195 protein-coding genes and 1 pseudogene are annotated in these 208884 nt (G+C 68.7%); 105 read left to right on the forward strand and 91 right to left on the reverse strand.

What is annotated here, in order from left to right; translation table 11 throughout:
- The 3 genes and pseudogenes from DL991_RS43565 to DL991_RS33460 form a co-directional block, all read left to right on the forward strand.
- A pseudogene (locus DL991_RS43565) lies at positions 1-212 on the forward strand (N-acetyl-1-D-myo-inositol-2-amino-2-deoxy-alpha-D-glucopyranoside deacetylase); the annotation flags it as partial.
- Entirely contained in the window at positions 209-625 is a 417-nt protein-coding gene (locus tag DL991_RS33455; protein WP_125788356.1) for a hypothetical protein, read from the forward strand. The pseudogene DL991_RS43565 and the gene DL991_RS33455, both read left to right, overlap by 4 nt.
- Positions 618-1409 (forward strand): hypothetical protein, encoded by a 792-nt coding sequence (locus DL991_RS33460; RefSeq protein ID WP_125788357.1) that lies wholly within the window; start codon positions 618-620, stop codon positions 1407-1409. The genes DL991_RS33455 and DL991_RS33460 overlap by 8 nt, the downstream gene beginning before the upstream one ends.
- Before the next feature lie 4 nt (positions 1410-1413).
- On the opposite strand, the gene DL991_RS33465 is transcribed toward DL991_RS33460, so the two are convergent.
- Positions 1414-2175 carry a site-2 protease family protein gene (locus DL991_RS33465; protein ID WP_125788519.1) on the reverse strand — a complete coding sequence of 254 codons (762 nt, stop codon included), beginning with the start codon at positions 2173-2175 and terminating at the stop codon, positions 1414-1416.
- 171 nt (positions 2176-2346) lie between these two features.
- On the opposite strand from DL991_RS33465, the gene DL991_RS33470 reads away from it, so the two are divergent.
- Complete coding sequence (locus DL991_RS33470; RefSeq protein ID WP_007028952.1) at positions 2347-2730, forward strand: WhiB family transcriptional regulator; 384 nt, start codon at positions 2347-2349, stop codon at positions 2728-2730.
- A 133-nt stretch (positions 2731-2863) separates the two neighbouring features.
- Positions 2864-6136: a glycosyltransferase family 2 protein gene (locus DL991_RS33475; RefSeq protein ID WP_233599152.1), complete on the forward strand. Its 3273-nt coding sequence runs from the start codon at positions 2864-2866 to the stop codon at positions 6134-6136.
- A 337-nt stretch (positions 6137-6473) separates the two neighbouring features.
- Here the strand turns inward: DL991_RS33475 and DL991_RS33480 are convergent, their stop codons facing one another.
- Positions 6474-6905: a metallopeptidase family protein gene (locus DL991_RS33480; protein WP_007028954.1), complete on the reverse strand. Its 432-nt coding sequence runs from the start codon at positions 6903-6905 to the stop codon at positions 6474-6476.
- A 116-nt stretch (positions 6906-7021) separates the two neighbouring features.
- On the opposite strand from DL991_RS33480, the gene DL991_RS33485 reads away from it, so the two are divergent.
- The 6 genes from DL991_RS33485 to DL991_RS33510 all read left to right on the forward strand — a co-directional run bounded on the left by DL991_RS33485 (position 7022) and on the right by DL991_RS33510 (position 12221).
- Positions 7022-7375 (forward strand): DUF3499 domain-containing protein, encoded by a 354-nt coding sequence (locus tag DL991_RS33485; RefSeq protein WP_073848429.1) that lies wholly within the window; start codon positions 7022-7024, stop codon positions 7373-7375.
- A gap of 72 nt (positions 7376-7447) precedes the next feature.
- Entirely contained in the window at positions 7448-8803 is a 1356-nt protein-coding gene (locus DL991_RS33490) for a phosphomannomutase/phosphoglucomutase (RefSeq protein WP_125788358.1), read from the forward strand.
- A gap of 52 nt (positions 8804-8855) precedes the next feature.
- Complete coding sequence (locus tag DL991_RS33495) at positions 8856-9077, forward strand: Trm112 family protein (protein WP_125673982.1); 222 nt, start codon at positions 8856-8858, stop codon at positions 9075-9077.
- Positions 9061-10152 carry a hypothetical protein gene (locus DL991_RS33500; protein ID WP_125788359.1) on the forward strand — a complete coding sequence of 364 codons (1092 nt, stop codon included), beginning with the start codon at positions 9061-9063 and terminating at the stop codon, positions 10150-10152. Before DL991_RS33495 ends, DL991_RS33500 begins: the two co-directional genes overlap by 17 nt.
- Positions 10153-10218: 66 nt before the next feature.
- Positions 10219-11499, forward strand: a complete 1281-nt coding sequence (manA, locus tag DL991_RS33505) for a mannose-6-phosphate isomerase, class I (RefSeq protein ID WP_125788521.1) — start codon at positions 10219-10221, stop codon at positions 11497-11499.
- Between the two features lie 212 nt (positions 11500-11711).
- Positions 11712-12221, forward strand: coding sequence for a hypothetical protein (locus DL991_RS33510; RefSeq protein ID WP_125788360.1), 510 nt, complete (start codon positions 11712-11714; stop codon positions 12219-12221).
- Between the two features lie 90 nt (positions 12222-12311).
- Here DL991_RS33510 and DL991_RS33515 read toward each other — a convergent pair whose 3' ends face one another.
- Positions 12312-15320 (reverse strand): BTAD domain-containing putative transcriptional regulator, encoded by a 3009-nt coding sequence (locus DL991_RS33515; RefSeq protein WP_125788522.1) that lies wholly within the window; start codon positions 15318-15320, stop codon positions 12312-12314.
- A 143-nt stretch (positions 15321-15463) separates the two neighbouring features.
- On the opposite strand from DL991_RS33515, the gene DL991_RS33520 reads away from it, so the two are divergent.
- From DL991_RS33520 to DL991_RS33530, 3 genes are all read left to right on the forward strand, one after another.
- On the forward strand, positions 15464-16378 hold the full coding sequence (locus tag DL991_RS33520) for a cation diffusion facilitator family transporter (RefSeq protein ID WP_125788361.1): 915 nt from the start codon (positions 15464-15466) through the stop codon (positions 16376-16378).
- 306 nt (positions 16379-16684) lie between these two features.
- Entirely contained in the window at positions 16685-18205 is a 1521-nt protein-coding gene (locus DL991_RS33525; RefSeq protein WP_125788362.1) for an amino acid permease, read from the forward strand.
- 222 nt (positions 18206-18427) lie between these two features.
- Entirely contained in the window at positions 18428-19129 is a 702-nt protein-coding gene (locus DL991_RS33530) for an LPXTG cell wall anchor domain-containing protein (RefSeq protein WP_125788363.1), read from the forward strand.
- Positions 19130-19173: 44 nt separating this feature from the next.
- Here the strand turns inward: DL991_RS33530 and DL991_RS33535 are convergent, their stop codons facing one another.
- Positions 19174-21468, reverse strand: coding sequence for a hypothetical protein (locus tag DL991_RS33535; RefSeq protein ID WP_233599154.1), 2295 nt, complete (start codon positions 21466-21468; stop codon positions 19174-19176).
- 91 nt (positions 21469-21559) lie between these two features.
- On the opposite strand from DL991_RS33535, the gene ahcY reads away from it, so the two are divergent.
- The gene (gene ahcY / locus DL991_RS33540) at positions 21560-23032 is read left to right on the forward strand and encodes an adenosylhomocysteinase (protein WP_125788364.1); all 1473 of its coding nucleotides are present in this window, start codon (positions 21560-21562) and stop codon (positions 23030-23032) included.
- 234 nt (positions 23033-23266) lie between these two features.
- Here the strand turns inward: ahcY and DL991_RS33545 are convergent, their stop codons facing one another.
- Positions 23267-24250, reverse strand: a complete 984-nt coding sequence (locus tag DL991_RS33545; protein ID WP_125788524.1) for a hypothetical protein — start codon at positions 24248-24250, stop codon at positions 23267-23269.
- A 340-nt stretch (positions 24251-24590) separates the two neighbouring features.
- Here DL991_RS33545 and DL991_RS33550 point away from each other — a divergent pair, with 340 nt between their 5' ends.
- The 3 genes from DL991_RS33550 (at position 24591) to DL991_RS33560 (ending at position 26650) form a co-directional block, all read left to right on the forward strand.
- On the forward strand, positions 24591-25160 hold the full coding sequence (locus DL991_RS33550) for a papain-like cysteine protease family protein (RefSeq protein WP_125788525.1): 570 nt from the start codon (positions 24591-24593) through the stop codon (positions 25158-25160).
- Positions 25157-25933: a hypothetical protein gene (locus tag DL991_RS33555; RefSeq protein WP_125788365.1), complete on the forward strand. Its 777-nt coding sequence runs from the start codon at positions 25157-25159 to the stop codon at positions 25931-25933. Before DL991_RS33550 ends, DL991_RS33555 begins: the two co-directional genes overlap by 4 nt.
- Before the next feature lie 84 nt (positions 25934-26017).
- The gene (locus DL991_RS33560) at positions 26018-26650 is read left to right on the forward strand and encodes a dTMP kinase (RefSeq protein ID WP_199754184.1); all 633 of its coding nucleotides are present in this window, start codon (positions 26018-26020) and stop codon (positions 26648-26650) included.
- Between the two features lie 39 nt (positions 26651-26689).
- Here the strand turns inward: DL991_RS33560 and DL991_RS33565 are convergent, their stop codons facing one another.
- The 4 genes from DL991_RS33565 to DL991_RS33580 form a co-directional block, all read right to left on the reverse strand.
- A complete protein-coding gene (locus tag DL991_RS33565; protein ID WP_125788367.1) occupies positions 26690-27793 on the reverse strand; it encodes an aromatic ring-hydroxylating dioxygenase subunit alpha in 1104 nt (367 codons plus the stop codon).
- Positions 27790-28935, reverse strand: coding sequence for an N-methyl-L-tryptophan oxidase (gene solA, locus DL991_RS33570; protein WP_125788368.1), 1146 nt, complete (start codon positions 28933-28935; stop codon positions 27790-27792). The genes DL991_RS33565 and solA overlap by 4 nt, the downstream gene beginning before the upstream one ends.
- Positions 28932-31370 (reverse strand): FAD-dependent oxidoreductase, encoded by a 2439-nt coding sequence (locus tag DL991_RS33575; protein ID WP_125788369.1) that lies wholly within the window; start codon positions 31368-31370, stop codon positions 28932-28934. Before DL991_RS33575 ends, solA begins: the two co-directional genes overlap by 4 nt.
- A gap of 254 nt (positions 31371-31624) precedes the next feature.
- Positions 31625-32410, reverse strand: a complete 786-nt coding sequence (locus tag DL991_RS33580; protein ID WP_125788370.1) for an IclR family transcriptional regulator — start codon at positions 32408-32410, stop codon at positions 31625-31627.
- Between the two features lie 152 nt (positions 32411-32562).
- On the opposite strand from DL991_RS33580, the gene DL991_RS33585 reads away from it, so the two are divergent.
- The 8 genes from DL991_RS33585 (at position 32563) to secA (ending at position 43640) form a co-directional block, all read left to right on the forward strand.
- Positions 32563-32880, forward strand: coding sequence for a bifunctional 3-phenylpropionate/cinnamic acid dioxygenase ferredoxin subunit (locus DL991_RS33585; protein ID WP_125788371.1), 318 nt, complete (start codon positions 32563-32565; stop codon positions 32878-32880).
- A complete protein-coding gene (locus DL991_RS33590; protein ID WP_125788372.1) occupies positions 32877-34013 on the forward strand; it encodes an NAD(P)/FAD-dependent oxidoreductase in 1137 nt (378 codons plus the stop codon). The genes DL991_RS33585 and DL991_RS33590 overlap by 4 nt, the downstream gene beginning before the upstream one ends.
- A gap of 111 nt (positions 34014-34124) precedes the next feature.
- On the forward strand, positions 34125-34802 hold the full coding sequence (mtrA, locus tag DL991_RS33595) for an MtrAB system response regulator MtrA (RefSeq protein WP_005150760.1): 678 nt from the start codon (positions 34125-34127) through the stop codon (positions 34800-34802).
- A gap of 43 nt (positions 34803-34845) precedes the next feature.
- Positions 34846-36525, forward strand: a complete 1680-nt coding sequence (gene mtrB / locus DL991_RS33600; RefSeq protein WP_199746462.1) for an MtrAB system histidine kinase MtrB — start codon at positions 34846-34848, stop codon at positions 36523-36525.
- A complete protein-coding gene (locus DL991_RS33605; protein ID WP_125788374.1) occupies positions 36522-38252 on the forward strand; it encodes an LpqB family beta-propeller domain-containing protein in 1731 nt (576 codons plus the stop codon). The genes mtrB and DL991_RS33605 overlap by 4 nt, the downstream gene beginning before the upstream one ends.
- A gap of 449 nt (positions 38253-38701) precedes the next feature.
- The gene (locus tag DL991_RS33610) at positions 38702-39340 is read left to right on the forward strand and encodes a ComF family protein (protein ID WP_125788375.1); all 639 of its coding nucleotides are present in this window, start codon (positions 38702-38704) and stop codon (positions 39338-39340) included.
- Between the two features lie 543 nt (positions 39341-39883).
- Positions 39884-40573 carry a ribosome hibernation-promoting factor, HPF/YfiA family gene (gene hpf, locus DL991_RS33615; RefSeq protein ID WP_125788376.1) on the forward strand — a complete coding sequence of 230 codons (690 nt, stop codon included), beginning with the start codon at positions 39884-39886 and terminating at the stop codon, positions 40571-40573.
- A 235-nt stretch (positions 40574-40808) separates the two neighbouring features.
- Positions 40809-43640, forward strand: coding sequence for a preprotein translocase subunit SecA (secA, locus tag DL991_RS33620; protein WP_125788377.1), 2832 nt, complete (start codon positions 40809-40811; stop codon positions 43638-43640).
- Between the two features lie 66 nt (positions 43641-43706).
- On the opposite strand, the gene DL991_RS33625 is transcribed toward secA, so the two are convergent.
- Complete coding sequence (locus tag DL991_RS33625) at positions 43707-44210, reverse strand: Rv3235 family protein (protein ID WP_125788378.1); 504 nt, start codon at positions 44208-44210, stop codon at positions 43707-43709.
- Positions 44211-44322: 112 nt separating this feature from the next.
- Between DL991_RS33625 and DL991_RS33630 the strand changes: the two genes are divergently transcribed.
- The gene (locus DL991_RS33630; RefSeq protein WP_125788379.1) at positions 44323-44727 is read left to right on the forward strand and encodes an HAD-IA family hydrolase; all 405 of its coding nucleotides are present in this window, start codon (positions 44323-44325) and stop codon (positions 44725-44727) included.
- Here DL991_RS33630 and DL991_RS33635 read toward each other — a convergent pair.
- The gene (locus DL991_RS33635) at positions 44702-45481 is read right to left on the reverse strand and encodes an RNA methyltransferase (protein ID WP_125788380.1); all 780 of its coding nucleotides are present in this window, start codon (positions 45479-45481) and stop codon (positions 44702-44704) included. The two genes, DL991_RS33630 and DL991_RS33635, sit on opposite strands and share 26 nt — an antisense overlap.
- A gap of 34 nt (positions 45482-45515) precedes the next feature.
- Between DL991_RS33635 and DL991_RS33640 the strand changes: the two genes are divergently transcribed.
- Together DL991_RS33640 and DL991_RS33645 are read left to right on the forward strand one after the other, a co-directional pair.
- Complete coding sequence (locus DL991_RS33640) at positions 45516-46922, forward strand: wax ester/triacylglycerol synthase family O-acyltransferase (RefSeq protein WP_125788381.1); 1407 nt, start codon at positions 45516-45518, stop codon at positions 46920-46922.
- Entirely contained in the window at positions 46919-47410 is a 492-nt protein-coding gene (locus DL991_RS33645) for a hypothetical protein (protein WP_125788382.1), read from the forward strand. The genes DL991_RS33640 and DL991_RS33645 overlap by 4 nt, the downstream gene beginning before the upstream one ends.
- 77 nt (positions 47411-47487) lie before the next feature.
- Here the strand turns inward: DL991_RS33645 and DL991_RS33650 are convergent, their stop codons facing one another.
- From DL991_RS33650 to rsgA, 5 genes are all read right to left on the reverse strand, one after another.
- On the reverse strand, positions 47488-48372 hold the full coding sequence (locus DL991_RS33650; RefSeq protein ID WP_125788383.1) for an NAD(P)-dependent oxidoreductase: 885 nt from the start codon (positions 48370-48372) through the stop codon (positions 47488-47490).
- A 60-nt stretch (positions 48373-48432) separates the two neighbouring features.
- On the reverse strand, positions 48433-49227 hold the full coding sequence (locus DL991_RS33655) for a hypothetical protein (RefSeq protein ID WP_125788384.1): 795 nt from the start codon (positions 49225-49227) through the stop codon (positions 48433-48435).
- A 73-nt stretch (positions 49228-49300) separates the two neighbouring features.
- Complete coding sequence (locus DL991_RS33660) at positions 49301-49981, reverse strand: hypothetical protein (protein ID WP_125788385.1); 681 nt, start codon at positions 49979-49981, stop codon at positions 49301-49303.
- Positions 49982-50234: 253 nt separating this feature from the next.
- Positions 50235-51131 carry a hypothetical protein gene (locus DL991_RS33665; RefSeq protein WP_125788386.1) on the reverse strand — a complete coding sequence of 299 codons (897 nt, stop codon included), beginning with the start codon at positions 51129-51131 and terminating at the stop codon, positions 50235-50237.
- Between the two features lie 60 nt (positions 51132-51191).
- Positions 51192-52202: a ribosome small subunit-dependent GTPase A gene (gene rsgA, locus DL991_RS33670; RefSeq protein ID WP_125788387.1), complete on the reverse strand. Its 1011-nt coding sequence runs from the start codon at positions 52200-52202 to the stop codon at positions 51192-51194.
- 100 nt (positions 52203-52302) lie between these two features.
- Here rsgA and DL991_RS33675 point away from each other — a divergent pair, with 100 nt between their 5' ends.
- Together DL991_RS33675 and DL991_RS33680 are read left to right on the forward strand one after the other, a co-directional pair.
- Complete coding sequence (locus DL991_RS33675) at positions 52303-53061, forward strand: SOS response-associated peptidase (protein WP_125788388.1); 759 nt, start codon at positions 52303-52305, stop codon at positions 53059-53061.
- A complete protein-coding gene (locus DL991_RS33680; protein ID WP_125788389.1) occupies positions 53058-53666 on the forward strand; it encodes an alpha/beta family hydrolase in 609 nt (202 codons plus the stop codon). Before DL991_RS33675 ends, DL991_RS33680 begins: the two co-directional genes overlap by 4 nt.
- Here the strand turns inward: DL991_RS33680 and DL991_RS33685 are convergent.
- Complete coding sequence (locus DL991_RS33685; protein WP_125788390.1) at positions 53616-54179, reverse strand: hypothetical protein; 564 nt, start codon at positions 54177-54179, stop codon at positions 53616-53618. The genes DL991_RS33680 and DL991_RS33685 overlap by 51 nt on opposite strands.
- A 197-nt stretch (positions 54180-54376) precedes the next feature.
- Positions 54377-54853, reverse strand: coding sequence for a Cys-tRNA(Pro) deacylase (gene ybaK / locus DL991_RS33690; protein WP_125788391.1), 477 nt, complete (start codon positions 54851-54853; stop codon positions 54377-54379).
- A 190-nt stretch (positions 54854-55043) separates the two neighbouring features.
- Here ybaK and DL991_RS33695 point away from each other — a divergent pair, with 190 nt between their 5' ends.
- Positions 55044-55682 carry a sigma-70 family RNA polymerase sigma factor gene (locus tag DL991_RS33695; protein ID WP_125788526.1) on the forward strand — a complete coding sequence of 213 codons (639 nt, stop codon included), beginning with the start codon at positions 55044-55046 and terminating at the stop codon, positions 55680-55682.
- Entirely contained in the window at positions 55679-56002 is a 324-nt protein-coding gene (rsrA, locus tag DL991_RS33700) for a mycothiol system anti-sigma-R factor (RefSeq protein WP_034305173.1), read from the forward strand. The genes DL991_RS33695 and rsrA overlap by 4 nt, the downstream gene beginning before the upstream one ends.
- A 67-nt stretch (positions 56003-56069) precedes the next feature.
- Here the strand turns inward: rsrA and DL991_RS44105 are convergent, their stop codons facing one another.
- Positions 56070-56144, reverse strand: coding sequence for a 50S ribosomal protein bL37 (locus DL991_RS44105; protein ID WP_369299112.1), 75 nt, complete (start codon positions 56142-56144; stop codon positions 56070-56072).
- A 106-nt stretch (positions 56145-56250) separates the two neighbouring features.
- On the opposite strand from DL991_RS44105, the gene DL991_RS33705 reads away from it, so the two are divergent.
- A complete protein-coding gene (locus DL991_RS33705) occupies positions 56251-57774 on the forward strand; it encodes a sensor histidine kinase (protein ID WP_125788392.1) in 1524 nt (507 codons plus the stop codon).
- Between the two features lie 319 nt (positions 57775-58093).
- Here the strand turns inward: DL991_RS33705 and DL991_RS33710 are convergent, their stop codons facing one another.
- Both DL991_RS33710 and DL991_RS33715 read right to left on the reverse strand, forming a co-directional pair.
- Positions 58094-58348 carry a WhiB family transcriptional regulator gene (locus DL991_RS33710; RefSeq protein WP_026466945.1) on the reverse strand — a complete coding sequence of 85 codons (255 nt, stop codon included), beginning with the start codon at positions 58346-58348 and terminating at the stop codon, positions 58094-58096.
- Between the two features lie 273 nt (positions 58349-58621).
- A complete protein-coding gene (locus DL991_RS33715; RefSeq protein ID WP_125788393.1) occupies positions 58622-59548 on the reverse strand; it encodes a diacylglycerol kinase family protein in 927 nt (308 codons plus the stop codon).
- A 409-nt stretch (positions 59549-59957) separates the two neighbouring features.
- On the opposite strand from DL991_RS33715, the gene DL991_RS33720 reads away from it, so the two are divergent.
- Positions 59958-60461, forward strand: coding sequence for a hypothetical protein (locus tag DL991_RS33720; protein WP_199746464.1), 504 nt, complete (start codon positions 59958-59960; stop codon positions 60459-60461).
- A gap of 115 nt (positions 60462-60576) precedes the next feature.
- Here DL991_RS33720 and DL991_RS33725 read toward each other — a convergent pair whose 3' ends face one another.
- Positions 60577-61059 carry a GNAT family N-acetyltransferase gene (locus tag DL991_RS33725; RefSeq protein ID WP_125788394.1) on the reverse strand — a complete coding sequence of 161 codons (483 nt, stop codon included), beginning with the start codon at positions 61057-61059 and terminating at the stop codon, positions 60577-60579.
- Positions 61060-61062: 3 nt separating this feature from the next.
- A complete protein-coding gene (locus DL991_RS33730) occupies positions 61063-61656 on the reverse strand; it encodes an acid phosphatase (protein WP_125788395.1) in 594 nt (197 codons plus the stop codon).
- Between the two features lie 62 nt (positions 61657-61718).
- Between DL991_RS33730 and DL991_RS33735 the strand changes: the two genes are divergently transcribed.
- Positions 61719-62189, forward strand: a complete 471-nt coding sequence (locus DL991_RS33735; RefSeq protein WP_125788396.1) for a hotdog fold domain-containing protein — start codon at positions 61719-61721, stop codon at positions 62187-62189.
- Positions 62190-62274: 85 nt separating this feature from the next.
- Here the strand turns inward: DL991_RS33735 and DL991_RS33740 are convergent, their stop codons facing one another.
- The gene (locus DL991_RS33740) at positions 62275-62952 is read right to left on the reverse strand and encodes a hypothetical protein (RefSeq protein ID WP_125788397.1); all 678 of its coding nucleotides are present in this window, start codon (positions 62950-62952) and stop codon (positions 62275-62277) included.
- A gap of 168 nt (positions 62953-63120) precedes the next feature.
- Between DL991_RS33740 and DL991_RS33745 the strand changes: the two genes are divergently transcribed.
- The gene (locus DL991_RS33745; protein ID WP_125788398.1) at positions 63121-64728 is read left to right on the forward strand and encodes a GMC oxidoreductase; all 1608 of its coding nucleotides are present in this window, start codon (positions 63121-63123) and stop codon (positions 64726-64728) included.
- A gap of 278 nt (positions 64729-65006) precedes the next feature.
- Here the strand turns inward: DL991_RS33745 and DL991_RS33750 are convergent, their stop codons facing one another.
- Positions 65007-65624 (reverse strand): dTDP-4-dehydrorhamnose 3,5-epimerase family protein, encoded by a 618-nt coding sequence (locus DL991_RS33750; RefSeq protein ID WP_125788399.1) that lies wholly within the window; start codon positions 65622-65624, stop codon positions 65007-65009.
- 377 nt (positions 65625-66001) lie between these two features.
- Between DL991_RS33750 and DL991_RS33755 the strand changes: the two genes are divergently transcribed.
- A complete protein-coding gene (locus DL991_RS33755) occupies positions 66002-67177 on the forward strand; it encodes an NADP-dependent malic enzyme (RefSeq protein WP_125788400.1) in 1176 nt (391 codons plus the stop codon).
- Positions 67178-67273: 96 nt separating this feature from the next.
- Here the strand turns inward: DL991_RS33755 and DL991_RS33760 are convergent, their stop codons facing one another.
- The gene (locus tag DL991_RS33760; RefSeq protein WP_125788401.1) at positions 67274-68038 is read right to left on the reverse strand and encodes a DUF4190 domain-containing protein; all 765 of its coding nucleotides are present in this window, start codon (positions 68036-68038) and stop codon (positions 67274-67276) included.
- A gap of 77 nt (positions 68039-68115) precedes the next feature.
- A complete protein-coding gene (locus tag DL991_RS33765) occupies positions 68116-69519 on the reverse strand; it encodes a bis-aminopropyl spermidine synthase family protein (protein WP_125788402.1) in 1404 nt (467 codons plus the stop codon).
- A 236-nt stretch (positions 69520-69755) separates the two neighbouring features.
- Between DL991_RS33765 and DL991_RS33770 the strand changes: the two genes are divergently transcribed.
- The 4 genes from DL991_RS33770 to DL991_RS33785 are packed head-to-tail and all read left to right on the forward strand — an operon-like array spanning position 69756 to position 73109.
- The gene (locus tag DL991_RS33770; protein WP_125788403.1) at positions 69756-70844 is read left to right on the forward strand and encodes an ABC transporter ATP-binding protein; all 1089 of its coding nucleotides are present in this window, start codon (positions 69756-69758) and stop codon (positions 70842-70844) included.
- Positions 70844-71527, forward strand: a complete 684-nt coding sequence (locus tag DL991_RS33775) for an ABC transporter permease (protein WP_125788404.1) — start codon at positions 70844-70846, stop codon at positions 71525-71527. The genes DL991_RS33770 and DL991_RS33775 overlap by 1 nt, the downstream gene beginning before the upstream one ends.
- The gene (locus tag DL991_RS33780; RefSeq protein WP_125788405.1) at positions 71524-72213 is read left to right on the forward strand and encodes an ABC transporter permease; all 690 of its coding nucleotides are present in this window, start codon (positions 71524-71526) and stop codon (positions 72211-72213) included. The genes DL991_RS33775 and DL991_RS33780 overlap by 4 nt, the downstream gene beginning before the upstream one ends.
- Positions 72210-73109 carry an ABC transporter substrate-binding protein gene (locus tag DL991_RS33785; RefSeq protein ID WP_125788406.1) on the forward strand — a complete coding sequence of 300 codons (900 nt, stop codon included), beginning with the start codon at positions 72210-72212 and terminating at the stop codon, positions 73107-73109. Before DL991_RS33780 ends, DL991_RS33785 begins: the two co-directional genes overlap by 4 nt.
- A 77-nt stretch (positions 73110-73186) precedes the next feature.
- On the opposite strand, the gene DL991_RS33790 is transcribed toward DL991_RS33785, so the two are convergent.
- The gene (locus tag DL991_RS33790) at positions 73187-73702 is read right to left on the reverse strand and encodes a GNAT family N-acetyltransferase (protein WP_125788407.1); all 516 of its coding nucleotides are present in this window, start codon (positions 73700-73702) and stop codon (positions 73187-73189) included.
- 393 nt (positions 73703-74095) lie between these two features.
- On the opposite strand from DL991_RS33790, the gene DL991_RS33795 reads away from it, so the two are divergent.
- Both DL991_RS33795 and DL991_RS33800 read left to right on the forward strand, forming a co-directional pair.
- Positions 74096-75661, forward strand: coding sequence for a S8 family peptidase (locus DL991_RS33795; protein ID WP_125788408.1), 1566 nt, complete (start codon positions 74096-74098; stop codon positions 75659-75661).
- Between the two features lie 132 nt (positions 75662-75793).
- Positions 75794-76513, forward strand: coding sequence for a hypothetical protein (locus DL991_RS33800; protein ID WP_125788409.1), 720 nt, complete (start codon positions 75794-75796; stop codon positions 76511-76513).
- A 76-nt stretch (positions 76514-76589) separates the two neighbouring features.
- Here the strand turns inward: DL991_RS33800 and DL991_RS33805 are convergent, their stop codons facing one another.
- Complete coding sequence (locus DL991_RS33805) at positions 76590-80342, reverse strand: multifunctional oxoglutarate decarboxylase/oxoglutarate dehydrogenase thiamine pyrophosphate-binding subunit/dihydrolipoyllysine-residue succinyltransferase subunit (RefSeq protein WP_125788410.1); 3753 nt, start codon at positions 80340-80342, stop codon at positions 76590-76592.
- A gap of 373 nt (positions 80343-80715) precedes the next feature.
- Between DL991_RS33805 and DL991_RS33810 the strand changes: the two genes are divergently transcribed.
- A complete protein-coding gene (locus DL991_RS33810; protein WP_125788411.1) occupies positions 80716-80982 on the forward strand; it encodes a hypothetical protein in 267 nt (88 codons plus the stop codon).
- On the opposite strand, the gene DL991_RS33815 is transcribed toward DL991_RS33810, so the two are convergent.
- Positions 80979-81548: a DUF4291 domain-containing protein gene (locus DL991_RS33815; protein WP_125788412.1), complete on the reverse strand. Its 570-nt coding sequence runs from the start codon at positions 81546-81548 to the stop codon at positions 80979-80981. The two genes, DL991_RS33810 and DL991_RS33815, sit on opposite strands and share 4 nt — an antisense overlap.
- 74 nt (positions 81549-81622) lie before the next feature.
- On the opposite strand from DL991_RS33815, the gene DL991_RS33820 reads away from it, so the two are divergent.
- Positions 81623-81934 (forward strand): hypothetical protein, encoded by a 312-nt coding sequence (locus tag DL991_RS33820; RefSeq protein ID WP_125788413.1) that lies wholly within the window; start codon positions 81623-81625, stop codon positions 81932-81934.
- Between the two features lie 538 nt (positions 81935-82472).
- Here the strand turns inward: DL991_RS33820 and DL991_RS33825 are convergent.
- The 3 genes from DL991_RS33825 to DL991_RS33835 all read right to left on the reverse strand — a co-directional run bounded on the left by DL991_RS33825 (position 82473) and on the right by DL991_RS33835 (position 88368).
- Positions 82473-86195 (reverse strand): ABC transporter ATP-binding protein, encoded by a 3723-nt coding sequence (locus tag DL991_RS33825; RefSeq protein WP_125788414.1) that lies wholly within the window; start codon positions 86193-86195, stop codon positions 82473-82475.
- Between the two features lie 125 nt (positions 86196-86320).
- Positions 86321-87205 carry an ABC transporter permease subunit gene (locus DL991_RS33830; protein ID WP_125788415.1) on the reverse strand — a complete coding sequence of 295 codons (885 nt, stop codon included), beginning with the start codon at positions 87203-87205 and terminating at the stop codon, positions 86321-86323.
- A complete protein-coding gene (locus tag DL991_RS33835; protein WP_125788416.1) occupies positions 87205-88368 on the reverse strand; it encodes an ABC transporter ATP-binding protein in 1164 nt (387 codons plus the stop codon). Before DL991_RS33835 ends, DL991_RS33830 begins: the two co-directional genes overlap by 1 nt.
- A 558-nt stretch (positions 88369-88926) precedes the next feature.
- Here DL991_RS33835 and DL991_RS33840 point away from each other — a divergent pair.
- The 4 genes from DL991_RS33840 to DL991_RS33855 are packed head-to-tail and all read left to right on the forward strand — an operon-like array spanning position 88927 to position 90617.
- Positions 88927-89229 (forward strand): YbaB/EbfC family nucleoid-associated protein, encoded by a 303-nt coding sequence (locus DL991_RS33840; protein WP_158634490.1) that lies wholly within the window; start codon positions 88927-88929, stop codon positions 89227-89229.
- Positions 89226-89498, forward strand: a complete 273-nt coding sequence (locus tag DL991_RS33845) for a hypothetical protein (RefSeq protein ID WP_125788418.1) — start codon at positions 89226-89228, stop codon at positions 89496-89498. The genes DL991_RS33840 and DL991_RS33845 overlap by 4 nt, the downstream gene beginning before the upstream one ends.
- On the forward strand, positions 89498-89827 hold the full coding sequence (locus DL991_RS33850) for a hypothetical protein (RefSeq protein ID WP_125788419.1): 330 nt from the start codon (positions 89498-89500) through the stop codon (positions 89825-89827). The genes DL991_RS33845 and DL991_RS33850 overlap by 1 nt, the downstream gene beginning before the upstream one ends.
- Positions 89820-90617 (forward strand): WXG100 family type VII secretion target, encoded by a 798-nt coding sequence (locus DL991_RS33855; RefSeq protein WP_125788420.1) that lies wholly within the window; start codon positions 89820-89822, stop codon positions 90615-90617. The genes DL991_RS33850 and DL991_RS33855 overlap by 8 nt, the downstream gene beginning before the upstream one ends.
- Before the next feature lie 26 nt (positions 90618-90643).
- Here DL991_RS33855 and DL991_RS33860 read toward each other — a convergent pair whose 3' ends face one another.
- The gene (locus DL991_RS33860; RefSeq protein WP_125788421.1) at positions 90644-93370 is read right to left on the reverse strand and encodes an AfsR/SARP family transcriptional regulator; all 2727 of its coding nucleotides are present in this window, start codon (positions 93368-93370) and stop codon (positions 90644-90646) included.
- 129 nt (positions 93371-93499) lie between these two features.
- Positions 93500-94615, reverse strand: a complete 1116-nt coding sequence (ald, locus tag DL991_RS33865) for an alanine dehydrogenase (RefSeq protein WP_125788422.1) — start codon at positions 94613-94615, stop codon at positions 93500-93502.
- Positions 94616-94780: 165 nt separating this feature from the next.
- On the opposite strand from ald, the gene DL991_RS33870 reads away from it, so the two are divergent.
- The 3 genes from DL991_RS33870 (at position 94781) to DL991_RS33880 (ending at position 96486) form a co-directional block, all read left to right on the forward strand.
- Positions 94781-95722, forward strand: a complete 942-nt coding sequence (locus DL991_RS33870; RefSeq protein ID WP_125788423.1) for a zinc-binding dehydrogenase — start codon at positions 94781-94783, stop codon at positions 95720-95722.
- The gene (locus DL991_RS33875; RefSeq protein ID WP_125788424.1) at positions 95722-96141 is read left to right on the forward strand and encodes a pyridoxamine 5'-phosphate oxidase family protein; all 420 of its coding nucleotides are present in this window, start codon (positions 95722-95724) and stop codon (positions 96139-96141) included. The genes DL991_RS33870 and DL991_RS33875 overlap by 1 nt, the downstream gene beginning before the upstream one ends.
- 117 nt (positions 96142-96258) lie before the next feature.
- The gene (locus tag DL991_RS33880; protein WP_005150660.1) at positions 96259-96486 is read left to right on the forward strand and encodes a hypothetical protein; all 228 of its coding nucleotides are present in this window, start codon (positions 96259-96261) and stop codon (positions 96484-96486) included.
- A 122-nt stretch (positions 96487-96608) separates the two neighbouring features.
- Here DL991_RS33880 and DL991_RS33885 read toward each other — a convergent pair whose 3' ends face one another.
- The 3 genes from DL991_RS33885 to DL991_RS33895 are packed head-to-tail and all read right to left on the reverse strand — an operon-like array spanning position 96609 to position 98983.
- A complete protein-coding gene (locus DL991_RS33885; protein ID WP_125788425.1) occupies positions 96609-98162 on the reverse strand; it encodes a CdaR family transcriptional regulator in 1554 nt (517 codons plus the stop codon).
- Positions 98163-98198: 36 nt separating this feature from the next.
- Positions 98199-98636: a VOC family protein gene (locus DL991_RS33890; protein ID WP_125788426.1), complete on the reverse strand. Its 438-nt coding sequence runs from the start codon at positions 98634-98636 to the stop codon at positions 98199-98201.
- Positions 98633-98983, reverse strand: coding sequence for a PadR family transcriptional regulator (locus DL991_RS33895; protein WP_125788427.1), 351 nt, complete (start codon positions 98981-98983; stop codon positions 98633-98635). The genes DL991_RS33890 and DL991_RS33895 overlap by 4 nt, the downstream gene beginning before the upstream one ends.
- 56 nt (positions 98984-99039) lie before the next feature.
- Between DL991_RS33895 and DL991_RS33900 the strand changes: the two genes are divergently transcribed.
- From DL991_RS33900 to DL991_RS33910, 3 genes are all read left to right on the forward strand, one after another.
- On the forward strand, positions 99040-99438 hold the full coding sequence (locus DL991_RS33900; protein WP_125788428.1) for a VOC family protein: 399 nt from the start codon (positions 99040-99042) through the stop codon (positions 99436-99438).
- Between the two features lie 78 nt (positions 99439-99516).
- Positions 99517-100818, forward strand: coding sequence for a bifunctional o-acetylhomoserine/o-acetylserine sulfhydrylase (locus DL991_RS33905; protein ID WP_125788429.1), 1302 nt, complete (start codon positions 99517-99519; stop codon positions 100816-100818).
- A complete protein-coding gene (locus tag DL991_RS33910; RefSeq protein WP_125788430.1) occupies positions 100815-101936 on the forward strand; it encodes a homoserine O-acetyltransferase in 1122 nt (373 codons plus the stop codon). The genes DL991_RS33905 and DL991_RS33910 overlap by 4 nt, the downstream gene beginning before the upstream one ends.
- 870 nt (positions 101937-102806) lie before the next feature.
- On the opposite strand, the gene DL991_RS33915 is transcribed toward DL991_RS33910, so the two are convergent.
- Both DL991_RS33915 and DL991_RS33920 read right to left on the reverse strand, forming a co-directional pair.
- A complete protein-coding gene (locus DL991_RS33915; protein ID WP_125788431.1) occupies positions 102807-103304 on the reverse strand; it encodes a hypothetical protein in 498 nt (165 codons plus the stop codon).
- 57 nt (positions 103305-103361) lie between these two features.
- Positions 103362-103952 (reverse strand): TetR/AcrR family transcriptional regulator, encoded by a 591-nt coding sequence (locus DL991_RS33920; RefSeq protein ID WP_199746466.1) that lies wholly within the window; start codon positions 103950-103952, stop codon positions 103362-103364.
- Positions 103953-104103: 151 nt separating this feature from the next.
- Between DL991_RS33920 and DL991_RS33925 the strand changes: the two genes are divergently transcribed.
- The 7 genes from DL991_RS33925 to DL991_RS33955 all read left to right on the forward strand — a co-directional run bounded on the left by DL991_RS33925 (position 104104) and on the right by DL991_RS33955 (position 112577).
- On the forward strand, positions 104104-104913 hold the full coding sequence (locus DL991_RS33925; RefSeq protein WP_125788432.1) for an SGNH/GDSL hydrolase family protein: 810 nt from the start codon (positions 104104-104106) through the stop codon (positions 104911-104913).
- A 148-nt stretch (positions 104914-105061) separates the two neighbouring features.
- On the forward strand, positions 105062-106675 hold the full coding sequence (locus DL991_RS33930; RefSeq protein ID WP_125788433.1) for a carboxyl transferase domain-containing protein: 1614 nt from the start codon (positions 105062-105064) through the stop codon (positions 106673-106675).
- 2 nt (positions 106676-106677) lie between these two features.
- Positions 106678-108663: a biotin carboxylase N-terminal domain-containing protein gene (locus DL991_RS33935; protein WP_125788434.1), complete on the forward strand. Its 1986-nt coding sequence runs from the start codon at positions 106678-106680 to the stop codon at positions 108661-108663.
- Positions 108660-109814, forward strand: a complete 1155-nt coding sequence (locus DL991_RS33940) for an acyl-CoA dehydrogenase family protein (RefSeq protein ID WP_125788435.1) — start codon at positions 108660-108662, stop codon at positions 109812-109814. The genes DL991_RS33935 and DL991_RS33940 overlap by 4 nt, the downstream gene beginning before the upstream one ends.
- A 133-nt stretch (positions 109815-109947) precedes the next feature.
- The gene (locus DL991_RS33945) at positions 109948-110454 is read left to right on the forward strand and encodes a GNAT family N-acetyltransferase (RefSeq protein WP_125788436.1); all 507 of its coding nucleotides are present in this window, start codon (positions 109948-109950) and stop codon (positions 110452-110454) included.
- 86 nt (positions 110455-110540) lie between these two features.
- Complete coding sequence (locus DL991_RS33950) at positions 110541-111404, forward strand: SDR family oxidoreductase (RefSeq protein ID WP_125788437.1); 864 nt, start codon at positions 110541-110543, stop codon at positions 111402-111404.
- A 117-nt stretch (positions 111405-111521) separates the two neighbouring features.
- Positions 111522-112577 (forward strand): alpha/beta fold hydrolase, encoded by a 1056-nt coding sequence (locus DL991_RS33955; RefSeq protein ID WP_125788438.1) that lies wholly within the window; start codon positions 111522-111524, stop codon positions 112575-112577.
- Here the strand turns inward: DL991_RS33955 and DL991_RS33960 are convergent.
- Both DL991_RS33960 and DL991_RS33965 read right to left on the reverse strand, forming a co-directional pair.
- A complete protein-coding gene (locus tag DL991_RS33960; RefSeq protein ID WP_233599157.1) occupies positions 112541-113578 on the reverse strand; it encodes an MASE1 domain-containing protein in 1038 nt (345 codons plus the stop codon). The two genes, DL991_RS33955 and DL991_RS33960, sit on opposite strands and share 37 nt — an antisense overlap.
- Positions 113579-113973: 395 nt before the next feature.
- Entirely contained in the window at positions 113974-114480 is a 507-nt protein-coding gene (locus DL991_RS33965) for an SRPBCC family protein (protein WP_125788439.1), read from the reverse strand.
- Positions 114481-114620: 140 nt separating this feature from the next.
- Here DL991_RS33965 and DL991_RS33970 point away from each other — a divergent pair, with 140 nt between their 5' ends.
- From DL991_RS33970 to DL991_RS33980, 3 genes are all read left to right on the forward strand, one after another.
- A complete protein-coding gene (locus tag DL991_RS33970; protein WP_125788440.1) occupies positions 114621-115511 on the forward strand; it encodes a helix-turn-helix domain-containing protein in 891 nt (296 codons plus the stop codon).
- A 147-nt stretch (positions 115512-115658) separates the two neighbouring features.
- A complete protein-coding gene (locus DL991_RS33975; RefSeq protein WP_125788441.1) occupies positions 115659-116624 on the forward strand; it encodes an SMP-30/gluconolactonase/LRE family protein in 966 nt (321 codons plus the stop codon).
- Between the two features lie 37 nt (positions 116625-116661).
- The gene (locus tag DL991_RS33980) at positions 116662-117567 is read left to right on the forward strand and encodes an MBL fold metallo-hydrolase (protein WP_199754179.1); all 906 of its coding nucleotides are present in this window, start codon (positions 116662-116664) and stop codon (positions 117565-117567) included.
- A gap of 74 nt (positions 117568-117641) precedes the next feature.
- Here the strand turns inward: DL991_RS33980 and DL991_RS33985 are convergent, their stop codons facing one another.
- The 4 genes from DL991_RS33985 to DL991_RS34000 form a co-directional block, all read right to left on the reverse strand.
- Entirely contained in the window at positions 117642-118850 is a 1209-nt protein-coding gene (locus tag DL991_RS33985; protein ID WP_125788442.1) for an acyl-CoA dehydrogenase family protein, read from the reverse strand.
- An 18-nt stretch (positions 118851-118868) separates the two neighbouring features.
- Entirely contained in the window at positions 118869-120164 is a 1296-nt protein-coding gene (locus DL991_RS33990; RefSeq protein ID WP_125788531.1) for an acyl-CoA dehydrogenase family protein, read from the reverse strand.
- A gap of 110 nt (positions 120165-120274) precedes the next feature.
- A complete protein-coding gene (locus DL991_RS33995; RefSeq protein ID WP_125788443.1) occupies positions 120275-121498 on the reverse strand; it encodes a low temperature requirement protein A in 1224 nt (407 codons plus the stop codon).
- 52 nt (positions 121499-121550) lie between these two features.
- Entirely contained in the window at positions 121551-122735 is a 1185-nt protein-coding gene (locus DL991_RS34000) for a TetR/AcrR family transcriptional regulator (RefSeq protein WP_125788444.1), read from the reverse strand.
- Positions 122736-122880: 145 nt separating this feature from the next.
- Here DL991_RS34000 and DL991_RS34005 point away from each other — a divergent pair, with 145 nt between their 5' ends.
- A complete protein-coding gene (locus tag DL991_RS34005) occupies positions 122881-124092 on the forward strand; it encodes an acetyl-CoA C-acetyltransferase (RefSeq protein ID WP_125673897.1) in 1212 nt (403 codons plus the stop codon).
- Between the two features lie 10 nt (positions 124093-124102).
- Positions 124103-126274 carry a 3-hydroxyacyl-CoA dehydrogenase NAD-binding domain-containing protein gene (locus DL991_RS34010; protein ID WP_125788445.1) on the forward strand — a complete coding sequence of 724 codons (2172 nt, stop codon included), beginning with the start codon at positions 124103-124105 and terminating at the stop codon, positions 126272-126274.
- Positions 126275-126341: 67 nt separating this feature from the next.
- Here the strand turns inward: DL991_RS34010 and DL991_RS34015 are convergent, their stop codons facing one another.
- From DL991_RS34015 to DL991_RS34025, 3 genes are all read right to left on the reverse strand, one after another.
- Positions 126342-128444: an MMPL family transporter gene (locus tag DL991_RS34015; RefSeq protein ID WP_125788446.1), complete on the reverse strand. Its 2103-nt coding sequence runs from the start codon at positions 128442-128444 to the stop codon at positions 126342-126344.
- Between the two features lie 109 nt (positions 128445-128553).
- Positions 128554-129222 carry a response regulator transcription factor gene (locus tag DL991_RS34020; RefSeq protein ID WP_125788447.1) on the reverse strand — a complete coding sequence of 223 codons (669 nt, stop codon included), beginning with the start codon at positions 129220-129222 and terminating at the stop codon, positions 128554-128556.
- Positions 129219-130295, reverse strand: a complete 1077-nt coding sequence (locus DL991_RS34025) for a sensor histidine kinase (protein ID WP_125788448.1) — start codon at positions 130293-130295, stop codon at positions 129219-129221. The genes DL991_RS34020 and DL991_RS34025 overlap by 4 nt, the downstream gene beginning before the upstream one ends.
- Positions 130296-130379: 84 nt before the next feature.
- Between DL991_RS34025 and DL991_RS34030 the strand changes: the two genes are divergently transcribed.
- The 5 genes from DL991_RS34030 (at position 130380) to DL991_RS34050 (ending at position 134625) form a co-directional block, all read left to right on the forward strand.
- Complete coding sequence (locus DL991_RS34030; RefSeq protein ID WP_125788449.1) at positions 130380-130937, forward strand: helix-turn-helix domain-containing protein; 558 nt, start codon at positions 130380-130382, stop codon at positions 130935-130937.
- On the forward strand, positions 130930-131817 hold the full coding sequence (locus tag DL991_RS34035; RefSeq protein ID WP_125788450.1) for an SRPBCC domain-containing protein: 888 nt from the start codon (positions 130930-130932) through the stop codon (positions 131815-131817). The genes DL991_RS34030 and DL991_RS34035 overlap by 8 nt, the downstream gene beginning before the upstream one ends.
- A gap of 9 nt (positions 131818-131826) precedes the next feature.
- Positions 131827-132579: an SDR family NAD(P)-dependent oxidoreductase gene (locus tag DL991_RS34040; protein WP_125788451.1), complete on the forward strand. Its 753-nt coding sequence runs from the start codon at positions 131827-131829 to the stop codon at positions 132577-132579.
- A gap of 69 nt (positions 132580-132648) precedes the next feature.
- Positions 132649-133140 (forward strand): DUF3761 domain-containing protein, encoded by a 492-nt coding sequence (locus DL991_RS34045; RefSeq protein WP_233599158.1) that lies wholly within the window; start codon positions 132649-132651, stop codon positions 133138-133140.
- Between the two features lie 57 nt (positions 133141-133197).
- Positions 133198-134625 (forward strand): MFS transporter, encoded by a 1428-nt coding sequence (locus DL991_RS34050; protein ID WP_125788452.1) that lies wholly within the window; start codon positions 133198-133200, stop codon positions 134623-134625.
- 46 nt (positions 134626-134671) lie between these two features.
- Here the strand turns inward: DL991_RS34050 and DL991_RS34055 are convergent, their stop codons facing one another.
- Positions 134672-136225 (reverse strand): acetolactate synthase large subunit, encoded by a 1554-nt coding sequence (locus DL991_RS34055; protein WP_199754181.1) that lies wholly within the window; start codon positions 136223-136225, stop codon positions 134672-134674.
- A gap of 12 nt (positions 136226-136237) precedes the next feature.
- A complete protein-coding gene (locus DL991_RS34060; protein ID WP_125788454.1) occupies positions 136238-137620 on the reverse strand; it encodes an FAD-binding oxidoreductase in 1383 nt (460 codons plus the stop codon).
- A 189-nt stretch (positions 137621-137809) separates the two neighbouring features.
- Here DL991_RS34060 and DL991_RS34065 point away from each other — a divergent pair, with 189 nt between their 5' ends.
- Positions 137810-138601 (forward strand): Calx-beta domain-containing protein, encoded by a 792-nt coding sequence (locus DL991_RS34065; RefSeq protein WP_125788455.1) that lies wholly within the window; start codon positions 137810-137812, stop codon positions 138599-138601.
- Here DL991_RS34065 and DL991_RS34070 read toward each other — a convergent pair.
- Entirely contained in the window at positions 138585-141548 is a 2964-nt protein-coding gene (locus tag DL991_RS34070) for a BTAD domain-containing putative transcriptional regulator (RefSeq protein ID WP_125788533.1), read from the reverse strand. The genes DL991_RS34065 and DL991_RS34070 overlap by 17 nt on opposite strands.
- 173 nt (positions 141549-141721) lie before the next feature.
- Between DL991_RS34070 and DL991_RS34075 the strand changes: the two genes are divergently transcribed.
- Complete coding sequence (locus tag DL991_RS34075) at positions 141722-142708, forward strand: hypothetical protein (RefSeq protein ID WP_125788456.1); 987 nt, start codon at positions 141722-141724, stop codon at positions 142706-142708.
- A 62-nt stretch (positions 142709-142770) separates the two neighbouring features.
- Here DL991_RS34075 and DL991_RS34080 read toward each other — a convergent pair whose 3' ends face one another.
- Both DL991_RS34080 and DL991_RS34085 read right to left on the reverse strand, forming a co-directional pair.
- Entirely contained in the window at positions 142771-143268 is a 498-nt protein-coding gene (locus DL991_RS34080; protein WP_125788457.1) for a DUF3830 family protein, read from the reverse strand.
- Positions 143268-144518 carry an aspartate aminotransferase family protein gene (locus tag DL991_RS34085; RefSeq protein ID WP_125788458.1) on the reverse strand — a complete coding sequence of 417 codons (1251 nt, stop codon included), beginning with the start codon at positions 144516-144518 and terminating at the stop codon, positions 143268-143270. The genes DL991_RS34080 and DL991_RS34085 overlap by 1 nt, the downstream gene beginning before the upstream one ends.
- 88 nt (positions 144519-144606) lie before the next feature.
- Between DL991_RS34085 and DL991_RS34090 the strand changes: the two genes are divergently transcribed.
- The 3 genes from DL991_RS34090 to DL991_RS34100 all read left to right on the forward strand — a co-directional run bounded on the left by DL991_RS34090 (position 144607) and on the right by DL991_RS34100 (position 148196).
- Positions 144607-146070 carry an NAD-dependent succinate-semialdehyde dehydrogenase gene (locus tag DL991_RS34090; RefSeq protein ID WP_125788459.1) on the forward strand — a complete coding sequence of 488 codons (1464 nt, stop codon included), beginning with the start codon at positions 144607-144609 and terminating at the stop codon, positions 146068-146070.
- Positions 146067-147125: a tartrate dehydrogenase gene (locus DL991_RS34095; protein WP_125788460.1), complete on the forward strand. Its 1059-nt coding sequence runs from the start codon at positions 146067-146069 to the stop codon at positions 147123-147125. The genes DL991_RS34090 and DL991_RS34095 overlap by 4 nt, the downstream gene beginning before the upstream one ends.
- Before the next feature lie 594 nt (positions 147126-147719).
- A complete protein-coding gene (locus DL991_RS34100) occupies positions 147720-148196 on the forward strand; it encodes a DUF4262 domain-containing protein (RefSeq protein WP_125788461.1) in 477 nt (158 codons plus the stop codon).
- A gap of 4 nt (positions 148197-148200) precedes the next feature.
- Here DL991_RS34100 and DL991_RS34105 read toward each other — a convergent pair whose 3' ends face one another.
- From DL991_RS34105 to DL991_RS34115, 3 genes are read right to left on the reverse strand one after another with little or no spacing between them, the layout of a single operon-like run.
- Positions 148201-148893 carry a GntR family transcriptional regulator gene (locus DL991_RS34105; protein WP_125788462.1) on the reverse strand — a complete coding sequence of 231 codons (693 nt, stop codon included), beginning with the start codon at positions 148891-148893 and terminating at the stop codon, positions 148201-148203.
- Between the two features lie 3 nt (positions 148894-148896).
- Positions 148897-149667 carry a maleate cis-trans isomerase gene (locus DL991_RS34110; RefSeq protein ID WP_125788463.1) on the reverse strand — a complete coding sequence of 257 codons (771 nt, stop codon included), beginning with the start codon at positions 149665-149667 and terminating at the stop codon, positions 148897-148899.
- 44 nt (positions 149668-149711) lie between these two features.
- Positions 149712-150452 carry an Asp/Glu/hydantoin racemase gene (locus DL991_RS34115; RefSeq protein ID WP_125788464.1) on the reverse strand — a complete coding sequence of 247 codons (741 nt, stop codon included), beginning with the start codon at positions 150450-150452 and terminating at the stop codon, positions 149712-149714.
- A gap of 98 nt (positions 150453-150550) precedes the next feature.
- Between DL991_RS34115 and DL991_RS34120 the strand changes: the two genes are divergently transcribed.
- On the forward strand, positions 150551-151540 hold the full coding sequence (locus tag DL991_RS34120; protein ID WP_125788465.1) for a D-2-hydroxyacid dehydrogenase: 990 nt from the start codon (positions 150551-150553) through the stop codon (positions 151538-151540).
- A gap of 7 nt (positions 151541-151547) precedes the next feature.
- Complete coding sequence (locus tag DL991_RS34125; protein WP_125788466.1) at positions 151548-152924, forward strand: amidase; 1377 nt, start codon at positions 151548-151550, stop codon at positions 152922-152924.
- 45 nt (positions 152925-152969) lie between these two features.
- Here DL991_RS34125 and DL991_RS34130 read toward each other — a convergent pair whose 3' ends face one another.
- Together DL991_RS34130 and DL991_RS34135 are read right to left on the reverse strand one after the other, a co-directional pair.
- Positions 152970-154190: an MFS transporter gene (locus DL991_RS34130; RefSeq protein WP_125788467.1), complete on the reverse strand. Its 1221-nt coding sequence runs from the start codon at positions 154188-154190 to the stop codon at positions 152970-152972.
- Positions 154187-154705, reverse strand: a complete 519-nt coding sequence (locus DL991_RS34135) for a helix-turn-helix domain-containing protein (protein WP_125788468.1) — start codon at positions 154703-154705, stop codon at positions 154187-154189. Before DL991_RS34135 ends, DL991_RS34130 begins: the two co-directional genes overlap by 4 nt.
- Positions 154706-154812: 107 nt before the next feature.
- Here DL991_RS34135 and DL991_RS34140 point away from each other — a divergent pair, with 107 nt between their 5' ends.
- Positions 154813-155787: an aldo/keto reductase gene (locus DL991_RS34140; protein WP_125788469.1), complete on the forward strand. Its 975-nt coding sequence runs from the start codon at positions 154813-154815 to the stop codon at positions 155785-155787.
- Here the strand turns inward: DL991_RS34140 and pqqB are convergent.
- From pqqB to pqqA, 5 genes are all read right to left on the reverse strand, one after another.
- Positions 155784-156647, reverse strand: a complete 864-nt coding sequence (gene pqqB / locus DL991_RS34145) for a pyrroloquinoline quinone biosynthesis protein PqqB (RefSeq protein WP_125788470.1) — start codon at positions 156645-156647, stop codon at positions 155784-155786. The two genes, DL991_RS34140 and pqqB, sit on opposite strands and share 4 nt — an antisense overlap.
- Positions 156644-157726: a pyrroloquinoline quinone biosynthesis protein PqqE gene (gene pqqE, locus DL991_RS34150; RefSeq protein WP_125788471.1), complete on the reverse strand. Its 1083-nt coding sequence runs from the start codon at positions 157724-157726 to the stop codon at positions 156644-156646. Before pqqE ends, pqqB begins: the two co-directional genes overlap by 4 nt.
- Positions 157717-157989, reverse strand: coding sequence for a pyrroloquinoline quinone biosynthesis peptide chaperone PqqD (gene pqqD / locus DL991_RS34155; protein ID WP_125788472.1), 273 nt, complete (start codon positions 157987-157989; stop codon positions 157717-157719). Before pqqD ends, pqqE begins: the two co-directional genes overlap by 10 nt.
- A 2-nt stretch (positions 157990-157991) precedes the next feature.
- Entirely contained in the window at positions 157992-158672 is a 681-nt protein-coding gene (pqqC, locus tag DL991_RS34160) for a pyrroloquinoline-quinone synthase PqqC (protein ID WP_125788473.1), read from the reverse strand.
- Positions 158673-158758: 86 nt separating this feature from the next.
- Positions 158759-158854: a pyrroloquinoline quinone precursor peptide PqqA gene (gene pqqA / locus DL991_RS34165; protein WP_125788474.1), complete on the reverse strand. Its 96-nt coding sequence runs from the start codon at positions 158852-158854 to the stop codon at positions 158759-158761.
- 315 nt (positions 158855-159169) lie between these two features.
- Here pqqA and DL991_RS34170 point away from each other — a divergent pair, with 315 nt between their 5' ends.
- A complete protein-coding gene (locus DL991_RS34170; protein WP_125788475.1) occupies positions 159170-160156 on the forward strand; it encodes a sorbosone dehydrogenase family protein in 987 nt (328 codons plus the stop codon).
- 74 nt (positions 160157-160230) lie between these two features.
- On the opposite strand, the gene DL991_RS34175 is transcribed toward DL991_RS34170, so the two are convergent.
- Entirely contained in the window at positions 160231-161607 is a 1377-nt protein-coding gene (locus DL991_RS34175) for a wax ester/triacylglycerol synthase family O-acyltransferase (RefSeq protein WP_125788476.1), read from the reverse strand.
- Positions 161608-161702: 95 nt separating this feature from the next.
- On the opposite strand from DL991_RS34175, the gene DL991_RS34180 reads away from it, so the two are divergent.
- The 9 genes from DL991_RS34180 (at position 161703) to DL991_RS34220 (ending at position 173068) form a co-directional block, all read left to right on the forward strand.
- Complete coding sequence (locus DL991_RS34180; RefSeq protein ID WP_125788477.1) at positions 161703-162716, forward strand: glutathione S-transferase family protein; 1014 nt, start codon at positions 161703-161705, stop codon at positions 162714-162716.
- Complete coding sequence (locus tag DL991_RS34185; protein ID WP_125788478.1) at positions 162700-163857, forward strand: FAD-binding oxidoreductase; 1158 nt, start codon at positions 162700-162702, stop codon at positions 163855-163857. Before DL991_RS34180 ends, DL991_RS34185 begins: the two co-directional genes overlap by 17 nt.
- Entirely contained in the window at positions 163850-164473 is a 624-nt protein-coding gene (locus tag DL991_RS34190; protein ID WP_125788479.1) for an MSMEG_1061 family FMN-dependent PPOX-type flavoprotein, read from the forward strand. Before DL991_RS34185 ends, DL991_RS34190 begins: the two co-directional genes overlap by 8 nt.
- Positions 164474-164583: 110 nt before the next feature.
- Positions 164584-166215, forward strand: a complete 1632-nt coding sequence (locus tag DL991_RS34195; RefSeq protein ID WP_125788480.1) for a thiamine pyrophosphate-binding protein — start codon at positions 164584-164586, stop codon at positions 166213-166215.
- Complete coding sequence (locus DL991_RS34200; RefSeq protein ID WP_125788481.1) at positions 166212-168272, forward strand: hydantoinase/oxoprolinase family protein; 2061 nt, start codon at positions 166212-166214, stop codon at positions 168270-168272. Before DL991_RS34195 ends, DL991_RS34200 begins: the two co-directional genes overlap by 4 nt.
- Positions 168269-169978, forward strand: a complete 1710-nt coding sequence (locus DL991_RS34205) for a hydantoinase B/oxoprolinase family protein (RefSeq protein ID WP_125788482.1) — start codon at positions 168269-168271, stop codon at positions 169976-169978. The genes DL991_RS34200 and DL991_RS34205 overlap by 4 nt, the downstream gene beginning before the upstream one ends.
- Positions 169979-169980: 2 nt before the next feature.
- A complete protein-coding gene (locus tag DL991_RS34210; protein WP_199754182.1) occupies positions 169981-170766 on the forward strand; it encodes an SDR family NAD(P)-dependent oxidoreductase in 786 nt (261 codons plus the stop codon).
- 4 nt (positions 170767-170770) lie between these two features.
- Positions 170771-171466 carry a GntR family transcriptional regulator gene (locus tag DL991_RS34215; RefSeq protein ID WP_125788484.1) on the forward strand — a complete coding sequence of 232 codons (696 nt, stop codon included), beginning with the start codon at positions 170771-170773 and terminating at the stop codon, positions 171464-171466.
- A gap of 330 nt (positions 171467-171796) precedes the next feature.
- Positions 171797-173068 carry an aspartate aminotransferase family protein gene (locus DL991_RS34220; protein ID WP_125788485.1) on the forward strand — a complete coding sequence of 424 codons (1272 nt, stop codon included), beginning with the start codon at positions 171797-171799 and terminating at the stop codon, positions 173066-173068.
- 272 nt (positions 173069-173340) lie between these two features.
- Here DL991_RS34220 and DL991_RS34225 read toward each other — a convergent pair whose 3' ends face one another.
- From DL991_RS34225 to DL991_RS34235, 3 genes are all read right to left on the reverse strand, one after another.
- A complete protein-coding gene (locus DL991_RS34225) occupies positions 173341-173535 on the reverse strand; it encodes a hypothetical protein (RefSeq protein WP_125788486.1) in 195 nt (64 codons plus the stop codon).
- Between the two features lie 110 nt (positions 173536-173645).
- Entirely contained in the window at positions 173646-174140 is a 495-nt protein-coding gene (locus DL991_RS34230) for a GNAT family N-acetyltransferase (RefSeq protein WP_125788487.1), read from the reverse strand.
- Positions 174141-174239: 99 nt separating this feature from the next.
- Entirely contained in the window at positions 174240-175019 is a 780-nt protein-coding gene (locus DL991_RS34235; protein WP_125788534.1) for an IclR family transcriptional regulator, read from the reverse strand.
- A gap of 112 nt (positions 175020-175131) precedes the next feature.
- Between DL991_RS34235 and DL991_RS34240 the strand changes: the two genes are divergently transcribed.
- Entirely contained in the window at positions 175132-176040 is a 909-nt protein-coding gene (locus tag DL991_RS34240; RefSeq protein WP_125788488.1) for an SDR family oxidoreductase, read from the forward strand.
- Here the strand turns inward: DL991_RS34240 and DL991_RS34245 are convergent.
- Together DL991_RS34245 and DL991_RS34250 are read right to left on the reverse strand one after the other, a co-directional pair.
- Positions 176031-177557, reverse strand: a complete 1527-nt coding sequence (locus tag DL991_RS34245; protein WP_125788489.1) for a PH domain-containing protein — start codon at positions 177555-177557, stop codon at positions 176031-176033. The two genes, DL991_RS34240 and DL991_RS34245, sit on opposite strands and share 10 nt — an antisense overlap.
- Complete coding sequence (locus tag DL991_RS34250) at positions 177554-178093, reverse strand: PH domain-containing protein (RefSeq protein WP_199746516.1); 540 nt, start codon at positions 178091-178093, stop codon at positions 177554-177556. The genes DL991_RS34245 and DL991_RS34250 overlap by 4 nt, the downstream gene beginning before the upstream one ends.
- 104 nt (positions 178094-178197) lie before the next feature.
- Between DL991_RS34250 and DL991_RS34255 the strand changes: the two genes are divergently transcribed.
- Positions 178198-179118: a proteasome assembly chaperone family protein gene (locus tag DL991_RS34255; protein ID WP_125788491.1), complete on the forward strand. Its 921-nt coding sequence runs from the start codon at positions 178198-178200 to the stop codon at positions 179116-179118.
- 249 nt (positions 179119-179367) lie between these two features.
- Here the strand turns inward: DL991_RS34255 and DL991_RS34260 are convergent, their stop codons facing one another.
- Positions 179368-180021, reverse strand: a complete 654-nt coding sequence (locus tag DL991_RS34260) for an NAD(P)-dependent oxidoreductase (RefSeq protein ID WP_125788492.1) — start codon at positions 180019-180021, stop codon at positions 179368-179370.
- Between the two features lie 141 nt (positions 180022-180162).
- On the opposite strand from DL991_RS34260, the gene DL991_RS34265 reads away from it, so the two are divergent.
- Complete coding sequence (locus tag DL991_RS34265) at positions 180163-180990, forward strand: class I SAM-dependent methyltransferase (protein WP_233599161.1); 828 nt, start codon at positions 180163-180165, stop codon at positions 180988-180990.
- Here the strand turns inward: DL991_RS34265 and DL991_RS34270 are convergent.
- On the reverse strand, positions 180987-181313 hold the full coding sequence (locus DL991_RS34270; protein WP_125788493.1) for a YciI family protein: 327 nt from the start codon (positions 181311-181313) through the stop codon (positions 180987-180989). The genes DL991_RS34265 and DL991_RS34270 overlap by 4 nt on opposite strands.
- 8 nt (positions 181314-181321) lie before the next feature.
- Positions 181322-181756 carry a MarR family winged helix-turn-helix transcriptional regulator gene (locus DL991_RS34275; RefSeq protein WP_125788536.1) on the reverse strand — a complete coding sequence of 145 codons (435 nt, stop codon included), beginning with the start codon at positions 181754-181756 and terminating at the stop codon, positions 181322-181324.
- Positions 181757-181866: 110 nt separating this feature from the next.
- Between DL991_RS34275 and DL991_RS34280 the strand changes: the two genes are divergently transcribed.
- Positions 181867-182538, forward strand: coding sequence for a hemerythrin domain-containing protein (locus DL991_RS34280; RefSeq protein ID WP_125788494.1), 672 nt, complete (start codon positions 181867-181869; stop codon positions 182536-182538).
- A 148-nt stretch (positions 182539-182686) separates the two neighbouring features.
- Positions 182687-183544: a hypothetical protein gene (locus DL991_RS34285; protein ID WP_233599162.1), complete on the forward strand. Its 858-nt coding sequence runs from the start codon at positions 182687-182689 to the stop codon at positions 183542-183544.
- A gap of 62 nt (positions 183545-183606) precedes the next feature.
- Here DL991_RS34285 and DL991_RS34290 read toward each other — a convergent pair whose 3' ends face one another.
- The 8 genes from DL991_RS34290 to DL991_RS34325 form a co-directional block, all read right to left on the reverse strand.
- Positions 183607-184836, reverse strand: coding sequence for an RNA polymerase sigma factor (locus DL991_RS34290; protein WP_125788495.1), 1230 nt, complete (start codon positions 184834-184836; stop codon positions 183607-183609).
- Entirely contained in the window at positions 184837-185241 is a 405-nt protein-coding gene (locus tag DL991_RS34295) for a YciI family protein (RefSeq protein ID WP_125788496.1), read from the reverse strand.
- 96 nt (positions 185242-185337) lie between these two features.
- Entirely contained in the window at positions 185338-186330 is a 993-nt protein-coding gene (locus DL991_RS34300; RefSeq protein ID WP_125788497.1) for an isopenicillin N synthase family oxygenase, read from the reverse strand.
- The gene (locus DL991_RS34305; protein ID WP_125788498.1) at positions 186284-187915 is read right to left on the reverse strand and encodes an MFS transporter; all 1632 of its coding nucleotides are present in this window, start codon (positions 187913-187915) and stop codon (positions 186284-186286) included. The genes DL991_RS34300 and DL991_RS34305 overlap by 47 nt, the downstream gene beginning before the upstream one ends.
- Positions 187916-187983: 68 nt before the next feature.
- On the reverse strand, positions 187984-189342 hold the full coding sequence (locus DL991_RS34310; RefSeq protein WP_125788499.1) for a UDP-glucose/GDP-mannose dehydrogenase family protein: 1359 nt from the start codon (positions 189340-189342) through the stop codon (positions 187984-187986).
- A gap of 104 nt (positions 189343-189446) precedes the next feature.
- Positions 189447-190637 carry a hypothetical protein gene (locus tag DL991_RS34315; RefSeq protein WP_125788500.1) on the reverse strand — a complete coding sequence of 397 codons (1191 nt, stop codon included), beginning with the start codon at positions 190635-190637 and terminating at the stop codon, positions 189447-189449.
- Entirely contained in the window at positions 190634-191755 is a 1122-nt protein-coding gene (locus tag DL991_RS34320; protein WP_125788501.1) for a Gfo/Idh/MocA family oxidoreductase, read from the reverse strand. The genes DL991_RS34315 and DL991_RS34320 overlap by 4 nt, the downstream gene beginning before the upstream one ends.
- A complete protein-coding gene (locus DL991_RS34325) occupies positions 191733-193154 on the reverse strand; it encodes an FAD-dependent oxidoreductase (RefSeq protein WP_199754183.1) in 1422 nt (473 codons plus the stop codon). Before DL991_RS34325 ends, DL991_RS34320 begins: the two co-directional genes overlap by 23 nt.
- Positions 193155-193765: 611 nt before the next feature.
- Between DL991_RS34325 and DL991_RS34330 the strand changes: the two genes are divergently transcribed.
- From DL991_RS34330 to DL991_RS34360, 7 genes are all read left to right on the forward strand, one after another.
- Positions 193766-194773, forward strand: coding sequence for an XRE family transcriptional regulator (locus tag DL991_RS34330; RefSeq protein WP_255433406.1), 1008 nt, complete (start codon positions 193766-193768; stop codon positions 194771-194773).
- Positions 194774-194943: 170 nt separating this feature from the next.
- Complete coding sequence (locus DL991_RS34335) at positions 194944-195684, forward strand: bifunctional 2-polyprenyl-6-hydroxyphenol methylase/3-demethylubiquinol 3-O-methyltransferase UbiG (RefSeq protein WP_125788504.1); 741 nt, start codon at positions 194944-194946, stop codon at positions 195682-195684.
- A complete protein-coding gene (locus DL991_RS34340) occupies positions 195665-196774 on the forward strand; it encodes an iron ABC transporter permease (protein WP_125788505.1) in 1110 nt (369 codons plus the stop codon). Before DL991_RS34335 ends, DL991_RS34340 begins: the two co-directional genes overlap by 20 nt.
- A complete protein-coding gene (locus tag DL991_RS34345) occupies positions 196774-197562 on the forward strand; it encodes an ABC transporter ATP-binding protein (RefSeq protein ID WP_125788506.1) in 789 nt (262 codons plus the stop codon). Before DL991_RS34340 ends, DL991_RS34345 begins: the two co-directional genes overlap by 1 nt.
- Positions 197559-198542 (forward strand): ABC transporter substrate-binding protein, encoded by a 984-nt coding sequence (locus tag DL991_RS34350; protein WP_125788507.1) that lies wholly within the window; start codon positions 197559-197561, stop codon positions 198540-198542. Before DL991_RS34345 ends, DL991_RS34350 begins: the two co-directional genes overlap by 4 nt.
- Positions 198539-199594: a pyridoxal-phosphate dependent enzyme gene (locus DL991_RS34355; protein WP_125788508.1), complete on the forward strand. Its 1056-nt coding sequence runs from the start codon at positions 198539-198541 to the stop codon at positions 199592-199594. The genes DL991_RS34350 and DL991_RS34355 overlap by 4 nt, the downstream gene beginning before the upstream one ends.
- Positions 199591-200781: an ATP-grasp domain-containing protein gene (locus DL991_RS34360; protein WP_125788509.1), complete on the forward strand. Its 1191-nt coding sequence runs from the start codon at positions 199591-199593 to the stop codon at positions 200779-200781. Before DL991_RS34355 ends, DL991_RS34360 begins: the two co-directional genes overlap by 4 nt.
- A 205-nt stretch (positions 200782-200986) precedes the next feature.
- Here DL991_RS34360 and DL991_RS34365 read toward each other — a convergent pair whose 3' ends face one another.
- The 3 genes from DL991_RS34365 to DL991_RS34375 are packed head-to-tail and all read right to left on the reverse strand — an operon-like array spanning position 200987 to position 202852.
- Positions 200987-201568: a hypothetical protein gene (locus DL991_RS34365; RefSeq protein ID WP_125788510.1), complete on the reverse strand. Its 582-nt coding sequence runs from the start codon at positions 201566-201568 to the stop codon at positions 200987-200989.
- A gap of 29 nt (positions 201569-201597) precedes the next feature.
- Positions 201598-202185 (reverse strand): hypothetical protein, encoded by a 588-nt coding sequence (locus DL991_RS34370; protein ID WP_125788511.1) that lies wholly within the window; start codon positions 202183-202185, stop codon positions 201598-201600.
- Between the two features lie 49 nt (positions 202186-202234).
- On the reverse strand, positions 202235-202852 hold the full coding sequence (locus DL991_RS34375; RefSeq protein ID WP_125788512.1) for a TetR/AcrR family transcriptional regulator: 618 nt from the start codon (positions 202850-202852) through the stop codon (positions 202235-202237).
- A gap of 85 nt (positions 202853-202937) precedes the next feature.
- Here DL991_RS34375 and DL991_RS34380 point away from each other — a divergent pair, with 85 nt between their 5' ends.
- On the forward strand, positions 202938-203642 hold the full coding sequence (locus DL991_RS34380) for an SDR family oxidoreductase (protein WP_125788513.1): 705 nt from the start codon (positions 202938-202940) through the stop codon (positions 203640-203642).
- A gap of 1 nt (position 203643) precedes the next feature.
- Here DL991_RS34380 and DL991_RS34385 read toward each other — a convergent pair whose 3' ends face one another.
- Genes DL991_RS34385 through DL991_RS34400 form a run of 4 tightly spaced genes read right to left on the reverse strand, consistent with a single transcriptional unit; the run spans position 203644 to position 206222 of the window.
- Positions 203644-204021: a RidA family protein gene (locus DL991_RS34385; protein ID WP_233599163.1), complete on the reverse strand. Its 378-nt coding sequence runs from the start codon at positions 204019-204021 to the stop codon at positions 203644-203646.
- 58 nt (positions 204022-204079) lie between these two features.
- The gene (locus DL991_RS34390; protein ID WP_125788514.1) at positions 204080-205321 is read right to left on the reverse strand and encodes a hypothetical protein; all 1242 of its coding nucleotides are present in this window, start codon (positions 205319-205321) and stop codon (positions 204080-204082) included.
- Positions 205318-205650: a type VII secretion target gene (locus DL991_RS34395; RefSeq protein WP_370308681.1), complete on the reverse strand. Its 333-nt coding sequence runs from the start codon at positions 205648-205650 to the stop codon at positions 205318-205320. Before DL991_RS34395 ends, DL991_RS34390 begins: the two co-directional genes overlap by 4 nt.
- On the reverse strand, positions 205647-206222 hold the full coding sequence (locus DL991_RS34400; protein ID WP_125788515.1) for a YbaB/EbfC family nucleoid-associated protein: 576 nt from the start codon (positions 206220-206222) through the stop codon (positions 205647-205649). Before DL991_RS34400 ends, DL991_RS34395 begins: the two co-directional genes overlap by 4 nt.
- A gap of 195 nt (positions 206223-206417) precedes the next feature.
- Here DL991_RS34400 and DL991_RS34405 point away from each other — a divergent pair, with 195 nt between their 5' ends.
- Positions 206418-206891: a GNAT family N-acetyltransferase gene (locus tag DL991_RS34405; RefSeq protein WP_125788516.1), complete on the forward strand. Its 474-nt coding sequence runs from the start codon at positions 206418-206420 to the stop codon at positions 206889-206891.
- Here DL991_RS34405 and DL991_RS34410 read toward each other — a convergent pair.
- The 3 genes from DL991_RS34410 to DL991_RS43570 form a co-directional block, all read right to left on the reverse strand.
- Positions 206888-207469: a (d)CMP kinase gene (locus tag DL991_RS34410; protein ID WP_125788517.1), complete on the reverse strand. Its 582-nt coding sequence runs from the start codon at positions 207467-207469 to the stop codon at positions 206888-206890. The two genes, DL991_RS34405 and DL991_RS34410, sit on opposite strands and share 4 nt — an antisense overlap.
- Positions 207470-207498: 29 nt before the next feature.
- Complete coding sequence (locus DL991_RS34415) at positions 207499-208119, reverse strand: SRPBCC family protein (RefSeq protein ID WP_125788518.1); 621 nt, start codon at positions 208117-208119, stop codon at positions 207499-207501.
- A gap of 563 nt (positions 208120-208682) precedes the next feature.
- A partial coding sequence (locus DL991_RS43570) for a hypothetical protein (RefSeq protein ID WP_233599165.1) occupies positions 208683-208884 on the reverse strand: 202 nt, incomplete at its 5' end.

Here is a 208884-nt window from a genome sequence, read left to right on the forward strand (position 1 = left end):
CCCAGGCGGTGGCCCCGCACCCCGGGGAAAGGGCCGCCCCGTGGGGGGCGACAGACCCCCGGCGCGGCGGCCCCGCCCCGCCCGCCCTCGCCGACCACTTCGCGCTGAGCAACGACGTCGCGCAGCCGATCACCCCCAACGAGTACTTCGTGCTCGCACACGGACCGGCCGAAGGTGCCGCGGCCGATCTGTTCGGGGGACTCGCGAAGTGAACCCGCCGCTCACTTCGCGGCAGCGCCTGCTGCTCGCCTTGCTGACCTTCGACGCCTTCTTGCTCGGGCTGCTCGAACTGTTCTTCCTGCCGCTCCGGCTCGACGGGATCGTGCTGCCGAAGCTCGGTGACGCGCCCATGCCGGTGACCGTGGTGCTCGCGGTGATCACCACCCCGTTGCTGGTGCGGACGACCGCGAAAGTGGTGCGGCCCTCCTTTTCGGTGATTCCGCTGCTCGTCTGGGTACTAGTCGTACTCGGAATGGGCGTGACCGGACCCGGTGGTGATCTGGTGCTGATACAGGACTGGCGCGCACTGCTGCTGATCGGCGGCGGGGCGTTGCCGGGAGCGCTGGCGCTGGGTGGCGGTCTGGGCAGTGCGGCGAAGGTCGCGAAGGGAGTCAGCAGTGGGTGAAGCGATTTCGGACCGCCAGGTCGTGGCGGTGCTGCGGCCGTTCGTCCGCGCCTGCGGGCCGATGGTCGACGCGCTGCGTGACGCGGATCCGTTCGGTTTGCAGGCCAGGGGGCGTCGTCACGAGGATCTGGACGGCGTCGAACCGGGGCTGAAGGACAAGCTGCTCAACGGGATCACCTCGGTCAAGGTGCCCGGCACCGCGGCTTGGGCCGAGATGTCGAACTACCAGCGGACCGACTGGTGGGTGAACCGGGTCGGCCGGTTCACCGCGCTGATCACCGCGATCCCCGGTCTCGGCGGCGCGCTCGCCGACCGGCTGCCCGTGCAGGACGCGCTCGGCTCGGCGGCGCAGGGAATGTTGCTGTGCGCGATCGCGGGGGAGTACGGCGTGACCGACGTCGGCGCCCGGGTCCGGCTGATCGCGTGGGTGCTCTTCGAACGCGACATCGATCCCGCGATCGCGGCGGGCAAACACGCCGAACACGACAAGGCCGCCGAAGACGACGAAGCGGCGAAGCTCACCGAAGAACTCGACGACGCGAAGAAGAAGCACGGCAAGGTCACCCTGAAGGCGGCCGCCGGCACGCTGTGGCGGCTCGGGCGGGGGCTCCTGGGCATCGTCGACGAACTCGAGAAGCGGCCTCGCGGCCGTCTTTTCCACCGTGCGCTCGGGAAGCTGCCGGTGGTCGGCATGGCGGGCGACTACCTCGGCGAGCGGTCCGGCCTCAAACGCGTCTGGAAGCGGGCGCACGAATGGTTCACCGAGCACCCCGAAGGCAAGTGACCGCTCACTTCCAGAACATGAACGCGTCTTGTCCATATTGGGCGGCGAGCGTGAACCCTCCGACGGAGTCGAAGACCGCGTAGGACCCCTGCCACAGCAACGAGCTGGCTCCGGGTACGAGGAACAGCACGGCGAACAGCACGAGCGGTGCCCACGGCCGGGCCTTCGCGCCGAACTCGCGCGCGCCGGGCGAAAGGTACGGCTCGATCGCGCCCCAGCCGTCGAGACCGGGGATCGGCAGGATGTTCAAGATGAACGTGACGATCTGAAGCAGCGCCAGGAACGAGATCCCGATCACGAGACCGGACGTCATCGGCACCAGCGCGACGAGCAGCGTCAGCACCACGCCGACGGCGAGGTTGCTCAGCGGCCCGGCGAGCGAAACCCACGACTGGACACCGCGCGATCGCAGCCGTCCGTGTTCGATCCAGACCGCGCCACCCGGCAGCGGGATGCCGCCGATGAAGAGGAATACCAACGGCAGGATGATGGACAGTGCCGGATCCGTGTATTTCCGGACGTCCATGGACAGGTAACCCTTGTGGGCGACGCTGCTGTCACCACCGCGGAACGCCACGAGCGCGTGGCCGAACTCGTGGAGCGTCAGTGACGCGACCCAGCCGCCCGCGACGAGCAGGACGACGCCGATGATGATGAGCGGGTCGTACTTCTGGCTGGAAATAGTGGTCGTGTCACCGAACGCCGCCAGTACACCGCCAAGGACGGTGACCGCGAGGATGCCGAGGAAGATCGGGCTTGGCCGCACTGCTGATCTCTGCACCCCTCCAGTCTTCCGTATGCCCGATGTGAAGTTCTCGGCGTGTCCCCTTGCGCGATGAGGCGCGGGTATCCCCCGAACTCGCTACTCCGCTTGACCTGACCGCACTACACGGGTGTAATCACAGTGATGTCATTCGTCGCTGGAAGGGGGCGGCGGATGGTGTTTCAACACCGCCAGCCTGGGGAGTGCGTGGACAGCGAGGAGGCGGACGTGCGGTTGGAAGCAGATGGCAGGGAATGGGGGCAAGTCGTGGGTTGGGGTGAGGTCCCGGAGCAGCAACTGGGCGATCTCACCGAGCTTTTCGACGATGCCTCCGCGGAAGAGCAGGACTGGCAGGAACGGGCCCTCTGCGCGCAGACGGACCCGGAGGCGTTCTTCCCGGAGAAGGGCGGCTCCACCCGTGAAGCCAAGCGGATCTGCCTCGGTTGCGAGGTCAAGGACGAGTGCCTCGAGTACGCCCTCGCGCATGACGAGCGGTTCGGTATTTGGGGCGGGCTCTCCGAACGTGAGCGTAGGAAACTGAAAAAGCGAGCTGTGTGACAGCGATCTCCGGTGGCCCCCGTGCGCCGGAGATCGCTTCTGCCCGCTTCCACATAGTGGGGCCACCAACGGGTGACAGGGTCGCGTCGTAGGGTGGCGGCACTCGACTTCGCCGCCACATCTGGAGTGCCCGTTGTCTCGCACTGCCGCGTCACCTGCGCTGCGCACGGTCCCCGTACTGGCCATTGTGGTCTGTCACAACGGCGAGAACTGGTTGCCACTGGCGCTTTCCGCGCTGCGACGCAGCGGCGTCCGGCCGCGGCACATCCTCGCGGTCGACACCGGTTCCACTGACCGGACCGCGCGAATCCTCGCCGACGCGGCGTCGGTCGGCGAAGCGCCGGTCTTGGACGGAATTCTCACACTTTCCAGTGATGTCGGCTTCGGCGCCGCCGTCGGCGAGGCCGTCGAGCACGCCGTCGAACGCTGGGGTGATCCCGGCGGCTGGCTCTGGCTGCTGCACGACGACTGCGCGCCGGAATCCGACTGTCTCGAAAATCTGTTGGCAGCGGCCGAAAACGAGCCCGAGGCGACGGTGCTCGGTCCGCTCGCGGTGGACTGGAGCGATCCGCGGCTCATCGTCGAAGCGGGGCTGTCGACCGACGCCATCGGCCACCGGCAGCAGATCTCGCCCGACGAGACCGACACCGCGGTGCTCGCCGTGCCGAGCGCGGGATCGCTGGTGCGGCGCGAAGTCTGGCATGACCTCGGCGGCTACGACCCCGGTTTTCCCTTGCTGCGCGAGGATCTCGACTTCGGCTGGCGTGCCAACGCCGCGGGTGGCCGGGTGCTTTCGGTGCCGGCGGCCCGGCTCCGGCACGCTCGCGCGCTCAGCACCGGACAGCGCGAACCGGACGTCCTCGGCCTTCCTCTCGCGACGGCGAACCGCGCGCACGGGCTCCGGGTGTTCCTCGTCAATTGCTCCCCAGTGTCCTTTTGGTTCGGTCTTTTTCGAATTCCGGTCTTCGCGGTGTTGCGGGCGCTGGCGTTCCTGCTGTTGCGGCGCACCGGCGAGGCGGGGGCGGAACTCGCGGCCACCTGGTACCTGCTGCGCGGTCGCGGCGGGCTGCGCGCGGCCCGCGCCGGACGGCGGAAGACCGGCAGCGTCCGCGGTCTGTTCACCGGTCGGATGACGCGGCTGCGCAACGCCGTCCGCGCCGGTGTCGTCAGCCTCGTCCGGCGCGGGGTGGAACGGGATTTCGCGCTCGGGACGGTGCCCGAAAGCGCGGATCAGGAAGGGGCCTGGATCCCGCCGGAGGCGGTGAAGGCCGGGCAAGATCGTCCCGTCGGCCCCGGCGCGCTGCCCGCGGGCGCGATGCGCGGGGTCGGCTCGCGGGGGACGGGTCTGCGGCGGCCCAGCGCGGTCGTCGCTGTCGCGGTTCCCGAGAAATCCACTTCGGAGGGTCCGAAACCGTCCCCGGTGCCGCGTGACGGCGGACGGCGGCCGGAACAGGAACTCGTGTTCGTCGAGGTCGACCGGAAGCGCGTGCTCGGCGCGACCGTGTTCGCGCCGCCGGTGATCGTGCTCGTGGCGCTGACGGCGCTCGCGTTGGTGCTCAACGGTTCCCGGCTCGGGCTGGATCTCTTCGGGGGGAAGCTGCTGCCGGTCGGCGGGCTCGGCGAGATCTGGTCGTCGTATCTCGCGCCGTGGCACGCGGTCGCCGGTGGGACGGCGAGTCCCGCGCCCGCGACGCTGCCGGTGCTGGGCGCCCTCGGCGCGATCTTCACGCCGATCGGTGGACCCGCGGCGCTGGTCGCGATCCTGCTGATCGGCGACATCCCGCTCGCCGCCTTGAGCGCGTACGCCGCCACTCGGCACCTTCGCGTGCGTCGCTGGGTTCGGGCCGTCGTCGCGGCGGCGTACGGCGTGCTTCCCGCGGCCACGGCTTCGGTCGCGCAGGGACGGCTCGACGTCGTCGTCGTGCATCTGCTGCTGCCACTGGTGATCGCGGGCATCGTCGGGCTGCTGGTCCGCGCGGATTCGCGATGGCTGCACGTTTCCGCGCTGAGCGCGATCGGGCTGGCGCTGATCGGTGCCTTCTCGCCGCTGGCGCACGCACTGGCCGTGGTCGGGCTGGTGATCGGGTTCGTGGTGCTGCCTTCGCCGACCGGGCTCGCGCGGCGGATCGCGTCGGTCGGCATCGTGGTCTTCCTGCCGCTGGCGTTGCTGCTGCCGTGGCCGAGTGTGCTGCTGCGGCATCCGGAACTGCTGCTGCACGGGCTCGGCGGTGCTGCCACGGCCGCGTCCGGCGCCGACCTCGCCGGACTGGACCCTGGCGGTCCCGGCGCGTGGCCGATCGGGGTGGCGCTGGTCGCGGCCGCGATCGTCGCCTTGGTCGTCCGGCCGTCGAAGGGCGCGGGCGGCGGTGTCGCGGTCGTCGTGCTGGGGGTGCTCGGCCTCGTGGCGGTGCGGTTCGTGGCGGTGACGCCGATGTCGGGCGGCGCGCACGCGACCGGGTACGCCGGGGTGCCGCTGCTGGTGATCAGCGCGGGATTGCTGTGGACGGTGCTGGCGACCTGGCAGCGGGGTGGGTCCGGTGTCGACCCGGCGCCGTGGCTGGCGAAGGTCACGGCCGTGGCCGGGGTGCTGGCGCTGCTCGCGCTGGCGACCGGTGCGGTCGTCGCCGGACGGGAAGGGCCCTTGCGTTCGGGTGAGCGTCCTTCGCTCGCGCCGGAGATTTCCGCGGAGCTGGCCGCGAGCGGGCGTTCGGTGCTGGTGGTGGGTTCCCCGGCCGAGCCGGTGCGGCAGACCGGTGGACGGTTGCCGTTCTACGGCGACGACGAACTCGCGCCGACACCCGGCAGCGCCGATCGACTGGCGTCGTGGCGCCGGGATCTGCTCCAAGGTTCGCCGGACGCGGTCAAACAGGCGTTCGCGGCGGCGTTGGCCTCGGGGGTCTCGTATGTCGTTCTGCCGAGCGGTGCCGACGGCGGTGCTTTCGTCGGACTCGCGCGTGACCTGGTCGCCCCGGCGACGCCGACTTCGGACGGGCGTCCGGTGCTTCGCCTGCTGCCGGCCGGCGGGCAGGTGGCGTTGATCTCCCCGGAACTGGCGCAGGCCGCCGTGACCGGGAAGGGCGCGCCCGGCGCGTCGCCCGGGGTGGCTCCGGTGCAGGCCGGACTGCCGGACGTGCGGGTGCGCGTCTCGGAGGGGCCGACCGGGCGGCTGCTCGTGCTGGCCGCGGAGTTCGAGGCCGGCTGGCAGGCGAGCGTGGACGGCAAAGCCGTGCCGATCGTGCGGGCTTGGGGTCACCAGGTGGCGGTCTCGGTGCCGCCTACGCCTTCGGAGGTGGTGGTGGAGCACCAGGGCACCACGCGGAACCTGCTGCTGCTGGCGCAGGTGGCGGCGGTGCTGTTCACGCTGCTGACCGCCGTACCTACGCGGAGGCGACCCACGGTTTCTTGAGGCTTTCGGCTTCGCTGTCCTGAAGGTGCCCTTTGAGACGTTGAGCGTCTCAAAGGTGCCCTTCAGGACACTCGCGCTGCCGAGCTCCTACTCCAGCCCCCTCCAGCCCCCAGATGCCGGGTGCGGGGTGCTGGGTGCGGGGGTGCGGGGGCACCCCGCTTTCAGCATCCGACCACTCACCCGGAGTTGTCCACAGCCCGTTCCCCTTGTGGACAACTCGGCGCTACAGCCCCGTTTCCGCAGGTCCCGTCGCTGCCCTGCGATACGCTGGGCTGGGGACGCCCCCCGGGGAAGGGCGGGGGCTGGGGTGTGGAGGCTGGGGTGCGGAGGGGGAGGGTTATTCGCCTTCGATGACGTCGGGTTCGACGCCCAGGTAGCCCGCCACCTGCTCGACGAGGACGTCGTGGACGAGTTCCGCGAGTTCGCCCGGGTCTTTCGCGCGCGCTTCGAGGGGGCGGCGGTAGAGGACGATGCGGGCGCGCGTCGGGAGGCCGGCGCGGTCGACGCCGGCGGGCACGAGCCGCGACAGCGGGACGGCGCCGTCGTGCAACACGCCGTCCACTCCGGTCGGTGCGCCATCCGAGCGAACTTCGGGGACATCGTCGACGGCGACGTCGAGCTTCGTCAGCTCGTGCCGCCACCGCGCTTCGATCGGTTCGAGCGCGTCCAAAACCAGCGCGTCGAACCTTTCCGCCCTGCTAGCGGCGGCGGGAAGGGTCGACGGATACAGCGCTCCGCGCAGGCCCCGGCCGTGCCGGTCCCGGCGCATCCGCCGTCGCTGTCGGGAATCACGAGCCGTCGCCACGAACCGAAGGGTACGCGCTCGGCGAATCAAAGCGCGTGTCGCCGGTACGCCCGGCCCGCGACGCGCTATCGTTCTCGATCGTGCGGAGCGTACGAAAGTGTTCGCGAACGGGTTGTCTCGAACCCGCTGTCGCCACGCTCACGTATGCCTACAGCGATTCGACAGCCGTCGTGGGGCCACTGGCCACCGCGAGCGAACCGCACTCCTATGACCTCTGCGAAGCCCACGCCCTCCGGCTGACCGTGCCCAAAGGCTGGGAAGTCGTCCGGCACGAAGGGGCCTTCGCCGCTCCAGACCCGTCCGCGGACGAGCTGACCGCGCTGGCCGAGGCCGTGCGTGAAGCCGGCCGTTCCGACAAGCCCGCGCCCGAGCCCGAACCCGAGGGACCCTCGGGCAGGCGCGGCCACCTGCGGGTCCTGCCCGGCCGAGCCTGACGCGGGGGACCGCCGGTAGGCTTTCGAGCGCGCCAGAGGGCGTTGTAACGAGACTATTGGCGGGGAGCAGGCGTGCCAGACCTTTCGGGCATCGTGAAGGCCTACGACATTCGCGGCGTGGTCGGTGAGCAGCTGGACGCGGCACTCGTCCGCGACCTCGGTTCGGCCTTCGCCCTGTTGATCAAACCCGAGTCGGACGCGATCGTCATCGGTCACGACATGCGCGACTCCTCGCCCGAGCTGTCCGCCGCCTTCTCCGACGGCGTGACCTCGCAGGGCCTCGACGTCGTGTCGATCGGCCTCGCCAGCACCGACCAGCTCTACTTCGCGTCCGGATCGCTCAACCTGCCGGGCGCCATGTTCACCGCCAGCCACAACCCGGCGAAGTACAACGGCATCAAGCTGTGCCGCTCCGGCGCCGCCCCGGTCGGGCAGGACTCCGGTCTCGCGGAGCTCCGCGACACCGTCGAGCAGGGCGTGCCCGCCTTCGTGGGCCAGCGCGGTTCGGTGACCGAGAAGGACGTCCTCGCGGACTACGCGGCGTACCTGCGCAAGCTCGTCGACCTGTCGGGCAGCCGCCCGCTGAAGGTCGTCGTCGACGCAGGCAACGGCATGGGCGGTCACACCGTCCCGACGGTCTTCGCGGGCTTGCCCATCGAGGTCGTGCCGATGTACTTCGAGCTCGACGGCAACTTCCCGAACCACGAGGCCAACCCGCTCGACCCGAAGAACATCGTCGACCTCCAGGCGAAGGTGCGCGAGGAAGGCGCCGACGCGGGTCTCGCCTTCGACGGCGACGCGGACCGCTGCTTCGTCGTCGACGAGCGCGGCGAGCCGGTGTCGCCGAGCGCCATCACCGCGCTGGTCGCGATCCGTGAGCTGGAGAAGGAGCCGGGCGGCACCATCATCCACAACCTGATTACGTCGAAGGGTGTCCCGGAGATCGTCGCGGAGCACGGCGGCAAGCCGGTGCGCACCCGGGTCGGGCACTCGTTCATCAAGGCCGAGATGGCCAAGACCGGCGCGATCTTCGGCGGCGAGCACTCCGCCCACTACTACTTCCGCGACTTCTGGCGCGCCGACACCGGCATGCTGGCCGCGCTGCACGTCCTCGCCGCCCTCGGCGAGCAGACGGGCCCGCTGTCCGAGCTGACCGCGGAGTACTCGCGCTACGCGGCATCCGGCGAGATCAACTCGACCGTCGACGACCAGGTCGCGCGCATGATGGCGGTCAAGGACGCGTTCGGCGCCCGCGACGGCGTCGAAATCGACGAACTGGACGGGCTCACCGTGCAGCTTCCCGGCGGCGGCTGGTTCAACCTGCGCCCGTCCAACACCGAGCCGCTGCTCCGCCTGAACGTCGAGGCCGCCGACGCCGAGGCCGTCCGGGCGCTGACCGAAGACGTATTGACGATCGTCCGTGGGTAACGAAGGTGGCGTGAAAACACCCATCGAGACGTCCCACAGGTAGGGAGTAACCATGGCCGTCACGTTCGACGCACAGTTGCTGGAGATCCTGGCCTGCCCGTCCCCTGATCACGCGCCGCTGCGGCCGGGGACGACGGCCGACCCGGAGGCCGACGCGCTGACCTGCACCGAGTGCGGTCGGGTGTATCCGGTCCGTGATGGAATCCCGGTACTGTTGCTGGACGAAGCCACCGAGCCGACGACCCCGGATGGCGATCATGCCGACGGTCCCTGACGATTCCCTGCTCGACGATCCCGCGAGGCTGGCCGAGGCCGACACCGCGGGGCTTCTCCGTGCCGCCGCGATGGCGGGCGCCCAGGTGCGGGCGACAGCCGAAGCCGCGGCCGAACTCGAGCTGAGCGATCGGCTGGACGTCGGCCGCCCGCGCTCGCTCGTGCTGATCGACCGGCCGGGCGTCAGCCGGACGCTGACCCGGATGATCGCCGCGCTCCTCACCCCGTCGTGCCCGGTACCGGTGGTCGTCGCCGAGGTGGTGCCGAGCTGGATCGGCGCGCTCGACGTCGTCTTCGCGCACACCGACGACGCCGGTGACCGCGAGCTGGCCGCGTCACTGGAACGTGCCGCCCGGTTCGGGGCGACGGTCGTGCTGTCCGCGCCCGCGGAAGGCCCGGTCGCGGCCTCCGTCGCGGGCAAGGGATTGCTGCTCGCGCCGAGGATCCCGGTTCCGCCGGAGATGGCCTTCCCGCGCGGTCTCGCGGCCGCCCTGCTGACCGCGAACGCGCTCGGCCTGCTCGTGGCCGACCTGGAGCAGCTCGCCGACCACCTCGACGCGGAAGCCGAGAAGGACTACCTGTCCAGGGATTCGTTCGCGAACCCGGCCAAGGCGATGGCGCTGAAGATGGCCGATCGGCAGCCGCTGCTGTGGGGGCTGGACCCGGTCGCCGTCGCCGTCGGCGAACACGCGGCCCACGCGTTCGCCGCGCACGCCGCCGTCGTCTGTGACGCGGAGGACTACCGCCAGGCGCTGGCCAGGCCCGCCTTGCGGCGGGCGGCGTTGTCCGGCGGCCGGGATCGCGATATCTTCGCGGACCCGGAGGAGGGGAACGGTTCGGCGCCGAGGGTGTTGCTCCTCTCGGTTCGGACGGGACCGGCCGCGGAAGCGGCCCGTTATCAGGCGGAAGACCTGCTGCCCGGTGCGGATGTGATCGCCCCGGCCGAAGAGATCGAAACGGACGAGATCGTGCGTGCGGCCGTTCTCGCGCTGCGTTTCGAGCTGGCCGCGGTCTATCTGGGGCTGGCCGTCGGCAGCATCGGCGGCGCCGGGAGGTACACGCCCGCAACGGCGTGAGTCCCGAGCGCGACGTAAGCAATGAGGGCCGGCACCACCCGTGCCCGGCGAGGAGTTGAGGTGACAGTGGAGCTGCTGCGCAATGCCGTGCGGCCCTACGCGTGGGGATCGAGAACGACGATCCCCGAGCTGCTGGGGCGTCCGGTGCCGGCGCCGCATCCGGAGGCGGAGCTGTGGATGGGCGCCCACCCCGGTGACCCGTCCCACGTCATCGGCCCGGACGGCACCGAGCGGAGCCTGCTGGAACTCGTCGAAGCCGATCCGGTCGGTCAGCTCGGCACGACCTGCGCCGAACGCTGGGGCGGCAGGCTGCCGTTCCTGCTGAAGATCCTCGCCGCCGAAGAACCGCTTTCGATGCAGGCACACCCGTCCGCCGCGCAGGCGGCGGAGGGGTACGCGCGCGAGGAGTCGGCGGGGATCCCGCGCGACGCCTCGAACCGCAACTACCCGGATCCCACGGCGAAACCGGAACTCGTCTGCGCGCTGACCGAATTCCACGCGCTGGCGGGCTTCCGTGACCCGGAACGCACGATGTCGCTGCTGAAGGCGATCGAAACACCCGGGCTGGCGAAGTACGCGGTGCTGCTGGAGGCCCAGCCGGATCCGGCCGGTTTGCGCGCGCTGTTCACCACCTGGATCACGCTGCCGCAGGCCGCGCTCGACGAACTGCTGCCCGAGGTCCTCGATTCCTGTGTGAAACACGTCCAGGGACGCGGCGAGTTCGACGTCGAATGCCGGACCATCCTCGAACTCGGCGAAGCGCATCCGCGGGACGCGGGGGTGCTCGCGGCGCTGCTGCTCAACCGGCTCACCCTCAGCGCGGGCGAGGCGATCTACCTGCCCGCCGGCAACCTGCACCTGTACCTGCACGGCACCGCCGTCGAGATCCTGGCGAACTCGGACAACATCCTGCGTTGCGGACTGACCCCCAAGCACGTCGACGTGCCGGAACTGCTGCGCGTCGTCGACTTCGCGTGCGGCGAGATGCCGGTCCAGAGCGGCGAGCGCGGCAGTGCCGATGGGCCCTCGGCGGGAAAGAACCCCTCGGCGGGAAAGAACCCCGCGGACCGGCGCCTGTCGGTGTACCGCACCGACGCACCGGAGTTCGAGCTGTCGCGGATCGAATGGGAGGCCGGGGACGGTGGCGAGGTCGCCGTCCACGACGTCGGCCCGCAGATCCTGCTGTGCACCGCCGGTGGCCTGCAGGTCACGGCCGACGACGGCGAACAGGTCGAGCTCCGCCGCGGCCAGTCGGTCTGGCTCCCGGCCGCCGACCCCGCCGTCCGTGTGCGGCCGCTTTCCGCTGAGCGCACCCAGGTGTTCCGCGCCACCGCCGGCACCTGCTAGCCCCTCACCCTCGCAATTCGGCACCTGGTTGCGGTCCTTGCACGCGCAAGGACCGCAACCAGGTGCCGAATTGCGGAATCGCTTGGTCGACGGAGTCGCTTGGTCGAACTGTGTGCGTTCCGTGTGGTGGCTTCCGCAACTATCGCCCGAAGGGGTGACCCGGCGCTTGGCGTCGGCTCGTCCCGGATGTCGATAGCCAAGGAGCAGCAGTAGTGACTTCCCATCCCGACGCGGCGAGCGGACGCGCTTACCGGGCGCAGGTCTCCGCGCGCCCCACCGCTCTGCTCGCCGCGCTCGGACTCGCCGTCGTGACCGTGCTCGTCCCGGTCGTCGACCTGGTGCTTCCCTTGCCGAGCGGCCAAGACCTGGCCGGTTCGGCGCAGGCGCTGGCAGGATTCGCCGGCGACACGATCGAGTCGATCAAAGCCGCGGGCTCCGGCCTGCACGGCCTCGCCGCCGGCGCGGAGAGCAGGCTGAACCTCCCGCTGGTCGTGCTCGTCTCGCTCGGCGCACAGGTCCTGCTCACCGCCGCGCTGGTGGTGACGGGCACCCAGCCCGTCCGCGTGATGCTGACCGTCGCCGGGCTGATCAACGTGTTCGCGGTCGCGCGACTCGGGCCCGCCTCGGCGCCGGTGTGGGACGCCGCGGCCAACGGGGTGCTGGTGATCGCGCTGGCCTGGTTCTCCGCCGGACGGCGTGAACCAAGGCTCGCCGCTCTGTGATCTTGACTGAGGGTGATCCGGACTGATGGTGATCGCGGACTGATGGTGATTTCCGGGTGGTGCCCGTCTGAGGGGTCGGGCACCGCTCGGTCAGGCCGGGGCGGGTTCGGTGAGCGACAACAGCAACCGGACGAGGGTCGAAGCGTTGGCGTCGTGGGGGACTTCCAATCGCTTCGCCTCTTCGCCCGCCGCCTCGGCCGCTTTTGTTTCCCCGACGGCCTCGTACGCCCTGCGCAGCACGTGCAGGGTGAGGCCTGTCGCGGGTTTCCCGCCCATGGCACGGAATTCGTCGAGACAGCGGCGCAGCACGGGGATCGCGCGATCGGCCCGGCCGTCGCCGATCCAGCTCGCGGCGATCGCCCGCGTGCAGGAAAGCTCCCTCGGCCGTTCTTCGAGCGCTCCGGCCAGCCGCCGCGCGTTCTCGTAGGCCTTCACCGCGCCGTCACGCCGTCCGGCGCCCGCGAGGATCGCGCCCTGGGTGCGCAACGACTTCGCCAGCGCCGATTTCGCCGTCGTCCGCCGCAGGACCCAGACCGATTCCTCGATCGTCGCCAAGGCCTCCTCCGGGCGTCCGTCGAGCATCAGCGACCACGAAAGTCCTTGCAGGGCAACACCGAGCTGGCGTTCGTCGCCACTTTCGCGCGCCTTGGCGAGGATCCGGCGATCGATCTCCAACGCCTCGGAGATCTTGCCCAATCTGTGCAGAGCGGCGGATTCCGCTCGCCTCGCGTGGGTTCCGGAATCCTCCACAGTGGACAGTTCTCGGGCCTGGGTCGCGGCGTGCAGCGATTCCCCGGCCCGGCCGAGCCCGACCAGGCTGTGCGCCAGATTGGTCTCCACCCACGCCTGCGTGGCCAGATCGCCCAGCTCCGCCAATTCCTTCGAACATTCGCGATAGCCCTCGACGGCGCGTTCGTACTCGCCGCGAACATGCAGCAACACCGCCAGATTCGCCTCGGCGATGACCACGATGTGCCGGTCATCCGCCTCGCGGGCGGCGTCACGCAACGTCTCGTACGCCGTCCGCATATCGGTGTAATGGCTGTGCAAGTACAGGTACGCGCTCAGTCTTTCCAGTATCCGCAACGCTTTCCGCCGCCAGCCGACGGCGCACAGCGACGAGACGGCGGCGACCAGGTTGGCCCGCTCCACCGAGAACCAGGTGCCGGGATCACGCAGCAGCCGCTCGACCAGCTCGCCCGCCAGGGGCTGCACGGGGACATCGTGATCCGACAACGGCATCGGCACCGTCCTCGGCAGGCGGCGGGCCGCCGTGTCGGCGAGGCACAACGCCGCGTCCGACACCTTCGCGACGGTGGCCACCCGCTCGGCGCGGGTCTCCAGTTCCCTGCCGAGTTCCGTGGCGAACACCCGCACCAGGTCGTGCACGCGGAACCGCTGCTCACCCGTCGGATCGAGACCGGTGGCTTCGAGCAGGCTGGCCTCGACGAGTTCGTCGATGGCCTCGTCCGAGCCTTCGTTATCGGCACCGTCTACCAGGGTCGACACCGCCCACGCGGGCAGGTCGAGGGTGCGGCAGCGGCCGATCGACCGGAACGCGCGCCGCGCCGCCGGGCTCAGCGCCTGATAGCTCAACGCGATGCTGCCGCGCACCTGGAGGTCGCTGACCTGGAGTTCGTCGAGGCGCGAGACCTCGTCTTCCAGCTTCCCGGCGAGCTTTCCGAGCGGCAGCCCCGGCCGCATGGCGAGCCTGCTGCCGGCGATCCGCAGCGCCAGCGGGAGATTGCCGCAGGCCTTGGCGATCCGCTCCGCGTCCGCGGCTTCGGCGCCCACCCGGTCCGGCCCGGCGAGCCGTGCCAGCAGGGTCATCGCCTCGGCGCCGGACAGCGGTGCGAGGTGGAGGCGATCCGCCCCGGCGAGCCCGGAAAGCCGCCGCCTGCTGGTGATCAGGACGGCGCTGCCCGGCGTTCCCGGCAGCAGCGCGCGGACCTGATCGGGACTCGCGGCGTCGTCGAGCACCACGAGGACCCGCCGATCGGCGAGGCGGCCGCGGTACACCGCCGCCCTGGCGTCGACGTCGTCCGGGATGGCCGGGCCGGTGACGCCCAGCGCGCGCAACAGGTCGCCGAGGACGGTGGCGAGGTCGCGAGGGCTGGAGGCGCCGGCCAGCGGGACGAACAGCTGCCCGTCCGGGAAGGACCGGCGGAGCCTGTGCGCGGTGCTGACCGCGAGGGTGGACTTGCCCGCGCCGGGCTGGCCGGTGATCACCGCGACGGGGACCCCCGCGCCGTCACCGAGCAGCCCGGAAAGCTTCGCGATCTCGTCCTCGCGGCCCGCCAGATCCGCGATGTCCGGAGGCAGCTGGCAGATCGGGAAGACCGGCGCCTGCTTCGCCGAGGGCACCGGATCCTCACCGCGCAAAACGGCGGCGTGCACGCGGCGGACCTCGGCGCCGGGTTCCACGCCCAGCTCCTCGACGAGGGTGGCACGCAGATCGCGGTGGACGGCCAGCGAATCGGCCTGCCGCCCGGCGCGGTGCAACGCGACCATCAGCTGCGCGGCAAGCCGCTCACGCAGGGGATGTTCGGTGATCATCGCCTGGAGTTCGCCGGTGAGCTCGCCGTGCCTGCCGTCGGACAGTTCGGCGTCGACACAGTCTTCGAAGGCGGCGAGCCGTTCCGACTCGAGCCGGGCGACGTCCGCGTCGAGCCGGGGGATGTGCAGCCCGGACAGGACCGGCCCGCGCCATTCCGCCAGCGCCCGGCGATAGTGCCCGGCGGCGGCCGCCGGATCGCCCGCCCGCGCCACCGCCTTCCCGGCCGCGACGGCTTCGCGGAAGGACAGCAGATCGAGGTCGCCGGGCTCGACCACCAGCCGGTAGCCGTGTGGATCCCGCTCGATCTCCAGCCCCTCGAAGCGGGCCCGCAGACGGGAGACGTACGTGTGCAGATTCGAGGAGTACGACTTCGGCGGAGTCTCCGGCCAGAGCGTCTCGACCAGGGCGTCGACCGGGACGGGCGAGTTCGCGTTCAGCAGAAGGACGGCCAGCAGGGCACGCTGATGATCGCCGCGCGGCGTCGTCCGCCGCCCGGATGGGCTCTCGATCATCAATGGTCCGAGCACGCCGAATCGCGGCACGGGCACCTCCCAGGTCATGAGAGGGGCGAGACTAGCGAGGGGGCCCGACAATTCTGTGACCTGTCCCGCCCGGCGCGTACGGGCTCATCTGCACTGCTAGCCTTCGAACCCGGCATATCGGGACACCATCCGGGGAGTTGCACGTGTCTGCAGGTGGCGGAACCAAGGCGATCATCGCCGCGCTCGTGGCGAACGCCGGAATCGCGGCCGCGAAATTCACCGGCTTCCTCATCACGGGGTCGTCGTCGATGCTGGCCGAGTCCGTGCACTCGCTCGCGGACACCTCGAACCAGGGCCTCCTACTGCTGGGACAGAAGACCTCGCAGCGCAAGGCGACGCGCACCCACCCGTTCGGCTTCGGGCGGGACCGGTACTTCTACTCGTTCATCGTCGCGCTGATGCTCTTCAGCCTCGGCTCGGTGTTCGCGCTGTACGAGGGCATCCACAAGATCAGCGAGCCGGAGGCACTGACCTCGCCGCTGGTGGCGGTCGGCATCCTCGTGGTCGCGATCGGGCTGGAGTGCTACTCCTTCTACACGGCGATCCAGGAATCGAAGAAGATCAAGGGCGACGCGGGCTGGTGGGCGTTCATCCGCCAGGCCAAGACCCCCGAACTGCCGGTGGTCCTGCTGGAGGACGCGGGCGCGCTGCTCGGCCTGGTGTTCGCGCTCGCGGGCGTCGGGCTCTCGGTCATCACCGGCGAACCGGTGTGGGACGGCATCGGCACCGTCACGATCGGCCTGCTGCTCGGGATCATCGCGATCATCCTGATCATCGAGATGAAGAGCCTGCTGATCGGCGAAGGCGCCACTGAGACCGATCTCGACGCGATCGTCGACGAACTCGCCGCCGGCAAGGTCGAGCGGGTCATCCACATCCGCACGCTGTACATCGGCCCGGACGAGATGCTGGTGGCCGCGAAGCTCGCGCTGGTGCCCGGGCTGGACACCGCCGACATCGCGCAGGCCATCGACGACGCCGAAGCGCGTGTTCGCGCGAAGGTGCCGACGGCGAAGCTGATCTACCTGGAGCCCGACCTGGACCGCGCGCTGGCCTGAGCCCGGCCGGCCCAAGACGTGCAATGAAGGGGCCTTTCATAGCAAAATTTGCTATGAAAGGCCCCTTCATTGCAGGTGGGCGGGGGTCGCGTGAGAGGTGTCCGTGAAGGCCTCCTTGAGGGATCCTGAGTCCCTCAAGGAGGCCTTCACGGACTTTTCGGGCGCCGCGAACGCGGCCGGGGCAACTGTCCGTACACCGCCGATTACCGCCGCGACCTCCGGGTACTTCGTTGCTCTCCCACCGCGCTGCCGTCGAGGCCGGGCGATAGGGTCCCTTGAACCGCAGTCAGGTGTAGGAGGTCAAGGGTGCCCGGAAACGGTCTGTGGCGTACGAAAACCATCGAGCAGTCCATCGCGGACACCGACGAGCCGGGGACGAAGCTCCGGCGGAACCTGAGCGCGTGGGATCTGACCGTCTTCGGCGTCGCCGTCGTCATCGGTGCCGGGATCTTCACCCTCACCGCGCGCACGGCCGGTGACTTCGCGGGGCCGTCGGTCTCGCTCGCGTTCGTGTTCGCGGCCATCGCCTGCGCGCTGGCCGCCCTCTGTTACGCGGAATTCGCGTCGACCGTTCCGGTGGCCGGGAGCGCGTACACGTTCTCCTACGCCACGTTCGGCGAGTTCATGGCGTGGATCATCGGCTGGGACCTCATCCTGGAACTCGCCGTCGGCGCGGCCGCGGTGTCGAAGGGCTGGTCCGCCTACCTCGAAACCGTGCTCTCCTACATCTTCGGCAAGGGCACGAAGACGACGTTCGAGCTCGGCCCGATCCCGGTCGACTGGGGTGCCCTGCTGGTGGTGCTCGTACTGGCCACGCTGCTCGCCGTCGGCACGAAGCTGTCTTCGCGCTTCTCCATGGTGATCACCGCGATCAAGGTCGCGGTGGTGCTGTTCGTGATCGTGCTCGGCATCTTCTACATCAAGGGTTCGAACTACACCCCGTTCATCCCGGAGGCTCAGTCCGCCGCGGAGTCGGCGTCCACCGGGGTCGACCAGTCGCTGTTCTCGCTGTTCGCCGGTGGCGGCAGCAGTTCGTTCGGCGTCTTCGGCCTGCTGGCCGCGGCGTCGCTGGTGTTCTTCGCGTTCATCGGGTTCGACATCGTCGCGACCACCGCCGAGGAGACCCGCAACCCGCAGAAGGCCGTGCCCCGCGGCATTTTCGGCTCGCTCGCCATCGTCACGGTGCTGTACGTCGCCGTGTCGCTCGTGGTCGTCGGCATGGTGAACTACAAGGAGCTCTCCACCTCGGCGGGTGACGGCAGCAAGAAGACGCTCGCGTCCGCGTTCGCGGTCAACGGCGTCGACTGGGCGGCCAACATCATCTCCGTCGGCGCCCTCGCCGGGCTGACGACCGTCGTCATGGTGCTGATGCTCGGCCAGATCCGGATCATCTTCGCGATGTCGCGTGACGGCCTGATGCCGCGCGGCCTCGCGAAGACCGGGGAACACGGCACGCCGAAGCGGGCGACGATCGTCGTCGGCGGGCTGGTCGCGGTCGCGGCGACCTTCTTCCCGGCGGACAAACTCGAGGAAATGGTCAACGTCGGGACGCTGTTCGCTTTCGTTCTGGTCTCCGCGGGCGTGCTGGTGCTGCGCAAGACCCGGCCCGATCTGCCCCGCGCCTTCCGGGTGCCGTTGGTCCCGCTGATCCCGATCCTGGCGATCGTCGCCTGTCTCTGGCTGATGCTGAACCTGACCGTGCTCACGTGGCTGCGGTTCCTGGCCTGGATGGCGCTGGGCGTCGTCATCTACTTCGCCTACAGCCGTCGCAACTCGCTGCTCGGCAAGCAGAACAAGGACGAGGTCCCGACGTCCGTTCCGGACTGATCTTTCTCGTTTCGGCGGCCCACCATTCCTTTGTGGATGGTGGGCCGTTTTGTCGGGGGCCCCGGTTTCGGTGTGAAATCGGTGTGCGATAGCGTCCGGTCTCTGCTTCCCCCTGACGGGTGAACGGGACTCGTGCAGACGTACCGCGAGTTGACCTTCATCCCTCCAAAGAGGCGCCACGCTTTGCTCGTTTGTCCCCCGATCGGTACAGGAGAGCTCTGAATGCAGATCAACCCCAGACGGCGCGTCCGCTCCGCCGTCACTGTCGTCGCCCTCGCCACCGTCGCACTGCTGGGCACGGCGGGCACCGCCCTCGCGACTCGCAGCGACGACCGCGCCACCCAGGTCGTGGGTGAAAACGCCACCACCTGCGAGGGCGCCAAGCTGCCGGGCAAGGTCCTGCCTACTTCGGACCTGACCTTCACCGGCGGCACGGACAACCTCCTCCTCAACATCACCGCGGTCGGCAAGGGCGTCACCGTCACGGCGATCGTGGTCAAGGGCGGCCACGGTTACAACGTCTACGTTCCCGGGGAGAAGGGGTTGCCCGAGAACCCGCCGTGGACCGAGCTGCGTTCGCCGCTGAACAAGGGCGACCAGCAGGCGGCGATCAGCCACTGGTTCGTCTGCGGTGAGAAGAAGACGCCGCCGACCGAGCAGCCGAAGCCGAGCGAGCCGACGAAGACCTCGACGGCCAAGCCGCCGACTTCGGCGCCGACCACCTCGAAGCCGTCGGAGTCCTCCGGCACGCCGACCAGCACCACCGCCCCGGCCCCCGCGGTCGACGGCAACGGCGGCAACGGTGGCGGCCTCGCGGACACCGGTTTCGACAACGCCTGGCTGCTGTGGGCCGGTGGCCTGCTGGTGCTGGCCGGTGCCGGCGTCCTGGTCCTGCTGCGCGTGCGTCGCGGCAAGACCGACTGAAGCTAGCGAACGCCTGAAGGCCCTCTTCCTCGTGAAGGGGGCCTTCAGCGCATTTGTGGGAAGTCCCCGAACAGCGATCCCTGCTCGCCCCAAGGGTTCGTGGGCCGGGGGCGGCCGAGACCGGCGGCCATCGCGACGGCGTTGTCCCATTCGGCGTCGACGACGTAATCCGTGTGCTTGAGGACGCCGGGCGCCCAGCGGTGCCGTCCGGTCGGCCCGCGCATCGGGTCGGGCAGCCAGTGATCGCCGCCGAGCACCAGGACGCCCTGCTCGTCGGCCTCGGCGGCCAGCGGCCCCGTCCCGCCGCCGGGCAGGTAGCCGTCGCCCAGCAGTTTCCCGGACACCACCCGATGCCGCCATGTCGTGACGCCGCCGCCGAAGATGTCCGTCCCTCGGCACAGCGCCCGCCAGCGGCCGTCGAGATCCTCGTACAACCCGGCGAGCTGCTCCTGCGGCAGCATCGCGGGGAACGCGCGCTGATAACCCCATTGCAGGGGTGAGCCCGCGGTCAGCAGTCCGACGCGGTCGCGGTCCTCCGGCGGCAGATCGGCGATCACCCGTGCCGCGGCGAGCACCGTCAGCAGGCTGCCGAGGTTGTATCCGGACAGCACGACGCGCGTGCCCGGCTCGGCCAGATGCTCCTTGACCCGCTCCGCGAGTTCCGGGACGACCCTGAGCGCGTAACTCGGCGGCACGGTCGGATGGGCGGCACGCGGCCAGAAGCACACGAGATCCGCTAGCGCGCCGAGGTGACGGCTGCGCTTGGGGGTGGTCGCGGCGGCGAACACGACGCGCAGCAGGCCGGCCGCCATCGCGCCCAGCGCGAACACGCCGATCGCCGAAATCGGCTTGAACCAGTCGGGCAGCGGGCCGAAACCGAAGCGCAGCACCAGGAGCGCGCCGCCGCCCGCCGCCATCGCCAGCGCGACGGTGAGCGCGAGATGGTGCAGATGCTTGCGTTCCCACGAAGCGCGGGCCCACGCACTCGCGGCTTCCTCTTCCTGCGCCTTGTCGATCTCCATCAGCGCGACGATCTTCGGGATGCCGCGGCGCAACCGGCGCAGCGGGACGGCCACCGCGAAGCCCAGCACGCCGAGCACGACGGCGAGCGCGAGCCCGGCGCCCCACAGCACCGTCACCAGGGAGTAGGTGTCGGGCAGCCGGAGATCGGTCGCGCCGACCAGTTGCCGCAGCGCGACCGCGAGCCCGGCGCCGAAACCGCCGCCGAGCAGGCCTGCCAGCGCGACCACCGGGGCCGCCGCCCAGCCGCCGAGCCAGGGCCGCAGCCGGTGCGGCAGATGCTTCCAGGCCGACCGGCCGAGCAGCGCCGCCGGGGCGAGCACCAGCGCGAACAGCACGGTCACCGCGACCATGGCCGCGCCCAGCGCCTCGACCGTCCCGTCCGCTCCGCCGAGCCCGCCGCCCGGCAGACCCGCGGGCAGCGGCGTCCGGCGTACGACGGCGATCCCGACCAGTACGACGGCGACCGCGATCACCCCGCCCCGGATCACCGGTCCGGCGGAGAACCCGACCGTCGAGGCCACCAGTGCGGCGAGGACGAGTGCCAGCGCGCAGATCCAGACGATCAGGTCGAACGTCACCGTCGGCAGCCGGAACGGCCCGCCGAGCAACGGGAGCGCGACACAGGTCAAGGCGGCGACGGTGTGCAGCGTGCGCAGGCCCGGCGTCCGCGGCAGGTCCTGCGGTTGCAGCGGGCTCGAACTGTGGGCGCGGTGCCGCCTGTTCCGTGACCGCCAGTCCGACGACGGGATCCGGTCGAGCACGAAGATCAGCACCAGTAGCGGGACCACCCCGATCGCGGTCCGCAGCGGCGCGAAGTCCCGCAGGAACGACGGCGCCCCTTCGAGACAGGTCGAACCCGGGGCGAGGCATTGCGCGGCGAACAGGTCGAGCGAGACCACCGCGAGCTGGCTGATCAGCAACATCGTCAGCAGCAGCGAGGCCACCCGCAGCAGCCCTCGGCAAACCGCGCCGAGCAGTGCCGCGGAGCGCCTGCCCTCCGGGACCGGCGGCAGCATCCAATGCGCGACGTTCGCCAGCGAGAACGGGAACAGCAGCGCCCACGTCGCCTTCGCCGCGCCACCGGAGGTCATCCCGCTCCACAGGTAGCCTTCGAGGATGCGCGGGATCGAACGGCCGAGCGCGGGCAGCACCGGACCGGGAGCGGGACGGCGCAGCCGGTCCGACGGCCGGATCAGCCTGCCGATCCCGTCGCCCGCGACGTCGACGACGGACGTCGAATCCAGCAGGCTTTCACCGCTCGTGCCCACTAGCCCGGGTACGCGTATTTCGACGACGCGGGTATCGGGACCCGGCATGACCACGGTGAAGGCCTCCAAACCGTTCAGTGGGGACTGAGCCGACAACGGTACTGTTCCGATGTCATCCAACCTTGGAGGAAGCGCGCATATGACCCCCGAAAGCGTTGCCAAGCGGCACGACACCCGCAACGGCATCGAGTTCGCCGTCGCCGATCTCGAGGCCGCCGAGTTCGGCCGCAAGGAGATCCGCCTCGCCGAGCACGAGATGCCGGGCCTGATGGCGCTGCGCCGCGAATACGCCGAGGTGTATCCCTTGCGGGGAGCCCGGGTTTCGGGCTCGCTGCACATGACGGTACAGACCGCGGTCCTGATCGAAACCCTCGTCGCACTGGGTGCCGAGGTGCGCTGGGCCTCCTGCAACATCTTCTCCACCCAGGACCACGCGGCCGCGGCGATCGTCGTCGGCCCGCACGGCACTCCCGAGGAGCCCAAGGGCGTTCCGGTGTTCGCCTGGAAGGGCGAGTCGCTGGAGGAGTACTGGTGGTGCACCGAGCGGATGCTCACGTGGGACGGCGAAGGCCCGAACATGATCCTCGACGACGGCGGCGACGCCACCATGCTGGTGCACAAGGGAACCGAGTTCGAGAAGGCGGGCGTCGTCCCCTCGCCGGACGAGGACACCTCGGACGAGTTCCGCGTGTTCCTGCAGCTGCTGAGTGCTTCGGTCGCGGCCGACACCGGCAAGTGGACCAAGATCGGCGAAGGCATCCGCGGGGTCACCGAGGAGACCACCACCGGCGTGCTGCGGCTCTACCAGCTCGCCGCGGCCGGTGAACTGCTGTTCCCGGCGATCAACGTGAACGACGCGGTGACCAAGTCGAAGTTCGACAACCGCTACGGCATCCGGCACTCGCTGATCGACGGCATCAACCGCGGCACCGACGTCCTCATCGGCGGCAAGGTCGCGGTCGTCTGCGGTTACGGCGACGTCGGCAAGGGCGCCGCGGAGTCGCTGCGCGGCCAGGGCGCGCGGGTGATCATCACCGAGATCGACCCGATCTGCGCGCTGCAGGCGGCGATGGACGGCTACCAGGTCAAGAAGCTGGAGAACGTCCTCGGCGAGGCCGACATCATCATCACGACCACCGGCAACAAGGACGTCGTGCTCGTCGAGCACATGGCGCGGATGAAGCACCAGGCGATCCTGGGCAACATCGGCCACTTCGACAACGAGCTCGACATGGCGGGCCTCCAGCGCTACCCGGGCATCCGGCGGATCACCATCAAGCCGCAGGTCGACGAGTGGGTCTTCCCTGATGGCAAGAGCATCCTGGTGCTGTCCGAGGGCCGTCTGCTGAACCTTGGCAACGCGACCGGGCACCCGTCGTTCGTGATGTCGAACAGCTTCTCCAACCAGGTGATCGCGCAGATCGAGCTGTTCACCAAGTACGAGGAGTACGACAAGGAGGTCTTCCGCCTCCCGAAGAAGCTCGACGAGAAGGTCGCGAAGATCCACCTCGACGCGCTCGGCGGTGAGCTCACGAAGCTGACCAAGGAGCAGGCCGAGTACATCGACGTGGACGTCGAAGGTCCGTTCAAGACCGACCACTACCGGTACTGACGGCTGCGGGTCCGTGAAGGCCTCCTTGAGGGATCCAGGATCCCTCAAGGAGGCCTTCACGGACTTCGGGGTCTAGAGGAACGGACGGGCCGGTGTGAAGGGAGCTTTCCCCGCATCGTGCGCGGAAAGTCCCCGGCGCAGGCGACCAGTTCGCTGACGACCCCTACCGAGCGCGTGCGATGAAAGGCCCCTTCATTGCAAAATTTGCAATGAAGGGGCCTTTCATCGCACGCGCTAGCGCCACTCGACCTCGATGCCGGCCAGCCCCGGCCCGGCGTCGCTGAAGAAACCACTGGTCACGCCGCCCATGTCGAGCGGCAGCTCCTCGGACTCGACGGGCACGGCGTCGTCGCGGGTCCGGAACTGCCGCGTGCAGCGGGCGGGCAGCGCGCCGAGCGCGAACTTGAGCTGCACCAGATAGCTCGAGCACTGGTCCCGCAGCATCCGGAAGTAGCCGGGCGACGCGGTGCCGGAATCGTCGCGGACCTCGAAGCAGAACACGTGGATCTCGCCCTCGGCGAGCTTCCGGTCGAAGAGCAGTTCGGTGGCCATCGTCTCGGCCTCGGCGTTGCGCCGGATCCGGCCGACGCGGCAGCCCTCGGCGGTGATCAGTTCGACGTCGCCGATGTTGCAGCCGGGGTCGCCGTTGTAGACGGTGACGTACCGGTCCGGGCCGTGCCGCCGGGCCCGGCACACCAGCCGGGTCTGGAGGCCGACCTGCCGGTGCGCGGCGTCGAAGGTGATCGTGTCGTGCACCGCGAGCATCTCGAGGTCGGCGTTGTAGCGGTTGGACGACGGGTACGCGCCCAGTTCGGCCAGCAGCTGGTCGACGATCGAGCCCATGTCCCCGGACCGGATGTCGTGGAAGGACGCGGCCATCTGATGTCCGCGTGCCCGCGTCGTCCGCGGCCCGATCAGTACGACGAGCGCGTCCGCGGGCAGTTGCAGCACCGATTCCAGCGCACGCACGGCCGGGAGCGCCTTGGGTACCTCCGGCTGGCGCAATCCGCGCTGCCAGTAGCTCAACGTCGACTGTCCGATTTGGACACCGCGGAGCCCGAGGTGGGCCCGGAGCCGGGCGAGGGACAGCCCCCGGTAGGCGATCGCCTGCCGCAGGGCGTGGTGGAACTCGCCGCTGCGGAGGGCCTCGACGAGCTCCTTGGGCAGGGCTTCGAGCGATTGACGGCGCGTGCCGTCGATGATCGTCGGGGTGTCCACGGCCGAGGCAAGCTTTCCCGCCGAGGACGGATCAGCCCTGGCCGAGGCATGCTCTCCCGCCGAGAACGCATCGACACCGTCTCGTGTCACCGCTCGTCCCTTCACCAGACCAGTGTGTGCGCTGAGCGTGAACGCCGCGGAACGTTCACGTTAGCAGCGCACTGTGAACACTACGTCCCCCGTTCGGGGTGGTTGACCCCGGAAGAGTGACCGTTCCGGGGTGTGGAAACGCCCCGGAACGGTCCGTTCCNCCGAGTGCCCATCTTGCTCTGCGTGAACCTTCTGTTCACCGTTGTGACCACATTGGTTCGCCATGGTGACCAGGAGGCCCGTCGTGCCTGTGTTCTCGAGCAGGGTTTGCGCCGCCGGCGCCGCGAGTCTGGCGGCGTGGCTGGCGATCCAGACCCCGGCGAGCGCGCTGCCCTCGCCGGCTGCCCGCCAGCACCCCATCGCCATGCAGGCGCAGGAGAAGTCCCAGTGGTGCTGGGTGGCTTCCGGCAACACCATCGCGGCACACCACGGCGTGGCCCTCACTCAGAACGAATTCTGCCGGATCGCCCACGACGAACGTCGCCGGGAGTGCGCCGACAAGCCGGGAACGCTGGGCGACGTCCGGCGCGCCTTCGGCAAGCTCGGCTTCTCCTCCCCGGGGAACTACGTCAAGGGCCGCGTCCCCTTCGCCGCCGTCCATGCGCAGACCGGCGCGGGCAAGCCGGTCCAGACGCGGGTCGGCTGGGCCGCGGGCGGCGGTCACATGCACGTGCTCTACGGCGCCGACGCCGGCCGGAAGTGGGTCTCGTGGGGGGATCCACTGCCCACCGGGAGCCGCCACAACTGGTCGACCTACGACTTCTACGCCGGTAACAAGTCCTTCACCTGGACTCACACGCTCTCCGGGATCCGGCGATGAGCGCGCGGCGTTTTCTCGGGCTTGCCGGGCTGGTCGCGGTCGCGCTGCTGATCTCGGCGCCCGGAGCGCGCGCGGATCACCTGTCCAGTGAAGATCTCGCGGCCGCGAAGGCGGCTGCGGACGACCCCACGCTGCGTGCCGAAATCGGCCGCTTTCTCACCCAGGCGAGTGGTTCGAGTCAAACGCCGTCGGTCAGTGCTGTCTACGTCATCGACGAATCCTTCCCGGTTTACGAGCTTTCGAGGGACTTCGTCGCCGGGGACGGCGCGGTCGCCGGACGGCTTGCCTACGTCGCGGTCCCGGTGACGGCGTCCGACGGGCAGACCGCGACCCTCTGGTCGGTCCGCGGCGACGACGGCGCCTGGCGCGTCGGCAATATCGCTTCGGGTGACCGGGAAAGCGCACTGGCCCGGCGGCTGCCCGCCGGCGCGGCGCTGCTCCACGAACCCCAGGTCGACGCCTGGTACGCGCTGCGCGACGGCAGGGTGACGTTGCTCGATTCGGGCGCCAGCGGTTCCGCGGCCGGTGCTTCGGTCACCCTCGCGGAGTACCAGAAGACGGTCTCCGGCCGCTACGGCGAACTGCTCGCGAACTCGCCGTACGCCCAGGAGGGCAAGGCCGGCGGTTACAACGCCCAAGTGATGCCCCGCGGCGACGGCGGCCCCGCGCCCGACGCGCAGGACACCGGCTTCGTGCCGCTGCTGATCTTCGGCGGCTTGCTCCTCATCGGTGTCGCCGGCTTCTGCCTGCACTCGAAGAGGCGCGTCCCCTAGCGGACCGGTGGGCCGGACGTGTGCTGACCCCGTCTGGCCCGCCGGTCGACCACGGCGCCTTAAGGTAGGCGTGTGGGACGACTCGTGGTGATCGAAGGTCTGGACGGCGCGGGCAAGCGCACCCTCGCCGACGCGTTGACCGGTGCGCTGAACGCGGCCGGGGCGAGCGTCACGTCCATCGCGTTCCCGCGTTACGGCGAAAGCGTGCACGCCGACCTCGTGAAGGAAGCGCTGCACCGCGGCCACGGCGACCTCGCCGACTCCGTCTACGGCATGGCGATGCTCTACGCGCTCGATCGGCGGGGCGCGGCCGACGAGATCCGCGCTCGGCTCGGCGAGCACGACGTCGTACTGCTCGACAGGTACGTCGCGTCGAACGCGGCGTACGGTGCCGCCCGGCTCCATCAGGGTGCGGACGGCGAGTTCGTGCGCTGGCTGAAGGAGCTGGAGATCGACCGGTTCGGCCTGCCGGTGCCCGTCGCGCATCTGCTGCTCCGGGTCACCGCGGACGTCGCCGCCGATCGCGCGCAGCGCCGCGCGGAGAGCGACGCCGACCGCGCGCGGGATTCCTTCGAAACCGACGACGCGCTCCAGAAGCGGTGCTCGGTGGTTTACGACGAACTCGCCGCGACGGGCTGGCTCGCGCCCTGGCACGTTCTCGACGGCGTCGCCGGTGTCGACACCGGCGCGCTGGCCACCTCCCTCCTTCGCGATTAGTCACCTACTTGCGATGTTTTGCATGGGCAAGGATCGCGATCAGGTGCCGAGTCGCGTGAGCAGCCAGGAGTGGAACTCGCCGATGTGGTGCTCGGACGGCATCAGCACCCCGCCGCCGCGGTAGGCGCGGGACGCCATCGCGGGCTGGCAGCGTTCGCAGGCGCCGAAGTCCTGCTCGTTGACGCGGTGGAACAGCTCCACCGAGCGTGACACGTCCCGGCCCGAGGCCACGACCTCCTCGGAATAGAGCCAGTCGCATTCGACGACCGTCCGGTCCGGTGCGAGCGGGTACATCCGGTGGAAGATCACGTGATCCGGCACCAGGTTCACGAACACCTGCGGCCGGATGGTGATCGCGTAGTACCGCCTGTCCTGCTCGGTCGCGACACCGTCGAGCCGGTCGAACCCCGAACCGCCGTCGATGGTGAACCCGTCGACGTCCTCGCCGAACTCGGCGCCGTGCCCGACGAAGTACTGCGCCGCGTACCCGTCGGCGAATTCCGGCAGCACCTCGGTCAGCTCCGGATGGATGGTCGCGCAGTGGTAGCACTCCATGAAGTTCTCGACGATCAGTTTCCAGTTCGCTTTGACGTCGTAGGTGATCCGGCGCCCGACCGAGAGCCGGTCGAGGCCGTAGCGCTCGATCGATTCCAGATCGCCCAGCCGTTCCCGCACCGCGCCCTCGACGCCGGCCTCGAACGACGGCGGGTCCGCGGCGAGGCAGACCCACGCGTAGCCGAGCCATTCCCGCAGCCGCAAGGCATGCAGCCCGTACTCGGCGCGGTCGATGTCGGGGAGGTTCGCCAGGTTCGGCGCCGCGATCAGCTTCCCGTCGAGCCCGTACGTCCACGCGTGGTACGGGCACTGGAACGCGCGTTTCACCGTGCCCGACTCCTCGGTGCACAGCCGGGCGCCACGATGGCGGCAGACGTTGAGGAAGGCCCGCAGCCCGCCGTCCCGCCCGCGGCTGACGATCACGCTCTCCCGTCCGACTTGGACGGTCCGGAAGTCGCCCGCGGACGGCAGATCCGCCGCCCGCACCGCGCAGAACCACTGGTGTTCGAAGATCTTCTCCTGCTCGGCCGCGAAGATCACGGGATCGGTGTAGTAGCCGCCGCCGAGTGTCGGGATGAGGCTCGTCATCTCGGGACTCCGGCGAAGCGGGCGGGATCGAACAAAGCGACCGGATGGCCGGTCGTGCCGTCCACGACGAGGTCGGCGAGGATCTCACCGACCACCGGGACGAACTTGAAGCCGTGCCCGGAGAACCCGCAGGCGACCACCACGCGTTCGTGCGCCGGATGGCGGGAGATGACGAAATGCTCGTCGGGGGTGTTCGTGTACATGCAGGTCGCCGCGCGGAGGAAGGCACCGGGCAGCGACGGCATCTTCCGCCCGACGAAACCCGAAATCTCGTCGACCTCGTCGGTGTGCACTGTCCGGTCGATGGTCGACGGCGTGCACGTCTCGCCGCCGCGGAAGAACGCGACCTTCACGCTTCCGGCGTCGTCGTGTGAGGGGAAACCGTAGAACTGGCGGCCGTTCTCGCCTTCCCAGACGTAGATCGGATGCCGTCCGGCGCGGAACGGCTCCGCGCCGCCCGACGGCGCGAACCAGTACTGGACCTGGCGTTCGATGGTGAAGTCGATCCCGAGTTCGGCGAGCAGCTCCGGTGCCCAGGCGCCGGGGCAGATCACCAGCTGTTCCGCCGTGTAGAAGTTCTGTGACGTGCCGACCCGGACACCGGTCGAAGTCTGGCGCCACGAAAGGACCTTCTCCTCGTGGTGCAGCTCCGCTCCGGCCCGGGCGGCGAGCTGGAGATGCGCCGCCACACTGCCTTCCGGCACCACGAACCCGGCGTTCTCCTCGTACAACGCGATCTCGTGGTCCGCCGGGCGCATCGTCGGGAAGCGGCGCCGGATCTCCGCCGCGTCCAGCAGTTCATGCGGCAGCTCCCATTTCCGGGCGCTGGCCAGGCTTCCCGCCACCGTCCGAGAATCGGGGCCGCCGAGCATGATGCCGCCGCAGCGGGTGAAGATCTTCCGGCCGGAGTCGCGTTCGACGCCGTCCCACAGTTCGTGCGCCCGCAGCAGGAGCGGCACGTACGCGGGATCCTCGAAGTACGCCTGCCGGGTGATCCGCGAGCCGCCGTGGCTGGACCCGAGGTTGTGCACCGGCGCGAACCGGTCGATGCCCAGCACGCGCTGTCCTCGCCGGGCGAGCCGGTACGCGGCCGCGCTGCCCATCCCGCCGAGGCCGATGACGATGACGTCGTAGTGGCTCATGCGGCGCTCCTGATCCGGTCCATGCCGGGGTCGAACAGCGGTTCACGAGCCACGACGGCGGGGATCCGCTCGCCGAAGTACTCGATCTCCAGCGGCCTGCCGGGCTGGGTGAACTCCACCGGAAGCCAGGCGTACGCGATGTTCTTGCCGACGGTGTAGCCGTACGCGGCGCTGGTGACGTACCCGGCCGGACGGCCGTCGGCGTACACCGGTTCCTTGCCGAGCACGACGGAGTACGGATCGTCGACGGTGAGACAGGTCAGCTTCCTGGCGACAGTGTCCTCCGAGCGGCCCGCCAGTGCGTCACGTCCGATGAAGTACCCCTTGTCCATCCGCACGGCGAAACCGAGCCCGGCCTCGAACGGATCGTGTTCGGCGGTGACGTCCGTGCCCCACAGCCGGTAGCCCTTCTCCAGGCGCATGCTGGAGAAGGCGTCCCGTCCGGCGGCGATGATCCCGTGTGCCTGCCCGGCTTCCCAGAGCGTGTCCCACAGCCGGCGGCCGAGGTCCGCGCTCGTGTACAGCTCCCAGCCGAGTTCGCCCACATAGGACAGTCGCATCGCGGTCACCGGCACTTGGCCGACGTACGCCTGCTTCGTCTTGAAGTAGCCCATCGCCTGGTGTGAGAAGTCCGTTGTGGACAGTGGCTGCAGTACCGCTCTGGCGAGCGGGCCCCAGAGCCCGATGCAGCAGGTGCCCGGGGTCGTCTCGTGGATCTGCGCGGCGCCGTCGCCGGGGAGGTGCCTTCGCAGCCAGTCGATGTCGATCGGGCTGTTGAGGCCGACCTGGAACCGCTCGGCACCGAGCCGGGCGACGGTCAGGTCGCTGCGCACGCCTCCGTCCTCGTCGAGCAGCAGCGTGTACGTGACCGAGCCAGGCTTCTTGCCGAGCTGGTTCGTGGTCATCGTCTGCAGGAACGGCAACGCGCCAGGACCCGTGACCTCCACGCGTTTCAGCGACGTCATGTCGAACATCGCCACCCGCTGCCGCGCGACCAGCGCTTCGGCGCCGCCGATCGGCGACCAGTACCGCGCGGCCCAGTCGTTGCGCTCCGGGATGAGGCCGACCTCCGGGAGATCCGCGTTCACCTCGTACCAGTGCGGCCGTTCCCAGCCGCTCGCTTCGAGGAAGAACGCGCCGAGCTCCGCTTGCCTCCCGTGGAAGGGACTCGTTCGCAGCGGCCGTGGTTCTTCCATGGGTTGCAAGGGATGAACGACGTCGTAGACCTCGACGAAACTCTGGCAACTACGCGCCATGACGTAGTCCGGGGCCAGCTGCACCCGCTCGAACCGGGCGAGGTCGCAGCCGTGCAGATCCGCGTCGGGCCGTCCGTCGACCAGCCACTGCGCCATGGCCCGCGCGACCCCGGCCGAATGCGTGATCCAGACGGCTTCGGCGACCCAGAAGCCGTCGAGGTCCGGATGCTCGCCCAGCAGCGGCATGCCGTCCGGCGTGAAGGAGAACAGGCCGTTGATGCCTTCCTCGACCTTGGTCTCACCCAGCGATGGCAGCAGGTCGACGGCGGCGGCCCAGGACGGCTCGAAGTCCTCGGGGGTGAACGCCAGTTCCGACGGCATGCCCTCGTCCGCCCCGATCTCCCCGGCGGGCAACGGCATCGGCCGGTGCCCGTACGCGCCGATGCCGATCCGGTCGACGTGTTCGCGGAAGTAGAGGTCGGCGTCCTGATGCCGCAGGATCGGCCGGGTGGCCTCCTCGGTCACCCCGGCGAGTGACGGCAGCGGGCTGGTGCGCGCGTACTGATGCGCCATCGGGACCAGCGGGATCGTGAGGTCCACCAGTTCGCCGAGCAACGGCCCCCACATCCCGGCGCACGAGAGCACGATGTCCGCGCGGAAGCTCCCCGTCTCGGTGGTGACGCCGGTGACCCGGCCGCCCGACCGTTCGATCCCGACGACCTTCTGCCGCGCGAGGAACCTCGCGCCGCGCCCGATCGCCCGGCGGGCCTGCGCCTCGGCCGCCCGCAAGGGTTTGGCCAGTCCGTCGGAGGGGATGTGGAACCCGCCGAGCACCTTGGCCGGATCGAGCAGCGGATGCAGCGCGGCGCATTCGGCCGGTTCGATCAGCCTGCTTTCGACGCCCGACGCGGCCGCCCAGCCGTGACGGCGCTTGAGGTCGGCGAGCCGTTCCGGCGTCGTGGCCACCTCCAGCCCGCCGACGGGGCGGAAACACGGCTTCCCGTCGAGGTCGAGCCCGCCGTATTTGGCGACGGTGTACTGGGCGAACGACGTCATCGTGCGGCAGGCGTTGGTCCGGAAGACCAGCCCTGGCGCGTGCGAACTCGACCCGCCGGTGGTGAACAGGTCGCCCTGGTCCAGCACGGTGAGGTCGGTCCAGCCACGTTCGGTGAGCTCGTCGGCGAGCGCGCAGCCGACGATGCCGGCGCCGATCACGACGACGCGGGGTCCTGGGGGCATGGTTGGGGGTACCTCCTGCCTGCCCTGGAGAGTCCACAAAGGACACAGGGGCATCGGGGTGACAGGCGCTGTTGCGGATGAGGCACGTTGTTCCGTCTTCAGCAACAAAGTGCGGCACGTGCGGGCACGCTGTCAAGAGCCGAAACGGTCGCGCTCGTCAACCAGCGCGTGCAATGAAAGGCCCCTTCATTGCAAATTTTGCAATGAAGGGGCCTTTCATTGCACGCCGGAGGGGCGCGACAGGGCAGGTCAGGTCAATCCGCGAAGTGACCCAGCTGCGCCGAAAGATCCGCCGCCGCCTCCGCGAGCGGCCGCACGATCTGCCGCACCCGCTGCTTCGAAAGGCGGTACGACGGACCCGAAGCGCTCATCGCCGCGACGACCTCGCCGCCGGGGCCGTACACCGGCACCGCGACCGCGTGCATCCCCAGCTCCAGCTCCTCGAAGCAGGCCGCGTACCCATCCTCGGCGACCCTTTCGAGTTCCGCGGTCAGCTGCTCCGGATCGGTCGTCGTCCGATGCGTGAACTGTTCGAGTTTCCGCCGGAGCAAACGTTTGCGCTCGGCGTCGCCCAGGTACGCGAGCAGCACCTTCCCGCTGGACGTCGCGTGCAGCGGCGTGCGCTGGCCGGTCCAGTTCTGCGTGGAGATCGCCGCCGAGCCGCGGGCCTGGCTGATGTTGATCGCGACCCCGTCGTCGGCGATCGCGATGTTGACCGTCTCACCGAGCGTCTCCGCCAGGCTCAGGCAGGTCTGCCTGCCGATCTTCGCCAGGTCCATCCGGCCGGCGGCGGCACCGGCGAGCCGGACGATGCCGAAGCCGATCGCGTACTTGCCGCGTTCGCCGAGCTGCTCGACGAGGCCGCGGTTCTCCAGGACGCTCAGCAGGCGGGACGCCGTCGACTTGTGCACGCCGAGCTCGCCCGCGATCTCGGTGATCCCCGTTTCCCCGTTGCGCGCCAGCAGTTCCAGCACGCTGATCGCGCGGTCGACGGACTGTACCTGGCTGGGCGTTGCGTTCCCCGCGTCCTGGTTCCGCATGACGCAACAGTAGCCGTTTCGCCCGCATCCGCTCGGCTGAGTGGGCGAATCCCTTGACTCGTCGGCCCCTCAGGGGTGATTGTTGCGCAGAGCACGTCCCGTCTCGTAATACGCAACATCAACAACCGTCGGTCCTTTCCCCGGAGGCCCCGATGATCCGTGCCTGCTCCGTTTCCGACCTGCCCGAAGGCGAAGCCCTCCGCTTGGACGGCCCTGTGCCCGTTTCGGTCTTCCACGCCGAGGGCGGCTACTACGCCCTCGACGACACCTGCAGCCACCAGGACGCGTCGCTCGCCGACGGCTGGATCGAGGGCTGCTTCGTCGAATGCCCGCTGCACGCGGCGCGGTTCGATCTGCGAACCGGCGCCCCGGACTGTCTTCCCGCCAAGAACGCCGTGCGCACCTATCCGGTCGTGGTCGCCGACGGCGTGATCTACGTCGACACCGAGGCGCGCCGGGAAGTGGCTTGAGATCGGTCGCCGTCGTCGGCACCTCGCTGGCGGGACTTCGTTCGGCACAGGAGTTGCGCGGTCAGGGGTTCGACGGACGGCTGGTGATGATCGGCGCCGAACCGCCGTACGACCGGCCGCCGTTGTCGAAGGAGTTCTTGCTGGGCAAGGCTTCCGCCGACGACCTCGCGCTCGCCGGACAGGACGACCTCGACGCGCTGGCCGCCGAATGGCATCTCGGCGTCCGCGCCGAAAAGTTCGGCCGCGAAGGCGTGACGCTCGGCGACGGCACCACGATCGCCGCCGACGGCTACGTCATCGCGACCGGTGCGGTGGCCAGAACCCTTGGCGCGGCAAGGAATCTGAACGGCGTCCACACCTTGCGGACGCTCGGCGACGCTGTCGCGCTGAAACGGGATCTCGTGGCGGGGCCTTCTTCGGTGGCCGTCATCGGCGCGGGATTCATCGGCGCGGAGGTCGCGTCCGCTTGCCGCCTGCTCGGCCACGAGGTCACCGTGATCGAAGCGCTGCCCGTGCCGCTCGCCGCCGTCCTCGGTGCGCGGATGGGCGCGGTCTGCGGGGAACTGCACACCGAGAACGACGTCCGGCTGATCACGGGCGTTCCCGTCGACGGCTTCACCGGAACAGGTCGTGTCACCGGTGTGCGGCTCGCCGACGGCCACGAGGTCCGCGCCGATCTCGTCGTCGCCGGAGTGGGGACGCGGCCCGCCACCGACTGGCTGACCGGTTCCGGGATCGCCGTCGACGACGGCGTGCTGGCCGATTCCGGCTGTGTCACAGCGAATCCCCGAGTGATCGCGGTGGGTGACGTCGCCAGGTACCACTGTCGTCTGCGCGGCAGGCGGGTCCGCGCCGAACATTGGACGGCGGCGGGCGAACAGCCGCGCGTCGCGGTCGCGAACCTGCTCGCCGGTTCGACCGTCACGCATTTCGCACGACACGGTTACTTTTGGTCCGATCAGTACGGAAGGCGGCTCCAATTCGCCGGAGTGGCCACGGAAGACGTGCGGATCGCCGAAGGTGACGTCGCCTCGAAGCGCTTCGTCGCGACCTATCACCGCGACGACGTCCTGACCGGCGTCTTCGCGATCGACTCCCCACGGCCGTTCACCAGGCTCCGACGTGCTCTCTAGGGCCCGAAGACCCTACTCGGATGGAGCAATTTGCCCGATTCGATGATCTTTCTGGTGGTCACATCGCCGGGTCGCGCGCCTGCGCGGGGAAACTAGTGCGAACATAGGTTTATGAAGGCACGTGTTCTGGTCGTCGACGACGACCCTGCTCTCGCGGAGATGCTCACCATCGTGCTGCGTGGGGAGGGGTTCGACACAGCCGTCGTCGCCGACGGCTCACGTGCGCTGCCCGCGCTCCGTGAGCTGAAACCCGACCTGGTCCTCCTCGACCTCATGCTGCCCGGGATGAACGGCATCGACGTCTGCAAGGCGATCCGCGCCGAGTCCGGTGTGCCGATCGTGATGCTCACCGCCAAGAGCGACACCGTGGACATCGTCCTCGGGCTCGAGTCGGGGGCCGACGACTACGTGGTCAAGCCCTTCAAACCGAAGGAACTCGTGGCCCGCGTCCGTGCCAGGATGCGCCGCACCGAGGCCGAGCCCGCCGAGTCGCTGACGATCGGCGACCTCGCGATCGACGTCCCCGGCCACGAGGTGACGCGGGAGGGCAAGGCCATCCCGCTGACCCCGCTGGAGTTCGACCTCCTGGTCGCGCTCGCCCGCAAGCCGCGTCAGGTGTTCACCCGCGAGGTGCTCCTCGAGCAGGTGTGGGGTTACCGCCACGCCGCCGACACCCGTCTGGTGAACGTGCACGTCCAGCGGCTGCGCTCGAAGGTGGAGAAGGACCCGGAACACCCCGAGGTGGTGTTGACCGTTCGCGGCGTCGGCTACAAGGCCGGCCCGCCGTGACCACCCCATGAGCGGACGCTTGCGAAGGCTTGCCCAAACCACGATGCGCCACCTCCGGCGCATCGTGGTTTTCGTGCGTCGCAAGGTCGTCTCGTTCAACGAACTGTGGCGGCATTCGCTGCAGTTCCGGGTCACCGTGTCCACGTTGGCGCTCTCGTCGGCCGTGGTGTTCGTACTGGGCATGGTGCTGCAGAACCAGATCACCGAACGGCTGCTCGAGACCAAGCAGAACGCGGCGATCGCGCAGACAAGGGCGGTCGTCGAGACCGCGGCCAATGAGCTGGTCGGCGTCGGCACCGAATCCCCGGACGCGATGACGGCGCGGCTGAACAACGCGCTGAAGAAGATCACCAGCACCACGACGGCGAAGGACGGCGCCGGATCGGCGGCGGGCACCTTCGATCCGGTGCTGGCCGCGGGCGGCCGCGACCAGTCGAGCAGGCCCGCCGCCGCGGGCCCGTACGAAAAGGTGCCGGTACGGCTGCGCCAGTTCGTGGAGACCGAGCAGGTCAGCTTCCTGATGCACACGGTCACCGAGGCCGACGGCGGCAAGACGACGTATCTGATCGTCGGCGCACCGGTGACCACGATGATCAACCCGCTCCAGCTCTACCTGCTGTACCCGCTGACCAGCGAGCAGAACACCGTCTCGACCGTGCAGAACACGCTGCTCGTCGGCGGTCTCGTGCTGCTGCTCCTGCTGGCCGGGATCACGAACCTGGTCACCAGACAGGTGGTCCGGCCGGTCCGGGAGGCCGCCGCGGCGGCCGAACAGTTCGCGGGCGGCGAGCTCGACCAGCGGCTCGCCGTGCTCGGCGAGGACGATCTCGCCAAACTCGCCGTGTCCTACAACGAGATGGCCGCGAGTATCCAGCGGCAGATCCGCCAGCTGGAGGAGTTCGGCGGATTGCAACGCCGGTTCACCTCCGACGTCTCGCACGAACTGCGCACCCCGTTGACCACCGTCCGGATGGCCGCCGACGTGCTCCACGCGTCGCGCGAGCAGTTCCCGGCCGGGCTCGCCCGCTCCACCGAACTGCTGGTCGACGAACTCGACCGGTTCGAGGCACTGCTCGGCGACCTGCTGGAGATCAGCAGGCTCGACGCCGGGGTCGAGGAGCTTTCGGCCGAGCTGATCGACGTCCGGCCGATCGCGACCAGGGCCGTCGAACAGGTCCGGGTGATCGCGGGCAACGCGGGCAGTTCGGTCGAGCTGATCCTGCCGGACGAGGAGGCGCCCGCCGAGGTCGACGCGCGCCGCGTCGAGCGGATCCTGCGCAACCTGCTGGCCAACGCGGTCGACCACAGCGAAGGGAACCCAGTGGTGCTGACACTGGCGGTCAACGAGACCGCGGTCGCCATCACGGTGCGGGACCACGGTGTCGGGCTCCAGCCCGGCGAGGCGGAACTGGTGTTCAACCGCTTCTGGCGGGCCGACCCGTCCCGCAACCGCCGGACCGGCGGCACCGGGCTCGGCCTCGCGATCAGTCAGGAGGACGCCCGGTTGCACGGCGGCCTGCTCGACGCGTGGGGCGAGACCGGCCACGGCGCCTGCTTCCGGCTCGTGCTGCCCCGGCAGCAGGACACGCCGATGGGGGAGAGCCCGCTGGTCCTGCCGCCGCCCGATCACCAGGGGACCGATCCGCACGGGTCGTCCGGACTGCTCGAGGTCCGCCCCGCCCCCGACGCGATCCTCGCCGAACCCGAGGAGGTGGGCCGGTGAAGCGGCTGCTGCCCCTGCTCGCGGCGTTCCTGCTGGTCGCGGGCTGCGCGAACATCCCGCTCGAATCCCAGCCCGTCGCCGTCCCCGGGGAAAAACCGGGACAGGCACCGGCGGACGTCGCCGAACCGGTGGCCGGGATCGACCCGCTGACCGTCACCCGCCAGTTCATCCGCAACTCCGCGACGCCGGGCACGGCGAACGCCGACGCGCGGGTCTACCTCGACGAAGAGGCCCGCCGCAACTGGAAGCCGTCGCCGGGGCTGACGATCATCGACAACACCTTCGGCACCGTTTACGACACTTCGTCGCCCTCGGCGAACCCGGACGAGCAGATGGTGAACGTCCGCGGGTTCAAACTCGGCAACCTGAGTCCCGACAGCGCGTTCATCCCGGTGAAGGCCGAGTACTCGCAGCAGTTCAAGCTGCGGAAGCAGCCGAACGGCCAATGGCGGATCGTGGACCCGCCGCAGGAACTCGCCGTCATCGACGAGGATTTCGCGACCAACTACTTCCGGGTGCCGATCAGCTTCTACTCGCCCGACTCCGGCGCCTTCGTCCCGGACCTCCGGTACGTCGCGGCGAAACCGCAGGCCGGATTGCCCGGCCGGGTGATGGACCTGGTGCTGCAGGGACCGTCGGAAGGGTTGAAGGGCGCGGTCAAGGACCTCCTCGGCGACCAGGTCACCACCGAGTCCAACGTCCGCAGCACGGACGACGGGACACTGGACATCAACCTGACCGGCGTCGGCGGGGCCAGCCTCGCGGACCGGAGCCTGATCGCCGCACAGATCGTCCTCTCGTTGCAGACGGTGACGCTGAGCCGGATCCGGCTGCTCGCCGACGGCACCGCGCTGGTGCCCGAACACGAATACTGGCGCTCCAGCGAACTGCCCAACTACAACGTGGACATCGCGCCCAACTCGGAGCTGCTGGGACTGATGACCGTGAACGGACGGGTCCGGTCGCTCGGCGACGGGGCGCCGGTCGGCGGGCCCGCGGGCAACGGCGGGTACAAGGTCGTCAGCGCCGCGCAGTCCGTCGACGGCAAACGGCTCGCGGTGGTCGAAGAACGCGAAGGCAGACAGTGGCTGCGGGTCGGCGACCTCGGGCACGACCTCGGTTCGGTGGACCTGTTCGGCGGCAGCCTGAGCCGTCCCACCTGGCGGCCGGTCGCCCGCGGCGGCGGCGGGATTTCGGGCGAGGTCTGGACGGTCGTCGACCACAACACCGTCGCCAGGGTCACCCTGGCCGCCGACGGCCGCTGGGTGAAGGCCGGCGTCGACGCGACCATGCTCACCAGCCTCGGCCAGATCACCGAACTGCGTCTTTCGCGCGACGGCTCACGGCTGGCCGCGGTCGTCAACGGGCAGCTGGTGGTCGCGTCGATCGTGCGGACGGCGGATTCGGTGGCGCTGCGGGCGCCGCGGAAACTGCAGGAACGCGACCTCAAGGACGTCGTCGACGTCGACTGGGCGACCCAGGACCACCTGATCGCCGCGACGTCGTCGAGCACCCTGCCGGTGGTCAAGGTGCCGCTGGACGGGCAGCGGATGGACACCTTCAGCGGTTCGAACCTGACCCCGCCGGTGCACGGTGTCACCGCGGCCCCGAGCAGGCAGAACCTGGTCGCGGACGCGGGCGGGCTGTGGGTCGCGTCCGAACTGGGCGAGGTGTGGCGGCCGCAGGCGCACACCGTCACCGACGCGGACCCGTTCTACCCGGGCTGAGGCTTCTCCGAAAGTACATGAAGGCCCCCTTCCTTGCGCCTGGCGCAAGGAAGGGGGCCTTCATGTACTTGGCGCCGTTTTCGCGGCGGCGCCGCTGGGGGAGCAAGGGACCTTTAGTATCGCTAGCTTTCCTAGCGTCGCTAGCGAAATCCGAGCGCCGAAAGTCCGTGAAGGACTCCTTGAGGGACCCAGAGTCCCTCAAGGAGTCCTTCACGGACCGCGTCCCAGGGTGAGCCAGGGCGGTCAGGAGAGGCGAAGGTGCGCAGCGACGCGAAGGCGCGTAGCGCGCGAAGGCACCGGAAGTGGCGAAGGAGCGTCTCCGCAACAGCCGCAGCTTTCTCCGGAACTGCTGCCATGACTGGCCCCTTCAGGCCGGAAAGTGTCCAAACAGGACCTGTCACGACATAACGGGCCCCGGAACTGTCGGAGCCCAGGCCGACACTCGCTCCATGTCCAAAATCCTCGATCTCCTCATCCCCGCCCGCTGCGCGTCCTGCGGAGTGCCGGGCGCGCCCTGTTGTGCGACCTGTCAGGCCGTCTGGGGTTCGCTCAGCGAGATCACCCGAGGCCCGACGGCGGGCCTCGTGCCCGTCTACGCCCTGGCCCGGTACGCCGACGAAGCCCGTCGCCTGATCCTCGCCTACAAGGAACGCGGCCGCCGCGACCTCGCGCCGTCCCTGGGGCGGGCGGTCGCCGACGTCCTGGAGCAGTTGCCGGGCGAGCCACGCGGCCCTTGTCTCGTCCCCGTCCCATCGAGACGGCACGCCTCGCGTGTCCGAGGCGGACCGCACGTCCAGCGTGTCGCCGAAGAATGCGCGAAAGTGCATGTGAGCAAAGGAAAACCGGTGACGGTGTCGCCGGTCCTCAAGCTCGGCGCCGGGGTCCGCGACGCCGTCGGGCTCACCCGTGTCGAGCGGGCGGCGAACCTCGCCGGTCGCATTCGCCTCCTCCGTGGGGACTGTCCAAAGGAAGTCGTACTTCTTGACGACGTGATCACAACCGGAGCGACCGTCGCCGCTTGTGCGCGCCTTTTGGGTGTAAACGGAATTCACGTTTCCGCGGTGATCGCACTGGCCGCCGCCGGGTGATCGAGGTGTCACCTACAAGAGTGATGAATGATCGGGAACGCGAATGGGTACATGGGCGTTGACGAGATATGAGGGACCTTCCGGGGAACACTCCAACGGCCCGCCACTCCACCGGGGTGGCGGCGGTTTCCCCCGGGAGCGTCACCCTCGGCTTTTTCCTGTCCGAAGGCTTGCGCCGTCCGCGTGAAAACAAATCACGGGGACGACGCCCGACAGGCCGGATTGTCCCGCTGGTCGCACCGTCGCCGTCGCATGCGGTGACGGGGTCTCACGTCCTGATATCCCCCGGCTCGGGGGCTGTTGCTCGCGGCGTGTTAGAGCTAACGTGCAGCGCTATCAGCAATCCCGGCAGGCAGGGAGGTGACCAGCCCATGTCCCTGGCGCCGGAGCCGCGCTGAGTCCGCGCTCGGACATCCGACACGAGACGTCGTGACCGTATGCCGAGTTCCCTCATCGCCCGCGATCCGGGCTTCGTCCCCGCTTTACCGGCGCCCTAGTGAACACATCTACAGCTCGCAGTCATTTCAGCGAGGGAGGTCGTGTATGGACATCGTCGTTAAGGGCCGCAACGTGGAGGTGCCCGACCACTATCGGGCACTTGTCAGCGAAAAGCTGGCCCGGCTAGAGCGCTACGACAAGAAGGTCATCCGATACGACGTGGAGCTCTTCCATGAGCCCAATCGCCGGCAGTCGAAGAACTGCCAGCGCGTCGAAATCACCGGGAAGGGCCGAGGCCCCGCCGTACGCGCCGAAGCGTGTGCCGGCGACTTCTACGCAGCGCTGGATTCCGCACTGAACAAGCTCGAAAACAGGTTGCGGAAGACACACGACCGCCGGCGCGTGCACTACGGCCGCAGCCGCCCGGAATCCGTCGCCGAGGCGACCTCGATGGCGGCCGCCGGTGGCATGACCACCGACACCCGGCATCTGGCGGGAACCGCTGTACTCGAAGCGCCCGAGGCCGAACCCCTGGCCAACGGTTTCGCTGTCGAGAGCGGTGAAGAGTTCGAGATGCCCCAGCAGCGCTGGGATGACGGGGTGACCGAACACCAGCCCGGTCGCATCGTCCGCGAGAAGAAACACGACGCGGAGCCCATGACGGTCGACCAGGCTCTCTATGAGATGGAACTGGTCGGTCACGACTTCTATCTGTTCAACGACTCCGACGCCGGGTGCCCGAGCGTCGTCTACCGGAGGCGAGGCTTCGACTACGGCGTCATCCGGCTGAGTTAGCCGGCCCCTACGTCCACGACGGCGGCCCGCACGCGTCCCGTGCGGGCCGCTGTCGTGTCCGGATCGGCCGGGATACGCCCCCGCTCGGTCAGGTACCGACCGACGGTGCGTGCGCGAACACCGAGGTGTTCCCTACGATGGGGTCGGACGGTGGTGCGTTACCCGGCACCACCGCGTACGAGATTGCCCGGGACCGGCTCGGGTGCGATCACAATCAGCTAGTGAGGTCGACCGGATGGTGCTGAACCGCCTGCTCCGCGCGGGCGAGGGCAAAATGGTGAAGCGGCTGCGACACATCGCCGATCACATCAACACCCTCGAAGACGACGTCAAGGAACTTTCGGACACCGCGTTGCGGGCCAAGACCGACGAGTTCCGTAAACGGCACGCGGACGGCGAGTCCCTCGACGACCTCCTGCCGGAGGCCTTCGCGGTGGCGAGGGAGGCGGCCTGGCGCGTGCTCGGCCAGCGGCCCTACGACGTCCAGCTGATGGGCGGCGCCGCGCTGCACCTCGGCCAGGTGTCCGAGATGAAGACCGGTGAGGGCAAGACCCTGACCCAGGTGCTTCCCGCGTACCTGAACGGGCTGTCCGGCAAAGGCGTGCACGTCATCACGGTGAACGACTACCTCGCCAAACGTGACGCCGAGTGGATGGGCCGTATCCACCGCTTCCTCGGCCTCGAGGTCGGGATCATCCTGGCCGACCAGACGCCCGCGGTCCGCCGCGAGCAGTACGCCGCCGACATCACGCACGGTACGAACAACGAGTTCGGCTTCGACTACCTCCGCGACAACATGGCGTGGAGCCTCGAAGACTGCGTGCAGCGCGGCCACAACTTCGCGATCGTCGACGAGGTGGACTCCATCCTCATCGACGAGGCCAGGACGCCGCTGATCATCTCCGGCCCGGCCGACCAGTCGTCGCGCTGGTACGTCGAGTTCGCCCGGATGACCCCGCTGATGAAGCCGGACATCCACTACGAGGTGGACATCCGCAAGCGCACCGTCGGTGTCACCGAGAAGGGTGTCGCGTTCGTCGAGGACCAGCTCGGCATCGAAAACCTCTACGAGGCCGCGAACACGCCGCTGGTCGGCTACCTGAACAACGCGCTGAAGGTCAAGGAGCTCTACAAGCGCGACAAGGACTACATCGTCCGTGACGGCGAAGTCCTCATCGTCGACGAGTTCACCGGCCGCATCCTGCACGGCCGCCGCTACAACGAGGGCATGCACCAGGCGATCGAGGCCAAGGAAAACGTCGAGATCAAGGCCGAGAACCAGACGCTCGCCACGATCACGCTGCAGAACTACTTCCGGCTCTACGACAAGCTGTCGGGCATGACCGGTACCGCCGAGACCGAGGCGGCCGAGTTCCACCAGACCTACAAGCTGGGTGTGGTGCCGATCCCGACCAACAAGCCGATGGTCCGCGCCGACCAGGCCGACCTGATCTACAAGACCGAGCAGTCCAAGTTCGAGGCCGTCGCCGAGGACATCGCCGAGCGGCACGAGAAGGGCCAGCCGGTACTGGTCGGCACCACGAGTGTCGAGAAGTCCGAGCACCTGTCGAAGCTGCTGCTCAAGCTGGGTGTCCCGCACGAGGTCCTCAACGCCAAGCACCACGACCGGGAGGCGCTGATCGTCGCCCGCGCGGGGCGCAAGGGCGCGGTCACCGTCGCCACCAACATGGCGGGCCGCGGTACCGACATCGTGCTCGGCGGCAACCCGGACATCATCGCCGACGAGGTGCTGCGCGACCGTGGTCTCGACCCGGTGGAGCACTCCGAGGAGTACGAGGCCGCTTGGCCGAAGGTGCTCGAAGACATCCAGGCGGAGACCAAGGCCGAGGCCGAGGAGGTCCGCGAGGCAGGCGGCCTGTACGTGCTCGGCACCGAGCGGCACGAGTCCCGCCGCATCGACAACCAGCTCCGCGGTCGGTCCGGCCGTCAGGGCGACCCGGGCGAGTCCCGGTTCTACCTGTCGCTCGGTGACGAGCTCATGCGCCGCTTCAACGCGACGATGGTCGAGCGGGTCATGACCACCATGCGGCTGCCGGACGACGTGCCGATCGAGCACAAGATGGTCTCCAAGGCGATCAAGAGCGCTCAGACGCAGGTCGAGCAGCAGAACATGGAGATCCGCAAGAACGTCCTCAAGTACGACGAGGTCATGAACGAGCAGCGCAAGGTGATCTACGCCGAGCGCCTGCGCGTCCTCGAGGGCGAGGATCTTCGCGAGCAGATCGAGCACATGCTGGTCGACGTCATCAACGCGTACGTCACCGAAGAGACCTCTTCTGGCTACGCCGAGGACTGGGACCACGAGAAGCTGTGGACGGCGCTCAAGACGCTGTACCCGGTCAAGGTCACCTGGGAAGAGCTCACCGAGGACGACGACCTCGACGCCGACAGTCTGCGTCAGGCGCTGCTCGAAGACGCCCACCGCGCGTACGACGAGCGTGAGGCCGACATCGACGCCAAGGTCGGCGAAGGCGCGATGCGCAGCCTGGAACGCCAGGTGATGCTCACCGTGCTCGACCGCAAGTGGCGTGAGCACCTCTACGAGATGGACTATCTCAAGGAGGGCATCGGCATGCGGGCCCTCGCCCAGCGCGACCCGGTCATCGAGTACCAGCGCGAGGGCTACGACATGTTCCGCGCGATGCTGGAGTCGCTGAAGGAGGAGGCCGTCGGCTTCCTGTTCAACCTCCAGGTCGAGCAGGCCGAACCCGCCACGCCGTCGCCGGAGTCCGCGTCCGCGCTGCCCGCCGGTGTCGGCTCCGGGAACGGCCAGGCCGCCAACGGCGACGGACGGCACGCCCGTCCGACGCCGCCGCAGGGTCCGGCGACCGACACCGAATCCGTGCCGTCCGCCTTGCGGGGCAAGGGACTCGGCGGCGGTTCGCAGTCCGGGCTGACCATGTCGGGCCCGTCCGAGGACGGCGGCGTCGAGTCGCATTCGGACGGTGGCGCGAGCGACGCCGGTGACCAGAGCGGAACCCGCCGGGAGCGCCGTGCCGCGCAGCGCGCCTCCCAGAAGAAGGGCAAGAAGGGCCCGCGCCGCTAAAAGCGACCAAGCGCGTGAAGGCCCCCTTCCCTCGGCTCAACCGAGGGAAGGGGGCCTTCACGCGCATCAGGCAGCGAGCGCGGAGACCCGGCGCGGCGGCTTCAGCAGGTGGAAGCGGGTGCACACCCAGCCCGACGGCGTCCGCTCGAAGCGGGCGGCCAAGGCGAGGCAGCGGTCGTTCTGTTCGACGGTCGCGCAGGCCTCGATGACGCCGTCCGCGGGATGGCACAGGTGGATCGACTTCGGCCGGTAGCCGCCCGGTGGGCGGCGTCGGCCCCGGTCGAGCAGCGCGCTGTGGAGCGCGGGGTCGAGGATCGGCCGCACCTGGACCGCCGGACGGCGTCCGTCGCAGGCTTCGAGGATGGTGGTCAGCAGCCTGCCGACCTGCCGCCCGTCCAGGGTGTCGGGCCGTGGCTCCGGTACCTCCACGATCTTTTCGCCGGACAGCGGCAGATCGAGCACGAGCTGGTTGTCCGGCGGCGCCACCCGGTGCACCGCCCTGCCCGGCCTTCCGGCGATCCGGTACGGCGGTTCGAATGGCTCAAGCCGTCTCAGTACGTACGAACCCATCAGACAATCCCCCTCCGCGGCCCCCTCGGCCACGCCCAGCAAGTAAGGGACCGGTGGTGGGCCGACCGGCGACAGGGACCGCCCGAGAGGATGAACCGTGCGGTGATCGCTTGTGTACGGTGGGCCGGTGCTGAAAGGGCTGGTCATCGACTACGTCGGGGTGCTCACGGACGACGGCGCGGACGAGCTGTACGCCTATCTGCGGGCGGCCAGGGAGCGCGGTATCAAAACGGCCTTGCTGTCGAACGCTCCCGGCGCGTCGGACGAGGCCAAGCGGTCGCTCGCCCCGTTCTTCGACGCGCTCGTCTTCTCCGGCGAGGTCGGCGTGGCCAAACCCGAACGCGAGGTCTACCTGCTCACGGCGGGGTTGCTCGACCTGCCCGCCGACCGATGCGTGTTCGTCGACGACGCGGCGCACAACGTCCGCGCCGCGGTGTCGGCAGGGATGGCGGGAGTGCACCACACGTCGGTCGAGGAGACGCTGACCGAGCTCAGCGCTTTGTTCCCGAAGCCGTAGCCCGGCGCACCAGCTCGAAGGACAGCACCGCGGCGGCGGCCGAGACGTTGAGCGACTCGACCTCGCCGGGCATCGGGATCGACACCCATTCGGTCACCAGTTCGCCGACCTCGGCGCCGACCCCGTTCGTCTCCCCGCCCAGTACGAAGGCCGCGCGCTGCGGCAGCTCGACGTCGAACACCGAACTGCGTGCCGAAGCGCCCAGCGCGTAGATGCCGTATCCGGCTTCGGTGAGCATTTCGGCCGCTTCGCGCGCGCTGCCGCACCGCAGCACCGGCGCGCGGAACGCGACCCCGGCCGAAGCCTTGACCACCATCGGGTCGAGGGCGGCGACCCCGCGCCGCGGCACCACGACACCTTCCAGCCCGGCGGCGGTCGCCGTGCGCAGGATCATCCCGACGTTCGCCGGGGTGGTGATTCCGTCGAGCAGCAGCACCCGCGACGGCGGCCTGCCGTCGGAAAGGGCCGCGTGCAGCGACCGCATTCGCGGGGCGACGACGTCGGCCAGCACCCCTTGGTCCTGTTTGCCGTTGCCGGCCAGCACCTTGACGCGGTGCGCGCTCGCCCGCTGCACCGGCACCCCGGCGGCCTTGGCAGCACGCTCGATCTCGGCGGCGTTCGGCCCGCGCACGGTGTCGGCGAGAATCACCTTGTCCACCTCGAGCGCCGCGTCGTCCAACGCCTCGAGCACCGGTTTGCGCCCGTACACCGTCAGGAACCGGTCCTTCGGCGAGATCACCGACTCATCACCCACACCGGCGAGTGTCCCACTATGTAAGGATCGGCCCATGCCCGACCGCCTCTCCGCGCTCGACGCCTCGTTCCTGTACGTGGAAGACCACTCGACCCCCATGCACGTCGGTGGAGTGGCGGTCTTCGAGCGACCGCGCGACGGCTTCACCCACGAGCAGCTGCTGGACCTCATCGGGCAGCGGCTGGCGTTCCTGCCGCGCTACCGGCAGCGGGTGCTGGAGGTACCGGGGCATCTCGCGCGGCCGGTGTGGGTCGACGACGTCGACTTCGACCTGAACTACCACGTCCGCCGGTCCGCGCTGCCGCAGCCGGGCTCCGACGGCCAGCTGTTCGATCTCGTGGCCCGGCTGATGTCGAGGCGGCTCGACCCGGGAAGGCCGCTCTGGGAGGCGTACTTCGTCGAGGGGCTCGCGGGGGATCGCGTCGCGCTGGTGACCAAGACGCATCAGTCGGTCGTGGACGGGCTCGGCACCATCGAACTCGGCCAGCTGATCCTCGACGCCACCCCGCAAGAGCCGGAACCGTTCGACGACAACTGGCATCCGCGCCGGGAACCGAGCCGAACCCAGCTGATCCTCGACGCGGTCGCCGAGACCGTGCAGCGGCCGACGGAGCTGGTGGAGAACGTCCGGTCCATCGCCCACGACGCCACCGCGATGGCGGGCAAGGTCACCGAAACGGTGGGCGACGTCGCGTCGGCGCTGAAGACGATGGTGCATCCGGCGCCGTCCGGGCCGCTCAACGTCCGCACCTCCGGCGGCCGGATGTTCGCCGTGGTCCGCACGCGGCTGGAGGATTTCCGCAAGGTCCGCGCGGACCACGGAGGCACGGTCAACGACGTCGTGCTCGCGGCGATCACCGGCGCGCTGCGGGAATGGCTGCTCTCCCGCGGTTCGAACCTGACGGCGACGACCACCGTGCGCGCGCTGGTGCCGATGGCCGTCCGCGACGCCGAGACGGCCGAATACTCGACGCCCGCCCTGGTCGGGAACCAGGTCGACGCCTATCTGGTGGATCTCCCGGTCGGCGAGCCGAACGCGGTCCTGCGGTTGCAGCACATCGGCCACGCGATGGCGGACCACCTCGACTCCGGCCGTTCGGTCGCCGCGCGCGGGCTGCTGACGGTCGGTGGCTTCGCGCCGGCGACGCTGCATTCGCTGGGCGCGCGGGCGGCCGGGTCGATGTCGGGGCGCATCTTCAACGTGCTGATCACGAACTCGCCGGGCCCGCAGGTGCCGCTCTACGCGGGACAGGCGAAGATGGTGGAGATGTTCCCGGTCATGCCGCTGGTGCGCAATCAGGCGCTGGCGATCGGGGTCACCTCGTATCACGGGGGTGTCTACTTCGGACTGAACGGCGACCGCAAGGCCGTGTCCGATGTGGACCTGCTCGCCGGGATGATCGAGGAATCGTTGGAAGAGCTGAAGGGTGCGCACTGGTGAGGGTCTATCTACCGGCGACGATCGCGATGCTCCGTGAGCTCGAAACCTCGGGAGAGTTCCGGGCACGCAGCGGCACGGGATTCGCGCTGACCCCGGCGCTGCGGGAGTCCTACGCCAGCGGATCCGACGAAGAACTCGAGTACGCCGCGCTGCTCGACGCCGCCAGGGCGTCGCTCCGGCTGATCGAGGCCGAGGAGAAGCCCGAGCCGCGGCGGGTGGTGATCTCGGCCGACGTCGAGGAGGTCACGCTGCGCCCGGATCTCGACGCCGCCGTCGTCCGGCTGTCCGGGCCGGTGAAGATCGCCGACGTCGCCGCGATCCACGTCGACGCCGCGGAGGCCGCGGAGTCGGTGCGGGCCGCCGCCGCGGTGATCGACCAGGCGGACCTCGGCGACCCGGACGCGGAATTCACCCTCGGCGACGCCGAGGACCACGAACTCGCCTGGTACGCGCCCCAAGAGCTCCCGTTCCTGCTGGAACTCCTGTAGCCACCCTCGCAATTCGGCACCTGCTTGCGATCGTTGCGCGCGCAACGATCGCAAGCAGGTGCCGAATTGCGAGGGTTCTAGAACCAGGACGGGCCGGGCACCGGGCGTTCGGGCCGCCAGCCGGTCGCTTCGGTGAGCCGGGTCGAGACGACCCGCTGCGAACGCGCCAGTACCGACATCAGGCCCAGCCGGTTCGCCGGCCACTTCGGCACCGCGCGCGGCCGCCGGACACCGGCCGCGACGGCCATCGCCTCGCCGAGTTCCTGCTTCCGCACCGGATCCGCCGCCAGGTTGTAGACGCCGCTCGGCGCCCGCAGCGCCGCGATCGCGCCCGCCGCCGCGTCGTCGGGGTGGATCGGCGCGGTCCAGTCGGCCCGGCGGCCGAAGATCAGCGGCGAACCGCGCCGCGCGGCCGCCAGCATCATCGTGGTCATCGCGTCGTCTCCGACCAGGAGCCCGATCCGCAGCCGGATCGCGGTGCGGCCCTCGTCCGCCAGTTCCGCGATGTTCGCGTGTGCAACCGTCGAAGACGCGATGTTGCCGCGCAGCGCGAGAGGCGCGTCCTCGTCCAGTTCCTCGTCGCCGCCGTCGGCGTAGACGAACGAAATCCCTTCCTGCACCACGATTCCCAGCTCGTCGACCCGTCGGGCGGCGTCGGCGAGGGTCCGGCTGCCGTTGATCCGCACCCGGTCGTTCTCCGCCCAGCCGGACAACGTCATCGCGTGGCGCGCGTCCGGGATCCGCGTCGCGACGTTCACCACCGCGTCGTGCCCGTTCAGCGCGCCTGCCAGCGAATCGACGTCGAACAACGAGCCCTGCACCGGTTTCGCCCCGGTCGCCCGCACCGCGGCGACGTGGTCCACACCGCGGGCCAGCCCGCTCACCTCGTGGCCATCGGCCAGCAGCCGACGCACCAGCGGACGTCCCAGCACCCCGGTCGCCCCGATCACCATCACGCGCATGTTCATTCCTCCTGTCGCCTTCACAAGAGGGACGAGACGGGTCCGGGGAACGTGACCGGGTCAGCCTGCCGGGATCTCCCCGATCTCCTCCGGCGGCGGCGCCTGGATGTCGGCCTGCGTGCCCCATTCGCGGTAGCGCGCGACGATCCGGGCCATCGCGCTGTCCGGGACGCCGGAAGCGGCGAGGACGGGGGCGAGGTCGAGCACGATCTGCAGCGGCTGGTGCGCGTCGTCGAGCCAGACCTCCATGGGGATCTTCCCGAGTTTGCCGTGCAGCTCGCCGACGGCCTCCGCCGACAACCCGGCGGGCAGGTCACCGCCCAGCGCGGCCATGTCGACGTCGAGCCGGTAGCGCTCGGCGGACACGCCGTCGAGTTCGGCGTGCCCCGATTCGGTGAGCCTGCCCGCCCGCCGGACCTGGTCGAGCGCGCGGGCCGGATCGTTCTGCTTGGCCAGCTGGTCGATGCTGCCGCCGGCGACCTGCGAGAACGGGTCCGCGCCGTCGGGGGACACCTTGACCCAGGGTTTTCCGCCGGGAACGTCCTCACGGGCGGCCTCGGGAACCTTGGCGAAGACGGTCTTGTCGACCAGCCGTAGTTCGAGCGCCTCGCCGAGGAAGTCCGTGGTCATGGCCAGTGCGGTGCCCGTCCCCGCGACCCGCGCCTGCCCCTGGCTCTTCGACCGCATCGTGCCCGCCGTGACGTCCGTGGCGAACTTCGCCGCCTTGCCGTCCATGGCGGACATGGCCCCGTCGGCGAGCGCGCGGGCGTCGGCGAACGAGACGGTCTCGCCGTCGCACGCGCCGAGCAGCGCGCCGAGTACGAGCACGACGGTCGACAGGGCCGTTCTTCGCATGAGGACCTGCTTTCACAGTGCGGGCACCCAAGCGAAACACAGCCGCGGACCTCGCCCCGATCGGGGGAACGGCTCAGCGGCTGTCGCCGACCGCCTCGGGCGGCGGCGCGATGATCACCACGTCCGAAGCCCAGCTTTCGTACTTCACCGTGGCTTTGTCGACGCTGACCTGCACCGGACGCTGCTCGGCGTCCAGCCACACCTCGGCGGGGGCGCCGCCGAGATCGAGGACGTAGTGCGTGGCGGCCGTGCCGTTCACGTCGGCCGGACCTGACTTGGTGACCTTGCCCGATTTCGCGATCCGGTCGATCGTGCGGGTGGGATCCATCGTCTCGACGACCTTCGTCATCAGCGCGCCGTTGGCCGCGGAGAGCGCGTCCTTGCCGTCGGCGGTGATCTTGACCCATTCCTTGCCGCTCTTGTTCTCCTGGAGCTGGGCGTCCGACAGGTGGTAGTAGAGGACGCCGTCGGCGAAGATCAGGTCCCGTTTCTCACCGGCGACCTCGGCGACCATGGAGAACTTGCTGTTCGGACCCTCATAGAGCCCGGAACTGGTGACGACGACCTTGCGGCCGTCCTCCGCGGTGGTCTCGAGCGCGACTTTGGACGAACGCGCCTTCTGGGTGCCCGCGGCGGCGGCCGAAGCCAGCTGCGCCGCGTCCTGCGCGGGTGGCGCCGCCGGTTGCTCTCCGCCGGAGCAGCCGCCCAGCAGTAGGAGAGCGGTACAGACGACGGCGAATCCGGTGGCACGCATAGGACTCCCTCGGGTGAATGGTCTGTACCACCACCGTAGTGCCTGTCGCGTGAATTTCCACCGTCCGAATGTCGGGGCGAGGTGGGTCAAGTTGGTCGTGAGTGGCGATTCGGGTTAGAACCCGAATCGCCACTCACGACCACCCGTACCGAGGCGTCACCGCCGCCTTCCCCGCTCGCCGAACGCGTGAAGGCCCCCTTCCCTCAGCTGAACCGTGGGAAGGGGGCCTTCACGCGTGCGAGCAGCTAGCCGCTTACCGGCCGCCGGCCTTCTTCATGATCTCCGCCAGGTCACCGACCTGGTCGGCGGGCGGGGCGGTGACGGTGATCGGCGTGCCCCAGTCGGTGTACTTGATCGTGGCCTTCGCCGAGCCCTCACCGGGAGCGCCCAGGGCCTTCATGAACGCGGTCTGGTCCATGGTGACCTGCAGCGGAAGGTTGTCGGCGTTGAGCCACAGCTCGGTGGGGATGGTGACGTTCTTGCCCTTGAGCTTCGCGTCGATCTGCTTCTGCGCCTCGGGCGGGAGCGGCACACCGGCCTCGCCGACGACGAGCGCGATCGCCTTCTCGACCTCGATGTCGATGACGTAGTGGTTGGTCAGCTCACCGTTCAGCTGGACCTGGTCCGACTTCGTGATCTTCCCGGCCTTCGCGACCTGCTCCAGGGTGCGGGACGGGTCGCTGTCCTTGACGGCCTTCGACATCATCTTGCCGAGCAGCTGCGACATCGGGTCCTGGCCGTCGGCCGAGACCTTCACGTACTCCTTGTCGGTCTTCATCTCCGCCTTGTCGGCGGCGTCGAGCTTGAAGTACAGCGCCTTGTCGACGAACAGGATGTCCATCTTCTTGCCGTCGCTGTCCATCGACATCGAGAACTTGCTGTTCTCGCCGTCATACAGGCCCTGACCGGTCACGGTCATGGTCTGGCCGCCGGAGGAGGCCTCCATGGAGACCTTCGACGACTTGGCCTTCGTCGTGCTCTCCTTGGTGAGAGCGGCCAGCTGGACCGCGTCGCCCAGCGGTGACGAAAGCATGCTCTTCGCTTCGGAAGGAGCGGGGGCAGCCGCGCCGGGCTGCTTCTCGCCACCGCAGGCGGACAGCGCCAGGACGGCGGCCGTGGTGATGGCGGCGAGCGTGGTTACGCGCTTCAAGTGGACCCCTCAGAAAAGTTGATCTAATCCGAACGGGTTATCGCTCCAGGCCGGAATTAGTTACCGATCGTCGTCATGCCCAGCTCGGGAGCCCAAAAGCCGGCGCAACGAGCCCAGTCGTTCCGGACTGGCGTGACCGTCGGTGACTACGTCGTCGAGCGCGCAGTCCGGGTCCGAAGGCGGGCCGAGGTGGCCGCAGCCGGAAGGGCACTCTTCGGCGGCCTCGGCGAACTCCTCGAAGGCGAGCACGATGTCGTCGGCGGTCACGTGCGCGAGCCCGAAGGAGCGGATGCCCGGCGTGTCGACCACCCAGCCGCCGCCGGGAAGGGGGAGCGCGACCGCCGCGACGGACGTGTGCCTGCCCTTGCCGACCGCGCTGACCACGCCGGTCGCCAGTCCGGCGTCCGGCACCAGCCGGTTGACCAAAGTGGACTTCCCGACGCCCGAATGCCCGACCAGCGCGGTGACCCGGTCCTTGAGCCGCCCGGTCAGTTCCTCCGGATGCTCGTCGTGCCGGGTGACCACGGCCGGGATGTCGAGGCCCGCGTAGCCGGCGAGGAGTTCGTCCGGGCTCGCGAGGTCGGCCTTCGTCAGGCAGAGGACAGGTTCGAGGCCCCCCGCGTAGCAGGCGACGAGGCAGCGGTCGATGAACCCGGTGCGCGGCGGGGGATCGGCCAGCGCGGTGACGATCAGCAACTGCTCGGCGTTGGCGACGACCACCCGTTCGAAGGGATCGGTGTCGTCCGCCGTCCGGCGCAGCACACTGGAACGTTCGTCCACCCGGATGATGCGGGCGAGGGTGTCCGGTTTGCCGCTCACGTCACCGACGATGCCGACGGTGTCGCCGACGACGACCGAGACCCGGCCCATCTCGCGGGCCCGCATCGCGGTGACGACACGCTCCGGATCCGAGTCGATCGCGCAGGTCCAGCGCCCGCGGTCCTTGCCGATGACCATCGCCGTGGAGGCGTCGGCGTGCTCGGGACGGCGTTTGCTGCGCGGCCTGGTGCCCTTGCCGGGACGGATCCGCACGTCGGTTTCGTCCAGCCTGCGCCAGTCCTTGCCAGCCAAACCGCCTCCTGCTCTTCGCGTCCCGCGGAAGAATGATCCCATGCCACTCGCCAACCCATGGTCAGCGTGTAACGATGACTTCTGATTAGGAGGTTTTCGCATGTGCGGGCGCTATGCCGCCACCAAGGATCCCGCGGCGCTGATCGACGAGTTCGCCGCGGTGGATCTGACCGAGGGCCGGATCCGGACCGATCACAACGTGGCGCCGACCAAGGACGTCCCCACCGTGGTGCAGCGGCATCCCCGGGACGCCGACGGCGCGGTGCTCGAGGACGAGCCCGCCGTCCGGTCACTGCGGATGATGCGCTGGGGACTGGTCCCGTTCTGGGCGAAGGACCCAGGAGTCGGCTCGAAGATGATCAACACGCGTGCCGAGACGGCCAAGGAGAAGCCGTCGTTCAAGAAGGCGGTCTCCGCGCGGCGTTGCCTCGTCCCCGCCGACGGCTGGTACGAGTGGCGGCGTGACGGCAAGGAGAAGCAGCCCTTCTTCATGACCGGACCGGATGACGGCTCGCTCGCGTTCGCCGGTATCTGGGAGACCTGGCGGCCGAAGGACGACAAGGACGCCGACCCGCTGATCACCTTCTCCGTGATCACCACGGACTCGGTCGGCAGGCTCACCGACATCCACCACCGCATGCCGCTGCTGATGCCACGCGAGAAGTGGGACACCTGGCTCGACCCCGACCGGTCCGACGTCACCGACCTGCTCGTCCCGCCCGCCGAGGACCTGGTCGACACGATCGAACTGCGGCCGGTGTCCAGCCTGGTCAACAACGTCCGCAACAACGGCCCGCAGCTGCTGGACCGCGTCGAACCCGCCGCGGAAAGCGCGCTCTTCGACGTGCCGAAGTCATGACGAAGCTGGAGATCGACACCGCCTACGGCCCCGCGCGGGCCGAGCTGCACTGTGCCGAGGAGGGCATCGCGGTGCTGATGCTCGGCCACGGCGCCGGCGGCGGGATCGGCGCGAAGGACCTGGTCGCGGTCACGCGGGCGGCGCAGGCGGCCGGTGTCCACGTCGCGCTCGTCGAACAGCCGTACCGGGTGGCGGGCCGCCGCGCTCCCGCACCCGCCACCCAGCTCGACACCGCCTGGCTCACCGTGGCCGACGAGATCTCCGCACACTTCGACGATCTCCCGATCGTCTTCGGCGGCAGGTCCTCCGGGGCCCGCGTCGCCTGCCGGACCGCCGCGGCGGGACAGGCGGTGGCGGTGCTCTGCCTGGCCTTCCCGGAACACCCGCCGGGGAAGCCGGAGAAGTCCCGGCAGGGCGAGTTGGACGCGGTCGAGGTCCCGACACTCGTGGTGCAGGGCGAGCGCGACCCGTTCGGCCTGCCCAAGGCGGGCCCGCATCACGAGATCGTGGTGCTCAAGGGCGACCACAACCTCAGCGCGGACCTCGAAGGCGTGTCACGCGCGGCCGCCGAGTGGCTGGAGCGTGTGCTGCGGCCGCTCACCTGAGAGCCGTCGCCGGGCGTAGTGCACGGTGACGGCCGCCAGCAACGGTCCCCAGAGCAGGAGCGGCGCGTAACAGGCCGCCATGACGATGTCGTAGACCGGCGAGTCCTCTCTGGTCCCCGGCGCCATCGAGGAATCGGCCTCGATCCAGCCGAACAGCCCCTGGACGCCCAGCCCGGTCAGCGCGAGCGCGCCCGCGGCGGCCGGGAGGATCGCCGCGAGCGGCGGGATCCGGCGGCCACGCAGCCCCGGGATCCAGCGCGGCCACACCTCACCCCACGGTCGGACGAGCCCGAGAGTGAGAAACGCGAGCGCCTCGGTGAGGAAGCTCAGGCCGAAGACATAGGCCGTGCCCCAGCCGGGGATGCCGAACTCCGCCAGCCCTTGTGTGGTGAACCCGACCGGGACGCCGAGGCCCATCGCGATCCGCCACAGCCCGGACGGCAACGTCGCCAGCAGCGTGGCGTGGGCGGCGAGGTTCGCCCACCTCGGTACGCCGGACACGGTCTCGGTCATTTCGTCGCTCCCAGGAATCGTCGTTCGTTCGCCGATGACGATTCCCGAGCGCGGCCGCGTGATCTTCCCGCTGCGGACCGACCCTCCTCCCTCGCGAGGGTGAGCGACCATCGCAATTGGTCACCTACTTGCGGCAGGCGCGTGAGCGACCCATCGCAAGTAGGTGACCAATTGCGGGAGGGGCTTGGCGACATCGCTCAGCTCGCGATCGGGGCGACGACGGCGCCGGTCAGCCGCACCAGATCACCGGGCGCGAGTTCGACCTCCAGGCCGCGGCGTCCGGCCGAGCAGTGCACGGTCTCGAACTTCTCCGCCGAGGCGTCGATCACCACCGGCAGCCGGCTCCGGTGCCCGAGCGGCGAGATCCCGCCGAGCACGTATCCCGTCGCGCGCTGCGCGGCGGCGGGGTCGGCCATCTTCGCCTTCTTGCCGCCCGCGGCGGCCGCCAGCGCCTTCAGATCCAGCTGGCCGGTGACCGGGACCACGCCGACGGTCAGTTTCCCGTCGACCTCGGCGACCAGTGTCTTGAACACGCGTGCGGGGTCGAGCCCCAGCGCCTCGACGGCTTCGAGGCCGTACGACTCGGCCCGCGGGTCGTGGTCGTAGGCGTGCAGCATGTGTGCCACTTTCTGCTTCGCCAGCAGCGCCGTCGCCGGGGTTCCCTTGCCTGCCATGGGCGGAGTCTACGAGCGCGCCGGGAATGCCCGGCCGGGCCGCACTGTTGGAAGCCACGTGTCCACCACACTCGAAGCTCCCCGAATCCTGATCCCGCGCACGCCGGGCGGCCAGGTGATCCGTCCGCGCGTAAACTCGTCGACGTCTCATGCGCACAAGCGCATCGACGCCGATCGGGAAGGGAACGGTTTGCCGAGCACGCAGAATCCCGCGCCGGATACGGGCACGGACGCCCAAGAGGCGGCCGCGCGGGCCGAGCGCTTCGAGCGGGACGCGATGCCCCTGCTCGACCAGCTGTACTCGGCCGCCATGCGGATGACCCGGAATCCCGCCGACGCCGAGGACCTCGTCCAGGAGACGTACCTGAAGGCATACGCGGCCTTCGCGTCCTTCAAGGCGGGTACGAACCTCAAGGCGTGGATGTACCGCATCCTCACGAACACCTACATCAACGGCTATCGCAAGCGTCAGCGCCAGCCGGTGCAGCAGCCCACCGAGGAGATCACCGACTGGCAGATCGCCAAGGCGGAGAATCACACCTCCAGCGGGCTGCGCTCGGCCGAGGTCGAGGCGATGGACAACCTGCCCGACGCCGACGTCAAGGAAGCGCTGCAGAAGCTGCCCGAGGAGTTCCGCCTCGCGGTCTACCTCGCCGATGTCGAAGGTTTCGCGTACAAGGAGATCGCCGAGATCATGGACACGCCCATCGGCACCGTGATGTCCCGGCTGCACCGCGGCCGCGCCCAGCTCCGTGACCTGCTCGCCGATGTCGCCCGCGAGCGGGGCTTCATCCGCGCGGGCAAACAACAGGAGGTGGCGGGGCGATGAGCGAGGACTACTGCGCCGGCGCGGACGACAAGGTCAGGTGCGAGGAAGCCCTCGCCGACATCTACCTGCTGCTGGACAAGGAGTGCAGCGCCGAGCGCGACGCCGCCCTGCGCAAGCACATCGAGGACTGCCCGCCGTGCCTCGAGGAATACGGCATCGACGAGCACATCAAGCAGCTGCTCGCCCGTAAGTGCGGTGGCGACCACGCGCCGGACGACCTCAAGTCCCGGCTGCGGGCCTCGATCCGCCAGACCGTGCAGACCAAGGGCGCGATCACCATCGAACGCACCGAGGTCAAGATCGAGCAGACCTTCGAGTAGAGCCCCAGGACACACGAAGGCCCCCGTACCGGATCGGTGCGGGGGCCTTCGTCGTCTGATCGAATGATCAGGAGTTGGGCTTCTTGCCGTGGTTCGCGCCGTTCTTCTTACGGTCGCGACGCTTGCGGGCGCGCTTCGACATGTTTCACTCCTCGTCCGAGTGGCCCTCGCGGGGTGGTACGACACCGCTGGGCCAGGGTCAACCTCTCCAGTGTGTCATGCGGCCCTCACCCTGCTTGGATGGGGACGTGTCCACTCTTTCCGATCTGCTCGCGGAGAACACCGGCCTGTCCGGTGAGGCCGCGGATCATCTCCAGACCGTGGTCGCCGAATGGCAGCTGCTGGCCGACCTGTCCTTCGCCGACTTCCTGCTCTGGGTCGCCGTCTCGGAAGAACTTCAGCCCGACGGCGGCGACTACGTCTGCGTCGCGCACGCGCGCCCGACGACGGCGCCGACCGCCCATCCGGAGGACGTCGTCGGCTCCCGGTTCACCGTCGACGAGCATCCGCAGCTGGCGAAGGCGAGCCGCGAGGTGCGGATCTGCCGCGAAGAGGACCCACACTGGTACCGCGACCTGCCGATGCGCCGCGAGGCCATCCCGGTGGTGTTCGCCGGTACGGTGATCGCCATCCTCAGCCGCGAGACCAACCTCGCGGCCTCGCGGGTGCCGAGCCCGCTGGAAATCGCCTACCTCGGCAGCGCCGGCGACCTGTGCCAGATGATCGTCGACGGCACCTTCCCCAGCCCGGGGAACCAGACGGACACGCACACCAGCCCGCGGGTCGGCGACGGCCTCATCCGCCTCGATCCGACCGGCACCGTGGTCTTCGCCAGCCCGAACGGGTTGTCGGCGTATCACCGCATGGGGCACGAATCCGACCTGGTCGGGCAGCGCCTCGCGCCGCTGACCCGCTCGCTCATCCGTGACCCGTTCGACGCGACCGAGGTTTCGCACCGGATCATCGAAGCGCTCGACGGCAAGCCCAGCAGCCGCACGGAGGCGGATTCCCGCCGCGGCGCCGTCGTGCTGTTCCGTGCGTTGCCGCTGCGCCCCGCCGGGCAGGCCGCGGGCGCGCTCGTGCTGGTGCGCGACGTCACCGAAGTGAAGCGCCGTGACCGCGCCCTCCTTTCGAAGGACGCGACCATCCGTGAGATCCACCACCGGGTGAAGAACAACCTCCAGACCGTCGCCGCGCTGCTGCGGCTCCAGTCGCGCCGGACCTCCAGCGAGGAGGCGCGGCTCGCGCTCGGCGAATCCGTGCGCCGGGTCTCTTCGATCGCGATGGTGCACGAGGCGCTGTCCATCTCGGTGGACGAACGGGTCGATCTCGACAAGCTGCTCGACAACGTCCTCCCGATGGTCGGTGAGGTCGCGACGGCCGAATCGCAGGTCGGGCTTTCGCGCAAGGGCTCGTTCGGAGTCGTCGTCGCCGAGATCGCGACGCCACTGGTGATGGTGCTGGCCGAACTGGTCCAGAACGCCATCGAGCACGCGTTCCCCGGCGGACGGCCGGGCAAGGTCGAACTCGAGGTGGAACGCTCGGCCCGCTGGCTCGACGTCGTCATCCGCGACAACGGGCGCGGACTGCCCTCGGGTTTCTCGCTGGAACGCAGCGATGGCCTCGGGTTGCAGATCGTGCGGACCCTGGTGGAGTCGGAACTGCGCGGATCGCTGTCGATCCGTGGGCTGCGCGGGGAATCCGAGGAGACCGTCGGCCGCCGTGCGGGAACCGAAGCGGCCTTGCGGATCCCGTTGTCGCGACGGCTGTGAGCTCCACCGCCACGGCGTCCGGTGTGGACTGTCGCTTTTGATCGTCCCTTGTGGACAGTCTTACCCGGACACGTTTTAGGGCCGGCGCCCGAAGAGAAAGTTGGCGCCGGCCCTGTAACGGTTCCGCGGGAGGACTTGGGAAAGTCCAGCGAAGCCATACCCCCGTGAGGGTGTGTCGGCCTCGCTTGTTAAGCTCAAGTCGGGTACGTGTCACCTCACGACGCAGGGCCATACAGCCACTGCGCCGCAGGAGTTTCCCGAAGCTTGGGGTCTTGCTCAGTTGTGAGTAATACGATGAAGCGTGCTGAGTCCGAAAGACTCAGGCAGAGGTACGCGTGCCGATGTGCGTACGACGGCGCTTCAGGGCCCGTCGCTCGTCCTCGCTCATCCCGCCCCAGACGCCTGCGTCCTGCCCGCTGGCCAAAGCCCAGGCCAGGCAGTCGGAAGCGACGGTGCAGCGGTGGCACACGGATTTCGCCTGAGTTACCTGCGACAGAGCAGGACCGCTGGTTCCCACCGGGAAGAACAGCTCGGGGTCCTCGTCTCGGCAGGCCGCGTCATGGCGCCAGTCCATGTTTCTGAGCTCCTTCATAACGGCGCGGTACTCCGCGCCATAGTCGTCATGGCGGTCGTTTTTTTGGGTGCTTGTGAATGCTTTCACGAAGCACCCGTTTCGACAAGGGTTTTCTGAAGATCGGTGAGTCAGCTCACCCGGCCGAGCGACGCTTCTGACCTGCGGTTTCGTTCCGAAACAGCCTCCCGAAGGGAAGGCCGATGCGGTGAGCGGAGGTTCTGCGTCGATGAGCGGCAGGTCGTACTTTGCCGCAGGCGATCAGCGGTCCGGTCGTCAGACGATTACCGTCAGTGCTCCCGGGACGCTGAAGAACTCCACCCTCTTCCGCTGGCCGACGAGGTCGCCGTCCACCTGGAAGTTTACCGGTTCAGCAGCGTCTATGCGGATCATCGGCAGGTCATCGTGACGAAGGAGACGTCGCCCGCGTTGGTTGCTCTTCGTGAGCAATGCCTGCCGTACATGCTTGAACACGGTGGGCAATCCCAGACCGTTCAACGCGAAAAGGCCCAGTCCGGTGTCGAACGAGCTGCCCGGGTTGAGGTGGACGGGACGGTCCCCCAGGTAACTCCACGGATCGGTGTTCGACACGAAAGCGGTCAGCACTTCGGTGGGCTCTTCGCCAGGGATCCGGACCGTGAGGGGTGGACGGCCGAGCGGAGGCCGCAGATGCGACACCACGGCGGCCCTCAGATAGAGCCCGGCGGTGGTCTGCTTGCCCCGTCGCTTGGCCACCCTGCCGACGACGTCGGCGTCCCAGCCGAGGCCGGCGTTGAAGGTGAACCAATGGCCGTCGGCGATCCCGAGGCCGACTTTGCGGCTCCGGTCGTTCTCGATGGCGTTGAGAAGCTGATGGGTCGCTTCCACGGGATCGTGCGCGATCCCCAGCGCGCGGGCGAAGACGTTCGCCGAGCCACCCGGCACGACACCGAGCATGGGGACGTCGCCCACCTTCGCGGGATCGCCGTCGGCGTCCGCGAGCAGGCCGTTGACCACCTCGTTGACCGTGCCGTCGCCGCCGTGGGCGACCACCAGGTCGATCCCGTCACGGGCGGCGGACCGGGCGACGGCCATCGCGTGGCCGCGGTAGTCGGTCTCCACCACGTCGAGTTTGACCTGGCTGGCCAGTGCGTGCGCCAGCACGTCACGGCCACCGGCGGTGGTCGAGGTGGCCTGGGGATTCACGACGAGGATGGCACGCACATACCGCAGGGTAAGCCTCTTCGGCCTGAAGAGGGGAGCGTCAGGTGACGCGAAGCTCAATGGCACACGCGTCCTCGAGGCAGTGTCGCTCAACGCGCGCTTTCGGATTTCCGAAGCCGGGCCGCGGCGTCGACTGACGACTCACTTGGCCGTGTCAGCGGCCCGATCTTCGCAAATCCGAGGCCTCCGGCCGCCAAGAAACGCGCGCGTGACCTTATGACCCCTGTGGCGGGCGTCCCTCCTCACTGCCGGTGAATGACAGCGTGTCGTGACAAGTGCACCCGGGCCGACCGCCCGCTCATCGACGACGCCTCCAATTCTTCCCATACGGCGGTCCGGGGAAACCGGCCGACCGGGTGGCATACGATCGAAAGCGCTCACGTACGGTGACCCGCCCTGGTGGAGCGCCGTGACCGGAAGCCTGGAAGGCTGTTTCGCCGTGTCCATCGCAGACAAGCTCTCGCCCGCGCCCCGTGAAGTCCGCCTCGCCGGGGCCGTCACCGCGCTGCCGGGGCTCGCCCTGATCGTGTTCGCGATCCTGCTCCTGGTCAACGGCCAGGCCGGACCGGAGAACCTGCTGGCCGAGGTCGCCTACTACCTCGTCCTCGCCGCCGGAACGCTGGCCTGCGCGGTCGGCCTGGCGATGGGGAAGACGTGGGCTCGCTCGCCCGGTGTGGTCGTCGCGCTGATCCTGGTCGGCGTCGGCTGGTACGGCGCGGGCCCGTCCGGGCAGCCGCTGTGGGGAGTGCCGCTCGCGCTGATCGGTGTCGCCGTCATCGTGCTGCTGTTCCGCCGCCCTTCGCGCGCGTGGGCGCTCGGGATGCAGGACGGCGAAAGCGAGGAGGAGGCCGCCGAGCGCGACGGCGCCGCGGGTCGTGCTGCGCGTCGCGAACGCGAGGAGCGGGACTCCTGACTCCGCACTCGCGTGACCAGAGACGTAACTCGCGTGATTGGAGACGTAACTTCGAGTGCGGCGTCCAATCACGTGAGTTACGTCCCTGATCACGTGAGTTACGCCTTCGCTCACGCTAGACCTGGGCGGCGAGCGCCTTCAGCGGTTCGTCGGTGAGGCGGTCGACGGTCCATTCGTCCATCGGCACCGCGCCGAGGGACTTGTAGAAGCCCTGCGCCGGGTTCCAGTTGAGCACCGACCATTCGAGGCGGGCGTAGCCGCGCTCGACGCAGACCGCCGCGAGGGTGGCCAGTAGCGCCTTGCCGAGGCCGGAGCCGCGCTGCTCGGGGCGGACGTAGAGGTCCTCCAGGTAGATGCCGTGCACGCCGCGCCAGGTGGAGAAGTTGAGGAACCAGAGTGCGTAGCCGACGATCTCGCCGTCGACCTCGGCGACGTGCCCGAACAGGCCGGGAGCCTCGCCGAACAGTGCCGTGCGCAGCTGCTCGGGCGTGAGGTGGCATTCGTCCGGGGCGCGTTCGAACTCGGCGAGGTCGTAGACGAGCTGGACGACGGCGTCCACGTCGTCTTCGCGGATACGCCGGATGCGGTCGTCGCCCATTCGTCAGTCCTCTGTGGTGGGGAGCAGGTTGAGGTGTTCGATCTGCGGCTCGCCGCGTTCGTCGCCGAGCACCGCGACGCCGGCCGGGTCGAGCCCGAAGTGGACGCCCGCGGTCGACGGCAGGCCGACCCAGCGTGCGACCAGGACGCGGCTGAAGTGTCCGTGGCCGACGAGGATCACGTCACCCCTGCCGAGCGGTTCGCGGACGCGTTCGATCAGCTTGTCCGCGCGGGCATTGACGTCGTCCGCGCTTTCACCGCCCGGAATCGGATGCGACCAGACCGTCCATCCGGGAACGGTCTCGCGGATCACCGGCGTGGTGACGCCCTCGTAGTCGCCGTAGTCCCATTCGGCCAGCTCTTCGGTGACCTCGTCGACGCGCAACCCGGCCAGCTCCGCCGTCCGCAGCGCGCGGGTGCGGGGGCTGGAAAGGACGAGGGCGGGAGAGCCGCCGAGTACCGCGCGCAGGGTGCCGCCCGCCGCGCGGGCCTGCCCCTCGCCGGCGGTCGTGAGCGGGATGTCGGTGCGTCCGGTGTGCCGTCCGTTGACGGACCACTCGGTCTGACCATGCCGGAGGAGGAAGAGCCGATGTGCCACGTTGCGAATATAGCCTGCGGTCCGGTTATGCTACTGGTGAGTAACATGATGAGGAGACCGTGATGGCGCAGAATCCGACCTACGCGATGTGGAACCGGCTGGCGGGCAAGCCGGTCGGCAAACAGCTGTTCTCGGCGGCGATGTGCCTGCGTGTGCCGTACTTCCGGACGGTGCTCCCGACGGTGCGCGACCTGCGTCCCGGCCGGTGCGAGGTGACGTCCCCGAAGTGGTGGGGTGTTTACAACCACATCAAGACCTTTCACGCGATCGCGGCATGCAACCTCGCCGAGATCGCCATGGGCATGCTCGCCGAGGCGACCGTCCCGGCGACGCATCGCTGGCTGCCCAAGGGAATGACGGTCGAATACGTGGCGAAGGCCGAGACGGGTCTGCGCGCGGTCGCCGAACTGCCGGAGTTGCCCGAATTCGGCGACGAGGGCTTCGAGCTCCCCGTGCCGGTGACGATCACGGACACGAATGGGAAACCCGTCGTGACCGCGACCATCACCATCTGGGTGACCAAGAAGAAGTAAAGCGCGCTCTCGCTCCCGCAATTCGGCACCTGGTTGCGATCCTCGCGTGTGCGAACCATCGCAACCAGGTGACTGATCGCGATGGTCAGAGGGGCTTGAACTGGACGTAGGTCGTCTGCTTGAAGGTGTTCTTCCCGCTCGGCGACGGCAGGCCGAGCAGCTGGTCCGCGATCGGCGCCGTCCTGCCGCAGCCGGTTGTGGCCGGCAGGGCGAGCTGGGTGTCGACGACGCCGAACTTCACCGTCTTCGGGTTCTGCGAGATGACCTCGAAGGGCACCGCGGGATCGTCCTTGACCACCGAGTGGAGCGGCGCTTCGAGGGTGCCGACCGTGCATTCCTTGGGCAGCAAGGGATGCCGCAGGGCGGCGTAGAGGTCCAGTTCGCCGCGGCGTTCGTCGTTCGACTGGAAGTCCGAGTAGCCGCCGTACTTCAGCTGCATGCTCGCGCCGAAAGTGCCGCGGATCCGGGCGGGCGCGTGCCGCAGTTCGCCGAAGACCTGCGCGAATTTCCCGTCGATCTCGCCTTCGGAGAACGTCAGGCGCATCTCCCCTAGCGGGATCTCCCGGCCGCCGATGGTCAGGACTCCTTGGGAGACAAAGGCTTCACAACGCCAGGTCCCGGGGTCGGCGTTGGCGGGCGGTGCCGGGCATGCGGAGAAGTCGAAGTCGGGCACGGGCGACGGTGTCGCGGCGGCGTGGCCGGGAAGGGCGAGGAGGGCGGCTGCGGACAGTGCGGCCGCGGTCGCGGCGAGAAGACGTCTCATGACTCGAAAGAGTGGCCCGCGGAGGCCTGGGTCACATCGGGGAAGGCCCCCAGGGGACCCCTGGGATCGTCACGTTCGAGTGAAAATAAACGGTGTTTACCCAGCTGACGCGAATCTGCTTCGGATTCGACCTTGAAGGTGTGTCGAACGGCGGGCGATCATCGGCCCATGTCCCCACTGTCGCGCCGCAAGTTCCTCGGGTACACCGCGCTCAACTCCGCCGTGGCTCTCGGACTCACCACGATTTCCACCGCACAGGCCCGGGAATCGTCTCCTGGTTTCTCGACGGCCGTGGTCGTCGGCACCGGTTACGGCGCCGCGGTCACGGCGCTTCGCCTCGGCGAAGCCGGGATTCCCACGGTCATGCTCGAAATGGGCAAGTTGTGGGCCGACCCCGGACCGGACGGCAAGGTCTTCTGCGACATGCTCCGGCCGGACCGGCGGGCCATGTGGTTCAAGGACCGCACACAGGCCCCGCTCGCCTCCTTCCTGTGGATGGATGTGGCCAACCGCGACATCAAGCGTTATCCCGGAGTCCTCGACAGGGTGAACCACGGCGACATGTCCGTCTACGTCGGACGAGGGGTCGGCGGCGGGTCGCTGGTCAACGGCGCGATGGCCGTGACACCGAAGCGGTCGTACTTCGAGGAGATCCTGCCCGCCGTCGACGCCGACGAGATGTACGGGACGTACTTTCCCCGGGCCAACCGGGCCCTCGGGGTGAACCACATCGATCAGCGGTGGTTCGAGACCTGCCGTTCTTACCGCTACGCAAGGGTTTCCCGGAAGGCGGCCGCGCGAGCGGGACTCAAAACGGTGTTCGTGCCCAGCGTCTACGACTTCGAGTACATGAAGCGGGAAGAAGACGGCACGGTGCCGCGGTCGGCGCTCGCGTCGGAGGTCATCTACGGCAACAACCACGGCAAACGTTCCCTCGACAAGACCTACCTCGCGGCCGCGCTGGGCACCGGGAACGTGACCATCGAGACGCTGCACCAGGTCCGCGGGATCACCCGCCAGACCGACGGCACCTACGTCCTCACCGTGCACGAGACCACGGAAGACGGCGTGGTCGTGGCAAGGAAACAACTCGGCGCGAAGTACCTGTTCCTCGGCGCCGGCAGCCTCGGTTCGACGGAACTGCTCGTGCGGGCGCGGGAAACCGGGACGCTGCCCGGACTGAACGACGAGGTCGGCCGCGGCTGGAGCACCAACGGCAACGTGATGCTGGGCCGCGCCAACCACGCGTGGGATCTCGGCGGATCGCTTCAATCGGGGATGCCCGCGCTCGGCATCGACGCGTGGGACGACCCGGTGAACCCGGTCTTCGCCGAGGTCGCGCCGGTGCCCGCCGGAATCGAGACCTGGCTGAGCCTGTACCTGGCGATCACGAAGAATCCCGAACGCGGCCACTTCACCTACGACGCCGCCACCGACTCCGCGCGGCTGCGATGGAACGCGGCGCAGGGACAGCCGTCGATCGACGCGGCGAAGTCGTTGTTCGACAAGGTCAACCGCGCGAATCGCACGATCTACCGGAGTGACCTGTTCGGGGATACGCGGTCGTTCGAGAACCGGTTCACCTATCACCCGCTGGGTGGATTGGTGCTGGGTGAGGCCACCGACCCGTACGGCCGGGTGAAGGGCTATCGGAACCTCTACGTGACCGACGGATCGCTGATCCCGGGCAGTACCGGGGTGAATCCGTTCGTCACGATCACCGCGCTGGCCGAGCGGAACGTGGAACGGGTGCTGCGGGAGGACTTGGCGCGCTAGCGACCCGAAGGGCGAAGTGGGGTGGTCGGTGCCGGGGGTCGTGAGTGGCGATTTGGGTTCTATCGAGGGGTATCGGGTCGCGGGGATTCGCTCGCGACCGTGGGGCACCCAGGTGTCGCGAAAGTGGCTTTCGCGACACATCGCGACCATGGGTTCCGCGAAGGCACCGGAGTAGCGAAGGCCCCTTCGCTACCGCACCCCTGCACCCGACGTTGCGAAAGCCACTTTCGCAACGTTGAAGGTTGCGAAAGTGGCTTTCGCAACCTGCCACCTTCGCCTTACCTCTCGACTCGGTTCGCGGCCCGCAACGTCTCGTAGTGCGCCACGCAATCGTCGTATCGCGGCAGCCACCCCTGCTCCAAGGCCTCTTTCAGATGGGGCGCGGCGGTGTCCTTTTCGGACACCACAGGTTCGATGTCCGGTGGCCATGGCAGCGCGAGATCGCTGTCCATCGGGTTGACACCGTGCTCGCCCGCCGGGTTGTACGGCTCGGAACAGAGGTAGGCCATGACCGTTTCGTCTTCGAGCGCCATAAAGGCGTGGCCGAGGCCTTCGGCGATGTAGACCGCTTTGTATTCGGCGCTGTCGAGCACTGCGGACGCCCATTCGCCGAACGTGGGCGAGCCGACCCGGAGATCGACGATGATGTCGAGCAGCGAACCGCTCGGGCAGTACACGTATTTCGCCTGCCCGGGCGGCGTGTCGGCGAAGTGCACGCCGCGGATGGAACCGCGCCGCGAGACGCTGGTGTTGGTCTGCCCCAGCCGAAGCCGGTGCCCGACCGTTTCGACGAACACCTCTTCCTGGAACGGCGCCACGAACAGGCCGCGGTGATCGGGGAAAACGTGCGGGGTGAACTCGAAACAGTCGGGGATGCCGAGGCGCCTGGCTTGCATGGCCTCCATGCTAACGAGGCGTTCCCAAACCGGATGGACGTCTTGCGAAACCTCCGGTGAGCTGCGGAAAGCCGGGCCCGTTTGTGACATCAACCGCACCAGAGGGGCACACTGGTCCGCATGCCTGTCACAATGATCTGACCGCTGCGTCCGCGGCCGTCGCCACACCCACGGCACCGATGGCCGATTGGACGCTTCGCCGACAGGCCGGCGCTACCGCGCTGGGCTGCCGTGTCGGAGGACGAGTTACCCCAGGTGGCCGGGCCATGCCCAGTTTTGGCCTGCTCACCGGCCAGTTCCCCCGCTCGCAGTCCCAGGAGAATCCCATGACCTTCGCTCGAATCGAGACTTCGCCGTCCTTAGACACGGCGGAAGCAATGACGGGAACCACGATGACCACGCCAGTGACGGACACCGAGATCTTCGAGGGCCACGAGGGCGGCAAGCTCTCCGTGGCCGCGACGCGCCCGATCTCCTCGCCCCGTGACCTCGCGGTCGCGTACACGCCTGGGGTGGCGAAGGTGAGCCGTGCTATCGCAGAGGACGCGACCAAGGCGAAGCGGTACACGTGGGCGGACAGGCTGGTCGTTGTGGTCAGCGACGGTACGGCGGTGCTCGGCCTCGGTGACATCGGCGCGAGCGCTTCGCTGCCGGTCATGGAGGGCAAGTCGGTCCTGTTCAAGACCTTCGGCGGGCTCGATTCGATCCCGCTGGTGCTCGACACCACCGACGTCGACGAGATCATCGAGACCCTGGTCCGGCTGCGTCCGTCGTACGGCGCGGTGAACCTGGAGGACATCTCGGCGCCGCGCTGCTTCGAACTGGAGGACCGCCTCAAGGAGGCCCTCGACTGCCCGGTCATGCACGACGACCAGCACGGCACGGCGATCGTCACGCTGGCCGCGCTGCGCGGGGCGAACCAGGTCCTCGGCAAGGACATCTCCGGCCAGCGCGTGGTCGTCTCGGGAGCGGGCGCGGCGGGAGTGGCCTGCGCCAGGATCCTGCAGAACGCCGGTGTCGCGGACGTCACCGTGCTCGACTCGCGCGGCATCATCCACGAAGGCCGCGAGGGCCTGAACCCGATCAAGCAGAAGCTCGCCGAGACCACCAACACGGCCGGTCTGCGCGGCGGCCTCGGTGAGGCGCTGAAGGGCGCCGACGTCTTCCTGGGCCTGTCCGGGGCGACCATCGACGAGACTCTGCTGGCCGGGATGGCCGACGACGCGATCGTGTTCGCGCTGTCGAACCCGGACCCGGAGGTTCACCCGGCCGTGGCGTCGCGGTACGCCAAGATCGTGGCGACCGGGCGCAGCGACTACCCGAACCAGATCAACAACGTGCTGGCCTTCCCCGGTGTCTTCCGCGGCGCGCTGGACTCGGGTGCGCGGGCGATCACGGAGAACATGAAGCTGGCCGCGGCCGAAGCGATCTTCGCCGTCGCGCAGGACGACCTCGGCCCGGACCGGATCGTCCCGAGCCCGCTGGACCCGCGGGTCGCGCCCGAGGTGGCCGCGGCCGTCGCGAAGGCCGCCGAGGCCGACGGCGTGGTGTGACGGTCCCTTTCACGCTTGCTCAAGCGCTATGAAAGGCCCCTTCATTGCAAAATTCGCAATGAAGGGGCCTTTCATAGCGTGTGGGGGGTGCGCACGTCAGCCGGTAGGGATGGACAGATCGGCGCCGGGGACGAGCGCGGAATCGGTCAGCTGTGAGCCGGGCGAGACGAGCGTGCAGAAGACGGTGCGCACCCCGTGCTTCCAGGGCTCGCGCTCCGGCTTCAAGTAGCCCAGATCGGTGTAGACACCTTCCGCGTCGAGTCGCGGCTTGTCCACGTTCTTGGCCAGGATCCGCTGACAGTGGTCCAAGGCTTCCGCTTTCAGGTCTGCGCCACTGGGCCAGGGGCCGTCCGTCGCGGTGAAGGCTCCGATCACCTCGGTGGTGTGCGGGCTCCCGCACGCGGTGAGTTCGACGCTCGTGGCAGAGGCCACGGGCTGTCGCAAGCAATCTCCCGGCTTCAAGGTGCAAATGTTGGCGTGGCCGGACGGCGGGGTCGCGCAACTCGCGCTCGACGGGCTCGGGGCGCCCGGCGGGCTCGCGGTGTAGCGGTCCGGGTTCCCCATGGTGTTCCCGAGTAAGGCGATCCAGCCGACGGCCCAGAAGCCGGCCGCCGCGAGGCCGCCGATCGCCAGGCCCCGGCCCGGCCGCTTCCCCGGTCCGGTCTGGGTGAGCGCGATGATGCCGATGATGATCGCGGGCAGCAACGGCAGCGCCAGGCAACCGGCCACGCCCAGTACGAGGGTGGTGATCGCCAGGCCACTGGTCTTGGGGTGGTGCGGCGGAAGACCGGGCGGGTAGGCGTACCCGTACGGCTGCGCGATCGGCATTGCCGGGCCTTGAGGTCCGCGCGGTTCGTTCATGGGACCGAACCTAGGAAGAGCCCATGAAGTTCCGATGACACAACTGCCACAGCCGACACAACGGCCGGAAGCGCCGCTCAGCCGAGCAGTTCCGCCAGCCGGTGCCGCGGCAGGTCGATCAGCCGCGCGTCCGTGAGGTCCGACGGCACGTCCAGCGACACGTTCGCGAGCCGCGCGTGCGCACGGGTCAGGAGTTCGTCCGGGTGCTCGACGGCGTCCGCGACGACGATGGCGTGCCGGTTGTCCGGGGTGCTCCGCAGCAGGCGCAGCTTGTATTTCGCCCCGACCAGCCGATTGAGCGCGCCCTGAGCTTCGGCGTTCGTCAGGTCGGGATGCGAGTTCGGGAGCAGCAGCGCCAGCCGTCGTGCGTTGGTGCCCAGCAGGGTCCGCAGCAGCCACGGGCCGGGGTCGGCCGAAAGATCCATCGCGACCGCGTCACCCTCCGGCCCGGAAACGGACCAGTCGACCGGTCGCGACTCCAGCGCCAGCCCGCCCTCCGTGGCGGTTTCGTGCAGCTTGTCCAGCAGCGACGGCTTGGCCGCGCCCGCGGATTCCACCGACTGCGGGCCGTGGGTGTAGATCGCGGCCTTTCCCTTGCCGCCACGGTTCTTCTTCGACTTCGCGGTCGGCTGACAGACGTAGAGGTCCGCCGCGCTCCCGATCGCCTGCGCGCCGAAGTACCGGTTGAAGTCCGGCAGGATCGCTTCGAAGGTCAGGCCGAGCGTCGCGAGCGCGCGCTGCACCTGCGCGCCCAGCGCGGGATGGCGCGGGCTGTAACCGTAGGCGAGCAGCAGTCGCCCCTCTGACGGTTCGCTGAGCGCCTGGACCCCGCGCGCCGCGAACAAGCCCATTCCTTCGGGGGTGTAAGGCGGATCACTGAACACGAGATCCATCCGCCCGGTCACCGAGGGTGGCAGGCCGACGCGCAGATCCGTGTGCAGGGTGCGGATCGACCGCTCGCTGAGTTCGTCGATGTAGGCCAGGACACGATCGTCGAGGTCGACGACGGTGAGGTCCGCGTCGGGTCGCAACGCGCGTACGGCCAGCGAAGTGAGGTCATGGTCACCCAGGAACAGCAGCTTCGCCGTCGCGAGGTCGTAGCGTTCGTCCAGCCACAGTGCCCGGTTCAGCACGGTTTCGGGCGTCGCCTGCACGTGGTCGAGCGCGGCCAGCGGCGCCGGTACGTTCTCGACGTAGCTGGTGATGGTCTTCAGCAGGTCGGGATCGGATTTCCGGTCCCGTGCCTCGAAGCGCGCGTACTTCTCCCGGGTGGCGGGGGCGAGCCGGACGCGGGACTCGTTCCGCTCGAGGTCGTCGCCGAGCGCGTTCAGGACGTCTTCGACACTCCGGCGTGGCGCGGTGCTGAGCCGGACCAGTTCGCCGAGATCACGCCAATCCGTCCGGAGCAGGGAAATCACCTGATGGAGCGGTCGCACGTGGACACCGTGCGCCGCGAAGACGTCATCGACGGAGGAACTCACGCCAGCAGCCTAGGCCGTGTCCGGTGAGACACGCTCGCGGTCTGACGGCACGGGCGGATGCGGCCGAGTACGAACCCGGTACGAGGCCGATCCGGCCGCACCGCCAGGAACCACCTGGATCACGAAGCCATCGAGCGTGTCTCACCGGACACGGCCTGGTGACCCGCCCCTCGAGACACCGTGCCAACAGGCAGGATGTGGGCTACGGTTTTTCGACCAGACATGGGGAGAGACGCGTGACTATCGAGTTCCGTGGCGTGACGAAGCGGTATCCGGACGGGACGGTCGCGGTCGACGACCTGAACCTCACCGTGGAGGACGGCACCATCACCGTCTTCGTCGGGCCGTCCGGCTGCGGCAAGACCACGTCGCTGCGGATGATCAACCGCATGGTCGAGCCGACTTCGGGCACGGTACTGCTCGACGGCAAGGACGTCAGCGAAGGCGACCCGGCGCTGCTGCGACGCGGCATCGGTTACGTCATCCAGCACGCCGGCCTCTTTCCACACAGGACAGTCCTCGACAACGTCGCGACCGTGCCGCTGCTGTCCGGCTGGGACAAGGGCAAGGCGCGCAAACGTGCCGCCGAACTGCTCGAAACCGTCGGCCTGCCCGCGGAACTCGGCAAGCGCTACCCCGCCCAGCTTTCCGGCGGCCAGCAGCAGCGCGTCGGGGTCGCCAGGGCGCTCGCGGCGGATTCGCCGGTGCTGCTGATGGACGAGCCGTTCTCCGCCGTCGACCCGATCGTCCGCGAGGAACTGCAGGACGAATTGCTGCGCCTTCAGTCACAGCTGGGGAAGACGATCGTGTTCGTCACCCACGACATCGACGAGGCCGTGCGGCTCGGCGACAAGATCGCGGTGCTCCGCGTCGGCGGGGTGCTCGCGCAGTACGGCACGCCGTCCGAGGTGTTGCGTCATCCCGTCGACGACTTCGTCGCTTCGTTCGTGGGCAAGGACCGCGGTTATCGCGGGCTTTCGTTCCTGTCGGCGGAAGGGATCGTCGTCGAAGAGGTCAAGCGGGTCGAGGTCGGCAAGCCCGCCCCGGGACCGGCCGACGAGTGGCGGGTGGCGGTCAACGCCGACGGACAGCCGCGCGGCTGGCTGCGCCCCGGGTCCACTGTGGACGGGGAGCTCGCCGAGACCGACCTGGTCGCGGGCGGGTCGCTCTACGTCCAGGGTTCACCGATCCGCGGCGCGCTCGACGCGGCGCTTTCCTCGCCCGCGAGCCTCGGTGTCGTGGTCGACGCCGACCAAAAGGTCGTCGGCGTGGTCAGAGCCCAGCAAGTCCTCCAAGTGATCGAAACGCCGTCGCTGAGCTCCTGATGGGCGACTTCTTCGCGGAGCTCGGTCGTTACCTGGGCAGCGCCAACAACCGCTCGCAGTTCTTCGGCGACCTGCTCGACCACATCTATCTCTCGCTGGTCCCGCTGGTGCTGGGCCTGCTGATCGCGGTGCTGGCGGGCTGGCTCGGCCACCGGTTCGCCGCGGCACGTTCCGTGCTGCTGGTGGTGTCGAACCTGCTGTACACGATCCCGTCGCTCGCCTTGTTCGTGGTGATCCCGGGCATCATCGGTTCGAAGATCCTCGACAGCGTCAACGTCATCGTGGCGCTCACCGTCTACACCGCCGCACTGCTCGTGCGCCCGGTGCTGGACGCGCTCGACGCGGTCCCGCCGCACGTCGTCGCCGCGGCCACGGCCGTCGGCTACAAACCCGCGCGCCGCTTCCTCGCCGTGGAGCTGCCGCTTGCGGTGCCGGTGCTCGCGGCGGGCGTCCGGGTGGCCTCGGTCAGCAACATCAGCCTGGTCAGCGTCGGCGCGCTGATCGGCACCGGCGGGCTCGGCGTGCTGTTCACCGACGGATTCCAGCGAGAGTACTTCTCGCCGATCGTCGTCGGGATCGTCGCGACGCTGCTGCTCGCGCTGGTCGTCGACCTGCTGCTGGTGCAGCTCCGCAATCTCCTCACACCCTGGGACCGGGTGGCGACCACGGCGGGGGCGAAATGATCGGCGACGTCCTGAACTGGTTCGGGGATCCGGCCCACTGGCAGGGCACGGACGGCGTCCCGGCCCGGCTGCTGCAGCATCTCGGCTACACGGCGCTGGCGCTGGTCTTCGCGCTGATCATCGCGATCCCGCTCGGGCTCTACGTCGGGCACACCGGTCGCGGCGCGGTGCTGCTGGTGAGCGGCGGCAACGCGATCCGCGCGCTGCCGACGCTGGGGCTGGTGACCTTCCTGTTCCTGCTCTTCACCGAAAGCGAGCTCTCGACGATCATCGGGCTCGTGGTGCTCGCCATCCCACCGATCCTCGCCGGGACGTACGCGGGCTTGCAGGCGACCGACCACGGCTTGGTCGACGCGGCGCAGGGCATCGGAATGACCGGCTGGCAACGGTTGTGGAAGGTCGAGGTGCCCATCTCGCTGCCGCTGGTGCTCGGTGGGGTGCGGAACTCGGTGCTGCAACTGGTGGCCACGGCCGCCGTGGCCGCTTACGTCGGGCTCGGCGGGCTCGGCCGGTTCCTGCTCGACGGACTGGCCATTTTGGACTATCCGCAGGTGGTCGCGGGCGCGCTCCTGACGACGTTGCTGGCCGTCGTGCTGGATCTGGTGCTGGCGGGCGTCCAGCGGCTGCTGGTGCCCAAGGGAGTTCGGCTGGCGCAGGCCGCGAGCGGGAAGAAGGCGAAGGCATGAGGCGGAGGGTGGCGGCGCTGTTCGCCGGGATCGCTTTGCTCACGGCGAGCTGTGGCAACCCGCTCGCCGGCGGAGCCGAGGGCGGTGCGACCGGTGACATCATCATCGGCGCGTCCGACGTCGGGGAAAGCCTTCTGCTGGCCCAGATCTACGCGGGCGCGCTGCGCAACGCGGGCGCGGAGAACGTCACCGTGCGCCCGCCGGTCGGCAGCCGCGAGGTCGTCGTCAAGGCACTGCAGGACAAATCGCTTTCGGTCGTACCGGATTACAGCGGGAACCTGTTGCGCTACTTCGACAAGGACACGCAGGCCACCACCCCGCAGGACGTCTACGCGCAGCTGAAGCAGAAACTGCCGTCCGGGTTCGAAGTCCTCGAACAGGCGCCCGCGGAGGACAAGGACCTGCTGGTGGTGCGTAAGGAACTCGCCGATTCCGGGGTGCGGACCTTCTCCGACCTCGGCAAGCGGTGCAAGGAACTCGTGCTCGGCGGTCCCGGTCAGTGGAGCAGCCGCTGGAAGGACAAGATCAAGACGCTCTACGGCTGTGAGTTCGCGGAGATCCGCACGACCGACACCGGCGGCCCGGTCACGGTCGCCGCGTTGAAGTCCGGCGACATCCAGGTCGCCGACCTGTTCAGCACGTCTTCGTCGATCGCCGCGAACGGGTTCGTACCGCTGGTGGACGACAAGAACATGTTCCCCGCGCAGAACATCGTGCCCCTCGCGGCGAAGGGGACGTTGTCGCCGAAGGAGGTCGACGCGCTGAACCGGGTTTCGGCGGCGCTCACGACCGATCAATTGACCGAGTTGAACGTCCAGTTCAGCGAGGAGAAGCGCAACCCGCTCGACGTCGCCGAGGAGTTCCTGCGCCGGAACAACCTCCTCGCGCCCGCCTGACCCCCCGCAATTCGGCACCTGGTTGCGATAGTTCGGCTAACGAACGACCGCAACCAGGTGCCGAATCGCGATAGGGGCTAGAGGCGGTCGAAGGCGGGGGAGTAGCGGAACTCGCCCTGGAGGTCGGGCGTGTACGCGCGAAGGGGGCGGACCTGGAAGTGCGGCGCCCATTCGGCGACAGGGGGCGTGATCCCGTGCTGTGCGGCGAGTACGAAGCCGAAGCGGGAGTAGTAGTTCGGGTCGCCAAGCAGGACGACGGCGCCGTAGCCGAGGGCGTCCGCCGCGCCGAGAACCGCGTGCACGAGCGCGGAGCCGATGCCGGAGGCGTGGTACTCGGGCAGGACACCGAGCGGACCGAGGCCCACCGTCGACTTCTCGTCGGAGCCGAGCTTGGCCGGGCTGCAGCAGACATGCCCGGCGACCTTCCCGTCGCGTTCGGCCACGATGGACAGTGCGCCGATCAGGTCGCCGTCCTCCCGCAGTTCATCGACGAGTTTCGCCTCGACCACCGGGACACTGAGTTTCGCGAACGCGGCCAGATGTACCGCGTGGATGGCCTCGCTGTCGGCCGGGATTTCCTGTCGGAGCAGCATGCGCCCGAGTGTGCTCCATCCGAAGGTAGGATGGAAATCGATTTCCGCCCGGCCAGGTCGCGACTTTAGTAGGCGGCCATCCGTGTGTACTTCCACGCCACTGAAACGGCCGGGGGGCCGGAAAGCGACCACTGGATGTGCGGATCCCCAATTCTTCGTGGGCCGTACGGGCGCAAAACGCGACTAAAGGCGGGGGCTGAACGGTGCCCGAACTGCGTCGACGCGACGTCCATTACTACCGGGATGTCCGTAATGCAAGGTCTTCCTTGGGGTGAATCGGCGACTTAGTCTCAGCCTGCGCTCCTAAGTGGAACGCGCTTCACCTCTGAGTCACCCCAACGATCCGGCGGGCCATTTCATGCCCGTGGGTCGACCCTGCCTGGGAGGAATATCTTGAACAATTCCCTGGGAACCTTGAAGAGACGACTGCCCGCCTTCGGTGTGGCCGCGGCCGTCGCCGTGCTGACGGCGCTGGGCGGCACCACCGTCGCGTCGGCGGCGGAGGGTTCGATCGTCAACGCGGGTAGCGACAAGGCGATCAAGGACAGCTACATCGTCGTGCTGAAGGACGGCTCGTCGGTCGAAGCCACCGCGAAGAGCGTGACCCAGCGCCACGGCGGCACGGTCGAGAAGACCTTCGCGTCTTCGGTCCGTGGTTTCTCCGGTGCGCTGACCGAAAAGCAGGCGAAGCGTGTCGCCGCCGACCCCGCGGTCGCCTACGTGGAGCAGAACCAGACCGTCTCGATCTCGGCGGACCAGCTGAACCCGCCGTCGTGGGGCCTGGACCGGGTCGACCAGCAGAGCCTTCCGCTCAACCAGAAGTACAGCTACAGCACCACGGCGTCGAACGTCACCGCGTACGTCGTCGACACCGGCATCCTCACCACGCACCCCGACTTCGGCGGGCGCGCGACCCACGGCCGTGACACCGTCGACAACGACAACGACGCCACGGACTGCCAGGGTCACGGCACCCACGTCGCCGGCACCATCGGCGGTACCGCGCACGGTCTGGCCAAGGGCGTCAAGCTCGTCGCCGTCCGCGTGCTGAACTGCTCCGGTTCCGGTACGACCGCCGGCGTCATCGCCGGTGTCGACTGGGTGACCGCGAACGCCGTCAAGCCCGCCGTCGCGAACATGAGCCTCGGCGGCGGCGCGTCGACCACCCTCGACCAGGCCGTCCAGCGGTCGATCGCGGCAGGCATCACCTACGGTCTCGCGGCCGGTAACGACAACGGCGCCAACGCCTGCAACACCTCGCCCGCCCGTACCCCGGAAGCGATCACCGTCGGCTCGACGACGAACACGGACGCGCGGTCCAGCTTCTCCAACATCGGCACCTGCCTCGACATCTTCGCGCCGGGCAGCGGCATCACGTCGACGTGGCTGAACAACGGCACCAACACCATCAGCGGTACCTCGATGGCGACCCCGCACGTCGTCGGCGCGGCGGCCCTGTACGCCTCCGCCAACCCGACGGCCACGCCGAAGCAGGTCCGTGACGCGCTGGTCGCCAACGGCACCAAGGACAAGGTGACCAACCCGGGCACCGGTTCGCCGAACGTGCTGCTCTACACCGGCACCGACGGTGGCCCCGGCCCCGAGCCCACGCCTTGTGGCACGCAGACCAACAGCGGCGTCGTCGCCATCCCCGACGCCGGTGCCGCGGTGACCAGCACGATCACCGTCGCGAACTGCGCCCGCAACGCCTCGGCCACCACCAAGGTCGCGGTGAACATCACGCACACCTACGTCGGTGACCTCGTCATCGACCTGGTCGCGCCGGACGGCAGCTCGTACCGCCTGAAGGGTTCGAGCAACGACTCGTCCGACAACATCAACACCACCTACACCGCCAACGTCTCGACCGAGGCCGCGAACGGCGCCTGGAAGCTGAAGGTGCAGGACGTGTACCGGATCGACACCGGCTCGCTCAACAGCTGGTCGCTGACCGTCTGATCCATATCTGGAGTACGTGAAGGCCCCCTTCCTCCTGCTGGGAAGGGGGCCTTCACGTATCCGGAGAGTGATTCGGCGCCCAGTTGCGACGTTCGTCCACTAAGGACCTTCGCGAGGCTTTACCCTCTCCGCATGCAGCCCGGACCGCCCTATCAGCAGGGACCTCAGCAGCCGTATCCGCCGCAGGGATATCCGGGGTATCCGCCACCCGGATACGGGCCGCCGCCCAAGAAGTCGAACACCGGACTCATCGTCGGGCTCGTCATCGGCGCGGTGGTGCTGCTCGGCGGTGGCGGGGTCGCGGCCTTCCTGCTGTTGTCCGACGACTCCGGTTCGTCGCCGACCGCGGCGCCGACGTCGTCCAAGAAGACCGGTCCGCCGGACAAGTACACCTCCATGCCCGGTTGCGAGAAGATCGGAAGCAAGATTCGGAACCTGCCGCCGCTCGAAACGCCGAAGGGCGAGGAGCCGGCGAGCACGTCGAACGACGACATCACCTACACCCGCTCGTCGTGCAGCTGGCGTGAGCCCAACGCGCCTTCTGCGACCGTCGTGATGTACCTGTCGAAGTCGAAGGAGCCGGGGTCGGGCGCCGGTGAGGCCTGGGCGAAGGCGAGTGTCGAGAACGCCGTGACCGATGGCGGCGTGCTCATCCCCAGCATGGCGAAGTCGACCAAAGCCGTGCACACCAAGCTCGACTCGCCGAGCCAGTGCCAGATCAAGTTCTACCAGGGCAACGTCGAGGGCGAGATCATCGTGACCGGCCCCGACGCGTCCGCGACCGTCAACCAGACGGTGTGCAAGGAGAACGCGCTGAAGCTGGCCAAGGCGACCTCCGAGGCGATCGGCTAGCTTCCCCCGAAGTACATGAAGGCCCCCTTCCTTGCGTCTGGCGCAAGGAAGGGGGCCTTCATGTACTTCTAGGCGATCAGTCGAAGGCCCGCGCGATCAGCGCCTTCTGCTCGACCTCGTGCACCTTGGACGAACCGGCCGACGGGGCCGCCATCGGGCGACGCGACACGACGTCCAGGCTGGAGAACACCTCCGGGAGCTTCCGCGGCAGGTTCAGGCCGAAGAACGGCCACGCACCCTGGTTCTCCGGCTCCTCCTGGACCCAGACCGCGGGAGCGCCGTTGTAGCGCTCGAGCGCCGCCAGCAGCTTCTTCTTCGGCAGCGGGTAGTACTGCTCGACCCGCACGATCGCGATGTCGTTCGCCTCGCGCTTCGTCCGCTCGGCCACCAGCTCCCAGTAGAGCTTGCCCGAGGTCAGGAGCACCTTGCGCACCTTCGACGGGTCGACGACGGCGTCGTCGATGACCGACATGAACTTCGACTGGCCGGTGAAGTCCTCGACCTGCGAAGTCGCCGCCTTGTTGCGCAGCATCGACTTGGGGGTGAAGACCACCAGCGGCCGGTTGACTCCGTCGAGGGCGTGACGGCGGAGCAAGTGGAAGTAGTTCGCCGGGGTCGACGGCACCGAGACGGTCATCGAGCCTTCCGCGCACAGCGAGAGGAAACGCTCGATGCGGCCGGAGGTGTGGTCCGGGCCCTGGCCTTCGTGGCCGTGCGGCAGCAGCAGCACGACGTCGGAGAGCTGGCCCCACTTGGCCTCACCGGAGGAGATGTACTCGTCGATGACGGTCTGCGCGCCGTTGACGAAGTCACCGAACTGCGCTTCCCACATGACCAGCGCTTCGGAGTTGGCCACCGAGTAGCCGTACTCGAAGCCGACCGCCGCGTACTCGGACAGCGCCGAGTCGTAGATCATCACGCGGCCTTGGCCGTCGGCCAGGCTGGCCAGCGGCGAGTACTCCTGGCCGGTCTTGCGGTCGATCAGCACCGAGTGGCGCTGGGTGAAGGTGCCTCGGCGCGAGTCCTGGCCGGACAGCCGCACCAGGCGGCCCTCCATGGCCAGCGAACCGAAGGCGAGCAGCTCGCCGAACGCCCAGTCGATGCCGCCTTCGCGGGACATCTTGTGGCGGCGTTCCATGACCGGCTTGACCCGCGGGTGCGGGGTGAAGCCCTCGGGCACGTTGAGGAACGCGTCGCCGATGTGCTCGATGACCTCGGCGGTGGTCGCGGTGGGCACCTTGGCCGGGACCTGCTGCTCCTCCTCGACCGAGGGGCTGGCCTTCGCCGGGTGCTTCTCCAGCTCGCGGACCTCGTTGAACACGTGCTCCAGCTGGCTGGAGAAGTCGCGCAACGCGGCCTCGGCCTCTTCGACGGAGATGTCGCCGCGGCCGATCAGCGATTCGGTGTAGGTCTTCCGGACCGAACGCTTCGTGTCGATGATGTCGTACATCGCCGGCTGCGTCATCGAGGGGTCGTCGCCCTCGTTGTGGCCGCGGCGGCGGTAGCAGATCAAATCGATCACGACGTCCTTGTGGAACGCCTGGCGGTAGTCGACGGCCAGCTTGGCCACCCAGTGCGCGGCCTCGGGGTCGTCGCCGTTCACGTGGAAGATCGGCGAGCCGATCATCTTCGCGACGTCGGTGGCGTACTGGCTCGACCGCGAGTTCTCCGGCGCGGTGGTGAAGCCGACCTGGTTGTTGATGATGAGGTGCACGGTGCCGCCGGTGCGGTAGCCGCGCAGCAGCGCCAGGTTCAGCGTCTCGGCCACGACACCCTGGCCGGCGAAAGCGGCGTCGCCGTGCATCAGCACAGGGAGGACGGTGAAGCCTTCGCCGCCCTTGTCGAGGATGTCCTGCTTCGCGCGGACGATGCCTTCTAGGACCGGGTCGACGGTCTCCAGGTGTGACGGGTTCGCGGTCAGCGACACCCTGGTCTCGCCGTCGCCGAACATGCGGAAGTACTTGCCCTCGGCGCCGAGGTGGTACTTCACGTCACCGGAGCCGTGCGCCTGGCCGGGGTCGAGGTTGCCCTCGAACTCCTGGAAGATCTGCGCGATCGGCTTGCCGACGATATTCGCGAGCACGTTCAGGCGGCCGCGGTGCGGCATACCGACGACGACCTCGTCGAGCTCGTACTCGGCCGCCTTGTCCAGCAGCGTGTCGAGCAGCGGGATCGCGGTCTCGCCGCCTTCGAGGGAGAACCGCTTCTGACCGACGTACTTGGTCTGAAGGAACGTCTCGAACGCCTCGGCGGCGTTCAGCTTCGAGAGCACGTACTTCTGGACCGCGGGGTCCGGCTTCTCGTGCGGGACCTCGACGCGATCCTGGATCCAGCGGCGCTCCTCGGGGTCGAGGATGTGCGTGTACTCGATGCCGACGGTGCGGCAGTAGGAGTTGCGCAGCACGCCGAGGATGTCGCGCAGCTTCATCCGCTCCTGGCCGGCGAAGCCGCCGACCGGGAACTCGCGGTCCAGGTCCCACAGGGTCAGGCCGTGGGAGAGGACGTCGAGGTCGGCGTGGCTGCGCTGCCGGTAGTTCAGCGGGTCGGTGTCGGCCATCAGGTGACCGCGCATGCGGAAGGCGTCGATCAGCTCGATCACGCGCGCGGTCTTGTCGACCGGGCCGTCCGGGATGTCGGCGACCCAGCGGATCGGCTCGTAGGGCAGGCGCAGGCTGGTGAAGACGTCGTCGTAGAAGCCGTCTTCGCCGAGCAGCAGCTCGTGGATGCGCTTGAGGAACTCGCCCGACTCCGCGCCCTGGATGATGCGGTGGTCATACGTCGAGGTCAGCGTCATGATCTTCGAGACGCCGAGGTCGACGAGGGCCTTCTCGCTGGTGCCCTCGAAGTGCGCCGGGTACTGCATGGCGCCGACGCCGATGATCGCGCCCTGGCCCGCCTGCAGGCGCGGCACCGAGTGGTTGGTGCCGATGCCGCCGGGGTTGGTCAGCGAGATCGTGGTGCCGGCGAAGTCGTCGGCGGTCAGCTTGCCGTTGCGGGCCTTCTTGACGATCTCCTCGTAGGCCTGCCAGAACTGCATGAAGGTCATGTTCTCGGTGGCCTTGATGGAGGCCACGACGAGCGTGCGGGAGCCTTCCTTGCCCTTCATGTCGATCGCGAGACCGAAGTTCACGTGCTCCGGCGTGATCGCGAACGGCTTCCCGTCGATCAGCTGGTAGTGCCGGTTCATGTTCGGGAAGTTCTTCAGCGCACGGACCATCGCGTACCCGATGAGGTGCGTGAAGGAGATCTTGCCGCCGCGCGTGCGCTTGAGGTGGTTGTTGATGACGATGCGGTTGTCGGCCATCAGCTTCGCCGGGACCGCGCGCACACTCGTGGCCGTCGGCACGGACAGCGAGGCGTCCATGTTCTTCGCGATCGCGGCCGCGGCGCCACGGAGCTGCTTCGACTCCGGTTCGGCGTCCTTCTCGGCGGGCTTGGCCGGGGCCTTCTCGGCCGCCTTGGGCGCCGCCGCCTTCGCAGGCGCTGAGGCCTTCGCGGGCGCGGCGGCCTTCGTCTCGGTCTTCGGTGCGGGTTTCGCGGGGGCGTTCTTCGGCGCGGTCTGCTTCGCGGTGGACTCGGCGTTGCGGACTGTCTGGGGCGACGGGTGGGTGACCTGGCCGTTGGCGCCAGGGCCTTCGTTGCCGGGGTCTCCGGAGTTCTGACGCGCGTCGTCAGCCTTGGTCTGCGCGGCCTGCGTTGGCTTGAAGTCCGCGAAGAAGTCGTGCCAGGCGGCATCGACTGAGCTGGGGTCGGCGAGGAACTGGTCGTACATTTCCTCGACGACCCACTCGTTGGGGCCGAATTGTGACGCAGGGCTGCTGCTGGACACGGCTTGGACTCGCCTCTATCCGTCTCGAGATCTTGAACACCGCTGATGCGCCTACCAGGCTAACCCCCTCGGTCGCGGCCGTGTGATGGAACTGGCCTGTGTGAGGCGTGGCGCACTAGGTGATGGGTCACTGTCTCGATCAAGAGACCGAAAATCTGTCCTGTGCCGTCCGGGCCCTCGGCCGTTCGGGGGAGCAAGGGACCTTTGCTGTCGTTTTCACCGTCTGTGCAGGTCAGGTCACTGTTTCGTCGGTGAAGGTTGGCCGGCTGGTCGTGCCCGGACAGCCTGTAGTTCACGTCAGGGGGCTTCGCTGGGTGGACGATGCGGCCGGTGTCGTGCCTGCCGCCGATCGCCCGCGAGGTGGTGGCAGCCGATGTGGCTCGACGAGTGCCCGTCGTTCTGGGACGAGGGGCGCGTGCGCCCGCTGGTCACCGAGTCCGGCAAGGTCGTGCTGATGTGCGACTCGTGCTCGGCGGTCTGGCCGACGTTCGCCGACTTCAAGGAGATGGAGCACGTCGAGCCCGACGAGCCGGACTGGGCGGTGACGGCCGGGGTGCACGTCCGGCCGGGGACCGTCCGGTGGGCTTCGGCTCAGGACCTCGAGGTCGCCGGGATGAGCGGCCTCAAGTGGCGGCCCTAGCCGGGGTACGGGCGCTCCGCGGGTAGCAGCGCTTCGGCGTGTTCGATGCGGTTCGCCGCGACCAGGGCGCCGATCTCGCGCATGGTCGAGGTGACGTCGGTGACCGCCGTGATCCAGTTGTCGACATAGCGATCGACGGCCTCGCCGCTCAGCCCCATCTGGAGCGAGCGGTGCTTCAGTGCGCCGAGCCGGATGCCGCGCTCCGGATCCCACTGGATGCGGACCGGGCTGGTCTTGACCTCGTCCTGCCACGTCTTCCGATCGGGGTGGACGTCGGGGTCGTAGTGGCTTAGCGCCGCGTGTTCGAGCGCCCACGCGAAACCCTCGCGAGTGATGTCGAGGGCGAGTACGCGTTCTTGGCCGGGCTTCGCGGCCCAGCCGCAGCGATACGCCATCCAGAGGAAGGACGGCTTGATCCAGGTCATGCGTTCGCGTTTGAACGGCGGCACGAACGTGCCCGCCTTCACTGCGGCGTCGGCGATGGCAGGCGAGTACGCCTGATAGACGCGGACCGTGGTTTCGGTGTGCACGGCACGGATCTGCCGCGCCGGGATCTCTTCGTTCATTTGTCGTGAGGGTGCCAGGTGCGGGGGTTCACGCGCGACCGAAATTCCCTTGTCCGTGGAGTCATGCTGGCTTCATGGCATTGCTGCGCAGGGGGTCGCGACGGATCGTGGTCGACGACATCGCTTACCGGTGGATCGTCCGGCGGAAGCCCACCTATGCACAGGACGGCGGGTACTTCCTTTCGTACGGGGTGGAATTGGAGGGGGTGCGGGGCGCGGTGCTGGTGGTCCGGACGGATCACGCGCATCCGTTGAACTACATGGGGGTGCCGTCGAAGGCCGTGCTGCCTTCGGACGTCGAACGCGCGATCCAGCTGGCGCTCGTGCGGGGGTGGGAGCCGTCGGCTCCAGGGGCGCAGTTCCAGCTGGATCTGTCGGCTGGGTGAGAGGGCTGGCGCGACGTGATCGGGGGGGGCGACTACCTCGGCCCGGTGCGGTCTGGCGAAAAGTGGGGGTTGCGAAAGCCACTTTCGCAACGTTGAAGGTTGCGAAAGTGGCTTTCGCAACGCCTCCGCCGGAGTCGCGTTCCTGGTGAGCGGCGGCGGGCGTCGTGAGTGGTGAAGACGGTTCTGGTGGACCTGTATTCGCCTGCCGCTGAAACCGGCTCGCACCCGGAACAGTGATGAAGGCGAGAGGGGAGGATTTGGGACGTTCAACGTCCCAACTCCTCCCCCCTCGACCGACTTGATCAAGGCCGGAAAATCGGAGCAAATGCCGGTCCGCGCTGACCATCCTTACCACTCAAGGGTCCAGTACCGGCGAGCACGCGTGACTGGATGGACGACACGACGCGCGGCCGGGGTTCCGCCACGAGTCGTCCGCCGGATCACGCATGTCGTCTCTCTAAGCACGTGTGTCGTCCGTTCAGTCACGGGAAACCCGGCAGTACGTACCTGAGACGCCATACCACTCACGAGGCCCGAGTCAGCCCAAGGACCAAAGGCGGGCGTAGTGGCCATCCGCGGCGACCAGTTCCGCGTGGGTGCCCTGTTCGATGATCCGGCCGTGGTCCAGCACCACGATCCGGTCCGCTTTGGCGGCGGTGGCGAGGCGGTGCGCGACCACGAAGGTCGTGCGGCGGCGAGCGAGTTGTTCCGTCGCGCGCAGGACGGCGGCTTCGGTGGACGGGTCGAGGGCCGCGGTCGCCTCGTCGAGCAGGAGGACGTCCGGGTCCACGAGTTCGGCGCGGGCGAGGGCGACGAGTTGCCGCTGCCCGGCCGAAAGCGACCGTCCGCGTTCACCGACGGGCTGGTGGAAACCGGCGGGGAGCGCGGCGACACCGTCGAGCGCGCCGACGGACCGGACCGCTTCCTCGACCTCCGCGTCCGTCGCGGAAGGCCTGCCGTAGCGCACATTGTCCGCGACGGTCCCCGAGAACAGATGCGCTTCCTGCGGTACCACGCCCATCCGCGTGCGCAGGGCGCCCAGGTCGTACTCGCGGATGTCGGTTCCGTCGATCCGGACCACACCGCCTGTCGCGTCGTAGAAGCGCGCGACGAGCTTCACCGCTGTCGACTTGCCGGCGCCCGTCGCGCCGACCAAAGCGACGGTTTCCCCGGCGGCGACCTCCAGCGTCAACTGTTTCAGCGCGGGTTCATCCGTTGCGGTGTAAGCGAAATCGACGTCCTTGAAGGAGACCTCGCCCCGTAGCCGCTCCGGGACCGGGACCGGGTTTTCCGCCGCCGGAACGGACGTCGGCGTGCGCAGGAGATCGCCGATGCGAGTCAGGCCGACTCGCGCCTGCTGATAGCCGTCGAAGACCGAGGACAGTTGCTGAATCGGTGAGAAGAACTGGCCGAGGTACAACAGGAACGCCACCAGCACACCGGCCGACAGCGTGCCCGCCGCGACCCGGTTCGCGCCGACGATCAGCACGACGACCTCGGCCAATCCGGAAAGCATTGCCGCGAAAGGGAAGTACGTCGCGACGTAGCGTTGGGCGCGAAGCCTCGAACGACGGTACTCGTCGCTGCGGGACGCGAACTTCTCCGCCGTCCGCTCCTCGCGGGTGTACGCCTGCGCGACCCGCAGCCCGTTCACGTTCTCCTGCATGTCCGCGTTGACGACGCTCACCCGTTCCCGGGCTTCGGTGTACGCCTTGGACGACGCCCGGCGGAAGATCACCGTCGCCACGACGAGGATCGGCAGCACCGCGAGCGCGTACGCCGCCAGCCCGATATCGGTGATCATCAGCGCCGCCGCGATCCCGACCAAGGTCAGCGCGCTCACCACGGCCTGCGCGACACCGGTCTGCAGGAACGTCGAGAGAGCGTCGACGTCGGTCGTCATCCGGGTCATGATCTTCCCGGACAGTTCGTGTTCGTAGAAGTCGAGCCCGAGCCGTTGCAGATGGGCGTAACTGCGGACGCGCAGCGAATACAGCACCGTCTCGCCGACTCGCGCCGTCATCCTGGTCTGGAGGTAGACCACCAGCCAGTCCGTGAGGATCACCAAAGCGCCGATTCCGGCGGCGAGCCAGATCACCGCCTCCGCTCCGGCGCGTACCCCGCTGTCGATGCCGTACTGGTACAGCGCGGGCATCGCGATGGTGGCCATCGCGTCCGCCGCGACCAGCCCGATCACCACGGCGAGCGGGCCGCGCACCGGTTTCAGCAGGCGGCCGAGACGGAACTTCGGTTCGGGCGCGGTGACGTCGGTGCCCGGCAGCCGTGGGACGTCCGTGGCCGGCGGCAGTTTCCGGACGCCTTCGAGGAGTTCCCCGCTCGGTGGCAGGTCGACGTCCCATTCGCCGCCGGTGCCCTTGCGTTCGCCCGCCAGTTCGTCGGACTTGTCCTGCTCCGGCCACAGGGCGGGGGTGATTCCCGAGGGACCGCAGTCGAGGCCCTCGCAGCGGTGCGGTTCCTCGACGTCGTCACCCGGCCCCGCGACGAGTTCGCGGAACAGCGGGCAGCGCGCCAGCAGTTCCTCCTCGGTGCCGACGTCGACGACGCGGCCCTTGTCCAGCACAGCGATCCGGTCGGCGAGAGCGAGGGTGGAGCGGCGGTGCGCGATCAGCAGGGTCGTGCGGCTCGCGGTGACCGAACGCAGCGTGTCGTGGATCGCCGCCTCGGTGACCGTGTCGATGGCGGACGTCGCGTCGTCGAGGACCAGCACGCGCGGATCGGTCATCAGCGCCCTGGCGAGGCCGAGCCGCTGCCGCTGACCTCCCGAAAGCGTGAGGCCGCGCTCGCCGACGAGCGTGTCGTATCCGTCCGGGAGGCGCTGGATGAACTCGTCCGCCTCCGCCGCCCGCGCGGCCGCGCGGATCTCCTCGTCGCTCGCGTCCGGCCTGCCGTAGGCGATGTTGTCGCGCACCGACGAGGAGAAGAGGAACGCCTCCTCGAAGACCACGCCGATCACACTGCGCAGGTCGTGCTGCCGGACGTCGCGGACATCGAGGTCGCCGACCTGGACCGAACCGCTGTGCACGTCGTAGAACCGGGGCAGCAGCAAGGAGATCGTCGATTTGCCCGAACCGGCGGTGCCGACGAGCGCGAGTGTTTCGCCCGGCCGGGCCTCCAGGGTGAGACCGTCGAGCACGGGATCCGACCGCGTGTAGCCGAAGGAGACGTCCTCCAGGCGGACACCGAGCGGGCCTTCGGGCAGTGGCCGCGCGTCCGGGCTGTCCACGACGTCCGGCTGCGCGTCGATCAGTTCGTTGACCCGTTCCGCCCCGGCCCTGGTCAGCTGGGCCTGCACGACGAGGCTCGAGATCATCCGTGCCGGGCCGATCAGGATGGACAGATAGGTGGCGAACGCCAGGAAGGTGCCGAGGCTGACCTCGCCTTTCAGGGCGAGGACGCCGCCGACGGCCAGCACCGCGACCTGACCGGCCGCGGGCAGCGCCGCCGTCGTGGCCGTCGGCAAGGACGAGAGCCGCGCCGAGCGCATGCGTTCCGCGAAGAGCTTCTTCGCCGTCTTCTCAAGCTTCGCGACTTCGCGCGTTTCCTGACCGAAGCCCTTCACAACGCGTACGCCCGTGACGGTTTCCTCGACCTGCTGCGCGACGTCGGCCGCGCGCTGCTGGGCCGCCCAGGTCGCGGGGAAGAGCCGTTTCCGGCTCACCGCCATGATGATCGCGATCGCGGGCGCGACCACCATCGCGATCAGGGTCAGCGTCGGCGACATCCACAGCATCGCGCCGAGCGACAGGAGCGCGAAGATCACCGATCCCGCCGAAAGCGGCACCTGCATCAGGACCGACGTGACCAGCTGCAGATCCGAGATCGCGCGGGAGGCGACCTGGCCGGTGCGCAGCGCGTCCTGCTTGCCGCCGTCGAGCCGGGAGACCGCGTTGAACACCTGGCGGCGCAGATCGTGCTGGACGTCGAGGGCCAGCCGCCCGCCGACGTACCGGCGGGCGAAGGCGTTGCCGAAGGTCAGCACCTGCAGTACCGCCATCACGGCGGCGAGCAGGCCGAGACGGGAGGTGTCGCCCGCGACGGCGTCGTCGAGAGCCTCGCGGATCAGCAGCGGACCGGCGGCCTGCAACCCGACGCCGATGATGGCCGCACCCAGCGAAAGCACGACGAGCCAAGGATGTTTCCAGCACGAAGCGGCCAGGCGGCGGATCCAGCCTCCGGTGGGTGCCGGGGCCGTCTCACGTGCCGGGCTCGCTTGACGCGGACGAGGTGGAGCAGTAGTCACCCCGCAAGCCTATGCGGCCCCACCGACAGGACCGGCCGGTTCGCGCAGGGCCGAACGCCATGAAAGGTCCTTTCCTTGCAAAATTTGCAAGGAAAGGACCTTTCATGGCGCTTGTGGACAGTGACTTACGTGATGTCCTTCTTCTGGTTCACGGCCCAGCCGGCGAGGAAGAACGCCATCGTCCAGCCGAAGAAGATGAGCGCCGAGGCCCACCACGAGAACGCGCCGGGAGCGCCCGCCGCGTACTGCAGTGCCCACGCCGTCTCGTCCTGCAGGCCGGGGACCTTCACGCCGGCGGCGCCGAACGCCTCCGCGCCGATGGCGCCCACGATGCCGTTGACCGTGCCGTTCGGCAGGACGCCGCCCAGCCAGGTGATGTCGGCGGCGCCGAACATGACGAACACGAGGACGTTCTCGACCACGAGCATCCAGATGGTCAGCGTGATGATGCTGCCGACGACGCTGCGCCAGACCGCGCCGACCCCGATGCCGAACAGCGTCGCCAGGATCGTCGCGAGGACACCCGCCCCGAGCACGCCGAGCCACTGGCCCGCCGTCGGCAGGCGTGCGCTGTCGACCGTGATCACGGTGCCGAGGCTCGCCGCACCCACGATGATCACGCCGTAGATCGCGCCCCAGGCGATGTAGGTGATCATCTTCGCGCTCAACGCCGAAACCCGGTTCGGTGCGGTGAGGAACGTCGTGGTGATCGTCTTCTTCGTGTACTCGCCGGCGAGGGCGAAGACACCGAAGATGATCGGGATCATCGTGCCGATGTTGATGCCGTGCCCGAGCGCGAGCAGGCCGACGGGCAGTTCGCCGGTCGAGATGCCGAGCGCCTCGGTCAGCTCACGGGTGTCGGAACGGCCGAGGAAGTCACTGAAATCGTTGGTGATCATGCCCCAGAACAGGGCGAACGCGAAAGCGAAGACCACCGCGGGGATCATCAGCGCCCACCACGCCTTGAGCGTGAGCGTCTTGCGGAACTCCGCCTTGATCAGGTTGCCCATCAGCCCTGGCCTCCCCAGCCCTCGTTCTGGCCCTGCTGCTGCGCCTGCTGCTGAGGCGGCGCCTGCTGGTACTGCTGCTGTTGCGGCGGCTGACCCTGCTGCTGGAACTGCTGCGGCGGCGCGAAACCGGGCGGCGGCGTGTTCTGCGGCGCGTAGCCGGGAGGAGGCCCCTGATATCCGGGCGGCGGGCCCTGGTAACCCGGAGGCGGACCCTGGTAGCCAGGGGGCGGGCCCTGCTGGAAACCGGGCGGCGGCGCGGCGTACTGGCCCTGCGTCAGCTGGAAGAACATCCGCTCCAGATCCGCGGTCTCCTCCTGCATGCCGTAGACCGCGATACTAGCTTTGGCGGAGATGTCGCCGATCTGCTGCACCGTCGCACCCGACACCGCGACACGGCCGTCCGGCATCGGCGAGACCTGCGTGATGCCCGCCTCCTGCAACGCGGCGACGAGGCCGCTCGCGTCGGCCGACTGCACCAGCACCCGGGACTGGTTGCTCTTGCGCAACTGGTCCAGCGAGCCGTTGTACCTGGTCATGCCCTGGCTGATGATCACGACCTGGTCGATCGTCTGCTCCACCTCGTTCAGAAGGTGGCTCGAGACCAGCACCGTGCGCCCCTCACGCGCATACGCGCGCAGGAAGTTCCGCAGCCACAGGATGCCCTCGGGGTCGAGACCGTTCGTCGGCTCGTCCAGCACCAGCACCTGTGGGTTCCCCAGCAACGCCGTCGCCAGCGCCAGCCGCTGCCGCATACCGAGCGAGAACCCGCCCGCCTTGCGGTCCGCGGCCGACGAAAGGCCGACCAGCCCCAGCACCTCGTCTACCCGCTGATCCGGCATCCCGATCGCCGCCGAGTACACGCGCAGGTGATTACGCGCGGTACGCCCCGGGTGGAAGCCCTCGTTCTCCAGCACCGAACCGACGACCCGCGCCGGATTCCCCAGCTGGTCGTGCGGGCGCCCGTTGATGGTCGCCGTGCCGTTCGTGGGCGTCACCAGCCCGAGCAGCATCCGGAGCGTCGTCGTCTTCCCGGCACCGTTCGGGCCGAGGAAGCCGGTCACCGAGCCGGGCTCCACCGTGAAGCTCAGATTCTGGACCGCGTTGACCGCACCGAACTGCTTGCTCAAATTCTGCACCGCGATGCGGCCACTGCCGTCGTGCATACCGTCCCCTTTTGTTGACGAAGGCCGATCACGCGACATCCTGCCTCACGGGGTGGGTCCGCACTCGCGGAAGGGGTCAATCCAGCGAAAGCGACCTTCGTCACGTTCCGTGCGGTGCCGACTCCGTCCTCCGGCGCAGCCGACACTGGGCCGAATGGTCGCTGACTACCGGATATGTGCCTAGGAGCGCGGAAATTCACCGACAACGACGGCGCCCCGTGAGGAAATAATTCGGAAGACATGGCAACCCCATGCAGCGCGACGGCGACTTATTACCTACGATGAAGGAGGCGGCCCGCTCCCAGTGACCCCCAGGCTGGTCGAGCGGGCCGCCCTCAGCCCCTTTGCCCCACTTCGGTCGACGCTGGTGCGTCTTCCCGAAGGTGGGGCTTCGTCGTATCACCCGGGGGGCCGAGCCCCCCGGACCCCCACGGTGCGTCCGGCGGCGGTTGGCTGGTGAGTGGCCTGCGGTGCGGAGCGCCGTGGCCGTGGGGAAAGGTCCGGGAAAGGTGGGGGTCGCATCCTGTCGTCATTCAGGTGACGAGGGGAGAGCGACCGGTGGACACCGATCCGGTACGGAAGATCAGAGAGTTCGGGGAGTTCCTCGCGAGGAACAAGGCCGCCTTCGGGCAGGCTGAGCGGGAACTGGCGGGGCGGCACTACACGGCTTCGGCGCGTGGGGGACTCGTGCGTGCGGAGGTGGACCATCGGGCGCGGCTCGTCGGGATCCACATCGACCGGGCCGCCGTGGCCCGCAGCCGCGGCGGCGAACTCGGCGCGTACATCGTCGAGGCGGTCGGGCAGGCGCGTGGCGAGGCCCGCGCCGAATACCGGCGGCTGTTCCAGGCGAGCGTCCGATGAACGGCTTGCTGCGGCTTCACGACCTCGACGACGACGAAGACGACAGGCGGCCCGCTTCCCGTCGAGAAGAACACTTCGCCGGTGCGGACATCGACGCCGGTCTCGGCAGGGTCCATGTCGACGAGGCCGGTGACCTGGTCGCCGTCGAACTCGACGAGCGGGCACTGCGCGCGATGAACCCGGCCGCGCTCGGCGGCCACCTCCTCGCGGCGATCGAGCGGGCCGAGCAGGCCGCCAGGACCCGGCGAATCGAACGGAGGAAGCACTGATGGCGGAGGGGACCGGCTACGAGGTCGTCCCGGAGTCGCTCGCGGACATGGCGACGGAGTTCCGGGCCGCGGCCGATTCGTGGACCACGCTCAAGGACACGGTCGGCGGACTGACGATGCAACCGGGTGACCTCGGTCTGCTCGCCACCAACGTGGGATACGTCGAGGCGTACAACGCGGCGTGCACGCTCGTCGTCGAGAAACTCGGCGAGGCGGTCAAGAGCTTCGACGACACCGAGGCCGCACTCGTCACCGTCGCCAACACCTACGCCGCACAAGACGCCGAATACTACGAGCAGTTCGGCTACCTGGGGAGTGACGATGACTGAACCGGCGCCGTACCCGGAAGGCGACGCGGCGACCGTGCTGGACGCCGCGGAGTTCTTGGACGTCTTCGTCATTCCCGCAGGCTCGGTCTCCGCCGGGGTGAAGATGATTCTCGACGAAATCCGCAAGATCCTCGGCGACCCCGCGATCCCCGCGGCGCGCGCCACTCAATGGGCTGAAGCGCAGCCGATATCGAGCACGGTGGCGGGCCAACTGAACTCGAAACTGGGTTCGCTGGACTCGTACTGGCAGGGAGGCGCGTTCGACGCGTTCAAGACCCACACCGATCGGATCGTTCAGCAGTGCGACCTGACGGCCGGGAAACTGGGGGAAGTGGCCGAGCTGCTCTCCGATGCGATCACTCTCGTGTACCAGACCTGGGGGATGGCCATCGGGTTCATCACGAAGGCGGCCGCCGGCTGCGCCACCCTTCTCGATCCGAGCGAGGTGGTCTCCGCGATCAACGCGCTGGCCACCAGCTACGCCGATCTCATCGAAAGCGCCCTCGAGAGGATGGGCGAGTTCGCGGCCAACGTGAAGGCCATCGAGATCTCCGCGCTCAGCTTCCCCTCGCCGGGAACGTTGCCGGAGGAAGTGAGCGACCCCAAGAAATGGGTTATCGAACCGGCGCCCGAACACCCGCCGGAGGAAAAGAAGTTGCCGGGTAAAGCCGGGATGGGTGAGTCGCAAGGAGGGGTCGTCTCGCCACCGGATCCGGCCGAGGACGAACCGGAAGCGGCCGAGGACGAACCGGCGGACGAGCCCGCCGGGCTCGAAGAAATCCCGGCCTGAACCGACCGCCTCGGCGCGCGTGACTCTCATGCGCCGAGGCGGGCCCGGATCTTCTCGGCGATCGGGTCACCGGTGGCCGTGCACAGCCCGAGTGCCTCGTGGAGATGGTCCCGCGCCTCGGTATCGCGTCCGTCCGCCGCCGAGAGGTCGGCGAGCTGGACGAGCAGCCGGGCCGAGCCCCACCGGTCGTCCAGTTCGCGGGTGATCGCGAGCGCGTCCCGGTACTCCTCGCTCGCCTGCTCTCCCAGCCCCATGTCCCGGTGCAGGTCACCCAGCGTGCGCAGGGTGAACCGCAGCGACGTGCGATCGCCGCTGCTCCGCTGCAGTTCGACGGCCTCCCGCAGATGACGCAGGGAGTCGTCGAACTGGCCCTGCTGACGGCGCAGATCGCCGAGGTTGTTCAGCGCGATGCCCTCGCCGTGGACGTCGCCGTCCGCCCGGAACATCTCGAGCGCGGCCGTGTAACTCCTCGCCGCCTCGGTGAAGCGGCCCATACTGTCCTGCGTCACGCCGAGGTTGTTCGACGTCCACGCCTGCCCGTGCTGGTTGCCGAGCTCGCGGAACACCTCCGCCGTGGTGCGGAAGTACTCGATCGCCTTCTCGAAACCGCCGACGTCGTCGTGGGCGATCCCGAGCCCGAGCAGCAGATAGGCCTCGTCGACGCGCCTGCCGGACCGTCGGGCGGCGGTCACCGCGATCTCGTGGGTGGCCAGCCAGTCGTCCCAGTGTTTGGTCAGGTAGAACAACCGCATCAGCGCGGCGGCCAGCAGGCAGGCGACGTCCTCGGCGCCCTGTTCCGCCGCGGTCCGCACCACGGTCACCAGGTTCGCGCGCTCGGCGGCGAACCAGGTGAGCGCGTCTTCGCGGGTGTGGAACGGTGTTTCGGTCCTCGTCTCCTCCACGCCGTCCAAGTCGATCACGCGGGCCTTCGGGTCGACGAGTGCTCGTGCCGCGATCACCGTGCGCAGGAACCACACGAACAGGCGCCGCGTCGCCGCCTCGCGGCAAGCGGGCTCGACCTGGTCCGCGAGTTCCCGTGCGTAGGCGCGGAGCAGGTCGTGTGTCCGGTACCGCCCGGCGAAGCCCTCCTCGACAAGGTGCGATCGGGTGAGCGCGTCGAGGGCACGCCGGGTGACACGCAGGTCTTCGCCGGAGAGCGCGGCGAACGCGGGAGCCGTGAGGTCGTGCCCGGGATGGAGGCCCCACAGGACGAAGAGCCGCGCGGACGACGGCGGCAGGTGATGGAAGGAGCGGGAGAACACCGAGCGGATCGCGGTATGGGCGTCGCCGTCGGCGTCCATCAGGTCGAGGCGCCGATGCTCGTCCGCCAGTTCGGCGGCGAGGTCGGCGACGCTGATGTTGTCGCGGGCCCGGAAGATCTCCGCGGCGACCCGCAGGGCGAGCGGCAGCCGGACGCACTGCCGCACCACCCGGTCGATCGCGTCCGCGGCGTCGTCTGTCCGGTCGCCCGCGAGCCCGCGGAACAACTCCCGCGCGTCGGAAGGCGGGAGCCGTCGCAGGACGATCCGGTTCGCGCCGTCGCGGGCCACCAGCCCGGCGAGTGAATCCCGGCTCGTCACGACGACGTGGCAGGACGAACTCATCGGCAGCAAGGGCCGGACCTGCTCGCAGGTACGCGCGTTGTCGAGCACGACGAGCAGACGGCGGCGGGCGGCCAGCGACCGGAACCGGGCCGCGCGCGCCGCGAGATCGAGGGGGATCGCCGGGCCTTCGACACCCAGTGCCTGGAGGAACCCTTCGAGCACGTTCGCGGCCGAGGGTGGTTGCTCCGGCCCGTAACCCCGGAGATCGACGTACAGCTGGCCGTCGGGGAACCGGGAGCGGACCCGGTTGCCCCAGCGGACCACCGTCGCGGTCTTGCCGACGCCTGCCGTGCCGACCACGACGCACACTGGCGCCGAGTCCCGGCCGGACAGCGCGAACTGATCGTCCAATTCGGACAGTTCCGCCGTTCTGCCGACGAAGTTCCGTACGGTGCGGGGCAATTCCGACGGTACGACCGCCGGTGCCGGCACGCCCGTCGGTTCGATCGGTTGCCCGTCGAGGATCCGCCGTTCGGCCTCGCGAAGCTCCGGGCCCGGCTCGATCCCGAGTTCTTCGACGAACAGCCGTCGTGCCGCGCGGTAGACGGCCAAGGCCGCAGTGCGCCGCCCTGCCCGGTACAGCGAGATCATCAGCAATTCGTGCAGGCGTTCCCGGAACGGGTGACGGCGTACCAGTTCGGTCAGCTCGTCCACCAGGGACGCGTGCTTGCCTTCGGCGAGCTCGGCCTGGCACAGCGTCTCGATCGCGGCCAGCCGTCGCTCGGTGAGCCGCCGTGCCTGATCGGCCAGCTCCGGCGAGTCGAGGCCGTCGTACGGCTCACCGCGCCACAGGCCGAGCGCTTCACGTGACAATTCGGCGCACCGCCGCGGATCGCTCGCGGCGGCTTCGTCCACCAGCGACTCGAACCGCTCGGCGTCGAGCTCCCCAGGCAGCACACGCAGGCGATAGCCGCCCACTCCGCTCGTCAGCCGATCCGGCTCGCCGAGCAGCCGCCTCAGCTTGTGGACGTGCAGGTACAGCTTCGACGCGGAGTCGTCGGTTTCCCCCGGCCACAACACGTCGACGAGAGCACTCGCCGGGACGTCGCGGTTGGCGTTCGCGAGCAGCGTCCCCAGCAGGATCCTCTGCATACGTCCGGTGACCGTGACGGTACGGACGCGGATCGGCCCCAGAACCTCGAATTCCATCGAGTACCTCCCCGCGGGACAGTGTGCCGCGAGGCGGGGATCCGGAGGCCGGAAAGGCGCAAAAAGGAGCGAGGGACCTTTGCGCACCGGGGTGGCAAAGGTCCCCCGCGTGGGAGAGTGGCTCGAGGGTCAGGCCAGGACGTCGGCCAGCTCCGTGGCGGGCAGGCCGTGCGCGGCGGCGACGGGGGCGTTCGTGAGGGCGCCCGCGTGCGTGTTGAGGCCCTTCGCCAGCGAAGCGTCGGCCTGCAGCGCCTTGTGCCAGCCGTGCTCCGCCAGCTGGACGGCGTACGGCAGTGTCACGTTGGTCAGCCCGTAGGTCGACGTCCGGGGCACCGCGCCCGGCATGTTCGCGACGCAGTAGAACACCGACTCGTGGACCGTGTAGGTCGGTTCGTCGTGTGTGGTCGGCCGCGAGTCGGCGAAGCAGCCGCCCTGGTCGATCGCGATGTCCACCAGCACACTGCCCGGGCGCATCCGCGAGACGAGTTCGTTCGAGACCAGCTTCGGCGCCTTCGCGCCGGGCACGAGCACCGCGCCGATGACCATGTCGGCCTCCAGCACGGACTGCTCGACCGACAGCGCGTTGGAGGTCACCGTGCGGATGCGGCCGCCGAAGTCGTTGTCGATCTGGCGGAGGCGGTCGACGTTGGTGTCGAGGATCTCGACGTCGGAGCCGAGGCCGAGCGCGACCCGCGCCGCGTTGAGGCCGGCGACACCGCCGCCGATCACGACCACGCGCGCCGGGTGGACGCCGGGGATGCCGCCGGGCAGCACGCCGCGGCCACCGCTCGGCTTCATCAGGGAGTACGCGCCCACCTGCGGCGCCAGTCGTCCGGCGACCTCGGACATCGGCGCGAGCAGCGGCAGCGCGCGGTTCGGGGTCTGGACCGTCTCGTACGCGATCGCGGTCGTGCCCGCGGCCAGCAGCGCGTCGGTCAGCGGACGGTCCGCGGCGATGTGCAGGTAGGTGAACAGCACCTGGTCGGCGCGCAGCCGCGGGTACTCCTCGGCGATCGGCTCCTTGACCTTGAGCACGAGTTCGCCCTCGGACCAGGTCTCCTCCGCCGTCGCGAGGATCTTCGCGCCCGCGGCGACGTACTCCTCGTCGGTGATGGAGGAGCCGAGGCCGGCGCCTGCCTCCACGAAGACGTCGTGGCCGCGCCCGGTCAGTTCGTGCACGCCCGCCGGGGTGAGCGCCACCCGGTATTCGTGCTTCTTGATCTCACGGGGGACGGCGATACGCACGGGATGCCTCCTGGCGGCGGGTCTGCGAACAAAGGTGCTGCCACTCACGGTGAGCCACCCGGACGGCGGTGTCATCGTGTGCGCGCGACAAGGTTGGACACCGATCATGGTTTTCCGGGCACAATCGCTTGACCTCCAGTGAACTGGAGCTTGCACCTTGGGCCCATGAGAGCCGTGTGGTTGAAAGAGTTCGGCGGGCCCGAAGTGCTCGTCGCGGGCGAGGCCCCGGATCCGGTACCCGCAGCGGGCCAGGTCCTGATCGAGGTGGCGTTCGCCAACATCACCTTCGTCGAGACGCAGTTCCGCGCCGGCGGGAGCGGGCCGTTTCGCGGCGAGCTGCCGATGATCCCGGGCAACGGCGTCGGCGGCGTGATCAGCGCGGTCGGGGACGGGGCCGACCTCGGCCTGGTCGGCAAGCGCGTCGTCACCTCGACCGGCGGTTCCGGGGCGTACGCGGAACGGGTCGCGGTCGCCGCCGAATCCGTCTTCGAGGTGCCGGACGGCCTGGCGCTCGACGCCGCGGTCGCGATCCTCGCCGACGGTCGCACGGCGACCGCGCTGGTGACCGCCGCGGGTATCCGGCCCGGGGAGCGGGTGCTGGTGGAGGCCGCGGCGGGCGGGGTCGGCGGGCTGGTCGTGCAGCTCGCCAAGGCCGCTGGCGCCGAGGTCGTCGGTGCGGCGGGTGGTCCGGAGAAGGCCGGGCACGTCCGGGAACGCGGCGCCGATCTGGCGGTCGACTACCGCGAGCCGGAGTGGGCGGCGAAGGCGGGCGAGGTCGACGTCGTGTTCGACGGGGTCGGCGGCGACATCGGGGCAACGTCGTTCGGGTTGCTCAGGCCCGGTGGCCGGATGCTGATCTACGGGCTTTCGAGTGGTTCGTGGACGGAGGTGTCCGAAGAGGACGCCGCCGCGCGCGGAGTCACGGTGATCCAGGGTCTCGGCGGTCCGGCCGAGATGCGGGCGTTCACCGAGTCCGCCCTCGCCGAAGCCGCCGCCGGACGGCTGGAACCCGTGATCGGTCAACGGTTCCCGCTCGAACGGGCGGCGGACGCGCACGCGGTCATGCAGTCGCGTGGCGCGATCGGCAAGACGTTGCTCGAGGTCTGATGTTCGACGTCGACGAATTCCTCGCCGGTCCGCTCACGGCCAGGGTCGCCGCTGCCGGGCCGACCGTGCGCCCGGCCTGGTACCTCTGGGAGAAGCGGGCTTTCTGGATCCTCACCGGACCGTGGGCGCGGCTGGCCGGCCTCGTCCGCGATTCGCCGTCGATCGCGGTGACCGTCGACGTGTGCGACGTCGGCACCGGTGTGGTGCGGCAAGTGCTCGCGCGCGGCGAAGCGGAGATCCTCCCCTTCGACGTCCCCCGTGGACAGCGGCTGCTGAGCCGGTATCTCGGGCCCGACGAGCACAAATGGGATGCGCGTTTTCGTTCGTACCTGCACGATGATCCCGAGGTGAAAGGGACCGTCTGGATCCGGATGGTGCCGAAGCGATTCGTCGCCGAAGACCTCGGTTATCGGGTGTGAAGCACGGCCGCGTTCGCTGGGGGTGGGCGCGGCCGTGCAACCTGCGAAACGGTAAATGCAGCACGATCGAGTCAAGATGTTGATCTTACTGGCCGGTAAGCTGCCATTCTGTTCCGCATGACAAATCAGGATTGGCGGCGGGAGCGGCGTGTCCGCACCGTCGATACCGAAGGCAATCCGGCCGATGTCGTCGTGGGCCTGGTCGAAACCCCGGGGCACGGCTACGAAGCCGCGTTGCGGGTCGACGGTGGCCCCGGTGTTCTTTTGCCGCTTTACCCCGGTGCCGATCTGCTCGCCGCGGTACGGCAGACCATTGAGGACGGATATCGCGCCAGCGCGCACTGAACCGTCGGATGTCAGGAAAGGGTCTTTCAGGACGTAAAACGTCTTGAAAGACCCTTTCCTGACGTCTGCGGACGGTTTTGTCGCACTACAAAGTGTTCGGTATCGAGCGGTTTGTAGTGGACTCAACTCCAGCGCAGTGAAACGAGTTGTGTGATCAGCGCCAGCCGGACGTCGGGATCGTCGAGATCCAGCGGGACGAGGTCGAGCAGCCGCCGCATCCGGTACCGCAGGGTGTTGGGATGGATCCGGAGTTCCTTCGCGGCCGCGCGCGGGTCTCCGGGATGCCGCAGCCATTGGTACAACGTGTCGACGTAGCCGCTCTCGTGGGCTTCGTCGTGCGCGCGCAACAGGCCGAGCGGGCCGAGCTCGGCGACCTTCGCGCTGCTCGCCGCCGTCGCTCCGCGGTGCAGCGAAAGGGCCGTCCACGCCTCGTCGAAGACCACGACGCGGCCGGGGACGAGCTTCGCGCGAAGCAGCCCCAGGGCCTCGTCGGCCTGGACGCGCGACCTCGCGAGCTCGCCGATTTCGCAGGCCGATCCCGCCGCGGCCCGTGGTGTCCCGCCCTTCCTCGACGACGGCAGGGCTTCGAGCGCGGTCCGGAGTTCGGCCCAGCCGTCGCCGTCCGGGACGACCGCGTAGAGCATGCCGCCGAGTTCCGTGGCCACCGGCCGCCTGCCGACGCCCTGCGAGATCCGTTCGAGGAGGGCGAGCCGCAGGCCCTCGTCGTCGCGGCCGTCGCCGCCGGCGACCTCGACGACCACGACGCGGTGCGGTTCTTCGGACAGGTCGAGTTCCGCGATCGCCTTGCGCGGGCTGGCGTTCCCTTCGAGTACCGCGCGCAGGAGTTCGGCCGAGACCCGGCGTTGTGAATCGGTGTGCGCGCGGCGGCGCAGCAGGTGCAGCGCGACGACGGGCGCCGCGTCGGCGAACGCGGCCGCGCGTTCGTCGGAGACCGGGCCCGCGACGACCGCCCACATCGACCCCAGCAGTTCGCCGCCCATCCGGATCGGCACGATGAGCCGGGGAAGCGTGCCGTCGCGTTGCGCGGGCACGAAGATCGTCTGCCGCCCACGGGATAGCTCGCGGAACACCCCTCGCGACCGGAACCGCGCGAGTACGTCGTCGGGGATGCGGCGGCCCATGATCGTGGACACGCGCGCCGAGTCGGTCAGATCCTGCCGGGCCGAGTACGCGAGCACCCGTGAGTTGGTGTCCTCGATGGTCACGGGCGCGTCGACCACCGAAGCGACGGCGTCCGCGAGCCGGAACAGGTCGCCGGAACCGGGGCCGCCGCCGTCCTCCAGCGCGTCCGACTCGTCGGCGAGAGCGTCGAGGACCGTCCTGAGCAGCCAGACGAGCTGGGCCCACGACGTCGCCGAGCGCACCTCGATCAACGCGATGTCCGCCGATTTCGCCGCCCGCTTCACCGAGGGTTTCGCCGCGAGCGGCGGCTTCAGCAGGACCGCGGCGGCACCTTTCGACGCGCTGACCTTGACGAGCTCGGCCGCGTCCGACGTCTCGGTGATCGCGACGCCGAGAACGAGGTCGCCCGCGGCGAGGGTGTTGCCGGGTTCGGCGATGACGACGTCACCGACGGCCGGGGACTCTTCGGGGACCTGGAGGGCGTGCAACAGCGTCGGACCGACTCGATCGACCACGCTCCGCACGGAAACCATGGGGCGATTGTCCAGCAGGTGGGACCCCGGCACACGTCAGACCTCGCGTGGCGTCCTCGCGTCGATGTCTTCGGGCGTGAACCGCTCTCGTTTGGTCGTCAGCGCCCATCGGTGCCCGTCGGGATCGACGATGCGGCCGTAACGCTCGCCGAAGAACATCTCCTCGACCGGCGCCTCCACCCGTGCGCCCGCGAACACCGCGCGCCGCACGAGGTCGTCGGGGTCCTCGGTCTCCAAGGTCAGGAGCATCGGCGTGCCGCCGAGGGTCGACGGCGCGAGCGCGTCCAGCTGAGGGATCTCCTGGCTCACCAGCAACCGCGCATCTCCGACGGCTAGCTCCACGAACAGCACGACGCCGTTCGGCAGTACGTTGCGGAACAGCTCCACGGCGCCGAACGCCTTTGCGTAGAAGGAAAGCGACGCGTCGACGTCCTTGACGAACAGATGCGGCGTCAAACCGAGCGCCCGGCTCACGCCGACTCCGCCCGCTTCAACAGCCCGGCCTGTCCGGCCACGGCGACGAGCCTGCTCAGGAACTCCGCCTCGCGGGCGGCGACCTCCCGGCCGGCGCGGGTCAGCCGGTAGTAGCGGCGGCGCGAGTCGTGCGGCTGGTCCTCGCTCGCGTCCGGGGCCTCTTCGACCAGGCCGTCGGCGACGAGCCGGGCGAGCGTCCGGTACAGCGTGCCCGGGCCGAGCTGGGCGGTACCGCCGCTCACCTCGTCGACGAAACCCATGATCGCGTAGCCGTGCGCGCGACCTTTCGCCAGCGCCAGCAGGGTCTGGAACGCCGCGGGGGTGAGCTGCGGGTTGCCGTCGGCCATCCGGGAAGCATACACTCCGATCTCGTTATATCCATGATGGATACAAGGAGTCGGGCATGGCGATTCAGGGCGTGCACAAGATCGTCGTCGGGGTGACCGACCAGGAACGGGCGAAGCGGTTCTGGTCCGAGGTCGTCGGGTTCGAGATCACCACCGATGTGCCCTACGACGACAAGGGGAACCGGTGGGTCGAGGTGACTTCGGCCGATGGCGCGACGGCGCTCGTCCTGAGCACCGCGCCGGAGGACCTCAAGCGGTTCGCAGTGCGGGACGAACTCCCGACGGGCAATTTCTTCTTCTACGCCGACGACATCGAAAAGACGTACGAGGAGCTTTCGGCGAAGGGCGTCGAATTCCCGGCGCGGCCGGAGAAGCAGCCGTGGGGCTGGTGGGCGATGTTCACCGACTCGGAGGGCAACCGGTTCGCACTTCAGGAAAAGAATCCCACCTCCTGAGAGTAGTTGGGTGCTCCGTTCGGCGGAGCTAGCTTCGGTGACAACAGCCGAAACCCTTGAACCGCTAGGAGAATCGCGATGAGCGCGGACGGATGGTCGTTCGAGACCAAGCAGATCCACGCGGGTGCGGCGCCGGACACCGCCACCGGCGCGCGGGCGACCCCGATCTACCAGACCACCTCGTACGTGTTCCGCGACAGCCAGCACGGCGCCGATCTCTTCAGCCTCGCCGAGCCCGGCAACATCTACACCCGGATCAACAACCCCACGCAGGACGTGCTGGAGCAGCGGCTCGCCGCGCTCGAAGGCGGCGTCGCGGCGCTGGCCTTCGCCTCCGGGAGCGCGGCCACGACGGCGGCCATCCTCAACCTCGCGAACGCGGGCGACCACTTCGTCTCCAGCCCGGCGCTCTACGGCGGCACCTACAACCTCTTCCACTACACACTGCCGAAGCTCGGTATCGAGGTCTCGTTCGTCGAGGACCAGGACGACATCGAGCAGTGGAAGGCGGCCGTCCGGCCCAACACCAAGCTGTTCTTCGCCGAGACGCTGGCAAACCCGGGCAGCAACGTGCTCGACATCCGCGCGGTCGCCGACGCCGCGCACGAATCCGGTGTTCCGCTGGTCGTGGACAACACGGTGCCGACGCCGTACCTCGTGCGCCCGATCGAGCACGGCGCCGACATCGTGGTCCACTCGGCGACCAAATACCTCGGCGGCCACGGCACCACGGTCGCCGGGGTGCTGGTCGACGGCGGCACCTTCGACTTCGGCAAGGACCCAGGGCGCTTCCCGGGCTTCAACGAGGCCGACCCGAGCTACCACGGCCTCAAGTACTGGGAGGCACTCGGCCCGGGCGCGTACGCCGCCAAGGCCCGTGTCCAGATCCTGCGTGACACCGGCGCCGCGATCGTGCCGCTGAACAGTTTCCTGATCCTGCAAGGGATCGAGACGCTTTCGCTGCGACTGGAGCGGCACGTGTCCAACGCGCAGGCGCTGGCCGAGTGGCTGGAGCAGCGCGACGAGGTCGAGAAGGTGTACTACGCCGGGCTGCCGTCGAGCCCGTACCACGAGGCCGCGAAGAAGTACCTGCCGAAGGGCGCCGGCGCGGTGCTGTCGTTCGACCTGCGCGGCGGTGCCGAAGTGGGACGGGCCTTTGTGGACGGTACGGAACTGCACAGTCAGCTGGTCAACATCGGCGACGTGCGCAGCCTGATCGTGCACCCGGCCTCGACGACGCACAGTCAGCTCACGCCCGAGGAGCAGGCGTCCAGCGGGGTCACGCCGGGTCTCGTGCGGCTCGCCGTCGGGCTGGAAGGGATCGAGGACCTCAAGGCCGATCTCGAGGCCGGATTCCGGGCGGCCAAGGCGGCTCTGTGACCCAGGCTTCCGATCTCCCTCCCGCCACCGGTGCGTGGCGGGAGGGAGATCCGCCCGGTCGGCGCCGGTTCGTCAGCGGCGTCCAGACGCTCGAAACCGGCGTCACGTTGCCTTTCACGCTCGCGTACGAGACCTGGGGAACACTGAACGCCAGTGCCTCCAACGCGATCCTCGTCGAGCACGCGCTGACCGGGGACAGCCACGCCGTCGGTCCCGCGGAGGAAGGCCACGTCAGCCCCGGCTGGTGGGACGGCCTGATCGGGCCGGGCAAGGCCATCGACACGGACACGTTCTTCGTCGTGGTCCCGAACGTGCTCGGCGGCTGCCAGGGCTCGACCGGACCTTCTTCGCCCCATCCGGACGGAAAGTCTTGGGGCAGCAGGTTTCCCGGCGTGACCGTGCGGGACCAGGTCGGCGCCGAAACCGTCCTCGCCGACGCGCTGGGCATCGGCCGGTGGGCCGCGGTGGCAGGCGGATCCATGGGCGGGATGCGCGCGCTGGAATGGGCGGTGAGCGAGCCGGACCGGGTCGAGGCACTGCTCGTCCTCGCGTCGACGGCGCAGGCGTCGGCCGACCAGATCGCCTGGGCGGCGCCGCAACTGCATGCCATCCGCGCCGATCCTGGCTGGCACGGCGGCGACTATCACGACATCCCCGGTGGTGGTCCGGACGCCGGTCTCGGCATCGCGCGCCGCATCGCGCACGCGACGTACCGCAGCGAAGCCGAACTGTCGCAACGCTTCGGCCGTCGGTACCAGGACGGAGAAGACCCCTTGCGCGGCGGACGGTTCGCCGTCGAGTCCTATTTGGACCATCACGCCGGGAAGCTTTCCCGCCGGTTCGACGCCGGCAGTTACGTGGTGCTCACCGAATCGATGAACACGCACGACGTCGGCCGAGGGCGGGGCGGCGCCGCGAACGCGCTCGGCCGGATCACCGCGCGCACGGTCGCGGCCGGAGTGGACAGTGACCGGCTGTACCCGCTGTACCAGTCGCGGGCCATCGCGGACGGGATCGACGGGGCGGAGTTCGCCGTCATCGCGTCGCCTTATGGGCACGATTCGTTCCTGATCGAGACCGAGCAGATCGGGCGGCTGGTGAAGCTGCTGCTGGGGTAGGCCGCGGTGCCTGGCGACGGTGCGCAAGTGCCGTTGCGAAAGCCACTTTCGCAACGTTGAAGGTTGCGAAAGTGGCTTTCGCAACGTGTTCCCGTCGGATCGCTTGCCCTGGCGCGCGTGAGCCGATCACGACCCCCGATAGTCCATAAAGGACGCCAAGATCTCTCTGCGTGTCCGATTTGGGTGCTTGCGCGGGGGCCGTGAGTGGCAATGATCGTTCTGGCGAGCCTCCTCTTAGGTGTCTACCGCGTGACCTGCGGCGCGTCTTGCGTGCTGCCTGGTTCGAAGTGCACGAAGGACCCCTTCCTGTGCCTAGGCGCAAGGATGGGGTCCTTCATGTACTGCCGCTGTAGCGCTGAGGTCCACGGTGGCGTTCCTGTCAGCCCGTGGCAGCGGGGCCGCCTCGGCCCCGGGCTGAGGGTGGCCCGGCGTGTAGTGAAGGACTCCTTCCCTACCCTGAGAGTAGGGAAGGGGCCCTTCACGGACCTGCGATCCCGACCCGCCGCCCGCCGTGGCTGCTTCAGTGCTCCCCGACGGCCCGGCGTCGAACTCTCATGTCGTGAAGGGCCCCTTTGAGACCTTCACCGTCTCAAAGGGGCATCAACCCCAGCCGGAACCCACGTAGGTACCTAAAACACGGTTCGCTCCAACCCTCATCGCTACTCGCGACCCTCCCGGCAAACCGCATAAATCGCTCAACTCGGGCACGGGCACCTCGGAAGCCGTCCCTTATGGACAGTCGGGACCGGCGTCTCTTCGGCGAGTCCCTGCTCCTGCGCGCCACGTTTGCCGCTAAGGCCATCTTGAGTCCCTTGAACGATCAGCCGCCCCAAGCCGTCGACAGGCGACACCCGGCTGGGCCAAGCCCGGCTAGTCCGCGACGGCGTCCGAGATCCACGGCGCCACCGGCAGGTCCCGGTCCAGGCATTCCACCGACAGCCGGATCGTCCAGCGCAGCGCCTGCAGCACCAGGCTGTCGACCTCGTCCGGCGCGGCGTTGGCGAGCGCGATCTCGACCTGTTCCTGCGCGGCCTCGCTGTTGCCGTGCACCTCGGCCAGCAGCGTGCGCACGGCCGTCCGCACGGGCGGGTCCGCCTGGTCGATCGAGACCTCTTCACCGTCCTCGTCGAACACCTGCACCTTGACCGGCGCGCTCCCGCCGTCGCCGAGAGTGGACACCATGGCGCTGCATTCGCCGAACAGCATCATCACGAGCTCTTTGGTCTCTTCGGAGCGGGCTTGGGGCTCGACGGCGGTCGGCGAGAGCTCGTCGAGCGCCTCGGCGTCCTCCCCGAGGCTGATCGCCACGAGCGCACGCTGCGCCTTTTCGACGAGCCTCCGCTCGTACTCGCTCCTGTCCGGCTCCACGTGCCTATCAAACACCAGAGGACGGAAAAGTGGGGATAGGCCGAAACCCGGACGTGGTCACTTCGCGGCGTGCAGTGCACCCAGCGCGAGACGGCAGAGCATCTCGGCGAGTTCGCTGTCACCGAGATGGCGGTTGTACGGTGTCGAGTTGATCAACCCGAAGACCGCGTGCGCCGCCGAGCGCGCCTGACGCTCGCCGATCCCGGGGACGGCGTCGCTGATCGCGCGCACCCAGACCTCGACGTACTGGCGTTGCAGGGCACGGACCTGTTTGCGGTCACTGTCGGTGAGGTTGGCGAGGTTGCGTTCCTGCACGGTGATCAACGCGGGATGCGCGAGCGCGAAGTCGACGTGAAAATTCACCAGTGCATCGAGAACCTCGCTCGGCTCGTCCCGCTGGCTCGCCCTCGCCGTCCCGCCGTCGAGCAGATAGCGGCTGATCGAGTTCAGCATCTCGCCGAGAATGGCGTCCTTGCTGCGGAAATGCCGGTACAGCGCCGGGCCGGAGATGCCGACGGCCGCGCCGATGTCGTCGATGCCGACGCCGTGGAACCCGTGGTGGGCGAAGAGCTCGGCGGCGGCGGACATGATCTGTTCACGCCTGTTCGCCTTCTCGCCGTTCACGAGTGGGGTGGGGTTCGCCGGCATCTGGCCATATTAAGGCCGTGTGTTAGCGAGCGCTAACACGTGGCCGTACTTCCAGCCTGGGCCAAGCGGGTTACCTGGGGAAATGACCCTTTTGCGTGGGGCTACCACCTGGTAATGCTGTGTCTCGTTAACTTGTCACGAAGGAGTGACCATGGCCGTCCCTGCTCGGATCAAAGCTCTTTCCTTCACTCGTTCAGTCGCGGCCCTGGGGGTCGCTGTCCTTGCCACCTTCGGTCTCGCGGGCACCGCTCAAGCGGCGACCAACTACGTGGCGCTCGGTGACTCGTACTCTTCCGGCGTCGGTGCCGGCAGCTACGGGAACTCGGGCGACTGCATGCGCAGTGCCAACGCCTATCCCCAGCTGTGGGCCAACGCCCACGCCGGGACCACGTTCAAGTTCGTCGCGTGCTCGGGGGCGCGCACCGGCGACGTCCTCAACCAGATCGCGAACGTCACCTCCAGCGCCACGCTGGTGACGGTCTCGGTCGGCGGCAACGACGCCGGGTTCGCCGACGTCATGACCACCTGCACCACCGGCAGCGACCAGACCTGCATCAACCGGGTCAACACCGCGAAGACCTACGTGAACAACACGCTTCCCGGGCTGCTGAACAACGTCTACAGCAAGATCAAGGCGAAGGCGCCCGGCGCGAAGCTGGTCGTGCTCGGATACCCGCGCTTCTACACGGTGCCGGGTTCGTGCTCGGTCGGGCTGAGCGACACCAAGCGCACGGCGATCAACTCGGGTTCCGACACGCTCGCGTCGGTGCTCTCGGCCCGCGCCGCCGCGAACGGCGCGAAGTTCGTCGACGTGCGGGGTGCCTTCACCGGGCACAACATCTGCTCGTCGGCCAACGATTACCTGCACAGCCTCACCTGGCCGATCGTGAACTCGTACCACCCGACGGTCGCCGGTCAGCGGGGCGGCTACTACAACCCGCTGGTCTCCGCGATCGGCTGATCGTTTCGCGCGTGAAGGCCCCCTTCCCTCGGCTGACCCGAGGGAAGGGGGCCTTCACGCGCTTCGAGGAGTGCGGTGGACAGAGCGGGTTAGTGGGCGTTAACCTACGAGGGCAAGTTAACGACGGCTAACTTGGCGACGAGGAGCCATGGACACACCCGTACTGAGCACTTCGGCCGATCCGGGCAGCGACGAGTACGCCCGCAGCGTCACCTCCCATGCCGAGCTGGTCGAAGACCTGCGCAAGCGGCTCGCCGCCGCCCGGCTCGGGGGCCCGGAGAAATCCCGCACCCGCCACGTCGAGCGGGGCAAACTCCTGCCACGCGACCGGGTCGACACCCTCCTCGACCCGGGTTCGCCGTTCCTGGAGCTGTCCCCGCTGGCCGCCACCGGACTGTACGACGACGAAGCGCCGTCGGCCGGGATCATCACCGGGATCGGGCGGGTCTCCGGCCGCGAATGCGTGATCGTCGCCAACGACGCCACGGTCAAGGGCGGCACCTACTACCCGATGACCGTCAAGAAACACCTGCGTGCGCAAGAGGTCGCGCTGCACAACAATCTGCCGTGCGTCTACCTGGTGGACTCCGGCGGCGCGTTCCTGCCGAGGCAGGACGAGGTCTTCCCGGATCGTGAGCACTTCGGCCGGATCTTCTACAACCAGGCCACGATGTCCGCACGCGGCATCCCGCAGATCGCCGCGGTGCTCGGCTCCTGCACGGCGGGCGGCGCCTACGTCCCCGCGATGAGCGACGAAGCGGTCATCGTGCGGAACCAGGGCACGATCTTCCTCGGCGGCCCGCCGCTGGTGAAGGCCGCGACGGGCGAGGTCGTCACGGCCGAGGAGCTCGGCGGTGGCGACGTCCACTCGCGCCTGTCCGGCGTCACCGACCACTTGGCCGAGGACGACGCCGATGCCCTGCGCATCGTTCGCTCGATCGTGTCGACTTTGGGCCCGCGGACGCCACGCCCGTGGGACGTCCTCCCGACGGAGGCCCCGGCCGCCGACCCGAACGAGTTGTACGGCGTCGTCCCGACCGACCCGCGCGTGCCGTACGACGTCCGCGAGGTCATCGCGAGGATCGTCGACGGCAGCCGGTTCGGCGAGTTCAAGAAGGAGTACGGCTCGACGCTGGTCACCGGATTCGCCAGGATCCACGGTCACCCCGTCGGCATCATCGCGAACAACGGCGTGCTGTTCGCCGAGTCCGCGATGAAGGGCGCGCACTTCATCGAACTCTGCGACAAACGCTCGATCCCGCTGCTGTTCCTCCAGAACATCACCGGTTTCATGGTCGGTAAGGCCTACGAGGCGGGCGGCATCGCCAAGCACGGCGCGAAGATGGTCACCGCGGTGGCCTGTGCGCGCGTGCCGAAGCTGACCGTCGTCATAGGCGGCTCGTTCGGCGCGGGCAACTATTCGATGTGCGGCCGAGCGTACTCGCCGCGGTTCCTGTGGATGTGGCCGAACGCGCGGATCTCGGTGATGGGTGGCGAGCAGGCGGCGTCGGTGCTTTCGACGGTCCGCCGCGACGCCATCGAGGCTCGCGGTGGCGAATGGTCCACAGAGGACGAAGAAGCCTTCAAGGATCCGATCCGCGACCAGTACGAGGCGCAGGGCAGCCCGTACTACTCGACGGCGCGGCTGTGGGACGACGGAGTGATCGATCCGGCGGACACCCGCACGGTGCTCGGCCTCGCGCTTTCCGCGACGGCCAACGCGCCCTTGTCCGATGTCAACTACGGCGTCTTCAGGATGTGAGCATGTTCGACACGGTTCTGGTCGCCAACCGCGGCGAGATCGCGGTCCGCGTGATCCGCTCGCTGCGGGGGCTCGGCATCCGTTCGGTCGCGGTGTACAGCGACGCGGACGCCGACGCCCGGCATGTCCGGGAGGCGCACACCGCCGTCCGCATCGGCCCGGCCGAAGCGGCGAAGAGCTACCTGTCCATCCCGGCGATCGTCCAGGCGGCGGTCGACACGGGCGCGCAGGCGGTCCATCCCGGTTACGGCTTCCTCGCGGAGAACGCGGAATTCGCCCGCGCCTGCGCCGAGGCGGGTCTGGTCTTCATCGGCCCTCCGGTCGAGGCGATCGACGCCATGGGCGACAAGATCCGCGCCAAGGCGACGGTGTCCGAGGCCGGTGTCCCGGTGGTACCCGGAGCGTCCGATGTGGACATTCCGGAAGGCGGTTTCGCCGCCGCCGCGGAGAAGGTCGGGTTCCCGCTGCTGATCAAGCCGTCCGCCGGTGGCGGCGGCAAGGGGATGCGGCTGGTCAACGAGCTGTCCGAATTGGACGCTGCCGTCGAGTCCGCCCGCCGTGAGGCCAAGGGTTCCTTCGGTGACGACACGCTGCTCATGGAGCGGTTCGTCACCACGCCGCGCCATATCGAGATCCAGGTGCTCGCCGACACGCACGGCAACGTGATCCACCTCGGTGAGCGCGAATGCAGTCTTCAGCGTCGGCACCAGAAGATCATCGAAGAGGCGCCGTCCGTGCTCCTCGACGAAGCCACGCGCGCGAAGATGGGCGCGTCCGCGGTCGAGGCCGCGCGCTCGGTGGGCTATGTCGGCGCGGGCACGGTCGAGTTCATCGTGTCGGCCACCGCGCCCGACGAGTTCTTCTTCATGGAGATGAACACCCGCCTGCAGGTCGAGCATCCGGTGACCGAGCTGGTGACCGGGCTCGACCTCGTCGAGTGGCAGGTCAAGATCGCCGCCGGTGACGTGCTCACCGTGTCGCAGGACGACGTCCGGCTGGACGGCCACGCCGTCGAAGCCCGCGTCTACGCCGAAGACCCCGCTCGCGGTTTCATCCCGACGGGTGGAACCGTGCTCGCGGTCCACGAACCGTCCGGCGAGGGTGTGCGCGTCGACTCGTGGATGAGCGAAGGCGCGGTCATCGGCTCGAACTACGACCCGATGCTCGCCAAGGTCATCGCCTGGGGCCCGGACCGCGCGGCCGCGTTGCACCGGCTCGACCTTGCGCTCGCGGACACCGCATTGCTCGGCGTCGGCACGAACATCGCCTTCCTGCGCGGGCTCCTCGCCGACGGCGACGTTCGCGACGGCAAGCTCGACACCGGGCTCGTCGATCGCCGACTGTCCACTTTGGTCTCCGAAGAAGTGCCGCCGGAATTCTTCGTGGCGGCAGCGCTCGACAGACTGCTTTCCTTGCAGCCGCAGGGTTCCGTCGTCGATCCGTGGGATGTTCCCGACGGCTGGCGGCTCGGATCCTCCGGCGGTATCGACTTCGCGCTGAAGTCGGGAAGCTCCGAAGTCGTCGTGCGGGTGCAGGGCACCCCGGCGAACGCGCTCGTCAGCGTCGACGGCGCCGAGCCGGTCCGCGTTTCCGCGCGACGCGAGGGAGACCTGCTGGAAGTCCGGCATCCCACCGGTTTCCACCGGTACCGGCACGCCGCCGGGACCGGAAGGACCGTGTGGCTCGCGCGTGACGGTCACAGCTTCGCGATCGGCGAGCGCGAAAGGCTGCGTTCGGCCGCGGGCGCCGCGGGTGGCGCCGGACCGGTCACCAGTCCGATGCCCGGAACCGTGCTGGTGGTCAAGGCCGCCGCCGGTGACGTGGTGAGCGCCGGGACGCCGCTCGTGGTCGTCGAGGCGATGAAGATGGAGCACACGATCACCGCGCCGATCGACGGCGTGGTCAGCGAACTCCCCGTCCGGGTGGGCCAACAGGTCGCGCTGGACGAGACGGTAGCCGTTGTGACACCCCAAAAGGATGGCCAATGATCGACTTTCGACTGGATGACGAGTACGAGGCGCTGCGCAAGACGGTCGAGGAATTCGCGCGCTCCGAGGTCGCCCCGGTCATCGGCGACCTCTACGAACGGGAGGAGTTCCCGTACGAGATCGTCGCGAAGATGGCCGAGATGGGCCTGTTCGGCCTGCCCTTCCCCGAGGAGTACGGCGGCATGGGCGGCGACTACTTCGCGCTCTGCTTGACCTTGGAGGAACTGGCGCGCGTCGATTCCTCGGTCGCGATCACCGTCGAGGCCGGTGTTTCCCTTGGCGCCATGCCGATCCACCGGTTCGGCACCGAGGAGCAGAAGCGGAAGTGGCTCCCGGAGTTGTGCGCCGGCACCGCGCTCGGCGCCTTCGGGCTCACCGAACCCGGCGGCGGCTCGGACGCCGGCGCCACCCGCACGCGCGCGAAACTCGACGGCGACACCTGGGTGATCAACGGCAGCAAGTCGTTCATCACCAACTCCGGCACCGACATCACGAAACTGGTCACGGTCACCGCCGTCACCGACGTGAAGGAGAACGGCCGCAAGGAGATCTCGGCGATCATCGTGCCGTCCGGTACGCCGGGCTTCGCCGTCGCGCCGAAGTACTCCAAGGTCGGCTGGAACTGCTCGGACACGCACGAACTCTCGTTCGACGACGTCCGCGTCCCGGCCGAGAACCTGGTCGGGGAACGCGGCCGCGGTTACGCCCAGTTCCTGTCTATTTTGGACGAAGGTCGCGTCGCGATCGCCGCGCTGAGCGTCGGGCTCGCGCAGGGCTGCGTCGACGAATGCCTGCGGTATGTCAAGGAACGCGAGGCGTTCGGGCACAAGATCGGTGAATACCAGGCGATCCAGTTCAAGATCGCCGACATGGAGGTGCGCACGCATACCGCGCGGCTGGCGTACTACGCGGCGGCGTCGAAGATGCTGCGCGGTGAGCCGTTCAAGAAGGAGGCGTCGATCGCGAAGCTCGTCGCGTCGAACGCCGCCATGGACAACGCACGCGAGGCGACGCAGATCTTCGGCGGGTACGGCTTCATGAACGAGTTCCCGGTGAGCCGTTTCTACCGGGACGCGAAGATCCTCGAGATCGGGGAGGGGACTTCGGAGGTGCAGCGGATGCTGATCGCACGGCATCTCGGCGTCGCCTGACCCGTAACTCGCGTGATTGAAGGCGTAACTCGCGTGATTGAAGCCGTACCGGCTCCGATCACGCGAGTTACGCCTCCGATCACGCGAGTTACGCCTTGACGCGCGCGTCCTCGCGATGTTGTAGAACGGAAGCATGAGCGATTTCGTCATCCGCAAGGGTGGTTCTGGGGACTTCCAAACGCTGCTGGACATGTTCGACGAGGTCGTCGCGTGGCTGGCCGGACGCGGCAGCGCGGGGCAGTGGGGGTCCGAGCCGTGGTCCACGATCCCGAAGCGGATCGAGCGGGTGCGCGGGATGGCCGACGGGCCCGGGCTGTACATCGCCGAGGTCGATGGCCAGGCGGCCGGGGCGACCATTCTCGGTGACCGTTTTCCGCACGTTTCGCCGGTCGACGAACCGGAGATCTACCTCGGCCTGCTGCTGACCTCGCGCCGGTTCACGGGCCACCGGGTCGGCTCGCGGCTGATCGAGTTCGCGCTGGCCGAAGCGCGGGAACGCGGCATCGGGCTGGTGCGGGTCGACTGCTGGGCCGGTGGCGACGGCGACCTTCAGCGTTACTACGAGAGCCAGGGCTTCAAGCCGACGGAACGTTTCGACGTCAAGGGCTGGATCGGGCAGGTGTTCGAGCAGCGCCCGTAGGACTGGCGTCCGCGCGGCTTCCGGTGCACCATAGTTGACACATCGCCAACAGTGCCCCGGACAGCGAAGTCGCAGAGGAGACCGGCATGGCCAAGCGTGAACGTTCCCTGGCAGGCAAGGTCGTCGTGATCACCGGAGCGGCGCAGGGCATCGGGGCCAGTACCGCGACGGCACTGTCCCGGCTCGGTGCCAAGGTGGTCATCGGCGACCTGGACCAGGTCCTCGCCGAGAAGACCGCCGCCGAACTGGGCGCGGAGGCGCTGCCGCTCGACGTCACCGACACGCGCGGCTTCACCGAGTTCCTCGACGAGGTCGAGCGGCGCGTCGGCCCGATCGACGTGCTGATCAACAACGCGGGCATCATGCCGCTCGCGCCGCTCGAAGAAGAGGACGACGCCGCGACCCGCAGGCTGCTCGAGATCAATCTGCACGCGGTCATCCACGGCACCAGGGAAGCCGTGAAGCGGATGCGCCCGCGTGGCACCGGCCACATCGTCAACATCGCCTCGATGGCGGGCAAGGCCGGCTTCCCCGGCGCCGCCACCTACTGCGCGACGAAACACGCCGTCGTCGGGTTGTCGGAATCGGTGCATCTGGAATTGCACGGAACGGGCGTGCTGGTCTCCTGCGTGATGCCCGCGGTGGTCCGCACGGAACTGGCCAGCGGGCTCGGCGAGGCGAAGTTCTTCAAGTCGGTGCAGCCGGAAGATGTGGCGCAGGCCATTGTCGATGCGTTACGCCGTCCCAAGTTCGACGTCTTCGTTCCCACGTCGCTGGACGCCATGGGCAGGATCACACGACTGCTTCCGCGCCGTCTCGGCGAGGGACTGCTCCGCGCGCTCGGCGGCGACAAGATTCTGTCCTCCGCAACGCATTCCAGTGCTCGCGCGGAGTACGAATCGCGTGCCGCGCGGAGCGCCCCGGCGGCGGAAAAGGACGCCGATTCTTAACTCGTACGGCCTAGCAACTGTCCGAAATGGACGGCCTGTGGCGGCCGGGGTGTTGAGTCGTGCGCTCCCAAGCGGCAAGATTACGTCTTACCGCGTTGATTCCTCAGGAGGCACACCATGGCCACACCCCCGGCACGGCTCGCCGCCGCCGCGTCGAACGTCGTCGGGAAGGTGCTGCACGGTGGGGTCGCCGATCTTCGCCCGGTGCCGCGTGTCCTGATCGACCAGGGCCCGAACCGTTCGCTGTACCGGCTGACGAACGGCAAGGCCCCGGCGTCGGGCCCGCCGGTGCTGCTGGTGCCGCCGCTGGCCGCGCCCGCGCTGTGCTTCGACCTGCGCCGCGGGTGCAGCCTCGCCGAGCACCTGGTCGACGGCGGCCGCAACACGTACCTGGTCGACTACGGGAACGTCGCGTTCTCCGACCGGCGCCTCGGCATCGAGCACTGGATCGAGGAAGTGCTCCCGCGCGCGATCCGCAAGGTCAGCGAGGACTCCGGCGGCCAGGGCGTGCACGTCGTCGCCTGGTGCCTCGGCGGGATCTTCTCCCTCCTGACCACCGCGGACCAGCCCGATCTGCCGATCGCGTCGATCGCGACCATCGCGTCGCCGTTCGACTTCACCGCGATCCCGCTGATCGCCCCGTTCCGCCCGCTGGTGGACCTCACCGGCGGCCACCTGCTGACCCCGTTCTACCGGGCGCTCGGCGGCGCACCGTCCTATTTGGTCAGCCGGGTCTTCCGGGCGACCGGGATCAGCAAGGAGATCACCAAACCCCTTGCCATCCTGAAGAATCTCGACGACCGGGACTACCTGGCGCAGATCGAGGCCGTCGACCACTTCATGGACAACATGATCGCCTACCCCGGGCGGACGTTCGGCCAGATCTACCACCGGTTCTTCCGCGCCAACGATCTCGCCGAGGGCACGGTGGACCTCAACGGCCGCATCATCGCGCTGTCCGGGGTCAAGGTGCCGACGCTGGTCATCGCCGGGCAGAACGACACGATCGCCCCGCGTGCGGCCGTCGAACGGCTCACCGAGCTGCTGGACAACTCACCGTCGGTGACCTTCGAGACCGCGCCCGGCGGGCACCTTGGCGTGCTGACCGGACGGAAGGCGCGCGGGACCACGTGGCGCTACCTCGACCGCTTCCTCGACGAACAGGCCGCCTGAGCCTCGGCGTCCTTGCGCTGGGAAATGGCGCTGCGCAGCGACTGGCGTGGCGCGATCAGCTCCACCATTTCCGTGATCCGGCGCCAGGCGTCGGTGAGCTCGGCGGTCGCGCGATCGCGTTGCAGGACGATCGTGGACAACACGAGCGCCGTCAGCCCGACAGTGGCGTCGAAGGCCTGGACGTGCAGCATCCGGGCGGCCAGCTCGTAGGAACCGTAGGGGCCGCGCCCGTGTATGGCGGCGACGATCGTGAAGGTGCAGACGCACAAGGAGCACATCAGCGCCCCTGCCTGCCGGAACCGCAGCGCCGCCCAGACGAGCACCGGGAAGACCACGAACAGCTTGGCCGGAGTGGTGGACGCGAGGAGCGCCGTGCCGGTGGCCACGACCGCCAGCGCGATCGCTTCGCCCCAGCGCGCCACGGAGACCCGCGTCGGCAGACGGAACCTCGGCGCCAGGAGCAGCAACGGCGTGATCGTCAGGACGCCCATCGCGTCGCCGGTCCACCACACGAGCGCCGTCGCCCAGAATTCCCCGGAAACCAGTGCGCCGTCGAGGACCAGTACACCGGTGCCCAGCACCGCGCTGACGGCGGTGCCGCCGATCGCCCCGACCACCACCAGGAGGACGGCGTCGGGAAGCCGGTCGAGCCGGTTGCGGCCACCCAGCCGCCGCATCACCGCGTAGGCCAGCATCGGGCCGATCGTGTTGCCCGACGAGATCACCAAGACCGCGGCCGTCGAGGGGCCGATCGCGATGTTCGTGAGGAGGGCGCCGAGAAAGATCCCCGGCCAGAACCGAGGACCGAGCAGCATCGGCACCGCCAGCGCGACCCCGGCCGCGGGCCACAGTGGCGAGATCTGCTCCCGCACGATCGCCCACTGGATTCCGATCTGGCCGGTCGCGAAATAGCAGGCCGTCACGGCGAGGACGACGAGACACCAGCGTGCGACAGGGGAGAGCTGTCGAGCGGCGAGCCTCATCGCGACTCCGGGCTTCACGGACGGGGAGGGTTCGAGAGTACCTCTGCCCGGTCGTCGCGGTGGTTCACTTGATGGTGTTGTCGTAATGGCGGAGTTCGTTGGGAATAAACGAAAAAAGGGCCCGTGCAGCTGCACGGGCCCCTTCACGGCACTGTTGCGCGTCCTCAAGGTGTTTCCTCTGCGCCGGCGACAGTGGGTGTGTCTACTCGGGAGATTGCCCGGCTTGGATCGGGGAGGGTTCGTGGTGGCTAGGCCGTGTCCGGTAAGTCATGTTCGCGGTCTTCGTGATCCAGGTGGTCCCTGACGGCGCGGGCGGATGCGGCCGAGTACGACCCGGTACGAGGCCGATCCGCCCGCACCGCCAGGGACCACCTGGATCACGAAGCCCATCGAACAGACTTACCGGACACGGCCTAGTGGTCTTCTTCGGCGATCCACTGGGCCAGGGAGGTCAGCGTGTTCTCGGCGCTGTCGGCCATGTGGGTACGTAGCGCGTCCAGATCGGCGCGAGTGGAACCCAGCACCGGGTCGAGGCGGAGCAGTTGCCAGGATTGCCGGACGACGGTGCCGCGCCCGCTGGGGATGAACGTCCAGTTCCAGCGCACGATGCCGTCGTCGGCGCCGCCGACGACGAAGCCGAAGGCGACTCCGGGATCGGCCTGGACGATCTGGGAGCGGGTGGTCCACTCTTTGCCGTCTCGGCGGTTGCGTCCACTGAACCAGTTGCCTGCCTCGGGCCCGGCACCCTTGTCGAAGGTGACGTCGCTGGCATCAGGGCTCCAGCGGCCGATCGCGGAAACATCGCTGAGGAGTTCGTAGACACGCGCGGGGGAGGCGTCGACCCACGTGCGTCGCGTGAAGGTGAAATCGGCCGGGGCCAAGGAATCGAAGGTCTCGTGGTCGCCCGTGGTGGCGCTCATGGAAACTCCTGGGTTGTCTGTGGGATGCCGGTTCGGCTTCCTCCACTTCACCGGGTGCCCGGCCGGACAGCCAGATCCGCCGTTGCCTATCCACGGCTGGGGCAGGCTGTCCGGTGCGCGTTCAGGTGATACTCGGAGCCATGAATGGAAAGTCGCGGCTAGGTGAGCTCCTGCGGATGCGCCGTTCCCAGTTGCGCCCTGAGGAGGCCGGGGTGTCCACTTACGGGGAGCGTCGTCGCGTGCCGGGTCTTCGGCGCGAGGAGCTGGCTTTGCTGGCGGGTGTGAGCACCTCTTACTACACCCGGTTGGAGCAGGGGCAGTCGCTGAGTGCGTCCGCCGCGGTTCTGGACGCGATCGCCGGGGCGCTGCGGCTGGACGAGCCGGAGCGGCGGCATCTGCATGACCTGGCCAAGGTGGACCGGAATCGCAAACCGGGTCGGCGCCCCGCCCCGGAACGCGTGCCGTCGGCGACCGCCCAGCTGGTGGACGTGCTGGCGGACGTCCCCGCGATCGTGCTCGGCCGGCGCGGCGATGTGCTGGCATGGAACCACCTTGGCCATGCGCTGTTCGCGGGGCATCTGGATTTCGGCGCCCCGGACCTGCCCGCGCGGCGTCCCAACATGGCCAGGCTGGTGTTCCTCGACTGTCACGTCCGCGATATGTACGAGGATTGGCCGGGCAAGGCCAAGGCGGTGGTGGGGAACCTGCGCCTGGTGGCCGGGCGGCACCCGGAAGACGCCGCATTGCACGCGCTGGTCGGCGAGTTGAGTGCCAAGAGCCCTGAGTTCGCCTCGATGTGGGCCGATCACCGGGTCAAGCCGTGCTCCGTCGCCACCTATGAGATGCGGCACCCGCTGGTCGGCTCGCTGACCGTCATCCAGCAGACCCTCAGCGACGGGACGGGCCCCAACGTCGTGGTCGCCACTACCGAGCCGGGCTCGTCTTCGAGGGCCGCGCTGGATTTGCTCGCCCAGGCCACCACCCAGACCACCGCCCCGGCGCGGATCGGCCACCAGGTCGCTACCGACTGACCTCACGGAGGTCTCCGGTGCTCGTCCGGCACGAGCACCCGCACCGCACTGGCGCAGCCGTTATCGGCTGCCGCCGTGGGGCGAACCCGTCTGTCCACATTCGCGTCAGCGTGTCGCTGCCGCGCGCCAAAACCCAGTGAAGGAATCATGTTCTCGAAGAAACTCTCCAAGTCCGTTGCTTCGGCTGCCGTCGTTCTCGCGGCCGTGACCGCGGCGCTCGGTCCGGTTCCGGCTTCGGCCGCCTCCGCACCGCTGAGCGGCCAACGGGTCGCCGTGCACTTCGACCTGGCCAAGGGCCAGACACCCGAAAACGTCGCCTTGGGCCCGTGCGGAGACGTGTATGCCACCTTCGCCAAGGGGCGCCAGATCGCCGAGATCTCGCCCCGCGGTGCCGTACGGATCCTGGCGACGCTGCCCGAGCCCGCCGACGGCGGTGTCCACACCCCGGCTCTGGGCTTCCCGCTGACCGCGGGCATCGTCCGAGCTCACGACGGAACCCTGTACTTCCTCTACGCCACCGGCACGCCCGACCTCACCGGCGTGTGGCGGCTGCGCCCCGGTGGGCAACCGCGGCGGATCGCCGCGCTGCCGTCCGGCGGTCTGCCCAACGGCATGGCGCTGGACCAGCACGGCCGGATGCTCTACGTGGCTGATTCCGTACTGGGCACCGTGTGGAGCGTGCCGACCACCGGCGGCGCCCCCGTCGCCTGGTCCACCGCGCCCGAGCTGGCTCCCGCCGGCTTCCTCGGCGCCAACGGCCTGAAGATCCACAACGGGGCGGTCTGGGTCACCAACCTCGACCGGGGCACCGTCCTGCGCATCCCCGTCCGCGCCGATGGGCGTGCCGGTGTCGTCCAGACGAGGGCCACCGGTCTGGCGGGCATCGACGATTTCGCTTTCACCGGCAAGGGTGACCGGCTACTGGCCGCTCTCGATGTCGCGAACCAGGTCGCGCTCGTCCAGCCCGACGGCAGCCACTCCATCGTGCTGACGGCGGAGGACGGTCTGCAGAATCCCACCTCCGTCGCCCTGCGCGGCGACACGGTCTACGTGCTGAGCGCCGCCTGGTACGGGCAGGACCCCAACCTGGTCCTCGCTCACCTGAACCACTAGCACCCCCGGAAAACCGAGCCACCACACGGAGAACACCATGCAGAAAACGCACGAGATCACCTTGGGCGACGTCACCGTCACCCGGATCGAGGAGATGCACGGGCCGATCATGCCCGCGGACCAGTTCTTCCCGGACATGCCCGCGCAGACGTGGCAGGACCACCGCGAGGTGCTCGTGCCCGACCACTTGGGCGCCGACGACACCATGGTCCACATCGCGATGCAGACCTGGCTGCTGCGCAGCGGCGGCAGGACGATCCTCGTCGACACCGGCGTCGGCAACGACAAGGCCCGACCGGCCGTCGCCGCGTGGGACCACCTGCGGCTGGACTACCTCGGCAACCTCGCCCGCGCGGGCGTGCGGCCCGAGGACGTCGACCTGGTCGTCAACACCCACCTGCACGTCGACCACGTCGGCTGGAACACCCGGTCGGTCGACGGCGACTGGGTGCCCACGTTCCCGAACGCCACCTACCTGATGCCCAAGGCCGACTTCGAGTTCTGGAACCCGGCGAACAACCCGGACATCACCGGCGGTGTCAACGAAAACGTGTTCGAGGACAGCGTCGCCCCCGTGTACGCCGCGGGCCAGGTCCAGCTGTGGGAGGGAAGCCACACCATCGACGCGCACCTGAGTCTGGAAGCGGCCCCCGGTCACACACCCGGCTCCAGCGTCGTCAAGCTGGCGTCCGGCGGCGACCGGGCCGTGTTCGCCGGTGACCTGATGCACACTCCGCTCCAGGTGGCACATCCGGAGCACAACAGCTGTTTCTGCACTGACCCGGCGCAGGCCCGCGCGACCCGTCGCAAGGTCCTCGGCTGGGCCGCCGACGTCAACGCCGTCGTCCTGCCTGCTCATTTCAGCGGTCACGGCGCTCTGGAAGTCGAGAACCGCGGCAGTGGCTTCGCGATCAAGAACTGGGCACCGTTCGCCCGGTACTGACCCCAAGGTTCCTCCCGCTGCCGCTCCCGTCGCGCACGGAGCGGCAGCGGGCCCGTTTCACCGCACATCGGACGCTACTTGAGTTCGGCGCTCGTCTTGCCCAGGATCCGGCGCGCCACGATCAGCTGCTGGATCTGTTGCGTGCCTTCGAAGATATCGAGGATCTTCGCGTCCCGGCTCCACTTCTCCAGCAGCGATTCCTCGGTGTAACCCAACGTTCCGGCGAGCTCGACGCATTTCAGCGTGATCTCGACGACCGACCGGCCTGCCTTCGCCTTGGCCATCGAGGCCTGCAACGAGTTCGGCTTGCGGTTGTCGGCCATCCACGCCGACTCCATCGTCAGCAGGTACGCCGATTCGTAGTCCGCCTCCAGCTGAAGGAACGCCGCGGCCGCGGCGTGCTGGCTGTGGACGGGCTTGTCGTAGTCGATGACCACGCCCGCGTCGGTGAGGATCTTCCGGGTCTCCTCCAGCGCCGCGCGGGCGACGCCGATGGCCATGGCGGCGACCAGCGGACGGGTGTTGTCGAAGGTCTGCATGACCCCGGCGAAACCCTTGGCGGTGTCGATCTCCGGCGTGCCGAGGAGATTCCCCTTGGGCACGCGGACGTTCTCGAAACGCAGCACGGCGGTGTCGGAGGCGCGGATGCCGAGTTTGTGCTCGACGCGCACCACCTCGAAGCCCGGCGTGCCCTTCTCGACGACGAACGACTTGATCGCCGCGCGGCCCTTCGTCTTGTCCAGAGTGGCCCAGACGACGACGGCGTCGGCGCGCTCGCCGGCGGTCACGAAGATCTTCTCACCGTTGATCACGTACTCGTCGCCGTCGAGGCGCGCGGTGGCGGTGATCGCGGCCGAGTCCGAGCCGCAGTCCGGTTCGGTGATCGCCATCGCGGCCCACAGCCCGGAGAACTTCTTGAGCTGTTCGTCGGTGGCGACGGAGCCGATGGCGGCGTTGCCGAGCCCCTGACGCGGCATCGACAGCAGCAGACCGACGTCACCCCAGCACATCTCGATCGTGCCGAGCACGATGTTGAGGTTGGAACCGTTGCGGTTGCCTGGTTTCTCGTTCTTCTCGGACCGGCGGACGCCCGCCGCGCCCGCGCCGCCCTCGCCGGAGGAGTTCAGCCCGTCCAGCAGCGCGGCGAACATGTCGAGTTCGGCCGGATAGGTGTGCTCGGCGCGATCGTACTTGCGCGAGATCGGCCGGAACACCTCGGCCGCGGCCTGGTACGCCTGGTTGATCAGGGTGCCGGCCTTCTTCGGAACCTCAAGGTTGATCATGATTGCCTTTCGAAAGTCCTAGAGGAGGACGGCGCCTTCCATCACGCCGATCGCACGGAGATCGCGGTACCAGCGTTCGACCGGGTGTTCCTTGACGAAGCCGTGCCCCCCGAGCAGCTGCACCCCGGCGCTGCCGATCTGCATTCCCTTGTCGACGGCCAGCTTCCGGGCCAGCGCGACTTCGCGGGCGTACGGCTTGCCCTGTTCGGCGCGGGAAGCGGCGCGGAGCGTGACCAGCCGCAGTCCTTCCAGCTCGATGGCGATGTCTGCCACCGAGAACGCGACGGCCTGCCGGTGGCTCACCGGTTCCCCGAACGCCTTGCGCTCGTTGACGTAGGGCACCACGTAGTCGAGGACGGCCTTCGCGGTTCCGGCGGCCAGCGCGGCCCAGCCGAGCCGCGAGAGCCGGACGACCTCGGTGAAGACTTCGGCCTTGCCGCCGCCGAGCAGTGCTCCGGCGGGCAACGCGACCTTCTCCAGGTGCAGCTTTCCGGTCGCCGCGCCCCGCAGGCCCATCGCCGGTTCGGACTCGATGGTGACGCCCGAGTTCGACGACTCCACGAGGAACAGCGCGGGACCCCGGCCTTCCAGGTCGGCCGAGACGATGAACAGCTCGGCGTCCGCCGCCCTCGGCACCAGCGACTTCACGCCGTCGAGCTGGTAGCCCTTCGGCGTGCGGCGGGCCTTGGTGGCGGGCTTGAACGGGTCGAACAGCGCGGTGCGCTCCTGCAGCGCGAGCGCCGCGGCCGGGACGTTCTCGCCGACGAACGCGGGCAGGTAGTCCGCCTGCTGCTGCTCGTCGCCGTAGGACACCAGCGCGGTGCTGACCGCGGACGGCGCGAGCACCGCGACCGCGAGGCCGAGGTCGCCGTGCGCGAGGGCCTCGGCGACCAGCGCGTTCGTCACGACCGACCGTTCGGTGCCGACACCGCCCAGCTCCTCGGGGATGCCGACGAGCGTGATGCCGAGTTCGGCGGCACGGCTCAACAGGCCCTCGGGCGCCTGAAGCTTCGCGTCGGCGTCGGCCGCGGCGGGCCGCAGCTGCTCGGCCGCGAACTCCGTCACGGTCTCGACGATGAGCTGCTGGTCCTCACTCGGGGTGAGGTCGAACAGCCCCGTGTCCTCGGCGGGCGCGAGCCGCGCCGGCTTGCCGAGCTTCGTGGCGGATTTGAAGGTCCGTCCCGCCGCGCCCGCGACCCGGAAGCCGTTGCGCGTCCCGGCACTGACCAGGTTCTGCACGGGCTTCCGAAGTCCGGCCCGTTCAATGACCTTGCTCCCGGCCAGCCGGGTGAGCGCGGACAGGCCAAGGCCCATCGCGTCTCGTTTCCTAGGCGCACCCACGGTGAGTCTCCCTGCCTCGCTTACCTACTCGTGAGTAGGTTAACTCCCTTCGGGCGTCTGCGCTACCACGGGGGAGGCGAACGTCACGCTCGTGAGTGATTCGGGTCCTTGGAACGACCCGAATCACTCACGACTTTGCGTCGCTCGAAGGACACGAGCCCTACCACCGCCAGCGCCACGATGCCGACCAGCGCCACCGCCGGCACCAGTTCCAGCAACGGTGTCGCCGCCAGCAGCACCACCGCCAGCACCAGCCGCCGCACATTCCAGGCGCCCAGGTTCCGGCGCCGCAGCCCGCTCAACGTGATCAGGTAGAGCGCGAGCCCGCCGGTGAGCGCCCAGATCGGTGTTCCGTGCAGGCCGTCGGAGAGGCTGTGGTGTTCGGTGTCGGCCACGTACAGCAGCGACTTCTTCAGACCGAGCGCCACGAGCACGATCCCGGCGATGAGCGGGAGGTGCAGGAACGTGTAAGTATCCGTCCCGATCCGCACCCGCTCCACGCCCTCGGCGCGTTTCAGGTTGTGTTCGGAGACGTGCGCGACGACGGCGAAGTACATCCACCACATCGCCGAAGCCAGCGTGAGCCCGCAGACCGCGGCCAGCGTGATCGGCCAGGACATCGGATACGAGCTGATCCCGATGCCGATCGCCACGATCGACTCGCCGAGCGCGATGATCACGATCAGCCCGAACCGCTCGGCGAAGTGGCCGGGCTGATGCAGCCGCCAGTCCGACGAGCGGGTCCGGAAGACGTTGACGTAGTCGGCCAGCATCGCGACGGCCCAGATGCCCAGCTGCACCCAGCCGGAGAAGAACGCGGCGACGGTCAGCAGCGCGACGCTCGGCAGCAGGCCGACGAACATCTTCAAGACGGTCTTCCGCAGCTCCGCATCGTTCCGCCCGGCGCCGAGGAAGGCGACCAGGTGCAGCAGTCGCACGACGAAGTAGCAGCCGACGAACATCAGCGGCGCGTACAGGCCGCCGGGCAGGTCGGTGAAGGCCTCCGGAATGGTCAGCGAGACCAGGAACATCGTCCCCATCGCGGCGAACATCGCCAGCTGGGCGATACCGCGGTCGACGTGCAGGGTGTTGGCCAGCCAGGCGTACGCGCACCAGCACCACCACAGCACGGCGATCATCGCCACCCCTTGCCCGATGCCGAGCGGGGTGAGGTGATCGGCCATCAGCTGCGTGGTCTGGGTGATGGCGTAGACGAAGACCAGGTCGAAGAAGAGTTCCAGCGTGGTGACCTTGTGGTCTTCTTCCCGGGTCACCAGATGCAGGCCGCGTTTCTTGGGCACGCGCACATCGTGCCCGTCACTCCTTCGCGGCACACGCGAGTTTGCCCAAAGCTCGCTTTCAGACGCCGAGAACCGCGTGCATCAGCGTGGTCAGCTCGGCTTCGATGTTCGGGCGGCCGTTGACGCGGCGGGTGCGCGCGAGGTCGTTCGCGATGGTCAGCGCCGCGTGCACGGTGATCTTCACTTCGCGCAGGCTCAGTTCCGGGCGGACTTCCGACACCAGCGCGATCCAGCGCGCGACGTAGTCCCGCTGGACGCGGATGAGGTCCGCCTTGTCGCGTTCCGGCAGCTCCATGGGGCTGCCGGAGAAGGACACCAGCAGCTCGGGCGTGTGCAGCAAGGTGTGCACATAGGACGCCGCGAGCCTGCGCAACGCGTCACGTTCGTCGTCGGTCCGCAACGCGCGTTCCGCGGCGAGCGCCAGCCTGTCGGCCGCGCGATGCCCGATCGCCACCATCAGGGCGGCCTTGCTGGGGAAATGCCGGTACACGCTGGGCCCGGCGATCCCGGCCGCCGCGCCGATCTCCTCCATGCTCACCGCGCGGAAGCCGCGTTGCCCGAACAGCCCGGTCGCGGCCGCGAGGATCCGCTCGCGGCGGGACGGCTCGCCGAGCGTCATCGACGGCGTCTCTTCCGGCCGGTCCTCGGGCTCGGGCAGTGTGACATGCAGCACCGACTCCGCCAGCTGCACCAGGATCTGCGCGAAGCGTTTCTTCGCCACGGACGTGTGATGTACGGAGACGCTGCCGAACACGCTCAGCCCCGCCCAGCACAGCAGCTCGGCGTCGTCGGCGGTCAGTTCCGGACGCAGCGCGAGCAGCGCCTTGGACCACGCCGCGAGCACCGCGCCCGAGCGGCGGCGGATCTCCCGCCGTTCCTCCCGGGGTAGATGCCTGCCCTCCCAGCGCCACAGCGCGGCGACCTCGCGCCGCTCCACGGCTTGCGCGGCGAGGGTGCCCAACAGGGCGTTGACCTGGTCGGGAACGGGAAGGTCGACGTCGGCGAGCGTCTCGGTGGTCGCCGTCTCCATGTCGTCGATGCCGGACAGCACGACGTAGGACAGCACCGCCTGCTTGTCCGCGAAATGCCGGTACAGCGCGGGCCCGGTGATGCCGGCCGCGGCGGCGATGTCATTGATGCCGACGCCGTGGAACCCGCGGGCGCGAAACAGCTCCGCGGCGAGGCCTGCCAGCTGGGCCTTGCGGTCGCGCGGTCGGGCTGAACGCTCGGTCGGGTGATCCATAGGTGAACTCACCATAGCGTCGGTTGCGTGCATCGCAACCCATTGACACCATGGGGTTATCGCGGTTTATGTTAATCGGCATTAGCATGACTACTGGCCGGTACGTTTCATCCTGATACAGCGCCGTACGCGGAGGAGTTTTTCTGTGAGTAGCGAGGCCTACATCTACGAGGCGATCCGTACGCCTCGCGGCAAGAACAAGGGTGGTGCCCTCCACGGCACCAAACCGGTCGATCTCGTGGTCGGCCTCATCGAAGAACTGAAGGTCCGGCACCCGAACCTCGACCCCGCGGTGATCGACGACATCGTCCTCGGTGTCGTGTCCCCGGTCGGCGAGCAGGGCGCCGTGATCGCGCGCACCGCCGCCTTGAACGCGGGCCTTCCCGAGACGGTCGCCGGCGTACAGCTGAACCGCTTCTGCGCCTCCGGCCTCGAAGCCACCAACACCGCCGCGCAGAAGGTGCGCTCCGGCTGGGACCAGCTGATCATCGCCGGCGGTGTCGAGTCGATGTCGCGGGTGCCGATGGGCTCCGACGGCGGCGCGCTGTTCATGGACCCGGCCACCGCGTACGACAACTACATCGTCCCGCAGGGCACCGGCGCCGACCTGATCGCGACGATCGAGGGCTTCTCCCGCGAGGACGTCGACGCGTGGGCCGTCCGCTCGCAGGAAAGGGCCGAAGCGGCCTGGTCCGGCGGCTACTTCGCGAAGTCCGTCGTCCCGGTGAAGGACATCAACGGCGTCACGATCCTCGACCACGACGAGCACCGTCGCCCCGGCAGCACCGTCGAGGGCCTCGGCAAGCTCAAGCCCGCCTTCGCCGGCATCGGTGAGCTGGGCGGCTTCGACGCCGTCGCGCTCCAGAAGTACCACTCGGTCGAGAAGATCAACCACGTCCACACCGGTGGCAACTCTTCCGGCATCGTCGACGGCGCCGCGGTGGTGCTGGTCGGCAACGAGCAGATCGGCAAGGACTTCGGCCTGACCCCGCGCGCCCGCATCGTGGCCACCGCGACCGTCGGCTCCGAGCCCACGATCATGCTCACCGGCCCGACCCCGGCCACCGAGAAGGTCCTCAAGATCGCCGGCCTCACCCCGGACGACATCGACCTGTGGGAGCTGAACGAGGCCTTCGCCTCGGTCGTCCTCAAGTGGATCAAGGACCTGCACCTCGACGAGGAGAAGGTCAACGTCAACGGCGGCGCCATCGCGATGGGGCACCCGCTGGGCGCCACCGGCGCGATGCTGGTCGGCACCGTCGTCGACGAGCTGGAGCGTCGTCAGGCGCGCCGCGCCCTGGTCACCCTGTGCATCGGCGGCGGCATGGGCGTCGCGACCATCATCGAGCGGGTCTGAGGAAGAGACAATGACTGAAGCGAAGACCATCCGCTGGGAGCAGGACGCCGACGGCATCGTCGTGCTCACCCTGGACGACCCGAAGCAGTCCGCCAACACGATGAACGCCGACTTCCGCGAGTCGCTCGGCGTCGTCGTGGACCGCCTGGAGGCGGAGAAGGACAGCATCACCGGTGTCGTCCTCACCTCGGCCAAGAAGACCTTCTTCGCCGGCGGCGACCTCAACGACCTGATCCAGGCCAAGCCGGAGAACGCGGCCGAGATCACCGAGAGCAGCGGCCTGATGAAGGGCCAGATGCGACGGCTGGAGCAGCTGGGCAAGCCGGTCGTGGCCGCCATCAACGGCGCCGCGCTCGGCGGCGGTCTCGAACTCGCCCTCGCGACGCACCACCGCATCGCGGCCGACGTCAAGGGAAGCCAGATCGGTCTTCCCGAGGTCACCCTCGGCCTGCTCCCCGGCGGCGGTGGCGTGGTCCGCACCGTGCGCCTGCTCGGCATCCAGAGCGCGCTGCTGAACGTGCTGCTGCAGGGCCAGCGGCACCGTCCGGCCAAGGCGAAGGAACTCGGCCTCGTGCACGAGCTCGTCGGCACGGTCGAGGAGCTGGTCCCGGCCGCGAAGGCGTGGATCAAGGCCAACCCCGAAGGCGGCGTGCAGCCGTGGGACGTCAAGGGCTACAAGATCCCGGGTGGCACCCCGTCGAACCCGAGCTTCGCGGCGAACCTGCCCGCGTTCCCGGCGAACCTGCGCAAGCAGATCAAGGGCGCGAACATGCCCGCCCCGCGGGCGATCCTGGCCGCGGCCATCGAGGGTTCGCAGGTCGACTTCGACACCGCGATCACCGTCGAGACCCGCTACTTCGTCAGCCTCGCCACCGGCCAGGTTTCGAAGAACATGACGAAGGCGTTCTTCTTCGACCTGCAGAGCATCAACTCGGGCGGCTCGCGTCCGGACGGCTTCGAGAAGTACACCGCCAAGAAGGTCGGCGTCGTCGGCGCGGGCATGATGGGCGCCGCGATCGCGTACGTCTCGGCGAAGGCCGGCATCGACGTCGTGCTCAAGGACGTCACGCTCGAAGGCGCCGAAAAGGGCAAGGGCTACGCGGTCAAGCTGGAGGAGAAGGCTCTTTCCCGCGGCAAGACCACGCAGGAGAAGTCCGACGCGCTGCTCGCCAAGATCAAGCCGACCGACAAGGCGGAGGACTTCGCCGGCGTCGACTTCGTGATCGAGGCCGTCTTCGAGAGCGTCGAGCTGAAGCACAAGGTGTTCCAGGAGATCGAGGGCTTCGTCAACCCGGACGCCGTACTCGGCTCCAACACCTCGACCCTGCCGATCACCGCGCTCGCCGAGGGCGTGCAGCGGAGCGAGGACTTCATCGGGATCCACTTCTTCTCGCCGGTGGACAAGATGCCGCTGGTCGAGATCATCTGCGGTGAGAAGACTTCGCCCGCCACGCTGGCGAAGGTCTTCGACTACACGCTGCAGATCAAGAAGACCCCGATCGTCGTCAACGACAGCCGCGGCTTCTTCACCTCGCGCGTCATCGGCACGTTCCTCAACGAGGCCGTCGCCGCGCTGGGCGAGGGTGTCGAGCCTGCGTCGATCGAGCAGGCCGGTGCCCAGGCCGGTTACCCGGCCCCGCCGCTGCAGCTGATGGACGAGCTGACCCTGACGCTGCCGCGCAAGATCCGCAAGGAAACCCGCGAAGCGATCGAGGCCGCCGGCGGCACCTGGAACGCGCACGCGTCCGAAGGTGTCATCGACCGGATGGTGGAGGAATTCGACCGCAAGGGCCGTTCCACCGGTTCGGGCTTCTACGACTACGACGAAGCCGGCAAGCGGACCGGTCTCTGGCCGGGCCTGCGCGACGCGTTCAAGGCGGGCAGCGCCGAGGTTCCGTTCGAGGACCTCAAGGAGCGCATGCTGTTCGCCGAGGCGCTCGAGACCGTGAAGTGCTTCGACGAGGGTGTGCTCACCACCGTCGCCGACGCCAACATCGGCTCGATCTTCGGCATCGGCTTCCCGGCGTGGACCGGTGGTGTCATCCAGTACATCAACCAGTACGAGGGTGGCCTGCAGGGCTTCGTCGACCGCGCCCGTGAGCTGGCGGAGCGCTACGGCGACCACTTCACCCCGCCGGAGTCGCTGGTCGCGAAGGCCGCGAAGGGCGAGATCTACGAATAAGCGCGTGACATGAAAGGCCCCTTCATTGCAAATTTTGCAATGAAGGGGCCTTTCATGTCGTCCGGGGTCAGCGGGAAGACGGTTCCAGCGCCACGTGCGGCAACCGCCGGTCCAGCCATCGCGGCAGCCACCAAGCGCGTTCCCCGAGCAGCCGCATCACCGCGGGCACCACGAGACAGCGGATCACGAACGCGTCCACCAGCACCGCCACCGCCAGCCCGAGACCGAACTGCGCCAGCATCCGGTCGGGGTTGAGCAGGAACGCCCCGAACACCAGGATCATGATCACCGCCGCCGCCGTGATCACCCCGCCGGTGGAGGCGAGCCCCTGACGGACGGCATGGCGAGCGTCGCCGGTCCGTCGCCATTCCTCGTGCATCCGGGACACCAGGAACACCTCGTAGTCCATGGAAAGCCCGAACACGATCGCGAAGATCAGCACCGGCACGAACGCCTCGATCGGTCCCGGCTGCGCCCCGAACAGGCCATCGCCGAATACCGCCGTCATCACGCCGAGCGCGGCACCGATGCTCAGCAGGTTCAGCAGGGCCGCCTTGAGCGGGATGAGGATCGAGCGGAACACGACCATCAGCAGCAGCGCCGACAAGCCGACGACCACCAGCACGAACAGGGGTAACCGGTCGCCGACGGCGTCCGCGAAGTCCACCGCCGCCGCGACACTCCCACCGACCAGGTACTTGCCCGGCAGTCCCGGCAACACCTCCGTCCGCAACCGTTCCACCAGGTCGGCGGTCGCCTCGTCCTGCGGCGAAGACGTGGGGAAGGCGAGGACCGTCGTCACGCCCTGGCCCATGGGCGGTGTCACCTCGGCGATTCCCGGCGTGGCTTCGAGTTTCCGTCGCAGCGCGACGCCATCACCGCTTTCGGTGACCACGACCAGCGGCTCACTGAACCCGGGGCCGAAGCCCTCCGACATCAGGTCGTAAGCCTGCCTGGTGGTCGAGGTCTCCGGATCCGTTCCGGCGTCGGCGAAACCGAGGCGCATGCCGAGCGCGGGCAAGGAGAGTCCGACGAGAACGAGCAGGCCGATCGCGAGAGGCACCATCGGCCGTCGTTGCACCGCGTCCCCGAGCCGGCCCCAGGCTTTGCCGTGTTCCCGTTTCCCGGCGTGCTTGCGGATGCCCTTTTCCAGACGGCGGCCGAAAAGGGAGAGCAGCGCGGGCAGCAGGGTGATCGACGCGAGCATCGTCACGAGCACGGTCAGCGCCACCGCGAGGGCGACCCCGCGCAGCGAACCGAGGCCCAGCGCGAGCAGGCCGAGCAGCGCGATGATCACCGTGCCGCCGGCGAACAGCACCGAACGGCCCGCGGTGTCGAGCGCCCGTCGCGCCGCGTGTTCCCGGTCGAGACCGTCCAGGATTTCGCTGCGGTACCGGGAAAAGATAAGCAGCGCGTAGTCCACGCCCACCCCGAACCCGACCAGCATCATCAGCGGCGCCGTGTAACTCGCGATGTCGACGAACCTGCTGACGAGCACGATCACGCCGAGTGTGCTGCCGACGGCGAAGACCGCCGCGATCACCGGGAGCCCGGCGGCGAGGATCGAGCGGAACAGGAAGACGAGGACCACCAGCGCGGCCAGCAACCCGACGCCCTCCGACGGACCGCCGCTTTCACTGGTCCGTTTGATCGGCTCGCCACCGAGTTCGACCTGGAGCCCGGCCGCCTCCGCCTTCTTCGCGGTGTCGACAACGCGCACGATGTCGTCGTACGGCAGATCATTCGACTCGAGGTCGAAAGCGATCGCCGCGTAACCGATCGTGCCCTCACGGGAGACGGCCGACGGGGTGTCGAAGGGACTCGTCACCGACTTCACATGCGGCTGGCCACGGACCTCGGCGAGCATCCCGTCGATCGGTCCGCGTGCGGTCGCGAGTCCGTTCTCGCTCTTGAAGACGATTTCCGCCGTCGCACCGGTCTGCGCGGGAGCCTGTGCCTTGAACAGATCCATGATCTGCTGGGATTCGGTGCCCGGCAAGGAATGGTCGTCGTGGTAGGCGCTGCCCGCCAGCTGTGAGCCCAGCGTGACACCGATGAGGGTGAGCAGCCAGAGCGAAACGGCCAGCCACCGGTGGCGCTGAGACCAGCCCGCCAGCTTCGAGAGCGCGCCCCCAGGCGGCTGTCGCCGGGAAAGAGTGATGGTGTCCATGGCGGAAAGCATCGGCTTTCCGGGCCCGGATGGCGTCGGGCTCCGGCGGGCACTCGGGTCGCAACTTCTGGGTACCCCTAAGGCTCCTCCCGTACTACCGGGGTTGTGGTCACGGGGTCAACCAGCGAGGGGTGACCATGCCCGATTCGTAGGCGAGCACGACGAGTTGCGCGCGATCACGGACGTCCACTTTGGTCATGATCCGGCTGACGTGCGTCTTCGCCGTCGCCGGGCTGAGCACGAGTTCCTTCGCGATCTCGTCGTTGGACAGGCCGGCCGCGACAAGGCTCATCACTTCGCGTTCCCTTTCCGTGAGCCGGTTCAGGGTGGGTGAGGGGCCGGGCCTGGCGACCCGGCCGGCGAATTCGGCGATCAGGCGGCGGGTGATCGACGGCGCGAGCAGCGCGTCGCCCCCGGCGACCACGCGGACACCGCGGATCAGTTCCTCCGGTTCGGTGTCCTTGACCAGGAACCCGCTGGCACCGGCGCGCAGTGCGCCGTAGACGTCTTCGTCGAGGTCGAAGGTGGTGAGGATGACGACCCTGGTCCCGGTCAGCGCCGGATCTTCGAGCAGATGCCGGGTCGCGGTGAGCCCGTCCATCACCGGCATCCGGATGTCCATCAGGACGACGTCGGGTTTGTGTTCGCGCGCTGCTTCGAGGGACTCACGCCCGTCGGCCGCTTCGGCGACCACGGTGATGTCGGGTTCACCGTCCAAAATGGATTTGAATCCGGCGCGGACCAGCCGCTGGTCGTCGACGAGCAGGACCCGGATCATTTCCCCACCCGCAAAGGAAGCCGGGCACGCACCCGGAATCCGCCGTCTTCGCGCGCGGCGGCGGTGAGCTCACCGCCGAGTGCCTCGGCCCGTTCGGTCATACCGCGGATCCCGTTGCCGGGTTTCGCCGCGCCTCCCCGGCCGTCGTCGTCGATCTGCACGGACACATCATGGGGTGTGTAGCCGATCCGCACCACGACGGTGTTCGCGGCGGCGTGGCGCGCGACGTTGGTCAGCGCCTCCTGGACGACGCGGAAGGCGGCGTGTTCGACGTCGGGCGGCAGCTCCGTCGCCGTACCGTCGATCTCGGTCCGGACGGTCAGCCCGTGCGCGCCCGCGGCCTCCGCCAATTCGGCGACCCTGGCCAGGCTCGGTGTGTCCGCCTGCCGCAGCATGCCCAAGGTGGCGCGGAGTTCGCGCAACGCCTCCTTGCTGGTCTGTTTGATCGTGGCCAGCGCCTCCTCGGATTTCGCCGGATCCTTGCCGTGCAGTGCGGCACCCGCCTGGACGTTGATGAGTGCGAGGTTGTGGCCGAGGACGTCGTGCAGTTCGCGGGCGATCCGGAGCCGCTCGTCGGCTGCCCTTCGCCGCGCCTCGGCCTCCTTGGTGCGCTCGGCTTCGCGGCGGTAGTACGTCACGGCTCCGACCGCGACCAGCGCGATGAACCAGCCCGCCATCAGCAGGAACGCGAAGTCGTCCACCTGCCGTGAGGCGCCGGCCCGTGACTCGCCGATCGCGACGCCGCCCATCGAGGCCGCCGCGACGACCGCCGCGCTGCGTATCCGCCCGGTGGAGGCGTTGTTGTACAGCGCGAAGGCGAAGGCGAGCAGCACGAACCCGTCGGGATCGGTGTTCGGATAGTAGATCGCGCAGCAGACCGCGGTGAAGATCGCGACGGGGAGCGGATACCGGCGGCGCAGGAACAGTGCGGCACAGGCGAGCACCGCGCAGACCCAGCCGAGGGCGGCGTTGCGCGGCGTCTCGGCGTTGTCACCGAAGAAGGCCACGGCAAAACCCGCGAGCACCGCGACGGTGATCGCGATGTCCGCCGAGTACCGCCGCAGGATCGCCACACGACGAGAGTAGCGCGATGCGGCGCGTTTGACAAAAAAGCTTTTTACGTTCAAACTCATTTTTGTGATCAAGGATGTGCGGCCGTGAAGGATGTGGAGTACCTCGAGCGGCTCGAGCAGGCGGAGGCGTTGCTGAAACCGCAGCGGGTGGACGTCCTGCGGCAGCTGGCGGAGCCGCGGTCCTGCACCGAGGTGGCGGCGGTGCTGGACCAGACCCCGCAGCGCGTCTACTACCACGTGAAACGACTGGTGGAAGCCGGTCTGGTGAAGCAGGTGTCGGAGCGGAAGGTGCGCGCCGTCAGTGAAGGCGTGTACCAGGCGAGCGCGCGTTCGTACTGGCTGTCGCCAGGGCTGGTCGGCCGGATCGGCCCGCGGGCGGCGCGGGACGAGCTGAGTCTCGGCTACCTGGTGGACCTCATGGAGGAGGTCCAGTCGGACGTCGCCGCGCTCGACAGGACGGCGCAGGAACTGCCGTCGATCGGCGTCTCCGGCGAGATCCGGGTGGAGCCGGAGCGGCGCCAGGAGTTCCTCGATGAACTGAAGACGACTTTGCAGGATCTGTTCACCCGCTACGGCGGAGCGGAAGGCGACGCCTTCAAGCTCGCCGTGGCCTGTTACCCGAAGGGAGATGTCCATGACTGAGCCGACGATGTTCCAGGTGCGGGTGCGCGCGCCGATCGACGAGGTCTGGCAAGCGCTGGTCGATCCGGGGGCGCTGCGCACCTGGCTTTCCGAGTACGCGGAAGTCGATTTGCCGTCCCGGTACGAATTCTGGGGTCGCTACACGCCGGAAGGTGATCGTCCGCGTCAGCGGCTCCTGCTGGCCGACGGCAAGGTCCTGCGGTTCGCCTGGATCCTCGGTGAAACGGAGACCGTCGTCGAGATCGCGCTGACCGAGGACGGGGGCGCGACCTCCCTGTCGTTCAGTCAGACCGGTTTGCCGGACTATGCCGCGATGCTGGCCGACCCCGACTCGCCGCTCGGCATGATGTACACGTTCTGGGCGTTGTCCGTCGCGAACCTCGTGGACCACGTCGAAGGACGGCCGCTCACCGCCCGCTGCGACCTCACTTCCCCGCTGATGAACGAAGAACTGCGGATCGACGCGCCGCGAGGCGAGGTCTACTCCTCGATCGCCGACCCCACCGTGTTCACGCGCTGGTTCGGTGCCCGCATCGAGGCGGAGACCCACGTCGGCGGCCGCTGGGCGATGGGTTCGCTGGAGAACGACCCGGATCCGGCGAAGATCGTCGATCTGGTGCCCGATTCCAAGATGTCGCTCGCGTACGAGGACGGCATCGTCGCCTCCTGGGAACTCGAAGACTCCGGCGGCGGCACGAAGCTGACCTTCGTCCAAAGTGGATTCTCCGAGGGGAATCCGCCGTACGGCATGTGGATGGGCTGGCTCAGCGGTTTGGCGGAACTGCGCAGGTTCCACGAGGTCGACCCGTGGCTCCCGATTTGGGTCGACGTCCACCTGGAGGGAACACCCGAAGGGCTCATCACACTGGACGGGAAATAGGAGGATCCGATGTTGCTCGAAGGCAGGAACGCCATCGTCTACGGGGCGGCCGGCGGAATCGGGAGCGCGGTGGCCCGCGGCTTCGCCAGGGAGGGCGCGACCGTCCACCTCACCGGCCGCACACTGAAGAAGCTCGACGCCCTTGCCGATGAAATCCGGGCCGCAGGCGGCAAAGCCGAAACCGCGGAGTTCGACGCACTCGACGAAACGGCCATCGACGAGCACGCCGCTTCGGTGGCTTCGTCGGCGGGCAGTGTCGACATCTCGATGAACGTGATCACGCACAACGACGTCCAGGGCACTCCACTGGTCGAGATGTCGTTGGCGGACCTCGAAAGCCCGGTCCGGACGGCGGTACGGACGAACTTCCTGACGGCGCGGGCGGCAGCCCGGCACATGATCAGGCAGGGGTCCGGGGTGATCCTGATGTTCGGCGGCGACGGTGATCCGTTGCCGGGGTACCACCTCGGCGGGCTGCAGGTCGCGTTCAGCGCGATGGAGGCGTTGCGGCGAGGGCTGGCGTGCGAACTCGGACCGAGCGGCATCCGTGTCGTCACCCTGCGCACCGGCGGGATCCCGGAAACGATACCGGCGGGCGCCGGACTCGGCGACGCCATCCGCGACATGGAAGAAGCCACGATGCTCAGGCGGACGGCATCACTCGATGACGTCGCCCGTGTGGCGGCCTTCGCCGCGTCGGATCACGCGCGCAGCATGACGGCGACGGCGTTGAACATCAGTTGCGGCGCGATGGTCGACTGATGTTCTCTCTGTAACAACGGCGAACGCTCTCCCGACTACGCGGCACTACCAAGTGCCGGGGAGGCCGTTATGCCGAAGAGAGCGACGAAGCTGGGCATGGCGCTGGCGATCGGGCTTCTGGTCGCCGGGGGCTGCGGCGTCGAGACCGCGCCCACCGGGCGGGTCACGCCGCAGAGCGGCCCGGTTTCGACAGCTTTCACAACGTCCATAACGCCGACGCCGAGCAGCAGTTGGGCGCCGCCCACGAGCACGGCCACGCCGACTCCGACACCTCGGCAGTTCGTGCCGCCGACCACGGCCGCGGTCGACGTGCCGAAGCAGGTCGAGCCGGCACCGACGAAAACCCGCCCGAAAACGACGCCGACGGCAAAGGCGCCGAATCTGGCGGAATGCGGAAGCGACTTCTACCGCAACACCGACGGTGTCTGTGTCCACCGGCCGGCGACCGGACCGGGCGCGGCCGACGGCGCGACGGCCATCTGCAAGGACGGTTCCTATAGCTACAGCCAGAATCGCCGCGGTACCTGTTCCGGGCACGGTGGGGTCCGAATCTGGTTGTGATCCCGTCGGTCAACCGTTCACTGAGAAGGGTGGTGCTGTGTAAGGTCGGATCATGGGATGCGCATGGTGAAACCGGTCGGACGGGCACCTTCGCCCCGGATCTTCGTCGTCGTGCTCGCCACCTGCGGTCTGGTGGCCTCGTTCATGCAGACGCTCGTCGTCCCACTCATCCCGGCGTTTCCCCGGCTGCTCGACACGACCCCGTCCGACGCGTCGTGGGTGGTGACGGCGACCCTGATCGCCGGAGCCGTGGTGATGCCGGTGAGCGGCAGGCTCGGCGACCTGTACGGCAAGCGTAAGTTGCTGCTGATCAGCCTGGGTTTCCTGGTCGCCGGTTCGGTGGTGTCCGCGCTGACCAGCTCACTCGCGCTGATGGTCGTCGGCCGCGGGCTGCAGGGCTGTGCGATGGGCGCGATCCCACTGGGGATCAGCATCATGCGCGACGAACTCGCGCCGGAACGGGTCGGCGCCGCGATCTCGGTGATGAGTTCGACGCTCGGGGTCGGCGGCGCCATCGGTCTCCCGGTATCGGCGCTGGTCGCGCAGAACGCCGACTGGCACGTCCTCTTCTGGGCGTCGGCCGGGCTCGGGCTCGTTTGCGGCCTGTTGATCCTGTTCGTCGTGCCGGAGTCGCCCGTGAAGACACCAGCGCCGTTCGACTACCTCGGAGCACTGGGGCTGACGGTCGGGCTGGTCTGCCTGCTGTTGCCGATCGTCAAGGGCGGCGAATGGGGCTGGGGCAGCGGCCGCACCCTCGGCTTCGCCGGGACGGCGGTGGCGATCCTGCTGGTCTGGGGTGCCTACCAATTGCGGCGCCGCGATCCACTCGTGGACCTGCGGGTCTCCGGGCGGCGGCCGGTGCTGTTCACCAACCTCGCGTCGATCATGATCGGGTTCGCGCTGTACTCGATGGCGTTGTCGTTCCCGCAGCTGCTGCAGGCCCCCGCGTCGACCGGCTATGGGCTCGGCTTGACGATGGTGCAGGCCGGACTCTGCCTGGCGCCGAACGGGCTGGTCATGTTCATGCTGTCGCCGGTTTCGGCCCGGCTCATCGAGCGCTACGGCCCGCGTACGACGCTGATGGTCGGTGCCACCACCATCGCGGCCGGATACGTCTTCGCGACCGTGCTGATGGACAACGCTTTCGAGCTGATCACGGCGTCGATCATCATCGGTGGCGGCGTCGGCATCGCGTACGCGGCCATGCCCGCGCTGATCATGGGTTCGGTCCCGGTCACCGAAACCGCGTCCGCGAACGGGCTGAACTCGCTGATGCGCTCCGTCGGCACATCGACGTCCAGCGCGGTGATGGCGACCATGCTCGCGTCGCTGGCGATCACCGTCGGCGGGGTGTCCGTTCCGTCCGCGGCGGGTTTCCGGCTGAGCTTCGTGGTCGCCGCCGGGGCGGCGCTCTTGGGCCTCGTCTTGACCGCTTTCGTCCCGAAGCAACGCCAGCCAGAACCTCTGGTCACCTCGGTCCGCTAGCTCCCTCCGTGCGACGCGGAGACACGTCGCACGGAGGGTGCCGCGCTCAGAACAGCGTCGGGACGATCGCGTCGATCAGATGTGGCCCCGGCTCGGCGAGCGCGCGCTGGAACTGCTCGGCCAGCTCTTCCGCGGTCGTCGCCCGTGTCGCCGGGACGCCCATGCCTTCGGCGATCTTGACGAAATCCATGTCGGGCCGGGAAAGGTCGAGCAGTTCGTTCGCCTTGGGCCCGTTGGCGTCCGCGCCGACCCGCTGCAACTCCAGCCGGAGGATCGCGTACGCGCGGTTGTTCAGCAGGACCGTGGTGACGTTGAGGTTCTCCCGCGCCTGCGTCCACAACGCCGAAATCGTGTACAGCGCGCTGCCGTCGGACTGCAGGTTGATCACCGGCCGGTCCGGCGCGGCGACGGCCGCTCCGGTCGCCACCGGCATGCCGTAGCCGATCGCGCCGCCGGTCAGGGTCAGCACGTCGTGCCGGGGCGCGCCCGCGGTCGCGGCGGGCAGCAGCAGACCGGAGGTGTTCGCCTCGTCCGCGATGATCGCGCGCTCCGGCAGCAGCGCGCCGATCACGTCGACCCAGTTCTGCGGGGTCAACGGCCCCGACGGCAGCGCGGGCCGGGCGGCCTCCTGCAGCACGGGCTCCGTCTCGGCGGCGATCAGGGCCGCGACGTCGTTCAGGGCACGCGGCACGTCCTGCCCGACCTCGGCCAGCACATGGACCTGCGCGCCTTCGGGAACCAGATTGCTCGCCTTGCCGGGGTAGGCGAAGAACGACACGGGCGCCTTCGTCCCGGCGATGATCACGTGCTTGATCCCGTCGAGCTGGTACGCGACCTGCTCGGCGAGGTAACCCAGCCGCTCGATCGTCGGCAGGCCCTCGCCACGCTCGAGCCGGGCGGGGAACGTCTCGACGAACGCCTTCGCCCCGGTCGCGGCGGCGATCCTGCTGGTCGCGAGCAAACCGGCCTCACGGCAGCCGCTGCCGCCGACGAGCAGCGCGACCGGTTCACCACCGGCCAGCACTTCGGCGATGTTCTTCACCGTCGTCGCGTCGGCGGCCTGCGGGATCAGCGGCGGGATGGGCGCGCAGGTCTCGCCGCCCTCACCCCAGGACGCGTCGGCGGGGAGGATCAGCGTCGCGATCTGCCCGGGGGCGTCCTGGGACGCGGCGACCGCCGCGGCGGCGTCGGCACCGACGTCCTTCGTGTGCTCGGAACGGCGGACCCAGCCTTCGAGCGAACCTGCGACGCCTTCGATATCCGATTCGAGCGGGGCGTCGTACTGCTTGTGGTAGGTCGCGTGATCGCCGATCACGTTGACGATCGGGGTGTGCGCGCGGCGCGCGTTGTGCAGGTTCGCCAGCCCGTTGCCGAGGCCGGGGCCGAGGTGCAGCAGCGTGGCCGCCGGCTTGTCGGCGATCCGCGCGTATCCGTCCGCGGCACCGGTGACGACGCCTTCGAACAGGCCGAGCACGCCGCGCATCTCGGGCACGGTGTCGAGCGCGGCCACGAAGTGCATCTCCGAGGTGCCCGGATTCGAGAAGCACACGTCGACGCCGCTGTCGACGAGCGTGCGGATCAGGGACTGGGCGCCGTTCATCTCACTCACTTTTCAAGCCCTCTCAGCGAAAAGAACGCCGGGGTTGAGGATCCCGGCCGGGTCGAAGCTCTCCTTGATCCGGCGCATCAATGCGATCTTCGCCGGGTCCTCCAGATCGAGGAAGTAGCCCGACTTGGCTCTCCCGAGGCCGTGCTCGCCGGAGATCGCGCCGCCGAGTTCCATCCCGAGCGCGAAGATGTCGGTCAGCAGCTGCTTCCGCTTGTCCGGGTCCTTGCAGAAGATGGCGAGGTGGACGTTGCCGTCGCCGGCGTGCCCGCAACCGAGCGCGCCCGCCTCACGCGACAACGCCATTTCCCTGGCCTTGCGCAGGAACTCGGGCATGGCGGACCGCGGGACCACCACGTCGATGACGTCGTCGGCGCCGGCCGCCTTGGCCGTCCAGAACGCCTTCTCACGCGCCTCGATGAGCTTGCGCGCCGAAGCGCCTTCGAGCACGTACACGTCCATCGCGCCGACATCACCCAACAGCCCACCGAGTTCCTCGATGTCTGCGTGCAGCCGGTCGTTGTCGCGATTTTCCAGCGCCACCACCAGATACGCCTGCGCCTTGTCACGGATGGCGTCCGGGACACCGAGGCTGAGCTTCTCGTTGTAGCTGATCGCCGCGAGCGTGAGGTTGTCGATGTACTCGAGGATGTGCGGTGCGAGCCCGCTGGCGATGATCTTCGGGACGACGGTCATCACCTCGTCGAAGGTCTCGAACGGGGCGAACACCGTGGCGCCGTGCGGCAGGCGCGGGTACAGCTTCACGATGACCTCGGTCGCGATCGCGAGGGTGCCTTCGGAGCCGATGATCAGCTGCGTCAGGTCGTACCCTGTCGACACCTTCGAGGTCTTGCCGCCGGTCCGGATGATCTCGCCGGTGGGCAGCACGGCCTGCAGGCCCACGACGTTGTGCCGGGTGACGCCGTACTTGACCGCGCGCATACCGCCCGCGTTCGTCCCGACATTGCCGCCGACGCTCGCGCTCAATTCCCCGGGATAGACGGTGTAGCCGAGTCCGGCCTTCGTGGTCTTTTCGTCCAATTCGGACAAGGTGACGCCCGGCTGGACGACGGCGACATGGTTTTCGGTGTCGATCTCCAGCACCGCGTTCATTCGCTCGAAGGAGATCACCAGGCTGTCTTCGCGTGGCCGCGCGCCACCCGAAAGTCCGGTGCCCGACCCTCGCGCGGTGACGGGCACGCCGTGTTCGCTCGCCGCCTTGAGCAGCTCCGCGACCTCTTCGGCGCTTCCCGGTTTCGCCAGGTAGGCGGGTATCTGCGCGGAGGTGGTCAAAGCCTCGTCGTGTGCGTAGTCCTCGGGGATCGCCTCGCCTGACAGCAAGTTCGCGTCCCCGACGATTTCGGCGAACCGTGCCGCAACATCGCCCATCGACTGCCCTTCCTCACGCTTCTTTGCCTGGTTACCGAAGCGTAGTACGTCGTGGACGGGGATGGCCATGAATCATTTTCATGTTAGCTCTCCGGTGGTCACAACCTCACGACAACCTCACTCGGCTACCCATGTCGCAGCGGGCCGTGGCGGCCCGCCGGAAGGGGTGGACGCTCGATGGGAACGAAGATGAGACGGATCGCGACGCTGGGGGCGGCGCTCGCGGTCACGTTCGGGCTCGCGGTTCCGGCGGCCGAAGGCGGGGAAACGGGCTGCACGGCTCCCGTGGCCAACGTCAGCGGGGTCAGCCAGGCCGAGGGAACCAGCGCCGGATACACCACCCTTCTTTTCACCGTTTCGCTCGCCGATGGCGGCTGCGCGCCGCAGGGCTCGGTCGAATACCGGACGATCGAGGGCAACGGCTCCCCGGTCGACCCGGCGTTCATCGCGAAGGAGAGCGTCGACTACCTGCCGAGTGCGGGCACGCTGACCTGGTCCGGGACGGCGGACACGCGAACCGTCGCGGTCAGGGTCCGCGCCGACTCCCTCGTGGAGAACGACGAGATGTTCTCCCTGCGCCTGTCCGGCGAGAAGGGGCTGCGGATCGGGCACAGCGTCGGCGTCGCCTGGATCGCCGACGACGACGCCACCAAGGCTCCACCACTCGCCACCACTCAGGAAGGCGAGATCTGCTGGTCGATCCCGCCCAACTTCGCGCAGGGAACCAGCTGCAAGGTGCCGCTCGTGCTGTCCCGCCCGTGGCTCGCTGGGCCGCTCACGATCCGCTACCGCACCGAAGGGTCCGCTCATGTGCCGGTGAAGGACGGTGTCGTCACCTTCCGGCCCGGTGAAACCAGGGGATACGCCGAGTTCACGGTCTTGTCCGGTCAAACGGGGAAGGCGCAGGTCGAATTCTTCGAGCCGTCGCAGGGCAAGCTCGTGTACGGGACCTCGACCGTGGTGATCAGCTCCGCCCGGTGACGAGGTCGGCGTCGGCCGTCGCGTTCGCCCGCCGGTACAGCTCGATCGCTCGAGCCCAGTGGGCGGCCGCGGCGGCCGTGTCACCACAACGCGCCTCCAGGTCGCCGAGGTCGCGGTGCAGGTGCGCCTCCTCGTACGGATCCGGGACGCTCGCCCGGACGGCGACGCCACGCTCGAGGTGTTCCCGCGCCGCCGCCAGATCACCGAGCCCCAGGTGGGCGCGGCCGAGCCGGTCGAGCGCGGCCGCCTCACTGTGCCGGTTCCCGACGTCCTGGCTGATCAGCAGCGCCTGGTCGAAATCGTCCCGCGCGGCCCGGAAATCCCGGCGGGCGAGGTGGACCTGGCCGGCGTGCAGCAGTGATTCCCACTCCTGCCACCGGTCGCCGATCGCCCGGGACGCGGCCAGCGCCTTGCCGAGATGGTCCAGCGCGACGTCGTGATCGCCGAGTTCCTCGTAGGCCTCGCCGAGCGTGTCGAGGGTGGCGGCCTCCAGCCGCGCGTTGCCGAGTGCGCGGAACGTCTCCAGCGCGTCCGTCAACGGGCTGAGGCCGTCCATCGGCTGGCCGCGGCGGATGTAGGCGTGGCCGAGGTTGCGCTGGGACAGCGCGCGCCCGAGCCGGTTGCCCGCCGAGGTGCACCGCTGGACCGCGAGCCGGTACGCGGTGATCGCCTCGTCGAACCGGCGCAGCGCGGCGTAGGCGTTCGCGGTGTTGTTGTAGATATGCCCTTCGCCTTCGAGATCACCGGCCGCGCGGGCGGCCTTCAACGCGCGGGCATTGGTTTCGAGCGCGTCCGTCAGCCTCCGGGTCATGAAGTAGGCCGCACCCAGCGCGCGCAGCATTTCCGCCTCTGCCAAGGGGTCTTCGAGTTCGGCCGCCGCCGCGGCCCCCTCGCGGCAGAGCCCGATCCGCTCGTTCCAGCCACCCGTGGTGTCGTAGAAGCTGGTGAGCAGATAGGTGAGCTGCCAGGCGGCGGTGTTGCGGCCGTGTTCGCGCGCGAACCGCACCACGGGCAGCAGATTCGCGCGTTCGGCACTCAGGAACGCCAGCGCCGAACGCCTTTCCGCCGGGAACGGCCGCTCGGGTGGCGGGTGGCGCAGCGCCGGGATGACCAGATCGCGGTTCGGGTCGATGACCCGGTTCGCCTCGGCGGCCACGTGCAGATACCAATCGATCAGCCGGTCCGCGGCCTCGGCGCGGCTCGACGTCGTTTCGTCGGCGCGGGCGCACCCGACGGCGAACTCGCGGATCAGGTCGTGGAGGCGAAAGCGGTCCGGGCCCGCCGGGGTGATCAGATGTGCTGCGGACAGTTCGACGGCCGCGGCCCGGCCCGCTTCGACGGGCACCCCGCACAGCGCGCTGCCGAGAGCCGAGCTGAACGACGCCCCCGGGATCAGCCCGGACAGCCGGAACAGCCGAGCCGGCGCACGGTCCAACGGCAGATAGGCGCTCGCGAGAACGGTTTTGACCGTCCGGGAATCTCCTTGTACCGCAAGGGTTTCCAGTCTGCCGGCGCCGGTCAGTTCGGCGGTGAGTTCCGCGATCGGACGGCCCGGTTCACCGGTCAGGCGCGCGGCGGCGATCCGCAGCGCCAGCGGCATCCCGTCGCACAGTCTGGCCAGCCGCGCGGCCTGCGCGGGTTCGCGGGCGACCCGTTCGGCACCCAGCACCCGGGTGAGCAGGGTCATCGACTCCGGGTCGGCCAGCGCGTCGAGGGCGAACACCCGGACGGCGTGCCTGCTTCCGAGCGCGGCCAGGGTCTGCCTGCTCGTGACGATCAGCATCGCCTTCGCCGTGCCGGGGACGAGCGGGAGGATCTGGTCGACGCCACCCGCGTTGTCGGCGACGATCACGCAACGCCTGCCGTGCAGCAAGGAGCGGTAGAGCGCCGCGCGTTCGGCCGTCGCGTCGGGCAGCCGATCGTCGGGGAGACCGAGTCCACGCGACAAATGCGCGAGCGCGTCGCCCGGTGAGAGTGCTTCGTTCGGGTCGTGCCCGGCGAGGTCGAGGAAGAGCTGACCGTCGGGGAAGCGGTCCGCGATGAGGTGCGCCCACTGCACGGCCAGCGCGGATTTGCCCATCCCGGCCGCACCGGAGATGACCACGACCGGTGGCTCGGGTCCGTCGAGGAGCTTGTCGAGCGAAGCGAGTTCCCGCTGCCGTCCGGTGAAATGCCCGACACGGGCGGGGAGTTGCGCGGGCGCGGTGCCCCGCGCCGGCGCGTCGAGTTCGGGCGCGCGCCGCAGGATCGACGTATGCAGCTCGACCAGTTCCGGGCCTGGATCGACGCCGAACTCGTCGGCCAGTCCGCGGCGCACGACCCGGAACGTCTCCAACGCCTCGGCATGCCTTCCGCAGCGATGCAAGGCGAGCATGTGCAGCGCGGCGAGCCGTTCGCGGTACGGCTGCTCGGCCCGAAGCCGCGGAAGCTCCCGGAGGACTTCTTCGTGTTCGCCGAGCCTGAGTTCGGCGTCCCAGAGTTCTTCCCAGGCGGACAGCCGCAGTTCCTGAAGCCGTTCGACTTCGCGTTGGCCCCAGCCGTCGAGCTCGGCATCCGCGAAGGCTTCGCCGCGCCAGAGCCGCAACGCCTCACGCAACGCCGCCACCGCTTGGCCGGGATTGCTCCGCTTGGCGGCACGAAGTTCCTCTTCGAAGCGAAGAGCGTCGACAGAGGACGGTGCGACCGTCAGGACGTACCCGGGCTTGCGCGTCAGCAGGACCGGCGGGAAGCCGCAGTCCTCCAGCGCCTGCCGGATCCGGGCGACATGGCTGTGCAGGGTCTTCACCGCGGTGCGGGGCGGATCCTCACCCCAGAGCACGTCGACCAGCCGGGGGATCGCGACGACCGAACCCGCGTGCAGGGCGAGAACGCCGAGCACGGCTCGCTGGCGGGCGCCGTGCAACTCCGCCCGCCCAGTGGGCCCGATCGCTTCGACCGGGCCCAGCACCCGCAGTTCCCCTGGCCCGGGCACCCTGCTCCCTCCGGCAAGTGACCTCGGTGAGCGTATCCGGGCGAAGACCCACCGAAATCGGCCAATTAGGGCACACGATCTCGACAACCCCGCCACAACCGGTCTGGCCGACGGTCAACGGGTCGACAGTTTCGCCCAAGGAGGGGTACATGATCAGCAGAAATCCGCGGCGCCGCCGAACGCTGCTCGCCTCGGCCGTCTTGGCCGCCGCGACGCTGTTCGCGGGTGTCGCGCCGGCGGTGCAGGCCGCGCCGGAGGCTCGGAGCGACGTCTTCATCCGGGACAACACGTCCGATGTCGGGTTCGAACCCTCGACCGGTTCGCTCTACTCCAGCCCCGACATCCGGGTGTGTTTCTCGGCGACGATCCTCTGCGCGACCGACGACCCGATCGTCCAGGGGAGCACCGCCTACATCCATGTCACGCTGAACAACCCCGGCCCGTACGGGGACGGCCTCGAGAAGGGGACGCTGCAGGTCTACTACACGAAGCAAGGCACCGTGGCCCAGTGGTCGAGCCAGTGGAACTACATCGGTTCGGCCACCAACGTGAGCGTGCCCTACGGCACCAAACGGGTCGTCATCCCGTGGAAGGTCCCGATCGGCTCGCACTTCTGCCTGCTGGCACGATGGCTTTCGCCGACGGACCTGCCGACCGAGGGCCTGAGCACGTCGACGAACGCGCGGAACAACAACAACATCGGCTGGCACAACGTGAACGCCGTACCGTTCAAGATCAAGGTCCCGGTACTCCGGCCGATCGTGTTCGGCTGGGACGGTCGCGAGCCCACGGCGGTCGGCGACATCGTCTTCACGCAGCCGGGCAGGCCGTTCACCGGCCCGGGACGGATCACCATCGACCTCGGCCCCGACCTCGCCGCACGCTGGCGGGCGGCCGGCGCGAAGGGGGAAGGCGTCGAACGTGTCGGTGAGACCGAGCTGGCCATCGTGAACCCGCAGCAAGCCCGGATCAGCGGTTTGACCTTCAAGTCGGGCGAACAGGTGGACGCCAAGCTGAGCTTCACCGCCGGAGCCGAGGCGGCCGGCGGGCAGTACACCGTCCACGTGACCCAGGTCGACCAGCGCGGCGAAGAGGTCGGTGGCGTCGAATACCGGCTCAGCGAAGCGCGGCAGTAAGCCAGGGAGGGGTGCCGGCCCGTGGGCGGTGTGGGGTGGGGAACCCGCACCGCCCACGGGTTTTACGCGCGTGCGAACGAAAGCGTCTCGCCCTCGACACCTCGCAGCCAGAGGTCTTGCGCGGCTTCCGCCATTTCGGCGAGTCCCTCTTCGATGGTCGCGAACACGTTCCCGGGCACCCAGCCCGCGTCGCCGTTGATCAGCAGGTTGTTGCGGCCGTAGAAGATCGCGAGATCCGTCGCGCCCTGGTCACTGTGGGCCTCGCTGTCCTCGTCGTAGCCGTACGCCGGGTTGCCGATTTCCCACGCTTCGAACCCGAAGTACACGACATCACCCGGAATCGGGGTCACCGTGGGGTTCTCGCGGCCCGGTTTCGGTTCGGCGAAAGGCGGAACGAGGGTGTAGACCTCGTTGCGCGCGTACTTCGCGTGGTACGCCGAACCGCTCTGCGGCAACGCTTCCCACACCGCCCGGCAGGTCCGCGGGGCTTCGGCGTCGAGCAGCCGGGCCCGGCAGGACACTCCGCGCTTGTCGAGCGTGATCGTGATGTAGCGGGTCATCACGCGACCCCCGCCACGACGTCGCCCCAGATCCGCAGCGCCTCGTCGACCTGCTCGGAGTCGACGATCAGCGGCGGCACCATCCGCACGACGTTCATGTACGCCCCGCACGTCAGCAGCAGCAACCCGTTGGCGGACGCGGCCTTCTGGGCCGCCTGTGCCTTCGCGGTGTCCGGCTCGCCGTCCGGCGTGGTGAACTCGGAACCGACCAGCAGCCCCAGCCCGCGGACGTCGCCGATCGACGGCGACTTGTCCGCGATCACCCGGACGCCTTTCAGGAGCTGGCGCCCTCGTTCGGCGGCGTTCTCGACGAGCCCCTCCTGCTGGATCACCTCCAGCGTGGCGATCGCCGCCGCGCAGGCCACCGCGTTACCGCCGTAGGTGCCGCCCTGCGACCCGGGAAGCGCCTTCGCCATCAGCTCCTCCGACGCGGCGATGCCCGAGATCGGGAAGCCGCTCGCGAGACCCTTCGCGATGAGCACGATGTCCGGGCTCACCCCGAAGTGTTCGTGCCCCCAGAACCTGCCCGTCCGGCCGAAGCCGGTCTGGATCTCGTCCATCACCAGCAGGATCCCGTGCTTGTCGGCGCGTTCGCGCAGCCCGGCGAGGAACTCGCGGTTCGCCGGCACGTACCCGCCCTCACCGAGCACCGGCTCGATGAAGAACGCGGCCGTCTCGTTCGGCGAGCAGACCGTCGCGAACAGGTAGTCGAGCTCGCGCAGGGCGAACTTCGTCGCCGTCTCCTCGTCCCAGCCGTAGTGGAAGGCGTACGGGAACGGCGCGACGTGCACCCCGGACATGAGCGGCGAGATACCGGCGCTGAACCGGGTGCCCGACGTCGTCATCGTCGCCGCCGCGACGGTCCGGCCGTGGAACCCGCCCTGGAAGACGATGACGTTGGGCCGCTTGGTCGCCTGCCGCGACAGCCGGAGCGCCGCCTCGACCGCCTCGCTGCCGGAGTTCGCGTAGAAGAGGGAGTTCAGGCCTTCCGGAAGGACACCGCCCAGCTTCTCGGTCAGCTCGAGCATCGGCTTGTGCATGACCGTCGTGTACTGCCCGTGGATGAGTTTGCCGATCTGCTCCCGCGCCGCGCTCACCACGTGCGGGTGACAGTGGCCGGTGCTGGTCACGCCGATACCGGCGGTGAAATCCAGGTGACGTTTGCCATCGGTGTCGTAGAGGTACACCCCTTCACCGTGGTCGACCACGACCGGCGTTGCCTGCTTGAGCAGCGGTGATAGCTGGGCCATGGGCTGCGCTCCTAGGTCGGCTGAGCTGTTGTCGATTGTTGACAATATCCATAGCATGGCTTTCGGGACAACATGGAGGAGCGTTGGGATGAGCTCGATCAGTGAGGCCGGCGTAGTCAAGGCGGTCGACAAGGAACTGTTCATCGGCGGCAAGTGGGTGCCCGCCACGGACGGGAAGACCTTCCCCGTCCTCGACCCTTCGACAGGTGAAGCCCTGTGCGAGGTGGCCGACGCGTCACCGGCGGACGGTGTCGGCGCACTCGACGCGGCCGTCGCCGCACAGGCCGACTGGGCGAACGTCGCCCCGCGTGAACGCGGGGAAATCCTGCGCCGCGCCTACGAACTGCTGATCAAGCGCGCCGACGAACTCGCGCTGCTGATGACGCTCGAGATGGGCAAGCCGCTCGCGGAATCGAAGGGCGAGATCACCTACGCGGCCGAGTTCTTCCGCTGGTTCGCGGAGGAGGCCGTCCGGATCGACGGCGGCTACGCCGTCGCGCCCAACGGGTCGGGTCGCTTCCTGGTGACGAAGCAGCCCGTCGGGCCGTGTCTCCTGATCACGCCGTGGAACTTCCCCATGGCGATGGGCACCCGCAAGATCGGCCCAGCCGTCGCGGCCGGCTGCACGATGATCATCAAACCCGCTGCCCAGACCCCCCTTTCGATGTTGGCTCTCGCGGCGATCCTCGCCGAAGCGGGATTGCCGGAGGGCGTGCTGAACGTGCTCACGACGTCGGACTCCGGCGGAGTGATGGAGCCGCTGATCCGGGACGGCCGTGCCCGGAAGCTGTCCTTCACCGGCTCGACCGGCGTCGGGCGGAAGCTGCTGGAACAGTGCGCGGACAAGGTGCTCCGCACCTCGATGGAACTCGGCGGCAACGCCCCCTTCCTCGTCTTCGAAGACGCCGACCTCGACGCGGCGATCGACGGCGCGATGACCGCCAAGATGCGCAACATCGGCGAGGCCTGCACGGCCGCGAACCGCTTCTATGTCCAGCGAGGCATCGTCGGCGAGTTCTCCCGGCGTCTCACCGAGCGCATGGAAGCCCTGCCGATGGGACGCGGCACCGAGGAAGGTGTCGTCGTCGGCCCCCTCATCGACGAAGCCGCCGTCGAGAAGGTCAGCAGCCTGGTCTCCGACGCCACCGATCGCGGAGCGCGTGTCCTCACCGGCGGGTCTGCTGTGGACGGTCCTGGCAACTTCTATCAGGCCACGGTGCTCACCGACGTGCCCAAGGACGCCAGGCTCGCTTCGGAGGAGATCTTCGGGCCGGTCGCCCCGATCACCCCGTTCGACAGCGAGGACGAGGCCATCGCGGCGGCGAACGACACCGAGTTCGGCCTAGTGTCCTATGTGTACACCTCCGACCTCAAGCGGGCACTTCGGGTTTCGGAACGGTTGGAAGCCGGCATGATCGGCCTCAACCAAGGGCTGGTCTCGAACCCGGCGGCGCCTTTCGGCGGAATCAAGCAGTCCGGGCTCGGTCGTGAAGGTGGCACTGTCGGCATCGAGGAGTTCCTCGAGACCAAGTACATCGCGGTGGCTCTGTGACTTCTTATCGGATCGCGAGCATTCCCGGCGACGGGATCGGTGTCGATGTGACGGTCGAGGCCCGCAAAGTCCTCGACCGCGCGGCGGCATCGCATGGTTTCTCCTTGTCCTGGAAAGAGTTCGACTGGAGTTGTGAGCGGTACACCAAGACCGGCTCGATGATGCCCGACGACGGTATCGAGCAGCTTTCCGCTTTCGATGGGATCTTTCTCGGTGCCGTCGGTTTTCCCGGCGTTCCCGACCATGTGTCGTTGTGGGGTCTCCTCATTCCGGTGCGGCGCGCGTTCGGTCAGTACGTCAACCTCCGGCCGGTCCGCCTGCTGCCGGGGACGACTTCGGCACTGGCGGGCCGCAGCGCCGAAGAGCTGGAGATGGTGATCGTCCGGGAGAACTCCGAGGGCGAGTACTCGGAGATCGGCGGCAGGCACAATCGTGGCCTGGAAAACGAGTTCGTCTTACAGGAATCCGTGTTCACGCGGGTCGGGGTGGAGCGGATCATCCGCTACGCCTTCGAACTGGCGAAGACGCGGACGGGCCGGGTCTGCTCCGCGACCAAGTCCAACGGGCTCATCCACTCGATGCCGTTCTGGGACGAGATCTTCGCCGAAATCTCCTCGGAGTATCCGGACGTGCACGCCGAACAGTGCCATGTCGACGCGCTCGCCGCGCGGATGGTGCAGGCGCCGGACCGGCTCGACGTCGTGGTCGCTTCCAATCTCTTCGGCGACATCCTGAGCGACCTGGCGGCGGCCGTGACGGGCGGGCTCGGAATGGCGCCTTCGGGCAACATCAATCCAACCGGTGAGTTCCCCTCCATGTTCGAGGCGGTCCACGGCAGCGCTCCCGACATCGCCGGGCAGGGCATCGCGAATCCGGTGGCGCAGATCCTGGCGGGGGCGATGCTGCTCGACCATCTCGGGGAAACCCTTGCGGCACAGGATGTTCGCGCCGCGGTGGAAAAGGTTCTCGAGGAGGGGGCCGTGCAGACCCCTGACCTCGGCGGGAAGTCCACCACCGCCGAACTCGGGTCCGCGGTGGTCGCCGCTCTATCTTGAACCATCCGCATAGGGGCGTGTCAAGCCCCGGCAAGTCATGAATGGTCCATTCATGACTTCGGGTGGGGTTTGAGTGCATGAAGGCCCCCTTCCTTGCGTTAGGCGCAAGGAAGGGGGCCTTCATGTACTTAAGGCAGTTATGGCTGTCGTGGCGCTTCGAGTGTTGCGGGTTCGATGCCGCCGCGGTCCGGTGTCGCTAATGTCGCGGTAGGGACACTGAGCGTCCATACCGCGACATTGGGAACCTGGCCTGCCGTGTCGCGAAAGCCACTTTCGAGACCTCAGGCGTCCCCAAAGTGGCTTTCGCGACACTCGACAGGTCAGGAATACGCCAGCTTCACCTTGTGGAGTAAGGCAGTGGTATTCGGGCGGCCCGCTCCGTGTCCCCAATGCCACATCGGGGGCGCCGGTCCCGTGAATCCGGCCCTGCCGATTTTCTCGAAAAGGCGAAAATGGTGTGCTGAAAGGGAATCTCGGCGCGAATCCGCCACGAAAGGACCGTTCATCGCATGCGCGCCACCCCGGGCCGCGAGTTTTTGTCGGTGCCCCGGTGCACAGTGTCGATCATCGGATTCGACGACTGGAGGAGTGCCGATGTGCTGGCATTGCGACAACCCCGGGAAGAGCCGCAGCGACTACCTCATCGAGGAGGTCCGTCCGCTGATCCGGAAGTACGGCTGGATGGTGCAGACGGTCGAGCGCGGAAGCGCCCAACCCGGTTTCGCGTACACGGTCGGGCTCACCGACGCCGGGCTCCCGGAACTCGTCGTCACCGGACTGAGAGAGCGAAGATCCGGGCAGCTGCTGAACTATTTCGCCAAGCAGGTGGTCCGGTCGGGGCCGCCGGAAGCGGGTGAGGTGCTGCCCGCCGCGGTGGGATGGCCGGCGTTCGAGGTCGTTCCGCTCAGTTCGCCGTCGGCGCACCTGATCACCGCCGTGCTCATGTACGGCGAGGAATTCCGTGCCCTGCAATTGGTCTACGAGGACGAGCACGGCAATTGGCCGTGGGACAGGGAGTTCCGCGGTGGAACGGGCGGGCAGCCGGTGCTGGGGGCGCGGGGCCGTGGCTGAATCCTCAAGGCACCGCGGGAGCCTCGCCCACTCGAAGGCTGGTTCCCGGGGCCAGTCGCTGGACCGCGTCCTCCATATGGGCTTCCAGCAGCGACAGCGCGGTCTCTTCGTCGCCTGCCCGGAGGGCTTCGATGATCTTGGTGTGCTCGGTGACCCGTTCTTCGACCTGCTGATAGGTCGCCTGCAGCGCGGTGAGGCACATCCGGGTCTCGATCAGCAGGGTCCGGGCCATCCGAACGAGCCGCTTGCTGCCGGACGCGGCGATCAGCGCTTCGTGGAACCGGAGGTCGGCCCAGGACAGCGCGGTCGGATCGTCGTCGTCCGCGGCGGCGGCCATGGCGCTCACGGCCTGTTCGAGTTCGGTGGCGACCCGTTCCCGGTCACCACGCAGCGCCCGCAGCATCGCGGCACGCTCGATGGCCGAGCGCGCCGAGTAGATGTCGTAGACGTCGCCGGGTTCGAGGTCGATCACGAACAGGCCGCGGTGCCGCTCGCTGCGCAGGAGCCCTTCGGAAACGAGGTGCTGCATCGCCTCTCGCAGCGGTCCCCGCGAAACCTGGAACCGGGAGGCCAGATCCGTTTCGCCGAGCTGGGTGCCGGGAGGGAGAGCGCCGGTCATGATCGCGTCCCGCAACTGGCGCGCGATGATCCCGGCGGTCGACTCCCGGCTGACCGGCTCGATTTCCGGCAAGGACATGGTTCAGTTGCCCCTTCTCCCGAACAGCGCGCCCAGTGTGCGGACGAGCGGCGACTTCCCGGTGAGCCGCAGGCCCTCCCAGACCGTGACCTGGTTGGCGGTCAGCACCGGCTTGCCGAGCCGGGTCTCGAGCGTGTTGATCTCGCCGAGCGTGCGCATGGCGGTGTCGGGGACGAGCAGCGCGTCGGCCGCCGGGTGGTCGCGGCTCACGACGAGCTCGACGACGGCTTCCGGGCTGAGCTCGCCGACCTCGGCGGCGGTGTCGATGTCCGCGCTGCCCATCGAGATCACCTCGACCCCGCCCGCGCCGAGGAACTCGACGAACAGCCGGGCGACGTCGTCCGGGTAGCTGGCGGCGACCGCGACCCGCCGGACCCCGAGGGCCTGAGCGGCGTGGACGAAGGCGAAGGAGGTGCTCGACGCCGGGACACCGGCGACGGCGGCCAGCCGGTCGGCCTGGTCGCGGGCACCTTCCCAGCCGTAGACGAAACTGCCGCTGGTGCACGCCCAGACCACCGCGTCCGGTTCGTGTTTGGCCAGCAGCGCGGCGCCGTCGGCGAGCCGGCTTTCGCTGCCGAGGTCCAGCAGCTCCGGTACGGCGTGCAGATCGGTGCCGTAGATGTGCTCGACCGGCAGCTTGATCCCGGCCATGTCCCCGCCGAGGAGCTGTTCCGCGAGCGGGTAGTCGTCTTCGGCCGCGTGATCGGGGTAGATGAATCCGATCGTGGTCGTCTCGGACGGCGGCTCGGGTGGGGTGAGCGGCGAGATGGGCACGGGACCTCCGGAGGACAGATTGTCGACAATCGTAGGGGAAGAGGTCAGTCGACCTCCCGCAGCCACTTGCCGGGCCCGACGATCGGCAGGTTCATCCGCCGGAGGCAGGCCCACATCGTGAGCTGGTTCGCGGTGAGGACGGGTTTGCCGAGCGCGCTTTCGAGCGGCTCGATCAGATCGTAGGTGGGGAGGTTGGTGCAGCTGACGAAGATGGCCTCCGCGTCGGCGTGGTCGGCGGCGAGGATGCGTTCGGCGATGGTCCGGTAGCTGACCTTCCAGATGCCGCCGCCCAGGCCGAGATGGTCGCTGGAGACGGTGCGGACGCCGAGCTCGGCCAGGAAGTCGTGCAGCTTCCCGGTCAGGTCGCCGTCGTAGGGCGTCAGCACCGAGACGCGGTGCAGGTCGAGCTGGTGCAGGACCTCGGCCAACGCTCCGGACGTGGTGACGGCGTCCAGGGCGCCGGCGTCGCAGATCGCCTTGGTCAGAGAACGTTCGTAGTCCACACCGTTGACGAAACTTCCGGAGGTGCACAGATAGGCGACGACTTCGGGCTCCACGTGGAGCACGTCTCGCGTGGCGGCGGCGAGATGTCTGCTGTCACTGACGAGCTGGGCCATCTCCATGCTGACGGGGACGGGCTCGTACGGCGTCCGCGCCAGATGGAGGGAGACCTCCATGGGCACCCAGCGCCACAGCTCGCGTTCCAGGGCCAGGTCGAAGGGGGCAATGACGCCGATTCCGCGTTGCGCCAGCGGGCCTTCGAACTCCAGTAAGTCGAAATCCAAGTCTCAGCCTCCGGAAACTTCTGCAGTCACAGTCCGGTGCTCCGGGGGTCGTTCCTCGGATTGTTGACAATCATACGAGCCACTTTTACGGTGTCAACGTGATCGCCTCGGAGACCCCTGTGCTGGCGGTGCTCTGCGGAGACACGCGCCCACCGGACATGCGCGCTATCGAAGCCGAAGCGGTGGTTCGTTACACCGACGAGGCCGGGTTGGCCGATGCGTTATCCGGTGCGGACGCGTTCTTCGTCTACGACTTCCTGTCGACCGCCGTCCCGGGTGCCTGGCACGCGGCCGACAGGCTGCGCTGGCTGCATATCGCCAGCGCGGGCGTCGACCCCGTGCTCTTCCCCGGGCTACAGGAGAGCGACGTCGTGCTCACCAACTCCCGGGGGGTGTTCGACGGGGCGATAGCCGAGTACGTCCTCGGGGTCGTCCTCGCGTTCGCCAAGGATTTCGTCCGTTCGTGGGACCTGCAGCGGCGGAAGCAGTGGAAGCACCGGGAGAGTGAGCGGATCTCCGGTCGCCGGGTGCTCGTGGTCGGCACCGGGCCGATCGGCCGGTCGATCGCGCGGACGCTGCGGGCGGCCGGGATGTCGGTGGCGGGCGTCGGACGCCGTCCTCGTGAGGGTGATTCCGACTTCGGAGACGTGTACGCCTCTTCGGACCTGGCTCGCCATCTTCCCGAGGCGGACTACGTCGTCGCGGTCGCGCCGCTGACCGAGCAGACGAAGGGCATGTTCGACGCGGCGGCCTTCGCCGCGATGAAACCCGGCGCGCGGTTCGTCAACGTCGGCCGCGGCGAACTGGTCGTCACTTCGGACCTGGTCGGCGCCTTGCGGGACGGCTTGCTCGGAGGTGCGGCGCTCGACGTCTTCGACACCGAGCCGCTGCCACCTGAAAGTCCTTTGTGGACTATGGAGAACGTGCTGATCTCGCCGCATATGTCGGGCGACTTCGTCGGCTGGCGTAATGCTCTGGTAGAGGTGTTCGCGGACAACTTCCGTCGCTGGCGCGCGGGGGAGCCGCTGCGCAACGTCGTGGACAAGCAGCTCGGATACGTGCCGTCGGAGACGCTTCGCCAAGGTTAGGGGCCGGATGAACGACACCAAGTTGACCGCGAGTGAGCTCGTGGCCGCGTATGCGACCGGAGAGCTGTCGCCGGTCGAGGCCACTCAGAACGCGTTGCGTCTCATCGAAGAACACGACGGCGAGACGAACGCTTTCTGCCTTGTCGATGCCGATGGCGCGCTCGAGCAGGCGAAAGCGTCCGAAATCCGCTGGCGGGACGGTAATCCGATCGGCTGGCTCGACGGTGTCCCGGCCTCGATCAAGGACATGTTCCTGACCCAGGGCTGGCCGACGCTGCGCGGTTCGCGGTGCATCGACCCGAACCAGCCGTGGGACGTCGACAGCCCGGTCACCGCGCGGCTGCGTGAGAACGGCTTGGTACTGCTGGGAAAGACCACGACGCCGGAATTGGCGTGGAAGGGTGTCACCGACAACACGCTGACCGGGATCACCCGCAACCCGATCGACCCGTCGAAGACGGCGGGCGGGTCCAGCGGGGGAAGCGCCGCGGCCGTCGCGGCGGGGATGGGCGAACTCTCCGTCGGCACCGACGGCGGTGGCTCGATCCGGATCCCGGCTTCGTTCTGCGGAATCGTCGGCCTCAAACCGACGCACGGCCGGATCCCGCTGTTCCCGGCGAGCCCGTTCGGGCCGCTCTCGCATGCGGGCCCGATGGCGCGTTCGGTCGATGACACGGCGCTGCTCCTCGACGTCCTCGCGATGCCCGACCACCGTGACCCGGCCGCACTCGCTCCGCCCGTCTCGACCTACCGCGAAGCCGTCCGCCGGGACGTGCGCGGGCTGATCGCCGCCTACTCGCCGACGCTCGGCTTCGTCGACGTCGATCCGGAGGTCGCGGCGATCGTCAAGTCGGCGGTCCAGTCGCTGGGCGACGCGGGCCTGCACATCGAGGAGACCGATCCAGGCTTCACCGACCCCAAACCCGCCTTCGACATCCTGTGGTCGACGGGCGCGGCCAAGTGGCTGGACGCCTTCCCCGCCGGTTCGGAGGCGAAGGTCGATCCCGGGCTGCGGAAGGTGTGGGAGTTCGGCAAGACCTTCTCGGCGAGCGACTATCTCGGCGCCAACGCCGAGCGGGCAGCGCTGGGGATCCTGATGGGCGAATTCCACACGCGCTACGACGTGCTGATCACGCCGACCCTCCCGATTCCCGCTTTCGAGGCCGGGTACGAGGTGCCGCCTGGCAGCGGCCTCAGCGGCTGGCCGGACTGGACGCCGTTCACCTACCCGTTCAACATGACCCAGCAGCCCGCCATCAGCGTCCCGGCGGGCCGCACCTCTCGCGGTCTCCCGGTCGGTCTGCAGATCGTGGGCCCGCGACACTCCGACGACCTGGTCCTCGCGGTCGCGAAGCTCCTGGAGGAGGTCCGTCCCTGGTCGTGACCTGCGGAAAGGGAGCAAGGGACCTTTGCTATCGCTTCCAGAGGGTCAGGGCTGGGCGGCGTGGGTCTTCCGGACGAGGCCGCGCACCTGGCCGCTGCACAGTGCGAGACAGGTGGCCGCCACGACCAGGGCGGCGCAAGCGAGCAGTGTCGTGCTGACCCCGAAGTGCTGGGCGGCCGGTCCGGCCGCCATCTGGCCGAGGGGCAGCGCGATGAAGGAACCGAGCATGTCGTAGGAGTAGACGCGCGCGAGCTTTTCTTCGGGCACGTTCTCCTGCAGCGAGACGTCCCACGCGACCACGAACTGCTCGATCGCCAGGCCGGACACGAACATGGCGGCCAGCAGCAGCGGCAGCCATGGCGCCTGGCCGAGGAGGATCAACGGCGGCGCTTCGAAAAGGATCACCGCGACGCCGACGAACAGTGCGCGCCGCGGCTGCCATCGAGCCACGAGGATCCCGCCGACGAGTGAGCCGATCGTCTGTGCGGCGAGTGCGAACCCCCAGCCGGAGCGGCCGAAGCTGCTGTCGGCGACGACGGGACCGAGTACCGCGATCCCGCCGGCGATGACCGCGTTCACCACCATGAACTGCACGACCACGACCCACACCCAGGTGCGCGACCGGAACTCGTGCCAGCCTTCGACGAGTTCCGCCAGCGGGCGGCTGCCGGGGGTCCGCTCCCGGCGGCTGAGGCGGATGCACCGGTAGGACAGGGCGGAGCCCAGGAACAGCAGCGCGTTCCCGCCGAGCGCCCAGCCGGGGCCGACGGCGGTGACCAGGATGCCGCCGAGGCCGGCGCCGGCGATCCGGCCGGAGTTCGACAACAGCCTGCCGAGGGCGTTGGCCGGTGCCAGCAGTGCCGCGGGCACCGTCAACGGGGTGAGCGACGCCGAGGCGGGGGCGGAGATCGCGGACACCGCGCCGTTGACCACGCTGAGGCCGACCAGCAGCGGGATCGACGCGAATCCACAAAGGACACTCGCCGCGATGACGGCCTGGGTCACGGTGGCGGCGAGTTCGGTGCCCTGCAGGATCACCGAACGCGGCAGGCGGTCCGCCAGCACCCCGCCGAACAGCAGCAGGACCACGCTCGCCACCGAACGCGCGCCCACGACGATGCCGATGTCGACGGCCGAACCGGTCAGGTCGATCACCGCGAACGCCAGCGCGAGCGGGGCGACGGCGTTGCCGAACTCCCCGAACGTGCGGCCGCCGATCAGCCAGCGGAAGTTGCGGTGGCGCAGGGGTTCGCGCAGCGACGTCACGGTCGCCTCATCTCGAACATCGCGACCGTCGCGCTGACCGGAATGGTCCCCCGGGTGCGGGGCGGTTTCGCGGCCGAGTGCAGAAGCTCGCTCAGCTCATGGGCGTGGGCGAGTGCCTTCTTCCAGCTCTCACGGTCGACCCACATCTCCACGTCGGCCGTCAGTCCGCGTTCACCGCGGACGTGGAATTCGCTGCGGCGCACGAGTTCGGAGGCCATCGTCGTGATGAGAAGCCGGTGTTCCTCCGGATTCGTCGACGTGCACCGCGATCCGGACTCCGGATCGTGCCGGTAGCGTTTCGCCAGCCCGCCCCGGATCCGGACCTCCTCGACGACGTCGAGCAGTCCGGCCTCGTGCAGCCGCCGTAGGTGATAGCTGACATTCGCTTGTGTCTCACCGAGCTCACGCGCGGCTTCGGCCGCGCTCATCGCGACACCGGTCAAAAGCGACAGAATGCGCAGCCGAACGGGATGGGCGAGGACACGGAGCCCGTCGAGGCCGGGAGAGTCGGACATGGGACGAGTATCGACTGCCGGGACGCGAACCGTCAAACAGTTATTTGGGGGTTTCAATGGCCGGGAGGTCCGGTGCGGTGATCCGATGTCTGTGCTCTGCTGGAGTCATGCGTACGACGACATTGGGCAGGAGTGGTCTCGAGGTCTCGAGGATCGCTTTCGGCACCTGGCAACTCGGCGGGGATTGGGGTTCGTTCGACGAGGACGCGGCGATCGCGGCGATCCACCACGCGCGCGAACTCGGGGTGAACTTCTTCGACACCGCACAGGCCTACGGTTTCGGGAAGTCCGAAGCGATGCTGGGAAAGGCGCTGCGTGAGGAACTCAAGCGCGACCGCGACAACCTCGTCATCGCCACGAAGGGCGGCATCAAGCCGCGTTCCGAACGGCCGCGCGATTCCCGGCGCGAGTGGCTGGCACAGGGAATCGAGGACAGCCTTCGTTTCCTCGACGTCGACCACATCGACCTCTACCAGATCCACTGGCCCGATCCCGGCGCCCCGGCCGAGGAGACCGCGGGGATCCTGCAGGAATTCGTCGACGCCGGGAAGATTCGGCACGTCGGTGTTTCGAACTACGACGCCGCGGGGCTGGCCGCCTTCGACCGGACCCGTCCGGTGGAGACCTTGCAGCCGCCGTATCACCTGTTCCGCCGTGACATCGAAACCGATCCGCTGCCGTACGCGCGGGAGAACGACATCGGCGTGCTCGTGTACAGCCCGCTGGGCAGTGGCCTGCTGACCGGTTCCTTCACGCCGGAGACGACGTTCGAGAAGACCGACTGGCGTTCCCGGTCTTCGGCGTTCACCGGGGAGACCTTCCGGCGCAATCTCGCCGTCGTCGACCGGCTCAAGGAATTCGCCGCGGGCAAGGGGATCTCGGTCGGTCAGCTCGCGATCGCGTGGACGCTCGCCCAGCCGGGCGTGCATGTCGCGATCGTGGGCGCGCGCAAGTCGGCCAACATCGAGGCCAGTCTCGCCGCGGCCGACGTCGACCTGACAGCGGACGATCTCGCGGAGATCGATCGGCTCACCGCCGACGCCGTCCCGGTGTCGGGCGCGAGTCCGGAAGGTGTCGCCTAGAGCTTGAATTCGGTACCGTCCAAGGGAAGCGAGGCGCCGCCGGCCAGGACGGCGGCGTGCTCCGGCGAGGCCGGGTCGATCACCGGGTTCGTGTTGTTCAGATGCGTGTACGCCCAACGCGGGCCGGGCCGCAGCTTCGCGAGACTTCCGGTGATCGGCAGATGCCCCATCGCCAGCTGGGCGCCGTCGCCGACCTCGGCCGCGGTGGCTCCCGACATCTCGTCCGGCGCGAAGAAAGTTCCGTCCAGCAACACCAGGCCGGCGTCGCGAGTGAACTCGTCGAAGCCGTCCGGCCAGCTCTTCAGGCAAGGCGCGTACACGAGGACGCCGCCGGTCCGGACGTCTTCGATCCGGTACGCCACCACCCATGGGCCGTCCTCAGTGGACGAACGCGCGTACTTCGGCCGCTTGTCGCTCACGGGAAGCACGCTCACCCGAAGACCGTCGATGGCGATTTCCGAAGACGGCAGCCAGTCCCAGCCGCCGTAGCCGTCGATGATCGACCGCGCCGGGAACTGTTCGGAGAGCGCGTGCAGGACAGCGTCCGGTGCCCACACCGGGAGCCCGCCCGCTTCCCGAAGCAGGAGCAAGCCGAGTGAATGATCGAGCTCGGCGTCGGTGAGCAGCACCCCGCGCAACGGGATCTCCCTCGGCCCGGGCCCGGCGCGCAGCGGTGGTGTGGCGAGGATCTGCGCGCGGATGTCCGGCGACGCGTTGAGCAGGTACCAGCCCTCGCCGTCCGCGCTCACCGCGACACAGTCCTGCGTCCGCGGCGGCGCGTCGGAAACGCACAGCGCGCAGGCGCAGTTCCATTGCGGGAAGCCGCCGCCCGCCGCGGTGCCGAGCAGGATCACCCTCATCGCGGTCCGCGCATCACGAGTTCGTCCGTTTTCGGGGGCGCGGCGAGGATGAGGTCGACGACGTCGCGCTGTGGTGAACGCGAGCACACGGGATCCGTGGCCGCGGCGTCGCCGGTGAGCTGGAACGCCTGGCAACGGCAGCCGCCGAAGTCGATCGCGCGCCGCTCGCAGGTGCCGCAGGTGTCCGGCATCCAATCCTCACCGCGATAGGCGTTGAAGGAGCTGGATTCGTACCAGATCCATGCCAGCGGTCTGTCCCGTACGTTGTCGAACTCCAGCGTCTTGATCGCCGTCGAAGCGGGACACGGCAACACGTTCCCATCGGGTGCCACGGTCAACTGCCGCGCGCCCCAGCCGTACATGCAGGGCTTCGGGTACCGCTCGTAGTAGTCGGCGACGACGTAGATGATCTCCATGCGCCCGCGCAGCCGTTCGGTGGCCGCGCGCACGATCGGCTCGGCCTCGTCGAGTTGCCGCCGGGTCGGCATCAGGGCGTCGCGGTTGCGCAGAGCCCAGCCGTAGTACTGAGTGTTGGCCAGTTCGAGCCGGTCCGCGCCCATCTCCTCGGCGAGGTCGATGATCCCGGCGAGCTGATCGTGATTCTGGCGGTGCAGGACGACGTTCACCGAAAGCGGCAGCCCGGCCTTCTTGATCAGCTCGGCGGCGATCAGTTTCCGGTCGTGGGCCCGCGCACCGGCGAGCCGGTCGGCGCGTTCGGCCGTCGCGCCCTGGACGGACAGCTGGATGTGCGCGATGCCGCGTTCGACGAGATCGTCCAATCTGGACTCGGTCAGTCCGAGTCCGGACGTCACCAGGTTCACGTAGCAACCCAGTTGCGTGGCGTGTTCGACCAGGATGGGCAGGTCCGGTCTGGCGAGTGGCTCACCACCGGACATGTGCACCTGGAGCACGCCGAGCTCCCGTGCCTGTGAGAGTACGGAAATCCATTCCTCTGTGGACAGTTCGCCGTCGCGGGCGATCAGTTCGACCGGATTCGAACAGTACGGACAGTGCAGCGGGCAGCGGTGGGTCAGCTCGGCGAGCATGCCCAGCGGCGGCGCCGCGGTTTTCAGGTCCATTCGACGATCCGCCGTTCTCCCAGCCGGGACAGGACGTCCAGGATCTCTTCCTCGCGCACACCGGAATAGCGCTCGCGCAACGCCGAAGCGATCGCCGCGACGTCTTCGACGCCGTCGCAGAGCTTGAGTACGGCGGCGGCGGTCGGATTCGGGACGAGTACGCCTTCAGGGAACAGGAGGACGTGTGTTTCCCTGGTCTGGTCATAGCTCAGCCGGACCCCGCGCCGCAGCCGCGGCACCGAGCCCATTTCGAGGGTGCTCATCGCTACTCCTTGGCCGCGGCGCGCTCGATGGCGTCGAGCATGGACCAGAGCACGTCGGTCTTGAAGGACAGCGCGGCGATCGCCCTCTCCTGCTGCTCGCGGGTGACGGCGTGCCGCACGACGATATCGAGCGTTCCCTTGCCCTCGCCGGAGACCTTGTCGATGCGATTGGTGAAATAGGCGAGGTCTTCCGGCGCGATCCACGAATAGTTCGCCAGCATGTCGGCGACCCGTCGCTGCATGAGATGGCCGGCGAACATTTCGGTCAGCCCCGAAGCGACCGCTTCGAGCCAAGGTTTCGTGCGGGCGAAAGTCACGTAGGCGTCGACGGCGAACCGTACGCCGGGGGCGACGTGCCGCTGATCGAGAACCTCTTCGCGATCGAGCCCGACCGCGGTGCACAAGCGGAGCCACCGCTCGGTTCCGCCGTCGCCTGCCTTCGTCCCGTCGTGATAGACGATGCGGTCGAGCCATTCCCGGCGTATTTCCGGCAACGGACAGTTGCTGATGATCGCCGCGTCCTTCTGCGGGAGCACGCATTGGTAGTACCAGCGGTTCGCGGCCCAGATCTTCAGTTCGGACTCGGACAGGTCGCCCCGGTGCATCCGCTCGTGGAACGGGTGGGTGCCCCAATAGCGGTGCGAAAGCCCGCGCAAGGCCGCGATGAAATCCGACGACGACATGGGGGACACCGTGCTGCCTCCAACGGCTCGCTGATCGGGACGGCGGCGCGGTGGTGGGGGAACGGCCCCCACCACCGGATACGAAGTCAGTCCTCCATGCGGGCCGCGTAGGCGGTGACCTCCATGGGGGTTTCGTACTCGACGAAGTCGGGGGTGGTCCATACCTCGATGCTTTCGATCATTTCCGCTCCTAACGTCCACATGGGATCGAACAGGGCCGAGCCACCGTCACCCTAGAAGCGGGCCGCCGATTCTGACCAGACGCAAGGACCGACTTCCGGAGGTGTTTTGTAAAGTTTCCTACCTATGGCCGATCGAGCGACTCCGATCGTCACGCTCGGCGCACATAACGGTTAACGGCGGGCCCTGTCGATAGCCCGTCCAGTGGTGTCCGTTTCGTCCTGCGGTGTGTTTGTATCCAACTCGACGGGTGCACCCCGACCACCCGTCTACCGCCGCCATCCGAGCTCCAGGGGTGTAGCTGAAGGAGGCGTCCCATGTCCTTACGTCGTATTCTCGCCGCCACGTTCGCCGCCGCGACGGCCGTGTCGATCGCGGCCGTTCCGGCGGCGGCCGCCGAAGCGCCGTCCGTCCAGGCGATCAGACAACTCGCGAGCGGCCTCAACCAGGCGTGGTCGATCGACTTCCTGCCCGACGGCACCGGCCTCTTCACGCAGAAGGACGCCAAGACGATCAGCAAGATCGACAAGGCGGGCAAGGTCACCACGGTCCAGACCATCCCCGGGGTGAGTGTCACCGCGGAGGCGGGACTGCTCGGCATCGCCGTTTCGCCGAACTACGCCACCGACCAGACGGTCTTCATCTACTACACGACCAGTTCCGACAACCGGATCGCCAAGCTGAAGCTGGGCCAGACGCCGACGCCGATCGTCACCGGCATCCCGCGCGGTTCGCAGTATCACCACGGCGGCCGGATCAGGTTCGGCCCGGACGGCTACCTCTACGCGGGCACCGGCGACGGCCAGAACGGTGCCAACGCGCAGAACAAGAACTCCCTCGGCGGCAAGGTCCTGCGCGTCACCACCGACGGCGCGGCCGCGCCCGGCAATCCGTTCAACAGTCGCGTCTACTCCTACGGCCACCGCAACGTCCAGGGTCTGACCTGGGCGAACGGTCAGCTGTACGTCTCCGACATCGGCGCCAACAGGCTCGACGAGCTGAACAAGATCGAGTCCGGCAAGAACTACGGCTGGCCGACCTGCGAGGGGCCGTGCAACACGGCGGGGATGACCAACCCGGTCAAGGCCTGGCCGACGTCTTCGGCGACGCCGAGCGGGCTCGCGGCCTACAAAGGCTCGTTGTACATGGCTTCGCTCAAGGGTGGCACGTACAAGCTCGACCTGAACGGCAACGGCGGCAAGCTCTGGACCAACCTCGGCCGCACGCGTGACGCGGTCGCCGGCCCGGACGGCCAGCTGTACACGATCACCCCGGGCGCTCTCTACGTCTCCGACGGCAGCTGACCCCGGCGCAATTCGGCACCTGGTTGCGGTAGTTCGATGCTGAACTACCGCAACCAGGTGCCGAATTGCGGGGGTCAGCTGCGGGGTAGCGAGACCGCGTGCTCGAGTTCGACCAGCGCGGTGTCCAGGTGGGTCAGGATGCGCTGGAGATGCGGGACGCTGCGGCGGCAGCCGGTGACGCCGAAGTCCAGGTTGTCCCCGTTGCTGGTCAGCGTGATGTTCAGCGCCTGCCCGTCGAGCAGCACCGACGCCGGGTAGATGCCGTCGAGCGACGCGCCGTTCCAGTACATCTGCTTGCGCGGCCCCGGCACATTGGAGATCACCAGGTTGAACGGCGGCTTCGTGTTGTTCACGAAACCGGGGATCGGCGACACACCGAGCTGGGCGACGTTGATCCCCGACAGCAACAGCGTCTGCAGCGGGGTCAGCTCCGAGAACAGCTTCTTCCCGTTCCGCATCGACGCGTTGATCGCCGCGAGCCGTGCGGCCGGATCGCTCAGGTGCGTGGCCAGATTGCACAGCAGCGCGCCGATGTTGTTCCCCGCCGCGTCCCCGCTGTCCTTGCGCCGCAGGGAAACCGGGACCATTGCGGTCAGCGGCGCGTCGGGAAGCGCGTTCTGTTCGATCAGGTAGTCGCGCAGCGCTCCCGAGCACATCGCGAGGACGACGTCGTTGCGCGACACCCCGGCCGCCGTGGCGATCTTGCGTACCCTGTCCAGCGACCACGACTGCGCCGCGAACCGCCGGGCACCGCCGATCGGGACGTTGAACATCGTCTTCGGCGCCTGCGAAGGCAGCGTCAGGGTGTGCTCCTGGAACGCCTCGCGCGCCACCTTCATCGCGGCGGGCGCGATACCGGCGAGCTGGTTGACCGTCTTGCCCATGGTCTGGAACAGCGAGGGCGACGCCTTGCCGTTACGGTCGCCCTCGGGTTTGGGCCGGGAACCCCACGGCGGCGGGCAGTCGAGGTCGAACGGGTCGTCCGACAGCGTGCCCTGCAGATGCCGCAGCGCCGAGACGCCGTCCATCAGCGCGTGGTGGATCTTGCTGTAGATCGCGAACCGGCCGTCCTGCAGCCCCTCGACCAGGTGGATCTCCCACAGGGGACGATGCCGGTCGAGGAGGGTGCTGTGCCAGCGGCCGGTCAGCTCCAGCAGTTCGCGGATCCGGCCGGGCTGGGGCAGTGCCGAATGCCGGAAGTGGTAGTCGAGTTCGAGTTCGGTGTCGGTCGACCAGGCGAGGTGGCCCGCGGTGTTGACCGGCCGGGCCGGACGGCGCCGGAACACCGGGCGCATGTTGTCGGAATCGAGCAGTTTCCGGCGGATGTCACGCAGGTAGTCGGGTCCGGCGTCCTCGGGTTTCTTGAACAGTTGCAGCCCGCCGACGTGCATCGGATGTTCGCGCGTCTCGACGAGAAGGAACATCGAGTCGGTCACGGGCATGAACGGCATCGTCGGACCACCTTCCGCGCGGCGGCGTGCGAGCACGCCGGGTGCCAGAGTCTACGCACACCGAAACCACCATCTCACGCTTTAGGGTGGCTCACATGACGATCCCGACCGATCCGCGGACAGGCGAGTTCCGTCGGTCCGCCAACCATTTCGACGCGCGTGTCACCGCCGACGGCCGTGACGGCTGGCCGGTGGAAGCGGGGAGATACCGGCTGGTGGTCAGCCGGGCCTGCCCCTGGGCGAGCCGCGGGCTGATCGTCCGGCGGCTGCTCGGCCTCGAGTCCGCGCTGAGCGTGGCCGTCGCCGACCCGATCCAGGACGAGAAGAGCTGGCGGTTCACCCTCGATCCCGATGACCGGGATCCGGTTCTCGGCATCAAGTACCTGGCCGAGGCCTATCACGCGGCCGACCCGCACTACATGGGCGGGATCAGTGTTCCGGCCATTGTGGACATTCCGAGCAAACGGCTCGTGAGCAACGACTATCCACAGATCACCCTGGATCTGTCCACCGAATGGACCAGTCTCCACCGGCCCGGCGCGCCCGACCTCTACCCGGAGCGACTGCGTGACGAGATCGACGACGTCAACGTGGGCGTCCACGCGGACGTCAACGCCGCTGTGTACCAAGCCGGTTTCGCGACCAAACAGGCCGCATACGAGGACGCGTACACCCGGCTCTTCGCCATGCTGGACGTGCTTTCCGAGCGGCTGGAAGAGCAGCGCTACCTCGTCGGTGACACGATCACCGAAGCGGACATCCGGCTGTTCACCACGCTCGTCCGCTTCGATCCGGTGTATCACGGGCATTTCAAATGCAACCGGAACAAACTGACCGAAATGCCGGTGCTGTGGGCTTACGCCCGTGACCTCTTCCAAACGCCGGGTTTCGGTGACACCGTCGATTTCGACCACATCAAGCGGCACTACCACGCGGTGCACGAGCAGGTGAACCCGACGCGGATCGTCCCACTGGGACCGGACCTGTCCGGCTGGACGGCGCCGCACCACCGGGAGCGGCTGGGCGGGCGCCCGTTCGGCGACGGCACGCCGCCGGGACCGCCGCCCGAGGACGAACGGATCGGGGACACGGATGGAGCCACTTCCTGAACGCACCGACGTCGTCGTGATCGGCGGTGGCATCGTCGGGGTCAGCTGCGCGTACCGGCTCGCCGCGGCCGGGGTCTCGGTGCTGCTGCTCGAACGCGGGAGCCTCGGCGGAGGCTCGACCGCGAAGGCCGCGGGCGGGATCCGGTCGTCGTTCACCACCCGGGTCAACATCGAGATCGGGCTGCGCGGGCTGGCCGAGTACGCCTCCTTCGCCGAGACGTACGGGACCGAGATCGACTTCCGCCGCGACGGCTACCTGTACCTGGTCACCGACCCGGCCGATCTGCCCGAATTCGAGCGCTGCGCCGAACTGCAGAACTCCTACGGCGTCCGCAGCCGGCTCGTCGAGCCCGCCGAAGCGCGGCGGTTCTCCCCGCTGATCGACACCGACGGCGTGATCGCGGCCCTGTGGTCGCCGGACGACGCCAAGGCGACGCCGGACTCCGCGGTCCAGGGCTACGCGCGGGCGGCACGCGCGCACGGCGCGGTGCTCAGGACCGGCGTCGAGGTCGTCGGGATCGAACGCGACGGCGACGAGATCACCGGTGTCCTGACCGGCGAAGGCTTCGTGCGGACGAACGCGGTGGTCTGCGCGGCGGGCGCGTGGTCGGGGCTGATCGGCGAACTCGCCGGCGTCGACCTCCCGGTGCGGCCGTTCCGGCGGCAGGTCGTGTTCACCGGCCCGGTCGCGGACCTGCCCGGATCCGTGCCGCTGACCATCGAGATGCCGTCCGCCTTCTACTTCCACCGCGAGGGCCTCGGCCTGGCGATGTCCTTCTGCGACGGTGACGGCGAACCCGGCTTCGACACCCGCTACCAGCCTGGCGACTGGCTGCCGAAACTTGCCGAAATCGCCGCGCGCCGGGTGCCCGCGGTACTCGACGCGGGGATCCGCGGCGGCTGGGCCGGGCTGTACGAGGTCACCCCCGACCGCAACCAGATCGTGGGGGAAAGCGTCCACCTGTCGCGGTTCTTCTACGCGACCGGTTTCTCTGGACACGGGTTCCAGATGGGCCCGGCGGTGGGGGAGCTCGTGCGGGACCTCTACCTGGGGTGGGTCCCGGCCATCGACATCACCGGGCTCGACGTCCGCCGGTTCGCCGGCGACCGGGCCGTGACGAGGGAGCACAACATTGTCTGAGTTCGTCGAAGTCACCACCGAGGCCGAGCTGCGCGAGATCCTGCCGCCGCCGCTGGAACGGACCGCGAACAAGGCGCGTCCGAAACTGCACGAGATGGACCGCCAGTGGCTCGCGGAGTCACCGTTCGTGCTGATCGCGACGTCGGCGGCCGACGGCACCTGCGACGTCTCGCCGAAGGGCGACCCGGCCGGGTTCACGCTGGTGCTGGACGACACGCGGATCGCCATCCCGGAGCGTCCCGGCAACCGGCGCGCCGACGGGTTCCACAACGTGCTGTCGAACCCGCACGTCGGGCTGATCTACCTGATCCCCGGCCGCGGCGACACACTGCGGATCAACGGCCGCGCGCGGCTCGTGCGGGAAGCGCCGTTCTTCGACGACATGATCGTGAAGGGCAGCCGGCCGAAGCTGGCGCTGGTGGTCGACATCGACGAGATCTTCCACCACTGCCAGAAGGCGTTCATGCGGTCGAAGCTCTGGTCGCCGGAGAGCTGGGCGCCCGGCGCGCTGCCGTCCCGCGCGGCGATCGCCAAGACCTTCGAACGGCCCGACGAGAGCTTGGCCGACCTCGAGGCCTATTACGCCCCTGCTGCCTACTCGGCCGGGTTGTACTGACGACGCACTGCGCGTGAAGGCCCCCTTCCCTCGGCTCAGCCGAGGGAAGGGGGCCTTCACGCGCAGTGGATGGTTGCTGGATCGTTGAACGATCTGGCACTATCGGCGGGGTGCCTGCACCCACCGGAGCCCAGCATCTCGCCGACGCGCTGACCGCTCTGGGGACCGAAGTCGTCTTCGGTCTCCCTGGGGTGCACAACCTGCCGTTATGGGAGGCGCTGGCCGATACGGACATCCGGCTCGTCGGCGTCCGGCACGAGCAGACGGCCGGGTACGCGGCGGACGGTTACGCCCGCGCGACAGGCAAGCTCGGCGTCGCGTTGGTGACCACGGGGCCCGGCGCGGCGAACACGCTCGCCGCCGTCGGCGAGGCCATGGCGTCGGCGGCGCCGGTGCTGGTCATCGCCACCGACATCCCCTCCACGCTGCGGCGGCCCGGGGTGGTCCGCGGCGTGCTGCACGAGACGTCGGATCAGCAGGCGATGTTCGCGCCGGTCACCAAGGCCGGGTTCACCGTCTCGAGTGCCGACCAGGTCGCCGCGACGCTCCACCGCGCGGCCCGGCTCGCGCTCCAGCCGCAGAGCGGGCCGGTCTACCTCGGTATCCCGGCCGACTTCCTCTCGGAGCGGACGCCGGCGCGTCGTCCGCCGAGGTCGCACGCCCGGCCGGCCGAGATCCCGGACCTCACCGAGGCCGAGGCGCTCCTTGCCACCGCCGACCGGCCGCTGATCTGGGCGGGAGGCGGCGCGCTGCGCGCCGAGGCCGGCGAGGCGATCGGGAAACTCGCCGAACGGCTGGCCGCGCCGGTGCTCACCACGTTCGGCGCTCGCGGGCTCCTGCCGGTCGATCACCCCTGTCTCGCCCCGAATCCGGTGCACGCGCCCGAGGTCGGGGCATTGTGGGACGAAGCCGACGTCGTCCTCGCCATCGGCACCGACTTCGACGGGCTGATGACGCAGAACTGGCTGATGCCGCAGCCGAAGAAGCTCATCGCGATCAACGTCGACCCGGACGACGCCGCCAAGAACTACCAGCCGGACATCACACTGGTCGGGGACGCCCGGGTGCTCACCGAGGCGCTCAAGGTCGAGGAACGGCCCGGTATCGCGGCGCTCGTCGGCAGGCTCGCCAAGGTCTCCGCCCGGGTCCGGCAGCGGATCAAGGAAGAGGAACCACAGGCCGCGGATCTGCTGTCCACTTTGGACGAGGTGTTGCCGCCCGACGCCGTCGTGGTCGCGGACATGTGCGTGGCCGGATACTGGATCGGCGGCTTCCACCGTGTCCGCGCGCCGCGCAAGCTCGCGTATCCGATGGGCTGGGGCACCCTCGGTTACGGCTTCCCGGCCGCGCTCGGCGCCGGTGCGGCGGGCACCGGCCGCGCGATCTGCGTCAGTGGTGACGGCGGTTTCCTGTTCGCCTGCGGTGATCTCGCCACGATGGCGCAGGAGCAGCTGCCGGTCACGGTGATCATCGTCGACGACGGCGGCTACGGGATGCTTCGGTACGACCAGGACCGGGCAGGGGTCCCGCGCCGGGGTGTCGACTGGGACAGTCCCGATTTCGTCGGCCTGGCGAGGTCCTTCGGCGTGCACGCGGACCGGGTGTCCGGGTTCGGGCGCGCGTTCCGGCGGCTGCTCGCCGAGTTCATCGAGTCCGACGAGCCGAACGTGCTCGTCGTCCGCGCGAAGATGGCACCGCCGCTCAACACCTCGCCCCGCTGGTACCGCAAGGAATCCCCGTGACCGGGCTCCGCGTCGGCGTGGACATCGGCGGTACGTTCACCGATCTCTGCGTGCTCGACGAGACCGGTGTCGTCGCCGTCGGCAAGGTGCTGACGACGCACGACGAGCCCGCTCGCGCGGTGGAGGAAGGTCTCAAGAGGACACTCGCCGACGCCGGGCTGCACGCGGGCGACGTCGAGCAGTTCGTGCACGGGACCACGCTGGTCACGAACGCGCTGATCGAGCGCAAGGGAGCGCGCACCGCCCTGCTGGCGACGGCCGGTTTCCGTGACGTGCTGGAGATGCGGCGCGAGCATCGGTACGAACTGTACGACCTGCTCATCGAGCTTCCCGCCCCGCTGGTCCCGCGTCACCTGCGGTTCGACGTCCCCGAGCGGATCCTCGCCGACGGGACGGTCCACACAGGACTGGACGAGGAGTACGTCGCGCGGCTCGGCCGCGAACTCGACGCCCGCGGGATCGACGCGGTGGCGATCTGTTTCCTGCACGCCTTCACGAATCCCGCGCACGAACGGCGGGCCGCCGAGGTGCTCAAGGACGTCGCGCCCCGGTTGCGCGTCGCGCTGTCCAGCGAGGTCGTCCCCGAAATCCGCGAGTTCGAACGCATGTCGACCACGGTCGCGAACGTCTACGTCCAGGACCTCACCGAACGCTATCTCCGTGACCTGGAGCGGCGTCTGCACGAGTCCGGGGTGCGGCCGTCGCCGCACATCATGCTGTCCAACGGCGGGATCGCGACCGTCGACACCGCCGCACGCCACCCGATCCGCATCCTCGAATCCGGACCGGCAGGCGGGGCGCTGGCCGCGTCCGCGATCGGAGCCGCGGCGGGGACCGGGGATCTGCTGGCCTTCGACATGGGCGGCACGACGGCGAAACTGTGCATGATCTCCGACGGCGCGCCGCTGGTGACGCACGAATTCGAAGTGGACCGGAAGTACCGGCTGCTGCCGGGATCCGGGCTGCCGGTCAAGGTGCCGGTCATCGACATGATCGAGATCGGCGTCGGCGGCGGCTCGATCGCCCGCATCGACGCGCTCGGCCTGCTCACCGTCGGGCCGGATTCCGCGGGGTCCGAGCCGGGACCGGTCTGCTACGGACGAGGTGGCACCGAGCCGACCGTGACCGACGCCGACCTCGTGCTCGGCTACCTGGATCCGGGGTATTTCCTCGGCGGCGGAATGACTTTGGACGTCGAAGGCGCGCGTGAGGCGATCCGCTCGAAGATCGCGGACCCACTCGGCGTCAGTATCGAAGAGGCCGCTTGGGGCATCCACACCAGCGTCAACGAGGACATGGCCAACGCCGCCCGCGTCCACGCCGTCGAGCGCGGCAAGGACCCGGCGAAGCTGCCGATGTTCACCTTCGGCGGCGCCGGTCCGGTGCACGGCGTCGGTGTGGCGCGGGCGCTCGGCGCGCCAGAGGTGGTCGCGCCCAGCGCGGCCGGGGTGCTGAGCGCGGCGGGATTCCTCACCGCGCCGCTGGCCTTCGACTTCGTGCGTTCGGCGCGTGCGGCGGTACTCGACCTGTCCTGGGAACAGGTCGACGCGCTGTTCGCCGAGATGGAGGCCGAAGGAAGGGAACTGCTGGAGGAGTCCGGTGTGGACGGTGCGGAGGTGACGCACCGCCGGATCGCCGAGATGCGGTACGCCGGGCAGGGCTACGAGATCCGCGTGCCGGTCGAGCGGGGGAACTGGCCGGATTCGCTGGTCGACGCGTTCACCGAGACCTATCGGACGTTGTACCGGCGGACCGGGCCGGACGTCGCGATCGAGGTGCTCAACTGGCGTGTCGTTTCCCGCGGCCCGGCACCCGAGGTCACGCTGAAACTCGCGGGTGCCGAGGCCGAAGGCGACGCGCGCAAGGGAAGCCGTCCGGCGTACTTTCCCGCCGCGGGTGGCTTTGCCGACACGGCGGTGTTCGACAGGTATCGCCTCAAGCCGGGCGATCGCGTCGAGGGACCGGCCATTGTGGAGGAACGCGAGTCCACTGTGGTCGTTCCGCCGAGCGCTCGGTGCGTGGTCGGCGAGGACGCCGGTCTGGTGGTGACGGTATGAGTGTCGACCCGATCCTGGTGGGAGTGCTGGGAAACCGGCTGCACTCGATCCTCGCCGAACAGCAGAACGCGCTCGTCAACACGGCGTTCTCCTCCGTCGTGCGGGAATCTCTCGACCTAGCCTGCGCGGTGTTCGACTCGCGCGGCGAGATGATCGGCCAGTCCGTCGGCGGGACCCCTGGCCACATCAACGCGATGGCGACCGGGATGCACCACTTCGTCGCCGCGTACCCGCCGGAGACCCTGGAGCCGGGCGATGTCCTGCTCACCAACGACCCGTGGCAGACGGCAGGGCAGATCAACGACATCACCGTCGCCACGCCGGTCTTCCTGCGGGGACGGCTCGTCGCGTGGTTCGCTTCCTGTTGCCACGCTCCGGACATCGGCGGGCGGCTGGTCTCGGCCGAGGCTAACGAGGTCTTCGAAGAGGGTCTGCGCCTGCCGATCATGAAGTTCCTCCGCGCGGGCGAGGTCAACGCGGATCTCGAACTGCTGATCCGCGCGAACGTCCGCACGCCGGAAGAGACCATCGGCGACTTGTACGCGCAGGTCACCGGGAACGAGGTCGGTGCCGCCAGCCTGGTGCGGCTGCTGGAGGAGTTCGATCTCGATTCGCTGGACGACGTCGCCGCCGAGATCATGAACCGCTCCGAGCGGGCACTGCGGGACGCGCTGGCGAACCTGCCGGACGGTACGTACACCAGCGAACTGGTGACCGACGGATTCGACGACGAAGAGGTCGTCCTCAAGGTCGCGGTGACCATCGACGGCGAAGAGATCCACCTCGATTTCGCCGGATCGTCGCCGCAGAGCCGCCGCGGGATCAACGTCGTCCTGAACTACACCCGGGCGTATGCCTCGTTCGCGGTCAAGGCCGCCATTTCGCCGGAGGTGCCGCACAACGCGGGCTCGTTCCGGCCGGTGCACGTCACCGCGCCGGAGGGCTCGGTGCTCAACTGCGCGCCACCCGCGCCGGTAGCGTCCCGTCATCTGATCGGGCACTTCCTGCCGTCGCTGCTGATCACGGCACTGCACGAAGCCTTGCCCGGCAACGCTTTGGCGCACAGCGCGGACGCGTTGTGGATGACGATCTGGCGTGGCGCCGACGCCAGTGGACGCGAGTTCATGCTCAACGTCTTCCAGACCGGCGGGATCGGCGCACGGGCCACGAAGGACGGCCTCAGCACCACCGGGTTCCCGAGCGGGCTGCGGTCCACGCCGACGGAGGTCATCGAGACGATGGCGCCGCTGATCCAGCGCGAACGCTTGCTGCGCACGGACTCCGGCGGTGCCGGGCGATGGCGCGGCGGCCTCGGTCAGTGCACCACGATGGCCGCTCGCGGTGAGATCTCGTGGAGTGTCAACGGGAACGTCGATCGGGTGCTCCGGCCGGCGTCCGGTGTGGACTCGGGACACGACGGCGCGGTGGGCCGGTTCGAGCTCGCCCGTGGTCCCTTGCCGTCGAAGAGCCGGGTGAACCTGCGCCCGGACGACGTCGTGGACGTGATCCTGCCCGGCGGCGGCGGTTACGGCGACCCGTTCGAACGGGAGCCGGAGGCCGTGCTCGCCGATGTCGTCGACGGATACGTGTCGGTGGAAGCCGCGCGCGAACTGTACGGCGTCGAAGTCACCTATCACGGAGAACCCGGGGCGCTGGTGCGGCTTCCGGAGGACTACACAGCGGTTTCGTCGAGAGGGAAGAGATGAGCATGGGTCGGCTGGCCGGCAAGGTCGCGGTGGTCTTCGGGGGCGCGAGGGGCATCGGCCTCGCCACCGTGAAGGAGTTCGTCGCCGAGGGCGCGACCGTGTTCTCCAGCGACATCCGCGAACTCGCCGAACCCGTCGAAGGCGTACGGCATTCCCTTGTGGACGCCACGGACGAAGGACAGGTCGACGAATTCGTGCGCGGCGTGCTCGCCGAGACGGACCGGGTCGACGTGCTGTTCAACAATGTGGGAATCCACCTCGGGAAACCCCTGGCGGACACCACCTTGGCGGAATTCGACAACATCTTCGCGCTGAACGTGCGGGCCGCCTTCCTCGGCACACGGGCGGTGCTGCCGCGGATGATCGCGAACAAGGCGGGCAGCATCATCACGACGTCGTCCAACGGCGGGGTGATGGGCCGCCCCGGCGACCCGGTGTACAACGCCACCAAACACGCGCTCGTCGGCATGATGAAGTCGATCGCCGTCGCGCACGCGCACCAGGGGATCCGGGCGAACACGGTCAACCCGGGCGCGATCGACACGGACATGCTGCGCGGCACACTCGCGTCGCCGGAGGAGTTCGAAGCCAAGCAACACCAGTTGACCGCGAGCACGCCCGCGGCACGGGTCGGCGAGGCGTGGGAGGTCGCGAAGGCGGTCGTCTTCCTGGCCAGCGACGAATCGCGGTTCATCAACGGGATCGCGCTGCCCATCGACGGCGCCAAGGCCGCCGGTGCCATGCCGGGCAACCGGTACAGCCTCGACTTCGAACTCGGCGTCAGGTAGCGCCATGTCCACTCCTGCCGCCGAGGAGACACTGGCCCGCGACAGACCCTTGCTCGAACGGAGCGGGACAGCGGAACGGGTCGCCGAGATCCTGCGCCAGCGCATCACCGAAGGCGTCTTCCCGCCAGGGTCGAGGCTTTCCGAACCGTCGATCAGCGCCGCGTTGGGTGTTTCACGCAACACTCTGCGCGAGTCCTTCCAACTCCTGGCGCACGAGCGGCTCGCGGTACACGAGCTCAACCGCGGCGTGTTCGTGCGGGAACTGACCGCGCAGGACATTTCGGATCTCTACGTGATGCGGCGGGTCACCGAATGCGGTGCGCTGCGGCGAGCGGCCGAACTGTCCACTGTGGACATCTCGGCCATCGAGGTCGCGGTGCGGGAGGGGCATGCCGCGGCGGGCGAAGGCGACTGGCAGGCCGTCGGGACCGCGAGCATCGCGTTCCATCAAGCGGTGGGCGACCTGGCGGGCAGCGAACGGGTCAGCACGACGATGCGTCAGGTGCTGGCGGAGACGCGGCTCTTCTTCGTGCTGGCGGAGAACACGCGCACGTTCTTCGAGCCGTTCCTGCGGCGGCACGAGCGGATCCTGCGGGACCTGGAACGAGGGCGCTTCGGGCCCGCGGAGACGGCGCTGGAGAAGTACCTGCGGGACGCGGAGAAGCAGCTGTTGGCCGCTTACGACCGGCGGGGTTCGTGAGCTGTGCCGGGTCCGTGGCCCCTGCCGGGATGTTGCGAAAGCCACTTTCGCAACGCTGAAGGTTGCGTAAGTGGCTTTCGCAACCTCTGTACCGGGTCCGTGGGCACCCGGCCGGTGGCGGCAGGGACGCCATGAACGGTCCTTTCCTTGCAAATTTCGCAAGGAAAGGACCGTTCCTAGCACTTCGCCCATAAATGCCCAACTTCGCACAAGACCGATCAGCGCGGCTACAGTCCGGACAGGTCCGGGCCGCGAACTGTGCACGATGGAGTGTTCGCGTCCCGCCCGGATCCGGGTGAGGATGGGGGCACGAGCACGAGGAGGAAGATCATGGTTTCGTCGGCGTCCGCGCGCAATCCGCTGTGGCACCCCTTCGCGGACATGGGAGCGGTCGACGGCGACCGGCTCGTCATCACCCGCGGTGAGGGTTCCTACGTCTGGGACGACGAGGGGAAGCGGTATTTCGACGCGACCGCGTCGCTCTGGTACGCGAACTTCGGGCACGGACGCGAGGAGATCGCGCAGGCCGTCGGGGACCAGTTGCGGACGCTCGATTCGTACAACCTGTTCGGCTACAACGCCAACGAGCCCGCGCTGAAGCTCGCCGAGCGGGTCTCGGCGCTGGCGCCGGAGCCGGGCTCGAAGGTGTTCTTCGGTTCGGGCGGTGGTGACGTCATCGACACCGCGGTCAAGATCGCCCGGTCGTATTTCGCGCACACCGGCCGTCCGGAGAAGGTGCACGTCATCGGGCGCGTGCAGGGTTACCACGGCACGCACGGTTTCGGGACGGCCGTCGGTGGCATCGCGGCCAACGCGGCGGGCTTCGGGCCGCTGCCGGGCGACATTTCGCACGTGCCTTACGACAGTGCCGAAGCGCTCGAGGCGGAGATCCTGCGCGTCGGGCCGGAGCGGGTCGCGGCCTTCTTCTGCGAACCGGTGATCGGCGCGGGCGGCGTTCTGCTTCCGCCGGAGGGCTACATCGAGACGGTCGCCGGGATCTGCCGCAAGCATGACGTGCTGTTCGTCGCGGACTGTGTGATCGCCGCGTTCGGACGGCTGGGGACCTGGTTCGGGATCGACCGGTGGGCCGTGAAACCCGACATGATCACGACCGCGAAGGGCATCACCGGCGGGACGATCCCGCTGGGCGCGCTGATCGTCGCGCCGAGGGTGGCCGAGCCGTTCTTCACCGGCGCGCCGGGTGCGCCGGTGCTGCGGCACGGCGCGACCTACGCGGGGCATCCGGTCGCCTGCGCCGCGGGGAACGCGACGCTGGACATCTACGAGCGTGACGGGCTCATTCCGCGCGGTCGGGAACTGGAGAAGCCGCTGGCCGACGCTCTTTCCGGGCTGGCATCGCATCCCTTGGTCGCGGAGGTCCGGGCCGGGCTCGGCTTCCTCGGCGCGGTCGAACTGAAGGCCGAAGTCGTCGAGGCGAACCCCGGCGCGGCGAACCGGCTGCAGCGGCTGGCGCGGGACGAAGGCGTCCTCGTGCGGAACCTGGCCAAGGGGATCGCGGTGTCGCCGCCGCTGATCGCCGGCGAGACCGAACTGGACCTGCTCGCTTCGACGTTGCCTCGCGCTCTGGACAAGCTCGTCTAGCGCGCTTCGCCAGCGCAATGAAGGGGCCTTTCATAGCAAAATTTGCTATGAAAGGCCCCTTCATGTCACGTCCGCCGCGCCCAGCGAGTGCGGGTGCGGCGGAGCGTGACGTGCACGAGGGCCTCGCGCTCGGTCATGAAGGGCGCAGCCGACGGGACCAGGTCCCTTCATGACACCCCCAGTGCGACGGGCCCACGTGGGCCCGCTTCAGCGGAGGCGGAGTTCTTCGCCCTCGAAGTCCGCGGTGATGATCCACGCGGACGGTCTCGGTGTCACCTGGAAGTCATACGCCATACCGGCACATTAACCACGCGCCCCGACATTTCTGGGAGCTCATGCCCGCTGACCACGGTGAATCGCCATTTGTCGACCCCGCCGCCGATGATCTCGGCGTACCGCCGGGCGCCGTCCGCGTTGGCGAAGCGCACCTGCTGGCCGTTGGTGAGATGGGTGATCTTGACCGCCATCCGTGCCTCCTGAAGTCCGGTGCCGGCCCGCGGAGCTTCCCCCTCCGGGGCCGGCGCCGACAGTAGAACACATGTTCGACGACCCTCGCCAATCCGACCCCCCGTGCGGGTCACCGCCGCATCGTCACCCGCGGCCACGCGTCCAGCCCGCGGGCGATCTCGTGGGCCCGGACGGCGCGCAGACCCTCACTGAGGCTCTCCTCGTCGAGAGTCACGAAGCCGAGCCGGGCGTAGTACGGCGCGTTCCACGGCACCTCGGCGTACGTCGTCAGCGTCAGCCCCGCGAGGCCTTCGCGCGAGGCCCAGCCGGCGGCGTGCTCGATCAACCGTCGCCCGAGGCCCCGCCGTGCGTGATCCGGGTGGACGGACACCTGCTCGATGTGGCCGTGGCCATCGACGACCTCGGCGAGCAGGTACGCCACCGGGCCGTCGCCGGCGTCCTGCACCCAGGCCCGGCCGTCGCGCTGGAAGGCCGTGAGGTCCGCGATCGACGGCGGGTCGTCGTCGGCGATCGCGGCCATGCCGAGTGCGCGGAACGGTTCGCCCGCGGCGCGTTCGATGTCCTGGAGCACGGGCAGGTCTTCGGGGACGGCGAGTCGGATCACGGATCGAGTTCTACCCCGCCGCGGGGAGCGGTCGCGCGTGAATTAGCGGGACGGCACGCGTGATCCGGCGGACGGCACGCGTGATCCGGCCGTGGGAATTCAGAGCGAGAACGACGAAACGGCCCGGTGGATCCTGCTCGCGTACGACTGGAGCGCGACGATGGCGGCCCGTTTCTCGTCGTCGCCGATCCGGGTCGCCGGGGCGGCGAGGGTCAGCACCGCGGGCCGGTGCCCGGTGTTCGGGATCGGCACCGAACAGGACCAGACGCCGTCGTCCAGTTCGCCCCAGCTCACCGAATACCGGTTCGCCCCGGCGCGTTTGACCTCTTCCCGCACGCTCGGACCGCGGCGGTGGACGATCGACGAAAGCCGTCTTTCGCGTTCGCCCTCCGGCAGCATGGCGAGCAGCATCTTGCCGGACGCGCCGGTGCCGAGCGGGACGGAATGGCCGGGCTGGAAGGTGAAACGCATCGCGCGTTCGCATTCGACCCGGTCCGCGCAGACGGCGGAATCGCCGAAATGCTGGAACAGCAGCACTGTCTCCCCGAGGGCGCGTGCCGCCTCCTCCATCGCCGGACGGGCCATGCGGGCGAGGTCGTTGGCCAGCTGCGCCGCCCGCGCGAGCGGCATCACCTGGCTCGTCACGTGATAGCGCCCCGTCCTTCCCTCCTCCAGGAGCTGAAGTTCCTTCAGCAGTGCGACATAGCGATACGTCGTCGCGACCGGGGTGCCGATCCTCGCGGCGAGTTCGGCGACGCTGGCGTCCCAGCGGCGTTCGGAAAAGGAGAGCAGTAACTGCAGGACCTTGCGTGAGCTGCTGGCGCCGGGGGTCCGTTTCGGCGGGGCGGTGGTGTCCAGGGATCGTGCGGCAGGCGTCATCTCGACCTCTCGCCGGGGCAATCACAAAGAGTCAAGAAAGTAGCACATTGGGTTAATTGCGGGCCAGGGTCTTTGGTCCACGAACAAGCGGACTTCTTGCTAGGTTCGGGCCATGGAAAAACCATTGGCGGGCAAGATCGCGTTGGTCGCCGGGGCGACCCGCGGGGCAGGCCGGGGAATTGCGGTCCAGCTGGGTGCCGCCGGGGCGACCGTTTACGTGACCGGCCGCAGTACCGGTTCCCGGCGGTCGGAAATGAATCGCCCGGAGACGATCGAGGAGACGGCGGCGCTCGTCGACGAAGCGGGCGGGCACGGGATCGCGATGGGTGTGGACCATTTGGCGGCAGACCAGGTACGCGAACTGGTGCAACGGATCGATGCCGAACAGGGCGCGCTGCACGTGCTGGTCAACGACATCTACGGCGCGCCCATCGAATGGGGCAAGACGGTCTGGGAGTCCACTTTGGACGTCGGACTGCGGACGCTGCGGCTCGCCATCGACACCCACGCCATCACCAGCCATTTCGCGCTTCCGCTGATGATCAGGAATCCAGGCGCGCTGGTCGTCGAGGTCAATGACGGAACGGCCGAGTACAACTCGGAGAACTACCGTGTTTCGTTCTTCTACGACCTCGCCAAGACCGCGGTGAACCGGATGGCGTTCGCACTCGGCCACGAATTGGCACCGCATGGCGGTACCGCGGTGGCGGTCACCCCGGGCTGGTTGCGTTCCGAGGCGATGCTCGACGCTTATCAGGTGACCGAAGAGAATTGGCGGGACGCCACGAAGGTGCAGCCGCATTTCGCCATTTCTGAAAGCCCCGCGTTAGTCGGCAGGGCGGTCGCGGCACTGGCCGGTGACCCGGAAGTCGGCCGCTGGAACGGGAAATCGGTTTCCAGTGGTGAATTGGCGAAGGAATACGGATTCACCGACCTCGACGGCAGCCGTCCCGACTGCTGGCGCTATCTCGTCGAGGTCCAGGATCCCGGCAAGCCGGCGGACGTCACCGGCTACCGCTGAGCCTCCCGGCGCAGGAAGGGCGTGAGCAGACCGGGCGCGGCCTGTTCCGCCATCGCCAGCCCGGCCGATTCGCCGACGTCGACCACCTGGTAGCCGCCGCTGCCCGCCGCGATCGGGGCCGTCACGGTGATCAATCCGGCGCGGCGCTGGAAGAACGAGCGGCTGACGACGATTCCGGTGAGCCCTTCACGCCGGATCGCCACCGTCGCCCGCGCCAGTGAGCCGGAACGGCTGACCAGATACCGCCCGACGATCGCGTGGCCGAGATTGCGGTAGCGGTCCCAGCCCACGAGCGCGGCGAGCGGCACCAGGCCGAGCGCGACCTGCCACATCCACGACGGCAGGAAACCGATCCAGGCCAGGCCGGACAATGCCGCCGCCAGGATCAGCACGCCACCCACCGCGCGGGTGAGCCGCCTGGTCAGCGCCCGTCGCGGATGCCGGTTCAACGGAACGGTGGCCGGGTCGAAGTTCTCCCGCAGCACCTCCGCCGCGACTTCGTGAACCCGGCCGACGGGCGCGGGCGGCAGCAGGAGCCCGCCGCCCTTGTCCCCGCCCTTGCCCTCGCGCAGTCCGCCCGCGATCGCGGTGAGCCGGGCTCCGCCCGCGATCCGAAGCGGGAGCGGTTCCTTCACCTCGACGCCGCGAAGCCGTTCTTCCTCGATGGAGACCGAACGCGTCGTGATCAGGCCGCGCCGGACGTGCAGAGTGCCTTCCGGCTCCCGGGTGAGCTTGAAGTTCCAGAACGAGAGCACGTAGCCGCCGACGGAGAGCAGTGAGACCACCACGAGCAGGGCCACCGCCGCGACGACCACGATCAGCCACACCGCCGTGTTCGCCAGGTCGTCCACGAGGTCCCGCAGCGGTCCGACGTTCTCCGGGGCGATGTTCAGCTGGTGCGCGAAATGCCAGACGGCGGCGAACACGGCGCCGACCACGGCGAGCCCGGACAGGGTGAACGGCGCGTACCGCACCCACTTCCGGTCGACCTCCGCGACGACCTGTTCCGGCGGTGGCGGCGTGGCCTCGGCTTCCGCGAGGAATTCCTTGCGGTGCAAAAGAACCGTGCGCAGCCGGTCTGCTTCGGCCTGGCTGACCGCGTCGAGCACCAGCTGGTCGCCCTGGCCCGCGGAATGCCGTCCGGTGCCGATGCGCACGGCGCTGAGGGAGAACAGGCGGTGCTTCGGTTCCGAGGTGACGTCGACCGTGCGCACCCGGTCCAGCGGGATCGCGCGATGCTTGCGCAGCAACAGACCCGTGGTCCATTCCACCTGGCCGCCGGCGATGCGGTACCGCGAAGTGAGCACGTGCGAGACGCCGACGAGCACGGTCAGCGCGGTGACCCCCAGCCCGATCCACTCCCAGCCGTTGCCCCGGCCGAGGATCACCGTCCCGATCAGCACCGGCAGCGATTTGACGACGTCGAGCACCGGCCGGATCAGCAGCATCCGGCGATCGAGCCGGCGCCACCGGCCGACGGCGACCTCCGCGGCTTCCGGCGGTGCCTCGGTGCTCATGTCGCGTCACCGGGAGTGGCCTGCGTGGTCCTCGTGAGCTCCGCGGCCAGCGCCAGCGCTTCGGTGTGGTCGAGACCGGCGATCTTGACCGGGCCCGCGGCCGACGCCGTCGTCACGGTGATCTTCGCCAGCCGGAACAGCTGCTCGACCGGGTCCCGCTCGATGTCGACGGTCTGGATCCGCGAGATCGGCGCGATCCGCCAGTCCTGTTTGAGCCAGCCTTCCTGGGTGTAGACGGCCTCGCCGGTGACCTCCCAGCGGTGGATCCGGTAGCGCCACTGCGGCATGACCAGCAGATGCAGCGGCGCGAGCACACACGAGAGCGTGAGCGTCACCGTGAGCCACGTCGGTGCGTCGTCACTCGTGAGGACGAACACCGTCTGGACGCCGATGAGCACCGCCCAGCCGACCGCGGCCCACACCGTCCAGTAGCCGATGGCGCGACGGCTCACCCGATTGGCGGGCGGGCGCAGGCTGAGCGTCTCTTGTGTCACCCCTCCACCCTGCACCACCTCCGTGCGGACCGCCCACGACAGCTGTCACGGACCGATAGGATCCAGGCCACCGTCGGCGGAATGGATACCCCCTATCGGGGCGTTCCACCTGTAGACGGTCGTACCCACGAAACCTGGAGGATCTGGTGGCGCTGGACCCGGAAGACCTGTACGAGGTGGACTCGGACGTCCCTGACCTCGGCGGGGCCGTGCTCCTGCACTACTTCGACGGGTTCATGGACGCCGGTTCGGCGGGCAAGCTCGTCGCCGAGCACCTGCTGAACTCCTTCGAGCACCGCGTGGTCGCGCGCTTCGACGTCGACCGCCTCATCGACTACCGCTCGCGCCGCCCCGCGATGACCTACTCCATCGACCACTGGGAGGACTACGACGCTCCCGAACTGGTCGTCAACCTCCTGCATGACGCCGACGGCGTGCCGTTCCTGCTGCTGACCGGGCCGGAACCGGACCACGACTGGGAGCGGTTCTGCGCGGCCGTGCGCGGACTGGTCGAACGCTGGGACGTCCGGCTCACCACCGGTTTCCACGGTATCCCGATGGGCGCGCCGCACACCCGCCCGCTCGGCGTGACCGCGCACGCGACCAGGAACGAACTGGTCGGCGAACACCGCCCGCTGCCCAACCGGATGCAGGTGCCGGGCAGCATCGCCGGGCTGCTGGAGTTCCGGTTCGGCGAGTGGGGGCACGACGCGTCGGGCTTCGCCGCGCACGTGCCGCACTACCTGGCGGACTCGACGTACCCGAGCGCCGCGCTGAACCTGCTCGGCGCCGTCGCCTCGGCGACCGGGCTGAACCTGCCGGACGGGGACCTGCGGGAAGCCTCGCACGAGGCGGAGGCCGAGATCGCCCGCCAGGTCGCCGGCTCGGAGAAGGTCGCCGACGTCGTGCGCGCGCTGGAACAGCAGTACGACACGTTCATGGAGGCGTCCGGCAAGGAGAGCCTGCTCGCGGAGTCGGTCGAGCACATGCCGACCGCCGAGGAGCTGGGCAGCCAGTTCGAGCGGTTCCTTGCCGAGCAGAACGGCGGGGGGACGCCGGAGCGCTGAGCGCCTGTCCGTGAAGGCCTCCTTGAGGGACTCTGGGTCCCTCAAGGAGGCCTTCACGGACTTCGGTGATCACCGCGTTCGCCCCACGGGAACCAGCAGTCACAACCAGTGGTCCGTGGGGACGTCGTGAAGGGCCCCTTTGAGACGTTGAAGGTCTCAAAGGGGCCCTTCACGACATACGAGTTCGACGGCCGGGCCGTCGGAAGCACTGAGACAGCCGCCCGCTCATCCTCGCCACTCACGACGCGGTCAGTGATCGACGGCCACCATCGCCCGCGAATGCTTCGGCCGTTCGACCTCGTCGACGAGCGCGACCGCGAGATCCGCGTACGAGAACGGCGCCGCGTCCTCCGCGCGCGGCAGTACCCGGTGGTCTCCGCTGCGGTACTCGCCCGTGCGGTCGGCGTGTTCGTCGAGCAGCACCGGCGGCGGCGCGATGATCACCCAGTCGAGCCCGCCGCCGGACGCACGGAGGACCTCCAGTTCCGCCGTGTGCCCGAGCGAGAACTCGCGGTGCTCCGGTGGCCAGCCCGGCTGGTCGTGGAACGCGAGGCCCGGCGCGATCTCCAACGCCGATCCGACGCCGACGACGACCAGTCGTGCGACACCGGCCCGGCCGAGACCGTCGATCAACGCGTGCGCGGCGGCCGGGTAGTACTCCCGCGACGGGAGGTCCGCGCGGTAGACGGAACTGATCGCGGCGTCGTGCCCGGCGGCGGCTTTCGCGACGTCGTCCGCGACCGTGACGTCGGCGGCGATCAAGGTGACGTTGTCCCCGGCGAGATCCGCGTGGCGCCGGGGATCGCGGACGGCGGCGGTGACCTGGTGCCCGCGGCTCACGGCTTCGGCGACGGCTCGGCGTCCTCCGCGTCCGCCTGCCCCGAAGATGACGATCCTGCTCATCGTGCTCCCTTTTCCTTGCCGGTATCCGATCACCGGCGGCGAACTCGATGCTAGGAGCGCACCCCTCGGTTACCGCAACGAAACCGACCCCCGGGTGTTCTGCACCCGTTCACCCGAACGGTGATGGTGTACCGTCCCGGAATGCGTCACCTGGTACCCCATTCAGCACTGAAGACCTTGGGCCGATCGGCCCGCGGCACACTCGGCCGGGGCCTGCATCGGCTCGCCCGGCGATTCCACGATCCGTATACGGAGGAACTGCAACGGGTCGCCGCGGAACTGCGCGCGGAGATCGTCCGGCAAGGGGATCGCTGTTTCGACCGGGTCGTCGAGTTCGAAATCCGGAGCCGCCGCGACATCATCTACGCGGGTGATCAGGACGCGGCGCGGGACAGCAATCGGTTCGCTCGCGAGCAGCTGACCGGCACCCGGCACTTCGCGCGTCCACAGGAGACTCTCGCGTACGCGCTTTCCCTTGCCCCGTCAGGAGGGATGGCCCTCGAATTCGGCGTCGCGAGCGGGAACACACTGCGGGTGATCGCCAAGGCACGCGGCGGTGTCGAGACCTACGGGTTCGACTGGTTCCAAGGCCTGCCGGAGAACTGGCTCAACGGGATGCCCGCCGGTTCGTTCGCACGCGACGACCTGCCGGACGTCCCCGGCGCCGAACTCGTCGTCGGTCTTTTCGCCGACACGCTTCCCGGCTTTCTCGAACAGCACGACGGCGTCGTCGATTTCCTTCATGTGGACGGCGACCTGTACAGCTCGGCGAAAACCGTACTCGATCTGGCGGGCCCGCGCCTGCGGTCCGGCAGCATCGTGCATTTCGACGAATTCTTCAATTATCCCGGTTGGCAGCGGCACGAGCACAAGGCGTGGCTGGAATACGTCGAGCGCACCGGCACCCGATTCGAATACGTGGCTTACACGTACGCCGACAACCAGGTCACCGCGCGGATCACCGGCTAAAGCAGTTCGCGCACTTCGATCGTCCCGATCGCGGCCCAGGGATGGGTTCTCGCCGCCTCGACGGCTTGTTCGCGGGTTTCGCATTCGATGATGTTGATGCCGCCGATCTGTTCCTTCGTCTCGGCGAACGGCCCGTCGGTGAGCAGTGCCTCGCCGCCGCGGACGCGGACGGTCGTCGCCGACTCGGGCGGCCGCAGGCCCATCCCGTTGAGGCGCAGGCCGCGTCGCGTCATCTCCTCGCCCCAGGCGCGGCAGGGCTCGGTGATGTCCGTGTCGAGCGCGTCGTCGCCGACGCTTCCGCACAGCATGAGCAGGTAGCGCACCGTTCCTCCTAGTCGGTCAGTCCGTCTTCGTAGGCGCGCAGGGTGTCGATGAACGTGCGCCGTTCGGCCGGGGTCAGCGGTGCGAGCGCCTTCTGCCAGGCGCGGGCGCCCTGCGCGAGCCAGCCGTCGATCGCGGGCCGCATCCGTTCGCTGATGGCGACGATCCGCCGCCGTCGGTCCGCCTCGTCCTCGCGCCGGTCGAGCACGTCCTTCTTGGTCAGTTCGCCGACCATGAGGCTCACCGTGGTCGGGGCGACCTCGAGTCGTTCGGCCAGTTCGTTCACCGTCATCGGCCCGTCGAAGAGCAGGTACGACAACAGCGACAAGTGACGCGGAGCCAGCGACAGCGACTGGAGTTCTTCGGGGATCTTGAGCCGCTTCGCGCGGCCGACCATGCGTGGCATGAGCAGTAGCAAGGCCCGCACGGCGTCGTCGACTTCCATGTCCTCGGTTGACACCGGGCACCCTCCTGGATACCTTTGCAAGCAAAGAGGCTTTGCTTGCAAAGCAAAATAGCTTTCTCGATGATGTTACCTGGGGAGTACCGTTGCTGATGACCACCGCGGACGCCGGAACCGGCCGTCCCCGCACTGTCGACGTCGACTGCCGCCGCTCCGGGAGCCGGTATCTGGCGTACGCGCCGGACGTCGATTCGCCTTGGTACCAAGACCTCCTTGTCAGTCCACAAGCGACACTCGAGATCGACGGGGTCCCGCACGCCGCGCGGGCCGTGCCGCTCGAAGGCGAGGAGCGCGGTGTCGCGCTGCACCTGCTGGAAGTCGACGCCGCCCGCGGCCGGGCGATAGCCGATCAGCTGCTCGTCCATCACAGTGAACTCCGCAAGACGCTGGCGGCCGCGCGAGCCGAACTCGACGGCGAGCGGTTCACGGGGCGACCGGTCCTGCGGCGCGAACTGCTCGGCCATTGCGTGACGTTCTGCAACGACCTGCGTATGCACCATCTCCGTGAGGACGGCGCGTTCACCGCGATCCAGAAGGCCCATCCCGGGCTCGCGCCGGCGTTGGACCGGCTGCGCCAGGAGCACGAAACCGTGTCACGCGCACTGCGCGAACTCGACGAGTTGCTGCAGGGCAAGAGGGAAATCGAAAGTGCCGCTCTGCGCGAGGAGTTCGATCGGGTCGCGAACGGGTTGGAGGAGCATTTCGCCTACGAGGAGGCGAATCTGCTCCCCGCGCTCCGCGGTGACGGCACGACGTCGCCGTGACCAGGGAACACGCGGCGCGGTTACTCCGAGCGGGTGAGACCGTCGGGCCGCTCGGCCGGAGACGCCGGTAACGAATGCCGGTTCCTCGGCGACTGATCGTTGTCCGCACCGATCGGCGCGACGCCCCCGACCGGAACAGTGAGAACCGATGAAGCTTCGAAGAGCCTCACTTCTGTCTCTGGTGGCCGCGGTGGCCACGATCATGCTCGTGGCGCCCGCTTCCGCGAACGCGGCCCCGCCGACGAGCGCGGTGGAGGTCTCGCCGACCACTGTCCAACGTGGACAGACGTTCACCGTCACGCAGACCGTTTACAACGCCGACGCCACATCGACCATCGAAGGCGGCAAGGCGACGCTCTACGGCAAGGAATCCTCGCTGCCGGGCATCGTCGACCTGGTGTCCTGTCCCGGCGCGTTCGCCTGCGACATGCTCGGCGGCAGCATCCGCGGCGGGGTCGGCACCGTGACCCCCGGCCAGAGCAAGACCGTGGTGTTCACCTTCCGGGTCAAGGACGACGCCCCGCTGGGCAGCGTCACCTTGCAGCACCAGTTCGTCGGTGACAACTACAGTTTCGAGATCCTCGACGGACCCGTGCTGACCGTCACCGGCACGCCGAGCGCCGCCGATCTCGGTGTCACACTGACCGCGTCGCCGCGCGGGATCCTGACGTCGTCGATCGAGTACACGGTCAAGGTCACGAACGCGGGCCCGGCCGCGGCGTCCGGGATCCGGGTGGTGTCGACCCTCGGCACCGGGCTGCGCTTCACCGGCTCGTCCACCTGCACGAACCCGGGCGGCGCGAAGACCGTCAACTGCGACTTCTCGTCGCTCGCGTCCGGAGCCAGTGTGACGGCCAAGTTCTCGGTGGCCGCCGGACTGCTGTCCCTCGGGCAGGTCAAGACGACCGCGAAGATCACGCAGAGTTCCGTCGCCGACCCGAACGCGGCCAACGACGCGTCGACGTCGACCTGCACGGCTGTCACCGGGCTCCTGCTGAGCTGCTGACACACACGCGATTCGTCACCTGCTTGCGGGATGGGACCATCGCAAGTAGGTGACGAATTGCGTCAGCGCAGGCGTGCGGCGCGAGAGTGCAGATAGCGCTGTCGCGGCAGGCTCGTGGCACGTCGCGCGGCGTCCACATAGGACTCGGCGGCCGCGGCGGTTTCCCCGGCCATCTCGAGCAGATGCGCGCGGGCGGCGTGGAAGCGGTGGTCGCCGGAGATCCGGTCACCGAGTCTTTCCAGCGCTGCCAGCCCTTCGCGCGGACCTCGCGCCATCCCGACGGCGACGGCGTGGTTCAACGCCACCACGGGATTGTCGGAGAGGCGTAGCAGAAGTTCATAGAGGGCTTCGATCTGCGGCCAGTCGGTCTCTTCGGCGCCCGGCGCCTCGTCGTGCAGTGCGGCGATCGCCGCCTGGATCTGGAACTGCCCGGTCGGCCCGTGCGGCAACGCCTCGGAAAGCAGCGCGACGCCCTCGGCGACGTACTCGGTGTTCCACCGGCTCCGGTCCTGTTCGGACATCGGGATCGGCGCGCCGTCCGGCCCCGTCCTCGCCGGGCGGCGCGCGTCGGTGAGCAGCATCAGCGCGAGCAGCCCGGTGACCTCGCTGTCGTCCGGCACCAGCCGGTGGACGATCCTGGTCAGCCGGATCGCTTCGGCGGAGAGATCGCTCCGCACCAGATCGGGGCCGGACGTGCTGGCGTAGCCCTCGTTGAAGATCAGGTACAGCACGTGGAGTACCGCGTCGAGCCGCGCGGCGCGGTCCGCCGCCGGTGGCATGCCGAACGGGACACCGCTGGACTTGATGCCGGACTTCGCGCGGGTGATCCGCCGCGTCATCGTCGCTTCGGGGACCAGGAACGCGCGGGCGATCTCCGCCGTGGTGAGGCCGCCGACCGCCCGCAGGGTCAGCGCGATCTGCGACGCCGGCGAGAGCGACGGATGACAGCACAGGAAGAGCAGGACGAGCGTGTCGTCCGAGTCGGCGGCCCGCCGGTCCGCCGAGGGGGCGAGCTGCTCTTCCGGCAACGCTCGTTGGACGACGGTGTCCTCCCGGCGGCGCCGCGCCTGCTCGGCGCGGAGCAGGTCGGTCAGCCGCCGTGAGGCGACGGTGATGAGCCAGGCGCGCGGATCGTCGGGCCGCCCTTCGGCGGGCCATTGCGTCGAGGCCGCGAGCAGCGCCTCCTGTGTCGCGTCCTCCGCCAGGTCGAAATGCCCGTAGCGGCGGACGACGGCACCGAGGACCTGCGGCGACAGCTCGCGCAGCAGGCCCTCGATGCCGTTGTCCGGCACTTACAGCTCCAGTTCTTCGAAGCTGTCGGCGCACGGCCGGATGTCGACGTACCAGTCGCGGCCGAGGTCGGTGCCTTCCGGATACGGGGTGTTCGCCAGTTTCGCCGCGATCTCGGTCGCGCGGTCGTAGCTCGCGCAGTCGACGGTCGTGTAACCGACCAGGACCTCCTGCGTCTCGGCATACGGTCCGTCGGTCACCACGGGCGCGCCGTCACGCAGGGAGATCCGGCGAGCGTGCGCCGGCTGGGAGAGGCCCTGCGCGTCGACGAACTCGCCGGACTCGACCAGGTCGTTGTTCCATTTGCCCATGAACTCGTGCAGGGCCGTGATGTCGTCGGCGCTCCAGCTGCCGCTGATGCTGTCCAGGTCCTTCTGCGACCCCATCATCATGATCATGTACTTCATGGCTTGCTCCTCTCGGCGGGCACCGCTTCGGTGCCTTCTGCCGGAGACGTCGGAGCCGCCGGACAGGACCGGACATCGATCGCTGGAGATTTTTCCTCAACCGCGGTCGGCGGCGGTGTTCATCGCTTCGGCCGGTTCGAGGGTCCGTCCGCCGGTGATCTTCGCGTAGAGGTGCGCGCCGCCGAGTACCGGCGGATACTTCGGCGGATTCTCGGCGGACCGGCAGGTCGGGAGGCATTCGAAACGCGCGTCGTGGTCGCCGTCGAAGAAGAAAGCCACGCTTCGCCGCTGTGACGGACCAGGCCCGGACGGCGGCACGACCCGGTGCAGGGTGGAACGCCAGCGGTCGTTGGTCCACTGCGCGGTGAGGTCGCCGAGGTTCACCACCAGCGCGCCCTCGGCGGGGATGACGTCGTGCCAGGTGCCGTCGGGGCCGTGGATCTGCAGGCCGGGGACGGGATCGGCGTAGAGGACGGTGACGATGCCGTAGTCGGTGTGCGCGCCGAGCCGCATCTGCCCCGGGAGTGGTTCGGGCGCGCCGGCGCGGCGCTCGAAGTGGTTGACCCGCAGGGTGCGCGTCGGATGCCGCGTGTACGCGCCGAGGTACCCGTCCGGGAGCCCGAGCGCCTTCTCGAAGATCTCCAGCAGTACTCGTGCGACGCGGTGCGCTTCGGCCTCGTACTCGGTGAGGGCCGTTTGAAGGGACTTCGGCAGCTCAGGCCAGATGTTGGGGGCGAAGAAGCCGTACGGATCCTCACCGTCGATCTCCTCCGCGCCGATGACGAACGACTCCGACAGGTCAGGCGGTGTCGTCTCGCCGAGGCTGTACGCCAGCCCTTCGGTGCCTTCGGCCGCGTACCCGCGATCCGAGGCGCGGTCGGCAGGCGCGGACCGGAGCTTCTCCTCGACAGGGAGCGCGAAGAAGGCAGCGGTCGCTTCGCGCATGTCGTCGATCGTCGCCTGTGGGATGCCGTGCCCGACGACCTGGAGGAATCCGACGCGCGTCAGGGCCTCGTCGACGGTGTGCGCGAGTTCCGCGCGGTCACCGTCGTTCCAGCTGCTCAGGTCGACCGTCGGTACGAGAGTCATCATGTGACGGTAGCCCGCGCCGGGTGCCGCGCAAGCCCGCCGAACACAGCAGACCGAGGAGCAGCACACCGACCGGAAGCAGGAAGGCGGTCTTGACCGCGTCCGTGAGCGCCGCCCCGGTGATCTGTGCGGCCAGCTCCCGTGCCTGGCCGGCGACATCGGACGGCAGGTCCGCCGGGACCGCGGGGGAGCCGCCGAACTCGGTCGCGGCGGCCGCGGACCCGGCCTCACCGGTGAAGCCGCTGACGAAGCGCTGCCGGAATTCGGCGGGCAGCGCGGCCGCCGCCTCGTTCGCCCGGACGGGCATCGAAGCACTGGTCTGTGCCTGCAGCAGCACGCCGACGGCCGCGCCGCCGAGCACCCCGCCGACCTGGCGAGCGGTGTTGAAGATGCCCGACGCGCTGCCGACCAGCGAACGGCCGACCGAGTTGATGGTCACGTTGTTCATCGGGGAGAAGGTGAAGCCGACACCGAGACCGCAGAGCAGCAGCGCGGGGATCAGGGCCTGCGGCGAACTCGCCGGGATGATCACCAGCGAGAGGACGCAGAGGCCGCCGGACAGGGAGAGCAACCCGGACATCAACAGGTACTTGGGATTCACCCGGTCCGACAGCCGTCCGGCGAACGGCGCGACACCGCCGGACACCAAGGCGAGCGGCGCGATGAGCAGGCCGGCTTCGGCCGGGGACAGGCCGAGTACCGACTGCACGTAGATGACGAGCAGCAGGAGCATGCTGGTCATCGCGAAGCCGACCGCCACCGCGGACGCGGTCCCCAGCGAGAAGTCGCGGTGCCGGAAGATCCGCAACGGCAGCAGCGGTTCGCGGCGGTTGACGAGTTGCCACAGGACGAAACCGCCCAGCAGCAGCACTCCGGCCACGATGATGTCGAAGATCGAGATCCCGGCGCCGACCGTGCCCCAGCCGTAGGTCTGTCCATTTTGGATACCGAAGACGACGCAAACGAGACCCGCGCCGAAGAGCAGGATGCCGGGAACGTCGAACCGGTGCGAATTCCCCGGCCGCCAGTCGGGGACGAGGACGAGGGTGAGCACCAGCGCGACCAGCCCGACCGGAACGTTCGCGAAGAAGATCCACTCCCAGCCGAAGTTGTCGACGAGTACGCCGCCCAGCACCGGGCCGGCGATCATGGCGAGGCCGGCGACACTGCCCCACGCGCCCATCGCCGGACCGCGTTCGTCCGGCTGGAACAAATGCGTGATGAAGGCCGTGGTCTGCGGGGTCAGCAACGCGGCGCCGAAACCCTGTACCGCGCGGGCGACGATCAGCGTTTCCACGTCGCCGGAAAGCCCGCACCACAACGAGGCCGCGGTGAACACCAGCAGACCGGCGACGAAGACGCGCTTCGGCCCGAACCGGTCACCCAGCCTGCTGGCGGGCAGGATCGGGACGGCGTAGGCGAGCAGGTACACGCTGGTCACCCAGATCACCGCGGTCAGGTCGGTGCCGAGTTCGCGCACCATCGAAGGCACCGCGATGTTCACGATGCTGATGTCCAGCATGACCATGAAGAAACCCAGGCACAGTGCGAAAAGCGCGGACCAGGACTTGGTTCGCTTCGGCATCCGTCCTCCTGTTCCCGACGCCGGAGGGGTGGGACGACGAGCAAGGCCACTCGTCGTCCACCCCGGGATCACCCTGCTTGCCGCACCATGCCGACGGTGCGGGGCAACGGCTTCCTGGTGCCGTCCGGACGGCCGATGCCCTGATACGAGAGCCCCGCCCTGGCCACGGCGGCCGGGTCGAGGAGGTTCCGGGTGTCGATGACGGCCCGGCCGTCGAGCCGGTCGGCGATCCGCGACCAGTCGAGGGCGCGGAACTCCGGCCATTCGGTCAGCAGCACGATCGCGGCCGCGCCCTTCGCGGCGTGATAGGCGGTGCCGGTGATCCGCACGTTGTCGGTCACGCCCGCCACCGGCGCGTGGACGCTGGGGTCGTAGCCGGACAGGTCCGCGCCTTCGGCGGCCAGCCGGGCCGCGATCGCCAGCGCCGGGGAATCCCGCAGATCGTCCGTCCCGGCCTTGAACGTCAGGCCGAGCAGGCCGATCCGGGTACCGGCGAGGTTGCCGCCGACGGCCTTGCGCACCTTGTCCACCACCAGATCCTGCTGCTTCAGGTTGGTCTCGATCGCCGCCCGCAGCAGGGCGAAGTCACTGCCCGCGGATTCCGCGATGTGCAGCAGCGCGAAAGTGTCCTTCGGCAGGCAAGAGCCGCCCCAGCCCGGCCCCGGCCGCAGGAACGACTTGCCGATCCGCGCGTCGTACCCCATCCCGGCCGTCACGTCGTCGACGTTCGCGTCGAGGTACTCGCAGAGCTCGGCGACGGTGTTCACAAAGGACAGACGCGTCGCCAGGTAGCAGTTGGACGCGTACTTGATCATCTCCGCGCTGGCGGAATCGGTCACCAGGACGGCGGTGTCGAGCTTCTCGTACAGATCGGCGACACGGCGGGCGGAGACCGGGTCACGATCGGCCGAGCCGACCACGATCCGGTCGGGGTTCAGGAAGTCGTGGACCGCGAACCCCTCACGCAGGAATTCGGGATTGGACACGACCGCCACGTCGGCGCGGTCGATCAGGTGCGCGACGCGGGCCGCCGTGCCGACGGGAACCGTCGACTTGTTCACCACGACGCAGCCGGTCGGCAGCAGATCCCGCACCTCGGTCACGACGGACTCCAGCGTGGTCAGATCCGCCGCGCCGGTGACGCTCATCGGCGTCGGCACGCAGAGGATGACGATGTCCGCCCCGGCCGCAGCCGCGCTCGCGCCGAGCACGAAGTCCAGCCGCCCGGACGCCAGCCCGTCCACCACCAGTTCGCAGATACCCGGTTCCCTGATGGTCGCTTCACCGCGCCGCAACGCGTCGACCTTCTCCTGGTCGACGTCCGCGCAGACGACCTGATGCCCCAAGGACGAGAGGCACGCGGCCGTCGTGAGACCGACATAGCCCGCGCCGATCACGGCGACCTTGGCCCCCGATGTTGAACCCATTCTCTTCACCCTCCAGTTTTTCGATGCCGTCGGGCAGGACGGAGCCGCCCTGCCCGATGGCATCGCGAGATACGGATTTCGTGCTCAGCCGAACAAGTCGTGCGTCACGCGGCGTGCGGGATCGCCCGGATTCCCTGGTACGGGGTCTCCTTGCCGAGGTAGTCCACGGTTTCGAACAGGCCGATGGCGTCCATCGGATAGCGAGCGCCCGCTTCCGCCGCGAAAATGCACGGAAGGATCTGCTTGCGCTCCGAGGCGGCGGCCTGACCGCCCTTGCGGATGTGCTTGTGGGTGTGGATCAGGATCGGCATGTAACCGCCGCCGAGGAACGAACCCGCCTGCAGGACCGCCCCGCCGACGCAGTCGATCACGCAGCCCTTGCCGAGGATCGCGTCGCGGCCCTGGTAGTAGTACGAGGGCGTGGCGAGCGTGCCGTGCTCCACGTGGAAGACGCCGGCCGAGAGGCCGATGATCGAACGGCCGCAGGTCCGCAGCACCGACCGGTAGAAGTCGACCAGGATCGGCCGGACGGTCGTGTCCGGAAGCGAGAATTCGCCGCACATCAGCGTGATGCGCACCAGTTCCGCGAGCGTGAGGCCGGAGCCGTGCTCCCCGGGGAATTCCTGGTCCCACGGCACCAGGTAGTCCGACGGCGCCACCATGGTCGTCCCGACGTCTTCGAGGATCAGCCGCTCCGCGTCGCCGACCGGTTCCGACGGCAGGACGCCGTTCGCGAGGACCCGGACGGCGAGCCGGTGCCTGGTCTCCAGCGTCTTCGCCCTGCTGGCGGCGATCAGGAGGTTGAGCCTTCCGGTCACCGTTTCCGGGATGTCGAAGAGGTGGTCGATGCCGTCGGTGGGAACGGCGATCTTGGCCTGGAGGCCACGGTTGGGCAGCGGTTCGTACGAGTCGACGACCTCCTGGAGAGCGTCGGCGAACTCACCCGTTCCGACCTGGACGAGCTTTTCCGCGGCCAGCGCCCGGTAGTCGTAGGGAATGGAGGGCGACGTCGACAGCACGATGTCGGCGAGCAGGGCGCGATGCCGGTCGTCGTCGAGCGACGCCGCGGCCAGTTCCAGCGACAGGTAAGGGGATTTGTCGCCGGGGCCGTGGATCCAGCTCGCGGTGAAGGGCGCCTCGAACCGGCAGACCTTCCCGAACAACGCGCGCGCGTCGTCGTCGTTCTTGAGCTGGCTCGTGACCTCGGTCAGCGCCGCTTCCCGGTCCGAGACTTCGGCCAGCATGTCCTTGGCCGGTCGCAACAGCGTCGAAAGGTCCTCAATGCTTCGCGTCATGCTTCGCTCCCAATTCGTGCGAACTCTTCGTGGTCGTTTTCCGTTGTCTGCGGGAAGGTGCCGGTGAACATCGCCGAACCCAGCGCGGCGAGGAACCGGTGCTCGGCGGGCCGGGTCACCGTGGTGCCCTCGTCGAGGTGCCCCAAGAGGTTCAGCTGCGTCAGAAGTGCCTCCTTGAAATGGTTGACGGTGATCAGGAAATGGCGCGCCGCCACCGGTTCCAGGAGGTCGCCGGCGTGCCGGATGTGAACGGCGTGGATGTTCTTGTGGTCGAGGTCCGAGCCGAAGAACGGTTCGAAGACCAGGGTTACGTGTTTGCCGGAGTGGAATTCCACGTCGGCGAAGCGATACCGGAACTCGGAGCCGTAGGGGATGGCGGCGGGGGAGATGAAATCCCTCGACACGTCCTCGGGGAACGCGAACCCGGCCAGTGCCGGAAAGGCGACAGCTCCGGTCGAAGACGTGTAGAGCTCGACGTCAGGCAGGTCCATCGCCGAGGTCAGCACCCTCATTTCCGCTGTCACAGCCGAAGGCGCCGTGAGCAGATACGTCCGGTACTGATCGGACGGCAGGATCGCGCGCAGAATGCTCAACATGTGGAAGCCCTCGTAGCCGGCTTCGCCGTATTGCGTGTCCACGAACCTGCCGTTCGCGACGTCGAACTCCCGGTTCTTGGTGAATTCGATGGTGACCTTCCGGATCGGATCGAATTCACCGGCTTCCCGCACCGACGCCGCGAAGCGCTGCACGGCTTCGCTGTGGGAATAGACGTCGTTGACGATGATCCGGGCGCGGGGATGCCGCAGGACCGTGCGGCCGAGGGCGTCGAGTTCGTCCGGATAGCAGGCCGGTTTCTCCAGCAGGATCCGCGCGTCGGGCTGAAGCCGCAGGATCTCGTCGACCACGGCGAGGTGGGTCGCCGTCGGGGTGGCGACCACCCAGGCGTCGACGTCCGACGGATCCGGCACCTCTTCCACCCGGTCCCAGTCGGCGCCGTCACCGATGTCCACGGTGCGGACCCGATGACCCGCTTGCCCATAGCACGCGGCGTACAGGGACCCGATCTTGCCGAGCCCGACGATGACGATCGTCTTCTCAGCCAGCGACGATGCCGACACGGGCTTCCCCTCCCCGCGACCGGATGGAGTGGCGGGCGGCGGACGTGCCCGCGACCCGGCCCAGCACGGCTCCCGCCATCAGACCGGTGCCGCCCGGATAGCCCTGGTCGTAAAGGCCGCCGACGATCACACCCGCCGCGTAGAGACCGTCGATCGGTTCGCCGCCGCCACGCACCTCGGCGCCAGGGGTCACGGACAACCCGCCGTAGGTGAAAGTCAGGCCGCAGACCACCGGGACGAACAGGAACGGAGGCGTGTCGAGCCGCTTCTCCGTTCGGCCGGAATGCAGCCGCTCGATTTCGGCGGCCAGATTCGCGGCGTCGATGCCGAGCCGCCGGGCGCCTTCCTCGATCGAGGAGACGGTCACCGAGGCCGGGTCGCCGAGGTAACCGTTCGGGAGCGACCCGGCCGAGACGACCTTGTCGTCGAAGATCTGGAACGCGATCCGTCCCGGCTGTTCCTGGATCTTCTGCCCGAGGGTGACGTAGGTGAGGTTGCTGTAGCCGCCGTCTTCGTCGAAGAACCGGCGCCCGTCCCGGTTGACCACGACGCCCAGCGGAAAGGCGTACCTGGCGAGGCCGTGGGATTTGTGCATCTGCCCTGGCAGCATGTAGTCGGGCAGTTCGACGCCCTGCGGCGTGGTGTGGCACTTTTCCCAGTTGCCCGCGGTGTCGGCGCCGAATTCGACGGCGGCCGCCAGCGGAGCGCCCTCGTTGAATGGAACACCGCGCAGCTTCACGTCACCCCACTCCTCGCCGAGGTGACGTTCACGCAGCCCGGTGTTCGCCTCGAAGCCCGCCGATGCCAGCACCAGCGCGTCGGCGATCACCGGGAAGGCGGGCCCGGATCCGTGGACCAGGTACCGGCCGTCGGCGGTCTTCTCGAAGCCGGTGACCGCGCTGTCGTAGAAGACCGTTCCCCCGAGCTGTTCGAACCGGGCGAAGTTGCGGTCCTGAAGGCTCTGACCGCCACCGTCGAGCACGATCGGCACGTCACCGGGGAGCGGAGTCGGCCGCGGGGCCCAGCGCTGCCCGAAGTCGCGCATCCAGGTGATCGTTTCCGTCGAACGGCGGACGATCGATTCGATCAAGGCGACGTCCACCTGGTCGCCGCACACCCGCAGCCAGTCGTCGACGTACTGCTCGTCCGAGTACCCCGACCGGCCGTCCAGGATCTCTTCGACCCGGTCCTTGTCCGCCTCCCGCAACAGGGCCGCGATGAAGGGGCTTCCCTGCCAGGAGAAACGCATGGTCCTGGTCAAGGAACTGTTCCCGCCGCGCAGTTCTTTCGGCGCGGCTTCGAGGACACTGACGGAGGTCGCGCCCGCCTGCAGCGCCGCAATACCCGCGCAAAGACCCGCATTACCGGCCCCGACGACGACGACCTGCCTCTCGGCCACATCATTTTGCCCGCTATGCATCAACAACGCTCCACACAATCCGATGTTCGCCATTCATGGACGACCGGGTTCGAACGAGACCGGGTCATACCGCCGCGTGGCATGGTTGTTGCTTATGTCCACGCACGGTCACCGGGCCGATACGATCGGCGCGGCGCGTCGGTCTGCGAACCGCCGGTTCGCTGCTGGAATCGCAGCTTTCATGCCTCGTGTGTGCTCAGATGTGCGGCGCACGAGGATTTCTCTTCGGAATCAGCAGATGCGGGCCGATACGGCCGACGTCAGGCGTCATCCGGTCTTCAGAGCAGAGATTTCAGTGGATGCCTTCCGAGATGAACCAGGTGTTTCCGTCGGGTTCACCGTCGCCCTTGACGATGATCGTGCGGACTCTTCCGGTTTGCTCATTTTTTTTCGGGCCCGGTATTCCCGAGCCTCCCCCGAGGTGGCCGGCGTGGGGACCGACTGGGGCCAGCCTGACTTCCTGACCAGCGCATGGGCAACCTTCGGGTAGTTCGGCCTTGTTCGAAATCGTTCGAGTGGCCCGAACAGCAGATTCCGACACCGCTGAATGGCGGTATCACGGTCGAGATCGGTTCAGTCAATCTAGAGCGATGATCGTTGATGAGGGGGGCGACGACGGGGAGTCGTCGACGGGAGTTCCGTCACCGGACTCAGCGTCTTCACCGGCTGAGTTCACGGCGGCACTGCGTGTATTGAGAACGTGGTCCGGATTGACTTATCGACAGCTGGCCGGACGGGCGAAAGAACTCGGGGGAACGCTTCCGGCGAGTACGGTCGCGACCACTCTCGGCCGGACCACACTGCCCCGCGAATCGTTCGTCGAGACGTTCACGCGCGCGTGCGGGTTGAACGACGAAGACGTACGGCGGTGGCTCGGCGCCCGGACGCGGATCGCGATGGGGGTCCCGCTGCGGCTCGTCGACGACGTGAAGGTGACTCCCGCGCTCCCTCCGGAACCGGAGCCCGCGCCGCCGGCCCGGCGACCTCGGCGCTGGCGTGGGCCGCTGATCGTGGCCGCGGTCGTGAGCATCGTCCTCGTCGGGGCACTCGGCTATCTGACCCGGTCCTTCGGCGCGGCCACGAAGGGCAAGGACACCGCGGCCGTGGTGCCGGGGCTGGACATCCGGGAGGTGGGCAGCTGGGCGCAGATCCGCCCCGCCCGCTCTCCCGAGTTCTGTCTCGCCGAGGGGACGGACCGGACCAGGCTCTACGCCGGCACCGTCGTCGCCCAGCAGCTCTGCGGCAGCGACGCGGCTCCGCATCTGTTCATCGACCCGGTCGGCGAAGAGAACGCCGTGCAGATCCAGTGGCACCATCCGGAAACCGGGGTCGGCTGCCTCACGATCGTGAACGAGGGACTGGGGCACGACCTGATCGAACCCCGCGACGACTGCGACGACGATGGTATGGACCAGCTGTTCACCATCGGCTCGGCCGGTCCGACGGAGGAGGGGCGGTTCGTCATCCGTCCCGTCGGCACCAGCCAATGCCTCGGCCTGCGCGACATGGACACCGTCGCGGGTACGGAGGTCGTCCGGGAACGCTGCTCCGGCGCGCCTGACCAGACGTTCCTCATCGATCTGATCCCGCCTCCCTGAGCGTGCGGCTGGTCGTGAGTGGCGATTCGGGTTAGAACCCGAATCGCCACTCACGACCACCTGGACCGGCACTCGCGTGATAACTCCACGAGAAAGGCGGTGAAACCGGGAACCGAAGACGACCTTTCGACGACTTGTGGGGCTGAATGCGGCCCGGCGAGCGGAGAGAGATGCACTGGTACGAGGACGACGACCTGTGGGTCGGCTTCGCGGACGTGATGTTCCCGCCCAGCCGGGCCGAAGAGGCCGAACGCCTGACGGCCACGTCACCGCTGCTCCAGGTCGCCGACGGCGCGAAGGTGCTCGATCTGGCGTGCGGCCCGGCGATCCACATCGTGCCGCTGGCGAAGAAGGGCGCCGACGTGACCGGCGTCGACCTCAGCCCGGCGATGCTCGAACGCGCGCGAGAGGCCTGCGAAAGCGCCGGAGTCGCCGCGAAACTGATCCAGGCCGACATGCTCGAGTACGCCGAGCCCGGCGCGTACGACCTGATCATCAACATGTACACGTCATTCGGCTACTTCACCGAGCCCGGCGACAACCTCACCGTGCTGCGAAACGCCTACGCGAGTCTCGCGCCCGGCGGAAGGCTGCTGATCGACGTCCTCGGCAAGGAGGTGCTCGCGGGCTGGGTCGGCCGTCCGAAAGCGGTCGACGTCGACGGCGGGACGGTGTTCATGCGCGACACAATCCTCGATGACTGGACCCGCCTCAAGACCGAATGGACGCTGGTCCGCGACGGCGCGGCGAAGCAGGCGTCGATCCTGTCCTTCCTGTACAGCGCGGCGGAACTGAAGGCGCTGTTCGAGACGGTGGGCTTCACCGGCGTCGAGTGCTTCGGTGACTTCGACGGCTCGCCGTACGACACCCACGCACGCCGCCTGATCGTGCGTGGTGAACGTGCCGGCTGAACCGCTTCGCCTGTTCGCCGAACCGGACGACGCCGGGCCCGACGAAAAAGCCGCCCGCTCGCTGCGGCTCACCGCTCCGGTGCTCCTGCTGTCGGCGGCGCTGGTGATCTCGCTGATCGCGGGCATCGCGCTCGGCCCGTCCAGCGTCGCTCTCCCGGATGTCCTGCGCTACTTGGGAAAGGCCATCACCGGCGGCACCATCACCGGCGACGAGGTCACCGGGTACTCGATCGTCTGGCAGGTCCGCACGCCGCGGGTGCTGCTGGCGGCCGTGGTCGGCGCGGGGCTCGCGGTGGTCGGGGTCGCCGTGCAGGCGCTGGTCCGCAACGCCCTCGCCGACCCGTTCGTGCTCGGGATCTCGTCGGGTGCCTCGGTCGGTGCCGCCGCCGTCGTGGTGTTCGGCCTGTTCGCCGGGCTCGGCGTGCTGGCGCTGTCGACGGCCGCCTTCCTCGGCGCGCTTGGCGCGACGGCGATCGTCTATCTCGCCGCCCGTAGCAAATTCGGCCTGACGCCGTTGCGTCTCGTGCTCACCGGGGTCGCGCTCACCTACGGCTTCCAAGCCGTGATGAGCGTGCTCGTCTACCTCTCGCCGAGCGGCCAGGCCGCGCAGACCGTGCTGTTCTGGCTGCTGGGCAGCCTCGGCGCGGCGACCTGGGCGTCCCTGCCGCTGGCCGCGCTCGGGGTGGCCGTGGCGATCGTGGTCCTGCTGCGGTACGGCACCGCGCTCGACGTCCTGTCCATGGGCGACGAGACCGCGATGAGCCTCGGCACCGACGCCGCCGCTTTGCGCCGCTGGCTCTTCCTGCTCACCGCGGTCGTCACCGGACTGCTGGTGGCGGTCAGCGGCTCGATCGGGTTCGTCGGTCTGGTCCTGCCGCATGTGGTGCGGATGATCGCCGGTTCGGGGCATCGCCGCGTGCTGGCGCTCGCGCCGCTGGTGGGCGCGGTCTTCCTGGTGTGGGTCGATCTGCTCGCCCGCACCCTCGTCGCGCCGGAGGAACTGCCGCTCGGCGTGATCACCGCGCTGATCGGCGTCCCGGTGTTCCTCGTCGTGATGCGGCGCCGCGGCTACGCGTTCGGGGGTCGCTGATGCTGTCCCTGCGCGAACTTTCCGTCGAGGTGGCCGGATCGACGCTCATCCGCGAGTTGCGCCTGGACGTCGGCGCGGGCGAGGTCGTCGGCCTCCTCGGCCCCAACGGCAGCGGCAAGTCGACGGCGTTGCGTTGTGTCTACCGGGCGCTGACCCCGTCCGGCGGCGCCGTCCTGCTCGACGGCGTCGACCTGGCGGAACAGGGCCTGCGCGACACCGCCCGCCGGATCGCCGCGCTCACCCAGGACAGCCGGGCGGATCTGGACTTCACCGTCGAGGAGGTCGTCGCGCTCGGCCGGTCGCCGCATCAGCGCGGCAATCTCCGGCTGTCGGCCCGCGAACGCGCGCTGTGCCGGGAAGCGTTGCGGCGGATGGACATCACCCATCTCGCCCAGCGCAGCGTGCTGACACTTTCCGGTGGCGAACGGCAACGGGTACTGGTGGCGAGGGCACTCGTCCAGGAACCGGAGGTGCTGGTCCTCGACGAGCCGACCAATCACCTCGACGTCCGCCACCAGGTGGAACTGCTGAAATTCCTGCGCGACTGCGGGCTCACCGTGCTCGTCGCCCTGCACGATCTCAACCTCGCCGCCGCCGTCTGTCACCGGATCGCGTTGCTGCGCGGCGGAGCACTCGCCGCCTGCGGAACCCCGGCCGAAGTGCTCACGCCCGAAACGGTCCGCGCCGTGTTCGGCGTCGAGGTCACCCCGGTGACCCATCCCGTGACCGGGGCGCTCCAGCTGCTGTACGACCTTCCCGCCGATGAAACCGAGGGGATCACACGATGAAGCCGTCCAGGGTGACCGCGCTCTTCGCCGCGGCGCTGCTTCTGAGCGCCTGCGGTGCCCAGGTCGAGGCCGGACCGGCCGCACCGGCACAGGCCACGGTGACCAACTGCGGTGCGCAGGTCACCTTCCCGGCGCCCCAGCGCCCGGTGGCCTACGACGTCTCCGGCGCCGAGAAGATGTTCGCGCTCGGCCTCGCCGGCCGGATGCGCGGCTACGTGATGAACTCGCTCGGCGATCCGTCGATCGCCGGGTCGCCGTGGAAGGACGACTACGCCAAGGTCGAACGGCTCGGAACCTCGCGGGTCACCCGTGAAATCCTGGTCAACGCCAAGGCGGACTGGGTGATCGCCGGCTGGAACTCGGGCTTCAGCGAGGAACGCGGGATCACGCCGAAGCTGCTGGAGCAGGTCGGCATCCGGAGCTATCTGCACACCGAGACCTGCTGGGAGTATCCGGCCGCGAAGTCGGAGGTGACGCCGCTTGAGGCGCTCTACACCGACCTGCGCAATCTCGGCGACATCTTCGGCGTCCGTCAGCGGGCCGACGAACTGGTCACAGACCTCAAGGGACGCTTCGACAAGGTCCGAGCCGGAGCACCGAAGACCCCGCCCGCCAAGGTGTTCGTCTACGACTCCGGCACCGACCAGCCGTTCACCGCCGGAAAACACGCCGCTCCCAACGACATCATCGACGCCGCGGGCGGGACCAACGTCTTCCGCGACCTCCAGGACGGCTGGGGCAGCGTCGGCTGGGAAGCGGTGGTGAAGGCCGAGCCCGAGGTGATCGTCGTGGTGGACTACGCGGACCAGCCGGCGAAGGACAAGATCGCGTTCATCAAATCCGCGCCACAGCTGAAGAACACCCCCGCCGTGCGCGACAACCGGTTCCACGTCGTCTCCTACGGGGATCTCGTGAGCGGCCCGCGCAACGCGGCGGGCGCCGAATCACTGGCCGCGTACCTGCGTTCGATCGGCCGGTGAACGCGATGTCCGCGCTGGTCCACGAGCACGTCACCGACGCGATCAAGACACCGGCGTTGATCCGGCTCGAGCCGAACGTCGTGCTGATCCGCTTCGAAACCCTGAAGGTCTACGCGGCGCTCGGCGCGGTCCGGTCGCTGCTCGCGAACGGTACCGTCCGAAAAGGGCAGACGCTGATCGACAGCTCCAGCGGGATCTACGCGCTCGCGCTGGCGATGGCCTGTCATCGTTACGGTCTGCGCTGCCATATCGTCGCCTCCACCACCGTCGATCTCACCATGCGTTCGCAGCTGGAGATCCTGGGCGCGACGGTGGACCAGATGCCGCCGTCGGATGACCTCCGGCTCGACCAGCGGCGCCGTGTCGCGCGCGTGCACGAACTGCTGGAACGCCATCCGGGGATGCACTGGATGCGCCAGTACCACGATCCCGTGCACTACCTGGGGTACGGCGAGGTCGCCGATCTCGTCGCCCGCGCGCTGCCGTCCGGGCCGCTCACCGTCGTCGGCAGTGTGGGCACCGGCGCGTCGACCGGCGGGATCGCGCGGTCACTGCGCGAACGCGATCCGGACGTCCGCCTCACCGGCGTGCAGCCGTTCGGCAGTGTCACCTTCGGCAGCGAGCGGTTCACCGATCCGGACGCGATCATCGCGGGGATCGGGTCCGCCATCCCGTTCGGCAACGTCGATCACGAACTGTACGACCGGATCCACTGGCTGGACTTCGTGCACGCCATGGCCGCGACCGTCGGCCTGATGCGCGACCACGCCGTCTTCGCCGGGCTTTCCACCGGTGCCGCGTACCTCGTCGCGGGCTGGGAAGCGGTGCGGAACCCGGATCGGACGCACGTCGTGATCGGCGCCGACATCGGACATCGCTACACGGCAAGGGTTTTCGCCCGGCATCGGGAAGCGGTCGACCCGGCGGGGCTCGCGCCGCGCGAGATCGCTTCACTGGACGAACTCGCCCTGCCGTGGGCGGCGATGGACTGGAGCCGCCGCCGCTTCGGGATACCCGCGCAGCCGCTGTACCGGAAGGAGCGGGCGTCGTGACCGTCGTCCTGTTGGAAGCCTTGACGTTCGGCCTGGGCAGGCTGGCCGACGCCGCGGCGGATGCCGGGCGGAAACTGGTGCTGTTCACCGGAAACCGCGACATCTACCGGTACGAACTCGGCACCCTCGGGCCGGACAGGGTCGAGGTCGTCGACATCGACACCACCGACATCGCGGCCTGCGAAGCGGCGTTGCGGGCCATCCCGGACCTCGCCGGGATCATCAACTCGACCGACACGTGGGCGCTTCCCGGCGCGGAACTCACCGCCCGGCTGGGCCTGCCCGGCCCCGACGCGGCCGCCGTCCGTGTCTTGCGGGACAAGGGTTCCGTGCGCGATCTGCTGTACGAACACGGGCTCACCCGGGGCAGGCCGGTACCCGTCATGGTCGCCGAGGAGCTCGGATTTCCCTTGGTGGTCAAGGATTCTTCGGGAACGTCGTCACGCGGGGTGTGGCTCGTTCGTGACCGGGACGAACTCGAGCGAGCCAGGCTGGAGGCGAACGAAACGCCGCTCAAGGGCCATCTGATCGCGGAACCGTACTTCGCCGGCCCGCTCTACAGCGCGGAAACCGTCACCTGGCAAGGAAGGACGCGGCTGCTCGGGATCCTCTCCCGTCAGCTGTCACCCGAACCCGTGCGACGCGAGGAGGCTGCCGCGTTCCCGGTGGCGTTCCCCGAGGCCGAATACGCCGGACTGGCCGACTGGATCGGGCGGGTGCTCAAGGCCGCCGGACACGAGCAAGGCTTCGCGCACACCGAATTCGTGCTCACCGCCGACGGGCCGGAGGTCGTCGAGATCAACATCCGGATCGGCGGGGCGATGCTCGGCGAGGCGCTGTGCCGGTCTTTGGACACCAACGTGTATTCCGCGATGATCGACATGGCGCTGGGCGAGGAACCCGCTCTGCTGACCCAGGAGGTCGGTGGGGGACCGGGGATCGGGTTCGTCCTGGCGTACCCGGCCGCGGAAGGTGTGCTGAAGGGTTGGTCGGGGCTCGACAGGTTGCCCGGCCTGCCGGGCGCGCCGGAGTGGTATCCGACGGCGAGCCCCGGTGACGAGATCCGGCACCTCACGGATCAGCGGTCCTGCACCGGGATCGTGCTGGCCGAAGGACCGACGGCGGAGCTGGCGCTGCATCGCGCGCTTGCCGCGGCGGGTGGGATCACGGCGGAGATCGAGTCCTGAGGGTGTCGCGAAAGCCACTTTCGAGACGCCAGTCGTCCTCAAAGTGGCTTTCGCGACACAGGGCCGGGCCCTGGAACGCGCCAGTCTTGGTCACCGTCCTCGTCGCTCACGAGACGTTTGGCGTGATTCGCGTGTCCAGGCACGGAACTCGCGTGATTGAAGGCGGAACTCGCGTGATTGGCGGCGGAACTCGCCGAGGGCTGGGTCAGGAGCCGGGCACGCACTTCTTGGCGGCCGCGGCGGCGGCCGCCAAGTCCGGGGTGTCCATTTTGACGGAAGCGAAGGGATCGGTCGTCTCCGTCAGTGGTTTCTGGGCCGCTTCAAGGGCTTTGAGTCCTTGGTCCAGCGCGGCCTGTCCCTTGGACGCGTCGAGCTGTCGCTTGCCGTCGGCCGCCGCGTCCCGTGCCGCGGTGTAGCGGTCCACAATGGACTTCTTGGCCTCGTCGCCGCCGGGGACCGGTGACGGGGGCAGCGCGGCCAGCTCGCCGATGACCTTGTCCGCGAGTCCGGCGCGCACCCCGAGGTCTTCGCTCAGCCAGCTCCTCGTCACTTCGACGCCCGACGCCTGTTTGCTCGCGTGATCGTTGCTGGCCTTCACATAGCCGTACAGCGCGCCGCACATCCCGTCGAGCCACGCGACGGTCTTGGCGTCCGGAGCGGCGGGTACCGAAGACGACGGGGTGGCGGTGACTGTCACAGGTGCGGCGGCAGGCGGCGGCTCACCCGAGCAGGCCGTTATCGCGAACAGGGCCACGGCTAGGGGAACGAGCAATACTTTCGTCTTCATCGGAGACTCCGTTCGCGGTGAAGCTTCGGTCAGTGGGGAGAAGCGCAACTCTTGGCCTCGGCCGCGACGGCCATCAGGCCCGGTGTCTCGATTTTGAGCGCGGGCAGGAGATCCGGGGTGTCCGTGACGGGCTTCTGCGTGGCGTCCATCGCCGCGATCGCGGCGTCCATGGCGGCTTCGTTGCCGGACTTCTCCAGACGCTGCTTGCCCGCGGCCGCCGCGTCCCTCGCCGCGGCGTATCGGTCCACAAGGGACTTCTTCACCGCGTCACCGCCGGGAATCGGTGACGGGGGCAGCGCGGCGAGGTCGTCGACGACCTCGCCCGCGAATCCCGCGCGGATCCCGAGTTCTTCCTTCAGGGCGCCGCGGGTGACTTCGATTCCCGGCTTCTGTTTGCGTGAGTATTCGTCGTGGGCCTTCAGATAGCCGTACACCGCGCCGCACACGCCGTCGAGCCAGGCGACGGCCTTCGGATCGGGCCCGGCGGGCGACGGCGACGACGGTGACGGCGGGGTGACGGTGACTGTCGCAGGCCCGGCGGGCGGCGGCCCACTCGAACAGGCCGAAACCGCGAACAGGGCACCCACCAGGGAAAAGAGCAGGAGTTTCGTCTTCATCGGATCTCCCTCCGGGGTGAACACGCACCGGAGGGCCCGCGGGTTGCCCTCAGTCGCAGTGCCCCATGAGCCGCGCGAGTTCGCCGGGCAACAGTGGCGGCTCCGGCAGCGGGCTCGCGGCCGTGGCCCGCATGCCGTCGAGCAGGAGCGCGAGGTGGCGGCGCCATGCCTCCGGGCGCACGGCCGCGGTCGCCTCCACGGTGCGCGCGATCCCCCAGGTCACAAAGGCCATGTCCTCGAGGGTGAAGTCGGCGCGAAGGTCACCGCTTTCCTTGGCTCGCTCGACGATCCTGGTCATGAGTTCGTAGCCGTGTTCGGGATCTTCGGTCTGCGGCGGACGCGTCGAGGCGAGTTCGTTGTAACCGCGATCGGCGGCCTGGAGTTCGCAGATCCGTTCGGCGAAGTACGTCAACCCGGCCCAGGCGTCGTCGAGGGAGAGCGCGTGTCCGGCCAGTTTCGCGACGGTCGCGGCCCGGTCGGCGAACACGGCGTTCACCAGATCCGCGCGCTGGGGGAAGTGGTTGTACAGGGTGCCGATGCTGACGCCTGCCGTCTTCGCGATCTCTTCGAGCGGGACGTCGAGGCCGCGCACCGCGTAGAGCCCTCTCGCGGCCTGCACCAGCAGGTCGCGGTTGCGCTGGGCGTCCTTCCGCAGAGGTTTGGCCATGACGCCATCGTAGTCAAGTTGAAGGGACCCTCAAGTTACGGGTATAAGTTGAGGAGAACCTCAACTTAGTTCTCCTGGAGGAGCCATGACCAAGACGTTCGCGATCTTCGGCGCCGGACCGGTGCTGGGACTTTCGCTCGCTCGTCGCTTCGGCCGCGAGGGTTTCCGTATCGCCCTCGTCGCGCGCACCACCGAGAACCTCGACGCGCTCGTCGCCGAACTCGCCAAGGACGGCATCGAAGCGAGCGGGTTCGTCGCCGACGTCTACGAGTCCGAACAGCTCGCGGCCGCCGTCACCGCCATCGGCCGCATCGACGCGCTGGCGTTCAATCCCGGCGGCGGGACCATGGGAGAGGGCATCGTGCCGGTGCTCGACGTGGATCCGGAGAACCTCCGGCTCATCCTCGACCGCTTCCTGGTGTCCGCGGTGGCGCTGGTGCGGGCCGTACTGCCGGGCATGACCGAACGTGGCGACGGCGCGATCCTGTTCACCGCCGGGCAATCCGGTCTGCACCCGGCGCCCTTCCTCGGCAACGCCGGCATGGCGCAGGCCGCGCTGCGGAACTACTTCCACAATCTGAACGCCGTGCTCGCCGAGAAGGGCGTCTACGCCGGAGCCGTCAACGTCGGCGCGTTGATCGAGGGCAGTGTGCCGCATCGGGTGCTCACCTCGAGCCCGCTGGACTTCGAGCCCGAGGTGATCCATCCCGATGTCTTCGCCGACGCCTTCTGGAAGCTCTACGAGACGCGCGAAGCTCCCGAAGCGCTGGTCGGTTCGTTCGGGAGGTGACCTACTTTTCGATGGCGTAGGCCTCGATCTCGACCTTCATCTTCGGGTCGAGCAACGCCGAGACCTCGACCATCGTGGCCGCGGGAAGCACGTCGCCGAAGGCTTCGCGGTGCGCCCGCGCCACGAGTTCGGCGTCCTTGATGTCGGTCACGTAGGTGACCGTGCGGACCACCGCGACCAGACTCGAACCGGCGTCCCGCAGCGCGGTCTCGATGATCGAAAGCACGGCCGTCGCCTGCTCGTACGCGTCGCCCGAACGGGCGGGTTCCCGTGCCGTCGTCCCGGAAACGTGGATGTGCTCGCCGACGCGCACCGCCCGGCTGTAGCCGAAGACCCGCTCGAAGTCCCCGCCGGAGGAGATGTTCACCCGTTCAGTCATGGACCGAACGAAAGCACGAAACGGCCCCGTACCGAAACCGGTACGGGGCCGCCGATACCTACTTCTCTTCCTTGTCCTCCGGCGGCTTCTCGTTCACGGCGGGCGGGATGGCCTTCGTCAGTTCGACGATGGTCTTCCCGGCCATGCCCGAAGCGCCGTAGGTCGGGTCGCTGAGGATCTTGGTCGTCTTCTCGATCGCGTCCGCCACCTTCGGGAACCTCTTGTGCAGGTCGCCGATCGGGAAGCTGTTCCAGTAGTCGAACCGCTTCAAGATGTCCGCCGCCTCGGGGCGCCCCTCCAGCACCTTCGTCAGCTTCTCGCGCACGACCCGGAGGGGCATGTCGCTGAGCTTTTCCCGAGGGGGCTTGGGTGTGGCTTCCGGAGTGGTGTCGGACGGTTTGGTGGGCGGGCCTTCGATCGGCTTCTTGCCGCCGGGCATCGGCGTCCCGCCGGCGGGTTTCGGTTTGGGCAGCGTGACCTTGCCGCCGCCGAGGGTCAGCTTCACGACGTCGTCCGCCGCCCCGCGCGTCTTGGCCAGGATCTTGATCATCTCGGCGAGCTTCTTGGCCGTGTCGGCGATCTGCTTGGCGATCTTGGCGATCGCCACCCCGACCGTGGTCATGATGGAGGCGATCGCCGCGATGATCGAACCGCCGAAGGTGACCGGCGCCAGCGCCACCGCCACGATCGCGGCCTTGAGGATGCCCGCCAGCGTCATGGCGATGATGTCGCGGACGATGCCGCGGACCGCGCCGATGACGGCACCGGCGATCCCCATCTGCTTGCCCGCGAAATTGACGTACTCGGCGAGCGCGTCGATCTGGGCGGCGACGCCCTCCATGTCGGCACGGAACTTGTCGGCGGCCTCGCCGTCCCACTTCTCCATGAACTTCTTGGTGGCGGCCGCGTGGTCCTCCGACCACTCCTTCACGACCTTGCCCTCGTTGTAGATCGCCGTCTTGGCCGCCTCGATGCCCTTCGGGTCACCCATCAGGAAGTCCAGCGGCCAGCGGAAGATGACGATGTGCTCGATCAGCCAGCCGATCCCGGCGGTGAGCAGCGACCCGATCGGGTCGACGACCATGCCGAGGACCTCGATCGCCATCCCCGCCGAGGCCAGCCCGATGCTGAGGCTGTCGCCGTCGTCGACGGCCTTCTTCAGTGAGAACGCGGAATCGAAGAAGCCCGCGCCCGCGGTGTCCCCGCTGCCCGCGAGGAAGCTGCGGTTCTCGTCCTTGAAGTCGTCGGCCTTGGTGCCGCTGCCGTTGCCGAAGTCGTTCGGGCGGTATTCGTCGCTCACTTGACCTTCACCTCGTCGATGCCCTTACCGGCGTCGGTGATCAGCTTCTCCGCCTCCTGCTCGTTGGCGTCGTACTTCTTCGCGGCCTCGCGCACCCTGTCCGAGAACTCCTGCACGTTCTCCGAGTACTTGTTCAGGTGGTCCCGCGCCTTCCCGCAGTGCATGCTCGCGCCGGCGCCGTAGATCTGGCCGCCGAAGATGCCGAAGATGCCCGGGTCGGCCACACAGCTGCCCACCATGCCGGCGCTCTTCCGCAGCGCGTCCTCGAGTTTGTCGAGGTGACCGGCGAACTCGTTCAGGGCTTCCGTCTTGACACCGAATCCGCTCACCACGGGCTCATTTCATCGTCGTCGGGGGTGGCCGGTCGCCGGGGTCGCGGCGCCGGGGGGTTCGGCGGCCGCACGGGACGGCCGGGCTGAGGCGGCATCGGGGGGCCTGCCTGCGGCGGGGGCGGCGGCCGGAAGCCCGCCTGCGGCCGCGGGTCCTCGTGGTGCGCCTCGGGAGCCCACTTGTCCTGCTCGGGACTCTCCGGGGCGTCTTCCTCGTCCTCGACCTTCGGCAGGAACGTGCGGACCAGCTCGGCGGCCTCGTCGTTGCCGTTGATCTCGGTGTACGACTCCGTGACCTTCTCCACGGTCTTGCGCTGGGCCTCGCGCACCGTCTGCATGACCAGGGAGGAGAGCCGCGCGGGTCCGAGCGCGGTGGCCCGGTTGCCGAACTCGATCGCGCTCAGCGAGCCGTTGGCCTCGACCGTCACCGTCACCGAGCCGTCGGGGGACCGCACCGTGGACGCGGAAGAGGTGAACGCGGCCGTCAGGGCTTCGGCTTTTTCCTGGAGTTTCTTGGCCTCTCGCTCCAAAAGGAGCGCGAAGTCCTCACCTGCGTCGAAATTGGGTTGCATGCGTCGCCTTGGCTCGGTTCGGATGGGGCACGATCGGAGAGAGTGCGAGGTCGACGAGGCGCTCTGCGGAACTGCCCGAGATCGTCACGTATCGTTACCACCGCGCGGGCGTTCGGACAACCCGGATGATCAGGTATTGCCCGAAAGGTCCTCCGGTGGTGGTGGTTCGGGCCAGAGCCTGGAAGAGGAACCGCGATGGAAACCGGACCGATCGTGCGGGACGCCGATCGAGACGACGTCATGGCCATCTGCCGCTTCGGCGAGGAGCACGTCCAAGCCCACTACGCGCCGCTGATCGGCGAAGAAGCCGCTGCCCTGCAGGTGCGGATGTGGTGGAACGAGACGAACGTCGCGGGCGCCGTTGCCCGCGGTTCGGTGGTGGTCGCCGACGACGGCGGGCACCTGGTGGGTGTCGGACAGCGCGGACTCGACGGTGCGGAGCACGTGATCTACAAGCTGTACGTGCACCCTCGTCATCGAGGTGGCGGGTTGGGCAGGCGGCTGCTCGACGTCCTCATCGGACAGTTGCCGCCGGGCACCGAACGGTTGTACATCGAGCATTTCGTGGCCAACGAACGCGCGGCAGCCTTCTACGAGCGCGAGGGTTTCAGGGTGGAGCGGATCGACGCTCGGCTCGGTGTGGTCTGGCGAGTCCGCGATCTTCGCTAGCGGAGGTTCCGGGTCAGGGGTCCGTCGAGCCAGCGATCGACCTGGCGCTGACCCCGCAGCCGGACGACGACGAGGTCCGGATACCGGTTCTCGGCGATGACCCTGTGCACGCGAGCGCGCATGATCGGGTGGTAGCGCCAGGCGAGCTTGACGATGTGGTCGCCGTCGGTGAAGAACGTGTACAGCGGGCCTTCGACGTTGCCGCCGGCGATCTTCGAGCCGCGCCCCACACGACGTTTCAGCGTCCGGACGACCGTGCGTGCCACGGTCAGGGCACGGGGATGATCGAGCCAGACGAGGACGTCCAACCGCTCGGTCATCCGCTCCCGGACCTCTTCGCCCTGCCATTCGATGGCCCACTCGTCGCCGGTGAGGAATTCCAGGACGTCGGCCTGCCAGGTCTCCCGCACCGTCCAGCCCGGTGCGTGGAAAAAGGACTCGAACTCGACGAACGGCAACTCCATGCGCTCGCACAGGGTTCGCGCCAGCGTCGACTTGCCGGATCCGGCGGGGCCCGCCACCGCGACCCGCCGGATCCGGCGTCCGGGAAGAGCGTCGTCCGGCCCGATGATCCGCATCCGGGGGAGTTTATCGGGAGGCGTCTTCGCTACCGCTTTTCGGCGGCCGTCTTGAGATCCTTCAGCCAGATTTCGAGGCCCTGTCCCAGCATCTCGGTGGAGTTGGGCACGTCCTTGTCGACCTGCGGGCCGGTGTGGCTCTCTTCGGTGCGGACGATGACGCCGCCGGGGACCTTGACGAAGGTCCAGACGTGGACGCCGTCGATGTGCATGCCGCCGGGGCCGTCGAGGGGGCCGGTCCAGCGGATGCACTTGCCGGGCTGGAGCTGCCGGACGGTGGACACGATGGTCACGTCACCGGGCGGGTAGGGCATGCCGGGCGGGACGGAAATCGTCCACTGGAACCGGGAATGCTTGCGGAACGGGCCGTGGTCCAGGCGTTTCATGGTGACGGGGAGGACGGGGTTCTGCCACGACGGCCAAGCCTCCACGTCGGTCTGCAGGTTCCAGACGGTGCGCGGCGGCGCCTTGATGAAGGTTTCGGTCCGGTAGTGCACCTTGGCGGCGCGGTCGATGCCTTTTCCTTGACAGGTAAGGGAAGTCGGTTTGTGGCCGTGAGCTTGGGCAGGCGTTGTGGCGCCGACGACGCCGGCGAGGGCCAGCGGAACCGTGAGCAGGGCGGCGAGCCGACGGCGTGAGGTGCCGAACATGATCCTTCTCCCTCTGTTCGCGAGCCGCTCGGTTAGCGGCTATCGCTATAGTTAGAAGCTATAGCGAGACGGTGGATAACGTCAAGAGGGAAAGTGAGAGGGTCTAACGCTGTGAGAGTTTCGGCTCCAGTCACGCGAGTTTCGCGTCCAGGCACAGGGAACGTCGGGCCGGCCGAGCGCGCCGTCCCGGCGGTCACCTCGGCGGGTAGCGAGGGCCTCCTTCCCTGCCCGCGGGGGCAGGGTCTCGGCAAAGTCGCATAACTGCTGGTGAAGTGGGTGGCGGGTGTCGATTCGGATTCTGATGACAGGGGCCCGTCACGGTGGCCGGACACCTTCTCGACCGTCCACAGGGGACTCTTTCCAGGTGGCAGTGTCTGATTCGGGCGTTTTGTGAAGGGGTCGCGAGTGGCGAGTGTCGTTCTGGCGAGCCTCGTCTTGGGTACCTACTGCGTGACCTGCGGCGCTTCTTGCGTGATGCCTGGTTTGAAGTTCATGAAGGTCCCCTTCCTGTACTTAGGCGCAAGGATGGGGTCTTTCACGCGCTGTCGCTGTGGCGCTGAGGCTCACGGGGGCGTTCCTGCCCGGCCGCGGTGTGTCGTGAAGGGCCCCTTTGAGACCTTCAACGTCTCAAAGGGGCCGGCGGTTTCAATCGGTTGTTGCAAGTGGTGGCGGCTGATAGGGAGATCGTCATGCCAGGAGCCCGGTTGACGCGCGAGGAGCGGGAAAAGATCCAGAATGGTCTGGATCAAGGTCTTACTCAGGACG

Origin of the sequence: Amycolatopsis sp. WAC 01375 (assembly GCF_003947325.1) — a bacterium.
GTDB lineage: Bacteria > Actinomycetota > Actinomycetes > Mycobacteriales > Pseudonocardiaceae > Amycolatopsis.

Coding starts and splice junctions, on each gene's coding strand:
- DL991_RS33470 (WP_007028952.1), top strand. CDS start 2,347: ATGGTGTTTCAACACCGCCAGCCTGGGGAGTGCGTGGACAGCGAGGAG.
- DL991_RS33480 (WP_007028954.1), bottom strand. CDS start 6,905: ATGCGCCGGGACCGGCACGGCCGGGGCCTGCGCGGAGCGCTGTATCCG.
- DL991_RS33495 (WP_125673982.1), top strand. CDS start 8,856: ATGGCCGTCACGTTCGACGCACAGTTGCTGGAGATCCTGGCCTGCCCG.
- DL991_RS33500 (WP_125788359.1), top strand. CDS start 9,061: ATGCCGACGGTCCCTGACGATTCCCTGCTCGACGATCCCGCGAGGCTG.
- DL991_RS33530 (WP_125788363.1), top strand. CDS start 18,428: ATGCAGATCAACCCCAGACGGCGCGTCCGCTCCGCCGTCACTGTCGTC.
- DL991_RS33535 (WP_233599154.1), bottom strand. CDS start 21,468: ATGCCGGGTCCCGATACCCGCGTCGTCGAAATACGCGTACCCGGGCTA.
- ahcY (WP_125788364.1), top strand. CDS start 21,560: ATGACCCCCGAAAGCGTTGCCAAGCGGCACGACACCCGCAACGGCATC.
- DL991_RS33555 (WP_125788365.1), top strand. CDS start 25,157: ATGAGCGCGCGGCGTTTTCTCGGGCTTGCCGGGCTGGTCGCGGTCGCG.
- DL991_RS33565 (WP_125788367.1), bottom strand. CDS start 27,793: ATGACGAGCCTCATCCCGACACTCGGCGGCGGCTACTACACCGATCCC.
- solA (WP_125788368.1), bottom strand. CDS start 28,935: ATGAGCCACTACGACGTCATCGTCATCGGCCTCGGCGGGATGGGCAGC.
- DL991_RS33575 (WP_125788369.1), bottom strand. CDS start 31,370: ATGCCCCCAGGACCCCGCGTCGTCGTGATCGGCGCCGGCATCGTCGGC.
- DL991_RS33580 (WP_125788370.1), bottom strand. CDS start 32,410: ATGCGGAACCAGGACGCGGGGAACGCAACGCCCAGCCAGGTACAGTCC.
- DL991_RS33585 (WP_125788371.1), top strand. CDS start 32,563: ATGATCCGTGCCTGCTCCGTTTCCGACCTGCCCGAAGGCGAAGCCCTC.
- mtrA (WP_005150760.1), top strand. CDS start 34,125: ATGAAGGCACGTGTTCTGGTCGTCGACGACGACCCTGCTCTCGCGGAG.
- mtrB (WP_199746462.1), top strand. CDS start 34,846: ATGCGCCACCTCCGGCGCATCGTGGTTTTCGTGCGTCGCAAGGTCGTC.
- DL991_RS33610 (WP_125788375.1), top strand. CDS start 38,702: ATGTCCAAAATCCTCGATCTCCTCATCCCCGCCCGCTGCGCGTCCTGC.
- hpf (WP_125788376.1), top strand. CDS start 39,884: ATGGACATCGTCGTTAAGGGCCGCAACGTGGAGGTGCCCGACCACTAT.
- secA (WP_125788377.1), top strand. CDS start 40,809: ATGGTGCTGAACCGCCTGCTCCGCGCGGGCGAGGGCAAAATGGTGAAG.
- DL991_RS33625 (WP_125788378.1), bottom strand. CDS start 44,210: ATGGGTTCGTACGTACTGAGACGGCTTGAGCCATTCGAACCGCCGTAC.
- DL991_RS33640 (WP_125788381.1), top strand. CDS start 45,516: ATGCCCGACCGCCTCTCCGCGCTCGACGCCTCGTTCCTGTACGTGGAA.
- DL991_RS33650 (WP_125788383.1), bottom strand. CDS start 48,372: ATGCGCGTGATGGTGATCGGGGCGACCGGGGTGCTGGGACGTCCGCTG.
- DL991_RS33655 (WP_125788384.1), bottom strand. CDS start 49,227: ATGCGAAGAACGGCCCTGTCGACCGTCGTGCTCGTACTCGGCGCGCTG.
- DL991_RS33660 (WP_125788385.1), bottom strand. CDS start 49,981: ATGCGTGCCACCGGATTCGCCGTCGTCTGTACCGCTCTCCTACTGCTG.
- DL991_RS33675 (WP_125788388.1), top strand. CDS start 52,303: ATGTGCGGGCGCTATGCCGCCACCAAGGATCCCGCGGCGCTGATCGAC.
- DL991_RS33680 (WP_125788389.1), top strand. CDS start 53,058: ATGACGAAGCTGGAGATCGACACCGCCTACGGCCCCGCGCGGGCCGAG.
- DL991_RS33685 (WP_125788390.1), bottom strand. CDS start 54,179: ATGACCGAGACCGTGTCCGGCGTACCGAGGTGGGCGAACCTCGCCGCC.
- ybaK (WP_125788391.1), bottom strand. CDS start 54,853: ATGGCAGGCAAGGGAACCCCGGCGACGGCGCTGCTGGCGAAGCAGAAA.
- rsrA (WP_034305173.1), top strand. CDS start 55,679: ATGAGCGAGGACTACTGCGCCGGCGCGGACGACAAGGTCAGGTGCGAG.
- DL991_RS33710 (WP_026466945.1), bottom strand. CDS start 58,348: ATGGACTGGCGCCATGACGCGGCCTGCCGAGACGAGGACCCCGAGCTG.
- DL991_RS33725 (WP_125788394.1), bottom strand. CDS start 61,059: ATGGGCGACGACCGCATCCGGCGTATCCGCGAAGACGACGTGGACGCC.
- DL991_RS33735 (WP_125788396.1), top strand. CDS start 61,719: ATGGCGCAGAATCCGACCTACGCGATGTGGAACCGGCTGGCGGGCAAG.
- DL991_RS33740 (WP_125788397.1), bottom strand. CDS start 62,952: ATGAGACGTCTTCTCGCCGCGACCGCGGCCGCACTGTCCGCAGCCGCC.
- DL991_RS33745 (WP_125788398.1), top strand. CDS start 63,121: ATGTCCCCACTGTCGCGCCGCAAGTTCCTCGGGTACACCGCGCTCAAC.
- DL991_RS33750 (WP_125788399.1), bottom strand. CDS start 65,624: ATGCAAGCCAGGCGCCTCGGCATCCCCGACTGTTTCGAGTTCACCCCG.
- DL991_RS33755 (WP_125788400.1), top strand. CDS start 66,002: ATGACGGGAACCACGATGACCACGCCAGTGACGGACACCGAGATCTTC.
- DL991_RS33760 (WP_125788401.1), bottom strand. CDS start 68,038: ATGAACGAACCGCGCGGACCTCAAGGCCCGGCAATGCCGATCGCGCAG.
- DL991_RS33775 (WP_125788404.1), top strand. CDS start 70,844: ATGGGCGACTTCTTCGCGGAGCTCGGTCGTTACCTGGGCAGCGCCAAC.
- DL991_RS33780 (WP_125788405.1), top strand. CDS start 71,524: ATGATCGGCGACGTCCTGAACTGGTTCGGGGATCCGGCCCACTGGCAG.
- DL991_RS33785 (WP_125788406.1), top strand. CDS start 72,210: ATGAGGCGGAGGGTGGCGGCGCTGTTCGCCGGGATCGCTTTGCTCACG.
- DL991_RS33790 (WP_125788407.1), bottom strand. CDS start 73,702: ATGCTGCTCCGACAGGAAATCCCGGCCGACAGCGAGGCCATCCACGCG.
- DL991_RS33800 (WP_125788409.1), top strand. CDS start 75,794: ATGCAGCCCGGACCGCCCTATCAGCAGGGACCTCAGCAGCCGTATCCG.
- DL991_RS33810 (WP_125788411.1), top strand. CDS start 80,716: ATGTGGCTCGACGAGTGCCCGTCGTTCTGGGACGAGGGGCGCGTGCGC.
- DL991_RS33815 (WP_125788412.1), bottom strand. CDS start 81,548: ATGAACGAAGAGATCCCGGCGCGGCAGATCCGTGCCGTGCACACCGAA.
- DL991_RS33820 (WP_125788413.1), top strand. CDS start 81,623: ATGGCATTGCTGCGCAGGGGGTCGCGACGGATCGTGGTCGACGACATC.
- DL991_RS33830 (WP_125788415.1), bottom strand. CDS start 87,205: ATGGGCAACCTGATCAAGGCGGAGTTCCGCAAGACGCTCACGCTCAAG.
- DL991_RS33835 (WP_125788416.1), bottom strand. CDS start 88,368: ATGCACGACGGCAGTGGCCGCATCGCGGTGCAGAATTTGAGCAAGCAG.
- DL991_RS33845 (WP_125788418.1), top strand. CDS start 89,226: ATGAACGGCTTGCTGCGGCTTCACGACCTCGACGACGACGAAGACGAC.
- DL991_RS33850 (WP_125788419.1), top strand. CDS start 89,498: ATGGCGGAGGGGACCGGCTACGAGGTCGTCCCGGAGTCGCTCGCGGAC.
- DL991_RS33855 (WP_125788420.1), top strand. CDS start 89,820: ATGACTGAACCGGCGCCGTACCCGGAAGGCGACGCGGCGACCGTGCTG.
- DL991_RS33860 (WP_125788421.1), bottom strand. CDS start 93,370: ATGGAATTCGAGGTTCTGGGGCCGATCCGCGTCCGTACCGTCACGGTC.
- DL991_RS33870 (WP_125788423.1), top strand. CDS start 94,781: ATGAGAGCCGTGTGGTTGAAAGAGTTCGGCGGGCCCGAAGTGCTCGTC.
- DL991_RS33875 (WP_125788424.1), top strand. CDS start 95,722: ATGTTCGACGTCGACGAATTCCTCGCCGGTCCGCTCACGGCCAGGGTC.
- DL991_RS33880 (WP_005150660.1), top strand. CDS start 96,259: ATGACAAATCAGGATTGGCGGCGGGAGCGGCGTGTCCGCACCGTCGAT.
- DL991_RS33885 (WP_125788425.1), bottom strand. CDS start 98,162: ATGGTTTCCGTGCGGAGCGTGGTCGATCGAGTCGGTCCGACGCTGTTG.
- DL991_RS33895 (WP_125788427.1), bottom strand. CDS start 98,983: ATGGCCGACGGCAACCCGCAGCTCACCCCCGCGGCGTTCCAGACCCTG.
- DL991_RS33900 (WP_125788428.1), top strand. CDS start 99,040: ATGGCGATTCAGGGCGTGCACAAGATCGTCGTCGGGGTGACCGACCAG.
- DL991_RS33905 (WP_125788429.1), top strand. CDS start 99,517: ATGAGCGCGGACGGATGGTCGTTCGAGACCAAGCAGATCCACGCGGGT.
- DL991_RS33920 (WP_199746466.1), bottom strand. CDS start 103,952: ATGCCGGCGAACCCCACCCCACTCGTGAACGGCGAGAAGGCGAACAGG.
- DL991_RS33925 (WP_125788432.1), top strand. CDS start 104,104: ATGGCCGTCCCTGCTCGGATCAAAGCTCTTTCCTTCACTCGTTCAGTC.
- DL991_RS33930 (WP_125788433.1), top strand. CDS start 105,062: ATGGACACACCCGTACTGAGCACTTCGGCCGATCCGGGCAGCGACGAG.
- DL991_RS33935 (WP_125788434.1), top strand. CDS start 106,678: ATGTTCGACACGGTTCTGGTCGCCAACCGCGGCGAGATCGCGGTCCGC.
- DL991_RS33940 (WP_125788435.1), top strand. CDS start 108,660: ATGATCGACTTTCGACTGGATGACGAGTACGAGGCGCTGCGCAAGACG.
- DL991_RS33945 (WP_125788436.1), top strand. CDS start 109,948: ATGAGCGATTTCGTCATCCGCAAGGGTGGTTCTGGGGACTTCCAAACG.
- DL991_RS33950 (WP_125788437.1), top strand. CDS start 110,541: ATGGCCAAGCGTGAACGTTCCCTGGCAGGCAAGGTCGTCGTGATCACC.
- DL991_RS33955 (WP_125788438.1), top strand. CDS start 111,522: ATGGCCACACCCCCGGCACGGCTCGCCGCCGCCGCGTCGAACGTCGTC.
- DL991_RS33965 (WP_125788439.1), bottom strand. CDS start 114,480: ATGAGCGCCACCACGGGCGACCACGAGACCTTCGATTCCTTGGCCCCG.
- DL991_RS33970 (WP_125788440.1), top strand. CDS start 114,621: ATGAATGGAAAGTCGCGGCTAGGTGAGCTCCTGCGGATGCGCCGTTCC.
- DL991_RS33975 (WP_125788441.1), top strand. CDS start 115,659: ATGTTCTCGAAGAAACTCTCCAAGTCCGTTGCTTCGGCTGCCGTCGTT.
- DL991_RS33980 (WP_199754179.1), top strand. CDS start 116,662: ATGCAGAAAACGCACGAGATCACCTTGGGCGACGTCACCGTCACCCGG.
- DL991_RS33985 (WP_125788442.1), bottom strand. CDS start 118,850: ATGATCAACCTTGAGGTTCCGAAGAAGGCCGGCACCCTGATCAACCAG.
- DL991_RS33990 (WP_125788531.1), bottom strand. CDS start 120,164: ATGGGCCTTGGCCTGTCCGCGCTCACCCGGCTGGCCGGGAGCAAGGTC.
- DL991_RS34000 (WP_125788444.1), bottom strand. CDS start 122,735: ATGGATCACCCGACCGAGCGTTCAGCCCGACCGCGCGACCGCAAGGCC.
- DL991_RS34010 (WP_125788445.1), top strand. CDS start 124,103: ATGACTGAAGCGAAGACCATCCGCTGGGAGCAGGACGCCGACGGCATC.
- DL991_RS34015 (WP_125788446.1), bottom strand. CDS start 128,444: ATGGACACCATCACTCTTTCCCGGCGACAGCCGCCTGGGGGCGCGCTC.
- DL991_RS34020 (WP_125788447.1), bottom strand. CDS start 129,222: ATGATCCGGGTCCTGCTCGTCGACGACCAGCGGCTGGTCCGCGCCGGA.
- DL991_RS34035 (WP_125788450.1), top strand. CDS start 130,930: ATGACTGAGCCGACGATGTTCCAGGTGCGGGTGCGCGCGCCGATCGAC.
- DL991_RS34040 (WP_125788451.1), top strand. CDS start 131,827: ATGTTGCTCGAAGGCAGGAACGCCATCGTCTACGGGGCGGCCGGCGGA.
- DL991_RS34045 (WP_233599158.1), top strand. CDS start 132,649: ATGCCGAAGAGAGCGACGAAGCTGGGCATGGCGCTGGCGATCGGGCTT.
- DL991_RS34050 (WP_125788452.1), top strand. CDS start 133,198: ATGCGCATGGTGAAACCGGTCGGACGGGCACCTTCGCCCCGGATCTTC.
- DL991_RS34055 (WP_199754181.1), bottom strand. CDS start 136,225: ATGAACGGCGCCCAGTCCCTGATCCGCACGCTCGTCGACAGCGGCGTC.
- DL991_RS34060 (WP_125788454.1), bottom strand. CDS start 137,620: ATGGGCGATGTTGCGGCACGGTTCGCCGAAATCGTCGGGGACGCGAAC.
- DL991_RS34065 (WP_125788455.1), top strand. CDS start 137,810: ATGAGACGGATCGCGACGCTGGGGGCGGCGCTCGCGGTCACGTTCGGG.
- DL991_RS34075 (WP_125788456.1), top strand. CDS start 141,722: ATGATCAGCAGAAATCCGCGGCGCCGCCGAACGCTGCTCGCCTCGGCC.
- DL991_RS34080 (WP_125788457.1), bottom strand. CDS start 143,268: ATGACCCGCTACATCACGATCACGCTCGACAAGCGCGGAGTGTCCTGC.
- DL991_RS34085 (WP_125788458.1), bottom strand. CDS start 144,518: ATGGCCCAGCTATCACCGCTGCTCAAGCAGGCAACGCCGGTCGTGGTC.
- DL991_RS34090 (WP_125788459.1), top strand. CDS start 144,607: ATGAGCTCGATCAGTGAGGCCGGCGTAGTCAAGGCGGTCGACAAGGAA.
- DL991_RS34100 (WP_125788461.1), top strand. CDS start 147,720: ATGTGCTGGCATTGCGACAACCCCGGGAAGAGCCGCAGCGACTACCTC.
- DL991_RS34105 (WP_125788462.1), bottom strand. CDS start 148,893: ATGTCCTTGCCGGAAATCGAGCCGGTCAGCCGGGAGTCGACCGCCGGG.
- DL991_RS34125 (WP_125788466.1), top strand. CDS start 151,548: ATGAACGACACCAAGTTGACCGCGAGTGAGCTCGTGGCCGCGTATGCG.
- DL991_RS34135 (WP_125788468.1), bottom strand. CDS start 154,705: ATGTCCGACTCTCCCGGCCTCGACGGGCTCCGTGTCCTCGCCCATCCC.
- DL991_RS34140 (WP_125788469.1), top strand. CDS start 154,813: ATGCGTACGACGACATTGGGCAGGAGTGGTCTCGAGGTCTCGAGGATC.
- pqqB (WP_125788470.1), bottom strand. CDS start 156,647: ATGAGGGTGATCCTGCTCGGCACCGCGGCGGGCGGCGGCTTCCCGCAA.
- pqqE (WP_125788471.1), bottom strand. CDS start 157,726: ATGGACCTGAAAACCGCGGCGCCGCCGCTGGGCATGCTCGCCGAGCTG.
- pqqD (WP_125788472.1), bottom strand. CDS start 157,989: ATGAGCACCCTCGAAATGGGCTCGGTGCCGCGGCTGCGGCGCGGGGTC.
- pqqC (WP_125788473.1), bottom strand. CDS start 158,672: ATGTCGTCGTCGGATTTCATCGCGGCCTTGCGCGGGCTTTCGCACCGC.
- pqqA (WP_125788474.1), bottom strand. CDS start 158,854: ATGATCGAAAGCATCGAGGTATGGACCACCCCCGACTTCGTCGAGTAC.
- DL991_RS34170 (WP_125788475.1), top strand. CDS start 159,170: ATGTCCTTACGTCGTATTCTCGCCGCCACGTTCGCCGCCGCGACGGCC.
- DL991_RS34175 (WP_125788476.1), bottom strand. CDS start 161,607: ATGCCGTTCATGCCCGTGACCGACTCGATGTTCCTTCTCGTCGAGACG.
- DL991_RS34180 (WP_125788477.1), top strand. CDS start 161,703: ATGACGATCCCGACCGATCCGCGGACAGGCGAGTTCCGTCGGTCCGCC.
- DL991_RS34185 (WP_125788478.1), top strand. CDS start 162,700: ATGGAGCCACTTCCTGAACGCACCGACGTCGTCGTGATCGGCGGTGGC.
- DL991_RS34205 (WP_125788482.1), top strand. CDS start 168,269: ATGAGTGTCGACCCGATCCTGGTGGGAGTGCTGGGAAACCGGCTGCAC.
- DL991_RS34210 (WP_199754182.1), top strand. CDS start 169,981: ATGGGTCGGCTGGCCGGCAAGGTCGCGGTGGTCTTCGGGGGCGCGAGG.
- DL991_RS34215 (WP_125788484.1), top strand. CDS start 170,771: ATGTCCACTCCTGCCGCCGAGGAGACACTGGCCCGCGACAGACCCTTG.
- DL991_RS34220 (WP_125788485.1), top strand. CDS start 171,797: ATGGTTTCGTCGGCGTCCGCGCGCAATCCGCTGTGGCACCCCTTCGCG.
- DL991_RS34225 (WP_125788486.1), bottom strand. CDS start 173,535: ATGGCGGTCAAGATCACCCATCTCACCAACGGCCAGCAGGTGCGCTTC.
- DL991_RS34235 (WP_125788534.1), bottom strand. CDS start 175,019: ATGACGCCTGCCGCACGATCCCTGGACACCACCGCCCCGCCGAAACGG.
- DL991_RS34240 (WP_125788488.1), top strand. CDS start 175,132: ATGGAAAAACCATTGGCGGGCAAGATCGCGTTGGTCGCCGGGGCGACC.
- DL991_RS34245 (WP_125788489.1), bottom strand. CDS start 177,557: ATGAGCACCGAGGCACCGCCGGAAGCCGCGGAGGTCGCCGTCGGCCGG.
- DL991_RS34260 (WP_125788492.1), bottom strand. CDS start 180,021: ATGAGCAGGATCGTCATCTTCGGGGCAGGCGGACGCGGAGGACGCCGA.
- DL991_RS34265 (WP_233599161.1), top strand. CDS start 180,163: ATGCGTCACCTGGTACCCCATTCAGCACTGAAGACCTTGGGCCGATCG.
- DL991_RS34275 (WP_125788536.1), bottom strand. CDS start 181,756: ATGGAAGTCGACGACGCCGTGCGGGCCTTGCTACTGCTCATGCCACGC.
- DL991_RS34280 (WP_125788494.1), top strand. CDS start 181,867: ATGACCACCGCGGACGCCGGAACCGGCCGTCCCCGCACTGTCGACGTC.
- DL991_RS34285 (WP_233599162.1), top strand. CDS start 182,687: ATGAAGCTTCGAAGAGCCTCACTTCTGTCTCTGGTGGCCGCGGTGGCC.
- DL991_RS34295 (WP_125788496.1), bottom strand. CDS start 185,241: ATGAAGTACATGATCATGATGATGGGGTCGCAGAAGGACCTGGACAGC.
- DL991_RS34300 (WP_125788497.1), bottom strand. CDS start 186,330: ATGACTCTCGTACCGACGGTCGACCTGAGCAGCTGGAACGACGGTGAC.
- DL991_RS34305 (WP_125788498.1), bottom strand. CDS start 187,915: ATGCCGAAGCGAACCAAGTCCTGGTCCGCGCTTTTCGCACTGTGCCTG.
- DL991_RS34310 (WP_125788499.1), bottom strand. CDS start 189,342: ATGGGTTCAACATCGGGGGCCAAGGTCGCCGTGATCGGCGCGGGCTAT.
- DL991_RS34315 (WP_125788500.1), bottom strand. CDS start 190,637: ATGACGCGAAGCATTGAGGACCTTTCGACGCTGTTGCGACCGGCCAAG.
- DL991_RS34330 (WP_255433406.1), top strand. CDS start 193,766: ATGATCGTTGATGAGGGGGGCGACGACGGGGAGTCGTCGACGGGAGTT.
- DL991_RS34335 (WP_125788504.1), top strand. CDS start 194,944: ATGCACTGGTACGAGGACGACGACCTGTGGGTCGGCTTCGCGGACGTG.
- DL991_RS34345 (WP_125788506.1), top strand. CDS start 196,774: ATGCTGTCCCTGCGCGAACTTTCCGTCGAGGTGGCCGGATCGACGCTC.
- DL991_RS34350 (WP_125788507.1), top strand. CDS start 197,559: ATGAAGCCGTCCAGGGTGACCGCGCTCTTCGCCGCGGCGCTGCTTCTG.
- DL991_RS34365 (WP_125788510.1), bottom strand. CDS start 201,568: ATGAAGACGAAAGTATTGCTCGTTCCCCTAGCCGTGGCCCTGTTCGCG.
- DL991_RS34370 (WP_125788511.1), bottom strand. CDS start 202,185: ATGAAGACGAAACTCCTGCTCTTTTCCCTGGTGGGTGCCCTGTTCGCG.
- DL991_RS34375 (WP_125788512.1), bottom strand. CDS start 202,852: ATGGCCAAACCTCTGCGGAAGGACGCCCAGCGCAACCGCGACCTGCTG.
- DL991_RS34380 (WP_125788513.1), top strand. CDS start 202,938: ATGACCAAGACGTTCGCGATCTTCGGCGCCGGACCGGTGCTGGGACTT.
- DL991_RS34385 (WP_233599163.1), bottom strand. CDS start 204,021: ATGACTGAACGGGTGAACATCTCCTCCGGCGGGGACTTCGAGCGGGTC.
- DL991_RS34400 (WP_125788515.1), bottom strand. CDS start 206,222: ATGCAACCCAATTTCGACGCAGGTGAGGACTTCGCGCTCCTTTTGGAG.
- DL991_RS34405 (WP_125788516.1), top strand. CDS start 206,418: ATGGAAACCGGACCGATCGTGCGGGACGCCGATCGAGACGACGTCATG.
- DL991_RS34410 (WP_125788517.1), bottom strand. CDS start 207,469: ATGCGGATCATCGGGCCGGACGACGCTCTTCCCGGACGCCGGATCCGG.
- DL991_RS34415 (WP_125788518.1), bottom strand. CDS start 208,119: ATGTTCGGCACCTCACGCCGTCGGCTCGCCGCCCTGCTCACGGTTCCG.